Annotated in this window: 202 protein-coding genes and 4 pseudogenes (2 of these 206 only partly in view); 125 read left to right on the top strand and 81 right to left on the bottom strand. The window is 67.3% G+C overall.

Annotation, left to right across the window (positions count from 1 at the left end; genetic code table 11):
- On the bottom strand, positions 1–1,032 hold the 5' portion of the coding sequence (locus R9B84_RS28195) for a mechanosensitive ion channel family protein (RefSeq protein ID WP_423763256.1). 210 nt of this gene lie to the left of the window's left edge; the window shows 1,032 of its 1,242 coding nt (coding positions 1–1,032); its start codon is at positions 1,030–1,032; its stop codon lies beyond the left edge, outside the window.
- Positions 1,033–1,525: 493 nt separating this feature from the next.
- Here R9B84_RS28195 and R9B84_RS28190 point away from each other — a divergent pair, with 493 nt between their 5' ends.
- The gene (locus tag R9B84_RS28190) at positions 1,526–3,244 is read left to right on the top strand and encodes a SulP family inorganic anion transporter (RefSeq protein ID WP_423763255.1); all 1,719 of its coding nucleotides are present in this window, start codon (positions 1,526–1,528) and stop codon (positions 3,242–3,244) included.
- Positions 3,245–3,256: 12 nt separating this feature from the next.
- Here the strand turns inward: R9B84_RS28190 and R9B84_RS28185 are convergent, their stop codons facing one another.
- Entirely contained in the window at positions 3,257–4,132 is an 876-nt protein-coding gene (locus R9B84_RS28185) for a LysR substrate-binding domain-containing protein (protein ID WP_423763254.1), read from the bottom strand.
- A 95-nt stretch (positions 4,133–4,227) separates the two neighbouring features.
- On the opposite strand from R9B84_RS28185, the gene R9B84_RS28180 reads away from it, so the two are divergent.
- The gene (locus tag R9B84_RS28180) at positions 4,228–4,827 is read left to right on the top strand and encodes a LysE family translocator (RefSeq protein ID WP_423763253.1); all 600 of its coding nucleotides are present in this window, start codon (positions 4,228–4,230) and stop codon (positions 4,825–4,827) included.
- Between the two features lie 40 nt (positions 4,828–4,867).
- On the opposite strand, the gene R9B84_RS28175 is transcribed toward R9B84_RS28180, so the two are convergent.
- From R9B84_RS28175 to R9B84_RS28155, 5 genes are all read right to left on the bottom strand, one after another.
- On the bottom strand, positions 4,868–6,319 hold the full coding sequence (locus R9B84_RS28175; RefSeq protein ID WP_423763252.1) for a DHA2 family efflux MFS transporter permease subunit: 1,452 nt from the start codon (positions 6,317–6,319) through the stop codon (positions 4,868–4,870).
- The gene (locus R9B84_RS28170; RefSeq protein WP_338640072.1) at positions 6,316–6,879 is read right to left on the bottom strand and encodes an isochorismatase family protein; all 564 of its coding nucleotides are present in this window, start codon (positions 6,877–6,879) and stop codon (positions 6,316–6,318) included. The genes R9B84_RS28175 and R9B84_RS28170 overlap by 4 nt, the downstream gene beginning before the upstream one ends.
- A gap of 74 nt (positions 6,880–6,953) precedes the next feature.
- Positions 6,954–7,397: a MarR family winged helix-turn-helix transcriptional regulator gene (locus R9B84_RS28165; protein ID WP_423763251.1), complete on the bottom strand. Its 444-nt coding sequence runs from the start codon at positions 7,395–7,397 to the stop codon at positions 6,954–6,956.
- Positions 7,398–7,594: 197 nt separating this feature from the next.
- A complete protein-coding gene (locus tag R9B84_RS28160; RefSeq protein WP_423763250.1) occupies positions 7,595–7,831 on the bottom strand; it encodes a DUF7661 family protein in 237 nt (78 codons plus the stop codon).
- Between the two features lie 44 nt (positions 7,832–7,875).
- Entirely contained in the window at positions 7,876–8,958 is a 1,083-nt protein-coding gene (locus tag R9B84_RS28155) for a serine hydrolase (protein ID WP_423763249.1), read from the bottom strand.
- 230 nt (positions 8,959–9,188) lie between these two features.
- Here R9B84_RS28155 and R9B84_RS28150 point away from each other — a divergent pair, with 230 nt between their 5' ends.
- Entirely contained in the window at positions 9,189–10,178 is a 990-nt protein-coding gene (locus R9B84_RS28150; RefSeq protein WP_423763248.1) for a hypothetical protein, read from the top strand.
- On the opposite strand, the gene R9B84_RS28145 is transcribed toward R9B84_RS28150, so the two are convergent.
- Entirely contained in the window at positions 10,175–10,453 is a 279-nt protein-coding gene (locus R9B84_RS28145; RefSeq protein ID WP_423763247.1) for a hypothetical protein, read from the bottom strand. The two genes, R9B84_RS28150 and R9B84_RS28145, sit on opposite strands and share 4 nt — an antisense overlap.
- Before the next feature lie 51 nt (positions 10,454–10,504).
- Between R9B84_RS28145 and R9B84_RS28140 the strand changes: the two genes are divergently transcribed.
- A complete protein-coding gene (locus R9B84_RS28140) occupies positions 10,505–11,380 on the top strand; it encodes a LysR family transcriptional regulator (RefSeq protein ID WP_423763246.1) in 876 nt (291 codons plus the stop codon).
- A gap of 75 nt (positions 11,381–11,455) precedes the next feature.
- Positions 11,456–11,740, top strand: coding sequence for a transcriptional regulator (locus tag R9B84_RS28135; RefSeq protein ID WP_423763245.1), 285 nt, complete (start codon positions 11,456–11,458; stop codon positions 11,738–11,740).
- 69 nt (positions 11,741–11,809) lie between these two features.
- On the opposite strand, the gene R9B84_RS28130 is transcribed toward R9B84_RS28135, so the two are convergent.
- From R9B84_RS28130 to R9B84_RS28115, 4 genes are all read right to left on the bottom strand, one after another.
- Complete coding sequence (locus tag R9B84_RS28130) at positions 11,810–12,553, bottom strand: transporter (RefSeq protein WP_423763244.1); 744 nt, start codon at positions 12,551–12,553, stop codon at positions 11,810–11,812.
- Between the two features lie 76 nt (positions 12,554–12,629).
- A complete protein-coding gene (gene mgtA / locus R9B84_RS28125) occupies positions 12,630–15,392 on the bottom strand; it encodes a magnesium-translocating P-type ATPase (RefSeq protein ID WP_423763243.1) in 2,763 nt (920 codons plus the stop codon).
- A gap of 47 nt (positions 15,393–15,439) precedes the next feature.
- A complete protein-coding gene (locus R9B84_RS28120; RefSeq protein ID WP_172902973.1) occupies positions 15,440–15,598 on the bottom strand; it encodes a hypothetical protein in 159 nt (52 codons plus the stop codon).
- A 530-nt stretch (positions 15,599–16,128) separates the two neighbouring features.
- Positions 16,129–17,784, bottom strand: coding sequence for a S8 family peptidase (locus R9B84_RS28115; RefSeq protein WP_423763242.1), 1,656 nt, complete (start codon positions 17,782–17,784; stop codon positions 16,129–16,131).
- Between the two features lie 410 nt (positions 17,785–18,194).
- Between R9B84_RS28115 and R9B84_RS28110 the strand changes: the two genes are divergently transcribed.
- The 3 genes from R9B84_RS28110 (at position 18,195) to R9B84_RS28100 (ending at position 21,304) form a co-directional block, all read left to right on the top strand.
- Positions 18,195–19,091, top strand: coding sequence for a glutamate/aspartate ABC transporter substrate-binding protein (locus R9B84_RS28110; RefSeq protein ID WP_047903062.1), 897 nt, complete (start codon positions 18,195–18,197; stop codon positions 19,089–19,091).
- A gap of 351 nt (positions 19,092–19,442) precedes the next feature.
- Positions 19,443–20,690, top strand: coding sequence for a multidrug effflux MFS transporter (locus R9B84_RS28105; RefSeq protein ID WP_423763241.1), 1,248 nt, complete (start codon positions 19,443–19,445; stop codon positions 20,688–20,690).
- 92 nt (positions 20,691–20,782) lie between these two features.
- Complete coding sequence (locus R9B84_RS28100) at positions 20,783–21,304, top strand: GNAT family N-acetyltransferase (RefSeq protein WP_423763505.1); 522 nt, start codon at positions 20,783–20,785, stop codon at positions 21,302–21,304.
- A gap of 29 nt (positions 21,305–21,333) precedes the next feature.
- Here R9B84_RS28100 and R9B84_RS28095 read toward each other — a convergent pair whose 3' ends face one another.
- From R9B84_RS28095 to R9B84_RS28085, 3 genes are all read right to left on the bottom strand, one after another.
- Positions 21,334–22,023 (bottom strand): hypothetical protein, encoded by a 690-nt coding sequence (locus tag R9B84_RS28095; RefSeq protein WP_423763240.1) that lies wholly within the window; start codon positions 22,021–22,023, stop codon positions 21,334–21,336.
- A gap of 270 nt (positions 22,024–22,293) precedes the next feature.
- On the bottom strand, positions 22,294–24,531 hold the full coding sequence (gene pbpC / locus R9B84_RS28090; RefSeq protein WP_423763239.1) for a penicillin-binding protein 1C: 2,238 nt from the start codon (positions 24,529–24,531) through the stop codon (positions 22,294–22,296).
- A gap of 7 nt (positions 24,532–24,538) precedes the next feature.
- Positions 24,539–30,574 carry an alpha-2-macroglobulin family protein gene (locus R9B84_RS28085; RefSeq protein ID WP_423763238.1) on the bottom strand — a complete coding sequence of 2,012 codons (6,036 nt, stop codon included), beginning with the start codon at positions 30,572–30,574 and terminating at the stop codon, positions 24,539–24,541.
- Positions 30,575–30,635: 61 nt separating this feature from the next.
- On the opposite strand from R9B84_RS28085, the pseudogene R9B84_RS28080 reads away from it, so the two are divergent.
- The 8 genes and pseudogenes from R9B84_RS28080 to R9B84_RS28045 all read left to right on the top strand — a co-directional run.
- A pseudogene (locus R9B84_RS28080) lies at positions 30,636–31,106 on the top strand (RNA-guided endonuclease InsQ/TnpB family protein); the annotation flags it as partial.
- 97 nt (positions 31,107–31,203) lie between these two features.
- Entirely contained in the window at positions 31,204–32,298 is a 1,095-nt protein-coding gene (locus R9B84_RS28075; RefSeq protein WP_423759388.1) for an IS5-like element ISButh5 family transposase, read from the top strand.
- A 162-nt stretch (positions 32,299–32,460) separates the two neighbouring features.
- Positions 32,461–33,207: pseudogene (locus R9B84_RS28070) on the top strand (RNA-guided endonuclease InsQ/TnpB family protein); the annotation flags it as partial.
- A gap of 334 nt (positions 33,208–33,541) precedes the next feature.
- Entirely contained in the window at positions 33,542–34,048 is a 507-nt protein-coding gene (locus R9B84_RS28065) for a sugar dehydrogenase complex small subunit (protein WP_423763237.1), read from the top strand.
- Positions 34,048–35,667 carry a GMC family oxidoreductase gene (locus R9B84_RS28060; RefSeq protein WP_423763236.1) on the top strand — a complete coding sequence of 540 codons (1,620 nt, stop codon included), beginning with the start codon at positions 34,048–34,050 and terminating at the stop codon, positions 35,665–35,667. The genes R9B84_RS28065 and R9B84_RS28060 overlap by 1 nt, the downstream gene beginning before the upstream one ends.
- 2 nt (positions 35,668–35,669) lie before the next feature.
- The gene (locus tag R9B84_RS28055) at positions 35,670–36,947 is read left to right on the top strand and encodes a c-type cytochrome (RefSeq protein WP_423763235.1); all 1,278 of its coding nucleotides are present in this window, start codon (positions 35,670–35,672) and stop codon (positions 36,945–36,947) included.
- Positions 36,948–37,137: 190 nt separating this feature from the next.
- On the top strand, positions 37,138–37,557 hold the full coding sequence (locus R9B84_RS28050) for a DoxX family protein (RefSeq protein WP_423763234.1): 420 nt from the start codon (positions 37,138–37,140) through the stop codon (positions 37,555–37,557).
- A gap of 63 nt (positions 37,558–37,620) precedes the next feature.
- Positions 37,621–38,724, top strand: coding sequence for a porin (locus R9B84_RS28045; protein ID WP_423763233.1), 1,104 nt, complete (start codon positions 37,621–37,623; stop codon positions 38,722–38,724).
- Positions 38,725–38,939: 215 nt separating this feature from the next.
- Here R9B84_RS28045 and R9B84_RS28040 read toward each other — a convergent pair whose 3' ends face one another.
- A complete protein-coding gene (locus tag R9B84_RS28040; protein WP_423763232.1) occupies positions 38,940–39,134 on the bottom strand; it encodes a hypothetical protein in 195 nt (64 codons plus the stop codon).
- 86 nt (positions 39,135–39,220) lie between these two features.
- Between R9B84_RS28040 and R9B84_RS28035 the strand changes: the two genes are divergently transcribed.
- Both R9B84_RS28035 and R9B84_RS28030 read left to right on the top strand, forming a co-directional pair.
- Positions 39,221–40,150 carry an aminoglycoside phosphotransferase family protein gene (locus tag R9B84_RS28035; RefSeq protein ID WP_423763231.1) on the top strand — a complete coding sequence of 310 codons (930 nt, stop codon included), beginning with the start codon at positions 39,221–39,223 and terminating at the stop codon, positions 40,148–40,150.
- An 89-nt stretch (positions 40,151–40,239) separates the two neighbouring features.
- A complete protein-coding gene (locus tag R9B84_RS28030; protein ID WP_423763230.1) occupies positions 40,240–40,641 on the top strand; it encodes an NUDIX domain-containing protein in 402 nt (133 codons plus the stop codon).
- Positions 40,642–40,790: 149 nt separating this feature from the next.
- Here the strand turns inward: R9B84_RS28030 and R9B84_RS28025 are convergent.
- From R9B84_RS28025 to R9B84_RS28015, 3 genes and pseudogenes are all read right to left on the bottom strand, one after another.
- A pseudogene (locus R9B84_RS28025) lies at positions 40,791–41,332 on the bottom strand (cysteine hydrolase family protein).
- 232 nt (positions 41,333–41,564) lie between these two features.
- Positions 41,565–42,884: an MFS transporter gene (locus R9B84_RS28020; protein ID WP_423763229.1), complete on the bottom strand. Its 1,320-nt coding sequence runs from the start codon at positions 42,882–42,884 to the stop codon at positions 41,565–41,567.
- Between the two features lie 42 nt (positions 42,885–42,926).
- On the bottom strand, positions 42,927–44,111 hold the full coding sequence (locus R9B84_RS28015; protein WP_047903075.1) for a M20 aminoacylase family protein: 1,185 nt from the start codon (positions 44,109–44,111) through the stop codon (positions 42,927–42,929).
- Positions 44,112–44,293: 182 nt separating this feature from the next.
- Here R9B84_RS28015 and R9B84_RS28010 point away from each other — a divergent pair, with 182 nt between their 5' ends.
- A complete protein-coding gene (locus R9B84_RS28010) occupies positions 44,294–45,196 on the top strand; it encodes a LysR substrate-binding domain-containing protein (protein ID WP_423763228.1) in 903 nt (300 codons plus the stop codon).
- Positions 45,197–45,406: 210 nt separating this feature from the next.
- Entirely contained in the window at positions 45,407–45,727 is a 321-nt protein-coding gene (locus tag R9B84_RS28005) for a pyrimidine/purine nucleoside phosphorylase (RefSeq protein ID WP_047903077.1), read from the top strand.
- 87 nt (positions 45,728–45,814) lie between these two features.
- Here R9B84_RS28005 and R9B84_RS28000 read toward each other — a convergent pair whose 3' ends face one another.
- The 4 genes from R9B84_RS28000 to R9B84_RS27985 all read right to left on the bottom strand — a co-directional run bounded on the left by R9B84_RS28000 (position 45,815) and on the right by R9B84_RS27985 (position 50,182).
- The gene (locus R9B84_RS28000; RefSeq protein WP_423763227.1) at positions 45,815–46,150 is read right to left on the bottom strand and encodes a hypothetical protein; all 336 of its coding nucleotides are present in this window, start codon (positions 46,148–46,150) and stop codon (positions 45,815–45,817) included.
- 518 nt (positions 46,151–46,668) lie between these two features.
- Positions 46,669–48,456, bottom strand: coding sequence for a chloride channel protein (locus R9B84_RS27995; protein WP_423763226.1), 1,788 nt, complete (start codon positions 48,454–48,456; stop codon positions 46,669–46,671).
- Positions 48,457–48,476: 20 nt separating this feature from the next.
- Entirely contained in the window at positions 48,477–48,890 is a 414-nt protein-coding gene (locus R9B84_RS27990; protein ID WP_423763225.1) for a MarR family winged helix-turn-helix transcriptional regulator, read from the bottom strand.
- Between the two features lie 116 nt (positions 48,891–49,006).
- Positions 49,007–50,182: an HPP family protein gene (locus tag R9B84_RS27985; protein ID WP_423763224.1), complete on the bottom strand. Its 1,176-nt coding sequence runs from the start codon at positions 50,180–50,182 to the stop codon at positions 49,007–49,009.
- Between the two features lie 362 nt (positions 50,183–50,544).
- Between R9B84_RS27985 and R9B84_RS27980 the strand changes: the two genes are divergently transcribed.
- From R9B84_RS27980 to R9B84_RS27960, 5 genes are all read left to right on the top strand, one after another.
- Entirely contained in the window at positions 50,545–51,513 is a 969-nt protein-coding gene (locus R9B84_RS27980; RefSeq protein ID WP_423763223.1) for a LysR family transcriptional regulator, read from the top strand.
- 180 nt (positions 51,514–51,693) lie between these two features.
- Positions 51,694–52,602: a LysR substrate-binding domain-containing protein gene (locus tag R9B84_RS27975; protein ID WP_423763222.1), complete on the top strand. Its 909-nt coding sequence runs from the start codon at positions 51,694–51,696 to the stop codon at positions 52,600–52,602.
- A 276-nt stretch (positions 52,603–52,878) separates the two neighbouring features.
- Positions 52,879–53,124 carry a hypothetical protein gene (locus R9B84_RS27970; protein ID WP_423763221.1) on the top strand — a complete coding sequence of 82 codons (246 nt, stop codon included), beginning with the start codon at positions 52,879–52,881 and terminating at the stop codon, positions 53,122–53,124.
- A 136-nt stretch (positions 53,125–53,260) separates the two neighbouring features.
- Entirely contained in the window at positions 53,261–54,037 is a 777-nt protein-coding gene (locus tag R9B84_RS27965; protein ID WP_423763220.1) for a hypothetical protein, read from the top strand.
- Between the two features lie 20 nt (positions 54,038–54,057).
- Entirely contained in the window at positions 54,058–55,191 is a 1,134-nt protein-coding gene (locus R9B84_RS27960) for a transporter substrate-binding and LysM peptidoglycan-binding domain-containing protein (protein WP_423763219.1), read from the top strand.
- A gap of 90 nt (positions 55,192–55,281) precedes the next feature.
- Here the strand turns inward: R9B84_RS27960 and R9B84_RS27955 are convergent, their stop codons facing one another.
- On the bottom strand, positions 55,282–56,370 hold the full coding sequence (locus tag R9B84_RS27955; RefSeq protein WP_423763218.1) for a calcium:proton antiporter: 1,089 nt from the start codon (positions 56,368–56,370) through the stop codon (positions 55,282–55,284).
- A 549-nt stretch (positions 56,371–56,919) separates the two neighbouring features.
- On the opposite strand from R9B84_RS27955, the gene R9B84_RS27950 reads away from it, so the two are divergent.
- From R9B84_RS27950 to R9B84_RS27930, 5 genes are all read left to right on the top strand, one after another.
- The gene (locus tag R9B84_RS27950; protein WP_423763217.1) at positions 56,920–58,476 is read left to right on the top strand and encodes a 3-hydroxyacyl-CoA dehydrogenase; all 1,557 of its coding nucleotides are present in this window, start codon (positions 56,920–56,922) and stop codon (positions 58,474–58,476) included.
- A 59-nt stretch (positions 58,477–58,535) separates the two neighbouring features.
- On the top strand, positions 58,536–59,858 hold the full coding sequence (paaK, locus tag R9B84_RS27945; RefSeq protein ID WP_423763216.1) for a phenylacetate--CoA ligase PaaK: 1,323 nt from the start codon (positions 58,536–58,538) through the stop codon (positions 59,856–59,858).
- Between the two features lie 38 nt (positions 59,859–59,896).
- Positions 59,897–60,697: an enoyl-CoA hydratase-related protein gene (locus R9B84_RS27940; protein WP_423763215.1), complete on the top strand. Its 801-nt coding sequence runs from the start codon at positions 59,897–59,899 to the stop codon at positions 60,695–60,697.
- A gap of 127 nt (positions 60,698–60,824) precedes the next feature.
- Positions 60,825–61,496, top strand: coding sequence for a MarC family protein (locus tag R9B84_RS27935; RefSeq protein WP_034180232.1), 672 nt, complete (start codon positions 60,825–60,827; stop codon positions 61,494–61,496).
- 208 nt (positions 61,497–61,704) lie between these two features.
- Positions 61,705–62,685 carry an aldo/keto reductase gene (locus R9B84_RS27930; protein WP_423763214.1) on the top strand — a complete coding sequence of 327 codons (981 nt, stop codon included), beginning with the start codon at positions 61,705–61,707 and terminating at the stop codon, positions 62,683–62,685.
- 42 nt (positions 62,686–62,727) lie between these two features.
- Here the strand turns inward: R9B84_RS27930 and R9B84_RS27925 are convergent, their stop codons facing one another.
- The 3 genes from R9B84_RS27925 to R9B84_RS27915 all read right to left on the bottom strand — a co-directional run bounded on the left by R9B84_RS27925 (position 62,728) and on the right by R9B84_RS27915 (position 65,255).
- Positions 62,728–63,594 (bottom strand): lysostaphin resistance A-like protein, encoded by an 867-nt coding sequence (locus R9B84_RS27925; RefSeq protein ID WP_423763213.1) that lies wholly within the window; start codon positions 63,592–63,594, stop codon positions 62,728–62,730.
- An 89-nt stretch (positions 63,595–63,683) separates the two neighbouring features.
- Positions 63,684–64,340: a VC0807 family protein gene (locus R9B84_RS27920; RefSeq protein ID WP_423763212.1), complete on the bottom strand. Its 657-nt coding sequence runs from the start codon at positions 64,338–64,340 to the stop codon at positions 63,684–63,686.
- Positions 64,341–64,514: 174 nt separating this feature from the next.
- Complete coding sequence (locus R9B84_RS27915) at positions 64,515–65,255, bottom strand: GNAT family N-acetyltransferase (RefSeq protein ID WP_423763211.1); 741 nt, start codon at positions 65,253–65,255, stop codon at positions 64,515–64,517.
- A gap of 211 nt (positions 65,256–65,466) precedes the next feature.
- On the opposite strand from R9B84_RS27915, the pseudogene R9B84_RS27910 reads away from it, so the two are divergent.
- Positions 65,467–65,692 (top strand): annotated as a pseudogene (locus R9B84_RS27910) (MFS transporter); the annotation flags it as partial.
- Positions 65,693–65,837: 145 nt separating this feature from the next.
- On the top strand, positions 65,838–66,323 hold the full coding sequence (locus R9B84_RS27905; RefSeq protein ID WP_423763210.1) for a DUF3331 domain-containing protein: 486 nt from the start codon (positions 65,838–65,840) through the stop codon (positions 66,321–66,323).
- A gap of 24 nt (positions 66,324–66,347) precedes the next feature.
- On the opposite strand, the gene R9B84_RS27900 is transcribed toward R9B84_RS27905, so the two are convergent.
- Positions 66,348–67,550, bottom strand: coding sequence for a GNAT family N-acetyltransferase (locus tag R9B84_RS27900; protein WP_423763209.1), 1,203 nt, complete (start codon positions 67,548–67,550; stop codon positions 66,348–66,350).
- Between the two features lie 167 nt (positions 67,551–67,717).
- Here R9B84_RS27900 and R9B84_RS27895 point away from each other — a divergent pair, with 167 nt between their 5' ends.
- The 4 genes from R9B84_RS27895 to R9B84_RS27880 all read left to right on the top strand — a co-directional run bounded on the left by R9B84_RS27895 (position 67,718) and on the right by R9B84_RS27880 (position 73,087).
- On the top strand, positions 67,718–69,190 hold the full coding sequence (locus R9B84_RS27895; protein ID WP_423763208.1) for a PLP-dependent aminotransferase family protein: 1,473 nt from the start codon (positions 67,718–67,720) through the stop codon (positions 69,188–69,190).
- Between the two features lie 215 nt (positions 69,191–69,405).
- Positions 69,406–70,980 (top strand): trypsin-like peptidase domain-containing protein, encoded by a 1,575-nt coding sequence (locus R9B84_RS27890; RefSeq protein WP_423763207.1) that lies wholly within the window; start codon positions 69,406–69,408, stop codon positions 70,978–70,980.
- Positions 70,981–71,207: 227 nt separating this feature from the next.
- A complete protein-coding gene (locus R9B84_RS27885; RefSeq protein ID WP_423763206.1) occupies positions 71,208–72,419 on the top strand; it encodes an MFS transporter in 1,212 nt (403 codons plus the stop codon).
- Positions 72,420–72,547: 128 nt separating this feature from the next.
- Entirely contained in the window at positions 72,548–73,087 is a 540-nt protein-coding gene (locus R9B84_RS27880) for a DUF4303 domain-containing protein (RefSeq protein ID WP_423763205.1), read from the top strand.
- Positions 73,088–73,185: 98 nt separating this feature from the next.
- Here R9B84_RS27880 and R9B84_RS27875 read toward each other — a convergent pair whose 3' ends face one another.
- The 7 genes from R9B84_RS27875 to cobA all read right to left on the bottom strand — a co-directional run bounded on the left by R9B84_RS27875 (position 73,186) and on the right by cobA (position 79,182).
- Positions 73,186–73,884, bottom strand: a complete 699-nt coding sequence (locus R9B84_RS27875) for a fumarylacetoacetate hydrolase family protein (protein ID WP_423763204.1) — start codon at positions 73,882–73,884, stop codon at positions 73,186–73,188.
- 126 nt (positions 73,885–74,010) lie between these two features.
- Positions 74,011–74,952, bottom strand: a complete 942-nt coding sequence (locus tag R9B84_RS27870; RefSeq protein WP_423763203.1) for an AraC family transcriptional regulator — start codon at positions 74,950–74,952, stop codon at positions 74,011–74,013.
- Between the two features lie 90 nt (positions 74,953–75,042).
- Complete coding sequence (locus R9B84_RS27865; protein WP_423763202.1) at positions 75,043–75,831, bottom strand: YkgJ family cysteine cluster protein; 789 nt, start codon at positions 75,829–75,831, stop codon at positions 75,043–75,045.
- A gap of 61 nt (positions 75,832–75,892) precedes the next feature.
- Positions 75,893–76,492, bottom strand: coding sequence for a uracil-DNA glycosylase family protein (locus R9B84_RS27860; RefSeq protein ID WP_423763201.1), 600 nt, complete (start codon positions 76,490–76,492; stop codon positions 75,893–75,895).
- Positions 76,493–76,603: 111 nt separating this feature from the next.
- Entirely contained in the window at positions 76,604–77,656 is a 1,053-nt protein-coding gene (locus R9B84_RS27855; protein ID WP_423763200.1) for a CmpA/NrtA family ABC transporter substrate-binding protein, read from the bottom strand.
- Between the two features lie 5 nt (positions 77,657–77,661).
- Positions 77,662–78,255: an ANTAR domain-containing response regulator gene (locus tag R9B84_RS27850; protein WP_047903103.1), complete on the bottom strand. Its 594-nt coding sequence runs from the start codon at positions 78,253–78,255 to the stop codon at positions 77,662–77,664.
- Between the two features lie 165 nt (positions 78,256–78,420).
- Complete coding sequence (gene cobA / locus R9B84_RS27845; protein ID WP_423763199.1) at positions 78,421–79,182, bottom strand: uroporphyrinogen-III C-methyltransferase; 762 nt, start codon at positions 79,180–79,182, stop codon at positions 78,421–78,423.
- Between the two features lie 641 nt (positions 79,183–79,823).
- Here cobA and R9B84_RS27840 point away from each other — a divergent pair.
- The 4 genes from R9B84_RS27840 to R9B84_RS27825 are packed head-to-tail and all read left to right on the top strand — an operon-like array spanning position 79,824 to position 88,358.
- A complete protein-coding gene (locus R9B84_RS27840) occupies positions 79,824–81,152 on the top strand; it encodes an MFS transporter (protein ID WP_423763198.1) in 1,329 nt (442 codons plus the stop codon).
- Between the two features lie 21 nt (positions 81,153–81,173).
- Positions 81,174–83,771 (top strand): nitrite reductase large subunit NirB, encoded by a 2,598-nt coding sequence (nirB, locus tag R9B84_RS27835; RefSeq protein ID WP_423763197.1) that lies wholly within the window; start codon positions 81,174–81,176, stop codon positions 83,769–83,771.
- A 38-nt stretch (positions 83,772–83,809) separates the two neighbouring features.
- Positions 83,810–84,154: a nitrite reductase small subunit NirD gene (nirD, locus tag R9B84_RS27830; protein WP_047903106.1), complete on the top strand. Its 345-nt coding sequence runs from the start codon at positions 83,810–83,812 to the stop codon at positions 84,152–84,154.
- Between the two features lie 16 nt (positions 84,155–84,170).
- The gene (locus R9B84_RS27825; RefSeq protein ID WP_423763196.1) at positions 84,171–88,358 is read left to right on the top strand and encodes a molybdopterin-dependent oxidoreductase; all 4,188 of its coding nucleotides are present in this window, start codon (positions 84,171–84,173) and stop codon (positions 88,356–88,358) included.
- Positions 88,359–88,530: 172 nt separating this feature from the next.
- Here R9B84_RS27825 and R9B84_RS27820 read toward each other — a convergent pair whose 3' ends face one another.
- Entirely contained in the window at positions 88,531–89,307 is a 777-nt protein-coding gene (locus R9B84_RS27820; RefSeq protein ID WP_423763195.1) for an SDR family oxidoreductase, read from the bottom strand.
- Between the two features lie 4 nt (positions 89,308–89,311).
- Positions 89,312–89,749: a GlcG/HbpS family heme-binding protein gene (locus tag R9B84_RS27815; protein WP_423763194.1), complete on the bottom strand. Its 438-nt coding sequence runs from the start codon at positions 89,747–89,749 to the stop codon at positions 89,312–89,314.
- Positions 89,750–89,844: 95 nt separating this feature from the next.
- Between R9B84_RS27815 and R9B84_RS27810 the strand changes: the two genes are divergently transcribed.
- The 9 genes from R9B84_RS27810 to R9B84_RS27770 all read left to right on the top strand — a co-directional run bounded on the left by R9B84_RS27810 (position 89,845) and on the right by R9B84_RS27770 (position 108,865).
- The gene (locus R9B84_RS27810) at positions 89,845–90,759 is read left to right on the top strand and encodes a LysR family transcriptional regulator (RefSeq protein ID WP_423763504.1); all 915 of its coding nucleotides are present in this window, start codon (positions 89,845–89,847) and stop codon (positions 90,757–90,759) included.
- A gap of 80 nt (positions 90,760–90,839) precedes the next feature.
- Positions 90,840–91,274 carry a hypothetical protein gene (locus R9B84_RS27805; RefSeq protein WP_423763193.1) on the top strand — a complete coding sequence of 145 codons (435 nt, stop codon included), beginning with the start codon at positions 90,840–90,842 and terminating at the stop codon, positions 91,272–91,274.
- A 459-nt stretch (positions 91,275–91,733) separates the two neighbouring features.
- Positions 91,734–101,006, top strand: a complete 9,273-nt coding sequence (locus tag R9B84_RS27800) for a hemagglutinin repeat-containing protein (protein ID WP_423763192.1) — start codon at positions 91,734–91,736, stop codon at positions 101,004–101,006.
- Positions 101,007–101,010: 4 nt separating this feature from the next.
- Complete coding sequence (locus R9B84_RS27795; RefSeq protein WP_423763191.1) at positions 101,011–101,346, top strand: DUF596 domain-containing protein; 336 nt, start codon at positions 101,011–101,013, stop codon at positions 101,344–101,346.
- A 111-nt stretch (positions 101,347–101,457) separates the two neighbouring features.
- Entirely contained in the window at positions 101,458–102,897 is a 1,440-nt protein-coding gene (locus R9B84_RS27790; protein ID WP_423763190.1) for a UbiA family prenyltransferase, read from the top strand.
- Positions 102,898–102,911: 14 nt separating this feature from the next.
- Positions 102,912–104,102 carry a hypothetical protein gene (locus R9B84_RS27785; protein ID WP_423763189.1) on the top strand — a complete coding sequence of 397 codons (1,191 nt, stop codon included), beginning with the start codon at positions 102,912–102,914 and terminating at the stop codon, positions 104,100–104,102.
- Positions 104,099–104,437: a small multidrug resistance protein gene (locus tag R9B84_RS27780; RefSeq protein ID WP_338640038.1), complete on the top strand. Its 339-nt coding sequence runs from the start codon at positions 104,099–104,101 to the stop codon at positions 104,435–104,437. Before R9B84_RS27785 ends, R9B84_RS27780 begins: the two co-directional genes overlap by 4 nt.
- A 553-nt stretch (positions 104,438–104,990) precedes the next feature.
- The gene (gene mprF / locus R9B84_RS27775) at positions 104,991–107,585 is read left to right on the top strand and encodes a bifunctional lysylphosphatidylglycerol flippase/synthetase MprF (RefSeq protein ID WP_423763188.1); all 2,595 of its coding nucleotides are present in this window, start codon (positions 104,991–104,993) and stop codon (positions 107,583–107,585) included.
- Positions 107,582–108,865, top strand: a complete 1,284-nt coding sequence (locus tag R9B84_RS27770) for a virulence factor family protein (protein ID WP_423763187.1) — start codon at positions 107,582–107,584, stop codon at positions 108,863–108,865. Before mprF ends, R9B84_RS27770 begins: the two co-directional genes overlap by 4 nt.
- A gap of 50 nt (positions 108,866–108,915) precedes the next feature.
- Here the strand turns inward: R9B84_RS27770 and R9B84_RS27765 are convergent, their stop codons facing one another.
- The 8 genes from R9B84_RS27765 to uxuA form a co-directional block, all read right to left on the bottom strand.
- Positions 108,916–109,074: a hypothetical protein gene (locus R9B84_RS27765; RefSeq protein ID WP_423763186.1), complete on the bottom strand. Its 159-nt coding sequence runs from the start codon at positions 109,072–109,074 to the stop codon at positions 108,916–108,918.
- Positions 109,075–109,301: 227 nt separating this feature from the next.
- A complete protein-coding gene (locus R9B84_RS27760; protein ID WP_423763185.1) occupies positions 109,302–110,654 on the bottom strand; it encodes a hypothetical protein in 1,353 nt (450 codons plus the stop codon).
- A gap of 614 nt (positions 110,655–111,268) precedes the next feature.
- Complete coding sequence (locus tag R9B84_RS27755; protein WP_423763184.1) at positions 111,269–111,712, bottom strand: DUF934 domain-containing protein; 444 nt, start codon at positions 111,710–111,712, stop codon at positions 111,269–111,271.
- Positions 111,709–113,493, bottom strand: coding sequence for a nitrite/sulfite reductase (locus R9B84_RS27750; RefSeq protein WP_423763183.1), 1,785 nt, complete (start codon positions 113,491–113,493; stop codon positions 111,709–111,711). The genes R9B84_RS27755 and R9B84_RS27750 overlap by 4 nt, the downstream gene beginning before the upstream one ends.
- A 204-nt stretch (positions 113,494–113,697) precedes the next feature.
- Entirely contained in the window at positions 113,698–114,093 is a 396-nt protein-coding gene (locus tag R9B84_RS27745) for a hypothetical protein (protein ID WP_423763182.1), read from the bottom strand.
- A gap of 108 nt (positions 114,094–114,201) precedes the next feature.
- Positions 114,202–115,635: a PLP-dependent aminotransferase family protein gene (locus R9B84_RS27740; RefSeq protein ID WP_423763181.1), complete on the bottom strand. Its 1,434-nt coding sequence runs from the start codon at positions 115,633–115,635 to the stop codon at positions 114,202–114,204.
- A gap of 137 nt (positions 115,636–115,772) precedes the next feature.
- Entirely contained in the window at positions 115,773–117,083 is a 1,311-nt protein-coding gene (locus tag R9B84_RS27735) for an MFS transporter (protein WP_423763180.1), read from the bottom strand.
- A 70-nt stretch (positions 117,084–117,153) separates the two neighbouring features.
- Positions 117,154–118,215: a mannonate dehydratase gene (gene uxuA / locus R9B84_RS27730; RefSeq protein ID WP_423763179.1), complete on the bottom strand. Its 1,062-nt coding sequence runs from the start codon at positions 118,213–118,215 to the stop codon at positions 117,154–117,156.
- Between the two features lie 267 nt (positions 118,216–118,482).
- Between uxuA and R9B84_RS27725 the strand changes: the two genes are divergently transcribed.
- The 3 genes from R9B84_RS27725 (at position 118,483) to R9B84_RS27715 (ending at position 122,436) form a co-directional block, all read left to right on the top strand.
- The gene (locus R9B84_RS27725) at positions 118,483–119,205 is read left to right on the top strand and encodes a FadR/GntR family transcriptional regulator (protein WP_423763178.1); all 723 of its coding nucleotides are present in this window, start codon (positions 118,483–118,485) and stop codon (positions 119,203–119,205) included.
- 322 nt (positions 119,206–119,527) lie between these two features.
- Positions 119,528–120,658, top strand: coding sequence for an extracellular solute-binding protein (locus tag R9B84_RS27720; RefSeq protein ID WP_423763177.1), 1,131 nt, complete (start codon positions 119,528–119,530; stop codon positions 120,656–120,658).
- Positions 120,655–122,436 (top strand): diguanylate cyclase domain-containing protein, encoded by a 1,782-nt coding sequence (locus tag R9B84_RS27715; RefSeq protein ID WP_423763176.1) that lies wholly within the window; start codon positions 120,655–120,657, stop codon positions 122,434–122,436. Before R9B84_RS27720 ends, R9B84_RS27715 begins: the two co-directional genes overlap by 4 nt.
- Before the next feature lie 97 nt (positions 122,437–122,533).
- Here the strand turns inward: R9B84_RS27715 and R9B84_RS27710 are convergent, their stop codons facing one another.
- The 3 genes from R9B84_RS27710 to R9B84_RS27700 all read right to left on the bottom strand — a co-directional run bounded on the left by R9B84_RS27710 (position 122,534) and on the right by R9B84_RS27700 (position 124,715).
- Positions 122,534–122,833, bottom strand: coding sequence for a DUF4148 domain-containing protein (locus R9B84_RS27710; protein WP_423763175.1), 300 nt, complete (start codon positions 122,831–122,833; stop codon positions 122,534–122,536).
- A 285-nt stretch (positions 122,834–123,118) separates the two neighbouring features.
- Entirely contained in the window at positions 123,119–123,376 is a 258-nt protein-coding gene (locus R9B84_RS27705; protein ID WP_006478949.1) for a hypothetical protein, read from the bottom strand.
- A gap of 52 nt (positions 123,377–123,428) precedes the next feature.
- Positions 123,429–124,715 (bottom strand): D-serine ammonia-lyase, encoded by a 1,287-nt coding sequence (locus R9B84_RS27700; RefSeq protein WP_423763503.1) that lies wholly within the window; start codon positions 124,713–124,715, stop codon positions 123,429–123,431.
- A gap of 142 nt (positions 124,716–124,857) precedes the next feature.
- Here R9B84_RS27700 and R9B84_RS27695 point away from each other — a divergent pair, with 142 nt between their 5' ends.
- Positions 124,858–125,814 carry a LysR substrate-binding domain-containing protein gene (locus R9B84_RS27695; RefSeq protein WP_423763502.1) on the top strand — a complete coding sequence of 319 codons (957 nt, stop codon included), beginning with the start codon at positions 124,858–124,860 and terminating at the stop codon, positions 125,812–125,814.
- A gap of 408 nt (positions 125,815–126,222) precedes the next feature.
- Here R9B84_RS27695 and R9B84_RS27690 read toward each other — a convergent pair whose 3' ends face one another.
- Positions 126,223–127,071 carry a sulfite exporter TauE/SafE family protein gene (locus tag R9B84_RS27690; protein WP_423763174.1) on the bottom strand — a complete coding sequence of 283 codons (849 nt, stop codon included), beginning with the start codon at positions 127,069–127,071 and terminating at the stop codon, positions 126,223–126,225.
- Positions 127,072–127,995: 924 nt separating this feature from the next.
- Here R9B84_RS27690 and R9B84_RS27685 point away from each other — a divergent pair.
- From R9B84_RS27685 to R9B84_RS27675, 3 genes are all read left to right on the top strand, one after another.
- Positions 127,996–130,245: a protease pro-enzyme activation domain-containing protein gene (locus tag R9B84_RS27685; RefSeq protein WP_423763173.1), complete on the top strand. Its 2,250-nt coding sequence runs from the start codon at positions 127,996–127,998 to the stop codon at positions 130,243–130,245.
- A 162-nt stretch (positions 130,246–130,407) separates the two neighbouring features.
- Positions 130,408–131,304 carry a LysR family transcriptional regulator gene (locus tag R9B84_RS27680; RefSeq protein WP_423763172.1) on the top strand — a complete coding sequence of 299 codons (897 nt, stop codon included), beginning with the start codon at positions 130,408–130,410 and terminating at the stop codon, positions 131,302–131,304.
- Positions 131,305–131,430: 126 nt separating this feature from the next.
- The gene (locus tag R9B84_RS27675) at positions 131,431–132,063 is read left to right on the top strand and encodes a LysE family translocator (protein WP_423763171.1); all 633 of its coding nucleotides are present in this window, start codon (positions 131,431–131,433) and stop codon (positions 132,061–132,063) included.
- 100 nt (positions 132,064–132,163) lie between these two features.
- Here R9B84_RS27675 and R9B84_RS27670 read toward each other — a convergent pair whose 3' ends face one another.
- The 4 genes from R9B84_RS27670 to R9B84_RS27655 all read right to left on the bottom strand — a co-directional run bounded on the left by R9B84_RS27670 (position 132,164) and on the right by R9B84_RS27655 (position 136,041).
- The gene (locus R9B84_RS27670) at positions 132,164–132,592 is read right to left on the bottom strand and encodes a VOC family protein (protein WP_423763170.1); all 429 of its coding nucleotides are present in this window, start codon (positions 132,590–132,592) and stop codon (positions 132,164–132,166) included.
- Between the two features lie 186 nt (positions 132,593–132,778).
- Positions 132,779–133,729 (bottom strand): aromatic amino acid DMT transporter YddG, encoded by a 951-nt coding sequence (gene yddG, locus R9B84_RS27665; RefSeq protein ID WP_423763169.1) that lies wholly within the window; start codon positions 133,727–133,729, stop codon positions 132,779–132,781.
- A gap of 240 nt (positions 133,730–133,969) precedes the next feature.
- A complete protein-coding gene (locus R9B84_RS27660) occupies positions 133,970–134,359 on the bottom strand; it encodes a hypothetical protein (protein ID WP_423763168.1) in 390 nt (129 codons plus the stop codon).
- Complete coding sequence (locus R9B84_RS27655; protein ID WP_423763167.1) at positions 134,356–136,041, bottom strand: purple acid phosphatase family protein; 1,686 nt, start codon at positions 136,039–136,041, stop codon at positions 134,356–134,358. Before R9B84_RS27655 ends, R9B84_RS27660 begins: the two co-directional genes overlap by 4 nt.
- 325 nt (positions 136,042–136,366) lie before the next feature.
- Here R9B84_RS27655 and R9B84_RS27650 point away from each other — a divergent pair, with 325 nt between their 5' ends.
- From R9B84_RS27650 to R9B84_RS27620, 7 genes are all read left to right on the top strand, one after another.
- Positions 136,367–136,666 (top strand): YXWGXW repeat-containing protein, encoded by a 300-nt coding sequence (locus tag R9B84_RS27650; protein ID WP_423763166.1) that lies wholly within the window; start codon positions 136,367–136,369, stop codon positions 136,664–136,666.
- A gap of 249 nt (positions 136,667–136,915) precedes the next feature.
- Positions 136,916–137,701 (top strand): RNA polymerase sigma factor, encoded by a 786-nt coding sequence (locus tag R9B84_RS27645; RefSeq protein WP_423763165.1) that lies wholly within the window; start codon positions 136,916–136,918, stop codon positions 137,699–137,701.
- Positions 137,698–138,117 (top strand): hypothetical protein, encoded by a 420-nt coding sequence (locus R9B84_RS27640; RefSeq protein WP_065501837.1) that lies wholly within the window; start codon positions 137,698–137,700, stop codon positions 138,115–138,117. Before R9B84_RS27645 ends, R9B84_RS27640 begins: the two co-directional genes overlap by 4 nt.
- On the top strand, positions 138,114–138,617 hold the full coding sequence (locus R9B84_RS27635; protein ID WP_423763164.1) for a periplasmic heavy metal sensor: 504 nt from the start codon (positions 138,114–138,116) through the stop codon (positions 138,615–138,617). Before R9B84_RS27640 ends, R9B84_RS27635 begins: the two co-directional genes overlap by 4 nt.
- 246 nt (positions 138,618–138,863) lie before the next feature.
- Complete coding sequence (locus tag R9B84_RS27630; protein ID WP_423763163.1) at positions 138,864–140,267, top strand: DUF1800 domain-containing protein; 1,404 nt, start codon at positions 138,864–138,866, stop codon at positions 140,265–140,267.
- Between the two features lie 2 nt (positions 140,268–140,269).
- Complete coding sequence (locus R9B84_RS27625; RefSeq protein WP_423763162.1) at positions 140,270–141,427, top strand: DUF1501 domain-containing protein; 1,158 nt, start codon at positions 140,270–140,272, stop codon at positions 141,425–141,427.
- A 59-nt stretch (positions 141,428–141,486) separates the two neighbouring features.
- Positions 141,487–141,705: a YXWGXW repeat-containing protein gene (locus R9B84_RS27620; protein ID WP_423763161.1), complete on the top strand. Its 219-nt coding sequence runs from the start codon at positions 141,487–141,489 to the stop codon at positions 141,703–141,705.
- Positions 141,706–141,898: 193 nt separating this feature from the next.
- Here R9B84_RS27620 and R9B84_RS27615 read toward each other — a convergent pair whose 3' ends face one another.
- Both R9B84_RS27615 and R9B84_RS27610 read right to left on the bottom strand, forming a co-directional pair.
- Positions 141,899–143,092 (bottom strand): tyrosine-type recombinase/integrase, encoded by a 1,194-nt coding sequence (locus R9B84_RS27615; protein WP_423763160.1) that lies wholly within the window; start codon positions 143,090–143,092, stop codon positions 141,899–141,901.
- A 187-nt stretch (positions 143,093–143,279) separates the two neighbouring features.
- Positions 143,280–144,455, bottom strand: a complete 1,176-nt coding sequence (locus R9B84_RS27610) for a helix-turn-helix transcriptional regulator (RefSeq protein ID WP_423763159.1) — start codon at positions 144,453–144,455, stop codon at positions 143,280–143,282.
- A gap of 224 nt (positions 144,456–144,679) precedes the next feature.
- Here R9B84_RS27610 and R9B84_RS27605 point away from each other — a divergent pair, with 224 nt between their 5' ends.
- Positions 144,680–145,060 carry a DUF4377 domain-containing protein gene (locus R9B84_RS27605; RefSeq protein ID WP_423763158.1) on the top strand — a complete coding sequence of 127 codons (381 nt, stop codon included), beginning with the start codon at positions 144,680–144,682 and terminating at the stop codon, positions 145,058–145,060.
- Positions 145,061–145,069: 9 nt separating this feature from the next.
- Here R9B84_RS27605 and R9B84_RS27600 read toward each other — a convergent pair whose 3' ends face one another.
- Together R9B84_RS27600 and R9B84_RS27595 are read right to left on the bottom strand one after the other, a co-directional pair.
- Positions 145,070–146,458, bottom strand: a complete 1,389-nt coding sequence (locus R9B84_RS27600) for a DHA2 family efflux MFS transporter permease subunit (protein WP_423763157.1) — start codon at positions 146,456–146,458, stop codon at positions 145,070–145,072.
- Between the two features lie 318 nt (positions 146,459–146,776).
- Entirely contained in the window at positions 146,777–147,127 is a 351-nt protein-coding gene (locus R9B84_RS27595; RefSeq protein ID WP_423763156.1) for a VOC family protein, read from the bottom strand.
- Positions 147,128–147,387: 260 nt separating this feature from the next.
- Between R9B84_RS27595 and R9B84_RS27590 the strand changes: the two genes are divergently transcribed.
- From R9B84_RS27590 to infA, 31 genes are all read left to right on the top strand, one after another.
- Positions 147,388–148,527, top strand: a complete 1,140-nt coding sequence (locus R9B84_RS27590; protein WP_011355016.1) for an LLM class flavin-dependent oxidoreductase — start codon at positions 147,388–147,390, stop codon at positions 148,525–148,527.
- 165 nt (positions 148,528–148,692) lie between these two features.
- On the top strand, positions 148,693–149,886 hold the full coding sequence (locus R9B84_RS27585) for an acyl-CoA dehydrogenase family protein (RefSeq protein ID WP_423763155.1): 1,194 nt from the start codon (positions 148,693–148,695) through the stop codon (positions 149,884–149,886).
- A gap of 10 nt (positions 149,887–149,896) precedes the next feature.
- Positions 149,897–151,654 carry an FAD-dependent oxidoreductase gene (locus R9B84_RS27580; protein ID WP_423763154.1) on the top strand — a complete coding sequence of 586 codons (1,758 nt, stop codon included), beginning with the start codon at positions 149,897–149,899 and terminating at the stop codon, positions 151,652–151,654.
- A complete protein-coding gene (locus R9B84_RS27575; protein ID WP_262544922.1) occupies positions 151,654–152,172 on the top strand; it encodes a flavin reductase family protein in 519 nt (172 codons plus the stop codon). The genes R9B84_RS27580 and R9B84_RS27575 overlap by 1 nt, the downstream gene beginning before the upstream one ends.
- 39 nt (positions 152,173–152,211) lie before the next feature.
- Positions 152,212–152,439: a hypothetical protein gene (locus R9B84_RS27570; RefSeq protein WP_423763153.1), complete on the top strand. Its 228-nt coding sequence runs from the start codon at positions 152,212–152,214 to the stop codon at positions 152,437–152,439.
- Between the two features lie 10 nt (positions 152,440–152,449).
- A complete protein-coding gene (locus R9B84_RS27565; RefSeq protein WP_423763152.1) occupies positions 152,450–153,493 on the top strand; it encodes a 2Fe-2S iron-sulfur cluster-binding protein in 1,044 nt (347 codons plus the stop codon).
- Between the two features lie 41 nt (positions 153,494–153,534).
- Entirely contained in the window at positions 153,535–155,121 is a 1,587-nt protein-coding gene (locus R9B84_RS27560) for a FadD3 family acyl-CoA ligase (RefSeq protein WP_423763501.1), read from the top strand.
- A gap of 32 nt (positions 155,122–155,153) precedes the next feature.
- Entirely contained in the window at positions 155,154–155,927 is a 774-nt protein-coding gene (locus R9B84_RS27555; RefSeq protein WP_423763151.1) for an SDR family NAD(P)-dependent oxidoreductase, read from the top strand.
- Between the two features lie 797 nt (positions 155,928–156,724).
- A complete protein-coding gene (locus R9B84_RS27550; protein WP_423763150.1) occupies positions 156,725–157,384 on the top strand; it encodes a hypothetical protein in 660 nt (219 codons plus the stop codon).
- Positions 157,385–157,798: 414 nt separating this feature from the next.
- Positions 157,799–158,035, top strand: coding sequence for a FitA-like ribbon-helix-helix domain-containing protein (locus tag R9B84_RS27545; protein WP_014899176.1), 237 nt, complete (start codon positions 157,799–157,801; stop codon positions 158,033–158,035).
- Positions 158,022–158,438 (top strand): type II toxin-antitoxin system VapC family toxin, encoded by a 417-nt coding sequence (locus R9B84_RS27540; RefSeq protein WP_423763149.1) that lies wholly within the window; start codon positions 158,022–158,024, stop codon positions 158,436–158,438. Before R9B84_RS27545 ends, R9B84_RS27540 begins: the two co-directional genes overlap by 14 nt.
- A gap of 268 nt (positions 158,439–158,706) precedes the next feature.
- Complete coding sequence (locus R9B84_RS27535; RefSeq protein ID WP_423763148.1) at positions 158,707–159,603, top strand: VOC family protein; 897 nt, start codon at positions 158,707–158,709, stop codon at positions 159,601–159,603.
- Positions 159,604–159,612: 9 nt separating this feature from the next.
- A complete protein-coding gene (locus tag R9B84_RS27530) occupies positions 159,613–160,506 on the top strand; it encodes a CoA transferase subunit A (RefSeq protein WP_423763147.1) in 894 nt (297 codons plus the stop codon).
- Between the two features lie 10 nt (positions 160,507–160,516).
- Positions 160,517–161,314 carry a CoA-transferase subunit beta gene (locus tag R9B84_RS27525; protein WP_423763146.1) on the top strand — a complete coding sequence of 266 codons (798 nt, stop codon included), beginning with the start codon at positions 160,517–160,519 and terminating at the stop codon, positions 161,312–161,314.
- Between the two features lie 8 nt (positions 161,315–161,322).
- Positions 161,323–162,312, top strand: a complete 990-nt coding sequence (locus R9B84_RS27520) for an enoyl-CoA hydratase (protein WP_423763145.1) — start codon at positions 161,323–161,325, stop codon at positions 162,310–162,312.
- Positions 162,309–163,409, top strand: a complete 1,101-nt coding sequence (locus R9B84_RS27515) for an NAD(P)H-dependent flavin oxidoreductase (protein ID WP_423763144.1) — start codon at positions 162,309–162,311, stop codon at positions 163,407–163,409. Before R9B84_RS27520 ends, R9B84_RS27515 begins: the two co-directional genes overlap by 4 nt.
- 19 nt (positions 163,410–163,428) lie before the next feature.
- Positions 163,429–164,244 (top strand): enoyl-CoA hydratase family protein, encoded by an 816-nt coding sequence (locus R9B84_RS27510; RefSeq protein ID WP_423763143.1) that lies wholly within the window; start codon positions 163,429–163,431, stop codon positions 164,242–164,244.
- Positions 164,241–165,410: an acyl-CoA dehydrogenase family protein gene (locus R9B84_RS27505; RefSeq protein WP_423763142.1), complete on the top strand. Its 1,170-nt coding sequence runs from the start codon at positions 164,241–164,243 to the stop codon at positions 165,408–165,410. The genes R9B84_RS27510 and R9B84_RS27505 overlap by 4 nt, the downstream gene beginning before the upstream one ends.
- A gap of 35 nt (positions 165,411–165,445) precedes the next feature.
- Entirely contained in the window at positions 165,446–166,513 is a 1,068-nt protein-coding gene (locus tag R9B84_RS27500; protein ID WP_423763141.1) for an acyl-CoA dehydrogenase family protein, read from the top strand.
- Positions 166,513–167,664: an acetyl-CoA C-acetyltransferase gene (locus R9B84_RS27495; protein ID WP_423763140.1), complete on the top strand. Its 1,152-nt coding sequence runs from the start codon at positions 166,513–166,515 to the stop codon at positions 167,662–167,664. The genes R9B84_RS27500 and R9B84_RS27495 overlap by 1 nt, the downstream gene beginning before the upstream one ends.
- A gap of 33 nt (positions 167,665–167,697) precedes the next feature.
- Positions 167,698–168,576: an SDR family oxidoreductase gene (locus tag R9B84_RS27490; RefSeq protein ID WP_423763139.1), complete on the top strand. Its 879-nt coding sequence runs from the start codon at positions 167,698–167,700 to the stop codon at positions 168,574–168,576.
- A gap of 2 nt (positions 168,577–168,578) precedes the next feature.
- Positions 168,579–169,913 (top strand): acyl-CoA dehydrogenase family protein, encoded by a 1,335-nt coding sequence (locus tag R9B84_RS27485; RefSeq protein ID WP_423763138.1) that lies wholly within the window; start codon positions 168,579–168,581, stop codon positions 169,911–169,913.
- Complete coding sequence (locus R9B84_RS27480) at positions 169,910–171,112, top strand: acyl-CoA dehydrogenase family protein (protein WP_423763137.1); 1,203 nt, start codon at positions 169,910–169,912, stop codon at positions 171,110–171,112. The genes R9B84_RS27485 and R9B84_RS27480 overlap by 4 nt, the downstream gene beginning before the upstream one ends.
- Positions 171,109–171,909, top strand: coding sequence for an SDR family oxidoreductase (locus R9B84_RS27475; RefSeq protein ID WP_048025095.1), 801 nt, complete (start codon positions 171,109–171,111; stop codon positions 171,907–171,909). Before R9B84_RS27480 ends, R9B84_RS27475 begins: the two co-directional genes overlap by 4 nt.
- Complete coding sequence (locus R9B84_RS27470) at positions 171,909–172,394, top strand: MaoC family dehydratase (RefSeq protein ID WP_423763500.1); 486 nt, start codon at positions 171,909–171,911, stop codon at positions 172,392–172,394. Before R9B84_RS27475 ends, R9B84_RS27470 begins: the two co-directional genes overlap by 1 nt.
- Positions 172,395–172,411: 17 nt before the next feature.
- Complete coding sequence (locus R9B84_RS27465) at positions 172,412–173,617, top strand: acetyl-CoA C-acyltransferase (protein ID WP_423763136.1); 1,206 nt, start codon at positions 172,412–172,414, stop codon at positions 173,615–173,617.
- Between the two features lie 149 nt (positions 173,618–173,766).
- On the top strand, positions 173,767–174,726 hold the full coding sequence (locus R9B84_RS27460; RefSeq protein WP_423763135.1) for a WD40/YVTN/BNR-like repeat-containing protein: 960 nt from the start codon (positions 173,767–173,769) through the stop codon (positions 174,724–174,726).
- Between the two features lie 64 nt (positions 174,727–174,790).
- Entirely contained in the window at positions 174,791–177,250 is a 2,460-nt protein-coding gene (locus tag R9B84_RS27455; RefSeq protein WP_423763134.1) for an efflux RND transporter permease subunit, read from the top strand.
- A 70-nt stretch (positions 177,251–177,320) separates the two neighbouring features.
- Positions 177,321–178,400 carry a Rieske 2Fe-2S domain-containing protein gene (locus tag R9B84_RS27450; protein WP_423763133.1) on the top strand — a complete coding sequence of 360 codons (1,080 nt, stop codon included), beginning with the start codon at positions 177,321–177,323 and terminating at the stop codon, positions 178,398–178,400.
- A 282-nt stretch (positions 178,401–178,682) separates the two neighbouring features.
- Positions 178,683–178,886 carry a cold-shock protein gene (locus tag R9B84_RS27445; protein WP_006483056.1) on the top strand — a complete coding sequence of 68 codons (204 nt, stop codon included), beginning with the start codon at positions 178,683–178,685 and terminating at the stop codon, positions 178,884–178,886.
- A gap of 474 nt (positions 178,887–179,360) precedes the next feature.
- Entirely contained in the window at positions 179,361–179,624 is a 264-nt protein-coding gene (gene infA / locus R9B84_RS27440; RefSeq protein ID WP_166952219.1) for a translation initiation factor IF-1, read from the top strand.
- A 277-nt stretch (positions 179,625–179,901) separates the two neighbouring features.
- Here infA and R9B84_RS27435 read toward each other — a convergent pair whose 3' ends face one another.
- A complete protein-coding gene (locus tag R9B84_RS27435; protein ID WP_423763132.1) occupies positions 179,902–180,174 on the bottom strand; it encodes an SDR family oxidoreductase in 273 nt (90 codons plus the stop codon).
- A gap of 143 nt (positions 180,175–180,317) precedes the next feature.
- Here R9B84_RS27435 and R9B84_RS27430 point away from each other — a divergent pair, with 143 nt between their 5' ends.
- Positions 180,318–181,565, top strand: coding sequence for an alkaline phosphatase family protein (locus tag R9B84_RS27430; protein WP_423763131.1), 1,248 nt, complete (start codon positions 180,318–180,320; stop codon positions 181,563–181,565).
- Positions 181,562–181,810, top strand: a complete 249-nt coding sequence (locus R9B84_RS27425; protein ID WP_096474260.1) for a hypothetical protein — start codon at positions 181,562–181,564, stop codon at positions 181,808–181,810. Before R9B84_RS27430 ends, R9B84_RS27425 begins: the two co-directional genes overlap by 4 nt.
- Positions 181,811–181,981: 171 nt before the next feature.
- Here the strand turns inward: R9B84_RS27425 and dmpG are convergent, their stop codons facing one another.
- The 6 genes from dmpG to R9B84_RS27395 form a co-directional block, all read right to left on the bottom strand.
- Positions 181,982–183,013: a 4-hydroxy-2-oxovalerate aldolase gene (gene dmpG / locus R9B84_RS27420; RefSeq protein ID WP_423763130.1), complete on the bottom strand. Its 1,032-nt coding sequence runs from the start codon at positions 183,011–183,013 to the stop codon at positions 181,982–181,984.
- Positions 183,014–183,029: 16 nt separating this feature from the next.
- Entirely contained in the window at positions 183,030–183,929 is a 900-nt protein-coding gene (locus tag R9B84_RS27415; protein ID WP_423763129.1) for an acetaldehyde dehydrogenase (acetylating), read from the bottom strand.
- Between the two features lie 10 nt (positions 183,930–183,939).
- Positions 183,940–184,722: a 2-oxopent-4-enoate hydratase gene (gene dmpE / locus R9B84_RS27410; protein WP_423763128.1), complete on the bottom strand. Its 783-nt coding sequence runs from the start codon at positions 184,720–184,722 to the stop codon at positions 183,940–183,942.
- Positions 184,723–184,816: 94 nt separating this feature from the next.
- Positions 184,817–186,199: a DUF1329 domain-containing protein gene (locus R9B84_RS27405; RefSeq protein WP_423763127.1), complete on the bottom strand. Its 1,383-nt coding sequence runs from the start codon at positions 186,197–186,199 to the stop codon at positions 184,817–184,819.
- Between the two features lie 41 nt (positions 186,200–186,240).
- On the bottom strand, positions 186,241–187,806 hold the full coding sequence (locus R9B84_RS27400) for a DUF1302 domain-containing protein (RefSeq protein WP_423763126.1): 1,566 nt from the start codon (positions 187,804–187,806) through the stop codon (positions 186,241–186,243).
- Between the two features lie 154 nt (positions 187,807–187,960).
- The gene (locus R9B84_RS27395; protein ID WP_423763125.1) at positions 187,961–188,740 is read right to left on the bottom strand and encodes an SDR family oxidoreductase; all 780 of its coding nucleotides are present in this window, start codon (positions 188,738–188,740) and stop codon (positions 187,961–187,963) included.
- 138 nt (positions 188,741–188,878) lie between these two features.
- Here R9B84_RS27395 and R9B84_RS27390 point away from each other — a divergent pair, with 138 nt between their 5' ends.
- The 10 genes from R9B84_RS27390 to R9B84_RS27345 all read left to right on the top strand — a co-directional run bounded on the left by R9B84_RS27390 (position 188,879) and on the right by R9B84_RS27345 (position 197,139).
- Positions 188,879–189,715, top strand: a complete 837-nt coding sequence (locus tag R9B84_RS27390) for an alpha/beta fold hydrolase (RefSeq protein WP_423763124.1) — start codon at positions 188,879–188,881, stop codon at positions 189,713–189,715.
- Positions 189,716–189,792: 77 nt separating this feature from the next.
- Positions 189,793–190,581 carry an SDR family NAD(P)-dependent oxidoreductase gene (locus R9B84_RS27385; RefSeq protein WP_423763123.1) on the top strand — a complete coding sequence of 263 codons (789 nt, stop codon included), beginning with the start codon at positions 189,793–189,795 and terminating at the stop codon, positions 190,579–190,581.
- Positions 190,582–190,619: 38 nt separating this feature from the next.
- Entirely contained in the window at positions 190,620–191,369 is a 750-nt protein-coding gene (locus R9B84_RS27380; protein WP_423763122.1) for an electron transfer flavoprotein subunit beta/FixA family protein, read from the top strand.
- A gap of 16 nt (positions 191,370–191,385) precedes the next feature.
- Positions 191,386–192,330 (top strand): electron transfer flavoprotein subunit alpha/FixB family protein, encoded by a 945-nt coding sequence (locus R9B84_RS27375; protein WP_423763121.1) that lies wholly within the window; start codon positions 191,386–191,388, stop codon positions 192,328–192,330.
- A gap of 2 nt (positions 192,331–192,332) precedes the next feature.
- Positions 192,333–192,860, top strand: a complete 528-nt coding sequence (locus R9B84_RS27370) for a transferase hexapeptide repeat family protein (protein ID WP_065501900.1) — start codon at positions 192,333–192,335, stop codon at positions 192,858–192,860.
- Between the two features lie 82 nt (positions 192,861–192,942).
- Positions 192,943–193,191 (top strand): hypothetical protein, encoded by a 249-nt coding sequence (locus tag R9B84_RS27365; protein WP_423763120.1) that lies wholly within the window; start codon positions 192,943–192,945, stop codon positions 193,189–193,191.
- A 287-nt stretch (positions 193,192–193,478) separates the two neighbouring features.
- On the top strand, positions 193,479–193,778 hold the full coding sequence (locus tag R9B84_RS27360) for a hypothetical protein (RefSeq protein WP_423763119.1): 300 nt from the start codon (positions 193,479–193,481) through the stop codon (positions 193,776–193,778).
- A gap of 177 nt (positions 193,779–193,955) precedes the next feature.
- Complete coding sequence (locus R9B84_RS27355; protein ID WP_423763118.1) at positions 193,956–194,600, top strand: DUF1326 domain-containing protein; 645 nt, start codon at positions 193,956–193,958, stop codon at positions 194,598–194,600.
- Positions 194,597–195,388, top strand: coding sequence for a DUF2182 domain-containing protein (locus tag R9B84_RS27350; protein WP_423763117.1), 792 nt, complete (start codon positions 194,597–194,599; stop codon positions 195,386–195,388). Before R9B84_RS27355 ends, R9B84_RS27350 begins: the two co-directional genes overlap by 4 nt.
- Before the next feature lie 374 nt (positions 195,389–195,762).
- Positions 195,763–197,139, top strand: a complete 1,377-nt coding sequence (locus R9B84_RS27345; RefSeq protein WP_423763116.1) for a collagen-like triple helix repeat-containing protein — start codon at positions 195,763–195,765, stop codon at positions 197,137–197,139.
- Between the two features lie 117 nt (positions 197,140–197,256).
- Here the strand turns inward: R9B84_RS27345 and R9B84_RS27340 are convergent, their stop codons facing one another.
- Positions 197,257–197,718, bottom strand: coding sequence for an Lrp/AsnC family transcriptional regulator (locus R9B84_RS27340; RefSeq protein WP_423763499.1), 462 nt, complete (start codon positions 197,716–197,718; stop codon positions 197,257–197,259).
- 116 nt (positions 197,719–197,834) lie between these two features.
- Here R9B84_RS27340 and R9B84_RS27335 point away from each other — a divergent pair, with 116 nt between their 5' ends.
- Positions 197,835–198,467 carry a LysE family translocator gene (locus tag R9B84_RS27335; RefSeq protein WP_423763115.1) on the top strand — a complete coding sequence of 211 codons (633 nt, stop codon included), beginning with the start codon at positions 197,835–197,837 and terminating at the stop codon, positions 198,465–198,467.
- Between the two features lie 264 nt (positions 198,468–198,731).
- Here R9B84_RS27335 and R9B84_RS27330 read toward each other — a convergent pair whose 3' ends face one another.
- The gene (locus tag R9B84_RS27330; protein ID WP_423763114.1) at positions 198,732–199,751 is read right to left on the bottom strand and encodes a helix-turn-helix domain-containing protein; all 1,020 of its coding nucleotides are present in this window, start codon (positions 199,749–199,751) and stop codon (positions 198,732–198,734) included.
- Between the two features lie 168 nt (positions 199,752–199,919).
- Between R9B84_RS27330 and R9B84_RS27325 the strand changes: the two genes are divergently transcribed.
- From R9B84_RS27325 to R9B84_RS27305, 5 genes are read left to right on the top strand one after another with little or no spacing between them, the layout of a single operon-like run.
- Positions 199,920–200,264 carry a hypothetical protein gene (locus R9B84_RS27325; RefSeq protein ID WP_423763113.1) on the top strand — a complete coding sequence of 115 codons (345 nt, stop codon included), beginning with the start codon at positions 199,920–199,922 and terminating at the stop codon, positions 200,262–200,264.
- Positions 200,254–200,886, top strand: a complete 633-nt coding sequence (locus R9B84_RS27320; RefSeq protein ID WP_423763112.1) for a Dabb family protein — start codon at positions 200,254–200,256, stop codon at positions 200,884–200,886. Before R9B84_RS27325 ends, R9B84_RS27320 begins: the two co-directional genes overlap by 11 nt.
- A gap of 49 nt (positions 200,887–200,935) precedes the next feature.
- Positions 200,936–201,928: an NADP-dependent oxidoreductase gene (locus R9B84_RS27315; RefSeq protein WP_423763111.1), complete on the top strand. Its 993-nt coding sequence runs from the start codon at positions 200,936–200,938 to the stop codon at positions 201,926–201,928.
- A gap of 30 nt (positions 201,929–201,958) precedes the next feature.
- A complete protein-coding gene (locus tag R9B84_RS27310; RefSeq protein WP_423763110.1) occupies positions 201,959–202,834 on the top strand; it encodes an SDR family NAD(P)-dependent oxidoreductase in 876 nt (291 codons plus the stop codon).
- A gap of 1 nt (position 202,835) precedes the next feature.
- Positions 202,836–203,660: an SDR family NAD(P)-dependent oxidoreductase gene (locus R9B84_RS27305; protein WP_423763109.1), complete on the top strand. Its 825-nt coding sequence runs from the start codon at positions 202,836–202,838 to the stop codon at positions 203,658–203,660.
- Positions 203,661–203,699: 39 nt separating this feature from the next.
- Here the strand turns inward: R9B84_RS27305 and R9B84_RS27300 are convergent, their stop codons facing one another.
- The 4 genes from R9B84_RS27300 to R9B84_RS27285 all read right to left on the bottom strand — a co-directional run bounded on the left by R9B84_RS27300 (position 203,700) and on the right by R9B84_RS27285 (position 206,296).
- Positions 203,700–203,948 carry a hypothetical protein gene (locus tag R9B84_RS27300; RefSeq protein ID WP_423763108.1) on the bottom strand — a complete coding sequence of 83 codons (249 nt, stop codon included), beginning with the start codon at positions 203,946–203,948 and terminating at the stop codon, positions 203,700–203,702.
- 117 nt (positions 203,949–204,065) lie between these two features.
- Complete coding sequence (locus R9B84_RS27295) at positions 204,066–205,040, bottom strand: threo-3-hydroxy-L-aspartate ammonia-lyase (protein ID WP_423763107.1); 975 nt, start codon at positions 205,038–205,040, stop codon at positions 204,066–204,068.
- Between the two features lie 51 nt (positions 205,041–205,091).
- Positions 205,092–205,730, bottom strand: coding sequence for a helix-turn-helix transcriptional regulator (locus tag R9B84_RS27290; RefSeq protein WP_423763106.1), 639 nt, complete (start codon positions 205,728–205,730; stop codon positions 205,092–205,094).
- A gap of 50 nt (positions 205,731–205,780) precedes the next feature.
- Complete coding sequence (locus R9B84_RS27285; protein ID WP_423763105.1) at positions 205,781–206,296, bottom strand: YbaK/prolyl-tRNA synthetase associated domain-containing protein; 516 nt, start codon at positions 206,294–206,296, stop codon at positions 205,781–205,783.
- Positions 206,297–206,823: 527 nt separating this feature from the next.
- Here R9B84_RS27285 and R9B84_RS27280 point away from each other — a divergent pair.
- Genes R9B84_RS27280 through R9B84_RS27270 form a run of 3 tightly spaced genes read left to right on the top strand, consistent with a single transcriptional unit; the run spans position 206,824 to position 207,970 of the window.
- The gene (locus R9B84_RS27280; RefSeq protein ID WP_423763104.1) at positions 206,824–207,150 is read left to right on the top strand and encodes a DsrE family protein; all 327 of its coding nucleotides are present in this window, start codon (positions 206,824–206,826) and stop codon (positions 207,148–207,150) included.
- Positions 207,151–207,177: 27 nt separating this feature from the next.
- A complete protein-coding gene (locus R9B84_RS27275) occupies positions 207,178–207,579 on the top strand; it encodes a DsrE/DsrF/TusD sulfur relay family protein (protein ID WP_423763103.1) in 402 nt (133 codons plus the stop codon).
- Between the two features lie 10 nt (positions 207,580–207,589).
- Positions 207,590–207,970: a DsrE family protein gene (locus tag R9B84_RS27270; protein ID WP_423763102.1), complete on the top strand. Its 381-nt coding sequence runs from the start codon at positions 207,590–207,592 to the stop codon at positions 207,968–207,970.
- A 191-nt stretch (positions 207,971–208,161) separates the two neighbouring features.
- Here R9B84_RS27270 and R9B84_RS27265 read toward each other — a convergent pair whose 3' ends face one another.
- Positions 208,162–208,878, bottom strand: coding sequence for an EthD domain-containing protein (locus tag R9B84_RS27265; RefSeq protein WP_423763101.1), 717 nt, complete (start codon positions 208,876–208,878; stop codon positions 208,162–208,164).
- A gap of 51 nt (positions 208,879–208,929) precedes the next feature.
- Complete coding sequence (locus R9B84_RS27260; protein WP_423763100.1) at positions 208,930–209,442, bottom strand: nuclear transport factor 2 family protein; 513 nt, start codon at positions 209,440–209,442, stop codon at positions 208,930–208,932.
- A gap of 212 nt (positions 209,443–209,654) precedes the next feature.
- On the opposite strand from R9B84_RS27260, the gene R9B84_RS27255 reads away from it, so the two are divergent.
- From R9B84_RS27255 to R9B84_RS27235, 5 genes are all read left to right on the top strand, one after another.
- Complete coding sequence (locus R9B84_RS27255; protein ID WP_423763099.1) at positions 209,655–210,155, top strand: nuclear transport factor 2 family protein; 501 nt, start codon at positions 209,655–209,657, stop codon at positions 210,153–210,155.
- Positions 210,156–210,205: 50 nt separating this feature from the next.
- Positions 210,206–211,072, top strand: coding sequence for an SDR family NAD(P)-dependent oxidoreductase (locus R9B84_RS27250; RefSeq protein ID WP_423763098.1), 867 nt, complete (start codon positions 210,206–210,208; stop codon positions 211,070–211,072).
- Between the two features lie 9 nt (positions 211,073–211,081).
- Positions 211,082–211,837: an SDR family NAD(P)-dependent oxidoreductase gene (locus R9B84_RS27245; protein ID WP_423763097.1), complete on the top strand. Its 756-nt coding sequence runs from the start codon at positions 211,082–211,084 to the stop codon at positions 211,835–211,837.
- 97 nt (positions 211,838–211,934) lie between these two features.
- Positions 211,935–212,711 carry a glucose 1-dehydrogenase gene (locus R9B84_RS27240; RefSeq protein WP_047903203.1) on the top strand — a complete coding sequence of 259 codons (777 nt, stop codon included), beginning with the start codon at positions 211,935–211,937 and terminating at the stop codon, positions 212,709–212,711.
- Positions 212,712–213,238: 527 nt separating this feature from the next.
- Entirely contained in the window at positions 213,239–215,104 is a 1,866-nt protein-coding gene (locus R9B84_RS27235) for a phosphoenolpyruvate carboxykinase (GTP) (protein ID WP_423763096.1), read from the top strand.
- A gap of 98 nt (positions 215,105–215,202) precedes the next feature.
- Here the strand turns inward: R9B84_RS27235 and R9B84_RS27230 are convergent, their stop codons facing one another.
- The 5 genes from R9B84_RS27230 to R9B84_RS27210 form a co-directional block, all read right to left on the bottom strand.
- Positions 215,203–216,111, bottom strand: coding sequence for an NAD-dependent epimerase/dehydratase family protein (locus R9B84_RS27230; protein ID WP_423763095.1), 909 nt, complete (start codon positions 216,109–216,111; stop codon positions 215,203–215,205).
- A gap of 73 nt (positions 216,112–216,184) precedes the next feature.
- Positions 216,185–217,021 carry an SDR family NAD(P)-dependent oxidoreductase gene (locus R9B84_RS27225; RefSeq protein ID WP_423763094.1) on the bottom strand — a complete coding sequence of 279 codons (837 nt, stop codon included), beginning with the start codon at positions 217,019–217,021 and terminating at the stop codon, positions 216,185–216,187.
- Between the two features lie 37 nt (positions 217,022–217,058).
- Positions 217,059–217,817 carry an SDR family oxidoreductase gene (locus R9B84_RS27220; RefSeq protein ID WP_423763093.1) on the bottom strand — a complete coding sequence of 253 codons (759 nt, stop codon included), beginning with the start codon at positions 217,815–217,817 and terminating at the stop codon, positions 217,059–217,061.
- A gap of 40 nt (positions 217,818–217,857) precedes the next feature.
- The gene (locus R9B84_RS27215) at positions 217,858–218,715 is read right to left on the bottom strand and encodes an SDR family NAD(P)-dependent oxidoreductase (protein ID WP_423763092.1); all 858 of its coding nucleotides are present in this window, start codon (positions 218,713–218,715) and stop codon (positions 217,858–217,860) included.
- Between the two features lie 3 nt (positions 218,716–218,718).
- Positions 218,719–219,135, bottom strand: a complete 417-nt coding sequence (locus R9B84_RS27210) for a nuclear transport factor 2 family protein (protein ID WP_423763091.1) — start codon at positions 219,133–219,135, stop codon at positions 218,719–218,721.
- 460 nt (positions 219,136–219,595) lie between these two features.
- On the opposite strand from R9B84_RS27210, the gene R9B84_RS27205 reads away from it, so the two are divergent.
- Together R9B84_RS27205 and R9B84_RS27200 are read left to right on the top strand one after the other, a co-directional pair.
- A complete protein-coding gene (locus R9B84_RS27205) occupies positions 219,596–219,805 on the top strand; it encodes a hypothetical protein (RefSeq protein ID WP_047903855.1) in 210 nt (69 codons plus the stop codon).
- Positions 219,806–220,186: 381 nt separating this feature from the next.
- On the top strand, positions 220,187–221,683 hold the full coding sequence (locus R9B84_RS27200; protein WP_423763090.1) for an FAD-dependent oxidoreductase: 1,497 nt from the start codon (positions 220,187–220,189) through the stop codon (positions 221,681–221,683).
- Between the two features lie 111 nt (positions 221,684–221,794).
- Here R9B84_RS27200 and R9B84_RS27195 read toward each other — a convergent pair whose 3' ends face one another.
- Positions 221,795–223,459 carry an acid phosphatase gene (locus R9B84_RS27195; RefSeq protein ID WP_423763089.1) on the bottom strand — a complete coding sequence of 555 codons (1,665 nt, stop codon included), beginning with the start codon at positions 223,457–223,459 and terminating at the stop codon, positions 221,795–221,797.
- A gap of 473 nt (positions 223,460–223,932) precedes the next feature.
- Here R9B84_RS27195 and ftsH point away from each other — a divergent pair, with 473 nt between their 5' ends.
- Both ftsH and R9B84_RS27185 read left to right on the top strand, forming a co-directional pair.
- Positions 223,933–225,906: an ATP-dependent zinc metalloprotease FtsH gene (gene ftsH, locus R9B84_RS27190; RefSeq protein WP_423763088.1), complete on the top strand. Its 1,974-nt coding sequence runs from the start codon at positions 223,933–223,935 to the stop codon at positions 225,904–225,906.
- An 83-nt stretch (positions 225,907–225,989) separates the two neighbouring features.
- Positions 225,990–226,457 carry an OsmC family protein gene (locus R9B84_RS27185; protein ID WP_423763087.1) on the top strand — a complete coding sequence of 156 codons (468 nt, stop codon included), beginning with the start codon at positions 225,990–225,992 and terminating at the stop codon, positions 226,455–226,457.
- Positions 226,458–226,463: 6 nt separating this feature from the next.
- On the opposite strand, the gene otsA is transcribed toward R9B84_RS27185, so the two are convergent.
- From otsA to R9B84_RS27170, 3 genes are all read right to left on the bottom strand, one after another.
- On the bottom strand, positions 226,464–227,870 hold the full coding sequence (gene otsA / locus R9B84_RS27180; protein ID WP_423763086.1) for an alpha,alpha-trehalose-phosphate synthase (UDP-forming): 1,407 nt from the start codon (positions 227,868–227,870) through the stop codon (positions 226,464–226,466).
- A gap of 657 nt (positions 227,871–228,527) precedes the next feature.
- Positions 228,528–230,147: a methyl-accepting chemotaxis protein gene (locus R9B84_RS27175; protein WP_423763085.1), complete on the bottom strand. Its 1,620-nt coding sequence runs from the start codon at positions 230,145–230,147 to the stop codon at positions 228,528–228,530.
- Positions 230,148–230,613: 466 nt separating this feature from the next.
- On the bottom strand, positions 230,614–230,686 hold the 3' portion of the coding sequence (locus R9B84_RS27170; RefSeq protein ID WP_423763084.1) for a TonB-dependent receptor. It continues 2,006 nt past the right edge of the window; the window shows 73 of its 2,079 coding nt (coding positions 2,007–2,079); the start codon falls outside the window, past its right edge — the gene reads right to left on this strand; its stop codon occupies positions 230,614–230,616.

The following is a 230,686-nucleotide window of genomic DNA, read 5'->3' as shown; positions in this document are numbered from 1 at the left end:
GAGCGGCAACTGCCGCGCCATGCACGTCACGTCGCGGCGGATGCGCGGATGGCCCTTCAGGTAGTTCGCGACATACGCGCGGAACGTGCCGAGATTCGTCAACTGGCGGCGGTTTGCCGGGCAGTCGCCGGCCGCGCCGAGCGTGCCGTTCCATTGCTCGATCGCGTCGACCTTGTCCTCGAGATAATCCTTCAGCAGCGTCAGGCGCTCGAGTCGTTCGATCTCGTCATTGGAGAGAAAGCGCACGCTCGTCGCGTCGACGAACAGCGCGCGCTTGATGCGGCGTCCGCCGGCTTCGGTCATCCCGCGCCAGTTCTGGTAGCTCTCGGTGATCAGTTTCCAGGTCGGCACCGTGATGATCGTGTGATCGAAGTTCGCGACCTTCACGGTGTTCAGCGTGATGTCGATGACCGTGCCGTCCGCGCCGGCCGACGGCATCGTGATCCAGTCGCCGATCCGCAGCATGTCGTTCGACGACAGTTGCACGCCCGCGACGAGGCCCAGCAGCGTGTCCTTGAAGATCAGCATCAGCACCGCGGACATTGCGCCGATGCCGGACAGCAGCAGGCCGATCTGCTTGCCGGTTGCATCGCCGATCACGACGAGCGCGGCCGTGATGAACATCACGAGCTTGACGAGCTGCATCGCGCCTTTCAGCGACAGGCGCGGCTGGTCGCGATGATGCGTGCGATGCGTGTGTTCGAGCGCGGACAGCGTCGCGCCGATCGTCATCGTCACGAGGAACACGATCAGTGCGAACAGCACTTTGTCGGCGACTTGCACGGCCGTGTCGGGAATGCCGGACACCGCACCGAGGCCGAGCTTGATCACGACGAACGGGACGATGCGGCTCAGCCACTTGAATGCGCCGAACTCGAACAGCGCGTCGTCGACGCGCGTGGCCGACAGCCGCGCGAGCCGCGCGACCACGCGAAACAGCAGGAAATGGACGGCCGCGGTGATCGCACCGGCGGCAGCGAGCAGGACGAGGATGCCGACGAGCGGCGCAAACCAGGATTCGTTCAGTGTCATGACGGCAGACAGGGGCGTTCTTGTGCGTTGAATCGGCACCGCGGTGCGGCGCGCGCCCGGTGAAGGGCGCATGAAAGGGACCGTGATTGTGCCATCGGGTTCCGGGTGCATGTGTCGAACGCGTGTCGAGTGGCTCCCGAACATCCTCACCATTGCGCAGGTATCCTCTGCAATCGGGTGACGGCGAATGGCGAGGCCGCATCACCGCAAGCCCGTGTGCGCACCTGTCACCGGATGCGTCGCACGCATGCCCGCGTTCGGCTCGAAGCCTTTGCCGCGGGCCTTCGCGGGCGAAAGCGCTGAGCCGGCGATCCATGCAATCATGCGGGCGTCGCATGCGTTGCCGATGCGTCGCGCGCCGTCGCGTGCGGCCAATCCGCCGACGGTGAGCGACACGCGACAGCGTCGCGCACTTGCCATGCGATGCCTGCCCGGGGCACGATGCACGAACGACTTCGCGAACCCCGTCACTTCGACCTCACGCATTTCACGCATGCAAGATTCCAACGAAAGCCGTCCGTCACGCGTGCGGCTGCTGAAAGGCATTCTCCCGGTCCGCCGCGCGGCGGCGATCCGCGACATCTTCGCGGGCATTTCGCTTGCGTCGATGGACATCCCGCAGGTGCTCGGTTACGCGCGCATCGCCGGCATGCCGGCCGTCACGGGCCTCTACACGGTGTTCCTGCCGCTCGTGGCGTTCGCGTGCTTCGGCGCGTCGCGCCATCTGGTGGTCGCCGCCGATTCCGCGACCGCGACGATCTTCGCGAGCCGGCTCTCGTCGATGGCGCCGGCCGGCAGCGCCGACTATGCGGCGCTGGCCGGCATGGTCGCGCTGCTGACCGCCGCGATGCTGCTGCTCGCGCGCCTCTTCAAGCTCGGTTTTCTCGCCGATTTCCTGTCGCGCACGGTGCTGGTCGGCTTTCTTGCCGGCGTCGGCGTGCAGGTGTCGATCGCGATGCTCGGCGACCTGCTCGGCCTCGCCGTACCGTACCCGGCATCGCGCAGCCTCGCGCAACTCGACTATGTCGTCACGCATCTCGTCCACGCGAACCGGCCGACATTCGCGCTCGCGGCACTCGTCGTCGTCGCGATTCTTGCGTGCAAGCGGTTCCTGCCGCGCGTGCCGATGCCGATGATCGCGGTCGCGGGCAGCATCGCTGCAAGCCATGCGTTCGGCTTTGCCGCGCACGGCATCGCGGTGCTCGGGCCCGTCGCGGGCGGGTTGCCGCCGCTACGCTGGCCGTCCGTCACATGGCAGCAGTTCCTCGATCTCGTGCCGGTCGCCGCGTCGTGCGTCGTGATGATCATCGCGCAGAGCGCGGCCGCCGCACGCGTGTTCGCGCAGCAGTACGGCGAGGATGTCGACACCAACGCCGACATCCTCGGCCTCGCGGCCGCGAATGCGGCTGCGGCGCTCGGCGGCGCGTTCGTCGTCAACGGCAGCCCGACGCAAACGGCGATGGCCGACGGCGCGGGCGTGCGCAGCCAGATCGGGCATCTCGCGTTCGCCGCCGTCGTGGCCGTCGTGCTGCTGTTCCTCAGTTCCTACCTGCAGTATCTGCCGCATGCGGTGCTGGCCGGTATCGTGTTCACGATCGCGCTCGGGCTGATCAACGTGCGCAGCCTCGCGGCGATCCGAAAGGAAAGCCCCGGCGAATTCACGCTCGCGCTCGTGACGGCCGCGGCCGTCGTGACGGTCGGCGTCGAGCACGGCATCCTGCTGGCCATCGCGTTGTCGCTGATGCGGCACGTGCGCCACAGCTACCAGCCGCACACGATGGTGCTCGAACCGGTCGAAGGCAACGGGCGGTGGCAGCCGGTGCCCACGCGGCCCGGCGCGATGACGGCCCCGGGGCTGATCGTCTACCGGTTCGGTTCCGACCTGTTCTTCGCGAACGACCATCTGTTCGCCGGCGAAGTGACCGAGCTCGTCGATGCGGCGCCGGTGCCGCCGCGCTGGTTCATCGTCGACGCGGGTGCGATCACCGATCTCGACTATTCGGCCGCGCGGACCGTGACCGATCTCGTCAAGACGCTGCACGCGCGCGGGATCGGCGTGCTGTTCGGGCGCGTCAACCGCTACCTGCGCGCGGACATGGATCGTCACCGGATCACCGGGATCGTCGGTGCATCGTGCATCTTCGCGACGCTGCATCAGGCGCTGGAGGCGGCGGGCACGACGCCGGCGCCGCAGGAGCCGGGCACCGTGTAGCGTGAACCGGCGCTAGGCGGCGGCGCGCAAGCGCGCGAAGCCGTTGCGCAGGTGGCGGGCCAGTTCCGTTGCGGCCGGCGTGCGCTGGCCGCGCGGCAGATGAAGGTTGATCGCGAAATTCGGCAGCGCGGGCAGGCCGCTGCCGGCCGGCAGGATGTCGAGGTCGGCCGGCACGGTGGACGCGAGCCACACGGTCACGGCGAGATCGGAGCGCACGGTCGCGGCCGTCGCGTCGAAGCTGCCGTTCTCGAACACGGTGCGCCATGCGCGATCGCAGCCGCGCAGCGCGTCGAGCACGGTCGGGCGGAACGCGCAGGTCTGCGCGACCATCGATACCGGCAGCGGCGTGTTCCGGTGCGCGGTGCCGCCTTTCGCGCCGACCCAGACCAGCCGGTCGACCGCGATGCATTCGCCGCGCGACGCCCCGACCGGCGCCTCGATCAGCGCGACGTCGAGATCGCCTTGCGTGAGCCCCCGGCGCAGTTCCGGCGACGCCGCGCACACGAGCGAGAGCGCGACCTGCGGATGCGCCTGTGCATAGCCTTTCAGGATCGGCGCGAGACAGGTGCCGACGAGATCCTGCGGCGCACCGACGCGAACGGCGCCTTCGACCGCGCCGGCCGTCAGGTCGGTCAGCAGCGCATCGTGCGCGGCGAGCAGCCGGCGCGCCTGTTCGAGCAGCCGTTCGCCGGCCGCCGTGAGCAGCAGGTTGCGATGCTCGCGGACGAACAGCGGGCCGGACAGCGTTTCGAGCCGCGCGACCTGCTGGCTGATCGCGCCTTGCGTCAGGTGCAGCGCGCGGCTGGCCGCCGTCATGCTGCGATGATCGGCGACCGTGACGAAGGCGCGCAGCAGCGCGATGTCGAGATTGCGTGTCATGCGTCGCATTATGAACGCTAATGGCAGGCATAAAAAGCTTTCGCTGTCGTAATGGGAGGATCGCGCGTAAAACGGGGTTTCGACCACGACAACCGGGAGCCTCCGTGCTGCTTCGCGACTACCTGCCGCTGATGCTGTTCGTGATCGTGTCCACGGTGACGCCGGGCGGCGCGACGACGCTTGCAACCGCATCGGGCGCCCATTTCGGCTATCGGCGGTCGCTGCCGCTGATGGCCGGCATCGCGGTCGGCCTGGCGTCGATGGCGGCGGCCGCCGCGGCCGGGCTCGGCAGCGTGTTGCTTGCGCTGCCCGCATTGCAGCTCGCGATGAAGGCGGCCGGCTCGTTGTATCTCGTGTGGCTGGCGGTGCGCATCGGGCGCGGCGGCAAGCCGCGGCTCGATGCCCCCGTGCACCGGCCGCAAGGGTTCGTCAGCGGCGTCTGGATGCTCTGGCACAACCCGAAGGGCTGGGCGATGACGCTCGGCGCGGCCGCGTCGTTCGCCGCGCTCGCGTCCGGGCCGGCACGGCTCGGCGTATTGCTCGGGCTGGCGTTCGGCATGGCTGCGATGGCGTCGCTGTCGCTGTGGTGTTTCGCGGGGCTGCTGTTCGCACGCGTGTTGCGCACGGAGCGGCAGTGGCGCTGCCTGAATGCGGGGCTGGGCGTGCTGCTCGTGATCTCGATCGTGCCGATGTGGCTGCCGTAGCGGGGAGGCCGCGTGCGTCGAGCGGCGCTCCCCCCGACGTTCAGCGCGAACCGGCGCGCGCGGTGCCGGCAATTCGCCCGCCCGCACCGGCCGACCACAACGGCAGCCGCAGCGTCGTGACGAAGCCCGCCGCATGCAGCACGCAAAGCAGGCCGAACGCCCACGCGTACGCGACGGCTTGCGTGCCGCCGACCGATATCGATTCGGCTTGCAGCCGCCACGCGAGGAACAGCGTGCACAGCGTCGTGAACGTCGGGCCGCCGAGGCGCTGCACGATATTGAGCGACGTCGTCGCCATCGGCAGGTCGCGGCGCTCGACCGACGCATACGCGGCGGAGATCGACGGGGCGCCGATCGCGCTCTGGCCCATGCCGCGCAGAAACAGCGCCGGCACGAGCACGGTCGGATCGTAGCCGGTCAGCGCGAGGAACACGAACGGCAGCGTCGCGACGAGGGCGAGCAACGCACCGGCGGCGGCCAGCCGGCGTACGCCGAACCGGCTCGTCAACGCGCCCATCGACGGATAGGTGACGAGCATGCCGAGCCCGAGCGGTGCAAGCAGCCAGCCCATCTCGCCCGGCGAGCGCCCGCACGCCTGGATCAGGAACACGGGGATCAGCATCTGGCCCGCGTACATCGCGCCGTTCGACAGGAACTGCGTGCCGGCCGCCGCGCCGAACACGCGGGAGCGGAACAGCGCGAGATCGATCAGCGCATGCTCGCCCTTGCGTCGCTCGAAGCGCAGGAATGCGGCGAGCAGCAGCGCCGAGCATGCGATCGCGGCGATGCCGAGCGCCGAGCCGATCCGCTCGGCGCCGTACAGGAACAGCACGAGGCCTGGCGACAGCAATGCGAGGCCGACCCAGTCGAGTTCGCGCCGTTGCGCGTCGTCGCGGTCGCCGGGCAGGAAGCGCACGGCCAGCGCGAGCGCCAGCACGCCGACGGGCAGGTTCACGAGAAACAGCCAGCGCCACGACGCGTGCTGCAGGATCGCGCCGGCGACCACGGGGCCGAGGATCGGCGCGAGCAGCACGGGCACCGCCGCGTAGCCGATCACGCGTGCCATCTGCTGGCCGGCGACGCGCGCGATCATCATCTGCGCCATCGGCGCGAGCAGCCCGCCGCTGACACCTTGCAGCACGCGGAACGCGATCAGCGACGGCGCGGACCACGCGAGCCCGCACAGTGCCGACGAGAGCGTGAACGCCGAGAAGCACCACAGGTACAGCGCCTTTGCGCCGATGCGGTCGACGAGCCAGCCGTTCAGCGGCAGCACCAGCGTCAGCGCGAGCAGGTAGCCACTCGTCACCCACTGGATCGTCGACAGGCTCGCGTGCAGGTCGGTCGCGAGGCTCGACAGCGACACGTTGACGATCGTCGCATCGAGCTGCGACAGCAGCGAGCCGAGCGTCGCGACCGCGCTGACCTTCCAGATCGACGGATCGAGCCGGCCGGCCGCATGGCCCGCCGGCTGCGCGCGTCGGTCGCTCACGCGCCGCGCCGGTCGAGCAGTGCGACGATGTCCTGCGTCGAGCCCGTTTCGCCGAGGCGCGGGAACACGCGCTCGATGCTGTTCACGTGCGCGTCCGCGTTGAGGTCGGTCATCGCGTCGACGGCGAGCGTCACGTTGTAGCCGAGCTCGTGAGCCTGCCGCGCGGTCGATTCGACGCCGATGCTCGTCGCGACGCCGGTCAGCACGATCTGTGTGACGCCGGCCGCCTTCAAGTGCGCGTCGAGATCCGTCGCGGTAAACGCGCCCCAGGTCTTTTTCGTCACGACGTGGTCGCCCGGCTGGCGGTTCAGTTCGGGCACGAGTTCGGTCCAGTCCGCGGGCAGGGCGTCCAGGCGCACCTGCTGCTGCGTGCGGCCCGGCGCGCCGCCGGCGACGTTGACGAGCACGACCGGCAGGCCGCGGCTGCGGAATGCGTCGAGCAGTTCGCGGGCGTGCGCGACCACCGGCGCGACCGGATGTGCGGTGGGGAGGGCGACGATGCCTTTCTGCAGGTCGATGACGACGAGTGCCGTGTTCGTGTCGAGACGGGTTGCGCTCATGATGGGGCTCCGTGGAATGGACGAAGGGAGGCGGGCGCGAATGCCGCGCATCGCGGCATTCGCGCCCGCCGGATTCACTGGTCGCCGATCCGCCTGATCAGCGGGATCGCGGCGGCGAGCGTGCGGATTTCTTCGGGATCGAGCTTCTCGATCGCGGCACCGAGCCACTGGTGCTTCGCGACGTTGCGCTTGCGCCGCGCGTCGAGGCCGATCGCGGTCAGCTGGAAAAGGATCTGGCGGCCGTCGGTCGGGTGCGGCTCGCGCTCGACGAGGCCTTCCTCTTCGAGGCCCGCGAGGATCGTCTTCATCGATTGCGGCTTCATTGCCTCGGCGCGGGCGAGATCGGCGGTCGTCATCGGCCCGTTCTGTTCGAGCCGCGCGAGCGCGCTCGTCTGCGACATCCCGAGGCCGTCGGCCGGAACTTCGGAACGGAGCCGACGAATCAACTGGCCGACCGCCAGGGTCAGGTTGGCGGCGACGGTGTCGGCGGAAAGGCCGGATGGACGCGATTCGGTCATGGGCGGGATCATAGGTTAAGACAGTTTAACTTGCAAGTTAAACTGTCTAATTTAAAGAGGGATGTGAACACGACCGGTTCGTTCGACGATCGGCGTGTTGCGCGCGTCGTGGCGTGACGATACCGGCTGACACGGGGGAAATGCGAGACGCGGGCGGCGTGACGCTTGCCCGCGCGCCCGGGTGAGGGCGTGTTCCGCTAGACGCGACCGGTCGGGGGAACCGGCACGACTTCGCTGTATTTCGGCGTGGCGTCCTCGTGCAGCAGGTCGCCGAGGTATTGCCCGAGTTCGTCCGCGGCGAGCGTGGACGGAATGTGCAGGTCGGCCGGGCGCCGCTTGCCTTCGGCGCCCAGATCGAACACGGCCCAGCGGCCGTTCTTGCGTACGACGGCGAGCAGCCGTCCGAATGCGTTGAAGCGGTATTCGTCCTGCACGGCATCGCTCCCGTAGGGTGAACGCGCCGGCCGCCTGCGCGCGCTTACTGGATCGAGCAGGTCAGCCAGCGATGGATCTTGAGTGCGTCGCTCGATACGCCGGCGCGCGTCGGCGCGCCGAGCAGCACGACCGTTTCGCGACGGCCCTTCACGCGCATGCGCATCACGACGCCGTGCCCCGATTCGTTGATGAAGCCCGTCTTCTGCAGCCGGATCGGCAGACGGCGGTAGCGGACCAGCGGGTCGGAATTCACGTACAGCAGCTCGCCGTCGCCGGGGCGCACGGTGGTCGACGTATCCGTCGAGAAATAGCGGATCAGCGGATCCTGCGCCGCCGCGCCGACGAGCTTCGCGAGATCCTCGGCCGTCGATACGTTGTGCGGCGACAGGCCGGTCGGCTCCCTGAAGTGCGTGTGGCGCATGCCGAGCCGGCGCGCTTCGCGGTTCATCGCCTTGACGAACGCAGCGCGCCCGCCCGGATAGTCGCGGCTCAGCGCGGCGGCCGCGCGGTTTTCCGACGACATCAGCGCGATATGGAACATGTCGCGGCGCGACAGCGCCGAGCCGACCTGCAAGCGCGAACCGGTGAACTTGATCGTGTCGCGGTCGTGCGTGGTGACGCGCAGCATGCCGTTCAGCGGACGGTCGGCGTCGCGTGCGACGACGGCCGTCATCAGCTTCGAGATCGACGCGATCGGCCGCACCGTGCGCGCGTTGCGGGCCAGCAGCGGTGTACCGGAGTCGACGTCGAGCACGTAGGCCGCGCGTGAATGCAGCGACCCGACCGCGCGTGGGGTATAGCCGCAGCTTGCCATCAGGCGCGGTTTGGCGGCGGCCGGGCGCGGGCGTACGGCGGTCGTGCGCTTCGCGCGGCGATGCTGCGGGGCCGGCGCTGCATGACGCTTGACTGCCTGATGCTTCACGCGCGGGCGGCGATGCTTGACGGCCTTGCTCTTGCGGTGGGCTGGCTTCTTCTTGACGGCTTTCGCATGCGCGTGGGCATGCGTGGTGCGATGCGGCTGCGCGCGCTGCGCGGACGCGTTCGCGGCGAACGCGAGCAGCAGGAACGAGAGGGCGAGGATCAGGGTGGTCCGGGCGCGAGGCAGGCGCGCGATGAGGCCGGTCAAGCGAAAGTCTCCTTTTCACGCGCGATGCGGCTGCGCGGAATGCATGGGCGGTCAGCGGGTGCGGGAAATTATAAGGTCGATCGCGTGGCGATGACGCCGGCGTTCCGTTTCCGCAGCGCGGTTTTGGAGGCTATCGTCTCGTCGCATTGCGATTCGCGTCGATATGTCGCGCCTGCGTGACAAACAATGGCACGGCCGGCAAGATGTCGAGGCCACTTTCAGGAGAGCCCATGTCCCGCCGCCCGCACGCCTTGCCCGTGCAACCGCTCGTATCGCTCGACAGCCTGTTCGCGACGGGTGAACTCGTCGCCTTCAACGTGGGGGCAGACGATGCGTTATACATGGTGTTTGCACTGGAGCCGCTCGATTACCGGACTCGATCCGAGGGTGCGTCGTTTGCGAAAACGACACCGTCTGCTTCGCAGCGGTACCGCATGATTGCGTGGAAGGATGGGGAAACGCTGCTTGATTTCGTCGTCGACAACGAGCCGTTCAACATTCACGAGATCCAGCCGGTGGGAGGCGATCTCTTGCTCGTCTGCGTTCGATCCTGTTATCGCGGGCCGGACGATTTCGATCTGAACGGTCGACTCTATCGCCGTGACGGTACGCCATGCGGCGAAATACTGCTTGGCGACGGTATCGCGTCGGTGCAGGTCACGGGCACCGGAGAGATCTGGACATCCTATTTCGACGAAGGTGTCTTCGGCAACTACGGCTGGGAGTTCCCGGTCGGAGCATCGGGATTGGTCGCGTGGAACAGGCAAGGCGAACAGCTCCATGCGTTTTCGCCGCCCGCGGGACTGGGGCCGATCGACGACTGTTATGCGCTCAACGTTCCAGGCGACCACGACGTCTGGTTGTATTACTACAGCGAATTTGCGCTCGTCCACCTGCGCGACCGGCGGACGGTTGCGTCATGGCGCATTCCGGTGAAGGGCAGCCACGCGTTCGCCGTGACGGAAGACCCGGCGCGGCAGGGCGCGTACGCGGCGCTGTTCTGCGGGTCCTACGACGATCGCGACGCGTTGCAGCTTGTGCATCTTGGACCCGATGGCGAGGTCCGGCTGGTGCGCGCGTATCGTTTGCAGCGTGTCGGCTCGGAGCCTGTTGGCGTTATACGGATGGTCGGCCGCGGCCGTGTGCTGTTCATCATGGGTACGGACGGCAACGTGTACCGGATCGATATGGCGGAGATCCTCGCGGCCAGCGACACCTAACGCGGCCAGTTCCGCCGAGACACGACCGCGAAACTGATCGCGATCGACCCCGTCACGGCACGTGGCGGCGTGTCTTCGAATGCATCGCCGAAGCGAAAACGGCGGCCGCGTCCGTCGCTGCGTTCGGCACGACGTTTCGGTGCGCGAGCATCAACCGCGGCGGCGTGTTCGTTCGTGACGACAGCGTCGCACGAGGCGTTGGCGACGCAGTCGGCCGCATGAGCAAGAGACATGACAGTGAATTCCGGGAAGGGCATGCCCGTATTGAACGTCATCGCGTTCGATCGGTAAAATGAATATTTCGATCGTTACGATTCCTTTAAAGAATGGAACTGAAACTGCTGCGAACGTTCCTGACGGTCACCGAGCTGTGCCATTTCAGCCGTGCGGCCGATGCGCTTCACATGAGCCAGCCGGCACTGAGCAAGCAGATCGGCGCGCTCGAGGCGAGCCTCGGCGGCAAGCTGTTCGAGCGCGGGCGGCATGGCGCGGAACTGACGCCGTTCGGTGAACGCTTCCTGCCCGACGCGCAGGCGCTCGTGCGCGATGCCGACGAGATCCTCGCGCGTGCGCGGGAGGCGACCAGCGGGCAGCGCGGGCATCTGCGGCTCGGCATCTGCCTGTCGGTGCTGACGCTCGTGCCGAAGCTGGTCGCGGAATTTCGTCGTCGCAATCCGGGCATCGCCGTCACGCTGAGCGACCTGTCGTCGTCCGAGCAGACGCGCCGGCTGCGCGCCGGCAAGCTCGACGCCGGGTTCCTGCGCCTGCCGTCCGACGACGGGCTGTCGTCGTTCAAGGTGATCGACGAAGGGCTCGCGCTCGCGGTGCCGCCGCACCTCGGCTTCAAGCGCGTGCCGGCCGACCTCGACGTGCTCAACGAGATCGGCTTCATCGCGCTGCAGCGTGCGCGCGGCCCGGGGCTCGCCGCGCAGATCGACCGATGGTGCGTCGAGCGTCGTTTCGTGCCGCACGTGACGCAGCAGGCGGAAGATGTGCAGTCGGTGCTGACGTCGGTCGCGGCCGGCGTCGGCGTCGCGTTCATCCCGTCGCGTGCGCAGTACCTGCTGCGCGATGCGACGGTGCTGCCGCTCGACGGCCGCGACGCGAAGTGGCGCGTGGGGCTCGCATGGCTGTCGGACCGCGACGATCCCGTGACCACGCGCTTTGTGTCGTTCATGCGTGCCGCGATCAAGGAAGCGTGACGGGCGAAGCGATATAGTGTCCGCGATCGGCGCTGAATGCCCGAATGAATATCCTGTCCGCTACAGACCGAACCGATGACCTCAGAATCCGACGAATCCCCGCTCGATCCCGCACTCGTTGCAACGCTCGCGACGCTGAACGAGGCCGCGAACGATCCGGCCGGCAAGACGTGGTCGCTGCCGAAGATCGCGAAGCGCACGCAACTGCCGATGAGCACGCTGCGCCGCGTGCTGACGCAGCTCGACGGCGCGGGCCTCACCGCGACGACGCTGAACGAGGACGGCACCGGCAGCGCCGCGCTGACCGACGAAGGACGCGCGGTGTGCGCGCAACTGTTCGGTGCGAACGACGCCGGATGAATGAAAAACGGGCCGCTGATGCGACCCGTCGTGTTGCAGCTCGACGCATGCGTCGCGCCAGCCTGTGCATCACCAGCGTGCCGTCACGCCGCCCATCACCGAATGACGATAGGTCTGGTCGTTCAGCCCGCGCCGGTAGCCGACATCGAGATCGAGCCAGCGCGTCGGCGAATAGATTGCACCCGCGAGCACGAACGCCGGATTCGCGCCGGCGGTGCTTTCGGGGTTGCGCGACGTGCCGACGTCGACCACGAGTTGCAGCCGGTCGGTCGCCTTGTAGATCGCCGCGCCCGACACGGCCCAGACCGACGTCAGGTCGCCCTGGCGATTCGGCTGGTACGTGAGGCCCGCATTCGCGAGCAGCGAGAAGCGCGCGACGTCGGCCTGCGCGATCAGCGTCGCGCCGGTGCCGACGCGGCCCGTGCCGAGCCCTCGGCCGTCGTTGCCGGTCGGCATCGTCACCTTCGGTTTCAGCGCGAGCGACAGCGGCCCGCGTTCGACGAAGCGCCATTTCATGCCGATCTCGACATCGCCGATTCCCGCGCCGTTCTCGTCGGTGCGCGTTTGCAGATGCGTGTAAGGCGCGTTGACGTAGAGGTCGACGTGTTCGCCGAACCCGCGCGTGAGCGTCGCGTTCCATAGCTGGTGGCGGCCGCTGTCTTCCTGTTTCGAGGTTTCCTCGGCGTTGAACTCGAACTGCCAGTTCGCATTGCCCTGCGTACCCGTATCGTCGCTGACGAGCGGGTGGGCCGGATACGCATCGAGCGGCGCGAGGAGTGCGCTCGCGGCTGCGAGCGGAAAGATTCTTTTCATCACATTACCCGTAGAGCGTCGTGAAAAGCCGGCCCGCGCGCGTTTCGCGGGCCGGTACATCGTCATCCGAACGGAATCAGAACCACTGCTTGTAGCGGCGCACGTAGATCGTCTTGACGATCTGCGCGAGCAGGATGTAGCCGACCATCGTTGCGGCGAGCCACAGCCAGAAGGTGCCCGGCAGGTGCATGAAGCCGAGCGCGTCCGCGAACGGCGAGAACGGCAGCCAGCACCCGATCGCGATCGCGGTGAACGTCGACAGCAGCACCGGCAGCGCGGCCGTGCTTTGCAGGAACGGAATCTTCTGCGTGCGCAGCAGGTGGACGACGAGCGTCTGCGACACGAGGCTCTCGATGAACCAGCCGGAGTTCATCACGATCTGGCCGCCCGTGCCGCCGTTCAGGTGATACATCGCACCCGCGCCGAACACGGTCCACATCAGCACGTACGTCGTGATGTCGAACACCGACGACGTGGGCCCGACCCACAGCATGAAGCGGCTGATGTTGCCGGCTTCCCACTTGCGCGGCTTCTTCAGGAACTCGGGATCCATCTTGTCCCACGGCAGCAGCATCTGCGACGTGTCGTAGATCAGGTTCAACACGAGCAGCTGCGTCGCGAGCATCGGCTCCCACGGCAGGAACGCGCTGGCGACGAGCACCGAGAACACGTTGCCGAAGTTCGAGCTCGCGGTCATGTTCAGGTACTTCAGGATGTTGCCGAACGTCTCGCGGCCCTTGATCACGCCTTCCTCGAGCACCATCAGGCTCTTTTCGAGCAGGATGATGTCGGCGGTTTCCTTCGCGATGTCGGCGCCGCTGTCGACCGAGATGCCGACATCGGCGTCGCGCAGTGCGGGCGCATCGTTGATGCCGTCGCCGAGGAAGCCGACCGTGTGGCCGTTCGCCTGCAGCGCCTTGACGATGCGCGCCTTCTGCAGCGGCGTGAGCTTCGCGAATACGGTCGTGCGTTCGACCACCTGTGCAAGCGTTGCATCGTCGAGCGCTTCGATTTCCGCGCCGAGGATCGGCTTGCCGGGTTCGAGGCCGACCTGGCGGCACACCTTCATCGTGACGGTCGGGTTGTCGCCCGTCAGCACCTTCACCGCGACACCGTTCTCGCGCAGCGCGGCGAGTGCCGGCGCGGCCGACTCCTTCGGCGGATCGAGGAAGGTGAGGAAGCCACGCACGACGAGGTCGCGTTCGTCCGCGGTGCGGTACTGCTCGCGTTCGTCGCCGCGCGGGATCGTGCGCGTCGCGAGCACGAGCACGCGGAAGCCGTCCTCGTTGTATGCGTTGGCCTGTTCGAGCAGCCGCTTGCGCGCGACGAAGTCGAGCGGGCGCACGCCGTCCTCATCTTGCACATGCGTGGAGACGGCCAGCATTTCCTCGACCGCGCCCTTGCAGACCAGCAGGTGCGTGCCGCGCGTATCCTCGACGACGACCGACAGGCGGCGCCGCACGAAGTCGAACGGCAACTCGTCGATCTTCTTGTAGCCCTGCGGTTTCACGCGCTCGCCGATCTCGTCGGCGCGCGCGACGACCGCGATGTCGATCAGGTTTTTCTGGCCGCTCTGGTGGAAGCTGTTCAGCCAGCCGAGCCGCAGGATTTCCTCGTTTTTATGACCGGACAGGTCGAGGTGGTGTTCGAGGATGATCTTGTCCTGCGTGAGTGTGCCGGTCTTGTCGGTGCACAGCACGTCCATCGCGCCGAAGTTCTGTACCGAGTTCAACCGCTTGACGACGACCTTGCGGCGCGCCATCGCGATCGCACCGCGCGCGAGGTTCGCGCTGACGATCATCGGCAGCATTTCGGGCGTCAGGCCGACGGCCACCGCGAGTGCGAACGTGAGTGCGCTCAGCCAGTCGCCCTTGGTCAGGCCGTTGATCATGAAAACGATCGGCACCATCACGAACATGAACTTGATCAGCAGCCAGCTCACGCTCGAGACGCCGCGGTCGAAGCTCGTTTCGATGCGCTTGTGGCTCACGACGTTGCGGGCGAGCGAACCGAAGTACGTGTCTTCGCCGGTCGCGACGACGACGGCCGTCGCCGTGCCGCTGACGACGTTGGTGCCCATGAAGCAGACGTTCTCGAGATCGAGCAGCGACGTCGATGCATCGTTCGCCGCGCCGGCCGCGCGCGTGCTCGCGGATTTGCCGGCCACCGCACCGAGCGTGTCGTACTTCTCGACGGGCAGCGCCTCGCCGGTCAGCACGGCCTGGCTGATGAACAGGTCGCGCGACGCGAGCAGGCGCACGTCCGCCGGGATCATGTCGCCGGCCGACAGGTGCACGATGTCGCCGGCCACGACTTCGCGCATGGGCACCTCGCGGCGTGAGGGCTCGGCCGTGTCGGTCACCGCGCGCTGCACGGTGGCCGTCGTGCGGACCATCGCCTTGAGCTTCTCGGCCGCGCGCAGCGAACGGAACTCCTGCACGAAGCGCAGCAGCGCGCTGATCGTGACCATCGTCAGCAGGATCGTCATGCCGACATAGTCGCGATCGTCGGGCGCCGCGAACCAGACGTCGGTGCAGAAGCTGATGGCGGCCAGCACCAGCAGCACGTAGACGAACGGGTTGTGGAACGAGTGCAGCAACTGGCGGGTCCAGTGCGGCGGCTTGTCGTGCGCGATTTCGTTCGGGCCGTAGTGTTGCAGGCGGTCGGCGGCCTGGTCGTAGGTGAGGCCGCGCGTGCTGGTGTGCAGCGACTTCAGCGTGTCCTCGAGCGGGCGGGCCGCTTCCTGCGCGGCGCGCATGATGCGCGGTTCGTTCTGCTGGCTGGCGCCGGCCTTGATGAAGCCGCGCTGCTTCTGTTGCGATGTGTTGTGTCGTGTCATGAGTCGCTCCTAGCGCACGAGGCGGCGGGCGGGGAGCGGCCGTGACGTTATCGACGCACGAGCGCTCCCCGCCGCGTCGCGTCAGGCGCGATCGGCTGTGGATCGGTAAAGGCGGGAACGCTCGCCGGCGCGTGGAGTGCGATCGGCGTGTCGATGCGCAGCGTCGCACCGGCGAGCGGTAATCGACTACTGTCGTCTGAGTTCATCTGCACTCCTGTCGGTTGCGGGTAATCGGCGCGGGCGATCGGCAGCCGCGCACGCACGAAGGCGCGCGGCCGGACGGCACGCGAACGGAAAACGCACGCGGCTGGCGCCGCGCGCAACACGAACGCACACGCGCGACAGCGCGTCGCGTGCATTCGACAACATCGAAAAATTCGGCGGGGAATCTGGCCAGTCAGGCCGGAAGGACGCCGCATCCTGCTTCCCGGGATGCGGCAGAAGACGAGGCTCTGCGCGTTTTCCTCAGGCAGCAGTCAAGTTGGTCGAGCACCAACTACAACTCGCATCGGTGTTCACAGAACACTCCATGTAATTAGACGGGGGCGATGGTAAAGGCTCGTCGTGCGAAGCGTCAACCCTTTTGTCAGGTGTTATTTCGAGAAACGGAAGCGAAGCGATCGGCGAGCGCCGGATCGCCGGATCGCCGGATCGCCGGATCGCCGGCCGCCGAAAGAAACAAGCCGCGCGCACGCCATGTCGGCATGCGCGCGGCTGCGGCGAGGCAGGGCGCCGGTTACGGGGTGGTTGCCGCGACCGCGGCCCCTGCGTCGAGAATGCCCGAGCCCGCCGGCATCGCGGTGCACGACGTGCCGGCCGCCAGCTTCGCCGCGCGCGTGCCGCCTTGCAGCTTCTGCTGGATCTGCGTGGGCGTGAGGTTGCCGTTCACCGCGAGCATCAGTGCGGCGACACCCGTCACTTGCGGCGTCGCGAGGCTCGTGCCGCTCGCCGGGCCGTAGGTGTCGCCGCCCGGCGTCGTCGTGCCGCCGTTGGCCGTCGACAGGATGTTGACGCCCGGCGCGCTCAGCGCGATGTTGGCGCCGAAGTTGCTGAACGATGCGCGTCGGCCGGTCGCGTCGGTCGCGCCGACGCTGATCACGCCGCGGCAGTTCGCGGGCTGGTCGAGCCCGGTCGACAGGCCGTCGTTGCCGGCAGCGACGACGACGGTCACGCCCTTTGCGTTCACGTCGTCGATGGCCTGCTGGAACGTCGCGCTGCACGCGCCGACGCCGCCGAGGCTCAGGTTGATGATTTTCGCGGGCGTCGGGTTCGTCGGTACGCCCGTGACGGGAATGCCGGCCGCCCAGCGCATCGCGTCGGCGATGTCGCTCGTTACGCCGCCGCACTTGCCGAGCACGCGCACCGGCAAGATCCGGCCGAGCCACGACACGCCGGCGATGCCGATGCCGTTGTTGGCGGTCGCGCCGATCACGCCCATCACGCGCGTGCCGTGCCAGCTACTGGCGCTCGGTTCGCTCTCGCAGTGATAGTACGGGCCGCTCGCGTTGTCGAGTTCCTGTTGCGTGACCCAGTCGCCCGGGTCGGTCGCGTCGGGGCCGCGCGACAGGCCGTTGTTGCTGGTGTTGACGTTGGTGATGAAGCTGTAGCCGGGCAGCAGGTTGCCGACGAGGTCGGGGTGCGGCCGGTAGCCGGTGTCGAGCACGGCCGTGATGACGGTCGGCGAACCCTTGGTCGTGTTCCATGCGGGCGGTACGTCGATGCCGGCGTTCGGGTCGGACAGATACCATTGCTGGCTGTAGCTCGGGTCGCTCGGCGTGTCGCGGATCTTCATCGGGTGATCCGGTTCCGCGTAGTCGACGTCGGCGTCGGCGGCGAATGTCTGCGCGAGCGCCGTTGCGTCGGCGGCCGCGACACGCTGGCCGAGCGACAGTACGGCCGCGCCGTTCGAGATCGTCCGCTCGACCTGCACGTTCAGCGGCGTTTGCGCGACCGTGCTCGCATAGGCGTGTGCGCTGCCGGTCACCGGTGCCGTCCAGCGCGTCATCGAGCGCTGGATCACCGCGTCGAGCCGCGTGCCGTCGTCGATGGCGGCCATCGCACGCGCGGCCGTCAGTGGCTTCAGCCTGACGATCAGGTGATCGACCGGCGGTTCGTCGGGCGTGGACTGGGCAGCCATCTGCACGGCGGCCTGCTGGGTCGTGCAGGCGTTGCTGCCGGACGTGTTGGGCGGGGTCGTCGGGGCGGGCGCGGGGGCAGGCGTCGGGGCGGGGGTGGGGGCTGGTGCTGCGTTGGTCGGCGACGGGTTGCTGCCGTCGCCGCCTCCGCCGCCGCAGCCGGCGAGGGGCAGGAGGGCGGCGGCAGACAGCATGCCGGCGAGCATGCGCGCATGAGCGGAGCGCGCCAGCGCGATATTGAGACGTTTGGCTCTCATGTTGAAACTCGATCCTCGTAGATAACCGTCGTGCCGGCGGTGGCGCTGGTCCGGCTGACCCGGACCTTGTCGTTTTTGTCTGGTGGTCGCGGCTGGGTTGCTGCGACGCGCCATGCACTGGGTAACGGCCGCTGTAGCGGCTTCTTGAATATGTTTTGTGTGAAAAATGAGCGGGACGCAAACGATTACGTTGCGGCATAGCAGCATGAACACGCGTTTGGAACGGGCGACTGAGCACGCGGAGCGAGACCGCAGGCGGAAAGGCGCGGCGCGGGCGCTTTTGCGCGCCACGGCAACGGCCGCACGCGGCGTAGCCGCCGCCGAGCGCGCCGGACGCTTTCCCTGATACGGTGCGAATTTTGTTAGGCGTACGATCGCGATTCGATCAACGTTTCGTCAGGAGAAAAAGAATGGATCGCCGTTTCCGTTTGCTGGCTGTCGCGTTGTCCTGTGCGCTGGCGGGCGCAGCGCATGCGCAGGCCCTCACCGGCACGCTGAAGAAGATCAAGGACACGGGCATCGTGTCGCTGGGCATCCGCGAATCGTCGGTGCCGTTCTCGTATTCGGACAACCAGCAGAAGAACATCGGCTATTCGCGGGACATCGCGTCGCGCATCATCGACCAGTTGAAGACGGAGCTGAATGCGCCGAACCTCACGGTGAAGGAGATTCCGATCACGTCGCAGAACCGGATTCCGCTGCTGCAGAACGGGACGATCGATTTCGAATGCGGATCGACGACGAATACGCTCGAACGGCAGAAGCAGGCCGCGTTCTCGAACAGCATTTTTCTCTATGGCATCCGCTTCAGCACGCGCAAGGATTCGGGCGTAAAGGACTTTTCGGACCTGGCCGGCAAGACGGTCGCGACGACGGCCGGCACGTCGGACGAGCGCCTGCTGCGCAAGCTCAACGAAGAGAAGGCGATGAACATGACGATCATCAGCGCGAAGGATCACGCCGAAGCGTTCATGAACGTCACGACCGGGCGCGCGGTGGCGTTCGTGATGGACGAGCCGCTGCTGTACGGCGAGATCGCGAAGGACCGCAATCCGGGCGCGTACACGGTGACGGGCACGCCGCTCGTCCACGAAAACTACGCGTGCATGATGCGCAGGGACGATCCGCCATTCAAGCACGTCGTCGACGGCGTGATCGCGAAGATGCAGACGTCGGGCGCGGCCGAGAAGCTCTACAACCAGTGGTTCATGCAGCCGATTCCGCCGAAGGGCGTGAGCCTCGGCTATCCGTTGTCGGCGGAGATGAAGCAGTTGTTCAGGAATCCGACGGACCAGGCACAGTATTGATCCGAACGCGGTGCCGTCATGAAAGACCGCCGGCGCTGCCGGCGGAGTCGACGGCAGGGGCGAGCGGGGCGCGACATGCGTGCGGCGTCGATTGACGCCCCGCGTGCGGCGGGTGCGTCGCCGCGGTAGCGGAACATGCCCTGTGACCGGGCCGCCCCAATGACGGGAGCCGGCCCGGCCAGCGTATTGCCGCGCGTGCCGCAATCGGCTTTCAACCTCGCCCGCGCCAGGGGAATCCGGTCGCCCGACGCAACAACGGGCACAATACGCCATTCGCCACGATCGCACGCATGTTCGCAATTCGAACATGTGCGGCCGCGTCACCGCTGCCCGACATCCTTCCCAGTCGTCATGAACGCCACGCCCACTCCCGCGCGCGAGTCGAATTCGCCGCGTTTCCTGCTGTTCCTGATCTGCCTGTTCGCGTCCGCGGGCCAGCTCGCGATCGACATCTACGTGCCCGCGCTGCCCGACATGGCGCGGTCGTTCGCGACGACGCCGCAGGCGATCCAGTCGAGCGTGTCCGGCTACATGGCGGCCTACGCGCTCGGCCAGCTCATCTTCGGCCCGATCGCCGACGCATACGGGCGCAAGCGCGTGCTTGCGTTCGGGCTCGTGATCTACACGATCGGCTGCCTGCTGTCGCTCGGCGCGCAGAACCTGGAGACGTTCGTGCTGGCGCGCTGCCTGCAGGGTTTCGGGATCGCGACCACCAACCTGCTCGCGAAGGCGATCATCACCGATTCGTTCTCCGGCCAGGCGCTGATGCATGCGTTCACGTACATGTCGATCGCGTGGGGGCTCGCGCCGATCGTCGCGCCGGTGATCGGTGCGCACCTGCAGACGTGGTTCGGCTGGCGCGCCTGCCTCGTGTTCCTGCTCGTCTACTCGCTGGTGATGTGGGCGTTGCTGTGGCGCTATCGGGAAACCTTGCCGAAACCGGTGCATCTCGAGCCGCGCACGCTGATGGCGAACGCGGGCAAGGTGCTGGCGAGCCCGGTGTTCCAGAGCTGCTTCCTCGCGCAGGGGCTGTGCTACAGCATCCTGCTCGTGTTCAACATCGTCGGGCCGTTCATGGTGCAGACCACGCTGCACAAGCCGCCGACGTTCTTCGGCTATCTCGCCCTCGGCATCGGACTGATGTATTTCCTCGGCGGCCTGTCGAACCGGATTCACGGGCGCGGGCTGCCGAGCGCCGAGCAACGGCTGCGCATCGGCGCGCGCGTGATGGCGGGTGCGTCGGTCGCGATGCTGGTGCTGGCGCTGACGGTCGGCCTGCGCGTGTGGACGCTCGCGACGCCGGTGCTCGTGATGGGCTTCTGCGCGGGCGCGATGTATCCGACGCTGATGGCCAAGGGCAATTCGCTGTTTCCGCATATCGCGGGCCTGACGAGCGCGATCCTCGGGTGCGCGCTGCTGCTCGTGTCGTCCGCGATGATGGGGCTGGCCGGCTTCGTGTCGATCCACGTACTGACGCCGCTCGCGGTGTTTTTCGTCGCGCTGTCGTTCATCGTCGTATGGATGGTGACGAAGCTGCTGCGGTACCTGACGCAGCAGCAGGCCGCGACCGTCGTGTGCGGGAGCGGGGAAGCCGCTTAAGCGTTTCGTTGATCGATCGCGAGCGACGGCGACGCGGGCGAATGGCCTCGCTCGCCGGACCGCTGGCGCAACACACCGCATCCGACCGAACCATGAGCCCGATCCTGCTGAACCGCGTCGCCCGATCCGACGCCGCCGACCTGATCGCCGCCAACCGCGCGAGCCGGAGCCACCATCTGCCGTGGGTCGACTCGTTCACCGACCAGGCGGGATTCGACCAATGGTTCGCCCGCTGCCTGACGGGGCCGAATGTCGGCCTCGTCGCGCGGGAACGGGCGTCCGGGGCGGTGGTCGGCGTGGTGAACGTCAACGAGATCGTCGGCGGCGTGTTTCAGAGCGCGTATCTCGGGTACTGCGGGATGGCGGATTTCAGCCGCAAGGGGCTGATGACGGACGCGTTGCGCGCGGCGATCGGCGTTGCGTTCGGCGAGCTCGGGCTGCATCGGCTCGAAGCGAACATCCAGCCCGGCAACCACGCGTCGATCGCGCTGGTTCGGCGGCTCGGCTTCCGGAAAGAGGGGTTTTCGCCGCGCTATCTGCGCATCGGCGGCGAATGGCGAGACCACGAACGGTGGGCGCTGCTGGCCGACGACGAGAACGTAGCGGGCGCCTGACGTTCGATTCCTTTCGCGCCGCAGGCCGCCTACAGCGGATGCGCGGCGCCGGCCTGCGCCAATAGCGAAACGGCAACCGGATCCGGCAATCCGTTCGAATCGATCGCGCCAGCCTTGGCCAGCGCACCGAGATCGCTGTCGACGCCCGGTTGCCCGACCACGAACGACGTGGTCAGGAACGCCGGCGTCGTCAGCGTGACCGCATAGCGCTGCTGCAGGTTGGTCACGACGGCCGATTGCGCGGCCTGCACGGCGTTCGGGCTGTTCATCACCTGCTGGAAGTGCAGATTGCCCTGGAAATTGCCGATCAGCCCGGCCGTATTCGTGCCGAGCTGTGCCGCGAGATAGACCAGCATCAGCTCGGTCTCGGGCGTCGTGTTGAAGGTGCCGCCCGCAAAGGCGAGCGAATGCAGGCTCGTGCCGCCCGACGTCACGGTGATGACGCACGGCAGCGCGGCGTTGACCGTCACCTGGTAGTTGCCGCCGCCGTCCGTCAGCGTCGTCGCCGAGCCTGTCGCGCAACTGACCGCCACCGACGCGCTCGCGAGCGCGTTGCCCGTGGCGGCCGTGCCCGACAGGGAGACGGTTTGCGTGTTGTTGTTGACGCAGGCATCGACGCCGAAGCAGGCGTCGCCGTTGCAGGCCTGGAGCATCGCGAGCGTTGCGACGCAGAGCGCGCCCAGCGCGGGGCGGGTGAAGCGCGTATGGCGAATGTTCATGGTCGCGGGTGTCCGGGGGAAGGGAGCAACCGGTGCGCGCCCGGGGAAGCGGCGCTGCTTACATTCTAGATTCCCGAATCGCGGGCTGCTTGCCCGTTTTCCCGTTTGCCCGTCGGGCTGGAATCCTTTCAGTTTCCTTCGTAACGGGTGATGTCGGGCGACGACTGAACACGACGAGAGTACGCGTCGTTCCCGAGGGGGCGGGCGTGCCGTTCAGCGGCGCGAGCCTTGCGGCAACGCGGCCGGGCTGCAAGCGGCCGGCTCACGCGCTCAGGGCTTGCGCGCGGCCGGCTTCGCGAACGCGCCGCGCACCTCGAAGCTGATCGCATCCGCGACGTTGCCGCGCGCGTCGACGAGTTCGAGCCGGTGCCGGCCCGGCCACGGCATCCACGCGACGCGGTCGGCATGGCCGATCACCTTGTCGTCGAGCCGCCACGCGAACCGCGCGGCGCGCCCGGCCGAACGTTCGAACCAGATCCGCTGGTTCTTCGGCGGAATGTCCGGGTCGATCGCGAAAATCGTGCCGTCGGTCGGCGCGCCGATCGTCAACGGTGCGCGCGCACCGTCCTTGCCCGGCGTGACGGGCGCGGCGAGCCGGATCGTGTCGACCGCCGTTCCCGCGATGAACCACTCGTTGCGTGCCGGCTCGACGTCGCGTTCGAACGTGATGCGGCGCGTCTCGACGCCGGCCGGCGCGCGCGGCGCACGGCTCGGCAGGTCGCGGTGCAGGTAGCCGACGACGGCCGACCACACGGGCGACGCGCCCGTGACACCCGACACATCCCACATCGGCGAGCCATCCGCGTTGCCGACCCACACGCCGACCGTATGGCGCGACGTGAAGCCGACGGTCCAGTTGTCGCGCATGTCCTTGCTCGTGCCGGTCTTGACCGCCGAGAAGAAGCGCGTCGCGAGCGGGTTGTCGAAGCCGAACGTGCGGACGCGCGCATTGTTGTCGGAGAGGATATCGGTAACGACGAAGCTGGCCGCTTCGCTGAACACGCGCGTGCCGCCGTCCGTACGCGCGGGTGCCGGTGCGCCGGGCGCCGGTGCCGGCGCGGGCAGGTCGACGACCTTGCGTGCGACGCCGCCGTTCGCGAGTGCGCGATACGCGTTGGTCAGCGACAGCAGCGTGACGTCGGCACTCCCGAGCGCGAGGCTGAAGCCGTAGTAGTCGCCTTCCTGCGCGAGCGGCAGGCCGAGCGCGGTCAGCGTGCGTGCGAAGCGGTGCGGCGTGACGAGCACGAGCGTGCGCACGGCAGGCACGTTCAGCGAGCCGCCGAGCGCGCTGCGCACGCTCACCCAGCCCTTGAAATCCTTGTCGTAGTTCTGCGGAATGTACAGGCCGCCGCCGGCGGCGAGGTTGATCGGCGCGTCGTCGAGCAGCGACGCGGCGGTCAGCCGCTTCTCGTCGATTGCCTGCGCATAGAGGAACGGCTTGAGCGTCGAGCCGGCCTGGCGCGGCGCGAGCACGGCGTCGACATCGCGCGCACTCGACAACGCGCCCGACGATCCGACCCACGCGCGAATCTCGCCGGTCGCGTTGTCGATCACGACGACCGCGCCGTCCTGCACGTTGCGCCGGTGCGCGGGCGCGTTGAGTTCGGTTAGCGCGCGCATCAGCGTGTCGCGCGCGAAGCGCTGCAGCGGCGCATCGAGCGTCGTGCGGACCTGCGCGCCGGCCGCCGGCCTGACCTCGGCCGCGATGCGCCGCGCGAAGTGCGGGGCGAGGGCGGCGCCGTCGTCGCGTATGGCGTTGGCCGGACGCGCGGTGACGAGCTGCACGTAGCCGTCGAGCGACGCGCACGCCTGTTCGGCATGCATGTCGCGCAGGATCCGGCATGCGCGCTCGGCGACCTTCGCGGGCGTCGCGTTGGGCGCACGGACGAGTGCGGCCGCGATCGCGGCTTCGCGCGCGTCGAGGCCCGACGGCGCCTTGCCGAACAGTACCTGCGACAGCGCGCCGAGCCCGACCGTCTCGCCGCGGAACGGCACGAGATTCAGGTACGCCTCGAGGATCTGGTCCTTGCGCCAGCCGCGTTCGAGCAGCAGCGCGTTCATCGCCTGCGTGGCCTTCTGCGGCAGCGAGCGCTGGCCCGAGCGGCGCGGCGAATCGCTGAGCAGCCCGGCGAGCTGCATCGTCACGGTCGACGCGCCGCGCGTGCGCTCGTTCCACAGGTTGCCCCACGCGGCGCCGGCGATCCCGCGCCAGTCGACGCCGCTGTGTTCGTAGAAGCGCTTGTCCTCGGAAACGACGATCGCCTCGCGGAACGCGGGCGATACGTCCGCGAGCGACACCCAGTCGCCGCGCCGTTCGGCGAGGTCGACGCGCGTGCGCTGCAGCGGCGTGCCGTCGCGCGCGAGCAGCACCCAGTCGGAACTGCGCCAGTTGCGGCGCACGTCGTCGTAGCCGGGCAGCGCATGCGCGACGAGCGGCGCGGCCAGCACGACGGCGACGAAGATGCGGCCGGCGAAACGCGCCGGCCGCGGCAAAACCCGATCGATCATCGCGTGCTCACTGCTTGCCCGCGTCGGCCGGCTTGACGGTCATCGGCGGGTTCGGCCACAGGCCGTACACGGAGGGTGCGTACAGCGCCTCGACGCGCGTCGGCGGCAATCCGAACGTGCCGACGTTGTTCAGCCGCACCGTGTACTCGACCGAGAATTTGCCCTTCGGCAAATAGTCGTAGTACGCGCGATAGCCGTCGAAATCGCGCTCGATGAACGCCGGCCACGCGCCGTCGGGCGTCTTCTCGCCCTGCGTCGCGGCTTCGGAGTCGCGGCCGAGGCCCGACCCGAGGATCGTCGCGCCGGACGGGATCGGATCGTTGACGACGACCCACGTCATGTCGCTCTGCGCATCGATGTCGAGATGCACGCGCACGACGTCGCCGCGCGTCAGCACGCCCTTGGCGGCGGGCGACACCGGCGTGACGGTCTTCGTGATCCGGTAGCCGGCCGCGAACGGCGCGCGCAGCGGCACGGCCGCGAGGCTCTCGACCGTCGCCCACGGGCGGCCCGTGCCTTCCTGCGTGACGGACAGCGTGGCCGGTGCCTGCGACGCGCGCGGCCACGGCATCAGTACGCTGCGCGCGACGGCGGCGCGGGTCGCGGCGGTGGCCGACGCCGGCGTGTCGGCGGGGGCCGGCGCCTGCGACCACGAGATCGCGCGCTCGTTGCCGCCGAGCGTGACCTTCGTCGTGCCGGAGACGGGCGTGCTCTCGTAGGTGCGCGAGAAGCGCTCGACCGCGAGCAGCCCGAGCGCGTTCGACGTCGTCGTCTGCCATGCGCCCTGGCGCTGCAGCGCGAGCAGGCCGGCCGTGACACGCGGCATCTCGTCCTTCCACGCCGGGTCGCCCGCGAATTCCATCGCGAGACGCGCGGCGTTGGTCTCGTTGCTGGTCATCAGCCACCACAGGTCGTCGTCGCGCGCGGTCGAGAACACGAGTTGCGTGCCCTGGTACGTGAGGCGTGCCCGCAGGATCTGTTCGACCTGCGCGCGCTTCTCGTCGCGTTGCGGGATGTCCTTCACGCGCGTCAGGATCGCGTGATAGTCGATCACCGCCGACGTCGGCCACTGGTTCGGCGCAATCTCGATCGAACCGAGCATGCGGCCTTGTGCAGCACCGTAGCGCGACAGCGCCTCGATCGCGGCGAGCTTGCGCAGGTCGCGATCCTGGCGCGGCGCCCACGCATTGCGCTCGATGCGGCCGTCGACGAAGCGCGCGAGCCCGGCTTCGAGCTGCGTGCGCAGGTCTTCCGGCAGCGCGAAGCGCGGGTCGGCACGGCTCGCCTCGTCGGACAGCACGAGCAGGTACGACGACAGCGTCGGGCTGCCGTAGTGCGAATTGTCGGAGGGCGGCGGGAAGTAGCTAGCGAGCCCGTCGCTGTCGAGATAGACGGGCATGCGCGCGACCAGCGCCTGCCATTGCGCGGGGTCGCGCAGGCCGATCGCGCGCGACGCCTGCTGTTCGAGGCAGCGGTACGGATAGCGCTCGAACCAGCGGCGCACGCCGGGCAGGCCGTCGGCCAGCTTCGACTGCAGCGACACCGCGATGCCGCCGCGCGGCAAGCCTTGCGCGTTGTTCGCGGCGCCGGCCGGGGAGGCCACCGGTACCGTCAGCGTGCCGTCCACCTGCGCGAGCGTCGCCTGCTGCACGGTCACCGGCAGCGCGGGCACCACCTTCTGCGCGACCGCCAGCGCGTCGGACGCGCGCTTGCCGCCTTGCTCGGCCGCTTCGATGCGCCAGTTCAGCGCACCGGCCGCGTCGAGCGCCTGCTCGGGCACGGTGATCGTCCACGCGACCTCGGTCGCCGTATTGGCCGCGAGCGACACGGTTTGCGGCGCGACGTCCAGGCCCGTCACGCGCGGCGTCACGACGACCTGCATCGCGCGGTCGGTCGTGTTGCGCAGCGTGACCTGCGCGCGGAACGCGTCGCCTTCGCGCACGAGCGGCGGCAGGCCGGAGATCAGTTGCAGATCCTGCGTGCTGCGGATCGACGTGCTGCCGGTGCCGAAACGGTCGGGGCCGACCGCCGCGATCGCGACGATCCGGAAGCGCGTGAGCGCGTCGTTCAGCGGCACCTCGACGGTCGCGCTGCCGTTCGCGTCGAGCGCCACGCGCGGATTCCACAGCAGCAGCGTGTCGAACAGCTCGCGCGTCGGCGCGCTGCCGCCGCCGCCGCCGGCCGGCACGGCCTTGCGGCCGAAGTGGCGGCGGCCGACGATTTCCATCTGCGCGGTGGCCGTCTCGACGCCGTATGCGCGCCGTCGCAGCATCGCGTCGAGCAGGTCCCAGCTGTTGTTCGGCATCAGTTCGAGCAGCGCCTCGTCGACGGCCGCGACCGCGATCTGCGTGCCGGCCGGCGCGGGCTGGCCGTTCGGCAGCGTGACCTTCACGTGCGCCTGCGCCTTGCTGCGCACCGTGTAGCGCGTCGCGTCGGTCGTCACGGTCACGCCGAGACGGTGGACGCCCGTGCCGACCTTGATCTCGCCGAGGCCGTAGCGGAACGCGGGCTTCGACAGGTCGACGAACGCGGTCGGCGCTTCATAGTGGCGACCTTCGCGCCAGAACGCGCGCGCCCATTCGACCGGTGCTTTCCAGCCCCAGGTGAAGAACGAGTACCACGGCACTTCGCGAATCCGGCCGCGCAGCGCGAGCACCGACACGTAGACGTTCGGCCCCCACGATTCGCCGACCTTCAGGTCGACGGTCGGGTTCTTGCCGTTCAGCTCGACGATGTGCGTTTCCATCACGCCGCCGCGTTCGACCGCGACGAGCGCGGTCGCGTAGCGGAATGGCATCCGCACCTGGAAGCGGGCCGTTTCGCCCGGTTCGTACGAAGTCTTCTCCGGAATCACGTCGATCCGGTCGGTGTTGTCGCCGCCGAACCAGAGTTCGTCCTCGCGCGTGACCCAGACCGACGTCGATGCGTTCGACGTGCGGCCGTCGCCGTCCTTCGCGACCGCGATCAGCTGCACGTTGCCGGCCTGTTCGAGCGTCGCGTCGCAGGCCATGCGGCCCTTGTCGTCGGTCTTGCCCGAGCACAGCACGCCGAGGTCGCGCGTGTCGCTCTTGTTGTCGTACGCATAGAAGCCGCCGACCATCCGCTTGCGCGACGACGTCGTGATGCGCGCGACGCCCTTGATCTCGATCGGCACCGATGCGCGCGGCTTGCCCTGCAGGTCGACCGCGAGCGCCTGCACGGGCACGCGCTGGCCGACCGACACCCAGCGGCCGGCCTTGATGCCGGCCACCACCGCGGCCGGCCACAGGATCGTGTCGCCGCGAATCGTCTGCACTTCGCCGTTCGGGTCCGCGAACGTCGCTTCGAGTGCGATGCGCTTCGGCGCGTCGACGTCGGGCAGGCCCTTGAGCGTGACCGAGCCCGCGCCGTTGCGGTCGAGCGTCAGCGGCAGCTTGTCGGCTATCAGCTTCGTCGCGTCGGGATCGTTGTTCGACGACGATGCGTTGTCGCCGTCCTGCGAATCGTCGTCGGCGTTGCCGTCGCTCTTGTCGGGGCGATACGGCGTGAAGCTGAAGTCCTCGAAGCGATCCGCGAACGGCGGCGACGCCCACTTCATCAGCGCCGACACCTGCACCGGCAGGTTCGATGCGCCGCCGCCCGACACGTAGTCGATCTGCACCGCGAGCGGCGCTTCCTTCACGGCGACGAGCGGGCTCTTCTGCGCGTCGCGCGCGCCGATCGATCCCTTCAGCACCGGCAGGCGGAACGCCTCGACACGGAAGCTGCCGCTGTAATAGGTGGCGGTCGGTGCGTCTTCCGGGCCGCCTTCGAGTTCGACGCTGTATTCGCCGAGCTTCGCGGCGGGCGGCAGCGTGAACTGCGAGTCCGCGCTGTGGTCGGCGGCCCACGTGAGCGGCAGCTTGTAAGTCTGGCCCGTACCGAGATGGCGGATTGTCACGCGCGTCGGGTATTGCGACGGGAACGCGAGGCTCTGCAGCGTCTCGGACCGGATGAAATGCTTCATCGACACGGTTTCGCCGGCGCGCAGCAGCGTGCGGTCGAACACCGTGTGTGCGCGCACGGTCGGCGCGCTGTCGGTATCGGTCGGCACGTTGAAGCGCCACGATTCGATCCCGCGGTTCCAGCCCGAGCTGACGAACGCCATGTCGGGGCCCGTCTTCGGATCGTCGACGCGCGCCGACACGAAGTAGTCGTCGAAACGCTCGGACGCGCGGCATTCGTGCTTCGGTTCGAACTGCCCGTCGATCTTCAGCAGGCCCTGCGCATCGGTCTTGCCGGCCGCAATTTCATCGCCGTTGCAGTCCGACACGCGGATCTGCGCGTTCGGCACGGGCTTGCCCTTGTCGAGCGTCGTGACCCACACGAGGTTGTTCTCGCGGCCCTGTTTCAGGTGCACGCCGAGGTTCGTGACGAGCACGGTAGTGCGCACGTACATGCTCGACGGCTTCGCGAGCAGCGAGCGGCCGAGCGCGGGCGACGCGAGTTCGAGCACGTAGAAGCCGGGCTTGTCGATCGGCACGCCGACGATCTCGAACGGGCGCAGCGTCTTCGGGTCGGCTTGCGGCAACGTTAGCGCCTGCGCGCCGGGCTCGCCCTTGAGCAGCGACAGCGAGCGTACGTCGATGCGGCGGTTCTGCGGCGCGGGCTGCTTTTCGCCGGCTTCGAGCGGCACGTAGACGGGGTGCTGGCCCTTGCGTGCCAGCAGGCCGGGAATCTGGCTGTCGATCGAGCCGGCCGTCATCGACCAGTTGTCGAAGCGGTCGACGGTGCGCATCCACTGGCGGATCGCGGTGTCGTTCTCGACCTTCAGGTTCGCGAATTGCGCGCCGCCCGCGTTGAGGCCGGCGATATGCAGGTCGGCCTCGACGTTGCGCAGCGTGACGGGCACGAGCGCGGGCGTATCGGGTTCGGCGAAGCGCTCGACGATCCCGAAGGTGCCCGACGAGAATTTCGCGAGCGGTGGCATCGGCGCGGTGCGCGTCGCCAGCGGGAACAGGTCGGCGTTGGACAGCGAACGGTCGGTCACGTCGCGCAGGCCCGACGGCAGCTCGATCGTCAGGCCGGCCTGCGCGGGCAGCGGCGGGTTGAACGTGACGGTCGTCACTTCCTCGCTGTGGTCGTCGGCCGCGAAGGTCGGCGACAGCGAACCGTCGGGGGCGCGCAGCTTGATCGCCTCGGCGTTCTTGCGCGAGATCGGCGCATTGAACGACAGCGTGAGCGGGCGCAGCGGCGTGCAGGGCGCCTTCGCGTTCTCGCGTTCGCACGAGAAGCTCGCGGCGAACGGCGCGCGCACGGTGAAATCGAAGCGCCTTTCGGTTTCGTTCGCGATGTCGCTCGGGCTCGCGACCCCCTTGCCGTACACGAGCTGCATCTTCGCGCTCGCCGGCAGCGCCTGCGAGCACGACAGCGTCAGTACGCGCGCGGCTTCCTTCTTCAGCCCGAAATGGTCGAGCAGTGCGTTGCGCGTATCGTCGTCGGCGGCCGTGACGGGAATGCGGTTGCCGATGCCGGCCGCTTCGCACCAGATGTTCGCGAGCGCCGAGCGCGGTTCGGCCGGGCCGTTCAGCTTCAGCACGAAGACCTGCCGTTCCTCGATCTCGCGCGAGCCGGGGCGCACGTTCACCGGGAACGGGCCGCCCGTCTGGAACGTGAAGCGTCGCGGGCCGCTGGCCGCATTGCCGGCGACCGAGCGCAGCGTGTCGTTGAGCGCGACCGAGCAGCGCACGCCGGGCGGCAGGTCGTTTTCGAAGTCGTAGACCCAGGTCTTGTCGTCGAGCCAGTGACCCTGGCCGCGTGCGGCAGTCGAATCGTTGCAGGTCACGCGCGCGGGATTCGGCGCGGAGGCCGAGCCGAACGCGACCATCGGTTCGTCGAACTTGACGACGGTCTGCCGGACTTCGGTGACGGTACCTTGCGGCGACACGCTCACGGTGCGCGCTGCGAGCGCATGCAGCGACAGGGCCGCGGCACCGCCGAGCGCCGCGACGGCGCCGATGCGCCAGAGCAGTCGAGTCGTGTGGTTGGTTCGTTTCGCTTTGTTGTGCTTGTCGTGCTGCTTCATCGCTCGATGCCCTCGGAGGGAAGCTTTCTGTTTGATTGCGGCGTAAGGATACAATGGCCGGATGCAACGATTCCAGGCTTTCATGTTCGAACTGATGCCGGCTGACGAGCAGCGGCGCGACATGTGCTGCTACGCCGGTTCATGTCGGTTCGTCTACAACAAGGCTCTAGCGCTGCAAAAAGAGAACTATGAAGCAGGAGGCAAGTTTATCGGCTATGTGGCGATGGCCAAACGTCTCACTGAATGGCGCAATGACCAGGAAACAGGCTGGCTGAAGGATGCTCCAGTTCATGCTTTGCAACATTCACTTAGAAACTTAGAGCAAGCTTACAAAAATTTTTTCGCCAAACGATCGGCGTTCCCGTGCTTCAAGAAAAAGGGGAGTCGGGATAGCTTCCGCTACCCTGATCGCAAACAGATCAAGCTGGATCAGGTCAACAGTCGTATCTTTTTGCCGAAGCTGGGCTGGATTCGATATCGCAACAGTCGAGATGTACTGGGCGAGGTGCGAAACGTCACGGTATCCCTTAGCAGGCTGTTGAAATTGAATACGGTGTAAACGGGCCCTGAGGGCGGTGCGTTAGAGATATCGTGTTCATGAACTTGGGCAGACGAGAGCGATGCGCGGAATGGACGAGATGCAAGAACCGCTGTTCACGACGGTGAAGCTGGAAGACTTCGTGCCGGCCGATCACCCGTTGCGGCCGCTTCGGCTGCTGGTCAATCAAGCGCTGAAGCGACTCAATGGGCTGTTCAGCACGATCTACGCGGACAGCGGCCGAGCATCGATTGCGCCCGAGAAACTGCTGCGTGCGCTGCTGTTGCAAGTGTTTTACTCGGTGCGCAGCGAGCGCATGCTGATGGAACAGATGCGCTACAACCTGCTGTTCCGCTGGTTCGTCGGCCTCGCGATCGAAGATGCCGTCTGGGATCACTCGGTGTTCTCGAAGAACCGCGATCGTCTGCTCGAGCATGAAGTGGTCGAAGCGTTCTTTACCGAAGTCATGAGCCTGGCCGACAAGCAAGGGCTGCTGTCCAGAGAACACTTTTCGGTCGATGGCACGCTGATTCAGGCGTGGGCCAGCCACAAGAGCTTCCGGCCCAAGGATGGCTCGGACGATCCGCCGGCCGGCGGTGGCCGCAATGTCGACACCGACTGGAAGGGCAAGCGGCGCAGCAACGACACGCATGAATCGAGTACCGATTCGGACGCGCGGCTGTTTAGGAAGAGCAAAGGCACGCCGTCCATCCTGTGTTACCAGGGGCACATCCTGATGGAGAACCGATCGGGCTTGGTGGTCGGCGCAGTGGTCAGCCACGCTGACGGTTTCGGCGAACGAGCGAGTGCGTTGCGCCTGCTCGATTGCGTACCGGGTCGTCACGCCAAGACGCTCGGGGCCGATAAGGGTTACGACATGCGTGACTTTGTCCGGGATTGCCGAGCGCGCAAAGTGACGCCACACGTTGCGCGCAACGACGCGCATCAAGGTGGCAGCGCGATTGACGGCCGCACCTCGCGGCACGTCGGTTATGGCATCAGCCAAGTGATTCGCAAACGCATCGAGGAGCACTTCGGTTGGGGCAAGACCGTCGGCAGGATTCGACAGACCGCGTATCGCGGCATCAAACGAGTCGACCAGCACTTCAAGCTGACGATGCTGGCGAGTAACCTGACTCGAATGGCCCGAATACTGGCAGCGGTGCCGCAGGGAGCGATGCGATGAGCCGCCCGAGCGCGGCCATTGCGTGGCAACGCACCAGCTGGCCCGCTCGCCAGCGGGGCATCCGGCACGATACGTCTGCAACTCAGCGGCCAATCGCATACGAAACCTTTCTAAATAGCACCCCGGTCGTCAAAACGAGGCGCTTTTCAACAGCCTGTTAGGGCGGGAAGATGGTTTGTTTCGGTTCAAACCGAGCGTCGAGTTGAGAACCCGGTGCCACAGGCCACCAGTGCCATTGGGGTCGACGTTGGCGTTACTCGTTTCGCCACATTCAGTGACGGCACGTTTGTTTCCCCGGTCAATAGCTTTCGACGCCATGAGGCTCAATTGCGACGTGCTCAACAGTCTTTGAGCCGCAAAACGAAGTACAGCAACAACTGGAAGAAGGCGAAAGCCAAAATTCAGCGCCTCTATTTCCGCATCGGCAATGTTCGCCGCGACTTTCTGCACAAGGTTACGACCACAATCAGCCAGAACCACGCGATGGTGTGTGTCGAGGACCTGCGAGTGCAGAACATGTCGGGATCCGCGGCAGGCAGTATCACAAGACCAGGCAGGAATGTCAGGGGCAAGGCTGGTCTAAACAAATCCATTCTTGATCAAGGATGGTTCGAGTTCCGGCGTCAATTGGAGTACAAGCTGACGTGGAGCGGCGGTTGGCTTGTCGCCGTACAACCACAGAACACGAGCCGGACATGTCCGCGTTGTGGTTACATTTCGCGGGACAGCCGAGTGACGCAAGCGCGGTTTGTTTGTGTTGATTGTCGTTTCGAGGAGCACGCCGACGTGGTCGGCGCACTCAATGTGCTGGCGCGGGGGCACCGCGTTGCAGCCTGTGGAGAGAGGGTGCGGTTGGGCCGCTCTGTGAAGCAGGAACCCACTGAAGTGACTGTACGGCTCATCGTATAGCACCGTAGGAATCTCATGCCCGGCTACGTAGCAGGCTGGCCGAGGGAAGGGAGGATGCCAATGCACGCGATTCTAACCGACGGTCATGCGCACGCATCGTCGCGCGCAGTCGCAGTGTGTCGCCGTCATGCGACACCGGTGCGACCGCCGCAGATTTGTCGCGTCGACGACACAAAAATGCAGCGAAATGTCGATTGTCTCGGATTGCGGAACATTTAATGGACTATAAAAAGATTGTTCGATCCGATTTGTGCGCGTACATTTCAGGTCCGCGCCGAAGTTTGAGAAATATCAAGCGTGGTTTTCCCGAATCCGGCGTTCGAGAGAAGGAAACATGCACAACGACAACACCCCCCATTCGCGTCGCGATGGCGACGCAGCCGCAACCGGCATCACGCGGCGTCAATGGCTGCAGGGCGCACTGGCGCTGACCGCGGCGGGCCTCACGGGCTCGCTGGCGTTGCGGGCCCTGGCCGACGATCCCGGCACCGCGCCGCTCGATACGTTCATGACGCTCTCCGAAGCATTGACCGGCAAGAAAGGGCTGAGCCGCGTGCTCGGCCAGCGCTTCCTGCAGGCATTGCAGAAGGGCTCGTTCAAGACGGCCGACAGCCTGCCGCAACTCGCCGGCGCACTCGCGTCCGGCTCGCTGAATCCCGATCAGGAAGCGCTCGCGCTGAAGATTCTTGAAGCGTGGTATCTCGGCATCGTCGACAACGTCGTGATTACCTACGAAGAAGCATTAATGTTCGGCGTCGTATCCGATACGCTCGTGATCCCTTCGTATTGCCCCAACAAACCCGGCTTCTGGGCCGACAAACCGATCGAGAGGCAAGCCTGATGGCCGATACCGATACGCAAAAGGCCGACGTCGTCGTCGTCGGTTCAGGTGTCGCAGGCGCGATCGTTGCACACCAGCTCGCGATGGCGGGCAAGTCGGTGATCCTGCTGGAAGCCGGCCCGCGCATGCCGCGTTGGGAAATCGTCGAGCGCTTTCGCAACCAGTCCGACAAGACCGATTTCATGGCCCCGTACCCGTCGAGCCCGTGGGCGCCGCATCCGGAATACGGCCCGCCGAACGACTACCTGGTCCTGAAGGGCGAGCACAAGTTCAACTCGCAGTACATCCGCGCGGTGGGCGGCACGACGTGGCACTGGGCCGCGTCGGCGTGGCGCTTCATCCCGAACGACTTCAAGATGAAGACCGTGTACGGTGTCGGCCGCGACTGGCCGATCCAGTACGACGACCTCGAGCATTACTACCAGCGCGCCGAGGAAGAGCTCGGCGTGTGGGGCCCGGGCCCCGAGGAAGACCTGTACTCGCCGCGCAAGGAGCCGTACCCGATGCCGCCGCTGCCGTTGTCGTTCAACGAGCAGACGATCAAGAGCGCGCTCAACGGCCATGACCCGAAGTTCCACGTGGTGACCGAGCCGGTCGCGCGCAACAGCCGCCCGTACGACGGCCGGCCAACCTGTTGCGGGAACAACAATTGCATGCCGATCTGCCCGATCGGCGCAATGTACAACGGGATCGTGCACGTCGAGAAGGCCGAGCAGGCCGGCGCGAAGCTGATCGAGAACGCGGTCGTCTACAAGCTCGAGACCGGTCCGGACAAGCGCATTACCGCAGCGGTCTACAAGGACAAGTCGGGCGCCGACCATCGCGTCGAAGGCAAGTACTTCGTGGTCGCCGCGAACGGCATCGAGACGCCGAAGATCCTGCTGATGTCCGCGAACCGCGATTTCCCGAACGGCGTCGCGAACAGCTCCGACATGGTCGGCCGCAACCTGATGGACCACCCGGGCACCGGCGTGTCGTTCTACGCGAACGAGAAGCTGTGGCCGGGCCGCGGCCCGCAGGAAATGACGTCGCTGATCGGTTTCCGCGACGGCCCGTTCCGCGCGACCGAAGCCGCGAAGAAGATCCACCTGTCGAACATGTCGCGCATCAACCAGGAGACGCAGAAGATCTTCAAGGGCGGCAAGCTGATGAAGCCCGAGGAGCTCGACGCGCAGATCCGCGACCGTTCAGCGCGCTACGTGCAGTTCGACTGCTTCCACGAAATCCTGCCGCAACCCGAGAACCGCATCGTGCCGAGCAAGACGGCCACCGACGCGATCGGCATCCCGCGCCCCGAGATCACGTACGCGATCGACGACTACGTGAAGCGCGGCGCCGTGCACACGCGCGAGGTCTATGCGACGGCCGCGAAGGTGCTGGGCGGCACCGAAGTCGTCTTCAACGACGAGTTCGCGCCGAACAACCACATCACGGGTGCGACGATCATGGGTGCGGATGCACGCGACTCGGTCGTCGACAAGGACTGCCGCACGTTCGACCATCCGAACCTGTTCATCTCGAGCAGCTCGACGATGCCGACCGTCGGTACGGTGAACGTGACGCTGACGATCGCGGCGCTCGCGCTGCGGATGTCGGACACGCTGAAGAAGGAAGTCTGACCGTGCGGAAATCTACTCTCACCTTCCTCGTCGCCGGCTGCCTCGCGCTGCCGGGTCTCGCGCGCGCGGCCGACGCAGCCGATCCGGCGCAGGTCAAGCGCGGCGAATACCTCGCGATCGCGGGCGACTGCATGGCGTGCCATACCGCGAAGGGCGGCAAGCCGTTCGCGGGCGGCCTCGGGATGCCCGTGCCGCTGCTCGGCAAGATCTACACGAGCAACATCACGCCCGATCCCGATACGGGCATCGGCAACTGGACGTTCGACGACTTCGAGCGCGCGGTGCGCCACGGCGTCTCGAAGAACGGCGACAACCTGTACCCGGCGATGCCGTACGTGTCGTACGCGAAGATCAACGACGACGACGTGCAGGCGCTGTATGCGTACTTCATGCACGGCGTCGAACCGGTCAAGCAGGCGCCGCCGAAGAACGAGATCCCCGCGCTGCTGAGCATGCGCTGGCCGCTGAAGATCTGGAACTGGCTGTTCCTGAAGGATGGCGTGTACCAGCCGAAGCCGGCGCAGAGCGCCGAGTGGAACCGCGGCGCGTACCTCGTGCAGGGCCTCGCGCACTGCAGCACGTGCCACACGCCGCGCGGCATCGCGATGCAGGAGAAATCGCTCGACGAGACGGGCGGCAGCTTCCTGTCGGGCTCGGTGCTCGCGGGCTGGGACGGCTACAACATCACGTCCGACCCGAATGCGGGGATCGGCGGCTGGACGCAGCAGCAGCTCGTCCAGTACCTGCGCACCGGCAGTGTGCCGGGCGTCGCGCAGGCGGCCGGCCCGATGGCCGAGGCGATCGAGCACAGCTTCTCGAAGATGACGGAAGCCGACATCGGCGCGATCTCGACGTATATCCGCACGGTGCCGGCCGTCGCCAGCGGCGACGCGAAGCAGTCGCGCTCGTCGTGGGGCAAGCCGGCCGAGGACGGCCTGAAGCTGCGCGGCGTCGCGCTCGCATCGTCGGGCATCGATCCGGCGCGGCTCTATCTCGGCAACTGCGCGACCTGCCACCAGATGCAGGGCAAGGGCACGCCGGACGGCTATTACCCGCCGCTGTTCCACAACTCGACGGTCGGCGCACCGAATCCGACCAACCTCGTGCAGGTGATCCTGAACGGCGTGCAGCGCAAGGCCGGCAGCGAGGACGTCGGGATGCCGGCGTTCCGCCACGAGCTGTCGGATGCGCAGATCGCCGCGCTGACGAACTACCTGACCGGGCAGTTCGGCAATCCGGCCGCGAAGGTGACCGAGCAGGACGTCGCGAAGCTGCGTTGACGCGGCGCGCGACGGCGCAGCAGGGCAACGTCGAAGCAGCGCGGCATCGAACAAGAGGAGGAGCACAGCACATCGGGCGGACCCCGATGCCGGTTGTTGCAGAGCGGGGCGGGCGGCGCAGGCGGCTGTCCGTCCCGGTTCATTGGCAATCCGGTGCGCGTGCCGCGCATCGTTTTCGTTGATCGACACCATGACACCGAATCAACCGTTTCTCGCGTCCCAGCGCGATGTGCTGCTGCTGCTTTCCCGGATCCTGCTCGTGATCCTGTTCGTGATGTTCGGCTGGAAGAAGATCGTCGACTTCCCCGGTACCATCGCGTTCATGGGTTCGGAAGGCGCACCCGCGCCGATCATGTCCGCCGCGATCTCCGTCGCGATGGAGCTGTTCGGCGGGATCGCGATCCTCGTCGGCTTCCAGACGCGCCCGCTCGCGCTGCTGCTCGCGCTGTATACGATCGGCACCGGCATCATCGGCCACCACTACTGGACGATGACGGGCGGCGAGCAGATCAACAACATGATTCATTTCTACAAGAACATCGCGATCACGGGCGGCCTGCTCGCGCTCTGCGCAGCGGGCCCCGGACGTTTTTCGATCGATCGCGGATAAGCAGACCCGGGGCGCGTGCATGGGGCGCGCGCTGGAAGGTCGAGATTCCGAGGGGGCATCATTTTGCGACTCAAACATTTCGCATGGCTGATCGCGGCCGCCACGCCGGCGGCCGCTTTCGCACAGACGAGCGTGACGCTGTACGGCCGGGTCGACGGCGGCATCGAATACCTGAACCACATCGCCACGGCGAACGGCAGCAAGTCGCGCTGGAGCGCGGAAAGCGGCGATTGGGGCACCAGCATGTTCGGGCTGAAGGGCATCGAGGATCTGGGCGGCGGGTTGTCGACGGTCTTCAACCTCGAAACCGCGTTCCAGGTGATGAACGGCCAGACCGGTGGCGGCCGCATGTGGTCGCGGCGCGCATATGTCGGGCTGAAGAGCGATACGTGGGGCCAGCTGCAGGCCGGCCGCAACCTGTTCATCGACAGCGACGGCGTGTGGGAATTCGATCCGTTCGTGCAGCAGGCGTTTTCGTCGGCGTCGCTCGTGCGCGGCCGCAACTGGCAGCAAAGCAGCAACAACATCGAATATCACAGCCCGGTGATCGGCGGCTTCGACGTGCAGGCGCAATACGCGTTCGGCAACCAGTCGCGCGGCTTCAACTACGGCGCGGCCGACGATTTCGGCCGCTCGGACGGGATCATGATCTCGTACCACTCGCCGGTACTCGACGTGCGCGGCATCTACGACGAACTGCGCGACAACAACGGCAAGTTCAGCAACATCTTCACTGCGTCGCGCGAGTATTTCGTCGGCGCGAACGTGAAGGTGTCGAAGTTCAAGATCCAGGGCGCGTATACGCACTACCAGGCACCGGACAGTCCGGCCGGCGTCGCCGATCGCGCGGATCACTACTGGCTCGGCGCGACCTACACCGCGACGCCGCAGTGGGCGGTGACGGGCGGCGGATATTACGTGAAGGTCGGCAGCGGCGGCGGCGATGCGTCGCACGATCCGTCGGGCCACGCGATCATGTACGTGCTCGGCACTACGTACAACCTGTCGAAACGCACATTCCTGTACGGCACGGCCGCGTATGCGCGCAACGGCGGCAACTCGAACTTCTCGCTGCTCGCGACGCCGCGCGACGCGACGTCGGGCACGAGCCCGCTGACGGGCGAGTCGCAGACGGGTGCGTATGTGGGGATGATGCATACGTTCTGAGTGGGAAGGGTTGCATAGGCGAAGGGCACGGACGGTGAAGGTCCGTGCCTTTTTGCGTTGATGGGGTTTGTCTGATCGTTGCGGTACACGAACACGTGGTCACGTGACGCTATATGGGCCGCAACGAGTCTTCGTCCACGGCTTTGGGGCCAATCATCCATTCAACAGTTGGCGTTGCGCTACCCATAAAGTACGTTCGGTAAATTTACATTCGCTCAAGTTTTTGCCGGGCCGCAAACGCTGGAGCGAGTCACCTCGACCACCCAATTCGGCGAAGCGGCGGCGGTGACGTCCTTCAGCCGACATGAGTCGAGAATCGCGACGACGGCGCCGCAAGCGTTGCGCCGGGCAATCAGTCCTACGGCCAACGCCAATTGTCGAGACCAGATCGCAGCATTTTTGAGTTCCATGAAACCGACACGTAGTCTTCTCCCGACTAATGGATCGTTGTGTAACCTTGATGCCCTTGGCAACGCTTACACGGAATCTTTTTCACATGAAGGATCTGGCCGCATTGGAAAAACTCGTCCGAGTTGACGACCTTGGGATGGTTGTCGAGCGGGATGGCACGTTCGTCGCCGAAGGTCGTACCTCGCATGGACGGGTGTTCGTCAAGGCGACGATGGATAAAGCGGCGTTCGACCGGCACTGCGAAATCCTGGGGGCGCTCGAAGCGAGTTCTTTCGCACCGAAAATACTGGGGAAAGCCGCTTGGGGGGAGTATGCGGTAGTCGTCCTGAGCGCCATTCCAGGCAATCGCCTTGATCATGTTCTGAACAATGCGGAGCAGGTAACGAAGCTGCGGCTCGCCGAGGCTGCAGGCTCGGCTTTAGCGCAGCTTCATCGCGCGATCACGCCATCCCGCTTGTTGGGGATGAAGTTCTGGCAGCAGCGTGACGGGACGCTGGAACGCCTCGTCGCGTGGCGCGTTCATCTTGAGGGGATGGTTTCGAAGTGGATGTCACGCCTAAACCAGACTGCCCCGGGTTACCCTGAATACCGTGTCCAGTTGGATAGGCTTCTACATTTCGGCACTGATCTGCGTGAGCCGTCCGATATCCGGTTGCTGCATTGCGACTACATCGGAAGAAATATCCTGGTCGACTCGGGCGATCGCGTTTCCGGAATTCTGGATTTCGAAGCCGCGCGCATTGGAGACTCAGCCTATGATCTGGCGAAGATCGTCTGGGTAGATATGGATTTTTCCGACGAAGCGCTGCGTAGTGCCTTTCTCACGGGCTGGGAGAGTACGTACGGTGAGCAGGTTCCTCGAAGCGCGTTTCTCTATTATGTTGGGGTGCAATGCTTGGCGGCCATCGCGTGGACGGACAAGAACGCACCACTCGACAACTCGAATGTATTTCGATCAACGGCGATCCGGACGTTGCGCGAAGTGGTTCAGGAGTTACAGTCGACTGTCGGTTGAAATGTTGTCGGGTTGGGGCCGTTCCGGTCAGAAAAATCATCGTGCAAATCAGGCGCAAGGTACTGGTCTATCTTACGTGGCGAGATAGATTGCTCACTTTTACGCAACCCAGGTTCCCGGAAGCCGGGAGGCAGGTGGTTGCCGGCACGATGAACCAGGGAGAAATGCCGGTAGCCGCCGCGCTACGCGAGCTTCGCGAAGAAAGTGGCATCGACGATGCCCGAGTCGTGCGTGTTCTCGGCGACTACTTCTATTCGATGAGGGCATTCGGCAGAAGCGAGATTCAACACCGGCATGTCGCGGTGAGTGACGCTATTGCTATGAGGACGCACTGGACGCATTTCGAGGTCGATCCAAGTTCTGGTGGCGAGTCCATTGAATTCAGCTTCCAGTGGCTTCCCCTTTTTGGAACGGAATTCGCGCTGATCGGTGGACACGATTTCTTCTTACCCATGCTGAAACACTTCATGCGCGAGCATTCGGACGCGTGATTGAACAGAGACTGAAACATGAAGGTTTGCATTGTAGGCCCGTCGGTCGCGACACATCATCGTGCATCGAAGCAATGCGTGCGGCCGGTCTTTGCTGAGGCCGTTGCAAGGTCTGCCCCTTTGCATTGCGGTCTCACCAGCGTCGTCCATCAGAATCCGCACGCCTCAGTCGTCGTCAGCGTTGCGAACGGGCCATCGAGCGTCGCATTGTGATGCGCAACGATCCGCTCGGCCGGCAGTGCCGGCGTGTCCATGCAGGTGTGCGCGTCGATCACGAGCACGGCGCGAAAGCCGAGATCGGCGGCCGCGCGGCAGGTCGTATCAACGCAGTACTGCGTCTTCATGCCGGTGACGACGAGTTCGCCGATGTTGGCCGCACGCAGCCATTCGGCGAGGCGCGTACCCGCGAAGCAGCTCGGCCGGGTCTTGTCGAACACGGTGTCGCGCGCGGGATCAATCGCGAGTTCCGGCAGCGCGCCGTGAGCGGCGAGCCGGGCGCAATCGGCGAGCCGGCGGGACCGGTATGGCGCACCGCGAACACGGGCGCGCCGGCGTCGTGCGCGCGGCCGATCAACCGGTTGACATTAGCGAGCACACGTTCGCCGTCGTGCGGACGATCGGAACCATGAAACAGCCCGACCTGCATGTCGACGACGAGCAGCGCGCGTTTGGGGGAAGGGGCTTCGGGCATCGCATTCTCCTGAGTGACCGGCACGGACGGAGAAGCGGCAAGACCCCGTCCGGAACCGGCGGGGCCTGTGAGGAATCGGTGGCGCTACGACCTTGCGCGCACTCGCCGCACGAGCCCGCCAAAGGCGGTCGTGCGCGTCGTGGTCAAAGACGTGGTCGTGGTGTGGCGCATGGAGCGATCATGCATGATGTGCGCGCACCGCGTCAATCGCGTGCCGCGCATCGGCTGCCGCTCAGTCGAGCGCCTTCCCGGCCTTTTCGTCCATGCAGCGTATCGCGAGCAGCGTGAACGCGCCGCAGCCGATCGCATACCACGCAGGCGCGTTCGGGTTGCCGGTTGCCGCGATCAGCCACGTGACGAAGAACTGCGCGAAGCCGCCGAAGATCGCGACGCCGACGCTGTACACGAGCGCGCCTCCGGTCGCGCGCACCGCACGCGGGAACAGTTCGCCGAGCACCGCGCCGGTCGCACCGACGTTGATCGCATGCACGATCGACAGCGCGGCGATGATCGACAGCAGCGACGCGGCGCCCGGCCAGCGGTTCAGCGCGATGAACGCCGGGTAGACCGCGGCCATCAGCACGATGCGTGTCCACCAGATGATCCGGTTGCGCCCGTACACGTCGGACAGATGGCCGCCGATCGGCGTCACGAGCATCAGGATCGCACCGGCGACGCAGCCGGCCGTCATCGACAGCCAGGTCGGCAGGTGCAGCACCTGCACGCCGTAGATCGCCATGTAGAACACGATGATGTAGTGGATCGACGTGCCGCCGATCGTCACGCCGAGGCCCGCGAACACGGCCTTGCCGTGATGGCGCAGCACGTCGGCGAGCGGCAGCGACGCGACCGGTTCGTCATGCGCGACGGCGGGTGCGGCAGCCGGCACTTCCTCGACGGTGCGGCGCAGCCAGTAGCCGAGCGGCACGAACAGCGTGCCGATGATGAACGGCACGCGCCAGCCCCAGCTTTCGAGCTGCGCGGCGCTCAGTGTCGACGTCAGCGCGACGCCGGTCAGTGCGCCCGCGAGCGCGGCGAGCCCCTGGCTCGAGAACTGGAACGACGCGTAGAAGCCGCGCCGATGCTGCGGCGCCTGTTCGAGCAGCAGCGTCGTCGATGCGCCGACTTCGCCGCCCGACGCGAACCCCTGCAGCAGGCGCGCGAGCACCAGCAGCAGCGGCGCGGCGAGGCCGATCTGCGCGAAGGTCGGCGCGACCGCGATCGTCGCGGTGCCGAGCGCCATCAGCAGCAGCGTCAGGATCATCGCTTTCTTGCGGCCGACGCGGTCTGCATACATGCCGATCACGAGCCCACCGAGCGGACGCGTGACGAAGCCGACGCCGAAGCTCGCGACCGCGAGCATCAACTGCCCGAACGACGAGTGCACCGGAAAGAACAGCTTGCCGATCAGGATGGCGAAGAAGCTGTAGACCGTGAAGTCGTAGAACTCGAGCGCGTTGCCGACGGCGGCGGCCGCGATCAGCCGGCGTTTCTTCGCGGCGGCGCGTGCATCGGCCGGCGTGCCGGCGAACGGAAGGGCAGACGTTTCCATGGGATTCCCCCGGTAAGCGCGAAACTGCGTGATGAAGGGCCGTCAGGCCGCGAGCCAGGCTTCGGCGACGCGAACCCAGTAGCTCGCGCCGATCGCGAGAATGTCGTCGTTGAAGTCGTAGCCGGGGTTGTGCACCATGCAGCCGCCCTTGCTGCCGATCCCGTTGCCGATGAACGCATAGCAGCCGGGGCGCGCCTCGAGCATGAATGCGAAATCCTCGCTGCCCATCAGCGGCGCGGCTTCGGTTTCGACCCGCTCGGCGCCGAGCATCCGGCGCGCGATGTCGGCCGCGAACGCGGTCGGTTCCGCGTGATTGACGAGCACCGGGTAGCCGTAGTCGTAGTCGACTTCCGCCGTGACGCCGAAGCTTTCCGCCTGGCCTTTCACGAGCGCTTCGATGCGGCGCGCGAGCAGCGCGCGCACGTCGGCGTTCAGCGCACGCACCGACAGCTTCATCACGACGGTTTCGGGAATGATGTTGAACGTCTCGCCGGCCTGCACGCTGCCGACCGTGATCACGGCAGCGTGCTGCGCATCGACTTCGCGCGCGACGATCGTCTGCAGCGCGACCATGATGCTGCCCGCGGCCGACATCGGATCGCGCGCGAAGTGCGGCATCGCGCCGTGGCCGCCGACGCCGCGCAGCGTGATCGTCACGCGGTCGGCCGACGCCATCGCGGCGCCGGTGCGGAAGGCCATGTCGCCGGCCGCGCGGCCCGGCATGTTGTGGATCGCGAAGATCGCGTCGCACGGGAAGCGGTCGAACAGGCCGTCGTCCATCATCGCCTTCGCGCCGCCGAAGTTTTCCTCCGCCGGCTGGAAGATCAGGTTCAGCGTGCCGGAGAACTGGCGCGTCGCCGCGAGGTGGCGCGCCGCGCACAGCAGCATTGCGGTGTGGCCGTCGTGGCCGCACGCATGCATCTTGTTCGCGTGGCGGCTCGCGTACGGCAGGCCCGTGGCTTCCGCGAGCGGCAGCGCGTCCATGTCGGCGCGCAGCCCGACCGTGCGCGTGCCTTGTCCTTCGCGCAGCACGCCGACGACGCCCGTCTTGCCAATGCCGCGATGCACTTCGTAACCCCAGCCGGCGAGCAGCTCGGCGACGAGATCGCTCGTGAGCGTCTCTTCGAACGCGAGTTCGGGATGCGCATGGATGCGGCGGCGCACCTCGACGAGCTCGGGGGCGATCGCGGCGATGCCGGGGATGACGGGGTTCACGGCTTGCAGCATGGTCTCTCCTGTGGGGCAGGCGGGGCGTTTGACGTGCATATGACGAGACAGCATATAAATTTCTTTTGCGTACCAGAAGCTGATAAATTGCTTTGGTGCACACCACCGGTTGCCGCTCGGGAATACCCTGAACCGGCGCGCACGGCCGGGCACAGGGTTTCCACGGATCACGCATCGCCGCCATGAAATACCATCAGCTGAAAGCGTTCGTCACCGTCGCGGAGGAGGGCAGCATCCGCGCGGCCGCGCGCCGCCTGAACGTGTCGCCGGCGGCGCTGACGAAGGCGGTCAAGGAGTTGGAGATCGCGCTCGGTGTATCGCTCGTCGTGCGCACCGCGCGCGGCGTGCAACTCACCGCATTCGGCCAGCAACTGCAAGTGCGTGCGCGGCTGATCGTCGCCGAAATGCAGCGCGCCCGCGACGATATCGAGCAGGCGCAGGGGGCGCTGACGGGCTCCGTCTCGGCGGCGATCACGCCGGCTGCTGCGGTGACGATCCTGCCCGATGCATTTCGCGCGTTCCGGCGCCGCTTTCCGGTGGCGCGTGTCAACCTGATCGAAGGGTTTCCGGGTGTCGCGCTGCCGCGCCTGCACGACGGCTCGCTCGATTTCGCGGTGATCGTCGTCGTGCCCGAACTGCTGGCGGCCGAGTTCGATCATGCGGAGCTCTATGCGAGCCGTTCGCTGATCGTCGCGCGCAACGGGCATCCGCTCGCGTCGGCCACGTCGCTTGCCGATCTCGTCGACGCCGACTGGCTGATGAATCCGTCGCCGGAAAGCTCGACGCAGGCACTGTTCAATTCGTTCGTCGCGTACGGGCTGCCGGTGCCGGCGCGCGTCGTCGAATGCCCGAGCTTCGGGCTTGCGCACAGCCTGATGACGGGGTGCGACCTGATCGCATCGATGCCCGAGCAACTGCTTCAGGGCGAGTGGGCACGCGATCAGTTGACGGTGCTGCCGATTCGCGAGCGTTTGCCGGCTGTGTCGGTGCAGGTCGTGACGCGTCGCGACAGCCCGCTGACGCCGGCCGCGGCGATGCTGCTCGATTGCCTGCGCGATTCCGCGCGACGCAAGGGGCTGCGGTGAGCAGGTATCTGCGGGAAGCGACCGTCATCGCATAGTCATCCTGACGATCTGGCGCACGGCGCTGCCATCGTTTGACGGGCACGATGCCTTGCCCGGCGGACGCACAGTTCCGGCGCACGCCGCGCGAGCCGGTATCATAGCGGCCGGCCCGCCGCTCCGGCCGGCCTCCAACAACATCGCCATCCGACATCCAGCAATCAGAGGCATCACATGACCACTGCAACCCAATTCGACAACGTATCGGTCGTCAAGCGCGCGAACGTCTATTTCGACGGCAAGTGCGTGTCGCATACCGTGCTCTTCCCGGACGGCACGCGCAAGACGCTCGGCGTGATCCTGCCATGCGCGCTCAACTTCGGCACGGACGCGCCCGAATTGATGGAAGTGCAGGCCGGCAAGTGCCGCGTGAAGCTCGACGGCAGCAGCGAATGGCAGACCTACGGCGCCGGCGAATCGTTCTCGGTGCCGGGCAAGAGCCGCTTCGACATCGAAGTGCTCGAGACGCTCGACTACGTCTGCAGCTACCTGTAAGCGCAGGCGGCAGCAAAAGAAAAGCCCCGCCGAAGCGGGGCTTGTCGCAAGCGGATGGCGCAAGGCCATCCGGAGCGCCTGTTCTCGTTACAGGCAGGCGTTGATGTCGCCGGCCGACGACGCATCGCCGCCGCGGAAACCGACCCAGGTCTTCGCGTTTGCGGCGTTGCCCGGGCGCACCACGGCGGCGGCGCCGTTCGGCGGCTGCTGACCCGGTGCATAAACGGCCATCGCGAGGCCATTCGCGAGTTCATACTGCGACGTCACTTGTTGCTGCGACTTGTCGGCCCAGGTCTTGGCGATGCACTGCGCCACCTGGTCGGCGGGTTTCTGGCTTTGCCCCACGTTCTGCAGGGCAGAACCGGCTGCATGAGCAGAAAATGCCACGGTCAATGCGATGAGCGGTAAGTATTTCGCGTTCACGTTATCTCCCTCGAGTCGTGATTGATTGAGTGGGATGCGCAGCAGTACTGCGTGCTAATGAGATCGCGTCGGACAAGCACGGTTCCGGCTATTCCGAAACAAGTTGTTAACGCGCTTGCCAAGCGGTGGCTGCGGTGCTGTGCGCTTTGCTGCGGCACGGCATGCATCGTGAGCGGCCCGTCGATGGACGGGTGACGCGGCAACGACGTCATGCGTTGCCCGGTCGGCGCGCTGCCCGATGATGTGGTGAGGTGACGGTCGCGGCGTGCGGCATGTGTCTGCATGCTGCGCCGCGACTCTTTATCTGATTCTGATCGCGAATTGGAATGGCTGAATGTGTTGGCCCCGTCGCATGGGTACCATCATGACAAACTTTCGTCGGTTGGATTGTTAACCAACTTTAAACGCGGGAAGCAGCGGAAAGCGATGCGGTGCGCGAGACGCGCGCCGCATCGTGCAGCGAGGTGAGGCGCGATGATGAAGCGGTGCGCGGCGCGATACCGCGCACGCCGGCTGCGTCAGCCGGCCTTGCGCGTGCCGATGTCGCGCAGGTTGACCGGGACGATCGGGCGAAAGCGCTCGCGCTTGTGTTCGTCGTCGAAATGCTGGAGCGCGGGCTTGATCAGGTCGCTGCGCGACACGATGCCCGTGATGCGCAGCGATTGCGCGTCGTCGACGACGGGCAGGCGTTCGAGGCCGAGCATCGCGAGTCGCGATGCGACGACGCGGCACGTTTCGTGCGCAAGCGCGACGGCGGGCGCGCGGTTGGCGAACGCGCCCGAGATCGGCGTGTCGGCCGCGGCATGTGCGCGCTGCGCGTCGAGCGTCGCGCGATCGACGAGACCGAGCAGGCGGCCGTTCTGCACGACCGGATACGCGCGGTGCGTCTGCTTCGCGCCGAAGTACTGCGACTCGACGGCATCGAGCGTCGACGTGCCGTCGATCGCGACGAGCCGGTCGGCGGACGTCATCACTTCGCCGATGTCATGCCGCTCGAGCGGATCGACACCGTATTCGCGGTAGATGTGATAGCCGCGGCGCGCGATCTTTTCCGTCATGATCGAGCGCTTCATCACGATGGTCGCGAAGCCGTGCGCGACGAGCGTCGCCGCAAGCAACGGCAGTAGCGCGTTGGCGTCGTGCGTGAGGCCGAACGCGAACACGATCGCGGTCAGCGGGGCGCCGAGCGTCGCGCCGAGCGTCGCGGCCATGCACACGAGCGGCCACAGCGCCGGATCGCCGCCCGGCAGCACCGGCGACAGCACGGTGCCGAGACCGGCGCCGAGCATCAGCAGCGGGGCGAGCACACCGCCCGACGTACCCGAGCCGAGCGCGATCACCCACATCACGGCCTTCACGATCAGCAGCGCGAGCGCGATCTTCAGCGCGATGTGCTGGTGAAGGAGGTCGCCGATCACGTCGTAGCCGACGCCGAGCGCGCGCGGTTCGAGCCAGCCGCCGATGCCGATCACGATCGCGCCGAGCGCGGGCCACCACATCCAGTGCACGGGCAGCTTCGCGAAGGTGTCCTCGACGCGGTACAGCGCAGCCGACAGGCCGCAGGCGAGCATGCCCGACAGCAGGCCCGCGACGATGCACGACAGCAGCGCGACGGGTGTCGGCGCGGCCGTGGCGAGCGGAAACAGCGGATCGATGCCGAAGAACAGCGCGCGTGCGAAACCGGCAACTGCGCACGCGAGTGCGACGGGCAGGAAACTGCGCGGACGCCATTCGAACAGCAGCAGTTCGACCGCGAGCAGCACCGCGGCGACCGGCGTGCCGAACACGGCCGTCATGCCGGCGGCCGCCCCGGAGACGAGCAGCGTCTTGCGCTCGGCGGCGGTCACGTGCACGCACTGCGCGATCAGCGAGCCGAGCGCGCCGCCCGTCATGATGATCGGGCCTTCGGCGCCGAACGGGCCGCCGCTGCCGATCACGACGCCGGACGACAGCGGCTTGAGGATCGCGACCTTCGGCGACATGCGGCTCTTGCCGAACAGGATCGCCTCGATCGCCTCGGGAATGCCGTGGCCGCGGATTTTTTCCGAACCGAAGCGCGCCATCATCCCGACGATCAGCCCGCCGATCACCGGTACGACGATCGCCCATGCGCCGAGCGTGTGGTTCGCCGGAGAGCGGTCGGCGAACGAGAACTGCTGGAAGAAGAACAGGTTCGTGAACAGGTGGATCAGGCTCAACAGCACGAACGCGGCAAGCGTGCTGAGCAGGCCGATCCCGGCGGCGAGCAACGCGATCCTGGGCAGGCGTTCGTTGGTCGAGAAATCGCGTTTGTGCGGTGCGTTCATTGAAGTGGCGAAAGCAAGGGTCAGTAATCGATCTGGGGAACCTGGAACGTGCCCTTGAGCGACTTCAGCTCGGCGCGATGCATCGCCGCGAGGCGTGCGAGCAGCGTCTCGCCGGCTTGCTCGAGGTGGACCTCGACCTGCCGGCGGTCCGCTTCGCTCGTCTTGCGCTTCACGAGCCCGAGCGCTTCGCAGCGCGTCACCAGCGCGACGACGCCGTGATGCTGCGCCTGCAGGCGTTCCGCGAGCTCGCCGATGGTTGCCCATTCGCGATGCGGATAACCCTTGATGTGGAGCAGCAGCAGGTATTGCAGCGGCGTCACGCCTTCGCTTTGCGCGGCGCGTTCGGAGAAGCGCTCGAAGCAGCGCATCTGGTAGCGGAACTCGGACAGTTGCTGGAAATCGCTTTTGTTCAGCGCGCGTCGGGTATCGTTCATCGAGGTCGGTCGGACAGGCGGTTTCGGAAACGGCTAATATATCACAACATGATGTAAATGGACGAATTGAGGCGGAATGAATGCATTCCGCGTGGCGTCGACGCGTCGCGCTTGCGTTAAGCGGCCTCGAGCATCTGCGTCTGCTGGTAGAGGCCCGTGACGAGATCCGTCTGCGTAATGATTCCCACGAGCCGCCGCGACGCATCGACAACCGGAATGTGGTGGTGGCCCGAATGCGTGAACAGCGGCACGAGCGCCGTGATCGGCATCGTTTCAGGTACGAACGCGACGTCGCGCGTCATCACCGAGGCGACGCTCGCGGGCTGGCCGCCGAACGATTGCGGCAGCCGTGCCGACAGGCGCTGCCAAAGCGGAGTCGGGCGGCGAAGCTGGCGTGTGAGGTCGGCGCGCGTGACGATGCCGGCCAGGCGGCCTTCGCCGTCGACGACGGGCAGCGCCTTCACGCGGTGGCGGTCGAGCAGCGTGAGCGCGGCCGTCACCGACGTCGACGGCGCGACCTCGATCGCATTCTTCGTCATCAGGTCGGCGCACTTGAGCTGGCCGAACGTGCGCGTATAGGCCTGCATCTCGGTTTCGCGCAACAGCGTTTCAAGATCGTCCGGGTCGACGTCGAGCCATTCGCTGCGACGCTTCAGCACCGCGTCGAGGTCGCCGCGCGTGAAGCCGCCGCGCGCCGGTGCGGCGCCGCCTGCCTGCGGTTTCGCTTCGGGGCGCACGCCGCCATGCGGGTAGCGGTGCCCGGTCAATGCGTGATACGCGAGCGCGGCCGACAGCAGGATCGCCGATTGCAGCGCGATCGGCTCCAGCACGAAACTGAATCCGAGCGAATGGATTGCCGGGCCGCCGACCACGGCCGTGAGCGCGACGGCGCCCGACGGCGGGTGCACGCAGCGCAGCGCGAACATGCCGCCGATCGCACATGCGATCGCGACGGCGGCGGCGGTAATCGGATCGGCGATCCATAACGCGCACGCGACACCGACCGTCGCCGCGACGAGATTGCCGCCGATGATCGACCACGGCTGCGCGAGCGGACTCGCCGGCACCGCGAACAGCAGCACGGCCGACGCCCCCATCGGCGCGACGAGCAGCGGTACGAGGCCCGGCACGCCGGGCAGCCACCGCATCGTGACGCCGACCGTCGCGATGCCGACGAGCGCGCCCGTGCACGAACGCAGGCGCTCGCGCCAGCCGAGCGACATCGGATGGGGAAGGAAGCTGTGCAGCCATTGGCGCAACGTGCGGCGCGACGAGGGGGAGCCTGACGACATGGATGGTAAGCAGTAGAAATGACGGCGCGGATGCGCGCGGCGACAAGGGCGGAATTATATCGTGTTGTGATACAAATTGTCGCGCTGCATCAAGTCGTTGCACGCGCACGACGCACGCGCCTTGCAGAAGCCTTTCATCCGATGAAAGCCTGGGCGCCGGGCGATAGCGCAAATTCGTCTGCGGCGGCGTACAATTCCGGCGACTGAATCCCCGATATGCCAGAACCACGTACGCGATGCCCGCTCTCCCGCCTTTCCCCCGGCACGGTGATCGATTCGACGTGGTTCGCGGCTGCGTTCCGTTCCCCACCTGACGCGAGCGCAGCCGAAGCCTCCCCACTGACTCTCCCCAAGCCAATTCAATGGACATGCTCGAAAACATGCGCCTGTTCGTGCGCGTTGTCGAAGCCGGCAGTTTTACTGCGGTCGCGAAGGAAATCGACGCGACCACCGCGCAGGTATCGCGCGCGGTATCGAACCTCGAAGCGCACGTACAGACGCGCCTGCTGCATCGCACGACGCGCCATCTCGGCCTCACCGAAAGCGGCGAACGCTATTTCGAGCGCGCGAAATCGATCCTCGCGGAAATCGACTACGCGAACGCGGAGGCGCGCAACGCGCTGTTGCGGCCGAGCGGCAAGATGCGCATCCATGCGATGACGGGGCTCGGGCAGAGTCATGTCGTGTCGTCGATCGTCCGTTACCAGGAGGACAACCCCGACGTGTCGGTCGAGCTGACGCTCGCGCAGCGGATGCCGAATCTCGTCGAGGAAGGCTACGACGTGTCGATCGTGACGGCGTCGCAGCTGCCCGATTCGGGCTATGTCGCGCAGACCTGCGGTACGAGCTGCAGCGTGCTCGTCGCGTCGCGCGAATACCTGGCGCGGCACGGCACGCCGCAGACGCCCGACGATTTGCCGAACCACGTGTGCCTGCGCCTCGATACGCCCGCATCGCCGGCCGGCGAATGGCGGCTCGAGCGCAACGACGGCGAGGAGGCCGTCTACGCGCTGCAGCCGGCGCCGTTCCAGGTCAACGTGCCGGACGCGCTGTGCGTCGCGGTGCGCGCCGGGCGCGGGATCGCGTGCGTCGCGTTGTATACGGTGCTCGACGACATCCGCGAAGGGCGGCTGATCCGCGTGCTGCCCGAGTACCGGTTGCAGACGGTGAGCGTGTATGCCGTCTACGCGACGCGTCGTTATCTCGACGCGAAGATCCGCACGTTCCTCGACCACCTGCGCACGACGCTCACGCCCGCGCTGGAGAACGACCTGCGTGAACTCGACCGGTTGACGGGCGAGCAGATGCCGGGCGGCCGCAAGCGCGCGTGACGGCACGGGCGGACGTGTGCCGCCCGAACCATGTGCGCCATCACGATGCTCATGCGCCCGGCGGCGTGATGCGAATCCGCTCGAAGCGGCCCGCGCGCTACAGATCAGGTGTAACCGAGCATGGAAATCGTATCGATATCGGCCTAACCTCGAAAGACCCTCGATCGATACAAAATCTGGATGATTGAACTGCACCAGCTTCGCTGCTTCGTCGCGGTGGCCGAGGAACTGCATTTCGGCCACGCGGCCAAACGGCTCTTCATGACGCAACCGCCGCTCAGCCGGCAGATCCAGTTGCTCGAGCACGCGCTCGGCATCGCACTGCTCGAACGCAGCAGCCGGCAGGTGAGCCTGACCGCGGCCGGCGAGCGCTTCCTGCGCGACGCGCGGCACATCCTCGAATTCTCCGCACGGGCCGAGCAGGCCGCCCAGCGCGTCGCGCACGGCGGGGCCGGCCGCATCACGCTCGGCTTCACGGCCGTCAGCGCGTACCGGATGATCCCGATGCTGCTGGCGCATGCCGCGCACGCGCTGCCGGACGTCGACGTCGAGTTGCGCGAGATGGTGTCGACCGTGCAGATCGATGCGCTCGCGTCGCGGATGCTCGACGCGGGCTTCGTGCGACAGCGCGCTTCGCGCCAGCCGCTCGAATACCGGCTCGTGCAGCGCGAGCCGATGCTGGTCGCGGTCGCGGAAGGCGTGCCGCTTGCCGCGTGCGAGCGCATCGGCCCGGACGATCTCGACCGGCAGCCGTTCATCGCGTATTCACCGAACGAAGGGAAATACTTCCACGACCTGATCTCCGGCCTGTTCGCGAACGCAGGGCGGCTGCCGAACTACCTGCACTACGTCGGGCAGACGCATACGATCCTCGGCCTCGTGCGGGCGGGGCTCGGCGCGGCGCTCGTGCCGGCGTCGGCGCGCGAGCTGCATGTGGACGGCGTGGTGTTCCGGCCGCTCGCCGGCGTCGACGCCGCAGCGGAGCTGTATCTCGCGTGGCGCGCGGACAACGACAACCCGGCGCTGCCGGTGTTCAACGCGATGGTCGAGCGGTTTCTCGCGCAGGAGCAGGGCGGCGCGGCGGCGTAGCACGTTCGCGCCGTGTCACAAGCTTTCAATCCGGAAGCTTGCCGCGTGCGATGGCAAGCAATCCTGATCGAGCGCGGCAGGTTGGCGTCGTGCGAATCCTTACCGTCATGAAAGCTGTCTCGATACTTGTGTTTCAACGGCGGAACGCGGCGGTTCGCTGCACTGCGACAACCGCTTGACGCTGCATGCCGGTCGGCGCACGATACCGGCAGTGAATTTGGAGCGGGACGCGCCGGCCGCGCGGTTCCTGCACCCGCGATACGCAAAAGAACAACGATGAGCCTTTACGCACTCGTACCGGAATCCCGGCGCCGCATCTGTCGGCCCGCCCGAACAACGATTCTCCCGACGCCCGTCGCGTCACGTATCCGTCATCCCGTTTCGTACCGTGCCTCGGTACACTTTCCCGTCTGCGCGCTGGCCGCGACGATGAGCGGCGCCGGTCCGGCCCGCCGCATCGGGCCGCAGCCTGCTGCCCCCGATCACCGCATCCTGAACGGCACCTACACCGGCGTCTCGTGACGCCCGCCGGCGCTCGTCCCTGTATTGCGCCGCCGGCTTTCCTGATTGCCCGGCGGCACCGGAGTCCGAAGCATTTCGATTGAGCTTGAAGAAGCAAACGCACGCAGTTCGGTTCGAGGTTCAAGGAGAAAAACTCATGTCGCAGCTTTCGAATGAAGAAGCAAACGGCAGTTCGGGGAGTGGCAAGGTAAAGCTGATCAAATGGGCGATCATCGTCGCCGGCGTCGCGATCGCGGCACCGGCTGCGCTGTTCATCCTGAAGGGGATGATCGCGCTGATCACAGCGGGCGTCATCGGCCTCGGCGCGATCTATTTCGCGCCGGTCGTCGCGATGAAGTTCGCGAACCAGAAGGTGAAGATGATCGTCGAGGAGGCGCAGGCGAATCCGATCGAGACGCTCATCAACCAGCTCGCGGAAAAGCGCCAGGCGGCGCAGAAATTCGCGGACAGCATCACCGCGTTCCGCACCGAGGTGAAGAACTTCGAGAGCAAGACGGAGCTGTTCGAGAAGCAGTATCCGGACGACGCGCCGCGCTTCCGGTCGCAGCTCGACACGATGAAGCAGCTCCTCTCGTTTCGCGAAGGCCGCTACAAGCAGGTGCAGGCCGAACTGAAGAATTTCGCGTCGGCGATCGACCGCGCGAAGGCGATGTGGGACATGTCGCAGGCGGCGCAGCAGATGAACAAGCTTGCGGGCCGGCAGGCGGCCGACACGTTCGAGCAGATCAAGACCGACGTGGCCGTCGATTCGGTGATGCGCTCGGTCAACAAGGCGTTCTCCGAGATGGAGACGTCGCTGATGGATAACCCCGAGGTCAAGCAGGCGCAGCAGCAGGCGATAAACGGCGGTCACGTGCCCGTTCCCGGACCCGATGCGGCGAATCCCGCCCAGTTGCCGTCGAAACAACAATAACTTCCTGCAGGCACGCAACCATGAAAAAACTTCTCGGCGCAATCGCGTTTCTGGTGGTGCTCGTCGGCGTATGGATCGTGCATCAGGGCGGCCTGTCGACGCTGATTCCCGCGCATGACGCGGCCCCGGGCTCGACGTCCGCGCAAAATGGCGACACCGGCCAGCCCGCGCAGCCGTCGCCGTCGGCCAGCGTGTTGCCGGCCGGCTTCACGCCGCAGGCCAGCACGCTGAAATCGATAGCCGAAAACGGCATCGCGCGGATCTCGGTGCAGAACCCGAGCGAACCGTTCTTCGGCGAGGACAAGGGCGCGCCGCACGGCTTCAACGTCGAATTCGCGCGGCTGCTGTTCGCCGATCCGTCGTTCTCGCACGGCGGCAAGCCGGTCGTCGTCGATACGCGTCACGAGGTCGACACGTACCCGGGCGTGCCGAAGCAACTGCTCGACACCGACGCGAAGGGGAACCACGTCGTCGACGTGGCGATGGACGGGCTGACGTTCCCGGACAACACGCCGGCCGGTGTCGTCTACTCGGTGCCGTACGTCGACGATTTCGGCTATTCGCTGATCGTGCGGCAAGGGTCCGCGATCCGCTCGACCGACGATCTCGCGGGCAAGACGGTCGGCATCCTGAAGGGCGACCCCGACGTGCGCGCGTTCGTCACGCGCCAGTATCCGAACGTCCGGTTCGTCGAGGTCGACGATTCCGATCCGGCATTCATCGCGAAGAGCATCGACGGCCATACGGTCGACGCGTTCATCTACGACTACCCGTTCGCGGTCAGCTCGATCAAGGGCACCGACCTGAAGTTCGCGGTGACCAAGCTCGACGGTTCGAACATCGCGTACAAGATCGGCGTGCGCGCCGACGACCAGGATCTGCTGATCTACCTGAACGCCGCGATCGCGAAGCTCAAGCAGTCGCCGCAGTATCTCGACCTGCTGCGCAAGTACTTCGTCAGCGACCAGGCGGTGACGACCGCGGCCGCGTCGGGCGAACACACGTACGTGGTGAAGGCGGGCGACACGTTGAACCTGATCGCGGCGAGCAAGCTCGGCAGCGGCCAGCGTTATCGCGAGATCCAGCGCCGCAACAACCTCGCCAATCCGAACCTGATCCTGGCGGGCCAGCATCTCGTGATTCCGGTTCGGTAACGATGGCGTGACGTGAACGAGCGCGGGTGAAGGGACGTAAAAAAACGCGGCCCGGCGGAGGCGATCCGCCGGGCCGCGCGCATGTTGGCGTCAGTGAGTGATCGACAGGAACAGGTACGCGGCGAACAGCGACAGGTGCACGACGCCGTGCAGCACCGTCGTGCGCCCCTGGCTGAGCGTCAGCGTGCTGACCAGCAAGGTGAGCGCCAGCAGCACGGTTTCCATCGCGCCGATGCCGAGCGTGAGCGGCTGGCCGACCCAGATGAACACGGCCGCGACGGTCGGGATCGTGAGCCCGATGCTCGCGAGCGCCGACCCGAGCGCGAGGTTCATGCTGGTCTGCAGGCGGTTCGCGCGTGCGGCGGTGACGGCCGCGAGCCCTTCCGGCAGCAGCACGAGCGCGGCGATCACGATGCCGACCGCGGCTTCGGGCGCGCCGAGCTTCAGCACTGCGTGCTCGACGGCCGGCGACAGCAGCTTCGCGAGCAGCACGACCGCGACGAGGCTCACGAACAGCAGGATCATGCTGATGATGGCGGTACGCGTGCTCGGCGCCGCAGCGTGCACCGACTCGTTTGCGCTGTCGTGCGCGGCGAGGAAGTAGTCGCGGTGGCGCACGGTCTGTACGAACACGAATGCGCCGTACAGCACGAGCGACGATACGCCGGCAAACGCGAGCTGCGATTTCGAAAAGAACGGGCCCGGCGCGGCGCTCAGGTAGTTCGGCATCACGAGCGACAGCACCGACAGCGACGCCAGCACCGCGAGCGCCTTGCTCGCGCCGCGCCCCTGGAAGTCCTGCTCGCCGTGCTTCCACGCGCCGACCAGCAGGCAGATGCCGACGATGCCGTTGCAGATGATCATCACGGCCGCGAACACGGTATCGCGCGCAAGGCCCGATTTCTCGGGGCCCGCGCCGAGCATCACCGACACGATCAGCGCAACTTCGATGACGGTCACGGCGACCGCGAGCACGAGCGTGCCGAACGGTTCGCCGACGCGGTGCGCGACGACTTCCGCATGGTGGACGGCGGCGAACACGGCGCCGGCCAGTGCGGCGGCGAACAGCGCGATGACGAGGCCTTCGGCCGGTACGGCGCGCGACAGCGCGAGTACCAGCCATGCGGCAAGCGGGGCCCAGAGGGTCCAGCGCGGGAGCTGGTTGGACGAGAGCGGCATGGAGGGTTTCCTTATGCGAGTGGCGGCGCGCGACGCGCCGTCACGGGGTGACGAAGCCCGGCCGTACTATCCGCCGAACGAGGACGATGAAACCGAAAGGTGGCCGCGCGCAATGGCGCTGCCTCGAGTTCGCCGCCATGAGGCGGCGAGGGGCGCGGGCGGGCCGGAGCCCGTCGCCGGGTGAAACGGTTCGATGCGGCTGGCCGCCGATGGCGGGGCGCGCAATCGTGACGACGCGCCGGCCGGAGGCTCGGTTCCGACCCCGGAAAGGGGCGGGCAATGGACATCGGTGGCGGCGTGACACGCGGTTTCCCCCTGAAATCCGGCGAGTTGTCGAATTTTATCAGGCGTTTGGGGGCCACTACCTCATATTCGAACGCTTTCATTGACCTTTCGGTTTACAAAAAGTGCCCCAATCCTTCATTTTTTTGTCTTTGCAGTTTCCGTAACGGTCTCTTGCACGACAAATTCGGGCTCGCCCTGACATAAATCTACCGACCGGTCGGTTTATAATCGCTCGCACTTCCACTTCATGACGGATCGCAAGCGATGGCTGTTTCCTCTGCACATTCGGTGAACTCGGGCGCGCTGGCGCAGTCGGCCGTCGTCGGCGTGATCGGCGCCGGCGCGATGGGCGCGGGCATTGCGCAGGTCGCGGCGGCGGCCGGCCATACGGTGCTGCTGTACGACCTGAACGAAGCGGCCTGCGACAAGGCGCTGGCCGGCGTCCGCGCGCAGTTCGCACGGCTCGCGGAGAAAGGCCGGCTCGAACCGGCACAGGCCGACGCGGCCGGCAACCGGATCCGCGCGGTGCGCGCGCTGGCCGACTTCGCGGGCGCGGCGCTGGTCGTCGAGGCGGCGGCCGAGCGGCTCGACGTGAAGCGCGAGATTTTCGCGACGCTCGAACGCCATGTCGACGACACGTGCCTGCTGGCGACCAACACGTCGTCGATCTCGATCACGTCGATTGCGGCCGGGCTGCGCGTGCCGCAGCGTGTCGCCGGCCTGCATTTCTTCAACCCGGCGCCGCTGATGGCGCTCGTCGAGGTGGTCAGCGGGCTCGCGACCGCGCCCGACGTTGCGCAGGTTCTTTATGCGACCGCGGCCGCGTGGGGCAAAAAGCCCGTGATGGCGAAATCGACGCCGGGCTTCATCGTGAACCGCGTCGCGCGGCCGTATTACGCGGAGGCGCTGCGCGTGCTGAACGAGCAGGGCGGCGCGCCGGCATCCATCGACGCGGTGATGCGCGAAGCAGGCGGCTTCCGGATGGGGCCGTTCGAGCTGATGGACCTGATCGGCCACGATGTGAACTTCGCGGTGACCGAGTCGGTGTTCCGCGCGTACTTCAACGATCCGCGCTACACGCCGTCGCTGATTCAGCAGGAACTCGTGAACGCCGGCTTCCTCGGGCGCAAGTCGGGGCGCGGCTTCTATTCGTATGCGGACGGCGCGACGCCGCCCGCGCCCGATCTCGAACCGCCGCGCGATGCGCCGGCGGATGTCACGCTGTACGCGCAGGACGGCCCGGCCGCCGCGCTGCATGCGCGCTTCGCCGAACGTGTCGCGCTCGCCCGGCAGGCCGGCGCGCACCCGGACGACCTGCTCGCGATGGCCGGCCGCGCATCGATCGCGCTGACCGACGGCCGCACGGCGACCGCGCGCGCCGCGCAAACGGGCGTGGCCGATCTCGTGCTCGTCGACCTCGCGCGCGATTACGCGCAGGCCGGGCTCGTCGCGCTGACGCGCGCGCTCCAGTGCAGCGACGCCGCCTATGCGGACGCGGTCGGGCTGTTCCAGCAGGCGGGCTTGCGCGTCGTCGGCGTCGCCGATGTGCCGGGGATGGTCGCGATGCGCACCGTCGTGATGCTCGCGAACGAGGCAGCCGACACGGTGAACCAGGGCGTGTGCTCGCCCGCCGATCTCGACCTCGCGATGGAGAAGGGCGTGAACTACCCGTGCGGCCCGCTCGCGTGGGCCGACGCGATCGGCATCGGCCGCGTGTTTCGCGTGCTGTCGAACCTCGCGGCGAGCTACGGCGAGGACCGCTATCGCGTGTCGCCGCGCATCGCCGCGCTGCATGCGGCCGGCCGCACGTTCCGGTCGTAGCCGCCGGCCCCGTTACCCCGAACACGATAACGACATCACTCCATTGGAGGAGCACCCCGATGACTCACCCGACGCACCCTGCCGCCGCCCTCGAGCCGATCGAGACCGCCAGCCGCGACGAACTGCAGGCGCTGCAGCTCGAGCGCATGAAGTGGTCGCTGCGCCACGCGTACGACAACGTCCCGCACTATCGGCGCACGTTCGATGCGGCCGGCGTGCATCCGGACGACCTGAAGACGCTGGCCGATCTCGCGAAATTCCCGTTCTCGACGAAGAACGACCTGCGCGACAACTATCCGTTCGGGCTCTTTGCGGTGCCGCGCGAGCAGGTCGTGCGCGTGCACGCGTCGAGCGGCACGACGGGCAAGCCGACCGTGGTCGGCTACACGGCGCGCGACATCGACACGTGGGCGAACGTGACCGCGCGCTCGATCCGCGCCGCCGGCGGCCGCCCGGGCGACACGCTGCACAACGCATTCGGTTATGGCCTCTTCACGGGCGGGCTCGGGATTCACTACGGTGCGGAGCGGCTCGGCTGCATGGTCGTGCCGATGTCGGGCGGGCAGACCGAGAAGCAGGTGCAACTGATCCGCGATTTCGAGCCGAAGATCATCCTCGTCACGCCGTCGTACATGCTGAACCTGATCGACGAGATGGTGCGGCAGGGGATGGACCCGGCCGAGTCGTCGCTGAAGATCGGCATCTTCGGCGCCGAGCCGTGGACGCAGGCGTTGCGCGAGGAAGTGGAGACGCGCGTGGGCATCGACGCGCTCGACATCTACGGGCTGTCGGAAGTGATGGGCCCGGGCGTCGCGTGCGAATGCGTCGAGACGAAGGACGGCCCGGTGATCTGGGAAGACCATTTCTATCCGGAGATCATCGATCCCGTCACGGGCGACGTGCTGCCCGACGGCAGCCAGGGCGAGCTCGTATTCACGTCGCTGACGAAGGAAGCGATGCCGGTGATCCGCTACCGCACGCGCGATCTCACCGCGCTGCTGCCGCCGACCGCGCGCGCGATGCGCCGCCTCGCGAAAATCACGGGCCGTTCCGACGACATGCTGATCGTGCGTGGTGTGAACGTGTTTCCGAGCCAGATCGAGGAGATCGTCGTCGCGCTGCCGGCGCTGTCGGGTCAGTTCCAGATCACGCTGTCGCGCGACGGTCACATGGACCGGCTCGACCTCGCGGTCGAGTTGCGCTCCGAGGCGGAGGCGTCCGTCACCGAAAGCGATCGCGCGGCGCTCGCGCGTGAGCTGCAGCACCGGATCAAGACGATGGTCGGCGTGTCGTCCGGCGTGACGGTGCTCGCGGCGGGCGGCATTCCCGCGACCGCGACCGGCAAGGCCCGGCGCGTGATCGACCGCCGCCAGGCTGCCTGATTCCGATGTTTGTCGTTCTACCCGAGGAAACCTGTTCGATGGATGGATTGAAGACCCTGGCCGTCGCGGTCGATGCGCGCGGCATCGCGACCGTTGCGCTGCAGCGCGGCGACGTGCTCAACGCGTTCGACGAGACCATGATCGCCGAGCTGACCGACGCGTTCACGGCGCTCGGCCAACGCGACGACGTGCGCGCGATCGTGCTGCGCTCGGATGGTCGCGCATTCTGCGCGGGCGCCGACCTGCAGTGGATGCAGCGCGCAAGCGCGAACGATGCGGCCGCGAACCTGCGCGACGCGGAGCGGTTCGCCGCGATGATGCGCGCGATCCGGCAGTGCCCGAAGCCGACGGTGGCGCGCGTGCAGGGCCACGCGTTCGGCGGCGGCGTGGGCCTGTGCGCGGCCTGCGACATCGTGATCGCGAGCGACCACGCGCGCTTTTCGGTCAGCGAGGCGCGTTTCGGGATCCTGCCGGCCGTGATCGGCCCGTATCTGGTCGAGGCGGTCGGCCAGCGCCAGGCGCGCCGGCTCGCGCTGACCGCGACGCAGCTCGCCGCCGGCGAAGCCGTCGCGATCGGCCTGATCCACCAGGCCGTGCCGCTCGACGCGCTCGACGAAACGCTCGACCGGACGCTCGCGGAACTGGGCCGCAACGGCCCGAACGCGCTGATGGAGATCAAGCGCTTCTTCGACGCGATCGGCGAGTATCCGCCGTCGGACGAGCGCGCGGCGTTCACCGCGCAGACGATCTCCCGCGTGCGGGCGACGCCGGAAGCGAAGGAGGGCTTTTCCGCATTCTTCGCGAAGCGGCCGCCGGCATGGGAAGCGGGCGCCGAGTAGGGGCCAGCCGCGACGATCGGCGGCGAAGCGCGCCCGGCCGCACTTTGCGGCTCGGGCGCGGGCGCTTGCTCTACAATGCGTGACCCCCGGCACGCTGCCGGCCCAGCCCCGACCGATTCTTCGCCCGATGATCGTCAACCGCCTTATCTCCGAGATCCTGTTCGGCTTCACCGGCCTGATCGGCATCATCAATCCGATCGGCATCGCATTCCTGTTTCTCGAGCGGACCGAGGCACTCACCGAGCACGAGCGCGACCTGCTCGCGCGGAAGGTGGCGTTCAACGCGTTCATCGTGCTGATGGTTGCGTTCTTCGCGGGCACGCCGGTACTGCATTTCTTCGGGATCTCGATGGAGGCGCTGCGGATCGGCGGCGGCCTGGCGGTCGCGGTGGCGGGCTGGCAGATGCTGAACGAGCCCGACGTGCCGGGCGGCGGCGACACGCCGGTCAAGCCGATCGACGCGAACGCGATCATGACGCGCGCGTTCTTCCCGCTGACCGTGCCGCTGACGGTCGGCCCCGGCTCGATCTCGACCGCGATCGCGCTGAATGCGAATCGCACGCACAAGCTGTCGGAGTTCATGCTGTCGAGCATCGTATCGATTGCCGTCTCCGTGCTGGTCGCAGTCGTGATCTGGCAAACCTACAGCCGCGCCGCGCTGCTGTCCCGCTACCTCGGCACCGAAGGCACCAAGGTCGCGATGCGCGTGTCGGCGTTCCTGCTGCTGTGCATCGGCGTGCAGATCATGCTGACCGGCTTCTCCGCGTTCCTGCAGCCGATCGCCGACCAGGTCAAGTAACCCGCCCGTCCTTTCCCGCGTTGCGACCGGGCGCTCGTGCGCTCGTGCGCCCGATGCGCGCGGCGTGCCCGCGTGCACGTCATACGCGTTTGCGCGGCGCGGGATAACATGCGACGTCTGGCGGATGCGCGGCGCACCGTTCGCGCCCTGCGCGCCGAATGGCGGCGCGCATCCAGCCGCAAGCTCAACTTCAATGGCGAGGCGTGCGATGGAATACGTGAAATTCGGGTCGACGGGGCTGGAGGTATCGAAACTGGTGCTGGGCTGCATGACGTTCGGCGAGCCGTCGCGCGGCACGCACCCGTGGACGCTGCCGGAAGCGGAAAGCCGCCCGATCATCCAGCGGGCGGTCGAAGCCGGCATCAACTTCTTCGATACCGCGAACATGTATTCGGACGGCACGTCGGAGGAGATCGTCGGCCGCGCGCTGCGCGATTTCACGAAGCGCGACGACGTCGTGATCGCGACCAAGGTGTTCTACCGGATGCGGCCGGGGCCGAACGGCGCGGGCCTGTCGCGCAAGGCGATCATGACCGACATCGACCAGAGCCTGAAGCGGCTCGGCACCGATTACGTCGACCTGTACCAGATTCATCGCTGGGACTACGGCACGCCGATCGAGGAGACGCTCGAGGCGCTGCACGACGTCGTGAAGGCCGGCAAGGCGCGCTATATCGGCGCATCGTCGATGTTCGCGTGGCAGTTCGCGAAGGCGCTGTACACGTCGAAGCAGAACGGCTGGACCCGCTTCGTCAGCATGCAGAACCACCTGAACCTGCTGTATCGCGAGGAAGAGCGGGAAATGCTGCCGCTGTGCGAAGCCGAGGGCATCGCGGTGATTCCGTGGAGCCCGCTCGCGCGCGGCCGCCTGACGCGCAACTGGGACGAATCGTCGGAGCGTCAGCAGAAGGACGACGTCGGCCAGCGGCTGTACGACGCGACGGCCGATGCGGACAAGGCGGTCGTCGACGCCGTCGCGGCGATCGCCGCCGCGCGCAACGTGCCGCGCGCGCAGGTCGCGCTCGCGTGGGTCGCGCAAAAGCGCGGTGTCACCGCGCCGATCGTCGGCATCTCGAAGCCGCAGCAACTGGACGATGCGCTCGGCGCGCTCGGGTTGAAACTGACCGACGACGAAATCGCCACGCTCGAAGGCCCGTACGTGCCGCACGCGGTCGCCGGGTTCAACTGAAACCGGGCGCGGTACCTCGCCGCGTCGTGCCGCGCGCCGTGTTCAGCGCGCGGCGTCGAGCATCGGGTAGGTGAACAGCCCGAAGTGGACGACGTTCAGCCCCGCATGCGCGAGCGCGGAGGCGAGCAGTCCGCCGCGCCGCCACGCGAGGCCGTAGCCGACGCCGGCCACCGTGCCGAGCACGATCCATTGCCAGCCGCCGGCCGTGTGCGCGGCGCCGAACAGCACCGCGCCGATTGCCAGCGCGACCCACGGGCCCCATGCGAATGCGCGGAGCGCGCGCGTCAGCCCGCCTTGCACGTAGCCGCGGAACAGCGCTTCCTCGGCGAGCGTCACCAGTAGCAGGTTGTTGACGAGCCACAGCCAGCCCGACGCGGGCCATTTGGGTGCCCAGCCGACCATCCCGAACACGAGCGCGCCGGCCAGGCATGCAGCGGCCGTCGCGACGGCCGCTACCGCGCCCGTGCGCAGCGCGCGCGACAGCGCGACGTCGGGGGCGACCCACGGCAGCACCCACAGCAGCCACAGGCCGACCAGCGGCTTGTCGAGATTCAGGTACATCGTGAACGGTACGGCGTCCGGCGTGAAGCGCGTCGGGGCGATCACGAGCGGATTGTGGAAACCGGGGATCAGGTGCAGGCTCAGCGCGATCGCGAGCGCGGCAAACACCGCATGTGCGGCGATCCGCACCGCGAGCGGGCGCGCGGGCGACACGCCCCACGCGGCCGCAGCCAGCAGCGCGAGCGGCGCCAGCGCAACCGGCTCGAGCTTGCCGAATGCCAGCGCGCCGGCATAGCCGAGCGCGGCCAGGATAAGGCTCAGGCCGTGCTGCGGGCGATGCCACGCGAGTGCGGCGGCCGCGAACAGGGCGAGCCAGATCGTGGCGCACGGAAGGAGCGAAAGGGACATGACAGGAAAGGCATTGGTCGGACAAGACGCCGCGCATCATACAGCAGGCGCGGGGACAGGCCGCCGGGCCGGCGCCGGCCGGTCGGCCGTCAGCGGCCGGCGACCTCGGTGACGCCGTCGCGGGACGGGATGTCGACGCTGTTGCGCACGCGCATCCGCCGCCGGTACCAGAACGTCCACGTCAGCAGACAGCCGAACACCGTGTAGCCGATGATCGGCGACACGACCAGCACGCGCTCGACGGGCCAGGTCATGACCATCCAGCAGCGCAGCAGCATCTCCAGCGTCATGAAGGCGCCCCACACGAAGGTCATCAGCCGCAGCATCTGCCGCAGCCCCGGCTGGGCGGCCCAGACCGATTCGAAGTGTGCGGCGCCGCCGTCCATCTCGCGGGCCACGGTGGCGCGAGCGAGATAGAAGATCAGCGGGCGTTCGCGGAACAGCGACAGCAGGAACACGACGCCGATCGTGCCCGACGCGAGCGATTCGCGCATCAGCAGCGTGCGCGGGCTGCCGCCGAGCGCCATTCCGATGATCGACAGTGCGATGCCGAGCAGCACGATGGCCGCCACCGCGTCGACGCGGCGCGAGCGGACGAATTCGACGATCGACCAGACGATGGGGGGAACCGCTGACGCGTACAGCGCGCCGGTTTCGCCCCAATACGGTTGCGCGACCCGGTACGCAACCCAGGGCAGCAGCAGGTTGACGAAGAGTTCGAGAATCAGGCCGGCTCGCGGTTTCACGGTAGGCAATTCCACGCAGGTTGGGGCGAGCGCGCGACGGGCGTGGTTGCCCGCGGTTGCCCCGAAAAGGGTTCGGTCCAGTATATCGAAGAATCGAGCGGGGACGTTCGTCTCAGCGCAATGAGACGAATCGCGAGACGAACGGCGATGGTCGGCATCGATTCGATGCGCGCTTCAGGCGACGACTTCGTCCACCGCGACCGGCGCGAGCGGCGTGAATCCGGCGGCGCGGTACAGCGGCTGACCGGCCTCGGTCGACACGAGCCACACGCGCTGCGCACCACGCTGCCGCGCGTGCGCGACGATCGCGGCGAGCAGTTGCATGGCGAGGCCACGGCGCCGGTAGGCGTCCGCCGTCGCGACCCGGTCGACGACGATGTCGCGCGCCGACGCGAAGCCGTAGCGCGCGGTGGCCGCGATCTGCCCGTCCAGCCGGTGCGCGAACAGGAATGCGGCCGGATTCGGCTGGAACGGCGGGAACGAGGCGCTCGCATTGAACGCGTCGATGTCGCCCGGCGTGTGGCAGGCGAGTGCTTCAGCGAGTGCATCGTCGCCGGACAGCACACCGATATCGGCGGCCATGAAATGCTCGTCCGACAGCCGGCGCGTCCTGCCTTGCAGCGCAGGCGGCAGCGGTGCGGCGCCATAGCGCGTGATCCATGCGCCGACGGCGAACGGGCCGTCGCTGCACGCAGGCGCGCCCTCGATCATGAAATGCTCGAAAGGCCGGCCCATGCCGCCATCGAACCGCACGACCTGGCCGTCCGGGCTGTCGTGCAGCGGCGCGTCGCGCCGGTCGCGCGCGGCGCAGTACCCGGCGATGAAGGTGCGCACGGCGGCCCTGCGGTGGGGGAAGGTCGACCAGACCGAGTCGAGCGGAAGCGTGGCGTCGGGAGCGGGCGAGGCAGTCGGCATGCGTATGTACGCAACGTTGTCGGGGCGAAGCCGACAGCTTAGATCAGGATGCCGTCGCTGTCGCGCCGGCCCATTGCAGCGATCGACGAAACGCATCGTTGCGCAACTTTCCCTTTACTTGAAGTGAACTTCAATTTGTATCATGTGCGCCAGTCCGATCTCGGCCGCGTGGGACATCCCGTTGCACGCGGCGGCCCCAACGGAGGTGGAGATGACCGAATCGCCTGTCGCGGCCAATGCCGCCACGCTGCCGGCGCGCAGTTACCGGGCCGCCGTCGCGAACGTCGTGCTGGCGAGCATCGTGTCGGCGTTGCACGTCGGCAAGGCGACGATCGGATTGCCGTCGCTCCAGCACGAGTTCGGCGGTTCGCTCGCGTCGCTGAGCGGGATCATGTCGGTGTTTCCGTTCGTCGGCGTGTTCGGCGGGATCGTCGGCGCGTTCGGCTGGTCGGGCGGCATCGGGCTGATGCTTGCGGCCGCCGTCGCCGGTGCGGCGATCGGCCTGTCGCTGCTGCGCGAACCGGTCGGCCGGCGCTGAGCGTGACGCCGGTGCCGTTCAACCTGCATGTCAATCCATCAAGCATGCCGAACATCATGGAAAGCCTGATCTGCGAAGAAGACCTGTCGTGCGATGTGCCGTCATTCGGCGAACACGATGCGATGCCTCTGCACGGCGGCGGCGTCGCGCATCCGCTCGAGACGATTGGCCGCGCGCCGGGTCCGGAGCACGCGTCGGCCGCGATGTCGCCGTTGCGTCCGCAACTGTTCGTCACCGTGCTGGAGGCCGGTGATGACGGGTTGCTGATTCGCTGGGTCGAGAGCGGCCGTTGCCATTACGGCGAGCAGCGCTGGCGCCTGCGCGTCGCGTTGCAGCCGGGCCGCTGCGCGATCTCGGGACGGCCGATCGAGCCCGGCGAGCCGGTGTTCCGGCCGGTGCGGCGGCCCGTGCCCGCGAATGGCGACGAAATGATCTGCCCGGCATCGGTGCCGGGTGCGGCCGACGCGGTGCCGACGGACGTTGCGTCCGAGCACGACAGTGCGCGGGATCCGGCCGACGTTTTCGACTGAACGCCGGCCGGCCGCGAATCCGCGTTACTTCTTCAGATCCTTCCGGTACTGGATGAACCCCGCATTGTTCGCGAGCCTGTCGTACAGCGCGCGCGCGGTCGTGTTGGTTTCGTGCGTGAGCCAGTACACGCGGCTCGCGCCGGCTTCGCGGGCATGTTCGTACACGGCTTCGATCAGCGCGCCGCCCGCGCCTTGCCCGCGTGCGTCCGGTGCCGTGTACAGGTCCTGCAGGTAGCAGTACGGCCCTTCGGTCCAGCACGAGCGGTGGTAGATCGAGTGCACGATCCCGACCAGCGTGCCCGATGCGTCGAATGCGCCGAGCACGAACATCGGCTCGGCGGGATCCATCAGGCGCGCCCACGTCGTCGCGAACACGGCATCGCTCAGCGCGGTGTCGTAGAACTTCTGATAACCCTGCCACAGCGGGCGCCACGCCGCTTCGTCGGCGGCGACGAGCGGGCGCACCGTGACGTGCGTCGCGTCGTTCGCGCGGGCGGCTGCGTCGCGCGCGTTCGCCTGCGCGTGGCGGATCGCGGTGAGCGACTGGCGCTGCTCGCCCTGCGCGTCGAAGTTCTCCGGCGCGAGCCACGCGTCGAACGCGGCGCGCACGGCCGGCCATTCGCCGTCGACGATCGAATACCACGCGGTGTCGCGGCTGCGGCCCTTGTAGACGATCGCCTGCCGGAACGTACCGTCGTAGCGGAAGCCGAGCCGCGCGGCCGCCTTACGCGACGGCAGGTTCAGGTCGTCGCACTTCCATTCGTAGCGCCGGTAGCCGAGCGTGTCGAACGCGTACTTCATTAGCAGGTACTGCGCTTCGGTCGATATGGGCGTGCGCTTGAGCAGCGGCGAGAACGTGACGGAGCCGACCTCGATCACGCCGTTGGCCGGATCGATGCGCATCAGCGCGAGCGTGCCGACCGCGCGGCCGGTGGCAACGTCGATCACCGTGTAGTGCAGCGGGTCGCCGCTCGCCTGTGCGCCGCGCGCGTAGTCGCGGTAGCCCGATTCGTCGGTGTACGGGCCGTGCGCGAGATAGGTCCAGTCGCTGCCGTCGGGCGCCTGCGCGTAGGCGGCGTACAGGTCGGCCGCGTGGCGCTCGGCGTCGAGCGGCTCGAGCCGGCAGTAGCGGCCTTCGAGCACGATGCGCTCGGGGCGCGGGCGCGCGGACCAGTCGGGAACGGGGTGGCCGATGGGTTGCTGGAAGACGTTGGTGAGCGTGGACAAGGTCGATCTCGCTTCGGTTGGCGGCCGGCGACATGCCGGCATGCAGACGATCGTAGTCGCGGCGAGGTACCATGAGAAGCGCCAGAGATCGGCAAATTTATGGTGCCACGAGCCGGGTGCCACTGGCCGTGCGCCATGTTCCGACACTTTCACGCTGCGATGTTCCGATGACGACTGCCTTGCCTTCCGGCGACTCTCCTTTGTTACCGCTCGACGCGCCGCTGGCGCGTACGCCGGGCGCGCCTTCGCTGCAGCGCCAGTTGTTGCGCCGCGTGCGCGACGCGATTCTCGGCGGCGCGATGCCGGCCGGCACGCGGTTGCCCGGCACGCGCGCGCTGGCCGAGACGCTCGGCGTGTCGCGCAACACGACGGCCGCGGTCTACGAGCAGCTCGTCGCCGAAGGCTTCCTGCAGTCCGACCGCCGCGGCACGCGCGTCGTCGGGCTGTCGCGTCCGGCGCCGCCGCGCCGGCGTGCCGCGCCGCCGGCGGTCGCGCAGCGGCTCGGCCGGATTCGCCCGAGCCTCGTCGGCAGCGGCGAATCGGAGGGCTTTCGGCCGGGCGTGCCCGCGCTGTCGCATTTCCCGGTGGATGCGTGGCGGCACGCGATCGACCGCGCGCTGCGCCGTGCCGCCCGCGACTTGCTCGCCTATGGCGATCCGCTCGGCGAACGCGCGCTGCGCGAATCGATCGCGCGGCACCTGGCCGTGACGCGCGGCGTGCGTTGCGATCCCGAGCAGATCGTGATTACGGAAGGCGCACAGGGCGCGATTGCGCTGTGTGCGCAGTTGCTGACGAACCCGGGCGAGACGGTATGGGTCGAGGAGCCCGGCTATCGCGGCGCGCGCACCGCGATGCAGGCGGCCGACCTCGATGTCGTGCCGATGCCGGTCGACGCGGAAGGGCTGCGTGCGGAAGAGAACGACTGGCGCGAGCGGACGCCGCGCCTCGTCTATACGACGCCGTCGAACCAGTTCCCGACCGGCGCCGTGCTGTCGATCTCGCGGCGGCTCGCACTGATCGATGCTGCGCGCCGGCATCGCGCATGGATCATCGAGGACGACTACGACAGCGAATTCCGTCACACCGGCGAGCCGATCGGTGCGATGCACGGGCTCGCGCCCGATTCGCCCGTGGTCTACCTCGGCTCGTTCAGCAAGACGATGTTTCCGGCGCTGCGGATCGGCTTCCTGGTGCTGCCCGAGGCGCTGCTGGCCGCCGTGCGGACGGTGTTGCCGGAGATGCTGCGCGGCGGGACGCGCCACGTGCAGCTCGCGCTGGCCGATTTCATCGAGACGGGCGAATACGGTCGGCATCTGGGGCGGATGCGCCGGCTGTATCGCGACCGGCGGCGGTTGCTGCTCGCCGCGCTCGACAGCAGCCTGAGCGTGCCGCACCAGGTCGAGGGCGGGCCGTGCGGATTGCATCTTGCGTTGCGGCTGCCCGCGCGTTACCGCGACCGCGCGATCGTCGACGCGGCGCGCGCGCACGGCATCGGCCCGTTTCCGCTGTCGGGTTTTTCGATTCATGCGGAGTCGGCGGCCAACGGGCTCGTGCTCGGCTTCGGCAATACGTCGGCCGATGCATTCGAGCCGATGTTACGGACGTTGTCGGCGATCGCGGAGCGGGTCGACGGGGAGTGAACGGTCGCCGGACTTGTGCGGATTGACGAATCGCGCACTTTGTCCGGAACGAGCGCCGTCGTGGCTCCGCGGCCGCCGCACCGCACGGCATGCGGGTTTCGATTCATCTGTTCGAACAGGCCGCGTGGACTATAAATGGATGGGTGTACCGGTGCTTGTCGGGTGCCTGCGCGTCTCGCGCAAGTCGATGCCGCGACTGCCGGGGGAGGTGCACCGTGGTTCGCCAGACGCTTGCTCGCGCCGTGCTTCGCACCGCGTTGATCGGGGGCGTGTTCGCCGGTTTTTTGCAACCGCCGCCGGCCGCCATTGCGGCGACCCTCGCGCCGCCTGTCAAACCGGCAGCCATGAAGGAAAGGCCAGCCGCCGCGCCTTACGCGATGCCGGTCGACTTTCCGGCCATCGTCGATCGTTACGGGCCCGCAGTCGTGACGATCATGACCGCGCTCGATCAGCAAACCGGCGGGCCGTCCTTCGCGATCCTCGATACCGACGATCCGCTCGCCGCGTTCTTCCGGCGCGGCGCGCCGCCGCCCGCGCTGGGCTCGCAGCCGCCGATGCCCGACCCGGTGCTGCGTGCGGTGTCGGGCAGCGGCTCGGGCTTCATCGTCAGCGCCGACGGCCTGATCCTGACGTCCGCGCACGTGGTCGACGATGCGGCCGACGTGACGGTGCGGCTCACCGACCGCCGCGAATTCAAGGCGACGGTGCTGGCCGTCGATTCGCAAAGCGACGTCGCCGTGTTGCGTGTCAACGCAACGAAGCTCCCGTTCGTGCGCCTTGGCGATTCGGCGAAGGTGCGTGCGGGCGAACCGGTGATGACGATCGGTGCGCCGGACGGATCGGGCAACACGGTCACGGCCGGCATCGTCAGCGCGACGTCGCACCGGCTGCCGGACGGCAGCGCGTTTCCGTTCTTCGAAACCGATATCGCGCCGAATCCCGACAACTCGGGCGGCCCCGTATTCAATCGCGCGGGCGACGTGATCGGCATCGCGGTGCAGGTCTATACGGGCGCCGACCGCTACGCGAGCATGACGTTCGCGATCCCGATCGCGTTCGCGGCAAAGGTGCGCGCACAGCTACAGACGCAGATGCAGGCGCAACAGGCACAGCAGGCGCAGCAAGCGTCCGCGCAGGGCGCGCCGTCGGTCAACGCGTTCGGCATCGACGCGCAGGATGTCGGCATCGGGCTGGCCGCGGCGTTCGGACTGCCGCGTCCGGCGGGCGCGCTCGTCAACGGCGTCGCGCCCGGCTCGCCGGCCGCCGCGGCCGGCGTGAAGCCCGGCGACGTGATCGTGAAGCTGGGCGACAAGGCGATCGGCCGCTCGGCCGAACTGAACGACCTGGCTGCCGCGCTGTCGCCCGGCGAGAAGGCGTCGCTGCGATTGATCCGCAAGCGCGCGCCGGTGACGCTGACGATCACGGGCGCCGACGACGCGGCAGGCAATGCGGGCACGACAGTCGGCATGGCTGCACCGAAGGCCGCTGCACGGCCGGGGCCGGGGGCTGCGCCGGCTGACGGCGGCGACCGTCTCGGGCTGACGATGCATGCGCTGAGCGACGAAGAGCGCCGCTCGACGGGGCTCGCGGTCGGGATGATGGTGGACGCGGTACACGGCCCGGCCGAGCGCGCAGGCATCCAGCCGGGCGACGTCGTGCTGGAACTCAACGACACGCTGCTCGAGACGCCGGACGACGTGCAGTCGCTCGAAGCGAACGGCGGCAGCGTGATCGCGGTGCTGATCCAGCGCAACAATGCGCGGAAGTTCGTGTCGGTGCGTGTGCGTTAGGGCGTTGACGCGGCCGGCGTGGTCCGCCTAACATCGTCCGATCTCGCTGGCAGTCAGTCAGGCATTCAGGAGCCATCCGGCATGAACGCGGCATTCATCATCGTAGTAGTACGCAGGCGCAGGGTCCGGTAGCGGCACCGCGCCGGCACCCATGCGCCCCCGACTCGTTCGGGGGCTTTTTTTTGCATTGCGCACGGCCGTGCGGCGCGTGCGCGGAGGGCATCCGCTTGCAACCGAACCTGCCGATCGAATCCGCTGCGGCATCGCCGCGACACGCGACGCTGATCCTGCTGTGCGCGTGCTCGGTGCTGCCGCTGAGCCTGTTCCTGCCTTCGTTGCCGGCAATCGCGCGCGACCTGCGCGCCGACTATGCGCTCGTCGCATTGTCGCTCGGCGGGTACGCGGCGGTGGCCGCGTCGCTCGAGTTCGTGATGGGGCCGCTGTCGGACCGGTTCGGGCGAAGGCCGATCGTGCTGACGAGCGTCGGCGTGTTCGCGCTCGGCTCGCTCGGTTGCGCGATGGCGACCGATATCCGCGTGTTTCTCGCATGCCGGCTGATGCAGGCGGCGATCACGTCGGTCTACCCGGTGTCGATGGCGACGATCCGCGACACCGGCGGCGGCAGCCGCGCGGCGAGCCGGATCGGCTATGCGGCGATGGCGGCCGCGTTCGCACCGATGCTCGGCCCGACGCTCGGCGGCGTGCTCGACCAGACGGTGGGCTGGCGCGCGAGCTTCTGGTTGCTCGGCGCGGCCGGCATCGCGCTGTTCGGCTGGTGCGCGTTCGATCTCGTCGAAACGCACGCGAACCGGTCCTCGAGTCTCGGCCGGCAGCTTCGCGCGTATCCGGCGCTGCTCCGCGCACGCCGCTTCTGGGCCTATGCGCTTTGCATGGCGTTTTCGACGGGTTCGTTCTACGCGTTCCTGGCCGGTGCGCCGGTCGCCGCGAAAACGCTGTTCGGGATTGCGCCGGCGGAGATCGGTTTCTACATGGGGACGATCACGGCCGGTTTCGTGTGCGGCAGTTTTCTGGCCGCGCGGGTCGCACGCCGCTACGCGCTGGCGACGACGATCCTGTGCGGGCGCGTGGTCGCGTGTACAGGGCCGCTGATCGGTCTCACGCTGGTGTTCGGCGGCGCGACGCATGCGATCGCGTGGTTCGGGCCGTGCGTGCTGGTCGGCATCGGCAACGGGCTGACCAATCCCGGCGCGCATGCCGGTGCCGTGTCGGTGCGCCCGGACCTGGCGGGCAGCGCGTCGGGGCTGGCCGGTGCGATGACGATCGCCGGCGGCGCCGCGCTGTCGTCGCTGACGGGCGCGGTGCTGACCGCCGGCAACGCGGGCTACGCGCCGCTCGCGATGATGTTGCTGTCGGCGGCGATCGCGCTGGTGGCGGCCGTCTGCGTGCGCGTGTTCGACGAACGTGATGCAGCGCAGTGAACGCGGGTGCGGCCCGCTACCGTGCCGCGCGCGATTGGCGGACAATCCTTCGAATACCGGGAGACGACGAACCATCCGCGACGCGCATTTCGCGACGCGCGCGCGAGGGGCGACAGGATGAGGATGCGATGACCGACTTTTCCGATTTCCAGCGGGAACTTGCCGACGCCGCACGGGCGACGTTCAACGCGCTGCGGGCGTTGCACCCGGACGAGCATTTCTACGCGTTCGCGCTTTATACGGACAGCGGCGCGATGACGGTGGTGCCGGCGGCCAATTCGGTCGAAGGGCTGAGCCGGGTCCGCGCGCGACAGGCGGTCGCGGACGATGATCCCTGGTACGCGTGGGGCTTTTCCGAATGGGCGTACGCGGCGGCGGAAGCGTCGCCGTTCAACGCGATCTGCGGCAAGCTGGCCGACGAAGTGCTGAGCCCGCAGTTCGTCCGGTCGAGGTTCGCGGAATTTTCGCGCCAGCTCCACACCGACATGATCGAGGCGTTGCGGCTGCTCGATCGCGACGGCCTGTTCGGCTCGGGCGACGCAAGGGAGTCCATCACGCTGTTCGTGTCGATCAGCGACGACGACGCGGGCAAGGCACTGGAAAACGAATCGGCGAAGGTGCTGAATCCGCCGGCCGTGGTCGACACGTTCCTGCGTCGGTACGACTGAGCACCCGGAATGCCGTCGCGGCCGACCAGAGCCGCCACGCGCCACGTGCCACGCACAGCAGGCGAGGTACCCGCCCGCCTGCGTGCCCCTTCGATCCGTTACGGCTTTGCACCCACGACGAACTCGAACGTCGCGACGCCGTCGACGCCGCCCGTCACGCGGTCGCCCGGCTGCAGCGCGCCGACGCCGGCCGGCGTGCCGGTGAAGATCAGGTCGCCGGCCTTCAGCTCGACCGCGCGCGACACGTATGCGATGACGTCGGGCACGGCCCAGATCATGTCGGCCAGATCGCCTTGCTGGCGCGTTTCGCCGTTGACCGCGAGCCAGATGCGGCCGGCTGCCGGGTGGCCGGTGGCCGTCGCCGCGCGCAGCGCGGTCACGGGGCCCGACGCGTCGAAACCCTTCGCCCAGTCCCACGGACGGCTCAGCTTCTTCGCTTCGGCCTGCAGGTCGCGGCGCGTAAGGTCGACGCCGACGCCGTAGCCCCACACGTGCGACAGCGCGTCGGCCGGGTCGATCGACTGGCCGTCCTTGCCGATCGCGACCACCAGCTCGATTTCGTGATGGAGATCGCTCGTCAGCGGCGGATACGGGACGGTGCCGCTTGCGGGGACGATCGCGTCGGCCGGCTTCGTGAAGAAGAACGGCGGCTCGCGGTCGGGATCGGCGCCCATTTCGCGGGCGTGGTCGGCGTAGTTGCGACCGACGCAGAATACGCGGCGCACCGGAAAGCGCGCGGACGACTGTTCGACTTCGACGGAAGGACGCTCGGCAGCGTCGATGACATAAGCGGACATCGGATGGCCTCGTTCGGTAGGTAGACGGATGCCGGCGCCCGTGCGGCGCACGGGCCAGCATGCGTGCAACGATACCGGACGCGCGTGCGGCCGGATGCGACGCAGATGCGTTTTACCGGGACAAAACTACGCGTCGGTGGTTGCGGGTGCGTCGTCGCCGTCCGGCAATGCGGCATTCGCGTCGCGGTACGCCTTCGGCGACACGCCGACCCGCGCGCGGAAGCGCCGCGCGAAATACCCTTCGTCGCGGAAGCCGACCGAACGCGCGATGTCCGCGATGCGCCGGCTCGTGTGGGCCAGCAGCGATTGCGCGAGCGCGATGCGGCGCTCGGTCACGAGGTCGGTGAACGTGCTGCCGGTTTCCTTGCGGACCAGATGCGCAAGGTAGTTCGGCGACAGGAACGCGGCCTCGGCGGTCGCGGCGAGCGTCAGGTCCTCGCGGGTCAGGTTCGCCCGCACGTGCCGCAGCACGCGCGCAAGCGCGTCGCGCCGGCCCGCACGCTGGGCGCCGCGCTGCGCGAGCTTGTCGAGCGCGCCCGCGTACTGCGTGCAGACGAGCCCGATCAGTTGCAGCAGGTAGCCGCGCAGCAGCGTGGTCGAGCCGAAGGTGCGCACGCGATCGGTGTCGAGCATGCACAGCGCGAGGCGGCGCGCTTCGTCGTACGAGTCGCCGGTCAGGATGAAGTCGAGATGCTCCTGGAAACGGAACGGCGTCAGCTCGGGAAAGCGGTGCGCGGGCACGTCCTCGAGGTCGAGCGGATCGACGTCGAGATCGGCGCGCAGGAACGCCTGGCTGAAGTTGATCACGACGAAGTGCGCGCCTTCCGGATGCGGGATCAGGTGCTCGCGGTGCGGCAGCACGAACGCGAGCGCGCCGCGCGGAAACGGCCGCGTGACGCCGCCGATCCGCTGCTCGGTGTCGCCGCCGAGGTTGAACTGGATCTGGAAATACGCGTGCCGGTGCGGCTCGGTGATCGCCTGGCGCGACGCCTGGTCGCGGATGTAGAAATCGAGCCGGTCGCTGCGTTCGGGCATCCCGTACAGGCGCGGCGGGGCGGTGGAGGGCATGAAGGATTCTGCGGTTCGTGACGCGGTTGAGCCGCGATGGTACAGCGAACCGGGCGCGGCCGGGATGGGCGGGGCCGCGCCCGGTGGCGATCAGGCGTCCGGATGGAAGCCGAGATAGCGGGCGTGCGGGCCCGCCATGCTACCGGCAAGCCGGCTCGACGCGTCGACCGACGCGAGCGCATCCGTCGTCGCCGTGCGGTTCGACACCAGCGTCCATGCGATGGCGTCGTCGGCGGCCACCATCGGCGTCGCGAGCAGATCCGTCAGCGCGGCGAGCAGCGCGGGCGCGGGCGGCGCATGAATCACGAACCCTTCATTGGCCACGGCCGCCGTGTCGATCCCCAGCACCGCGCACAGCCGTGCGCGCAGCGGCGTCTCGGCTTCGCTCGCCGTTCGCGAGCGCGCGATGTTCTCGCGCGTGTCCGCGTCGACGATCGTGCCGCCGCGGATGAGCGGCGTCTGCTGCCACGCATCGGACGGGCATTCCTTGCCGCCGGGCGTCAGCGGCACGAACGGATTGATCTCGGCCGGGTAGATCCGGCACACGAGCGGGCGTTCGTCGTAGATCCCGCAGCGCAGGTCGTCGCCCAGGTTCGGGCAGGGCCCTGCATGGGCGGCGGTGAGCACCACCGTGATGCGCACGGGCAGCGAGCCGCTGAGCGCGGGTGTCGAACGGGCGCGCTTGTAGGCGGCGAACGCGTTGTCGGGCTCGGGTTCGACGAGCCATGGCATCGCGTCGCACAGCAGCTCCACGTGACCGCCGCGCCGCAGCCACGCGATCGCCTCGCCGATCGTCAGTGGAATGCGCAGGTCGCGGCAGCATCCGCCGCAGCCGGTGCAGGCGAAGTCGATGTCGGGGGCGGTGGCGGTATCGTTCATTGGGTGTGTATCGGGGTATCGGGCGCGCCGCGCAGCATCGCGACGCCGCTGGCGGTTTCATTCATCGGTCGAGCAGCGGTGCCACCCGGCGGCGCAGCTCGGGCACCACGTCGGCGTCGAACCACGGATGGTGCTTGAACCACGCCTGATTGCGCGGCGACGGATGCGGCAGCGGCAGCACGCCGGGGCCGTAGTCGCGCCATGCGTGCACGGTGTCGGTCAGCGTCGCCTTGCGCGTGTCGCGCAGGAAATGCCGCTGCGCATACTGGCCGATCAGCAGCGTCAGCCGGATCGACGGCAACTCGGCGACCAGCCGGTCGATCCACAGTTGCGCGCATTCGGGGCGCGGCGGGTTGTCGCCGCTCGCGCCGCGGCCCGGGTAGCAGAAGCCCATCGGCACGATCGCGAAGCGCGTCTCGTCGTAGAAGGATTCGGCATCGACATCGAGCCACGCGCGCAGCCGCTTGCCGCTCGCGTCGTCCCACGGGATGCCGCTTGCATGGACGCGCGCGCCCGGCGCCTGCCCGACGATCAGGATCCGTGCGTCGCGATGCGCGCGCACGACCGGTCGCGGGCCGAGCGGCAGCTCGGCTTCGCATGCACGGCACGCGCGGATTTCGGTGAGCAGCACGTCGAGCGGCGTGCGCGTTCGTTTCGGCATCGATTCGGATCGGGGACGGAGTGGCAAGGCGGTGTCGTCCGGGCGGCGCATGCCGGAAACCGCCGGGGGCCGGATCGGCGTGGCGCGGCCCTGGAGCGCGCGCCAACTGCATCACGCCTGCGACGGGCCCGCCGCGCCGCCTTCGGCGACCGCAGCATCATACAACGCGGTCTGCGCGATCGCCGCGGCGATTCCCGCGTCGTCGAGCGGGCCGTCGAGCATGCCCCAGCGCCGGTATTGGGCCAGGAACCACCGCCCGTCGAGCGGATCGGGCCGATTCACGGCGCCGGCGTCGTGGAAGCGGATCGGCAGCGGCGGTTCGGCGAACGGCCCCGCGCCGTAGTCGCCGAGCAGGCGCGGCGCGATCAGCCGGGCCGGCACGCCGAGCGCGTCGGGCGACGCGAGCCAGTCGGCCGCCTCGCGGCGGTGCGCGGCGCTGTCGAGCCACGCGCATGCATCGACGAGCGTGCGGATCAGCGCGCGTGCGGTGGCTGGATACAACGAGACGAAATCGCGCCGGGTCGCAAGCACCTTCTCCGGATGATCGGGCCAGATCTCGCTCGTGACCGCGACGGTCCGGCCCGCGCCGCAGGCCTCGGCCACCGCATGCCACGGTTCGCCCGCGCAGAAGCCATCGAGCTCGCCACCCGCAAGCGCGGCAACCATCTCGGGCGGCGGGATCACGACGCTGCGCACGTCGCGCAGCGGATCGACGCCGTGCGACGCGAGCCAGTGGTTCAGCCACATCGCATGCGTGCCGGTCGGGAACGTCTGTGCGAGCAGCGGCTTGCGGCCGAGCGTCGCGAGTGCCGCGCGCACGTCGCCGCTTTCACGATAGGCGTCGGCGAGGCCGCGCGAAAACGTGATCGCCTGGCCGTTGCGGTTCAGCACCATCAACGCGGCCATGTCGGCCTGCGGGCCGCCGATGCCGAGCTGCAGCCCGCAGACGAGCCCGTACAGCGCGTGCGCGGCGTCGAGCTCGCCGCTCAGCAGCTTGTCGCGCACGGCGGCCCACGACGGCTGGCGGTTCAGTTCGAGCGTCAGGCCGTGCGGCGCGCCGAGGTTCAGGCGCTGCGCGACGATCAGCGGAGCCGCGTCGCTCAGCGCGACGAACCCGAGGCGGAGATGCGCGCGTTCCGGCGCGGCGGGAGGGGAAGTGTTCATGGCAGTCATTGAGGTGACGCGTCGAGCAGTTGCCGCGCGACGTCGACGATGCGCAGGCCCTGATCCATCGCGCGCTTGCGCAGCGCTGCATACGCATCGTGCTCGGACAGCCTGCGTTGGTCCATCAGCACGCGTTTCGCGCGATCGATCAGCTTGCGTTCCGCGAGTTCGCGCTCGACGTCGGCGAGCCGGCGGCGCAGCGCATCGTCGTGCGAGAAGCGCGCGAGCGCGACTTCGAGAATCGGCGCGAGGCGCTCGGCCGACAATCCTTCGACGAGATAGGCGCTGACGCCCGCGCCGACGGCTGCGCGGATCAGCGCCTGGTCGCCGTCGTGGCTGAACATCAGCACGGGGCGCGGCGCGGTCGCGTTCATGACCGCGAGCTGTTCGAGCGTGTCGCGCGACGGCGAATCGGTATCGATGATCACGACGTCGGGGCGTTGCTCCTCGACGGCCGCCGGCAGGCGCGCGGGCGTCGCGACGTCGTTCAGCATTTCGTAGCCGAGGCGCGCGAGCGCGTCGCCGAGTTCGCCGATCGGTTTGTCGGTGTCGGTGACGAGCAGCACGCGCAGGCGGGCGGACAGGGCGGACGAACTCATGAGGCAAGCGGGAGCGGCAGAAGGCCGGCGCGACGCGCGAACGGCGTGTGACGGCCGAGTCGGGACGCGGTCACGATACCGCGCGTGCGCGACCGGCGACCGGCGCGAACGCGGCCAATGGATTCGGAAGAGGCAGGCGGCCGGCGCCGCGTGATGCAGCGCATGTTATGCGGCCCGGACCAGCGCCGCGTCGCGCGCGGCATCGTCATGCTGCACGGCCGCTTCGCCGATCGCGCCGCCGACGAGGATCACGGCCGGGCTGCCGAGCCGCGCTTCGTCGATGCCGCGCGCGAGCGTGCCGAGCGTGCCGGTCCAGCGGCGCTCGTCGGGCGTGCCGGCCCATTGCACGGCCGCTGCCGGCGTCGACGCCGGCAGCGCGGCGAGCAGGCCCGCCGCAATGCTGTCGACGCGGCTCATCCCCATGTAGATCGCGAGCGTGGTGCCGGTCGCCGCGAGTCGCGACCAGTCGGGTTCGCCGTGGTCCTGCCGGTGCGCGGTGACGAACATGACGCCCTGGCAGTGCTCGCGGTGCGTGAGCGAGATGCCGAGGCTCGCGGCGGCCGCGAATCCCGACGAGATGCCGTTGACGATCTCCACGGGAATCTCGGCGGCCCGCAGCGTCGCGAGTTCTTCGCCGGCGCGCCCGAACAGCAGCGCGTCGCCGCCCTTCACGCGCACCACGTGCGCGCCGCGCTGCGCGTAGCGGCGCATCAGCCGCTCGATGAACGCCTGCGGCGTGGAGCGGCAGCCGCCGCGCTTGCCGACGCGGATCACGCGTGCCTGCGGGGCGAGTTCGACGATGCCGGGCGCGACGAGGTCGTCGAGCAGCAGCACGTCGGCGGCGGCCAGCGCCTTCACGGCCTTCAGCGTAAGGAGATCGGGATCGCCGGGGCCGGCGCCCAGCAGCGTGACTTTGCCAGTCGTCATGTCGTGTTCCAGTGCCGCGTGCGTGCGGCCGTCGATAGCGCGTTTCTGCGCGGCGGCGGCGGGCGGTCGAAACAGTCCGGCATCCGGCCGTGCCGCGCACGGGAGGGACGCCGTTGTCCTGAGGGGCCCGTCGCGATCGACGGGCATGGTTTGCGGGGACTGCCCACCGGCGCCGTTGCCGGTGTGATGCACGAGGTTCAGCAATATCCGCGCCAACCGGTGCAAGGCGCGGCGGGAGCGGGGCCCGATGGCCGCGTGCACGAATGCAGACGCAGCGCGCGCAGAGACGCAATGCCGCATCGGCGTGCATCGTGCCCCGTCAATACGCACCGCGATGTCGCACGGCGATAGTGCTGCAGCGCACCACAACTGTGCCTCGCTGCATCGCGGCGCATCGCGCGCCGTATGCCGGATCGCGGCGCACGCTGGCCGCTGAGCCTTGCGCGGCGGGGTTGCCGGCACGACTCGGGACGACATGGCACGGCGTTTGCGTAAGCTGGTTCGGACGCGTCAATGGCGATTCGTCCGCAGTACCGATTACAGACGCGCCCGGCAACGGGCTTCATGGGCAACGGCGTCCTACGCATCGGGTCTCGACGAGACCGGGTGCGCAGGACGCCGTTTTTCGTTTGGCGGATGACATGACCGACAAAGCTACCCGTATCGATCTCTTCAGCCTCCGCACCGCGCCGATGCGCGCGTTCCACCTGACGTGGATGGCGTTTTTCGTGTGCTTCTTCGCGTGGTTCGCATGCGCGCCGCTGATGCCGCTCATCGCACGCGAATTTCATCTGACGGCGGCACAGGTCGCCAACATCAACATCGCCGCAGTGGCCGCGACGATCGCCGTGCGGCTGCTCGTCGGCCCCTTGTGCGACCGCTTCGGCCCGCGCCGCGTCTATGTCGGCCTGTTGGTGCTCGGCGCGATCCCCGTGTTCGCCGTGTCGTTCACGCATGACTACCTGTCGTTCCTGATCTGCCGGCTCGGCATCGGCGCGATCGGCGCGGGCTTCGTGATCACGCAGTACCACACGTCGGTGATGTTCGCGCCGAACGTGGTCGGCACCGCGAATGCGACGACGGCCGGCTGGGGCAATGCGGGCGCGGGCGCGACGCAGGCGCTGATGCCGCTGCTCGTCGCGGCCGGCCTGATGCTCGGCTTCGGCGAAGACTCGTCGTGGCGCGTCGCGCTGGTCGTGCCGGGCGTCGCGATGCTCGTGATGGCGTGGGCGTACTGGCGCTTCACGCAGGATTGCCCGCAAGGCGACTTCGTCGCGCTGCGCAAGGAAGGCGTGACGGTCGACAGCGGCAAGAAGGGCGGCTGGGCGAGCTTCGTCGCCGCGTGCGGCAACTATCGCGTGTGGATGCTGTTCGTCACGTACGGCGCGTGCTTCGGCGTCGAGGTGTTCATCCACAACATCGCCGCGCTGTACTACGTCGATCACTTCAGCCTGTCGCTGAAGGATGCGGGCCTCGCCGCCGGCATGTTCGGGCTGCTCGCGCTGTTCGCCCGCGCGCTCGGCGGCTGGCTGTCCGACAAGATCGCCGCGCGCCGCAGCCTCGACGTGCGCGCGGCGCTGCTGTGCGCGCTGATCGTCGGCGAAGGGCTCGGGCTGATCTGGTTCTCGCATGCGCAAAGCGTCGGCCTCGCCCTCGTCGCGATGCTGACCTTCGGCCTGTTCACGCACATGGCCTGCGGCGCGACCTACGCGCTGGTGCCGTTCATCGACCGCAAGGCGCTCGGCGGCGTCGCGGGGATCGTCGGCGCGGGCGGCAACGTCGGCGCGGTCGCCGCGGCCTTCCTGCTGAAGGGTGTCGGCGACGTGCAGCACACGCTGAGCCTGCTCGGCCTCGCCGTCACGGCGACCGCGCTGTGCGCGATGGCCGTGCGCTTCAGCGACGAACACAAGGCTCGCGAGGCCGAGCTGCGCGACCGCGCGCTGGCCGCCGCCGCGAACGCCGCCAACTGATCGAGCGAAGGAAACGTCATCATGAAACTCATCGTCATCGGTCACGGGATGGTCGGTCACAAGCTGCTCGAATGCGTCGCGGCGGAAGCGGGCGCATCGGCAGCGCTGCAGGTCACCGTGCTCGGCGAGGAACCGCGTCCGGCCTACGATCGCGTGCACCTGTCCGAATTCTTCGCGGGCAAGTCGGCGGACGACCTGTCGCTCGTCGAACCCGGCTTCTTCGAGCGTCATCCGCAAATCGACCTGCGCCTGAACGCGTGCGTCGCATCGATCGACCGCGCCGCGCATACGGTCACGCTCGCGTCGGGCGAAACGCTCGCGTACGACAAGCTGGTGCTCGCGACGGGCTCGCGCCCGTTCGTGCCGCCGATGCCGGGGCACGATCGCGCCGGCTGCTTCGTGTACCGGACGATCGAGGATCTCGAAGCGATGCAGGCGTGCGGCACGCACGCGAAGCGCGGCGTCGTGGTCGGCGGCGGGCTGCTCGGCCTCGAATGCGCGAAGGCGCTGCGCGACATGGGGCTCGACACGCACGTCGTCGAATTCGCGCCGCGCCTGATGGCCGTGCAGGTCGACGACGGCGGCGGCCGGATGCTGCGCGCGAAGATCGAGGCGCTCGGCGTGACCGTGCATACGGGCAAGAACACGCTCGAGATCGTCGACGGCGAGGAAGGCACGCACCGGATGGCGTTCGCCGACGGCACGCATCTCGATGCCGACATGATCGTGTTCTCGGCCGGCATCCGCGCACGCGACGAACTGGCGCGTGCATGCGGGCTCGACATCGGCCCGCGCGGCGGCGTCGCGATCGACGACGCATGCCGCACGAGCGATGCCGACATCTACGCGATCGGCGAATGCGCGGCATGGAACGGCATGGTGTACGGCCTCGTCGCACCCGGCTACGACATGGCGCGCGTGGTCGCGAAGCAGGTCTCAGGCAGTGCTGACGGCACGGGCGCGGCTGCGTTCGCCGGCGCCGACATGAGCACGAAGCTGAAGCTGATGGGCGTCGACGTTGCGAGCATCGGCGACGCGCACGGTACGACGGCCGGCAGCCGCACGTACCAGTACGCGGACGAACGCCGCCAGGTCTACAAGAAGCTCGTGGTGTCCGACTGCGGCAAGTTCCTGCACGGCGCGGTGATGGTCGGCGACGCAGCCGAATACGGCACGCTGCTGCAGATGATGCTGAACCGCATCGAGTTGCCCGAGTCGCCCGAATTCCTGATCCTGCCGTCGTCGGACGGTGTCGCGAAGCCGGCGATCGGCGTCGACGAGCTGCCGGACGGCGCACAGATCTGCTCGTGCAACAACGTGTCGAAGTCGCAGATCTGCACGGCGGTCGCCGACGGCGCGACCAGCCTCGGCGCGCTGAAGTCGTGCACGGGCGCGGGCACGTCGTGCGGCGGCTGCGTGCCGCTCGTCACGCAGATCATGAAGGCCGAGATGAAGAAGCAGGGCCTCGCGGTCAACAACCATATCTGCGAGCACTTCCCGCATTCGCGCCAGGAGCTGTTCCACCTGATCCGCGTCGAGCGCATCACGACGTTCGACGAACTGCTCGCGAAGCACGGCCACGGTCTCGGCTGCGACGTGTGCAAGCCGGCCGTCGCGGGCATCCTCGCATCGTGCTTCAACGAGTTCGTGCTGAAGAAGGAACATGCGGGGCTGCAGGATTCGAACGACTACTACCTCGCGAACATCCAGCGCGACGGCACGTACTCGGTCGTGCCGCGCATGCCGGGCGGCGAGGTCACGCCGGAAGGGCTGATCGCGGTCGGCCAGGTCGCGCAGAAGTACGGGCTCTATACGAAGATCACCGGTGGCCAGCGTGTCGATCTGTTCGGCGCACGCGTCGAGCAGCTGCCGTCGATCTGGGAAGAGCTGATCGCGGCCGGCTTCGAATCGGGGCATGCATACGGCAAGGCGCTGCGCACCGTGAAGTCGTGCGTCGGCTCGACGTGGTGCCGCTACGGCGTCGACGATTCGGTCGGCCTCGCGATCGACCTCGAGAACCGCTACAAGGGGCTGCGCGCGCCGCACAAGATCAAGTTCGGCGTATCGGGCTGCACGCGCGAATGTGCGGAAGCGCAGGGCAAGGACGTCGGGATCATCGCGACCGAGAAGGGCTGGAACCTGTACGTGTGCGGCAACGGCGGGATGAAGCCGCGCCACGCGGAGCTGCTCGCGTCCGACCTCGATCGTGCCACGCTGGGCCGCTACATCGACCGCTTCCTGATGTTCTACGTGCGCACCGCCGACCGCCTGCAACGCACGAGCGTGTGGCGCGACAACCTCGAAGGCGGCCTCGACTACCTGATCGACGTCGTCGTGCACGACAAGCTCGGGATCGCGGCCGAACTCGAAGCCGACATGCAGCACGTGGTCGACACCTACGAGTGCGAATGGAAGAAGGCCGTCACCGATCCCGAGACGCGCAAGCGCTTCCGCCACTTCGTGAACAGCGACGCGCCGGACGCGAACATCGAATTCGTCGAGACGCGCGGCCAGATTCGCCCCGCGACGCCCGACGAGCGCGTGCGCGGCAAGCCCGTGACGATTCCCGTCGTTGTCGAAGGCGCGACGCAGGCCGTGACCGAATCCGCAACCGTTTGACCCTGACCGACACCAGCGTCTTTTCCAAGGAGCCCATCATGAACGATCGCCTTCCGCTGTCCTGGACCCGTGTGTGCCCGCTCGACGACATCGTGCCGAACACCGGCGTGTGTGCGCTCGTCAACGGCGAGCAGGTCGCGGTATTTCACGTCGCGCATGCCGACGGCGGCGTGTTCGCGATCGACAACGTCGATCCCGTGTCGCAGGCGGCCGTGATGTCGCGCGGGCTGATCGGCAGCCTCGGCGAGCGCGTCGTCGTCGCGTCGCCGCTGTACAAGCAGCATTTCGACCTGCGCACCGGCGAATGCCTCGAAGCGCCCGAGCAGTCGGTGAGCGCGTATCCGTCGCGGGTCGAGGACGGCTTCGTGTGGATCGCGGCCTGACCGCCCCGGAGCGCGCATGACCGCCACCCCCGTCAAGAGCGTGTGCCCGTACTGCGGCGTCGGCTGCGGGATGGTGCTGCACGTCGAGGATGGCGAAGTCGTCAAGGTGTCCGGCGACTCCGACCATCCGACGAACTTCGGGCGGCTGTGCACGAAGGGTTCGTCGGCGCACGTCGCGCTGCGCCGTTCCGGACGGCTCGACCGCGCGTTCGTGCGCCGCGCGCGCGAGGACGACCTCGTGCCGCTGCCGGCGCGCGACGCGATCGCCGAGACCGCGCGCCGCCTGCGCGCGGTGCTCGATGCGCACGGGCCCGACGCGCTGTCGTTCTACGTGTCGGGGCAGATGTCGATCGAGGCGCAATACCTCGTCAACAAGCTCGCGAAGGGCTTCGTCGGCACCAACAACATCGAGTCGAACTCGCGCCTCTGCATGGCGAGCGCGAGCACCGGCTACAAGCAGTCGCTCGGCGCGGACGGCCCGCCCGGGTCGTACCAGGACTTCGATCGCGCGAACCTGTTCTTCGTGATCGGCGCGAACATGGCCGACTGCCATCCGATCCTGTTCCTGCGGATGATGGATCGCGTGAAGGCCGGCGCGAAGCTGATCGTCGTCGATCCGCGCCGCACCGGCACGGCCGACAAGGCCGACCTGTTCCTGCAGATCCGGCCCGGCACCGATCTCGCACTGACGAACGGGCTGCTGCACCTGTTGCACGCGAACAGCCGCACCGATGCCGCGTTCATCGACGCGTACACCGAAGGCTGGGACGCGATGCCCGCGTTCCTCGCCGACTACACGCCCGAGCGCGTTGCGGAAATCACCGGGCTCGCGGAAGCCGACCTGCGCACGGCCGCGCAATGGATCGGCGACGCGCAGGAATGGATGAGCTGCTGGACGATGGGGCTCAACCAGAGCACGCACGGCGTGTGGAACACCAACGCGATCTGCAACCTGCATCTCGCGACGGGCCGCATCTGCCGCCCCGGCAGCGGGCCGTTCTCGCTGACCGGCCAGCCGAACGCGATGGGCGGGCGCGAGATGGGCTACATGGGCCCCGGGCTGCCGGGCCAGCGCTCGGTGCTGTCCGACGACGACCGGCGCTTCGTCGAGAACCTGTGGCGCGTGCCGGCCGGCACGCTGCGCAAGGAAACCGGCCAGGGCACCGTCGATTTGTTCTCGCGGATGGCGGCCGGCGACATCAAGGCGTGCTGGATCGTCTGCACGAACCCGGTCGCGACCGTGCCGAACCGGCAGAACGTGATCGCCGGGTTGCAGGCCGCGGAGCTCGTGATCGCGCAGGACGCGTTCCTCGATACCGAGACCAACCGCTACGCGGACATTCTGCTGCCGGGCGCGCTGTGGGCCGAGGGCGACGGCGTGATGGTCAACTCCGAGCGCAACATGACGCTGATGCACGCGGCGGTCGCACCGCCCGGCGACGCGCTGCCCGACTGGCGCATCGTCGCGGAAGTCGCGCGCGCGATGGGCTTCGGCGATGCGTTCGACTATGCGTCGGCGGCCGACGTGTTCGACGAGATCGTCCGTTTCTCGAATCCGGCGACGGGCTACGACCTGCGCGGCGCGAGCCATGCGGCGCTGCGCGACGGCCCGGTGCAGTGGCCGGTCGCACCGGGCACCGCGCGCGAGCGGCACCCGATCCGCTACCTGAACGACGGCGTGAGCCAGACGCTGCGCACGGCGGCCGACGGCAGCGATGCGCCGCGCATTGCGTTCCCGACGCCGTCGGGCAAGGCGCGCTTCTTCGCGCGGCCGCACGTCGATCCGGCCGAGCTGCCCGACGATACGTTCCCGATCGTGCTGAACACCGGGCGGCTGCAGCATCAATGGCACACGATGACGAAGACGGGCAAGGTCGCGATGCTGAACAAGCTCAACCCGCGCCCGTTCGTCGAGCTGCACCCGGACGATGCGAGCGCGCTCGGCATCGCCGCGAAGGACAGCGTCGAGATCCGCTCGGCGCGCGGCCGCGCGGTGCTGCCGGCCGTCGTGACCGAGCGCGTGCAGCGCGGCAACTGCTTCGCGCCGATGCACTGGAACGACGTGTACGGCGACGACCTGTGCATCAACGCGGTGACGAACGACGCGATCGATGCCGAATCTCAGCAGCCCGAACTGAAATATTGCGCGGTCGCGCTGCGGCGCGTCGACACGGATGCGTTTGCGTCCGCCGACGACGAGACGGCGCAACCCGATGCATGCGCCGACGACGCGCGGCCCGCGCCGGCGACGGCGCAGGCCACTGCTTCACAGGAATCCGACATGGCAGACATCGACACTTTCGCGGCCGCGCTCGGCTTGACCGACCTCGCGCCGCCGCCGTTGACCGACACCGAACGGCTGTATGTAGCCGGCCTCGTCGGTGGGCTGAAGGCGAGCGCCGGCCGGCGCGAGGGCAGCGTGCCGGTGCTGCCGGCCGCTGCGCCGCTCACGCCGCCGGTGCGGTTCTGGCTCGACGGGATGCTCGCGGGCCTGTTCAGCCGTTCGCTGCCTGCGAGTTCGCAGGTTGCCTTTGCATCGGCATTGCCGGCCGATGCCGCTGCGCCCGGCGGCGTGCGGATCGTTCGCACGCGCCCGAAGGTCGTGCTGTTGTGGGCGTCGCAGACCGGCAACATTGAATCGCTGACCGAGGATTACGCAACGAAGCTGATGAACGCGGGCTTCGAGATCCGCACTGCGTGCATGTCCGACTATCCGGTCGCGTCGCTCGCGGGCGCGCAATACGTGCTGCTGATGACGAGCACGTTCGGCGACGGCGATGCGCCCGACAACGGCAGCGAGTTCTGGGACGCGCTGCAGGCAGGCAGCGCCGCGCGCCTCGACGGCGTGCATTTCGCGGTGCTCGCGTTCGGCGATCGCAACTACGACCAGTTCTGCGGCCACGGCCGCCGGCTCGATGCGCGGCTCGCGGAACTCGGTGCGGCACGCCTGTGCGCGCGCGTCGATTGCGACGTCGAATTCCAGAACGATGCCGACCAGTGGCTCGAACGTGTCGTCGCGCGGATCAAGGAGGCCGATGCAGCGCTGCACGCGGTGCCGTCCGGCGGGATGAGCCCGTCGGGGCTGCTGCCGTCGAAGGCGCATCCGGCACCGTCGAAGCTCGTTGCGAACCTGCGGCTCAATCGCCCGGGCGCCGCGAAGGACACGCGTTATGTGTCGTTGTCGACCGAAGGCGCGAACCTCGAATACGAAACCGGCGATGCGCTCGGCGTATGGCCGACCAACTGCCCGGAGCTGGTCGACGAGTTGCTGTCCGTCACCGCGCTGAAGGCCGACGCGCCGGTGTCGATCGCAGGCGTCGGCGACGTGCGCCTCGGCGATGCGCTCGCGCGCCACTTCGACATCACGCGCCCGCATCCGGACACGCTCGCATTCATCGCGTCGCGCAGCGCGAACGGCGCGCTGAAGTCGCTGCTCGGCGACGACCGCAAGGGCGACCTGAAGCAATGGTTGTGGGGGCAACAGCTTGCGGACGTACTGCACGAGTTCCCGGTCGACATGTCGGGCACGGAGCTGGTCGGGATGCTGAAGCGGTTGCAGCCGCGTCTCTATTCGATCGCGTCGAGCCCGAGCGCGCACCAGGGCGAGATCCACCTGACCGTGTCGGCCGTGCGCTATCACAACGGCCGGCGCGCGCGCAAAGGTGTCGCGTCGACGTTCCTCGCCGATCGTGCGGACGACGGCCGCGTGCCCGTGTTCGTGCAGAAGTCCGCGCATTTCCGGCCACCGGTGAACGGCGACGTGCCGATCGTGATGGTTGGCCCCGGCACTGGCGTCGCACCGTTCCGCGGTTTCCTGCACGAGCGGCAGGCACGCGGCGCGCGCGGACGCAACTGGCTGTTCTTCGGCGAGCAGCACGCGCAGACCGACTTCTACTACGGCGACGAACTGGGCGCGATGCACGACAGCGGCTTCCTGACGCGGCTCGACCTCGCGTTCTCGCGCGACCAGGCCGACAAGATCTATGTGCAGGACCGGATGCGCGAGCAGGGCGCCGAGCTGTTTGCGTGGCTGGAGGAAGGCGCGCACTTCTACGTGTGCGGTGATGCGTCGCGGATGGCGAAGGACGTCGATACGGCGCTGAAGGCGGTCGTCGCCGAGCATGGCGGAATGTCGGACGACGATGCCAACGACTATGTCGCGCGGCTCGCGAAGGCGCGGCGCTATATGCGCGACGTGTATTAATCGCAGGCGGAGCGGCTTGAAGCAGCTCCGCCGGATTGGTGGCTGGTACCGTGGCCGGCAAGCCGGCAAGCCAGCAAGCCAGCAAGCCAGCAAGCCGGCGGTCCAGGCTGCCGTGCCGGTATGGCTGTCGACGGCGGAAGCGGTGTGACCCGCCTGCCGCCGCCGGCTTGCGTTACTGCTGCCGATCCCACGCGCGTGCCTGTTCGGCACGCACGAACGCTTCCGACGACTGCGGCAGCAGGTTGCGGAACGCGCCGCCGTCGCTTTCGATCACGTCGACCATCTTTGCGATCATTTCTTCCGGATCGTGCTGCTCGAGCGGGAACGTCAGCCGCTCGGGCGTCACGGTGTGGACGGCCGGATCGTGCCAACGCCGCGTCGTCTCCATCATCCGGTCGTTGAAGCCGGTGCTGTACGGGCCGGGGTTCACGACCGCGACGCGAATGCCGTGCGGCGCCAGTTCCGCATGCATCGCCTCGGCCACCGATTCCACCGCGTGCTTCGACGCGCAATAGGCGCCCGTGAACGGCCCCGTGATCAGGCCCGCGATCGACGACACGAACACGATCTTGCCGTGCCGGCGCGCGAGCATGCCGCGCGCGATTTGCTGCGTGAATTCGAGCGGCCCGAACACGTTGACGTCGAACAGCTCGCGGACGATCTCGACCGGCAGGTCGACGAGCGCGCCGGCTTCGCCGACGCCCGCGTTGTTCACGAGCACGTCGAAATCGAGATCGGCCGCGCGGGCGCGATCGTGGGCGGACGTGACATCGAGCTTGATCGCGCGCAGCGCGGTGCCGCGTTGCGCGGCAGCGGCCGTCAGGTCGTCGATCTCGGCGGTGACGCGCACGCCGGCCGTCACGTCGTGACCGCGTTCGGCGAGCCGCAGCGCAACTTCGCGGCCGAAGCCGGTGCCTGCGCCGGTAATGAGGATGCGTTTCTGAGCCATGTGCCTACCTTGTGGAGTGGAGGGTTGCCTGAAAGCGGTCGCGGCAGTACCGGGCGATCGCGGTGTCTTCGTCGACGCTGCCGCCCGAGACGCCGATCGCGCCGACACAGCGGCCGCTGCCGTCGGCGAGCGGTTCGCCGCCGCCGAACGTGACCAGCCCGCCGTGACTGTGTTCGATCCCGCGCAGCGGGCCGTCGCCCGACATCGCGCCGAGCGCGTCGGTCGATATGCGGAAGCGGACGGCCGTCAGCGCCTTGCGCTGCGCGAGATCGATCGCGCCGAGAAAACAGTCGTCGGTGCGCACGAACGCGAGCAGGTTCGCGCCGGCATCGACGATGGCGATGGCGACGCCGGTGACCTGCAGCGACACGGCATGCGCGAGTGCTGCTTCGATCGCGCGGCGGGCGGCTGCGAGCGGCAGCGCGGTGGTGAGCGGGTCCATTCGAGGCTCCGGTGGGACGACAAGGCCAGTGTAGGCAGTAGCGGTATATGGGAGAATCCGCATTCCGCTCGAAAGAGTTTCAAGTTTTTCTAATGATGGGCAGACGTGATCCGATGGCCGGGCTGCACGTGTTCATGACCGTCGCGACGGCCGGCAACTTCACGCGGGCGGCCGCCGCGCTCGGCCTGACGCCGGCGGCTGTCAGCCTCGCGATCGGGCAGCTCGAGGGCGAGCTGACCGTGAAGCTGTTCAATCGCAGCACGCGCGGCGTGAGCCTGACGGAAGCCGGGCAGCGCTACTGGCAGCAAACGGAGCCCGCATACCGGCAGGTCATGCAGGCGCGCGGCGAGCTGAAGGATGCACGCAGCGAGCCGAACGGGCTGTTGCGCGTCACTGCGTTGCCGCTGGCACGCACGCTCGTGATCGCGCCGGTTCTTGCCGTGTTCCGCGAGCGCTATCCGAAAGTCCGGCTCGAGATCCGCTACGAGAACGAGCTGGTCGACATCGCGAAGGACGGTTTCGATGCGGGGATCCGGCTCGCCGACCGGCTGCAGCCGGGCATGATCGGCGTACGGATCGCGCCGGCGTTGTCGTGTGCGCTCGTTGCGTCGCCCGGTTATCTGGCACGGTACGGCGCGCCTGCGTCGATTGCGGCGCTTGAGCGACATGCGTGCGTCCGCTTCCGGTTCTCGGAGAGCGGGCGGCTGCATAAATGGCTGCTGAATGACGGGCGCCGAGACGTCGATCTCGATCCGGACGGCGTGTTCGTGACGAACGATGCCGACGCGGTGATCGATGCGGCGCGCGCGGGTGTCGGGATCGCGTTTGCGTTCATGCGCGAGCGGATCGAGCAGGACTTGCGCGACGGCACGCTCGTCGAGGTGCTGCCGGGCGCGTGCCGGACGTTGCCGCCGATGTGGCTGTATTACGTGAATCGCAAGCACGTGCCGGCGAAGCTGCGCGCGTTCATTGACGTGCTGCGCGAGCGGGCCGGCGCAGACATGGCGTAATCCTGTCGTCCGGTTGCCGGCACTGTTTTGCGGGTCGGCGCATGATGGCGGCTCCATCCACGAAGCTACGGAGTCGCGTCATGCCGGCATTCCCGCATTTCCCGATTCGAACCCTTGCGATCGCTGCAGCGCTGGCGGCCGCTGCGACCTGTAGTGCACCTGCCGTCGGCCAGACGTCGACTGTGCCCGCAAGCTCGGCTGCCGTGACACCGGACAACGCGGTGCTGCTGACCGTCTTCCTGAAACACGACCAGTCGCGCCCGCTCGCCGAATTGAATGCGCAACTCGCGAAGCAGGGGTTCTACAAGGCGTTCCCGCCGCCGGGCGTCGAGGTGGTGAGCTGGACCGTGACGATGGGGATCGGGCAAATCGTCGTGCTGAGGTTGCCCGCGTCGCGGCTGCGTGAAGTCAATCGGGTGCTGGAGGATACGGCGTGGGGCGCTTATCGGACGGAGTTCTATCCGACTTACGACTACAAGGCGATCGGGTTGGGGGAGCATGAGCGAGGGAAGTGAGGCGGAATATTCAAAGCAGTCGCCTCAATGGAGATGCGCGGTTCTCGAGCACTGGAATGAGTCGTTATTTTTAAGATAATGCCGGGCTGGAGTTTGCTTGCGGTGACGAAGGGAGTTATTTCTTCCTCGCAAAAAAATACGAGGACACACTCGGTATCCTGATAAGAACCGCTGAACGAAACATATTCTGACTATTTCCTGTTTGGCAGATCAGGGCCTGACGTCGGTGCGATTCGTCCTTGGTGAGAAAATATTCGGGAAGCAATGTCAGGGAGTTTTCGTCGATTCCGTTCTAGAAGTTGAGAATTAACTGCAAATAATAAATTTCAATCAGACAGGTCTTAAATTTATGTATTTCACATATTTATGAAGCTTGGCAGTTGTTGACAGTTGCCCTATGGTTTCCTGACGATTGCTTTGCTACCGTTCATCGGCCTAAAAAGACACCAATAAAGGACGATGAACAAGAAGACCTACCGCCTGGTGTATTCCAGGCTCCGGGGAATGGTGGTGGCTGTCGAAGAGACGGCTACTGCCGCGGGGAAAACCGAATCCGGTGAGAGCCGGGCCGGCCGGCGTTCGCTCGGCAGCTCGGGCTTGCTGATCGCGGTCGCGTCGCTGGCGGCCGTGCCTTCGTTTGCATCGGCGCGGATCGCACCAACGCCCGGCACCAGCACCCATGTGATCCAGACGCAGAACGGGCTGCCGCAGGTGAACATCGCGAAGCCGTCGGGTGCGGGCGTGTCGGTCAATACCTACAACCAGTTCGACGTTCAGAAAAACGGCGCGATCCTCAACAACTCGCCTACGCTCGTCAACACGCAGCAGGCCGGTTATATCAACGGGAACCCGAACTTCGGGCCGGGCCAGTCCGCGCGCATCATCGTCAATCAGGTCAACAGTGCGAATCCGTCGCAACTGCGTGGCTATGTCGAAGTTGCCGGGAGCCGCGCGGAAGTGGTGCTGGCAAACCCGGCCGGCATCGTCGTAGATGGCGGCGGCTTCATCAATACGTCTCGCGCGACGCTGACCACTGGACAGCCGTATTACGGCGCGGACGGCTCGCTCGCGGGCTACAACGTCAACCGCGGCCTCATCACGGTTCAAGGTGCCGGACTCAATGCGGCGAACGTCGATCAGGTCGACCTGATTTCCCGGGCGGTACAGGCCAATGCGTCGATCTATGCGAAGCGCCTGAACGTTGTCGCAGGCGCGAACCAGGTCAATCACGACACGCTTGCCGCGACGCAGATCCACGGCGATGGCGCTGCACCGGCTGTTTCGATCGACGTCGGCCAGTTGGGTGGGATGTATAGCGACCGGATCTATCTGATCGGTACGGAGGGCGGCGTCGGCGTGCGCAACGCCGGCGCGATCGTCGCACAGGCCGGCGACATGACGTTGCAATCGAACGGCCGCCTCGTGCTGACCGGCAAGACTACAGCGAGCGGTAGTCTCACGATGTCGGCGGCGGGCGGAATCGAGAACAGCGGCACCGTCTATGCGCAGCAGTCGGTGTCGGCGAGCACCGCGGCGGATCTGACGAACAGCGGCACGCTCGCCGCACAGCAGAGCGCGACGGTGAATGCCGGCAGCGTCAATTCAATCGGCACGCTTGGTGCCGGTGTCGCTAACGACGGAGCCGTCGGGCGCAGCGGCGACCTGAACATCACGACATCAGGTCAACTGACGGCGACAGGACAAAATCTGGCCGGCGGCAATGCTTCACTGACGGGCGGCAGCGTGAACCTTGCCGGCAGCCGAACCACAGCGAACAGCAGCCTGTCGCTGGCTGCAACGGCCGGCGACCTGAATCTCTCCGATGCGACGACGAGCGCCCAAGGCGCGGTCACGGCGAGTGCGACGGGCACGCTGATCAACGATCGCGGCAGTCTGTCGAGCGACGCTGGCGTCACGCTCACCGCCGGCGGTGTATCGAACCAGGGCGGCAAGGTGTCGGCGCAGGGCGCGCTGTCGGTGCAGTCGTCCGGGCAGGTCGCCAATCAGTCCGGGACGCTGGTGTCCCAAGGCACGATGCAGGTTCGCGGTGGCGCGATCGCCAACAACCAGGGCACGATTCAGAGTGCAGCCGGCATGACGGTTGTGGCTGCGTCGCTGGACAACTCGGCCGGTAGAATCGTTTCGCTCAACGGTGACGGGTTGTCGGTGACGACAGCGGATCAACTGACGAATGCGGCCGGCACGACGGCGGCTGGCGCGCAAGGTGGCGTGATCGGCGGCAATGGCGATGTCGAGCTTGAGGCCAGCCGACTCGTCAACCGTGGCACGGTGACCGCGCAGCAGAATCTCCGGACGACGAGTCAATCGCTCGACAACGGCAGCGGCACGCTGTCGGCCGGGTGGAATGCCGACATCGATGGCGGCGCGATACTGACGAACGCTTCGGGCAGCATCGCAGCCGGTCAGACGGCAACAGTCGCGGCTACGTCGCTGGACAACAGCAGCGGTTCCATTAACGCTGCGCAACTGGCGCTGACTGCCGGCGATCTCGCAAACCGGGGCGGGTCAATCACACAAACGGGTACGGGTGCGATGCGGGCGGCGGTGTCTGGCACGCTCGACAACACGGGCGGCACGCTGCAGACGAACAGCGTCGACTTGACTCTTTCGCCGGCGACGTTGATCAACGGCCAGGGCAAGATCGCGCACGCCGGAAGCGGCACGCTGTCGATCGCCACGGGCACGTTGTTCAACAACGCCGGACAGATCGCGACCAACGGCGCGCTCGAGGTGCAGGCGGCAGCGTTGTCGAATCAGTCCGGAACGCTGAGTGCGCAGCGCCACGCCTCCCTGGCGGTCCAGTCGCTGGACAATCGTTTCGGCGGTTACGTGGGGGCCGAAAGTGTCGCGTTGAACGTGCACGGCAGGATCGACAACGGCGGTGGCGCGCTCGAAGCAAACAACGGCCTGACGATTGAGGCTGACAGCATCGCGAACGATTCGGGTTCCATCAAGGACATCGGCACGAGCGGCCTGAGCGTGACATCGACGAACGCGCTGTCGAATACCGCCGGCGGCACGATCGGTGGCAACGGCAACGTTTCGGTCGCTGCGGGAAGCATCGACAACTCGAGCGGGTCGCTGCTGTCGGCCCAGGCGCTGACGCTTCAGTCGAATGGCGCGTTGACGAACGCCGCAGGCTTGATTCAGGCCAATGGAGACCTGGGCATTCACGCGCAGGGTGCCGTTGGCAACACAGGCGGGCAGATCGAGGCAAACGGCGCGACGTCGGCACTGTCGCTTTCGGGCAGCAGCATCGACAACAGCAACGGCCGGATCGTCAACGTCGGCACGGGCGCGACGACGATCGATGGCGGGGCGTCGATCACGAATGGCAATGCGGCTGGCAAGGTTGGCGCGGGTGTGATCGGCGGCAATGGCAACGTGACGCTTTCCGCGCAATCGTTGACGAATACCCGCGACGGCCAGGTGCTGGCCGGCCGCGATCTGATGCTCGATGTCACGAACCGGCTCGACAACTCGAACGGCGTGCTGTCGGCCGCAAACAACGCGAAACTGAACAGTTCCACCACGGCTCTCGTCAATCAGGCCGGCTCCATTCGCGCGAATGGCGCGCTTGCGCTGACTGCCGCATCGATCGACAACACCAGTGGCAAGATCGGCAACGATGTGGGGAGCGGCGGCAGCGTGCTGCTGAAAACCGGTGCCCTGGTTAACCAGGGCGGTGCGATCGGCAGCGATCAGGATCTGTCGCTGACGGCCGGTTCGCTGAGCGGCGACGGTTCGATCGTTGCCGGCCGTAACGGTACCGTTGCGCTTGCAAGCGACTACACGCACGCTGCCGCGAACAGGTTGCACGCGAATGGCGATTTGACGTTCACGACGTCGGGCAAGCTGACGAACCAGGGGAGGCTCGACGCCAACGGCGCACTGACCGTCAACGCCGCCAATGTCGACAACCAGGCCGGCGCAGATATCAACTCGACGAACACGACCGTCAACGCAGGCGGTGGAACGATCGACAACGCGGGTCGGATCGAAGGCGAAACGATCACGACGAACAGCGCCGAGCTGAACAACACCACGACGATCATCGGCCGTGACGTGACGCTGAACGCCGGCATCATCTCGAACGCCGGGACAGCCGCGGTGATTGCTGCCGCAAACCGTGCGAATCTGTACGCGTCGAACCGGTTGTCGAATACCGGAGGCGCCAGCATCTTCAGCGTGGGCGACATCAACATCGCCGCGAACGGCCAGCGTGACGCCAGCGGGTTTCTCGCGAATCGTACGCAGACGGTGTTGAACGATCAGTCGTCGGTCGAAGCGCTGGGCAGCATCGAACTGGCGGCCCAGACGTTCACGAATACGCGCCCGGCTCCTGTCGTCGACACGGAGACGACCAGCGTCGACAGCAAGCACGAGACGAAGCGGAGCAAGTACATCGGTTGCCCGACCGGCAACGCGGCGCCGAATCACGGCGTCTGCTCCTATAGCACCTGGGAAGGTCCGTACAAGAGGCCGCAGACGACGACGTATTCGAGCAGTCAGATCGTATCCAGTGCGAGCGGCGACAAGGCGATCGATCGCGTGCTGGTCGTCAACGTCAATGGTCAGCCCCAAACGGTCTACTACAACTCGCTGACCGATAACGGCAACGGCACGTTCACGGCCGCCTACTGGGATGGCTACGACCCGCACGTCAACTACGATCCTGCCAGCGAATACGCGACCCGTAGCGACGGACACAACGGCTACCAGCGTGTCGAGATCGCGCGCGACACCACGACGACGATTCAGCAGGACAAGGTCACGAGCCAGGCGCAGCAGGCGCAACTCGTCGCTGGCGGCAATATCGTCATGAAGAACGTCGGTACGATCAACAACGAATACAGCGCGATTTCGGCTGGCGGTTCGATCAAGATCGGCGATACGGATGTATCGGGCAGCGCCGGATCGAGCGGCTACGGCGGTACGACGGTCAACAACGTCGGCCGGACGCTGTATCAGTACCAGCGGGACGACATTGTGTCCACCTACGCGTGGAACGAGAACACCCATTCGGATGTCGGCAAGATCGTTCAACCGTCGCGGGTCTACACACCGGTTGCCATCGGCAATACCGGCGGCACGATCGTCGCGAACCAGTCGATCGACATCGATGCGAAAGACGTGAACAACCGGAACGTCGCCGCTGAAAACTCGGCGACGGGCGCGACGGGCGGCACGCTGGGCACCAATCAGGCCAACGGTGGCGTGACCGGAAGGGATCCGTCGAAAGTTGGCGCCGCGACCGGTCGGAAGCCGACGGATGCGTTGCAATCGGTGGTGAATCCGACCGGCGCGCTTCCGGACCTGAAGCTGCCGACGAGCGGCCTGTACACAATCAATCCGGCGCCGGGGCAGCCGTATCTGATCGTCACCGATCCGCGTTTGACGAGTTATACGAACTTCATCTCGAGCGATTACATGCTCGGCCAGCTCAATCTGAATCCGGCGAGCATCGAGAAGCGGCTCGGTGACGGAATGGTTGAGCAGCAGATGGTGCGCAACCAGATCACGCAGTTGACCGGGCGTACTTTCCTGCCGGGATATGCGAGTGCCGAGGATGAGTATCGTGCGCTGATGACGAGCGGCGTGAACTACGCGAAGCAGTTCGGCATGATGCCGGGGATGGCATTGTCCGCCGCTCAGATGGATGCGCTGACGAGCGACATCGTGTGGCTCGTGAACCAGACCGTGACGCTGCCCGACGGCAGTGCGACGCAGGTGCTGGCTCCGGTTGTGTATCTGGCGAAGACGCATGCGAACGACCTGCAGCCGACCGGAGCGCTGATCGCGGCCGACGACGTCGAGATCCGTGCGGCGGGCAGCGCGACGAACAGCGGCGTGATCAAGGGCGGCTCGAAGACAGTCGTGACCGCGACCGACATTTTGAATCGCAGCGGCACGATCGCAAGCAGCGGGACGAACGGCACCACGGTGGTGTCGGCGAGCAACGACGTCGTGAACGCATCGGGGCAGATTACCGGTCACCGGGTTGCGGTGCTTGCCGGACGCGATGTAGTCAACACGACGCTGGTCGATACGGTCGGCGTGAGCGGGGCTGCGGGTGCGAGCAAGGTGAGCCAGAGCCTGATCGGCCAGCAAGGGACGATCGCGTCGACGGGCGATCTGGCCGTGCAGGCCGGGCGCGATCTGTCGGTTCATGGCGCGAACCTGTCGGCAGGCGGTGATGCGCTCGTGACCGCAGGGCGCGATATCAGTGTCGACGCCGTTCAGTCGAAGACAGATCAATCGCTGTATCTGAACGATCAGCATCATTGGGAAGAATCGTCTACGACGCATGTGACGATCAACGAAGCCCGCGAAGAACACGACAGCTACCAGAACGTGCAGGCCAAGCGCGGTAGTTTCGTGTCCGGCACGGCGACGAAGGAATCGCACGATACGCGCGCAAGTATCGGCGTGGCGAGCACGGTGTCCGGCGATACGGTGCAGATCCAGGCTGGCAAGGATCTCACGGTTCAGGGCAGCAATATCGTCGGCACGAACGATGTGAAGCTCGGGGCGGCCAACAACGTCACGATCAGGACTTCGCAGGATACCGTCCAGTCGGCGAACAGCTACGAGAAGAAAGAATCCGGGCTCATGTCGAACGGCGGCCTCTCCGTGTCGATCGGCACGCGTTCGATGTCGGATCAGCAGCACTCGACCGACGTCACGAACACGGGCAGCATGATCGGTTCGTTGAACGGGAACCTGACTGTCGCGGCGGGCAACGATCTGCATGTGACTGGCAGCGCGCTGCATGCAGGTAACGATGTCAATCTCGCCGGCAAGACCGTCAAGATCGACGCTGCGACGGATACCGCGAATTTCGCGGAACAGCAGCAGTTCCGCCAGTCCGGGGTGACGGTGGGTGTGACGAATCCGGTGGTGGCGGCCGTCCAGACCGGCAGGCAAATGGCAAATGCCGCGCAAAGCGTGGGCGGCGATCCGCGTCTGCTCGCGCTTGCTGCTGCCACGACGGCGCTGGCTGCCAAGAACACCTACGACGCGATCAAGTCGGTTGGCGGTGATCCGGTGACGGCCGTAGCGAGCGTCGGGATCAACGTATCGGTCGGCGCGAGCAAGAGCGACAGCCAGACACAGGCTCAGTCGAATACGGCGGTGGGGAGTACGGTGTCGGCGGGTCGAAATGTGACGATTGCGGCGGCTGGTGCGGGGAAGGACAGCAATATCGACGTGATCGGCAGCACGATCTCGGCAGGCAACAACGCGATGCTGGCCGCCGAAGGCAACGTGAATCTTCAGGCTGCGCAGAACACGAGCAGTCAGCACAGTACGAACAGCGGGTCGAGTGCGTCACTGGGTGTGACATTGACCGTGGGCGCGAAAACCGGCGTAGCCGTCAACGCGGGCATTAACGGAAATCGCGGCAACGCGGACGGAGATTCGTCGACGTGGACCAATACGCATGTGACAGCCGGCAACCAACTGGCCATTCAGTCGGGCGGCGATACGAATCTGAAGGGTGCGGTTGCGTCGGGCAAACAGGTCATCGCGAACGTCGGCGGTAACCTGAATATCGAAAGTCTGCAGGATAAGGATCACTACGATTCGAAGCAGCAGAACGCGGGCGTATCGGTGAGCGTTTGTCCGCCGCCGTGCGTGTCGAGTGTGGCCGGTAATGTCGGCCAGACGAAGATGAACAGCGATTATGCGAGCGTGGTCGAACAGTCGGGCATCAAGGCTGGTGATGGTGGCTTCCAGGTCGATGTGAAGGGCAACACGGACCTCAAGGGCGGGGTGATTGCCAGCAGCGACAAGGCTGTTAGCGACGGGGCGAACAGTCTGACGACAGCGACGCTGACGCATAGCGATATCGAAAACCATGCGTCGTACGATGCTTCGCAGGTGGCCTTGAGCGGAGGCTTTGGTTTCGGCGGCGATGGCAGAAAGAGCGGTATCGGCAAGGATCAGAAGGGCAAGGCCGACAACGTGAATCCCGTTGCAGGGACGGAGTTGCCGAAGGGAGAGGGCCGGCTCACGGTTGCGCCGCCGGTTGCATTGAGCGCCTCGGGCGACGCGAGTTCTACAACGCGAAGCGGAATCAGTGGCGGCGCGCTGACAATTCGTGACGAATCCCGGCAACAACAACTCACCGGTCAGTCGGCCGCTGAGACTGTCGCGAGCATCAATCGGGATACATCGGATACCGGCGGAGCACTTGCGCCAATCTTCGACAAGGAGAAAATTCAGGCCGGGTTCGACATCACGAGCCAGTTCATCAATCAGGTCGGAACTTTCGTTACGAATCGTGCGGCGGAAGTCAATGCAGCGAAGAAGGCTGCGGGCGACGCGAGCCTGACGCCGGAACAGCGCGCGGCGGCGCAGCAACGAGCAGATCAACTGTCGGCGGATTGGGGCCCGAGCGGGACTTATCGTCAGGTGTTGACGGCGCTTGCGGTGGCGGCTGGCGGTAACGTGACCGGAGGCGCGGGTCAGTTCGCGCAGAACGCGACAGTGGCGTATCTGCAGGAACTGGGGGCGAATGGAGTCAAGCAGATTGCGGACTCGCTTGGAAGTGAGTCGGCGCGTGCGGCACTGCATGCAATCGTTGGATGTGCGGGAGCGGCTGCCGGAAGTCAGAGTTGTGGTGCTGGCGCGATGGGGGCGGCGGCAAGTTCGGTGCTTGGGAGCCTGCTGAAACCATCCGATGGGATGTCTGCAACCGAGCGTGAAGCTCGCGATAACCTTGTGACGAGTCTCGTCGCCGGTGTAGCTGCGGTATCCGGGCAAAACGTCGGGACGGCGACTGATGCAGCGAAGATCGAAGTTGAGAACAATCAGATTTCCTTACTGAAGCGCGATGCTAGAAACCCGTTGAATGTTGATTTGCTGAAGACGTTCTGTGCTCAACGAAAATGCACGGAGGAACAAGTCAGGCAGCTGCTTCAGGCACAGAATCAACTGATGGAAAGCAACGCACTGGTTGGGACGGTTGCGGGTACGGCTGCGATCGTGGCGGCAGTGCCTGCGTTGGCTTTGCTAGGGCCGCAAGCGTTGATATTTGCGTTGACGAACCCCACGGCTGCGGTCAATGCAGGCATCATTACGGTGGAGACCGCCGCTGCAATTGCAACGAATTCGGTTACTCCAGGTTTGGCGGTGGAGATTGCCGGTGCAAAGATCGGGCGGACGGCAATCAAAAATCTCAGTGGCGATGTCGAAGATGCCGCGAATGCTGCACGCACTCAACCATATGGAAATGGGAGCAGTAGTTCGGCGTCCCCGGGGACATACAGCTGGGGGAGCAGTGGATCCAATGTCAGTTATCCGTTAGATTCACCGACTGCGGTGGTACGTGGCCAGGTGCTCAATATTTTCGACAAGGCAAACGGTTCCAATTCACTCGTTGTAGACGGAAGAACGATTGTTGCCACTGCGCCTGGCTCGCCGGGTGGAAGTAACTTGTCAGGCTCGACTAAAGTTTTTGATTCTCAAAATTTAACCGATTCTCAGATTTTCAGTTACGCACAGCAGTTATCCGGCGGTGCACCGCTTGAAAAGAAGGCGATGGGTGTTTATGTTGCGACCTTAGAGGATGGTCAAACTGTCACTTTGCGTTCTGTATCGAGCTCGCAAGGAGTTACGCAGGCGAGATGGACGATCGACATAAGAGGAAATTCGGATTTAAGTAGATTGGTTCCGGGCGCAAAGCAGGTTGAACTCAAATTTAGGTGAATTTATGCTGTCTGATGATCGATACAAATTCATAGTATCTTATGTCGATGGTATGGCCTTGGATGCTGTGTGGTTATACATTCAGGATGATGCAGATGATTATTCTGAAAGAAAATCGTTGTTCATGTGGGTTTTGAGGAGATTGCTTGATGAGAAGATTGTTGTTGCAGGGAAGCGCGGAAATCAACTCACCGAAACAACAGATGAAATTGTGAAGATGTTCGAGAATGCATTCCCGGAGAGTGAGGCAGGGCTCGATGATGGGATATGGTTCTTTTCTGAGGCGTGCCCTGCTGGAATTGGTTGGATTGGTCAGGATGGAAATGTCTATTGGACATAACTCCTTGGCACGGATGCTGTGTGTGAGTGTTGCTTCTCGGGCGCTAGATAAAGAAGCTGTGGCCGACGGTGAATTGAGAAATCGGCGTCGACACTGAGTGAAGCAAAAGAAATGCGAGAGACCCAAAAACTTCCGCTTGTCGTCGACCTCGACGGCACGCTGACGACATCGGACACCCTGATGGAATCCGTGATCCGCGTCGTCAGACGTAAACCTGCCTACCTGCTGCGCTTGCCTTTCTGGCTCGCCGGCGGGCGCGCTGCATTCAAGACCAAAGTGGCCGAACACGCCGATTTTCGAGCGGAGACACTCCCGTATCGCGAACCGCTTGTCGACTACCTCGCGCGCGAACGCGAAAGCGGCCGCAAGATCGTGCTCGCAACTGCCGCGCATCGCTCGATCGCCGAACGCGTGAACACGCATCTCGGCTTGTTCGACCTCGTCATCGCAACCCGCGGCGAAACGAACCTCAAGGGCGAGGCCAAGCTTGCCGGCATTCGCGAACAGGTGGGCGACGATTTCGTCTATGCGGGCGACAGCAAGGCCGATCTGCCGGTATGGGCCGGCGCGAAGGGCGCCATTCTGGCCGGCGTTGCGCCCGGCGTTGCCGCCGATGTTCGGAGCCGCATTCCGGTCGAACGCGAATTTTCAAACCCGCGCGCGAACTTCTCCATGTGGTGCAAAGCCCTGCGCGTTCACCAGTGGCTGAAAAACCTGTTGCTGTTCGTCCCGTTGCTGACGGCATTCGCCTTCCTCGACACCGACAAGATCGTCACGCTCGCGCTCGCGTTTCTGTCGATGTCGTTGGGCGCGTCTGCGACCTACATCGCCAACGATCTGTGGGATCTGGACAACGATCGCCGGCATCCTCGCAAATGCAACCGTGCATTCGCGAGCGGTACGTTGTCGATCGGCAAGGGCCTCGGCTGCGCAGCGCTGCTGCTGGTATTGGCGACTGCATTGGCATTCGTGGTGTCCCCCGCATTTGCCGGGATGTTCGCACTCTATCTGGTGCTCACGACCGCGTATAGCTGGCGCCTCAAATCGATCGTATTGCTGGACGTCCTCGTACTGTCGCTGCTGTACACCTACCGGATCGTCGCCGGAGCCGTCGCGGCGGAGATCACGGTCAGCCGCTGGCTTCTCGCGTTCTCCGTGTTCGCGTTTCTGAGTCTTGCGCTCGTGAAGCGCTGCTCCGAACTGGTACTCCTGCGTCAGAGCGACAAACGCGCATCGGTGGGCCGTGACTACCGTGTGGGCGATCTCGAAGTGCTATGGCCGTTTGGTATCGGTGCGTCATTGGCCGCGGTAGTTGTATTCGGCCTCTTCATCAACGCCCCGGAAACCGCAGCACGCTACGCGATTCCGCACTTGCTCTGGTTCGTGCAGATCGGCCTGATCTACCTGTTCGGGCGACTCTGGATCACAACGGTGCGCGGCGCGATGCACGACGATCCGATCGTTCACATTCTCGAAAACCGCGGTAGTTTCAGCATGCTTTGCGTCATGGTGGCGATCGTGCTGGCCGCTCACTTCCTGCCGGCTCCGTAAGCGGCGAAAACCCTATGACGGAAAAGAACCAAAACCGGGTGCGGGCATTCTGCCGTTTCGCCATCGTCTACGTGCTGCTGTTCGTCTGCGCGGGAAACATCACGAACAGCATGCTGTTGAAATGGGGGTTCCGCGACGACCAGAAGGGCGACTTTGCAACGAGCTACAGCCTCGTCGGCATGATGAACGGCGATGCTCCGAAGCCGTATGTCTACCGCTCGTCGTTTCCGCGCGCTGCGAAGTGGCTCACAGAGCAACTTGGCCAGGAGAAACAGGACAAGTTGTTCAAATCGATCAAACGGCATGATTCGCTGCGCAACGCCTATTTCACGAGCGTGCCGGAAGAATACTGGACACCCGTCACGGCGCTCGTCTACCACCTGACGTACATCGCGATCGTGTTGTCGACCCTGTTTGCGCTGTTGCTGATCTATCAGCTGGCCAGGCTGCACGGATTGAGCTTCGGGCATTCCGTCGGATTTCTGGCCGCGTTCAGTTTCGTCTATCCGTTGACGTTTCAGCAGGGCGGCTACTACTACGATTTCTTCGAACTGCTCGGCGTACTGGGCGCATGCTATTTCCTGCTGAAGAAGCGAATGCCGGCATGCACGCTGATGATTGCCGTCTTCTCCCTGAACAAGGAAACGTTCTTTCTCGTTCCGCTCGCGTTGTTCCTGTTGCACGAGCGGGACGCATCGATGTCGAAGCGCGTTGTGTGGCTGGTATTGCAGCTTGGGATCTGCGTCGCGACCCGGCAGTTCATCATGAGCGGATACGGCGAAAACGCTGGCGGATTTGTCGAGTATCACGTGTGGGACAACCTGAAGTTCTGGATGAACCCGAAGTCCTATCTGTCCTTCTACAACCTCATCGGCAAAGGCATCTTCACCCCGAGCCTGGAAAATCCACTGATGCTCGTGCCGCTTGCAGTGTTCTTCAGGGCAGCCTGGCGCGCGACGCCGACGCGCTACCGAAACTACTTCTACGCGGCATTCCTGCCCGTGCTGGTGCTGTTCATCTTCTTCGGCTATCGGGACGAGGCACGAAATTTCTCGGTCGTATTTCCCGCGATCGTGTTGATTGCGCTGCACGGCGCGAACCGGTTCAACGCGATTTTCGGCGCCGGTGCAGATGCATCGGGTGACAGTCGTGTTTCGTCCAATCGTCGGCCGGATATCGCAATGACGACGGAGGCCGCGCGATGAACTGGCTGATCGTTGTCGCAAGTGGCGTATTCGGCGGGCTTGCGAGCGTATTGCTCAGAGTCGCCGCGCTCAAGGGAATCGCACTCGGCGAGTCGAGCGTGCTGCCATGGATTGCGCGTGGCGCCGCCGTTGCAGCTTACGGCGTCGGGTTCGTGCTTTACGCGGCCGCATTGCGCAAGACAACCCTCGGCATTGCGTATCCCACCATGGTGGCGATCTCCATGCTCGTCGTGCTGTCGTTCACGGCGCTGCACGAACATCTGTTGCGGCCGATGCAGGCGGCCGGCGCATTCGTCATCCTGATCGGCGTGTGGATGATCACGCGGTACGCGTAATCCAGAGAACAAACCGTCGGGTTTCCCGACCGTGCGCGTGACGTTCGGCTTTCAGGCACCGGCGCAGTGTTGACGGCGAAACCCGGATAGACGTCGAGGAAGGCGATTGTCCGGTGCCAGGGGGCGCTGGCCCAACCGAATCATGGCCCTCCCGACAGGAACTGGCGACACATCACTCCATTTGACCCCATTCCCCAAATCCCGTGCCACCCACGAATTCGTGCTCGCCCGCGCAGCCCGGCCGGAAGAATTTCCCCTAAATCGGCCACCGGCCATTCATCCGATGAAAAAACCGCCCCGGATCCCGGTATGATGCGCACCTTGCGTTTATCGGCCGCACGATTTTGATGCGATGTTTACGCGCCCCGCACGCCACAAAACCGCACAATGCGGCCCTGAAAGATTCTGTAATATAAATTCCGTATACTCGTAAGTTCTGATCCAGGCGCCACCTGCCTCCGTCTTCGGCCGACCGCCCACGCAGAACAACCAGATATGTCGCCGCCGGGCCAACCCGCGCCGCGACTCGCTATGCACCACCACTGAACAACCTATGTCTTCCCGCCACCCTGGGTCGCCGGGCCATGCCGCGGCGGCGATCGCCCGTGTCTCGGCGCTGGTTCGCAACGAGCGCGTGCTGTCGCCGCTGCTCGCGTTCGGCATCGGCCTGCTGCTGATCGTGGTCTTCCAGCATCTGTCGGAATCCGTCGACTACCGGTCGGTGATCCGCCAGTTGCGCCACATGTCCGCCGGCGAATGGGGCGCGTCGCTGGCCGCGACGGCCCTCAGCTATCTCGCGCTCGTCGCCCGCGACGCGGTCGGCCTGCGCTATGTCGCCGCGAAGGTGCCGCGCGCCGCGCTGTGGATCGGCGCGATTGCCGGATCCGCGCTCGGCAACGCAACCGGCTTCGGCGCGCTGACGGGCGGCGCGGTGCGCGCGCGCGTGTACGGCGTGTCGGGCGTCACGCCCGCGCAGATCGGCCGGATGACGGTGTTCACGAGCGGCACGCTGGCGCTCGCGATGGTGCTGATGACGGCGGTTGGCATGGTCTGCGTGCCGGAGGCGCTCGCCGCGATGCTGCATGTCGCGCCCGGCGTGCTCACGTGGAGCGGCGCGGCGCTGCTCGTGGTGCTGGCCGCAATGGTCGCGATGTGCGGCAACACCGCGCGCCCGGTCGTCACGCGCTTCAAGTGGCTGTCGTTCGACGTGCCGGCGCGGCGCGATCTCGTCATGCAGGTCGTCTACGCGGTGCTCGACGTCGTCGCGGCGGGCCTGACGCTGTGGGTATTGCTGCCGGCCGCGCCGGTCGGCTTCCCGACCTTCATCACCGTGTACGCGGCCGCGTTGCTGCTCGGGATGATCGGCCACACGCCGGGCGGGATCGGCGTGTTCGAAGCCGCGATGGTCTTCACGCTCGGCCGCGAAGTGCCCGCGCACGCGATGGTCGCCGCGCTGATCGCGTATCGCGCGATCTACTTCGGCGTGCCGCTGGTGCTGTCGGCCGGCCTGCTGGCCGGTTTCGAGGGCCGCGCGCTGCGGCGCCGGCTCGTGACGCGACAGGCCGTGCGCGTGTCGCAACTCGCGCCGCTGTTCCTGAGCCTCGTGACGTTCGCGGTCGGCAGCATGCTGGTGATCTCGAGCGCGACACCCGCGTTCTGGCACCGGATCGCGATCCTGCGCCACCTCGTGCCGCTGTGGGTGCTCGAAGGCTCGCAGGTGATCTGCAGCGTGCTCGGCGTCGCGCTGCTGTTCGTCGCGCGCGGGCTGCTGCGCCGCCTCGACGGCGCATGGTGGATGACCTTCGCATTGACGCTCGCGAGCCTCGCCTTGTCGCTGGCGAAGGGCCTCGCGTTCGTCGAGGCCGGCGTGCTCGGCACGCTGCTGGTGCTGCTGCTCGTCAGCCGCCGCCGCTTCAACCGCCATTCGTCGCTGCTCGCCGAGCGCTTCACGGTGAGCTGGTTCGTGTCGGTGACGATGGTGCTGATGCTGGCCGTGTGGGTGCTGTTCTTCGCGTTCCGCGACGTGCCGTACACGCGCGAGCTGTGGTCGCATTTCTCGTTCGACGAGCGCGCGCCGCGTGCGCTGCGCGCGACGCTCGCGGCCGGCGTGTTCGTCGCGATGTTCGCGCTGTGGCAACTGCTGCGCCCGGCGCCCGGCCGTTTCGTGAAGCCCGTGCCGCAGGACCTGTTCGACGCCGAACGGATCATCCGTGCGCAGGAGTGCAGCGATGCGGGCCTCGCGCTGATGGGCGACAAGTCGTTCCTGTTCTCTGAATCGCGCCAGGCGTTCCTGATGTACGCGAAGTACGGCCGCACGTGGGCCGCGCTGCACGACCCGGTCGGGCCGCGCGAAGAATGGCCGGCGCTGATCGGCAAGTTCATTGCGCTCGCGCACGCGCACAGCGGCCGCGCGGCGTTCTACCAGGTGCGCGCGAACGCGCTGCCGCTGTATCTCGATGCAGGGCTCACGCTGATGAAGCTCGGCGAGGAAGCGCATATCGCGCTCGACCAGTTCGACCTGAAGGGCTCGAACCGCTCGCACCTGCGCTACGCGCTGCGCCGCGGCGACAAGGATGCGCTGACGGTCGAGGTGATCGCGCCGGGCGACGTGCCGGTCGCGCTGCCGGCACTGCGCGACATCTCCGACGGCTGGCTCGACAGCCGCGACGCACGCGAGAAAAGCTTCTCGGTTGCCGCGTTCCACGACGGCTATCTCGCGACGCAGTCGGTGATGCTCGTGCGGCAGGCCGACAAGCCGATCGCGTTCGTCACGTTCATGACGACCGACCTCAACACCGAGGCGACGGTCGGCGTGATGCGCCATCTGCCGGACGCGTCGCCGTACGCGATGGAGTATCTGTTTACGCAGCTCGCGCTGCATCTGAAGGAAGCGGGTTTCCGCAAGCTGAGCCTGGGCATCGCGCCGTTCTCGGGGATGGGGGCGGCGAAGATGCCGTCGCCGTGGCACCGGTTCGGGCTGATGGTCTGGCGCTTCGGCGGCCGCTTCTACAACTTCCGCGGCTTGCGTGCATTCAAGAGCAAGTTCGAACCGCACTGGGAGCCGCGTTATCTCGCGGCTTCGGGCTCGGTCGGCGTGTTCGTCACGCTTGCGGATCTGTCATTGCTGGCTGGAGGTCGGCGTTCATGATGTTGAAGAACGGAATCGCGCGGGCGGCAGCTGCCTGCGCGGGAATGATGCTGGCCGGCGCCGCGTGCGCCACGCAGCCGGCCGCGGTGAAGGCCGAAACCGTGTCGGGCGGCCGCTACGGGCCCGTTACCGTGACCAAGCCGAGCGGGCCGCTGCGCGGCTTCGTCGTGCTGTTCTCGCGTGAGGCCGGCTGGAATGCCGCCGATCAGCAGGCCGCCGACGCGCTCGCGAAGGTCGGTGCGATGACGGTCGGCGTCGATTCCGAACGCTATGCGATGAACCTCGTCGCGAAGCAGGAGACCTGCCACCACCTCGACGGCGACGCCGAGGCGGTCAGCCACCAGCTCGAACGCCTCGCGCAGTCGTCGCGGTATTTCACGCCGATCGTCGCGGGTGTGGGCCAGGGCGGCGCGATCGCGAAGCAGATCCTGTCGATGGCGCCGGAGAACACGATCGCCGGCGTCGTATCGGTCGGCCCGGCACCGAAGCTCGATCCGCGCTTCAAGCCGTGCCCGCCCGATCCGACGATCGTGCGACGCGCGATGCCGGGCTTCGTCGAAACGGCTGCCGCGGGCGACACCACGAAGCTCGTGTCGCTCGTCACGTCGCACCTGCGGGACAGCAGCAGCAGCGGCGACGAACTCGACGTGTCGGACCTGCCGCTCGTCGAGCTGCCGGCCAAGGGCGGCAGCGACCGGCTCGCGATCGTGATCTCGGGCGACGGCGGCTGGCGCGATCTCGACAAGACGATCGCCGAGGCGCTGCAGCGCGATGGCGTGTCGGTGGTCGGTATCGACAGCCTGCGCTATTTCTGGAGCGAGAAGCCGCCCGCGCAGGTGAGCCGCGATCTCGCGCGCGTGATGCGCACGTACATGGCGCGCTGGCATGCGAACCGCGTCGCGCTGGTCGGCTACTCGTTCGGCGCCGACGTGATGCCGTTCGCGTACAACCGGCTGCCGGCCGACCTGCGCGACAAGGTCGCGGTGATATCGCTGCTCGGCTTCGCGCCGTCCGCCGATTTCCAGATCCGCGTGACGGGCTGGCTCGGCATGCCCGCGAGCGACAAGGCGCTGAAGGTTGCGCCGGAAATCGCGAAGGTGCCGCCGCAGCTCGTGCAGTGCTTCTATGGCGCGGAAGAGAAGGACACGATGTGCCCGGCACTCGCGAACACCGGCGCCGATGTGATCAAGACGCAGGGCGATCACCACTTCGGCCGCGACTACATCGCGCTCGAGAAGAAGATCCTCGGCGGGTTCGGCAAGCCGGTGGCGGGCAACTAGCCGCGTCTGGCGTGCCGGCGGAACGCACGCGCGTTCCGCCGGCGACACGTTCACGTGAGCGTGACTTGGTATTCGAACGCGATACCGAGCTTCGCGTAGCGCTGCGGCGAAGAATGGATCCCGTTTTCCCAGTCGCCTGATGGTCCGGTCGAGCCGGTCGGGTCGGGATTGAGCATGCCGATCACGGCGACGAAACAGCCTTCGATCATCGCAAGGAACGCTTGCCGACGCTCGGGGCGAAGAGAGCGATTGATCGCTCCGCTTGATGGAACGCGCTCGGAATCCGGTAGCAGCCGGCGCGTCGCCTTGCGCGAGAACCCGCCCCGTGGACGTCGTCAGGACACTACTGCGATCGCGGGTCAGATCCCCCGGGTTGCAGGACCGCCAGTGGAAACTCGACGGACATGGAACTTATCCGCAGGGTGTTGGCGCTCCATCATAGCGCCGGGTCGAGTGGCGTGATCCGAGCCAGCATCAACGTGTACTCTTCCGCCGCAATCTGGCCGAATTTCATTTTCACGACTGCTTGTGCCTGGGTCGTCGCGGGTTCGGCCTGCGCATTGGGAAACAGGCACGTGGCAGCGGCTGCGATGATGGCGTCGGGGTCTTCGAGCGGCGGTGCACTGGTTGGTATGGGTGGCGATACCGCGCCCGGCGCCCGGCTTTTAAGCGCCTGCACCAGCAGGAAGATCGGCACGACGTCCGCCAGGCCGATCGGCAGCAATTTCGACGCATCCGGGCCGAAATGCCGGCGTACGATCGCTTGCGAACCGAGTCGCAGCGTGAAGCGAAACGGAAAGCCCGTGCGGATCGACAGCGTGACGGGGTCGGCCGCCGCCATTTGCTCGATCGACGTGATGCCCTCCGCTTGCAGCAACGCCGCCACGAACTTCGTGACGCCGCTCAGGTTGAGCAGTTCGTCCGGAACGTCCTCGTCCTGTTCGAGCTTGCTCATGTTCAGCGCGGCGAGGCGACGCATCGTCTTCATGATCTGATCGACCGGGAGGATCGTCAGCGTGAACGCGATCACGACATGCGGCGGGCTGCCGGCCGACGGCGCATATTCGGCGACAAGTGCAAGCGGGATCGAGAGGAACAGCCGCAGCGAATACCAGTACACGTCGGATGCGTTGAGTGCGCGACGCCGGATGCCCAGCACGGCATCGCTGACGACGAACATCAGCGCGCCGGCGATCGACGACACGATCAGCGGGGCACTGAGTCCGAAAATGCAGGTCGCTTGGTTCGACGACGAGCAAGCCCCCTGCGTACACAGCCACGTCGCGATGGCCGTGATCGCATACGTCACCACGAGCAGGATCAGAAACGGCGGCACGAACGCCCACAGGCCGTACTGCTCGTGGTAGATGTTCGCGAACAGGCGGTCGCCCAGTGTCGGCCAGCGTTCCGAGAAGTCTTTCATGGGGTCCGTGTTGCTGCCAGCGCTCAGCGCCGTGCGTTCCTGATGTTCCGCGAACTGGATCGTCTGCAGCAGCCACTTCGACCAGAAACGCTTGAGGTAGGCATCGAGCGCGTTGTTCTTCAGGCTGTTCTGGAATTCGTCATAACGCGCGTACCAGCCCAGGCACAGGAACGCGATCAGCGGCACGCCTACCAGCACGGTTGCGATCGCGCTGACCATGATGATCGTTCCCCAGTGATCCCAGACAATCTCCGCGCGAACCGATTGTTTGATCGCATAAGCGGCGACCGCAGCACCCGCCGCGTTGACGAGAAGCAGATAGAGACCTAATGAAATGGCCCTGCCACGTGCCGTCCAGTGATTCATTCTCACGGGATTGTCAGTTGGCGGCCGGGCTTCAAACGGATTGGAGGTAGCCATGTGCATGCTCGAGAGTGATCGCACCCGCTTCCACGCACGACCATGCGTGCGGAAGACAGGCTAATGTCGCGTCCCGCCGCCGAACGGCGAAACGATTCTCTTTGCTTCGATGAGGTGAATCAGGGAAGAGGCAGCGGGGTCAGCGCGGAGGGGCAAGGAGATGCTTCGACGCGCGCACGGGGGGAATGGCGGCTTCGCATGCCGACGCGCGCGATGCGTCCACGAACGGAGCGATTGCGGTGGTGTTTGTTACGCCGCAAGACGATGACTTGTCCATGGCGAGTCCCCAGGTTGAAATTTATTTGTATAACTTAATTATTGTGTGGAATCTTCACGCGATTCATGTGTCCCGATATGAATCGAACAGAATGTGCCGCGCATTTGATCTGTAGAGTCAAGCTAGGTTATACGTTGAAAATGTCAAGCAATGACCGAATCAAATGCGCGGTTTCGCTGATGTTGCCAGATAGTGCGAGGGTTGGCATGAGGAATGCAGATTGAATGATCCTATGAATGACTTCCCCATCGTGGCGAATGTGGCCGTGCGCTTGCGAATCAAGTCAATCGTCTGACGTTATCTCGCGCGGCGATGCCGGCGCTTCCGTTCTCGCATCGCGCTGATAGAAGCCCGGAAACCGGTCGAGCTGCCGCCGCGCGGCCGCGATATCCGTGTCGTCGCCGAGCACCGCGCTCGAAAACCCCGTGCGCTCCATCAGCAGCAACTGGTCGATCAGCACGTCGCCGGTCGCGCGCAAGTCACCGGCGAAGCCGAAACGCTTGCGCAGCAGGTACGCCTGGCTGTACGCGCGTCCGTCGGTGAACGACGGGAACTGCAGGTCGATGCGTGCGGCCTGTGCGATCCGCGCGGCAAGCGGGGGCAGTTCCTCGTCGTTGCCGATCGTCAGCGTCGAATCGTCGTGCTGCTGCGCGTCACTCGCGTGTTCGGCCGGTGTCAGCAGCCGGATGCGTGCGTTCATGCTTGCGTTGTCGCTGGCTGGCTTCATGCGTGCTCCGCCTGATGGCGCGCGTCGTTCGCGGCGGCCTTGAAGGGGGCCGCGCCGATGCGGCGCACCGTGTCGATGAATCGTTCGCTGCGGCCGTTCGCATCGATCCGCGCGTCGAGATACGCGTTGACGATCGCGTCGACGACATCGACGATCTCGTCCGCCGAGAACGACGGGCCGATCACCTTGCCCGGCCGCGCGGGGCCGCTCGCGGTCGAGCCGTCCGACCCGCCGAGCGTCACCTGGTACCACTCCGCGCCGTCCTTGTCGACGCCGAGGATGCCGAGGTGGCCGCTGTGATGGTGGCCGCACGAGTTGATGCAGCCGCTGATGTGCAGGTCGATGTCGCCGACGTCGTGCAGCAGGTCGAGATCCTGGAAGCGCTCGGCGATCGCGTCGGCGATCGGGATCGAGCGCGCGTTCGCGAGCGCGCAGAAGTCGCCGCCCGGGCACGCGATCATGTCCGTCAGCAGCCCGACGTTCGCGCTGGCGAGACCGATTGCGCGTGCGTTTTCCCACAGCACGAACAGGTCGTCGACGTGTACCCACGGCAGCACGACGTTCTGCGTATGCGTGACGCGCGCCTCGCCGGCCGAGAAGCGGTCGGCGAGATCGGCGAGCGCGTCGAGCTGGTCCGGCGACGCGTCGCCGGGTGCCTGCAGGCGGCGCTTGAACGACAGCGTGACGATGCGCAGCGCCGGGTTGCGATGATCGGCGACATTGCGTGCGAGCCAGCGCGCGAATGCCGGATGACGGGCCGCCTGCGCGGATACGCGCGCATTCGCATCGTGCAGGTCGAGCGTGCGCGGCTCGAGCCGCGGCGGGACGAACGATGCGGCGACGCGATCGAATTCGGCCTGCGGAATCGTGTGCGGGCCGCCGTCATGGTCGACGATCTGGCGGAACTCCTCCTCGACGTCGTCGATATAGCGTTGCCCCTCGGTCTTGACGAGGATCTTGATCCGCGCCTTGTACTTGTTGTCGCGCCGCCCGTAGCGGTTGTACACGCGGACGATCGCCTCGATGTAGTTCATCACATGCCGCCACGGCAGGAACGCGCGCAGCAGCGTCGCGATCATCGGCGTGCGGCCCATTCCGCCGCCGACGCTCACGCGAAAGCCGAGCTCGCCCGCGTCGTCGCGCACGAGCTTCAGCCCGACGTCGTGCCAGTCGGTCGCCGCGCGGTCTTCGACCGCGCCGGTGATCGCGATCTTGAACTTGCGCGGCAGGAACGCGAATTCGGGGTGCAGCGTCGTCCACTGGCGCATCACTTCGGCGAACGGGCGCGGATCGGCGATCTCGTCCGGCGCGACGCCCGCGCGCTCGTCGCACGAGATATTGCGGATGCAGTTGCCGCTCGTCTGGATGCCGTGCATGTCGACGGTCGCGAGCAGGTCCATCACGTCGGCCGCCTTCGCGAGCGGAATCCAGTTGAACTGCACGTTGGTGCGCGTCGTGAAGTGCGCGCTGCGGGTCGGCAGGCGCAACGTGCCGAGCAGCGCCTGCGCGTCGCTCGCGGCGCGGTACGTGGCGTCGTCGGGCACGTCGTAGTCGCGCGCGATCCGCGCAAGCACGCGAAGCTGCGCGCTCGACAGCTCGCCGTACGGCACGGCGACGCGCAGCATCGGCGCGTGGCGTTGCACATACCAGCCGTTCTGCAGGCGCAGCGGCCGGAACGCGTCTTCGCTCAGCGTGCCGTGCTGCCAGCGTTCGAGCTGGTCGCGAAACTGGGCGGCGCGGCTGTGCACGAGCGCCCGGTCGAAATCGGTATATCGATACATGACGTGATACGCGAGAGGAGCCGCGGCGCGGCATGCGCACGGCTCGGAGGGGCGTTGCGACGGATGTCGGGCAACGGAAGACAGCGTAGGGAACGCGGTGCGGCGGGACAAGCAGCAGATCGGGACGAAAAGGGCGCAGCAGATGGCGGACGCGGCGCCGCGCGGGCCGGGCATGCGTGGATGCCCGTGGCCGGTTGAGGTGTCTTATGCGTCGGCGTCGACGACGAGCGCCGGATCGAGCGCGCGGATGCGCTGGTCGATGAAGTAGCCGCCGCCTTCCTGATAGCGCAGGAACAGGCGGCCGCACGAGCGGCAGCGGCTCACGTTGCAGCGGTTGTACGGGAAATGACGCAGCGCGATCGGCGCGTCGTCCGACGCGTAGCGCGTCCCCGCCGGATGATATTCCGCATAGGTCGGCTCCGCATCGCCGGGCGGCGCGAGCGTGGCCACTTCAGTCAGTTGCGTGTCCTGCAGCGACAGCGGCAGGCTCGTCCATCCGGCGAGCGAGGTCTTCGTGCACGTGCACGGCTGCGTGACGTGTGCTGCTTCGGCCGTCAGTTTCAACAGCGCGTCGCGATCGAGGTAGGGCAGTTGGCTCATGGGAAATCTTGAAAAAGCGGCGAGACCGGCAATGTAACCCGCGCGCGGATTGGCTGCATGGTGGTGGCCCGTGCGCTGGCGGCGCGCATCGCATGCATTGCGCGCGCTTCAACCGCCCTTGCGAACCGACGGCTGCGCGACCAGTTCGCCGAGCACACGGATCGCGCGCTCGATGTCGCGGCTCCACGGATGGCCGAAGTTCACGCGCACGCAGCGCTCGAAGCCGTGCGCGGCCGAAAACAGCGGCCCCGGCGCGAAGCTGATCCCGCGCGCGATCGCCTGGCGATGCAGTTCCATCGCGTCGATCGCGTCGGGGAACGCGAGCCACAGGAAATACCCGCCTTCGGGCCGCACCCACTCGACGCCGGCCGGCAGCCAGCGCCGCAGCGCGTCGTCCATCCGGTCGAGCTGCGTGTGCAGCGCGCCGCGCAGCTTGCGCAGATGGCGATCGTAACCGCCGTGCTCGAGATAGTTCGCGATGCCGACCTGCGCGGGAATGCTCGCCGACAGCGTCGTCATCAGCTTGAGCCGCTGCACCTTCTCCGCGAACCGGCCGGCGGCGGCCCAGCCGATCCGGTAGCCGGGGGCGAGCGTCTTTGAGAACGAGCTGCAGTGCATCACGAGGCCATGCCGGTCGAACGCGCGCGCGGGCAGCGGATAGTCGGGGCCGAAATGCAGCTCGCCGTAGACGTCGTCCTCGATCAGCGGCACTTCGCGCGCCGCGAGCATGTCGACGAGCGCGCGCTTTTTTTCGGCGGACAGCGTGACGCCGGTCGGATTCTGGAAATTGGTCATGAACCAGCACGCGCGGATGTCGTGCCGGTCGAGCGCGTTCGCGAGCGCATCGAGATCGAGGCCCGTGCGCGGATCGACGGGAATCTCGACCGCGCGCAGGTCGAGCCGCTCGATCGCCTGCAGCGCCGCATAGAAGCCGGGCGCCTCGACGGCGACGACGTCGCCGGGCCGCGTGACGGCCATCAGGCACAGGTTCAGCGCTTCGAGCGCGCCGTTCGTGACGACGATCTCGTCGATCGGCTGCGACACGCCCGTCGCGAGATAGCGCCGCGCGATCTGCTGGCGCAGCGCCTCGTTGCCGGGCGGCAGGTCGACGACCGTGCTCCACGGGCTGACGAGCCGCGTGGCCTGCGCGAGCGACTTCGCGAGGCGCGGCAGCGGAAACAGTTGCGGCGCCGGGAACGCGGAACCGAGCGGCACGATGCCGGGCTGCGTGGCGGCGTCGAGGACGGAGAACACGAGGCTGCTGATGTCCACCTTGCGCGATGCGCCGGCACGACTCGCGCGGCGCTTCGCGGCCGGGCCGGCTTCCGGTGTCGCGCCCGGCGCGACGTAATAGCCCGAGCGTTCGCGCGCGCGGATCAGCCCCCACTGTTCGAGCAGGTAGTACGCGCGAAACACCGTCGACTGGCTCACGCCATGCTGCGCGATGATCTGTCGCAGCGACGGCAGGCGCGTGCCGACCGCGAGGTTGCCGTTGCGGATGTCGTCGGCGATCGTGTGGGCGAGGGTTTCGTAGCGTTTCATCGGCGTGGGCGGGGCGCGTCGCCACCGCGCGTGGGCCGGACTGGCGCCGCGCCGGCGGGCGCGGGTCATTGTCCGATGCGCGGCCCGAAAAGGAAAGCGCGGGCGGTGCGGCGAAAGTGCCGCGCCGTCCCGATGCGTCAGGCCGCGGTCGGTTCCGCGTTTCGCCCGTTCGCGCCGCTGCGCAGCGGCGGCAACGGCTCGACCTTGCCGACGATGAACAGGTACGACAGCGCACCGACGACGCACAGCGCGCCGGCCACCGCGAGCGGCACGACGAACGAACCCTTCGTGATCGACAGCATCACGCCCGTGAACGTCGTGATGAAGATCCCCGCGAGATTGCCCGCGAAGTTCTGGATGCCGCCGATCGATGCGACGTGTGCGGGCGTCGGCGCGATTTCGCCGACGAGCGTCCACACGTTGGCGCCGGCGAACGACAGGCTCGCGTACGCGAGGGCGAACAGCCCGAGGCACGCCCACGTGTTCTCGACGAACGCGGACAGCGCGATCGACGACGACAGCAGCATCCCGAGCACGAGGCAGGTCTTGCGTGCGGCGGTCGCGCTCCAGCCGCGCCGGAACAGGCTGTCCGACACGTAGCCGCCGAGCCAGCCGCCGGGAATCGCGAGCAGGGCGGGCAACATGCCCCACGTGCCGAGCGACGCGAGCGAGAAGCCGCGCGACTGCAGCAGGTAGCTCGGGAACCACGTGATGAAGAAGTAGATCGCGAAGTTCAGGCAGAACAGGCCGATCATCATGCCCCACACGGTGCGGTAGCGGAACAGGTCGAGCCACGACACCTTCGAGCCATCGGTTGCGGCCGCAACGACCGGTGCGGCACGCTGCGCGAGCAGCGCGTCGACGGCATCCGGCGCGATTGCGCGATAGCGTTCCGGGTCGCGATAGACGAACCACCACGCCAACGCCCATACGATGCCGATGCCGCCCGTGATCACGAACGACCCGCGCCAACCGACGATCGAGATCAGCCACGCGACCAGCGGCAGCGACAGCGCGGAGCCGACGCGCGAGCCGCTGTCGAAGATGCTGCTCGCGAGCCCGCGTTCGCTGCGCGGGAACCAGTTGAACGCGACCTTCGCGAACGACGGGATCGCGGCCGCTTCGCCGACGCCGAGCATCAGCCGCACGCCGACCAGTTGCGCGAGGCCGCGCGCGGCGCCCGTCGCGACGGTGAACACCGACCACCAGCCGACGGCCAGCGCGAGGCTCACGCGCACGCCGACCTTGTCGATGAACCAGCCGGCCGGCAGCTGCAGGAACGCGTAGGTCCAGAAGAACGCGCTCAGCACGAGCCCCATGCCGACCGCGTCGAGGCCGAGCTCGGCGCGGATGCTGGGGGCGGCGATCGCGAGGTTCGCGCGGTCGATGAAGTTGATGACGTTGGCCAGGAAGCACATCAGGATCATGGCCCATCGGATGCGTGGCATGCGTAGTCTCCGCGCGGAATGTCGTGACGGGCGGCCGGCGATCCGCTGCGCCGGCCGCCTCGATGGGCGTTTATTGCGACGCTTGCGGCGCGCGGTCGAACTTCGCCAGCGCTTCCCACAGGCCGTTCAGGTAGACCGCGCCGAGCGCGCGGTCGTAGAGGCCATAGCCGGGCTTGCCTGTCTCGCCCCAGATCATCCGGCCGTGGTCGGGGCGCACGTAGCCAGTGAAGCCGGTGTCGTGGTACGCCTTCACGATCGCGGCGATGTCGAGCGAACCGCAGCTCGACAGGTGCGCGGTTTCCTCGAAATCGCCGTTCGCATCGACCTTCACGTTGCGGATGTGCGCGAAATGGATGCGGCCCATCGCGCCGAACTCGCGCACGAGCGCTTCGACATCGTTCTGCGGGCCCGCGCCGAGCGAGCCCGAGCACAGCGTCAGCCCGTTCGCGGGCGTGTCGACGATACGCACGATCCGTGCGAGATCGTCGCGGTCCTTCACGATGCGCGGCAGCCCGAAGATCGGGCGCGGCGGATCGTCGGGGTGGATCGCCATCTTCACGCCGGCGTCCTCGGCCGCGGGGATGATCGCCTTCAGGAAGTATTCGAGGTTCGTCCACAGCGCGTTTTCGTCGACGTCGCGATAGTCGGCGAGCAGCGCCTGCAGTTGTTCGGGCCGGTAGCTCGAATCCCAGCCGGGCAGCGCGATGCCGTCGTTCGGATCAATCCGGTCGACCGATTCGGTACTGAACGCGAGGCAGGTCGAACCGTCGTCGAGCGTCTTCGACAATTCGGTGCGCGTCCAGTCGAACACGGGCATGAAGTTGTAGCAGATGACGCGGATGCCGGCCGCGCCGAGATGGCGGATCGTCTGCCGATAGTTGTCGATCAGGCGGTCGCGGCCCGGCTTGCCGAGCTTGATGTCCTCGTGGACGGGCACCGACTCGACGACTTCGAACTGCAGGCCGGCGCGTTCGATCGTTGCCTTCAGCGCGTCGATCTTGTGCGCGGGCCAGACGTCGCCCACTGGTTCGTCGTAGATCGCGGACACGATATGCGTGACGCCCGGGATCTGGCGAATGTATTGCAGCGAGACCGGATCGGACTCGCCGTACCAACGGAAAGACATCTTCACTGGAGCGGCTCCTGGCTGGCGGTTCATGCATCGGGCGACCGGGCGGCGCGTGCCGGCCCGTCGTCGGTGTGCGGATTATGATTGGTATGCCAGTTGTGCGGGATAGTGGTTTACCAGTTATCCGGATAAGGATCAGCGGGAATGACGCTTCCGAGAGCGTTCGGCTAGATTGGCTGACAGGCCGAACCGGATGCTGGCCAGAATTGGTGTACCATTTTGGCGATCCGGCGCCGCGACGGTGCCGGCCAGCTTGTTGCGAGCCTTTCGATGACCGATCTTTCCAGCCTGCCCGCCAGCCGCGACACCGATGCCGCGGACCGCTCCTATATCGGCCTTGCGCGGCAGATTCACGCGATGGTGGCCGCCGGCGCGTTCGAAGCCGGCGGGCGGCTGCCGTCGGAGCGCAGCCTGGCCGACCAGTTCGGCGTAAGCCGCACGCAGGTGCGCGAGGCGATCATCGCGCTTGAAGTGCAGGGGATCGTCGAGGTGCGGATCGGTTCGGGCATCTACGTGTCGGCGGCCGATGCCGCGCGGCCGGTGACGTTCGAGGTGCCGCGCGGCCCGGGGCCGATCGAGACGCTGCGCGCGCGCGGGCTGATCGAGGCGGAAGTCGCGGCGCTCGCGGCGACCGAGCGCAAGGATGCCGATCTAGATCGCCTGTTTTTCTCGTTGACGACGATGCGCGAGCAGATGGACGACAAGGCCGCGTACGACGCGGCCGATCGCCAGTTCCACCTGCGGATCGCGGAGTCGGCCGGCAACACGGTGCTGCTGCACATGGTCACCGCGATGTGGGACTGCGCGCGCAGCGATCCGCTGTGGGACAAGATCGAGGAGCACTTTCACTCGACCGCGCTGCGCGAGGCATCGCAGGAGGATCACCAGCGGATCTTCGCGGCGATCATGGCGCGCGATGCGGGAGGCGCGCGCGACGCGATGCGCTCGCACCTGTCGCGCGTGATCGCGGAGTTCACGCAGGCATGGCGCTGATGGTTGTTCCAGAGGACAGGGGCGGACCGGCGTAATCGGTGTCGACGTCAGAAGGCACGCGTGCGACGCATGCGGTGCGTCGTCATCGCAATCGTCATTGGAATGCGAACCGGCCAACGTCCGGCAATTCACTTTCTCCTGATCATTCTTCGCGCGGCTTGCCGCGTTCCTGCACTCGCATCGTATTCGGATCGATGCTGTGCCGGACACGTGGCCGTCTGCATGCGCGACGCCTGCCGCGTGCGGCTATTTCCAATTGCGCGTCAATCTTTTTTATGGTTTCGTTACGCGATATCGCATCGACTCGAAAAAGGATAGTCGAATGCAGCCGGGCGATTCATACGGGGTCCGATTGATCAGGGGAATCGGTGTGCGTGCGCGCGCACGCGGCGCCGTTCGCAAGCTGTTCGTCATATTGATACTGGGCTTGCTTGCGCCCGACCTGTTGGCGTTCGCCGACTCTCCCGAAACCGTCAACGACAACGTGCTGCGCGTGCTGGCTTGGCCCGGTTATGCGGACCGCGACGTCGTCAGCGCATTCGAGGCGCAGTTTCATGTGCGTGTCGAAGTGACGTTCGTCGATTCCGACGAAGCGCTGTGGGCGCGGATGCACAGCGCGGCGCCGCCGCCGTACGACTTGCTGGCCGCGAACACGGCCGAGATCCAGCGCTACGCGCACGAACGTCTGCTCGCGCCGATCGACCTGGCGCGCATCCCGAACCGGCGGCGGCAGTTGCCGAACTTCCAGCAGCTCGCGACGATCGGCGGGCTCGTGCAGGACGGCGCGACCTATGCGATCCCGTTCACATATTCGTCGATGGGGCTGATCTACGACCGCAAGCAGGTTCCGTCCGCGCCGCGCTCGATGCGCGAGCTGTGGAATCCGCGCTATCGCGGCAAGGTGCTCGACTTCAACAGCGCGCAGCACAATTTCTCGTTCACCGCGCTGGCGCTCGGTTATCCCGATCCGTTTCGCCTGTCGCCCGCGCAGACGCTCGACGTCGCGCACAAGCTGATCGACCTGCGCCGCAACCTGCTGACGTACTACACGCTGCCTGAAGAGGCGACCGCGCTGTTCGTCCAGCATCGCGCGGCGCTGATGTTCGGCAACTACGGCACGCAGCAGGTCGAGCTGCTGCGTCGCGCCGGCGCGGACGTCGGCTACGTGATCCCGGACGAAGGCGCGCTTGCATGGCTCGATTGCTGGGCCGTCACGCGCGGCGCGCAACATCCCGAACTTGCATTCGCGTGGATCAACTACATGCTCGAACCGGCGATCGGCGCGTTGCTGACCGAGCGCCAGGGGCTCGCGAACACGCTCGAGCCGCCGCCCGGGCTCGATACCGGGCACCAGCATCTCGTTTGGCTGCAGCCCGTCGAGGACATCGCGCGGCGCGAATCGCTGTGGGGCCGCATCGTGTCGGGCGACCGGCCGGAGCAATTCGAAAAATGATCCGGCTCGGACTCACGTCGAAGCTGTCGGTGCTGTTCGCATGCATCGGCGTGATCGCGTCCGGCACGACCGGCTATTACACGTATCGCGCGAACCGCACGATGCTGGTGCAGGAAGCGCAGCACAGCCTGCTGATGTCGACTCAACTGCTCGGGCAGCGCTTCACGACCGCGCTGTCCGACGTCGCCGACGATGCGCTCGTGCTCGCGCAGTTGCCGTCGTCCCCGCTCGTCGCGGGCAGCGACAATCCGGACAGCGCGCGACGCAAGCGGCTCGAGCAGGTGTATTACAGCTTCATGAGAAATCATCCGGAATACCTGCAGATTCGCCTGATCGCGAGCGGGCAATTCGGGCTCGAACGCATTCGCGTCGATCGCGACGCGCGCGGCATCGTCGTGATGCCGGAAAGCGTGTTCCAGGAAAAAGGACAGTTTTCCTACGTATTCGATACGCTCGCGACGGCGCCCGGCCATATCTACCTGTCGCCGATCGCGATCAACCACGAGACGGGTTCGCACGCGGCCGAAGGGCTGCCGATCCTGCGCGTGGGCACGCCGGTCATCGACGCGTCGGCCCGGACGGTCGGCGCGCTCGTTGTCGACGTCGAGCTGTCGCGCGTGTTCGACCGGCTCGAACGCGATCTGCCGGAAGACTATGCGGTGTATCTCGCGAACGAGTGGGGCGATTTCCTCGTGCATCCCGATCCAACGCAGGCGTTCGGGTTCGATCGCGGCCGGCGCGTGCTGATGCAGGACCGCTTTGCCGTCACGCGCGAGCTGTTCGACAGTGCGCGCACGAACGTGATGCTCAATGGCCTTGAGCATCCCGACGAGGCACCGGGGCAGATGTTCGCGTTCGCGCGCACGCCGTTCGGGCACGACGAGGGCAACCGTTTCGTCGTGCTCGGGATGGCGCGTCCGCTTGCGGACGTGCTGGCGCCGGCCAGCATGCTCGGCGAACGGATCGTCCGGATGGTGCTCGTGTCGAGCCTGCTGGCGGTGATTCTCGCGATCCTGTTCGCGCGTGCGATCACGCGGCCGCTGCAGACGCTCGCGCGCGCCGCGACGCACGTGTTCGACGATCCGGCCGCCGAACGGCTGCCGGTCGGACGCGCCGACGAGATCGGCGTGCTCGCGCGCTGTTTCGACAGCATGCGTGTCGAGATCCGCACGCAGGTCGCGATGCTGCGCGCGAAGCAGCTCGAACTCACGCACCTCGCCGGCCACGATCCGTTGACCGCGCTGCCGAACCGCCTGCTGTTCATGGAGCATCTCGATGCCGCGATCCGGCATGCGGCGGCGGTGCGCGAAGGGCTGGCCGTGATGTTCGTCGATCTCGACCGCTTCAAGCAGATCAACGACCAGCACGGGCATTCGGCCGGCGACCGCACGCTCGTCGCGGTCGCGAAGCGGTTGAGCCTCGTGCTGCGCAACGGCGACATGGTCGCGCGGCTCGGCGGCGACGAATTCATCGTGCTGATTTCGGACGTGCGGTCACCGGAGGTGATCGACGATGTCGCGTCGCGCATCCAGATCGTGATGGCCGAGGAACTGGAGTTCGGCGACCGGCGTGTGGCCGTCGGGGCGAGCATCGGCGTCAGCGAGTTTCCGGCCGACGGCGCATCGGCCGAGGAACTGCTCGTCAAGTCCGACGCGGCGATGTACGCGGCGAAGGCGTCCGCGCAGTGTCCGTGCGTGCGCTATCAGGACCTGGTCGGCGGCGCCGCCGCGCCGGACGAGGCGGGCGCTGGCCGCGTCGCATCGGGCGGCAGCCGGTGACGGCCGGCCGGTAGAACACGCGATGCAAACGCAACGAGCCCGTCGCGGACGGGCTCGTTGCAGGTGCGGACTGCGCGCGGGGCGCGCGGCGGCAGGCTTAGTGACCGAAGTAGACCGAGTCGCGCGGGCTTTGCACCTTGGCGGCCGGTGCGCCACCCTGGACGGTCGCGGCCGGTTGCGCACCGTAGCCGGAATTGTCGGCGGCGTGCACGCGGGCTTGCGCGGCCTGGATGCCGGCCGGGTAGTACGGGCTCGACTGGCTCGGCTTGTAGCCGGCGTTTTCGAGCTGGACCAGTTCGTTGCGTACCTGGGCGCGGGTCACGGTGCTTTGGGCGAATGCGCCGAACGAGGCGGACAGGGCAACAGCGGCAACGACTGCGGAAACGAGCGATTTCATGATGACCTCCGATGTTTGTGTTGGCTTTCCGCGTTCGACACCATGTCGTAAGCGGTTGATTACATCGTAGGCGTCGGTCGATTTAGGGTAAACGTGGATTTCGATGAAAGATCGTTGTCGCTGGGGTAATAATCCCGGGACACATGCCTTCTGTCCCCATTCGGTATTGCCGGATTTGCAAGAGCGCGGTGGTGCGGGCGGGTGTCGCGCACGGGCGGATGCCCGGTGGCGACGGGGGAGACGGCGGGTGTGGAGATGGCGCGGGCGGGCCGCGGTGCGGCCGGATCAGACGCCGTCGTCGTCGATTTCCTTGCGTTCGCGGCGTTCCTCGTTGCCGCGGCGCGCGCGCAGGCGCTGGCGCGACAGGACGGCGATCACCTGCTGGGTCGGCGCGCCGGACGGCAGTTCGTTGCGGATGCGATCGGGCACCATCGGCAGGCCCGCACGCTGCCGGCGCAGCGCCTTTGCGATTGCCCGGCGGCATTCGTCCCCGTGGCAATCCCATTCATCGCGGATTCTCTGGCAATAACGGCATTGTTCCATCGGGACAGTCTAACGCGTCTTCGGGAACCGGGCAGGGCGCGGGGCGAACGCGTCACGCGCCGGGCGCGGCACCGGCGAGCGCTTGCGCATGCGACTGGAAGCGGCGGTGCTCTTCCGGCGGAACGAGCGAGCCGCCCGTCGCCCAGATGACGTGCGTCGACCGGCGCAGGTCGATCGCGTGGCGACGCACGTAATCGCGGCCGGCGGACGACCGCGTCAACCAGCCGGGCCCGCCGACGGCAGCGGCGGCCGACGGCTCCAGTTCGACGCCGGTAGCGCGCCGGACAGCCAGCAGTTGCGCGTAGAGTTGCTCGTCGCTGACGGTGAAGACGCCCGACAACTGCGATGCCATCAGCGGACTGACGAGATGCGATGCCTGCGCGACCGCCAGGCCGTCGGCCTCGGTCCGGTTGTCGAGCCCCACGTCGTAGACGGACACCGGCGTGTCGACCCCGGCGGCAAGTTGGACCAGCAGGCATGGCGAAGCAACGGGCTCGGCGAAAAAGCAATGCGCGTGCTGGCCGAACAGCGCGGCGAGGCCATAGGCGATGCCGCCCGGCGCACCGCCGACCCCGCACGGGATATGGACGAAGAGCGGATGCGCCGCGTCCACGATGCGGCCCGACGCGGCGAGTTGCGCGGCGAGATGGCGGGCGCTCGCGGCATAGCCCAGGAACAGCATCAGCGAGCCTTCGTCGTCGACGAAATGGCAACGCGGGTGATTACGCGCCTGCGATCGTCCGGCCGCGACGGCTTGCGCATAGTCGCCGTCGTGCTCGACGACGCGAACGCCGCGTTTTCTCAGGCGCTCCTTCTTCCATAATTTCGCGTCGGTCGACATGTGAACGACCGACTCGAACCCCAGCGCGGCGGCCATCACCCCGATGCTCAAGCCGAGATTGCCGGTGCTGCCGACGATGACGGTGTGCGTGGCAAACAGCGCGCGTGCGGCGGCCGACGCGAGGATCCGCCGGTCGCCCGCGGGTTCGAGCAACCCGTGTTCGATCGCGATCGACTCCGCGAGCGCCAGCACTTCATGAAAGCCGCCGCGCGCCTTGATCGAACCGGCGATCGGCAGTGCGTCATCGCGTTTGATGAACCAGGCGCCGTGCTCGTCGGCCGGGTGCGACAACGCGCGCTGCAAGTCGTCCGCCGGCATCAACGGCGACTCGATTTTCCCCGCGGTTGCCGCGAGCTCGGGAAACAGTTCGGCCATCAACGGCTCGCATCGCGCCAGCCTCGTTTCTGCCATTGCAATGGCGTCGAACGATGGTGCGTCCTGCGGCAACGGGCTGCCGGCATGAGGATTCAGCCACAGCAATGGGCGACGGGATTGCAGTTCGGCTAATAGGTCGGCGGGTAGGAGCGTGGTGGTCACGGATCGGCCTCGGCATCGTTCAAAAGAATAGTGACGGGCAATGCTACGATTCCGGCGGACGGCGCGAAAGCGCCGATTTCTAATGGAAGCATTAGCTTGGCTTATATCGATGCGACTGGACGGTTCGATTCTCGGTGCGTTGCTCTGCTTTGAAACAGCAGGCCGACTGCTGAGCTTCACGAAGACGGCACAGGCGTTCAACCTGACGCAAAGCGCCGTGAGCCAGCAGATCCGGCACCTGGAGGACCGGCTCGGCTATCCGCTGTTCGTGCGTCAGGCACGCGGGCTGAAGTTGACGGAGAAAGGCGCGATCCTGCTCGGGACGATGTCGGGCGCGTTCGGCGACATCAATCGCACGCTTCAGGCGCTCGAGATGCCGAACGCGCCGCTGCAGGTGAGTTGTCTGCCGTCGCTTGCACTGCAATGGCTGATGCCGCGCCTGTCCGAGTTTCACCGGCAACAGCCGAACGTGTCGGTTCGCGTGAAAGCCGAGTTCCAGTTGCTGGACCGGCAGGCGATGGAGACGGACGACATCGATGTGGCGGTGCGCTATGACCCGGTGCAATACAGCCGGCTGCATGCCGACGCGATCCTCGACGAAACCCTGTTTCCGGTCGCGACGCCTGCGTATCTGGCGCAGCATCCATCGTTCGCCAGCGGGGAGTCGCTCGACGGCGTCGTGTTGCTGCACGACGCCGCGCCGTGGGTCGGCGCGCCCGAGTTCGTGGAGTGGCGCACGTGGCTGGAGGCGGTCCGTCCGGCGTGGATCGCGCATCTGGACGGTCCGCAGTTCAATTTCTCCAGCCTTGCGATCACGGCCGCGTTGAACCACCAGGGCGTGGCGATGGGCCGCGCAGCGCTGGTGCATGACGAAATCGTGAGCGGACGGCTGGTCGACGTGTTCGGCAGGCACGTGCGCGCGCCGGCGCGCTACGTGCTGCTGTCGCGCAATCCCGACGATCCGCGGACCGCGGCCTTTTCCGAATGGCTCAAGGCCGAGTGTGCGCGCTTCGACGAAGCGCGGTCGCAATGGCGTTCGAGCGGGACTGGATGCCGGTGACCGATGTTGCCGCGATTGCGCGGCGCTTTCGTCGCGGAAGATTCGATGACGGCCGGTTGAATGGGACTGCGAAGCAATCGGGTGACAAGTGTGGCCTGAAACTACAATTTCCCATCGTTCTCCATACGAATTCCTTGCGGATGAACGGAGCGGGAGCGGCTTACCTGAGCGACCAGATTCCCCAGATGGCGATCAACAGACCAAGGCCGAATCCGCAGCCAAGCAACACATAGGTTTCCATTTCGTGCCTTTGAAAACGGGGCAGCGCCGACGTCGGCATCAGCGTGCGAGCAGCAAAGTCGGTAACGTGTCGTCCGCGCTGTCGGGCGGAGCGATACGCCGGGTCCGCGAATACTACGCTTTGCAGCTTTCAGAACGCATGCGCGATCGACGGCGGCGAGCCGAACGTCATGGCTTGCCCGCGTGCGCGTTGTCGACGTGCGTGACCGGCGATCCGCCATGCCTGAACACGCCCGATTTCCAGATCATCTGCGATGCCGCGGCGAGCACGAACAGCAGGACGACCATCCGGAAGATTCTCGGCGACATCTTGTCCCGCAGCGGGCGGACCAGCCACATGCCGGCAATGGCCGGCAGGCTGGCCGCGGCCGAGATGGCCAGGTCGGCGCCGCTGGCATGCGCGGCGCCGCTGAACGTCGTGATCAGCGTGACGATCGACACCACGAGGATGATCGCGATCTGCTTCGTGAATACGCGTCCGGTCGCGCCGGACGAAATAAGGTAGGTGGCGAGCAGCGGGCCCGGAACCGATGCGATGCTCTCCATCAGCGCCGCGCCGAACCCGAGCGCGAACCCGACGGGCTTCTGCCACGCGTCCGGCAGGTTGAGCTTCGGCGCGGCGAGCATCAGCGTCGCGGCAACGATCAGCAGTGCGCCCGATGTCGCCTGCGCGTGCGCCGGATTGAGGGAGAGCAGGATCGCCACGCCGACGATATTGCCGATGACGGTGCCCGCGATCGGCGCGGCGATCTTACGGGCCGTTGCCAGCACCTGGCCGCCTTCCAGCGCCTGCGGAATGTTGCCGAGGATGATCGGCATCGACAGCAAGAGCACCGCATGCCGGATCGGCAGGAACTGGCTGAGTATCGGCATCGCGATCAGCGGTACGCCGATGCCCGTGATCCCCTTGGCCATGCCGCCCAGCAGCAGCGCGACGGCGATGCCGGCCAGATCGAACGCGGTCAGCCCCTGCAGGCTGGAAACCAGCACACCTTCAGTCAGATTGAAATGAATCATTGGGCGCAGGTCGAGACATAAGAGGTGGCGGACGCGGGCACCGGCTGCCGGCGCGTGTGGCTCTGCACGCTTTTGTTTGGTTTTGGGTTACGCCGGTCACACGTTGGCATCGCAGGTTTGTCGACGGCCGCCGGATCATTCGCCCCTGGGGCGGATCGAAAAGCACGAGCTGCGCGTTGACGCAGTTGAACAGGGGATACTCGGCCGTTGGCCGGAAGCACGCTCACTCGACGTCGAAGTTCGAGGCTGCATCTTACCTGAGCGATGCGCAAAGCCGGCCTCGCGACTTCATGGCGGGCCCCTTTTGTAGATCGAGACTTGATTTTGCCGCGGCGAGGGGGCGTCACCGAACCGCGAACATGTCGTGATACGTTGAAGACGGAGCGACCACGCAAACGAATAACGACATGTTCATTCTCGCCGTTTGCAACGGCGACGACGGAATCGCATGGTGTTTTTCCAGGTAAAGTAAATGAGTTAAATATGCATGCCGCCAGCCAGCCTTCAATCTCCCGAGATTGAAACGTCAAAGATTGCCAGACATCTTCCGGATCGACTCGTGGGATGCAACTATGGCGTCGTCATCCCGCTCCGCGCACTTCAGCGAGCTGACTGATTTTCGACTTGTCGCACACGAACATGATCGCTTTATCCGTAACAGGCCATTGTTGCGGTGGTTTTTCATGAGTCGATTCCGCAGTCCCTACGACTGAAGAAATCCCGTCGTCAGTGCCATGAGCACCCCGAAACTCTGAAACAGAGAATAAGGGCGTGAAAATTCAGATAATTAAACGAAAAATGAGACCTAATCCGATAAAGACCAAGTATTCAGTCCGTTCCGTGCTTGCTTCATGTGTCGCGCTGGCACTTGCGGGTTGCGGCGGTAGCAGCAGTCCATCGGCGTCCACTGCCCAGGCATACAAGGTGTCCGCGCTGCGTGCCGCGGGCAACACGGTCAGCGCGGTACCGTTGACTGCGACGGCACCCATTCACGTTGCGCTGATGCTCAAGCTCAACAACGAGGCCACCCTGGACGATTTTCTGCGGCAGACGAAGACGCGCGGCAGCGCGAACTTCGGCGCCGTGCTCACGTCGGCACAAGTCGCCGCACAATACGCGCCTACTGCCCAGCAGGTGACGACCGTGAAGGCCTATCTGCGAAGCAATGGCTTCACCAACGTCACGGTCGCCGGCAACAACATGATGATCGAAGCCGATGCGCCGGCCAACGTGGTGTCCAGCGTGTTCCAGACCACGCTGGTATCGGTCGCGATGGCGGACGGTACTCGGACGCACATCAATACCGCGATGGAAACCGTACCCGATGCGATCAGCGGGGTGGTTCGGTCGGTTCTGGGGCTGGATACGGCGACCCGCCTGCATACGCATAGCATCCCGGCGTCCGTAACAACCGGAGCACCCAGTGCCAGCGCGCCGACACCAGCGGCCGTCACCGGCGGCCATAACCCGACGGCTTTTCCTGCAATCTATTCCGTCGGTAGTGCGTCGACGGCCGGCAATATCACGGTCGGCATCATCGCCGAAGGCAACCTGACTCAGCCCCTGGCCGACCTGACGACCTTCACGAACAACAACCAGTTGCCCACCGTTCCCGTTTCGGTGATCAATGCCGGTACACCCAGCGGCGATACGAGCGGGAATTCGGAATGGTCGCTCGATAGCCAGAGCATCGTCGGCATGTCCGGCGGCGTCAGGCAGCTCAATTTCTACGTTGCTTCGTCGTTCGCGTGGAGCGATATGGCCGCCGCCATCAACCGGGCCGTATCCGACAATTCCGCGCGGGTCATCAACATGTCCATTGGAGGATGCGAGAGCTTTGCGCCCACGGCATCGATCGATCAAGTGCTCAAGCTTGCCGTCGCACAGGGGCAGACTTTCTCGGTCAGCACCGGCGATTCGGGCAGCGTTGCCTACGGCTGTTCCGGCACATCGGTGGAATATCCGGCAAGCTCGCCCTATGTCGTGGCCGTGGGCGGCACCACGCTGTACACGAACGGGGACGGCAGCTATGCCGGTGAAACCGCGTGGGGCTCCGGCGGCGGCGGCATCAGTGTGGTCGAACCCATTCCGTCCTGGCAGTCGAACGTATCTCAGCTCAACGGGCGAACCTACCGGGGCTTGCCTGACCTTGCGTTCGATGCAGACCCCAACAGCGGGGCAATGATCATCGTTGGCGGACAACTGCAGCCATGGGGTGGCACGAGTCTGGCCGCACCGTTGTTTGCCGCGACGTGGGCGCGCATGCTCTCCGGCAGTTGCGCGACCAACCTCGGATTCGCCGCGCCGACCTTGTACGGCTTCGAAGCAACTACGCCGTCGATCTTTCGCGACATTACCAACGGCTCGAACGGCGCATACAGCGCGGGTTCCGGGTGGGACTTCGTCACGGGCTGGGGCTCGCCCAGCGTGAGCGTATTGCATTCCGCGGTATGCGTTCCGACGTCGCCGATCTATGGGGGGAGCATCAGCGAAGGCACAACGCTGAATCCGGGGCAGATACTGTACTCGCCGTCAAGGAATCACGAGCTCGTCATGCAGTATGACGGCAATCTCGTGCTCTACAACGTGACCAATGGCGCGGCACTGTGGAATTCCGGCACTTCCGGAAATGCTGGCGCCTACGCCGCGTTCCAGACCGATGGCAACTTCGTGATCTACGGTGCGAACGGCAAGGCGCTTTGGTCGTCGTCGACCAATGGCACGTCTTATGGTCAATATCTTGCTGTACAGGACGACGGCAACATGGTGATCTACGAGTCGCAGGTGCCGGTCTTCGTCACGGCGACCACCACGACCGGTTATGTGAACTCGTCAAGCGGTCCTGCCGTCTGGAGCGGGGGTGTCACCATCAGCAGCGGCCAGAACTTTACGTCAGGCAACGGCGCGAACACCCTGGTCATGCAGGCCGACGGCAATCTGGTGCTGCTCCGTCAGGGCGTTCCGCAATGGAATGCCGGTACGTTCGGTCATACGGGCGCCTATGCGACGATGCAGGCGGACGGCAATCTCGTGGTTTACAGTTCGGACCACACGCCTCTCTGGAGTTCAAATACCTCCGGGAATCCGGGTGCCGCCACCTACGTGCAGGATGACGGTAACGTCGTGATCTACACGCAAGTGCCGCACTGGAAGACCGGCACGACGGGAACCTAGTTCCGTTGCGCCGATTCCTGGCGCATGCAGACGTGAGTCGCGTGGCCCGCCGCAGGTTGTCGCTGCGGCGGTTTTTTTTTAATCGTTCCGTGTACTTCAATGCAATTCACGACATCTCTCCATATCATGTGAAAAACACATGCACCGAAACAAGGAGACCCGATGACGCTTGCCCAGTTGCAGGCACTGGCCGCCGTAGTCGAACTCGGCTCGCTCACGGCCGCGGCCGACCGGCTCAGTCGCAGCCAATCCGCGATCAGTCACGCATTGACCGAACTGGAAGACATCACGCAGGTCAAGCTGCTCTGGCGTGACCGGCAGCCGGTCGTCCTGACGGCGGCGGGCGAACGCCTGTGGCCGTACGTCCAGAACGTGGTGCGTGAAGCGCAGATGCTGCGCCAGCAGTTCAGCCTGTCGCGCGGCAAGCTCGAAGGAAAGCTGGTGGTCGCGTCGCTGCCGAGCGTCTCGCTGGCATTCGTCGTTCCCGCGCTCGAGGCGTTGAAGGAGATGCACCAGGGCGTGTCGGCGGTGCTGCTCGAAGGCACGGACAGCGAAGTCGAAGGGTGGATCGACGACGGTACCGCGGACGTCGGCGTGGTGGCCGGCGCCAAGACATTCGCACACAATCTGCCGCTGCTCGACGAGGATTTTGTCGCGGTGGCGGCGGACGGCATGTTCGATGGCCGCAAGAGCGTGTCGGCAAAGCAATTGTCCGCGGCGCCATTCATTTTCTCGAAGGCAGGGTGCGGGCCGCTGATCGCGGATTACTTCGCGCGTGGCGGTGCACCGCTTCGGGCCGCGTTCAACGTGGTCGAGATGCGCACCATTCTTTCGATGGCGGAGGCCGGCATGGGTGTATCGATCGTTCCGCGCATCACGCTCACGTATACGCCGTTCGGCGGCCGCGTGCTGGAACTGTCGCCGAGGCTGCATCGTTCCGTGCGGTTGTCGTGGAACGTGGCCGGCAACGCGGTCACCGACGAATTCGTGAGGCTCGTCGACGCACAACGCGTCAAGGCCGGGAAAACGATCCAGACGCGCGCGAAAAAGGGCAGGTAACGCGCAGCCGGCACGATGAAAAGCGCTCATGGGCGGCTTGCAGTTTATTCATGTTGAAGATGGTCGAGATGCAATACATTGTTCGAACCTCGTCAACTTGACTGCTCTGCCGCGAAGGAGACTGCCGTGCCGGCCTTGCCCACCCTGTTTGCGTTCGGACTCGTGTCGCTCGGCATGGTGCTGACGCCCGGACCGAACATGATCTACCTGGTGTCGCGCTCGATCTGCCAGGGCCGCCGCGCAGGGCTCATATCGCTCGGCGGCGTCGCGCTGGGGTTCGTTTTCTACATGTTTTGCGCGGCGCTGGGCATCACCGCGCTGGTGCTGACCGTGCCGTATGCGTACGACGCATTGCGCTTTTCCGGCGCGCTCTATCTGGCGTACCTGGCGTGGCAGGCGCTCAAGCCGGGCGGCCGCTCCGCGTTCCAGGTCAGGCAGTTGCCGCACGACAGCCGCGTCAGGCTCTTCACGATGGGTTTCGTCACGAACCTCGCGAATCCGAAGATCGCGGTGATGTATCTGTCGCTGCTGCCGCAGTTCATTTCACCGGGGCACGGCAGCGTGCTCGCGCAATCGCTGGCGCTCGGCTGCGTGCAGATCGCGGTGAGTGTCAGCATTAATGCGTTGATCGCCTGCATGGCCGGTTCCATCGCGGGTTTTCTTGCCGGCCGGCCGGTCTGGGCGTCGGTCCAGCGCTGGTTGATGGGTACCGTGCTGGCCGGATTGGCGGTGCGTATCGCGCTGGAATCGCAACGCTAGCGATGACGGGTTGAATGGCGCAAGCATCGCGTCGATGCCTGCCGACGCGCAACAGGCTTCGGCGAACGCGTGCCAGGCAGCGGAACAGACGTTCCGCTCGCTATGCGTGTCGCTTGGGATTCCATGCCTTATGGACGAACTCGAGACGGTTGCCGTCGAAGTCCGCCACGTTGGCGGCGTAGTAGCCGGGGGCGAAGTAGGTGCGATCGGCCGGTTTTCCCTCGTCGGTGCCGCCGGCCTTGATTGCAGCCGCGTAGGCGGCGTCGACCAGTTCGTTGCTGTCGCAGACGATTCCGAGGTACAGGCCGGTCTCGCCGGGCTTGCGTTGACGCAGCCAGATGCTTGACCCGACCGCCGTTCCGTTGCCGTACATGTCGTCGCCGATGCCGTAAAGATCGGGGACGCCCGCGGGGCCCGATGCGGAGTCGTAGTTGCCGAATATGCGCCAGCCGAGCGGCTTCAACGCTTCAACGTAGAAGGCCAGCGACTTGTCGATGTCGGTGACGGAGAGGTAGACGTGGTCGATCATTGGGTGGCCTTCGACGTGGGGGATGAGTATCGTTTGTTCATACCGATACCTGACGCAGCAAACCGGCGGATGCGCTGCATGAACCCGAATCCACCGCGTTTGCTCGTCTGACCGGAAGCTGAATGCGTCGCGACGCCAATCTAGCAGCCCGACGCGAATCTGGCGAGCGCGCAACGAGCGGCATCGTCACCCGCGGCAATTGCCCTCGGCATCCTTCGCGAGTCGAACGGGCGCTGGCTTTTCACTGCGTCGGCTGCGCGTCGCGAGCCAGCACAGGATCGATCCGCCGCACACCATCAATGCGCCTTGCCAGAATTCGACCGACAGCGGCGCGTGCAGCAGCGTCGCGGCGAGCGCGGCGGCGAGCACCGGCGTCAGGTACGACGCGCCGACGATGATCGTCACGTTGCCGTGCATGATGCCGGTGTTCCATGCCGCATAACCGAACCCCAGCGCCGATGCAGCCAGCACGATATAGAGGACCGCGTGAAGGCTGAACGTCATGGCGCCGCCACCTTCGATCGCGAATTTGATCCAGAGCGCCGCGGCGACCAGCATGAAGAACGGCGTGACGCCGTTCTTGCCGTCGGCCATGCGCGCCGTCACCGTGCAATAGCCGGCCCAGATCAGCGCGCCGACGAAGGCGAGGCCATAGCTCAGCGGATTGTCCGCGACGTTGCGCAGCATGCCGGCCGGATCGAGGCCCTGGTCGCCGCCGAGCACCCAGCAGATGCCGAGCATCGACAACAGAACGCCCGGCACGACCAGCAGGTTGGCGCGCTGCTTGTTGAACACGATGGCCGCGACCAGCGTCAGGCTCGGCCACAGGTAGTTGACCATCGCGACTTCGATCGCCTGCCGGCCGTTGCTCGCATACCCGATCGACAGCGCCAGGCACAGCTCGTACGAGGCGAACAGCAGCCCGCCCCAGAGCAGGTAGTTTTTCGGGAACTTGCTCAGGTCGGGGAAGCCGATCGTAAACAGCAGAAGCACGGACGCCACCGTATAGATCATCGCGGCGCCACCGGTCGCACCGAGACTTTCGCTGACCCCGCGAACGAGGGCAACCACCGAGGCCCACAACAGCACCGCGCCGAGCCCGACGAGCGTTGCCTTGTTCCTGTTCTTGCGCTTCATGCTTCCTGCCTGTTTCAACATTCAAATTCGATTTCGGATGATTCGGTTCCGCTCGCGTGTGCCGTCGTCGCGAACGGAAAAATCCGGTTGCGGCCGCAACCGGCAATGCAATGCGGCAATTACGCCGGACACGCGTAGTTTAAAGGTGGCGAGCCGGGGCGACCGAGCGGCGGACGTTGGCGGGGGAACAGCCGGGTGCGCGCGGCCGACTCAGGTGCGTGTGCGGAACGCGATAGCCGGTCAAGCATCGTCGATGCGCCACGCCGTACCGATTGCCGACAATGCGCGTCCGATCGAGTCGAGCATGGCGTCCCGCGTCGGCCCGAGTGTCGTGACCAGGAAGAACCCGTCTTCGTCGGTCGACAGGCCGATCAGCGGCCAGCCGCCGGTGTCATCGCGAATTTCAAGCTGTCGTTTGTCGGGATCGACGTCGATGTCGCCATGCGTTTGCCGTAGTGCATCCGCGATTGCATCGAATGCGTCGGCCGACGGAGGCGTGTGGATGCGGTATTCGAAACTCATCTTCATGGGCCGGGGTGCGACGCACGCAGTGTAACCCGCTTCATCGCACGCCCATTCCTCGATGGCAATGCAACCGGCGCCCGCCGCAGCGGGCGCCAGCCCGATCACCGCTCGTGCCGCTTCTTGCTCAGCTCGATGGTCTCGAACAGTTCGTACTGCGCGGTCGGGTGCTGGTCGGCGCCCGGCGCATGGTAGTAGCGCATCGTGATCGTCGTGTGCCCGCCCGGCTTGCCCGGGTCGTGGTCGAACACCGCGATCCCGTAACCGGTGCCCGTATCGCGGCGCGCGGACCAGATCGCATCCTCGAGCGCATCGGCCGGGTGCCGCACGAACGTGTTCGGCGCGGTGCCAGGCACCGGCCGGTTCGGCTTCGTGAACACCTTCGCCCGCGCAAAGCCGGTCGACGGGTTTTCGCCGTACACGTCGAGCGGCGCGCTGGTGCCGCCGCCGCCGAGGATCAGGTGGATCGTGCCGTGGCTCGTGTCGAACTTCGTGCGGTCCGGGTCGTTCGAGCCGACCGGACGCGGCTGCAGCGTCTCGACCACTTCGCCGGTCGTCGCGTCGACGCCCGCGCGGTGATTGCAACCGCGCACCGGGTAGCTGCGCTCGTAGTCGTGATCGTGGCCGCACAGCACGAGGTCGACGCCGTAACGGTCGAACAGCGGCAGCCATGCCTCGCGAATGCCTTTGTCGGAACCGTTGCCCGTCTTCGACGAACTGAGCGCGTCCTGGTGCATCTGCACGACGATCCAGTCGATGTCGTCGTCATGCGCCGCATGACGCAGCGTGTGTTCGAGCCAGCGCGTCTGCTCGCCGTTGCTGTAGCCGCGCACGTAGAACGACGTGCCGGGCTCGATCGGCGGGCGGCCCGTGCTCGCGGCCGGCACGAGCGGAGCGGGGCCGCCGACGAACGCGGCGGCGTCCTGGTACACGACGTCATCGGCGTCGAGCGACACGAACAGCACCGAGCTCACGCGGAAGCTATACCAGCGGCCCGGGAAGTGCGTGCCGTTCTCCGGCAGCGTATAGCGCGCGAGATACGAGTCGAGCCCTTGCGGACCGTTGTTGAACTCGATCTCGTGATTGCCGGGGCACGGCATCCACGGGCGATTCGCGGCCGACGTCTGGTTGTTGTTGCCGAAGTCGCGCCACACCTCGGGCTGGTGCGCGGGGTTCAGGTTCGCGTAGCAGAGGTCGCCGTTCAGCAGGTGGAACAGCGGCTGGAACTGCTCGACGGCCTGCACCGCGAAGCGGCTCTGCGGCGACGACAGCACCCATGCACCGTTCGGCGTCGCGAGATCGCCGTAGCTCGTGAAGCGGAACGGCGCGCGGCCGCGCGGCGCGGTCGAAAAATTCGCGGCGAACGGCTGCGCGGCGTTGCTGTCGTTGTCGGCCGTGATCTCGTAGCGGTAGCGCGTATCCGGCTTCAGCCCGTGCACGCGCGCGTGGTACGCGAACACGGTTTCGCCGTTCAGGCCGTCGGTGTACAGGCGCTGGACGCCGTGCACCGTGCGCGGCGGCTCGCCGTCGGCGACGATGCGCGCGCGCGGATTGACGGCCGGTGCGAGCGACGCCCACGAGATCACGACTTCGGACGTCGGGTCGTTGCCCCACGTCAGGTGGACCTGTTCGGGCGTGCCGTCCGGATTCGACGCAGCGGCCCGGGCGGCCGCGAGCCCGCCGGCAGCGGTGGCAAGGCCGGATACGCCGGCCAGTTTCAGGAAGCCGCGACGAGACACCGAGGCGGCCGGCTCGTTCGGCTGATCAGGGAGAGTGTCCTGGTTCGACATGGTCGTAGTTTTCGTTGATGGGGGCGCGAGAGATGGAACCGCGCGGCCATGCGCGAGCGCGGCCGGGGCGTGGGCCGGAAACGAGCGGGATCCCGGTGACACGCATTGTCGAAGGGCAGTTTTGCCGGGTTGTGACAGCACGGCATTCCTGCATGCGCGGCGGCCGATGCGCAGGCGCGTGCATTGCGCGGCATCCGGCCCGCGCCAACGCGCGTTCGGTCCGGCCGAAATTTATTCGCCAACACCGCGACGGATTTCTCTCGCCCGCTCCGTTTAACGCATGAACGACTGCTTCCGGTCGATGCCCGTTACTTCGGAGTCTTTCATGAATCTTTCTGTTCCATTGCGGTTTGCCGCCGGATGCGTGGCCGCGCTGGCGGCGTCCGCCGCATTCGCGCAGGCCGTCATCGTCGCGCCTTACGCACCGCCGGCGCCGCGCGTCGAAGTGATGCCGGCGCCGCGCGCGGGCTACGTGTGGGACCAGGGCCACTGGCACTGGCGGCAGGGCCGCTACGTATGGATTCCGGGCCACTGGCAAGTGGTGCGAGTCGGTTACCACTGGGTGCCCGGACACTGGGCCGCGCGCGGCCCGGCCTGGCGCTGGGTGCCGGGCCACTGGGCCTGATGCGCACGCCGCCGTGCGGCACATCGTGCCGGCGCGGAGGATCCTTCACGCAACGTCATGAGTCGAAGCCATGCCTTTTCGAACCATCGTGATACTGGCGGCCGCGGTCATCGTGCTGGCCGGCTGCGTCGTGGTGCCGGCGCGTCCGGTGTATTACCGGCCCGCGCCGGTCGTCGTATATTGAGTGCGCCGGCCGACGGTCGCGCGACCGGGCGACCGGGCGACTTGTGACCGGCCGACAGGATCGATATGCCGCGCGACACGGATGTCGATGAAACGGGCATGGCCGACGCCGTGTGCGACGCCGCGCGCGAAATGCACGGCGCCGCCGAACCGTCGGCGTGGCGCCGCGCGGCGATGGCCCGACGCATGCAAGGAGAGCACGACGATGAGCTTCAGCCGGGCGGCGGGCAGACCTGCCGGCACAGGGCGGCGCAATCGCGCTGCGCGACGGAGCAGGCGGCGTTGAGCGATCGCGGCGACCGCGATCCGGACGCGGAACTCGTCGCGCGCGTCGGCGCGCGCGATTCATCGGCGGTGCGCGTGCTCGTCGCGCGCAAGCTGCCGCGGCTGCTCGCATTGGCGACGCGTATGCTCGGCGACCGGAACGAAGCCGAGGACGTCGCGCAGGAGACGTTCTTGCGAATCTGGAACCAGGCGCCGCGCTGGCGCGAAGGCGAAGCGCGCTTCGATACGTGGCTGCATCGCGTCGTGCTGAACCTGTGCTACGACCGGTTGCGCGGCCGGCGCGAGGAGCCCGTCGATACGTTGCCCGACGTGCCGGACCCGCAGCCGGAGCCGGCCGCGCATGCGGAGCTGCGCTCGCGCGATGCGCGCGTGCGGCAGGCGCTCGCTGCGTTGCCGCCGCGGCAACGGGAAGCGCTCGTGCTCCAGTACTATCAGGAACTGTCGAATGTGGAAGCGGCCAACCTGATGGGCATCACCGTCGATGCGCTGGAAAGCCTGCTCGCCCGCGCGAGGCGCAACCTGCGCGCGCAACTGGCCGGCGACCCACCTAGCGAGGACAAGCGATGACACCCGAACGATTTCGTACCATCGTCGCCGCATACGGCTCGGACGCGCGGCGCTGGCCGGACGGCGAGCGCGCGGACGCCGAGGCGTGGGCGCGCGCGAACCCGCGCGACGCGCTGCTGGCACTGGACGATGCGGCCGACCTGGATGCATGGCTCGCGTACGACACGGTCATGCCGCCCGCGCCGGCGCTCGTCGAGCGCATCGTCGCCACGGCGCCCGCGCCGCAACGCGCGCGGCGGCGCGGCACCGTGTGGTGGTCGGGCGCGGCGTTCGCGGGCGTTGGCCTGGCTGGCGCGCTGGCGGGCGCGGTGGCCGTGTCGATGCTGATGCTTGGCAGCGTGCCGACGTCACTGCACGAACCGGGCTATCTGACGACGACCTTCGGCGGACCGAGCGTCGACGGGAGCGACGAATGAGCGAACGCGGCTGGAAATTCATCCTCGTCGGCTCGGTCGTGCTGAACGTGTTCATGCTCGGCGCGATCGGCGGCGGCGCGTATCAGTGGTTCTCGACGCATCGCGACCTGCACGCGGAGGGCGCGCCCGCGCAGCGCACCGCGTTGCGTTTCGCGGCGGACGAATTGTCCGATACGCGGCAGCACGAGTTTGCCGCCGCGCTGAAGGCCGCGCGCAAGAACGGCCGCGATTTCGCGCGGGAAGGGCGCGATGGCCGGATCACCGTGCTGGACCTGCTCGCCGCGCCGCAACTCGATCGGGCGGCGATCGACGCCGCACTCGACCGCACGCGTGCGGCCGACACTGCAATGCGTGCGCAGGTCGAGCGCAGCGTCGTCGATTTCGCGGCGACGCTGACGCCCGAAGAGCGCGTGAAATTCGTCGACGGGTTGCAGCACAGCGGCAACTGGCGTTTGCCGCCGAGACTGCAGAAGAAGCCGGACCCGCCGGCGAGCGAGTAAGTAAGCATCAGGCAGGGCGATACGCGATACGCGTGTCGCCTGCTCTCGCGTTCGGTCACGCGCAATGCGTGCACGGGATGAATCGTTTCGCTGTTGCGTGTCGATGACTTGCGCCGTTGCCGCGCATCACCGCCACCGACTTTCCCGTTCCTCGCTTCCCCGATCCAAAAAATATTTGCCATCCCCGCGACGGATTTCCCGGCGTGCCCGCGTTAAACGTGGGTACGCACCGCAAGAGAGCCCGTCATGGACCACCCGAACGACACTACGCCGGCCGCGATCGCGCTGAACCGCTTCGGTCTCGGCGCGCGGGCCGACGAAGCGCCGCCTGCCGACCCGAAGGCGGCGCTCGTCGCGCAATTCGACCGTTACGACGCGCGGCCCGCCGCGTGGGCCGGCGAACCGGACGCGGTCGCGCTCGCAACGCGCTTCGCGAACGCGCGCAACGCGATGACGGGCGACGACGCGACCGCAAAGCGCGCGACCGCGCAATCGATCCGGCGCGACGGCTACGACGCGTATCGCAGCGCCGTCGCTGCACGGTTGAACAGCGCGCTGAACACGCCTGCGCCGTTCGTCGAGCGTCTCGTGCATTTCTGGGCGAACCATTTCGCGGTGTCGGTCGACAAGGGGCAGGTGGCTGCGTACGCGGGCGCGTTCGAACGCGACGCGATTCGTCCGCACGTGCTCGGCCGCTTCGAGGACATGCTCGTCGCCGTCGAACAACATCCTGCGATGCAGATCTTTCTCGACCAGGCACGCTCGGTCGGCCCGGACAGCCCGGCCGCATTGCGCGCGCAAGCACGCAATCCATCCGCGAAGCGCGGGCTCAACGAGAACCTCGCGCGAGAAATCATGGAACTGCACACGCTCGGCGTGCGCACGGGCTACACGCAAGCCGACGTGACGGAATTCGCGCGTGCGCTGACCGGCTGGAGCCTCGCCGGCGGGAACGGGCCGCAGCCGGGCGATGCCGCGCCCGGCGCGTTCGTGTTCCGTCCGAAGCTGCATGAACCGGGCACGCGGACGGTGATGGGGCGCACCTACGACCAGCCGGGCGAAGCGCAGGCGCGCGCGGTCCTGCACGACCTTGCGCGGTCGGACGCGACGAGCCGGCATATCGCGTTCCAGCTTGCCCGTCATTTCGTCGCCGACAATCCGCCGCCCGCGCTGACCGACCGGCTGGCCCGCGCGTTCGACGCGAGCGGCGGCGATTTGCCGACCGTCTATCGCGCGCTCGTCGATGCGCCCGATGCATGGTCGCCGGTCAACCGCAAGTTCAAGACGCCGTGGGAGTGGGCCGTATCGTCGCTGCGCGGGCTCGGCTGGCGCGAGATGGACGATCGGGGCGACCTGAAGGCCGCTCCGCTGCTCGCGCAGCTCGGCCAGCCGGTGTGGCGGCCGGGCTCGCCGGCAGGCTATGACGACGTGGCCGCGAGCTGGGCCGCGCCCGATGCGCTCGTGCGCCGCGTCGAGATCGCGCAGCGCCTGGCCGCGCGCACCGGCGACCGGCTCGACCCGCGCACGCTCGGCAACACGCTGCTCGCCGGTTCGATGAGCGCGCCGACGGCGACCGCGCTGTCGCGCGCGGAAAGCGCGACCACGTCGCTCGCGCTGCTGCTCGTATCGCCCGATTTCCAACGGAGGTGAACATGGCACTGTCCCGCCGACAATTCCTGAGCGTTGCCGCCGCCGGCGCAGGCGCGATCCTCGTCGCGCCGCGGATCGTGTTCGCGAACGTCGAGACCGACCGGCGCTTCGTGTTCGTGATCCAGCGCGGTGCGGCCGACGGCCTGAACATCGTCGTCCCGTATGCCGAACCCGCGTATGCGTCGCTGCGCGGTGCGCTCGCGATCGACCCCGCGGCCGCCACGCGGCTCGACGGCACGTTCGCGCTGCATCCGTCGCTCGCGCAGACCGCGCAGCTGTACCGCGACGGACAGGCGCTGTTCGTCCATGCGATTGCGTCCCCGTATCGCGACCGCTCGCATTTCGACGGGCAGAACGTGCTCGAAACAGGCGGCCGCGCGCCCTATCAGGTGAAGGACGGCTGGCTGAACCGGCTCGCCGCGCTACTGCCGGCGACGCGCGAAAGCGCGATCGCGTTCGCGCCGACCGTGCCGCTCGCGTTGCGTGGCACCGTACAGGCCGCTTCGTATGCGCCGTCCGGTTTGCCGGCCGCGCCGGACGACCTGCTCGCGCGCGTGTCGGCGCTTTACGAGGCCGACGCGCAGCTCGGCCCGCTGTGGCAGTCGGCGATGGAGGCGCGCGGCCTCGCCGGCGACGCGCATGCGCGGCAGGATCCTGCGGGTGTCGGCAAGCTTGCCGCGACGTTTCTCGCGCGCGACGACGGCCCGCGGATCGCGATGATCGAAACGGGCGGCTGGGACACGCACAGCGCGCAGAACGCGCGACTCGCGAATCAACTGAAAGCGCTCGACACGATGCTCGCCGCGCTGCGCGACGGCCTCGGGTCCGCATGGCAGCAGACCACGGTGCTGGTCGCGACCGAGTTCGGCCGCACGGCCGCGGCGAACGGCACGGGCGGCACCGATCACGGGCAGGCGTCGGTCGCGATGCTCGCCGGCGGCGCGGTCGCGGGCGGCCGCGTGATCGCCGACTGGCCGGGGCTGCGGCCGGGCGACCTGTACGAAGGCCGCGACCTGAAGCCGACCGCGTCGCTCGACGCGCTGATCTCGGGCGCGACCGCCGAAAGCCTGCGGCTCGATCCCCGCCGCACCGCGTCCGCGCTGTTCGCGGAAAGCGGCGCGACGCGGCCGATGACCGGGCTGATTCGCGGGGCTGCGTGACGCGGGGCGTTGTTGCGTTCGTCCCCGCCGATCGATGACACAACAAGGGAGAATCGAAGATGAAGATCCGAACCGTTTCGCTTGCCGTGCTGGTGTGTGCGAGTGCCGTGCTGATGTCCGCCTGCGTGGTGGAACCCGTGCGCCCGCCGCAGCCGGCACCGCTCGTCGAAGTGGCGCCGCCGCCACCGGCACCTGGCTATCGCTGGGCGAAGGGGCATTACCGATGGGCCGGCAATCACTGGGCATGGGTGCCCGGGCATTGGGCGGCCGTGTACTGATCGACAGTGGCCGCAAGCGCATCGACGCGCTGTGCGGCCAAATCGACGTGCCGGCGGAAAGCGATCGCGCGAAGTGCCGCAGCAACGGTGGCCTGGGCGGGCTCGAACTCGATCACCGTGCGTCGATGCGAAACGCAAGCCGACGTCGATATCGACATCGGCGGCACGCCATCGCGAGCAGTGCGCGGAGCGCCTACCACCCGATCCGGTGCTTCTCCTCCGTTTCGCGATGGCGCCAGTCGTCGTCCGCGTGCAGGTACTGGCTCGTCGTCGTGAGCGACACGTGGCCGAGGTTGTCGCGCACGAGCCGCAGGTCGACGCGGCCGTCGGCCATATGCGAGCCCGCGCTGTGGCGCAGCCAGTGCGCGGACGCCTGTTCGAGCACGCGCGCCTGTTCGTCGCCGGCTGCGCCGTTCGCGCGCAGCCGGTCGGCCGCGTGCCGGAACACCTGCTTCACGATCCGGTGCAGCGCCGCGCGCGTGAGCGGCTTGCGCGCCTGGCCGAGCGGCAGCACGAGCGGCGTGGGCTCGCCGTCGGACGGCAGCGCGGGCAAGCCGTGCGCGCGCCGGTAGCGCGACAGCTCGGCCATCATTTCGTCGGTGGCCGGCACGAGCCGCTGCCGGCCGCCTTTGCCCGTCACGTCGAGCCACCAGCGGTCGTGCCCGTTCGCGTCGCGCCGGCAGAAGAACTGGCCCATCGTCGTGTCGGCCGCTTCGGTGATGCGCAGCCCGCCGAGATACAGCAGCGTGAACAGCCAGCGCGCGCGATCGGCATGGAAGCATGCACGCGCGTCGTCGCGTGGCATCGCGGCGATCGCGTCCTTCACCGACTGCCACAGCGGTTGCCCGAGATGGCGCGTGACGCGCGGCGCGGGCCGGCGCTGCCGCTGCCGCGACAACGCGAGCGGATTGCCGGCGAGGTAGCCGGCCTGCACGAGCCACGAGAACATCACGTTCAGGATCACCAGCGCCTGCCGCTGGCTGGCCGCCGACAGCGGCCCGTAGAACGGCCGCCAGCGCGGGTCGTCGCGCGGATGCTTGCGGCCGCCGTTCGCGCGCCAGACGTCGGCCGGCGCGGGCGCGAGCAGGAACTGCCGGTAGACGACGAGATCCTCGTGCGTGAGCGACGACAGCGGCTTGCCGCACGCGATCACGGCCCACAGCAACAGGCGCTCGGCTTCCTTGCGGTAGTTCTGGAATGTGGTCGGCGTATCGACGAAGCGCGCGAGCCATGCGCGCACGGCGTCGAGATCGTTGGTCGCGGCGATCTGCGGGTGCGCGCTGCTCGAGCGGTTGGTGCCCGCGCGTCCGTCGAGTGCGGCCGGCACGGTCAGCGTATCGATCGGCAGCGGGCGCAACGCGGCGTCGGACGGAACGGGTGAGGTCATGCGGAGGGGAGCGCAGTGCGTGCCGCGCGGGCGTGGTCAGGCGGACGAACGCAGCGCGACAAAGCGTATCGGGAAGCGCCGATGGTACACGATCGTCATGCGGTGAATCGGCCGTCGACGGCGATTGACGGACCGGCGACATGAGCGACGCGACCGCACGACGAACGTATCGCACGGCGCGAACGCATCACCCCAGCGACAGCACGCTGTTCAGCAACGTCCGCACCAGCGTCGCCTGTCGCGTGACGCCGGTCTTCGAAAAGATCGCACGCAAATGCGAGCGCGCGGTGTTCTTGCTGATCGCGAGCGCGTCGGCCGCTTCCTCGAGCGTCTGCCCGTTGACGAGCGCGAGCGCCAGCGCGGTTTCGGCCGGCGTGAGGTCGAACAGCTTGCGCACGATGTCGTGCGACGCCTGCGACTTGCGCTCGGCATCGCGGATGAACACCGCGCATGCGGGCCGGCGCGGATTGTCCTCCGACCATTCGCTCAACGGGACTGCGCGGATCAGCACGCCGAGCCGCGCCTTGCCGGACGGGCGCGGCACCGCGATCGCCTGCACGACCGACGGCACGCCGCCCGCGCGTTCCGCGAGCACCTGGCGGATCAGCTTCTGCAGCTTGCGGTCCTCCAGCGGATACGACGCCTCGAGCGCGCCGCCGCGCACGCGCAGGCCGTCGCATTCGGCGAAGATCTCGTCCGCGACGGAATTGGTTTTCATGATCGCGCCGCGCTCGTCGAGAATCGCGGTGCCGACGAGCATGCGGTCGATCGTGCTCGCATACAGCGTGCGCTCGGATTCGACCATCCCGAACTTCGCGTGCAGCCGCACCGCGCGCTTCAGGTGCGGCAGCAGCGCGTTGCAGGCGGCCTTGTCGGTCACCGAGAACGCGTCGCCGCGATGCGGACGGCACACGCGGAAACGGCACTCGATGCCGTCATGCGTGCGCAGGTCGGCGCCCATCAGGTAACCAACGTCGTGCGGTTTCATGAACTCGCGATACATGGTGCTGCTGCGCCAGACACCCAGGCCGAGCAGCTCGTCGACGGTGACGACGTGGTCGGTCGGCAGGTTCACGAACGGATCGAGCGCGTAGTAATAATTGTTGTACGACGCGACGCCCGTCAGCGGCGCACTGTGCTCGGACGCATTGATCATCAGCCCCGCGTGGCCGCTGGCCGGCCAGCGCAGGATCATCGTCACGTAGTTCGCGTGCAGGTGCGCGCGGATCTGTTCCAGCGCGCCGCCCCACGGCACGTTTTCCAGCGGGCCTTCGTAGATTGTCGTGAGCAGCGCGTCGAACTGCTCGAGCGTCAGTTTCGATCGGGCGAGGTGCGGCGGAAGGGCCGGGGGCGCCGTGGTCATTCGGGTTGTCTCCTGTTGCGGCCGCCGGGTCGCGAGGCGCCCGGCGTGCATGTGCGGACCGCCGGCGGCGAGGTGCGCGGCTGAACCGGAACACGGTAACGTGTCGGCGCACGCGCGACATCGCACGAATGAGGGTGGCGGATCGCCTCCTGTAAGCTGTTTGTGAACTTTCCCGCCGCGCTGTTCGTCTAAACGCCCCTCCAACGCTTCCAGAGGAACATCAGATGATTCGCCAATCCAGAGCGCTGCTCGGCGCCGCCGTCATTGCCGGCACCACGCTCCTCGCCGGATGCCAGACCGACGCGGTCGCCACGGCGCCGAACGCGACTCGTCCGGCCGACGGCCGGCCCGTGATGAAGACCGTCTATGTCGCGCCGCAATCCGCGCGATGCACGGGCGTCGCGCCGATGGAATGCCTGCAGGTGCGCAGCAGCCCAGGCGAGCCGTGGAGCCTGTGGTACGCGGGCATCGAGGGCTTCGCGTACCAGCCCGGTTACCTGTACACGCTCGAAATCGACGAATACCGCGTCGCGCAGCCGCCGGCCGACGGTTCGTCGATCCGCTGGGTGCTCAAGCGCGTCGTCGAGCGCCGCCAGGCGAACTGACGGCCGCGTTCACGCGGACGATCGCGCCGCCGCACCGGCCGGCGGCGCGGCCGTATCGATCCGCCGGAACACGACGGACGACAGCAGCGTGACGGCGCCCATGCACGCGAACGACAGCATGAACCCGTGCCCCATCGAGCCCCACCACGCGGCGAACAGGTTGACGAGCCCGCCGCCGATCGACACACCGAGCCCCATCGCCAGCATCTGCATCATCGTGAACAGGCTGTTGCCGCTGCCGGCGTCGGCATGCGACAGCCCCTTCAGCGTCACGCCGTTCATCGCCGCGAACTGCATCGAGTTCGCGGCGCCGAACACGATCAGCAGCACGATCTCCAGCACCGGCGCGGGCCGCACCGACACCAGCGCGAACCCCGCGATCGCACCGCCGACGATCCCCGTATTCACGACCAGGAACGTCGCGTAGCCGAAGCGCTTCACGAGCGGCGCAATCCAGCGTTTCGCGATGACGCCCGCGATCGCGGCCGGCAGCATCATCAGCCCCGACTGCAGCGGCGTATAGCCGAGTTGCACCTGCATCAGCAGCGGCAGCATGAACGGCACCGCGCTCGTGCCGATCCGGCACAGCAGGTTGCCGAGCAGCCCCGAACCGAAGTTCGGCTCGCGGAACAGCCCGAGCCGGAACAGCGGCTGCGCGCGCCGCCGCGCATGCGGCAGGTACGCGAGCGCGCTTGCCAGGCCCACCACGGCGAGCCCGGCCGCCCAGGCCGCGCGATGCGCGGGCATCGGCGGGTCGATCGCGAGCGACAGCGCGATCATCGCGACCGACAGCAGCGCACAGCCGACGAAGTCGAACGGTGGCGGCTGTTTCGCGTGGTCGTGCGGCAGGTAGCGCTGCACGGCGACGTAGCCGACCACGCCGACCGGCACGTTGACGATGAACACCCAGTGCCATGAAATCGCCTGCGTGAGCCAGCCGCCGAGCGTCGGCCCGACGATCGGGCCGAGCTGGCCGGCGATCGACACGAACGCGATCGCCGCGACGTACTGTTCGCCCGGCACGCGGCGCAGCACGGCGAGCCGCCCGATCGGCAGCAGCATCGAACCGCCGATGCCCTGCACGGCGCGCGCGACGACGAGCTGGCCGAGCGTATGCGATGCCGCGCAGCCGATCGACGCGAGCACGAACACGAGAATGGCGACCGAGAACACGCGGCGCGTGCCGAACCGGTCGGCGAGCGAGCCGGACGCCGGTGTGAGCATCGCCATCATCAGCGTGTAGGCGACCACGACGGGCTGCATCGCGAGCGGCGACGCATGCAGGCTTTGCGCGATCGAAGGCAGGGCGGTGTTGACGATCGTCGTGTCGAGCGACTGCATGAAGAATGCAGCGGCGACGATCCAGAGCAGCGCGGAGTGTGTGGGTTCCCGGGACATGGCGAAATGGTGGTGCGAAGGCCCGGCGCGGGCGGCGCCGTTGCGCGGTCGCGCGGCGCCTGCCGGTCTTCGAACGCTCGATGGTACCGATTCCGGTGGTCATCGGGAAGCCGCCTGAAGACATTGGCTGTCATCGACCATGCCGATGGCGATGCGCGATGCTCGATTCCGCCTGTCTCAGGACGTCCGCAACCGTCACGACCTGCCGCAGCTTCACCGACTCGGGGCGGCAGCTCGGGCTCAACCGTTCGAGCGTCGGCGAACACATACACGTCAGGCATGCGATGCGCCCGCATCCCGCACGCGCACCGCGCTTCGTCATACCGACCGTTTCTGCGAAATCACGAGCAGCGCGCCGTTCTTGTCCTCCAGCACCGCGCGGTATTCGTGCGGCCCGGCCTGCACGGGCACGCGCACCGACGCGCCGGCCTTCACGACCCGCGCCATCGCCGCGTACAGGTCGTCGTCCTCGTCGACGCGCAGCGTCAGCGCCGCGCGCTCGACGATCTGCTCGTCGCCGGCGACCAGCGCGATCGTCAGCGGGCCGCCGTCGAGCGCGCAATAGCGGTCGCCGTCGCGGAATTTCACGTTCAGGCCGAGTCCGTCGACGAACAGCGGCAACGCCGTGTCGATGTCGTCGACCGGATACAGCAGCATCGATACCTTCATCCCGGTTCTCCCTTGTTGTGATGTGGGCGGCGTGCAACGTGCCGTCGTTCGATGCTAGCGCGCCGTTCGCGCGCTCACGCAGTCCGATCGGATGACCGTGAAACCCCTCTGTCCCCGCAGGCGTGCCGTTACTCCAAACAGACGATGCCCGCGCCCGCCCGCGCGCCGACACTCCCATTCGTGGACCGTCGCTATTCGTCCGTATCGTGCGGGCGGGCCGCACGACCCCGACTCGTCCAACACACATGGAGACGCACGCAATGAAGTTTTCCCTTATCTACGAAGCCCAGACCACCGACGCGTCGCGCGAGGGCGACCACCGGGTGTTCAAGGAGACGGTCGAACAGGCGTTGCTCGCCGAGCAGGTCGGCTTCGACACGATCTGGTGCGTGGAGCACACGTCGCTGACCAACTATGCGCACATGAGCGCGCCGGAAACCTTCCTTGCGTACCTGGCCGGCCGTACGACGCGCATCGGCCTCGGCCACGGCGTCGTGTGCCTGCCGCCGGCGATGAATCACCCGATCAAGGTTGCCGAGCGCGTCGCGCTGCTCGACATCCTGTCGGGCGGCCGCGTGCATTTCGGCGTCGGCAAGGGCGGCAGCCAGCAGGAAGCCGGCGCGTTCGGCTACGACCTCAACGAACTGCAGCCGATGATCGACGAATCGATGTACCTCGTGCCGAAGATGTTCGTGCAGGACGAGATCGAGCACGACGGCAAGTACATCAAGATCCCGAAGCGCCCGATCCACCCGAAGCCGTTCCAGGATCCGCATCCGCCGATGTACCTCGCGTGCACGAACACCGACGCGCTGCTGCGCGCCGGCCAGCGCGGGATGGGCGCGCTGGTGCTCGGTTTCGGCGGCCCGGACGAAGTCGCGAAGAAGAACGCGGTGTACCGCGAAGCGTGGGCGAACCGCAAGCCGGAAGACCAGGTCGGCTTCCGCCCGACCCAGCACCTCGCGGCGCTGTGCCCGACGGTCGTGATGGCCGACGGACAGGCCGCCCGCAAGATCGGCATCCGCGGCCAGCGTTACTTCATGGAATCGCTCGCGTACTGGTACACGGGCGGCGAGCGTCCGGACCCGGCGAAGTGGGGCGACGACCTCGTGCAGGCCGACACCGGCGAGATGGTGATCCGCTCGCGCTTCGCGTCGGAGGAAGTCGTCGTGAACTTCGCCGACCCGGCGCTCGCGATGATGAACCCGAACCACGCGTACGGCACGGTGGACGACTGCATCGGTTATGTCGGCCGCCTGCAGGAAGCCGGCGTCGACGAAGTGCTGTTCCTGTGCCAGATGGGCACGGTGCCGCACGAAGCGCAGATGGAGACGATTCGCAACATCGGCGAGCACGTGATCCCGTTCTTCAACAAGGAGAAGGAACGGGCCTGCGCGTAACGCGGGCCGGGCCGTGCCCGTCGTCCCTTCGGACGATGCGGCGCGGCCGCGCGACGCCGACCATCGACGGTGGCGAGCATCGCCCGCGGCCAGGCCGCGCAGAACAACCATGAACGAGAGCGGGGCAGGCGCCGCGGCGCACGCCCCGTTTCACAGGAGACATTCGTGCATCGCGACAACGATTCGAACGCACTGGCCGCCTCGCTGATCGACCGGGCCGAGGCACTGGCGCCGACGCTGGCCGGCCGCGCCGCGCAGGCGGAAGCGCAGGGCCGCATCCCGGCCGAGACGATCGCCGACATGCAGGCCGCCGGCTTCTTCAAGGTGCTGCAGCCGAAGCGCTACGGCGGTTACGAGCTCGATCCGCAGGCCTTCTTCGACATCCAGATGGCGCTTGCGCGCGGCTGCATGTCGACCGCATGGGTGTACGGCGTCGTCGGCGTGCACAACTGGCAGCTCGCGCTGTTCGACGAGCGCGCGCAGCAGGACGTGTGGGGCAACGACCCGGCGACGCTGATCGCGTCGACCTACATGCCGGTCGGCCGCGTGACGCCGGTCGACGGCGGTTTCCGCCTGTCGGGCCACTGGAAGTTCTCGAGCGGCAGCGAACTGTGCGAATGGGTGTTCCTCGGCGCGCTGGTGCCGGCAGCCGTTGCCGGCCAGCCGCCCGAATACCGGACCTTCCTGCTGCCGAAATCCGACTACCGGATCCAGCAGGACTGGGACGTGCTCGGCCTGCGCGCGACGGGCAGCCACGACATCGTCGTCGACGACGTGTTCGTGCCCGCGTACCGCACGCACAAGGCGATCGACGGGATGATGGGCACGAGCCCCGGCCTGGCAGTCAACGACGCGCCGCTGTTCAAGCTGCCGTTCGCGCAGATCTTCGTGCGCGCGGTGTGCACGTCGTGCATCGGCGCGCTGCAGGGCGCGCTCGACGATTTCACCGGCTATGCGGCGACGCGGGTGTCCGCGAACAGCGGCGCGAAGACGACCGACGATCCGGGCGCGCAGAACGCGTGCGCGAATGCGGCCGTCGCGATCGACGAGATGAAGGTGCTGCTCAAGCGCAATTTCGCCGAGCTGATGGCGTCGGTGACCGGCGGCCCGGCCGTGTCGATCGAGCGCCGCGTGCATTTCCGTTACCAGTCGGCGCAGGTCGCCGAGCGCTGCGCGCAGGCCGCGAACGCGCTGCTGCGCTACGCGGGCGGCAACGGCATCTATCACCGCAATCCGCTGGTGCGCCGCTTCCTCGACCTGCATGCGGCCCGCGCGCACTACGCGAACAACGTGGACCGCTTCGGCCAGAACCTCGGCGCCGTGATGCTCGGCCGCGAGAACACGGACTTCTTCATCTGACGAGGCCGCGATGAACGACACGCAAGCACAGCAATACGCGTTCGACGTGGTGGTCGTCGGTTCGGGCGCGGGCGCGCTGCTCGCCGCGTGCCGCGCGGCCGACCGTGGCCTGTCCGTCGTCGTGATCGAGAAGACGGCACTGTACGGCGGCACGTCGGCCGTGTCGGGCGGCGGCATCTGGGTGCCGTGCAACCACCATATCGCCGAGCTCGGCGCGACCGACACGCGCGAGGCCGCACGCCGCTACATCGATGCGTGCGTGGCCGGCGCGTCGACGCCCGACAAGCTCGACGCGTATCTCGACCAGGCGCCGGAGATGCTGCGCTACCTGGAATCGAAGACGCCCGTGAGATACCAGTCGCTGCCGAAGTACGCGGACTATTACCAGAAGGTGCCGGGCGCGATGCCGGGTTATCGCGCGCTCGATCCGCTGCCGTTCGACGGCGGGCTGCTCGGCGACGAGTTCGACCGGCTGCGGCCGCCGTCGCCCGGCACGCTGATCGGCGGGCGCGTGGCGGTGACGTCGAAGGAGGCGCACACGCTGTTCTCGCGCGGGCCCGGCTTCATGAGACTCGCGATTGCGCAGTTCGGCCGCTACTGGCTCGATCTCGGCATGCGCCGCCGCACGCGGCGCGACCGGCGCCTGACGCTCGGCAACGCGCTGATCGGCGGGCTGCGCCGCGCGCTGCTCGAGCGCAACGTGCCCGTGTGGCTCGACACGCCGATGCGCGACCTGCTCGATGTGGACGGCCGCGTGACGGGCGTGCGCGCGCAGCGTTTCGGGCAGCCCGTGACGATCGCCGCGCGGCGCGGCGTGATCCTCGGCGCGGGCGGCTTCGAGCGCAACCAGCCGATGCGCGAACGCTACCTGCCGCAGCCGACGCAGGCGCAGTGGAGCGCGACGCCGCCGTCCAACACCGGCGACGCGATCGCCGAAGGCCACCGGCTCGGCGGCGCGCTGGCGCTGATGGAGCACGTATGGGGCGCACCGACGGTCGGCGTCGCGGGCGAGGAGAAGCAGCGCGCGCTGTTCGTCGAACGCAACCTGCCGGGCTGCGTGATCGTCAACCGCCTCGGCAAGCGCTTCGTCAACGAGGCCGCGCCGTATTCCGAATTCGTGCCGGCGATGTATCGCGATCATGCGCGCACCGGCGCGAGCGTGCCGGCGTGGATGGTGTTCGACGCGCGCTTTCGCCGCAAGTATCCGTGCGGGCCGATCATGCCGGCGTCGATGATGCCCGATGCGCGGATTCCCGAAGCGTTCCGCGACGTGCTCGTGAAGGCCGACACGATCGACGCGCTGGCCGCGCGGATCGGCGTCGATGCGGCCGGGCTGCGCGACACGCTGCGCGACATGGCGCGTTACGCGGTCACCGGCGTCGACGAAGCGTTCGGCAAGGGCGACAACGCGTTCGACACGTACTACGGCGATCCGCGGAACCGGCCGAATCCGTGCCTCGGGCCGGTCGACCTGGCGCCGTTCTATGCGGTGCGGATCGACGCGGGCGACATCGGCACGAAGGGCGGGCTCGTCACCGACGCGCTGGCCCGCGTGTTGCGCGCCGACGGCGAGCCGATCGACGGCCTCTATGCGATCGGCAACACCAGCGCATCGATGATGGGCGCGAGCTACCCCGGCGCGGGCTCGACGCTCGGTCCGGCGATGACCTTCGGTTTCATCGCCGCCGACCACCTGGCCGCACAGGCGGCCGACGCCGGCGGCCGGCCAGCCCGGCCCTCCACGACTGAACTTGACGGAGTCCAATGATGAGCGATCTCACCACCCATCCGCTGCGCACCGACATGCTGCTCGCGATGCGCCGTCTCGCGCGCTCCGTCACGGTCATCAGCAGCGCGCACGACGGCCGGCGCTACTCGATGTCCGCGACGGCGGTCGATTCGCTGTCGACCGATCCGCCTTCGCTGCTGATCTGCATCAACCGCACCGCGTCGCTGTATCCGCCGCTCGATGCGGGCGCGCCGTTCTGCGTGAACGTGCTGTCGGCGCGCCACGAAGGCATCGCGATCGACTGCAGCGGCCGCCTGAAGGGCGAAGCGCGCTTCACGACCGGCGACTGGCACACGTCGCCGCACGGCGTGCCGTATCTGCGCGACTCGCAGGCGAGCCTCGTGTGCGAGCAGGACGGCCGCTTCGAATACGGCACGCATACGGTGTTCATCGGGCGCATCCGCGAGGTGCTGATGAGCGGCGACGTCGATCCGCTCGTCTATCTCGACGGCGCCTATACGACGCCCGGCGCGCCCGCGAACCGCGTGGCCGCGTGACGGCCGCACGGGTTTTCCAGCATCCGCAAGAGACGATCCATGACACGCAGACTGAACGGCAACACCGCGAACGTTGACGAGGCCCGGCGCGATGCCGGCGTGTCGGCCGCGCGCGAGATCGTGCGTACGCTCGGCAGTGCGGCATCGCATGTGCTGAACGCGTTCGCGTGCGTCGCGCCGGCACTGGCGTCGAACGAAGCGCAGGTCGTCGCCGGGCGTGAAGCAGGCCACGGCGTGAGCGCGTGGCACATCGCCGGCGCAGCATGAGGAGCCGGCCATGAGCGATTCGCGCTTCCACCGGCTGACCGTTGCCGAAGTGATTTCCGAAAGCGACGACGCGTGCTCGTTCGTATTCGACGTACCGGCCCCGTTGCGCGACGCATTCGCGTACCGGCCCGGGCAGTTCCTAACGCTGAACGTGCCGTGCGCGGACGCGACCGTCGCGCGCTGCTATTCGCTGTCGAGCGCGCCGGGCATCGACGCCGCGCCGAAGATCACCGTCAAGCGCGTGCGCGACGGCCGCGCGTCGAACTGGCTGTGCGACCGCGTGCATGCGGGCGACGCGCTCGACGTGCTGCCGCCGGCCGGCGTGTTCACGCCGCGCACGCTCGACGGCGACCTGCTGCTGTTCGCGGGCGGCAGCGGCATCACGCCCGTGCTGTCGATCCTGAAATCGGCGCTCGTGCACGGGCGGGGAATGCTGACGCTGATCTACGCGAACCGCGACGAACGCTCGGTGATTTTCCGCGACGAACTGCAGCAGCTCGCGCAGCGGCATCCGGGCCGCGTGCGCGTGATCCACTGGCTCGACAGCGTGCAGGGCATCCCGCAGCAGCGCCATCTCGAGGAGCTCGCGCGGCCGTTCAGCCAGCAGGAGACGTTCATCTGCGGGCCCGCGATGTTCATGGAGAACGCGCTGGCCGCGATGCTCGGCCTCGGGCTGCCGCGTGCGCGCGTGCATGTCGAGCGGTTCGCGTCGCTGCCCGATGCGCCGGCGCAGGCCGATACCGCGGCGTCGGTCGCGGCAACGGCGGCGTCCGGCGAAGGCGCGGCGATCGAGACGGTGCTCGACGGCGATGCGTTCGCATTCGACAGCGCGCCCGGCGAAACGCTGCTCGACGCGATGCTGCGCGCGGGCGTGCCGGCACCGAACTCCTGCCGGATGGGGCAATGCGGCGCGTGCATGTGCCGGATCGAGCGCGGCGAGGTCGCGCTCGACAGCAACCACGTGCTCGATGAAGACGAGATTGCAGCCGGCTGGACGCTCGCCTGTTGCGCGCGGCCCGCGAGCGACGCGCTGCGCGTGGTGTTTCCCGACTGAGCCGCGTCGCGCCGGCGGCGCGCACGGCAACCCTGATGCCTATGACGATGGACAATGAAATCCTGACCACGCCCGCGCTGATCGCGCGGGCTGCCGCGCGCCACGGCGCGCATCCGGCGATCGAGTCGGAGCATGGCCGGCTGACCTACGCGGAACTCGACGCGGCGCGCGTCGACGCGGCCCGCGCGCTGCTGGCGAGCGGCATCGATGCCGGCGACCGCATCGCGGTCTGGGCGCCGAACCTGCCGCAATGGATCGTCGCGGCGCTCGCGATCCACACCGTCGGCGCGATCCTCGTGCCGGTCAATACGCGGATGAAGGGGATGGAGGTCGGCGGCATCCTGCACGACGGCGGCGCGCGGCTGCTGTTCTGCTGCGGCACCTTCCTCGGCGAATCCTATCCGGAGATGCTCGCGCCGCACCGGGCCGCGACGCTCGAGCGCGTCGTCGTGTTCGACGGCGATGCGCCACCCGGCGCGCGCGACGAGACCTGGAACGCGTTCCTCGCGCGCGGCGCGGCGGTGCCGCTGGCCGCGGTGCGCGAGCGCGAGGCGCAGGTCACGCCCGACACCGTGATGGACCTGATGTTCACGTCCGGCACGACGGGCCGCCCGAAGGGCGTGATGACCGCGCACGGCCAGAACCTGCGCGCCGCGCAGGCGTGGGCGGCGATCGCGGGCGTGCGCCACGACGACCGCTACCTGATCGTCAATCCGTTCTTCCACACGTTCGGCTACAAGGCCGGCTGGCTCGCCGCGTTGTCGAGCGGCGCGACCGTGCTGCCGCATCTGGTGTTCCAGCCGGCCGACGTGCTGCGGCGTATCGCCGACGATCGCGTGTCGGTGCTGCCCGGCCCGCCGACGCTGTACTACGCGCTGCTCGACGCGCCCGATCGCGCGACGCGCGACCTGTCGTCGCTGCGGATCGCGGTGACGGGCGCGGCGGCGATCGCGCCGAGCCTGATCGAGCGGATGCGCGCCGAGCTCGGCTTCGAGACGGTGCTGACCGGCTACGGGCTGACCGAATCGTGCGGCTTCGCGACGCTGTGCCGGCACGGCGACGATGCGGAGACCGTCGCCTGTACGTCGGGCCGGCCGATGCCGGATGTCGAGCTGCGTATTGCGGGGCCGGGCGGCGCGCCGCTCGGGCCGGACGAGACCGGCGAGATCTGGGTGCGCGGCTACAACGTGATGCGCGGCTATTTCAACCAGCCGGACGCGACGCGCGAAACCGTCGATGCGGAAGGCTGGCTGCATACGGGCGATCTCGGCTGCGTCGATGCGAACGGCAACCTGAAGATCACCGATCGCATCAAGGACATGTTCATCGTCGGCGGCTTCAACTGCTATCCGGCGGAGATCGAGCGGCTGCTCGCCGCGCACCCGGCGATCGCGCAGGTCGCGCTGGTCGGCGTGCCCGATACGCGGCTCGGCGAGGTCGGGCACGCGTATGTCGTGCTGCGGCCGGGCGCGCACGCCGACGCCGACGAGCTGAACGACTGGGCGCGTCGCAACATGGCGAACTACAAGGTGCCGCGGCATTTCACGTTCGTCGAGCAACTGCCGACGAGCGCGGCGGGGAAGGTGCTGAAGTACCGGCTGCGCGCGGGGACCGAAACGGCGGCCTGAGCGCCGCCGCGATAAACGAACGGGAACAACACATGAACGACAACGGATTTCCGCAGGGCGCGGTGCTGGTGTTCGGCGGCAGCGGCGGGATCGGGCAGGGCGTTGCGCTCGAGTTTGCGCGCGCCGGCGTGCCGGTCGCGGTGGGCTACCGCAGCAAGGCCGACGTGGCCGAACGCGTCGCGCGCGACATTCGCGGCGAAGGTGTGGCGGCCACCACGCACTGCGTGGACGTGACCGATCCCGCGCAGGTCGACGCCGCGCTTGCGGCCGCGATCGCTGCGCATGGCCGCGTGCATACGGTTGTCTGGGCGGCCGGGCCGTTCGTGAACCAGCGCCATATCGGCGACATGACGCACGACGACTGGCGCCGCGCGATCGAGGTCGAGACGATCGGTTTCTTCGTCGCGGCGAAAGCCGCGCTGCCGCATTTCCGTGCGTCGGGCGGCGGGTCGTTCGTGACGCTCGGTTCGGCCGGGCATCTGCGCTGGCCCGATCGCGACGGGCTGTCGGTCGCGCCGAAGGCGGCGAACGAGGCACTGGTCAAGGGGCTTGCGCGCGAGGAGGGGCGTTACAACATTCGCGCGAATTCGATCCTGGTCGGCGTGATCGAGGCCGGGATGTTTCCGGTGCTGCTCGAACAGGGGCAGTTCGACCAGGCGTGGATCGACGAGACGCGGAAGATGCTTGCGCTCAAGCGTTGGGGGAAGGCGCACGACGTCGGGCGGGCGGCGGTGTTTCTGGCGTCGGACCGGGCGGATTACGTGACGGGGCAGCAGTTGAATGTGTCGGGCGGCTACGGGTTGTAGCGGAGTGCTAAAGCACGTTCGGGCGGCCGCGCTTGCGTGTCGGTTGTCCCGGGCGCTGACATTGCCCACCTTTCTCCCCTCTTCAGAGCATCGACGACGCTGGCCGATATGCCGATCGGCTCGCGTATCGCTTCCTTGCGTGACACGGACAAGATGCGTGCGCACGCATCGGTATTCACCCTGCCTCGTCGCGCACGATTGCGTATCGGCATCGCGTGCGCCAGGCGCGAGGTCACACTTCTGCAACGTTTCTTCAGTGTATTTCGCCTTGCTCGATTGACCGCAACGACGACTCGCATGCGCTGACGGCTGCCCAGCCTCGTTCGGCATGCATTCCGATCTCGATGCGCGATAGATCGAATCGCGTGTTCCGGCGTGTTCCGGCGTGTTCCGACGAATACGGATACGTTCCTGAAACATTTCCTCCCGATTGCGCCCCGCGTGACCGCCCGTGCGTGGCGGTCACGCTTTTCCCGCTTCGGTTTGCGCCGCATGGCACGCGCTTTGCGGTTGACCCGGTGCCGCTGGCGCAAACGAATTTCGCCAGAACGATGAGCGCATCGGCGGCATGCAACGACATCGATAGAAACGGGGAATCGGATCGGGTCGCGGGCGCCGCGTGTTGCGGCGCATGCGCCGCGCGTGTCGTATCGGTCATGCGCACGGGGCAACGCGCTCCCGGTCCGTCGAACAACAAGCTTGCTTGCAAGGTGTCGTGCCGGGGTTCGCACTGCGCATCGCGACGGAAGCCGCGTGCGTCGGGGCGGCGCGCCCGGCACATGTCGGGGGAGGCGCCCGTGAGAACGACAGCGAACCAATGGGCAGCGGTCGCGGTGATGTTCGTCGCGAGTGCGCACGCGCAGGAGATCTACCTGCAGGGCGGCACGCAGGGCGTCGGCATCGGTGCGGCCGTGAGCTTCAATTCGATGCTGGGTGCCCATGCGGATTTCAATGCGATCGATCTTTCGCATGACTTCACGGTGGCCGGCAATCGCTATCAGGACGACCTGAAGCTGCGCCAGGGAGGCTTGTACGGGGATATCTTCCCGTGGCGGGGCAGCGGCTTCCGCGCGACGATCGGGCTGCGTTTCAACGACGATGAACTCCGCGGCGTATCGGTGCCGACCAACGGTACTTACGTGTTCGGCGGCAAGCGCTATCCGGCGTTGCCGGGGATGTATGCGGTCGCGGACGCGCGCTATCCGACCGTAATGCCGTATGTCGGGATCGGCTACGGGCATCGGCCGGCGTCGAAAGGGCTGGGATTCGTCGCCGATATCGGCGTCGCGTACGGGATTCCGAGATGTTCGTACACGCTGTCGCCGGAGCTGGCGGCCGCGGCCGGGCCGGTGAAGAGCCAGATCCTCGTCGCGAGCGGGCTCGACGAACTGCGGCGGGTGATGTCGCGCTATCGGTGGTACCCGGTCTTGCAGATCGGGATTTCGTATCGGTTCTGATCGGCCGGGTTGCCGTTGTGCGTGCGGACCGGGGCATTGCCGATATTTGCCGATAAGGGCGTGGCGACGACTGCCTGCGATCCGGAACGCCTGGCCGGATGGGTGGGGGCTGCGTTGCGTGATCGACCCGGCGGCGGTGAATGAAGCCGCTCCGGGCGGGACTGCGCGTGGAGGCGCAGCCCGTCCATCAACGCATAGCCATTCAGCCGTCTTTTCCGTCGTTCCGATCCGCCGTACCTTGGGGGCAGTAGTTCGACGTGTCGGGCGAGCGGCGGAAGCTGGAGAGATTCATGCCGGCTGCCGCCGTTCGCCGACGCCAACCACCGTCTTCCGTTCATGCATGACGATGATAGCAATGCTTGCAATTCACCGTCATGGCGCTATCATTGATAGCAAACCTGGATGGAGGGATCTATGGCAAATCTTCTGGTGCGTAACGTGGATGACAGTATCGTTCAGAGCCTGCGCGAGCAGGCTGCGGCAAATGGCAGGAGTGCCGAGGCCGAACATCGGGCCATTCTGGCCGATGCGCTCGGCCGGCCGAAGCGAAGGACATTTGCGCAAGTGCTGATGAGCATGCCCGATGTTGGCGAAGACGCGGATTTCCAACGTGTTCAGGATTCCGGCGAGGTCAGGCGTGTTTTTGATTGATACGAACGTCATCAGCGAAATCAGGAAGGGCAAGCGAACCAACCGCGGCGTGCGGGCGTTCTTCAGGCAGGCCGAGGCCGATGCGAGCCCGCTTTACCTGTCCGTGGTGACGGTGGCCGAGCTTCGGCGCGGCGTCGACCTGATCCGTCATCGCGGCGATTACCCTCAGGCGTCGGCGCTCGAAGCATGGATGGCGACGATCCTGTCGGGCTATGCGCCGAACATCCTGCCGGTCGATATCGAGATCAGCCAGATGTGGGGGCATTTGCGCGTGCCCGATCCGGCGCACGAACTCGACAAACTGATTGCGGCCACCGCGCTGATCAACGATCTCACGGTCGTCACGCGCAATGTCGACGATTTCGCTCGCACCGGCGTCCGGCTGCTGAACCCGTTCGACTAGCGTGGCCGCGGCGGTCAGCCGTCGCGCGAAGACGATTCGGGCGGCGGCTGGCGAACCGGCTCAGGCGCCACACCGGCTCCCGTGAGCGTGCGCGACACGACCGGCGTATTACACCCGCTGCCGACGAATCCCCCTCCGGCACACACCCCGCACCGCAACCCCCGCCTTTTCCTGTCCGTCCTCTCGTCCCAACAGACGATGTAACACCACCCCCGACCGGCCAGAATCCTTTCACGAACAACGGATTCTGAACCAGGAGGAGGCCGACATGATCGATGTCCGTGCGCTTGGCTATGTCGTCGTCGAGGCGACGCGCGTCGATGCGTGGCGCCGCTACGCGGAAGACGTGCTGGGCATGCAAGCGCTCGATGCGCCCGACGGCGCGCTGTACCTGAAGATGGACGAGCGCGATTTCCGCTACGTGATCGTTCCCGGCTCGACCGACCGCTATTTCGCGTCTGGCTGGGAATTGCCCGACGGCGCCGCGTTCGACGCTGCGTTTGCGGCGCTGCAGCGCGCGGGCGTCGAGCCGATCCGCGCGACGCCCGCCGAAGCCGCGCTGCGCCGTGTGCAGGCGATGGCGTGGTGCACCGACCCGTCCGGTAACCGCCACGAACTGTACTGGGGCGCGCGCTGCGACTTCCGTCGCTTCGTGTCGCCGCTGGGCGTCGCGCATTTCGTCACCGGCGACATGGGGCTCGGCCACGCGGTGTTGCCTGCGCCGCAGTTCGATGCGACCGACGCGTTCGTACGTGGCGTGCTCGGCTTCGAACTGTCCGACATCTATCGCGTGAAGTTCACGCCCGATCCGGCCGAACCCGAAAAACGCATCCACTTCATGCATTGCCGCAACGCACGCCATCACAGCCTCGCGCTGTTCGAGCTGGCCGTGCCGTCGGGCTGCGTGCACGTGATGGCCGAAGTCGACTCGATGGACGAAGTCGGCCGCGCGCTGGATCGCGTCGCCGCGCACGACGTGAAGATGTCGGCGACGCTCGGCCGGCACTGCAACGACCAGATGATCTCTTTCTACATGAAGACCCCCGGCGGCTTCGATCTCGAATACGGCTTCGGCGGCCTCACGGTCGACTGGTCGAAGCACGCGGTATTCGAGGCCACCAAGGTGAGCCAGTGGGGCCACGACTTCAGCATCGGATACCGGTAAGCCAGCACGATGACGATGAAACCTCTCGACAAGACGATGTCCGCGCGCGACGTGATCGCGCAACTCGCCGACGGCATGACGATCGGCATCGGCGGATGGGGGCCGCGGCGCAAGCCGATGGCGCTGGTGCGCGAAATCGCGCGCTCGAACCTGAAGGACCTGACGATCGTCGCGTACGGCGGCGCCGATGTCGGCTTGCTTTGCGCGGCGGGCAAGGTCCGCAAGGTGGTGTTCGGCTTCGTGTCGCTCGACGTGATTCCGCTCGAACCGCATTTCCGTCGGGCGCGCGAGCAGGGTCGCATCGACGTGCTCGAACTCGACGAAGGGATGCTGCAGCTCGGCCTGCGCGCGGCCGCCGCGCGCCTGCCGTTCCTGCCGACGCGCGCCGGCCTCGGCACCGCGCTGCTCGATCACGCGCCGCAACTGCGCACGGTGAGCTCGCCGTACGACGACGGCGAGACGCTGCTGGCGATGCCGGCGATCGAACTCGACGCCGCGCTACTGCACGTGAACGCGGCCGACCGGATGGGCAACACGCGCATCGATGGCCCCGATCCGTTCTTCGATGCATGGATGGCGCGTGCCGCGCAGCGCTGCTACGTGTCGGCGGAACAGGTCGACGCATCGATCGCGACAGAAGACCTCGACGCCGCGAAACGCAACCCGTTCGAGCGTTCGCTCGTCACGGGCGTCGTGCACGCGCCGGGCGGCGCGCACCCGACGTCGTGCGGGCCGGCCTACGGCTGGGACCTGCCGCACCTGCGCGCGTACTGCGCCAGCGCGGAAGACGACGTGAAAACGGAGGCGTACCTGCGCGACGTGGTCGGCCAGGACGAACGCCAGTACCTCGAAGGCGTCGGCGGCCTGTCGCATGTGACGACGCTGCCGTTGCCGATTCTGTAAAGGAGCGCCTGTGAGCGAATCTCTCGACCATTCCCTCGCGGAACTGATGATCGTCGCGTCCGCGCGACTCTGGCGCGACGACGGCGAAGTGCTGGCGACCGGCATCGGCACGGGCCCGCGGCTCGCGGCCGGCCTCGCGCGGCTCGCGTACAACAACGGGCTGATGCTGACCGACGGCGAGGCGTATCTCGTCGAGGAGCCGGTGCCGCTCGGGCCGCGCCCCGACGGCTATCGCGTGAAGGCGAGCGGCTGGATGACCTACGAACGCGTGTTCGACTGCCTGTGGCACGGCCGCCGCCATGCGCTCGTGATGCCGACGCAGATCGACCGCTTCGGCCAGGCCAACATCTCGTGGCTCGGCGACGACTACGCGCATCCGAAGACCCAACTGCTCGGCGCACGCGGCTTCCCCGGCAATTCGACGAACCACGCGAACTCGTTCTTCGTCAGCGGCCACGGCAAGCGCACGTTCGTCGCGGGCGAAGTCGACATGGTGTGCACAGTCGGCTACAACCCGGCGCGCCGGCTGCCCGGGATGAAGACCTTCGTCGACCTGCGCAGCATCGTCACCGACTTGTGCGTGATGGATTTCGGCGGGCCCGACCACGCGATCCGCGTGCGCTCGCTGCATCCGGGCGTGAGCTTCGACGAGGTGCAGGACGCGACGGGCTTCCCGCTGATCGCGCATCCGGAACTCGGCACGACGGCCGCACCGAACGCGGAAGACCTGCGCATCGTCCGCGCGCTCGATCCGCACAACCTGCGCGCGACGATCGTGCGTAACAATCCGGCGCCGCGCCGGGGATGAGGCCCGACATGGAAGCGACCCAGGTGACGTTCGGCGACGGTGTCGTCGACTACGCGGTCGAGGACGGCATCGCGACGATCACGATGAACCGCCCCGAGTATCACAACGCGCAGAACTCGAAGATGACGTATGCGCTCGACGCGGCGTTCCGGCGCGCGGCGCACGACGACGCGGTGAAGGCGATCGTGCTCGCGGGCGCCGGCAAGCATTTCTCGGCGGGGCACGACATCGGCACGCCGGGTCGCGACATCCACGAGTCGTTCGAGCGCGCGTCGCTGTGGTACGACCACGTCGACAAGGAAGGCGGCGAATTCCTCTATGCGCGCGAGCAGGAGGTGTACCTCGGGATGTGCCGGCGCTGGCGCGACCTGCCGAAGCCGACGATCGCGATGGTGCAGGGCGCATGCATCGCAGGCGGGCTGATGCTCGCGTGGGTGTGCGACCTGATCGTCGCGTCGGAGGATGCGTTCTTCGCGGATCCGGTCGTACGGATGGGGATCCCGGGCGTCGAGTATTTCGCGCATGCGTACGAGCTGAACCCGCGCATCGCGAAGGAATTCCTGTTCCTCGGCGAACGGATGCCGGCCGAGCGCGCGTACCAGATGGGGATGGTCAACCGCGTGGTGCCGCGCGAGCGGCTGCGCGACGCGACCTACGCGATCGCCGCGAAGATCGCGACGATGCCGCGCCTCGGGCTCACGCTGACCAAGCAGGCGCTGAACCACGTCGAGGAGCTGCAGGGCAAGCGCGCGGCGATGGACGCGGCGTTCGCATGGCATCACTTTGCGCATGCGCACAACGAGCTCGTCAGCGGCGACCGCCTCGGCGGCTACGACGCGCGCAGCATGGCCAGTTCGCAGCGCGCGCCGTCGCCTGCCTCGGCGGCGGGCGCGGTCAATCGCGCCGCGGATTCTGCGGGCGTCGACGGCGCTGGCACGACGAGCGAGCCGATGCCCGAGGCGCCCAAGCAAGCCGCCGTCAATGGAGCCGCAGCATGAGCACGACCCTTCCTGGCCCGCTCCATACGCCGCTCTGCGACCTGCTCGGCTGCCGCTACCCGATCGTGCAGACCGCGATGGGCTGGGTCGCCGACGCGCGGCTCGTCGCGGCCACCTCCAATGCGGGCGGTTTCGGCTTCCTGGCCGGCGCGACGCTCGAACCGGATCAGGTCGAGGCCGAGATCCTGAAGGTGAAGTCGCTGACGGACCAGCCGTTCGGCATCAACTTCCACATGTTCCAGAAGAACGCGGCGCAGGTGGTCGATCTCGCGATCGAGCACCGGCTGCGCGCAGTGAGCTACGGCCGCGGGCCCGATGCGAAGACGATCCGCCGCTTCAAGGATGCCGGCATCGTCTGCATGCCGACCGTCGGTGCGCCGAAGCATGCGGCGAAGGCGGTCGAACTCGGTGCGGACATCGTGACGGTGCAGGGCGCGGAAGGCGGCGGCCACACGGGCTCGGTGCCGACCACGCTGCTGCTGCCGAAGGTGCTCGACGCGGTGCGGGTGCCGGTCGTCGCGGCCGGCGGGTTCTTCGACGGGCGCGGCCTGGCCGCCGCGCTCGCGTACGGTGCGGCCGGCATCGCGATGGGCACGCGCTTCCTGATGAGCGCCGAATCGCCGGTGCCGCGCGAGACGCTCGACCGCTACGTCGCGGTCGGCGACCCGGCGCGCATCCGCGTGTCGGACGCGCTCGACGGACTGCCGCAACGCATGATCGACAACCCGTATCTGCTGAAGCTCGAACGCTTCGGCCCGCTGCGCCGCACGCTGTTCGCGCTGAAGACGGCCGAAGCGTGGCGGCGCCAGAACGGGCTGCGCACGAGCGACATGCTCGGCCTCGCGATCAAGGCGCTGCGTTCGCACGACTACACGGCAAGCCAGACGCTGATGGCCGCGAACGCGCCGTTCCTGATCCAGCGCGCGATCGTCGAGGGCCGCCCCGACGAGGGCGTGCTGCCGAGCGGCCAGGCGGCGGCGATGATCGGCGCGATCGAATCGTGCGACGTGCTGATCGCGCGAATCGTCGCGGAAGCCGGCGAGCGGCTCGACGCACTGGCCGCGCTGCGCGGCGCGGCAGCGGCGCAGGCCGCGTGAAAAACATCACAGGGAGGCAATGGAGATGACAGCATCCAATCACCCGGCCGGCGCGATGCCGTTCCGGATCGACCGCGCAGACGGCATCGCCGAACTGGTGATCGCCCATCCGCCCGTGAACGCGCTCGACGCGCAGGGCTGGCATGCGCTCTCCCGCGCGCTCGACGCGCTCGGCGAGGACGACGACGTGCGCGTGATCGTCGTGCGCGGCGAAGGCCGCGGCTTCTGCGCGGGCGTCGACATCAAGGAACTGGCCGCGCATCCGGAGCGGATCGTGGCGGTCAACGCGGGCAACTACGAGACGTTCCGCGCGGTGCACCGCAATCCGAAGCCGGTGATCGCGGCCGTGCACGGGTTCGTGCTCGGCGGCGGGATCGGCATCTGCGGCGCGGCGGACATCGTCGTCGCGGCGGATTGCGCGCGCTTCGGCGTGCCCGAGATCGACCGCGGCGCGATGGGCGGCGGGGCGCACCTGCAGCGACTGTTCGGCGTGCAGAAGGTGCGCACGATGTATTTCACCGGCGAGATGATCGACGCGGCCGAAGCGTACCGGCTCGGCGCGGTCGAGCAGGTCGTTGCACGCGACGCGCTGCGCGACGCCGCGCTCGCAATCGCCCGCAAGATCGCGGACAAGAGCCCGGCGATGGTGCGGCTCGCGAAGGAGGCGCTGAACGGCGTCGAGGACGGCGATCTCGAGGACAAATACCGCTGGGAGCAAGGCTTCACGCTGCAGGCGTACATGACGAACGATTCGACCGAAGCGCGCGCCGCGTTCGTCGAGAAGCGCGACGCGCGTTTCGACGCGCAGGCAACCGCCGAGGAGGCACGCGCATGAACCTGACCTACACGCCGCAACAGCAGGCGTTCCGCGCGGAAATCCGCGCATGGCTCGCCGCGCACGTGCCGCGCGAGCGTCTGCCGAGCTTCGATACCGAGGCAGGCTTCGCCGCGCACCGCGAATGGGAGCGCACGCTGCACTCGGGCCGCTGGAGCATGGTCACGTGGCCGCGCGAGCTGGGCGGGCGCGGCTGCGACCTGATCGAGTGGCTGATCTTCGAGGAAGAGTACTGGCGCGCCGATGCACCGATGCGCGTGAACCAGAACGGCATCTTCCTGCTCGGCCCGACGCTGATGGATTTCGGCACCGCGGAGCAGAAGGCGCGCTTCCTGCCCGCGATGGCGGCCGGCGAGCACGTGTGGGCGCAGGGCTGGTCGGAGCCGAACGCGGGCTCGGACATGGCCGCGATCCGCACGACGGCGACCCGCATCGGCGACGAGTACGTGCTGAACGGCCAGAAGATCTGGTCGACCCGCGCGGTGTGGGCCGACTGGCTGTTCGGGCTGTTCCGCAGCGATCCCGAATCGTCGCGCCACCACGGGCTCACGTTCCTGATGGTGCCGCTGTCCGCGCCGGGCATCACGGTGCGGCCGATCCGGCAGCTCAACGGGCAGACGGGCTTCGCGGAAATCTTCTTCGACGACGTGCGCGTGCCGGTCGAGAACCGGCTCGCGGCCGAAGGCGCGGGCTGGCAGGTCGCGATGGCGACGGCCGGTTTCGAGCGCGGGCTGATGTTGCGTTCGCCCGCGCGGTTCCAGCGCACCGCGCAGGCGTTGCGCGACCTGTATCTCGCGCATCGCGACAGCGCGGACCGCGATCCGACGCTGCGCGAGCGCGTGGTGTCGGCGTGGATGGATGCGCAGGCGTATGCGCTGTCGACCTACGCGACCGCGAGCCGGCTGCTGAAGGGCGGCCACATCGGCGCGGAGTCGAGCACCAACAAGGTGTTCTGGTCGGAGCTCGACCTGCGCATGCACCAGACCGCGCTCGACATCCTCGGCGCGCACGGCGAGGTCGTCCCGCAGACTCCCGCGCAGCACGCGACGCTCGGCCACTGGCTCGACGGCTTCCTGTTCGCGCAGGCCGGCACGATCTACGCGGGCACCAACGAGATCCAGCGCAACATCGTCGCCGAACGGATGCTCGGCATGCCGCGCGCGTAACGGCGCCGGCGACCTCCTCACTGAACGGACATCGTATGGATTTCGTATTCGATGAAGACCAGGAAGCGCTCGCGGACAGCGTGAAGCGCCTGCTGATGACCGAGATGACGCCCGAGCTGATCCGCGAGCTCTGGGCGACGCCGACCGGGCGCTCGGACGCACTCTGGGCGCTGTTCGCGTCGCAGGGGCTGACCGCCGTGTCGGTGCCCGACGCGCACGGCGGGCTCGGGCTGACCGAAGCGGAATGGGCGCTGCTCGCGCAGACCTACGGCTATTTCGGCAGCCCCGAGCCGCTGCTCGACACGGCGCTCGTGTCGGCCGGCGTGCTCGCGCGGCTGCCGGCGAGCGACTGGCGCGACGCGCTGCTGCGCGACATCGCCGAAGGGCGCGCGCGCGTCGCGCTCGTGCATCCGGTGAACCCGTATGCGGCCGACGTGCACGTCGCGCAAACGCTGCTGTGCGAACACCGCGGCGAGCTGCATCGCGTCGATCCCGCGCAGTGCGCGTGGCGCGCGGTGGACAGCGTCGATCCGTCGCGGCGCCTGTTCACGCTCGACTGGGAGCCGTCGCCGGCCACGCGCATCGCGGGCGCCGCCGAGGCCGCGCCGCTGCTGGATCGTGCGCTCGACCACGGCGCGTTCGCGGTCGCCGCGCAATTGCTCGGCCTCACGCAGCGCGTGCTCGACGTCGCGATCGACTACAGCGCGCAGCGCAAGCAGTTCGGCAAGGCGATCGGCTCGTACCAGGCGCTCAAGCATCTGCTCGCCGATGTGGCGATCCGCTACGAGTTCGCGCGGCCGGTGGTCGCGCGTGCTGCGCAGGCGATCGCCGACGATCACCCGCAGCGCGCCGTGTTCGTGTCGCACGCGAAGCTCGCGGCGACGTCGGCCGCGCAACTGGCCGCGCGCCACTCGATGCAGGTACACGGCGCGATCGGCTACACGTGGGAGCTCGACCTGCAGATCTTCATGAAGCGCATCTGGGCGCTCGCCGGCAGCTGGGGCGACAGCGCGTTCCACAAGGCCCGCGTGGCCGACGCGATCCTCGGCGACGCGTTGCCGATCGGCCCCGCGCAGACCTTCGACCTCGAGGAACTGAACTGATGAAACAAGCCTATATCGTCGACGCGCTGCGCACGCCGACCGGCCGCCGCAAGGGCGGGCTCGCGCACGTGCATGCGGCGGACCTCGGCGGCTTCGTGCTGAAGACGCTCGTCGAACGCAACGCGATTCCGGCCGACGAATACGACGACGTGGTGTTCGGCTGCGTCGACACGATCGGCCCGCTCGCGGGCAATATCGCGCGCACCTGCTGGCTCGCGGCCGGGCTGCCGCTGCAGGTGCCGGGCGTGACGGTCGACCGCCAGTGCGGCTCGTCGCAGCAGGCCGTGCACTTCGCTGCGCAGGCCGTGATGAGCGGCGTGCAGGACGTCGTCGTCGCCGGTGGCGTGCAGACGATGACGCAGATCCCGATCTCGTCCGCGATGACCTGCGCGGCGCCGCTCGGCTTCACGGATCCGTTCTCGGGCAGCGCCGGCTGGCGCGCGCGCTTCGGCGATGCGCCGGTGTCGCAGTTCGTCGCCGCGCAGCGGATCGCCGATCACTGGAACCTGTCGCGCGACGCGATGGAGCGTTATGCGCTCGAAAGCCACCGCCGCGCGGTCGCGGCGATCGAGGCCGGCCATTTCAAGCGGGAAATCGTGCCGTTCGAAGGCGTGATGCACGACGAGACGCCGCGCCCCGACACGTCGCTGGAAAAGATGGCGACGCTCGAACCGCTGACGCCGGGCGGCTCGCTGACGGCCGCCGTCGCGAGCCAGACCTGCGATGCGGCCGCCGCGCTGCTGATCGTGTCGGAGGATGCGCTGAAGCGCTACGGCCTCACGCCGCGCGCGCGGATTCACCACCTGAGCGTGCTCGGCGACGATCCGCTGTGGATGCTGACCGCGCCGATTCCGGCGACGAAGGCCGCGCTCGCGAAGAGCGGGCTCGACTGGTCGCAGATCGACGTCGTCGAGATGAACGAGGCGTTCGCGTCGGTCGCGCAGGCCTGGCTGGCCGACACGCGCTTTCCGCACGAAAAGACCAACCCGAACGGCGGCGGCATCGCGCTCGGCCATCCGCTCGGCGCGACCGGCGCACGGCTGATGACGACGCTGCTGCACGAGCTGGAGCGCACCGGCGGCCGCTACGGGCTGCAGACGATGTGCGAAGGCGGCGGTCTCGCGAACGTCACGATCATCGAGCGCCTGTGAGCGCGTCACTTTCACGATCCAAGAGGCACCAGCATGGGAATCTGTAACGGACGCACCGTCATCATCACCGGCGCGGGCGGCGGGCTCGGGCGCGAATACGCGCTCGCGTTCGCGGCCGAAGGCGCGGCGGTCGTCGTCAACGACATCCGGTACGACGCCGCGCAGGCCGTGTGCGACGAGATCGCACAGCGTGGAGGGCGGGCGCTCGCGAATTCGGACGACATCACGCAGGTCGACACCGCGCAGCGGATCGTCGATGCGGCACGCGAAGCGTTCGGCGACGTACACGTGCTCGTCAACAACGCGGGCATCTGCCGCGACAAGATGTTCACGAGCATGACCGAGCAGGACTGGGACGACGTGATGCGCGTGCACTTGCGCGGCCACTTCTGCCTGTCGAGCGTGCTGGCGCGCGTGTGGCGCGATGCCGCGAAGGCCGGCCACGCGGTCGACGCGCGGATCGTCAACACGAGTTCGGGCGCCGGGCTGCAAGGCTCGATCGGCCAGTCGAACTACGGCGCGGCGAAGGCCGGGATCGCCGCGCTCACGCTGATGCAGGCGGCCGAGCTGCAGCGCTACGGCGTGCGCGTGAACGCGCTCGCGCCGGCCGCGCGCACGTCGATGACCGAAGGCGTGTTCGCCGACATGATGAAGAAGCCCGAGGACGGCGGTTTCGACTATTTCGATCCGGCCAACGTCGCGCCGCTGGTCGTGTGGCTCGGCAGCGCACTGTCGGCCGACGTGACGGGCCAGGTGTTCGAGGTCGCGGGCGGGATGATCGCGGTCGCCGAAGGCTGGCGCACAGGCCCGAGCGTCGATCGCGGTGCGCGCTGGGCGGCGGCCGAGGTCGGCCCGGCGGTCGCGCAACTGCTCGCCGGTGCGCGACCGGCGCAGCGCGTGTACGGGAGCTGACGATGGATCTGGCGCTCACCGACGAACAGGTGATGATCCGTGACGCGGCGGCCGACGTGCTTGCCGAGCGCAGCGCGTCCGCCGACGTGCGCCGCGCGTTCGAGCTGATGGCCGGCCGCGACGATGCGCTGTGGGCCGCGCTCGCGGGCGAGCTCGGCTGGAACGCGCTCGCGCTGCCGGAGGCGGCGGGCGGGCTCGGGCTCGGCGCGGTCGAACAGACGGTGCTGATGGAACAGCTCGGCCGGCGTGTCGCGTGCGTGCCGTATTTTTCGACCGCGTGCCTCGCGGCGACCGCGCTGGCCGGCTGCGACACGCCGCTGGCGACCGGCTGGCTCGCGAAGCTCGCCGAAGGCGCGTGCAGCGCGACGCTCGCGCTGCCGTTCGACTGGCCGTTCGGCGAGCCAAGTGGCGCGCGGGTCGGTTGGCCATATGGCGGGCCAGGCGCCAATGCGTTCGGCGCATCTTTCGGCGACGCGTTCGACGCACCGGCCAGTACGCGACCGCTTCCGTTCATCGCGGAAGAAACCGCGGCTGGTTTCGCGTTGTCCGGCGTCGCAGCACAAGTGCTCGACGGTGCGCGCGCCGACCTGCTGTTGGTTCCGGCGCGGATCGCGAACGAAGGGCAGTCGGTCGGCCTGTTCGCGATCGACATGACCGTCGGCGCAGCCGGCGTTGCGGTGACGTCGCTCGACACGCTCGACGCGACGCGGCCGCTCGCACGGATTGCGCTCGACGACGTGCGCGTGAGCCGCGACGCGCTGATCGCGGGCCGCGACGCGGCGCAGGTGCTCGAACGCACCGCATGGTTTGCGGCGCTCGCGCTGGCGGCCGAACAGCTTGGCGGCGCGCAACAGTGCCTCGACCTGACGCTCGATTACACGAGCCAGCGCGTGCAGTTTGGCCGCGCGATCGCGTCGTTCCAGGCCGTCAAGCATCGCTGCGCGCAGATGATGGTGCTGATCGAAGCGGCGCGCTCGGCCGTGCTCGGCGCCGCGCATGCATGGGACGCGGAAGCCGGCGCAACGCCGGGCGGCGCGCTGCGCGCCGACATCGCGGCCGCGAAGGTGGCCGCGAACGACGCGTATGCGTTCTGCGCACAGGAAGCGATCCAGTTGCACGGCGGCGTCGGCTTCACGTGGGAATACGACCCGCATCTCTACTTCAAACGTGCGCAGGCGTCGGGCGCGCAGTTCGGCAGCACGCCGCAACTGCTCGAATGGATCGCATGCCATGCGATCGACGGCGGCGCGGCGAACCGCGACGACACGCCCGCAGCTGCGGTTGCGCCGGTTGCGGCAGCCCGCCCATCCGCCGCGCGCGCAGGAGCCCTTCAATGAACAGCGAAACGCGTGAACAGCAATTGCGGCACGAAGTGGCCGACTGGGTGCAGTCGCACCTGACCGGCGAATTCGCGTGCCTGAAGTATCGCGGCGGCCCCGGCGACGAGGAAGCGTGGCCCGAACTGCGCAAGGCGTGGGAACGGGAACTGGCGCAGGGCGGCTGGACCGGGCTCGGCTGGCCGATCAACGCCGGCGGACGCGGCTTCTCGGTCGCCGAGCAGGTGATCTTTCACGAGGAATACGCGCGTGCCGGCGGCCCCGGGCGGATGGGCCATATCGGCGAAGGGCTGCTCGGGCCGACGCTCGTTGCCTGCGGCACCGACGACCAGCGCGCGCGCTTCCTGCCGGGCATCCTGGCCGGCACGCAGTTCTGGTGCCAGGGGTATTCGGAGCCGGGCGCGGGTTCCGATCTGGCCAACGTGCGCACGCGTGCGGAACAGGATGCGGACGGCACGTGGCGCGTGCATGGCCAGAAGGTATGGACGTCGCTCGCGCACGATTCCGACTGGATCTTCGTGCTGGCGCGCACCGATCCGGCGTCGAAGGGCAACAAGGGGCTGTCGTTCCTGCTGATGCCGCTCGACCAGCCGGGCATCGAGATTCGGCCGATCAAACAGCTCAACGGCGGCGCGGAATTCAACGAAGTGTTCTTCGACGGCGCGCGAGCGGCAGCACGCGACCTCGTCGGCGCGCCGGGCGACGGCTGGCGGATCGCGATGACGCTGCTCGGCTTCGAGCGCGGGATGTCGACGCTCGGCCAGCAGATGCAGTTCGTCCGCGAGCTCGAATGGGTGATCGACGCCGCACGCGAATCGGGCGCGGACCGCGACCCCGTGCTGCGCCAGCGGATCGGCCGCGCGTGGGCCGGGCTGCGCGTGATGCGCTACAACGCGCTGCGGATGCTGTCCGGCGCGGACGACGCAGACGGCGGTGCCGGCGCGCCGCTGCGCCGCGAGGCGCTGATCTACAAGTACTACTGGTCGAACTGGCACCGCGACCTCGGCCAGCTCGCGATGGACGCGCTTGGGCCGCGCGCGAACGTGATCGATCCGGCCGACGAAAAGCTCACCCATCTGCAGCGCGTATTCCTGTTCTCCCGTGCGGACACGATCTACGCCGGCACCAACGAAATCCAGCTCAACATCATGGCCGAGCGCGGGCTCGGCATGCCCAGGGAACCCCGAGGTAACGCATGACCGAACCCCAGATCCAGAAGGCCCCGGCGTATGTACCGGGCCATCAACTGCTCGCCGGCAAATCGGTGCTGATCACGGCCGCCGCCGGCGCCGGCATCGGCTTCGCGGCTGCGCGCCGCTGCGCGGAGGAGGGCTGCCGCGCGCTGTTCATCTCCGACATCCACGAAAAGCGCCTCGAACAGGCGGTTCAGACGCTGCGCGCCGAAACGGGGCTGCAACAGGTCTACGGCCGCCTGTGCAACGTCGCGGTCGAGGCCGACGTGCAGGCGCTCGTCGCCGATGCGCAGGACAAGCTCGACGGCGTCGACGTGCTGATCAACAACGCCGGGCTCGGCGGGTCGACCCGCATCGTCGATATGGACGATGCCGAATGGTCGCGCGTGATCGACATTAGCCTGACCGGGACGTTCCGGATGACGCGCGCGATGCTGCCGCACATGCAGGCCCGAGGCCGCGGCGCGATCGTCAACAACGCATCGGTGCTCGGCTGGCGCGCGCAGGCGGAACAGGCGCACTACGCGGCGGCGAAAGCGGGCGTGATGGCGCTCACGCGCTGCGCGGCGCTCGAAGCGTCGCCGTACGGCGTGCGCATCAACGCGGTCGCGCCGAGCATCGCGATGCACGATTTTCTGAAGAAGTCGGCGCCGGCCGACTTGCTGAATCAACTGGCGTCGCGCGAAGCCTTCGGGCGCGCCGCCGAAGTCTGGGAGGTCGCGAACGTGATGGTGTTTCTTGCAAGCGATTACGCGTCGTACATGACGGGCGAAGTGCTGTCGGTCAGCAGCCAGCACGCATGATGGACACGACCCTCGAACCCGTGCAGGCGACGCCCCGCGTGTTCGCGCATCCCGGCGAACTCGCGGCGGCCGTCGGCGAGATGCTCGGCGCGAGCGCGTGGCTCGCGATCGACCAGCTCCGCATCGACGGCTTTGCCGATGCGACCGGCGATCACCAGTGGGTGCACGTCGACCCGGTGCGCGCGAAGGACGGCCCGTTCGGCGCGTGCATCGCGCACGGCTACCTGACGCTGTCGCTCGTCAACCATTTCCTGCCGCAGATCGTGCGCATCGACGGCGCGCGGCTCGGCGTCAACTACGGCTGCGACAGGATCCGTTTCCCCGCGCCGGTGAAGGTCGGCGCGCGCGTGCGTGGCGTCGGCGAGCTGCTGCGCGTCGAGCCGCTCGACGGCGGCGTGCAGGCGTGGATTCGCGTGACCGTCGAGATCGAAGGCGAAGGCAAGCCCGGCTGCGTTGCCGACACCATCAGCCGCTATTACTTCTAGAGTCAGAGAGCCAGTCCATGGAAGACGCAGTCATCGTTTCCGTCGCACGCACGCCGATCGGCAAGGCGTTTCGCGGCATGTTCAACGACACCGAGGCGCCCGCGCTGGGCGGCCACGTCGTGCGCGCGGCGCTCGAACGCGCGGGCGTCGCGCCGGCCGACGTCGACGATGTGCTGATCGGCTGTGCCGCGCAGCAGGGCACGCAGGGCTACAACATCGGCCGCCTGTCGGCCGCGGCGGCCGGGCTGCCGGCGTCGGTACCCGGCATGGCGATCGACCGCATGTGCTCGTCGGGCCTGATGTCGATCGCGAGCGCCGCGCGCAGCATCGGCGCGGGCGACGCGCGGATCGTCGTCGCGGGCGGCGTCGAGTCGATCTCGCTCACGCAGAACAAGCACAAGAACGCGTATCGCGCGCGTTCGCAGGCCGTGCTCGACCACCAGCCGGCCGCGTACATCGCGATGATGGAAACGGCCGAGATCGTGTCGCGCCGCTACGGCATCTCGCGCGCCGCACAGGATGAATTCGCGCTGCAGAGCCACCAGCGCACCGCGCAAGCGCAGGCGGCCGGCCGCTTCGACGCGGAAATCGCGCCGCTCGACGTGCGGCGCGCGCTGTTCGACAAGGAAGGCAACCCGGCCGGCCACGAAGACCTGCGCGCAGCGCGCGACGAAGGCGTGCGCGCCGACACGACGGCCGAGCGGCTCGCGGGGCTGAAGCCGTCGTGGAGCGGCGGCAAGATCGTCGAGCAGGGCGAGTTCGTGACGGCCGGCAACGCGTCGCAGTTGTCGGATGGCGCGGCAGCCGTGGTCGTGATGTCGCGCAGCGAGGCGACGCGTCGCGGGCTGACGCCGCTCGGTGCGTTCCGCGGCCTCGCGGTGGCCGGCTGCGAGCCGGACGAAATGGGCATCGGCCCGGTGTTCGCAATCCCGAAGCTGCTGGAGCGCTTCGGGATGACCGTCGGCGACATCGGGCTGTGGGAGTTGAACGAGGCGTTCGCGTGCCAGGCGCTGTATTGCCGCGACACGCTCGGCATTCCCGACGACCGGCTGAACGTGGACGGCGGCGCGATCGCGCTCGGCCATCCGTTCGGGATGTCGGGCACGCGGATGACGATGCACGCGTTGCTCGAAGGTGCGCGGCGCGGCGTGCGGCACGCGGTCGTGACGATGTGCATCGGCGGCGGGATGGGTGCCGCCGCGCTGTTCGAAGTCGGCGCATAGCGGCACGCGGTTTGGCGGCCGGAGACGGCCGCACACCCATCAGGACGATTCGAGGCCGCGGCAACGACCGACGGCCCGGAGACTTGCAGGCGACGGATGTTGGCGCTTCGGCGCGAACATCCGTCGAACGCAGACACAGGAGACAAGCGATGAAACGAACTTTGCCCGGACTCGCGATGTCGGCGCTGGTGCTCGGCGCCGCGCTGTTCGCGTTTTCGCCGCGCCCGCTGCCGGCGTTCCCGGTCACCGCGATCCATGCGGACCGGCTGCAGATCAACGGCCTCGCGAGGGCCGGCACGCGCATCGTCGCGGTCGGCGAACGCGGCGTGATCCTGCTGAGCGACGACACGGGCGGCCACTGGCGGCCGGCGTCGGTCACGCCCGACCAGGCGTCGACGCTCACGCAGGTGCGCTTCATCACGCCGACGCTCGGGATCGCGGTCGGCCACGACGGCCGGATCCTTCGCAGCGACGACGCGGGCGTGCGCTGGCGCGAGGTGCACATGGACCACGAACATTCCGATCCGCTGCTGTCCGTGTGGGGTACCGCGGACGGCCCGCTGTTCGCGGCCGGCAGTTTCGGCCAGCTGCTGCGCTCGGACGACGCCGGCGTCAACTGGCAGGCGGTCAAGACGCCCGCAGGCGACCGTCACCTGAACGCGATCGTCGGCGACGGCCACGGCAACCTGCTGATCGCGGGCGAGAGCGGCACGCTGCTGCGCTCGACCGACAACGGCGCCACGTGGGACAAGCTGCCGTCGCCGTATGCAGGTTCGCTGTTCGGCGCGCTGATGCTCGCGAACGGCGACTGGGTCGCGTACGGGATGCGCGGCAACGTGGTGCGCAGCAGCGATCGCGGCACGACCTGGACGCATGTCGACAGCCACGTGCCGGTGTCGTACTTCGGCGCGACCCAGCTTACCGACGGCGAACTCGTGCTGGTCGGGCAGGGCGGCGCGATCGTCGCGTCGCGCGACGGCGGGCTGACGTTCGACGTGCGCAAGCTCGGCGGCGTGCAGAGCCTCGCGGCCGTGCTCGACATGGGCCACGGCGCGCTGCTGCTCGGCGGCGAGGCCGGCGTCGCGCCGCTCGCCGCGTCGCCGTCCTGATGCGCGGCGGCCTGGCCGCCTGCTTCCGTTCGTTTCGCATCGTCCGCACCGACAAGAGAATCCCATGAACGACCTGTCACGCCCCCCTGAAGCCGTTCCCGCGTCGCGCCTCGCCACCTTCGTCGAGCGCTGCGCCAACACGATCATTTGCCGGCGCCGGCTGCTGATGCTGCTCTGCGTCGCGGTGACGCTCGCGCTCGGGCTTTCCGCGACGCGCCTGAAGCTCGATCCGGGCTTCAACAAGATGATCCCGATGCAGCACCCGTACATGCAGGTGTTCGAGCGCTATGCGGGCGCGTTCCCCGGCGCGAACACGATCCTCGTGAGCCTGCGCTGGAAGGGCGACGGCGACATCTACAACCAGACGTTCATGGACGCGCTGCGCCACGCGACCGACGACGTGTTCTTCATCCCCGGCGTGAACCGTTCGCGCGTGTTCTCGCTGTTCACGCCGAACGTCCACTACACCGAGGTGACCGAGGCCGGCTTTCGCGGCGACGTGGTCGTGCCCGGCCAGTTCTCGAGCGCGAACCCCGACGATCTCGCGAAGGTGCGCCGCAACGTCGCGCGTTCCGGGCAGATCGGCCGCCTCGTCGGCAACGACCTGAAGTCGGCGCTGATCCGCGCCGAGCTGCGCGAGACCGATCCCGCGACCGGCAAGCGGCTCGACTACAGCGCGGTCGCGCGCCAGCTCGAGGAGATCCGTGCGCGGTACGCGAAGCAGGGCATCGACGTGAACGTCATCGGCTTCGCGAAGCTGGTCGGCGACGTCGAGAGCGGCATCGCGGGCGTGATGGCGTTCTTCGCGCTCGCGTTCCTCGTCACGGCCGCGCTGCTGTTCGCCTACACGCGCTCGCTGAAGACCACCGTGCTGGCGCTCGTCGTCGCGCTGCTGCCGGTCGTGTGGCTGCTCGGCGCGTTGCCGCTGCTCGGGCTCGGCATCGACCCGATGTCGATCCTCGTGCCGTTCCTGATCTTCTCGATCGGCGTGTCGCACGCAGTGCAGATGACCAACGCATGGAAGCAGGCGCTGGTGCGCGGCGCGTCGTCGGTCGACGCCGCGCGCGACGCATTCCGCAAGCTGTTCGTGCCGGGCACCGTCGCGCTGCTGACCAACGCGCTCGGCTTCATGGTGATCATGCGGATCAAAATTGACATCGTGCGCGAGCTCGGCATCACCGCATGCCTCGGCGTGCTGCTGATGATCGTGACGAACAAGGTGTTCCTGCCGATCCTGCTGTCGTACACGCGCCTCGAACGCGGCACGCTGGCGCGTGCGCAACGCACGGCGGCGGCCGGCGGCAGCGGGAGGTGGTCGCGCTTCGCGGTGTTCGCGCGGCCGGCGCCCGCGCTCGGCGTGTTCGCGGTGGCGCTCGCGCTGCTCGCGTACGGCACGCTCGAATCGCGCAAGCTGGAGATCGGCGACATCGGCACCGGCGCGCCGGAGCTGCGCACGAACTCGCGCTACAACATCGACAACGCGGCGATCACGCACCAGTACAACATCGGCGTGGACGTGCTGTCGGTGATCGTCGAGACGACCGGATTCGACGACGCGTGCCTGCATTACCCGGTGATGAGCGCGATCGAGAAGTTCGAGATGAACATGCGCGGCGTGGCCGGCGTGCAGTCGGTGACGAGCGTGTCGTCGCAGGGCAAGGTGTTCATCGCCGCGTTCAACGAAGGCAATCCGCGCTGGGCCGCGCTGCCGCGCTCCAGCGACGGGCTCACGCAGGGCTCCAACGCGTTCGACCCCGACAACGGGATGAACACCGCGAACTGCAAGGCGATCCAGGTGCTGATCTACACGAAGAACCACGAGGGCACGACCATCGCGCACATCGTCGACGAGATCAAGCGCTTCGCGGCCGAGAACCCGACGCCGAACGTCGCGTTCCGGCTCGCGGGCGGCAACGTCGGCGTGATGGCCGCGACCAACGAGGCCGTCGGCGACGCGGAGATCGCGATGCTGCTGTCGATCTTCGGTGCGATCGCGCTGCTGTGCGCGGTCACGTTCCGCTCGTGGCGCGCGGTGCTGTGCATCGTCGTGCCGCTCACGCTCGTGTCGATCCTGTGCAATGCGGTGATGGCGCGGCTCGGCATCGGGCTGAAGGTCGCGACGCTGCCGGTGATCACGCTCGGCGTAGGCGTCGGCGTCGACTACGGGATCTACCTGTACGAGCGCCTGCAACACGACCTCCGCCACGGCGCGACGCTGCCGGACGCGTTTGTCGACGCGATGCGCCAGCGCGGCACCGCGGCGCTGTTCACGGCCGTCACGATGTTCATCGGCGTCGGCACGTGGGCGTTCTCCGCGCTGAAGTTCCAGGTCGACATGGGCGTGCTGCTCGCGTTCATGTTCCTCGTGAACCTGTTCGGCGCGGTGTTCCTGCTGCCCGCGCTCGCCGCGTGGCTCGGCGTCGAGCGTGCCGAGCGCCGCATGCAGCAGGCGCAGCCGTCGCCGGCGGCCGCGCCGCAACTGCAGCCGGCGCGCGCGCTCGAACACGGCAATCCGATGCGCTGAACGGCGCACCCCCCATTTCCCCCGCGCGCGGCCGGCCGCCGCGCGCTCGCCAAAAGAGGAGTCAACCCACATGTCCGCACGCCCTTACAAGATCGAAGCCCAGCCGCTCGCGCAGCGCTATGCGCGCGGCTGGCACTGCCTCGGGCTCGCCCGCGACTACAAGGACGGCAAGCCGCATACGCTGAACGTGTTCGGCCGCAAGCTGGCCGCGTTCGCCGATTCGACCGGCAAGGTCAACGTCGTCGACGCGTATTGCCCGCACATGGGCGCCGACCTGAGCCTCGGCACGGTCCAGGGCGACAACCTCGTGTGCCCGTTCCACGGCTGGGCGTGGAGCGGCGAAGGGCAGTGCGCATCGATCCCGTACTGCAAGCGGATTCCGCCGAAGGCGCGCATCGGCGCGTGGCCGACCTGCGAGGAAAACAACCTGCTGTTCGTGTGGAACGACCCCGAAGGCAATGCACCGCCGGCCGACGTCGCGATTCCGCGCCTCGACGTGTGTTTCTCCGACGAGTGGTCGGACTGGGTCGTCGACAAGATGGTGATCCAGGCCAACTGCCGCGAACTGGTCGACAACATCTCCGACGTCGCGCACTTCGCGACCGTGCACCGTGCGCCGATCGACTATTTCGCGAACCTGTTCGAGGATCACAAGGCGACGCAGCTGATGGTCGGCCGCAGCGAGAAGCTCGGCGGCGACAGCCTGACCGCGCTGTCGACGTATTTCGGGCCGGCCGTGCACATCACGCAGATGACGGGGCAGAGCAACGGGCAGCCGATCCATTCGGTGCTGCTGAACTGCCACGTGCCGATCGACATGAACAGCTTCGAGCTGCGTTACGGCGTGATCGTGAAGAAGGTAGCCGGGCTCACCGACGAGCAGAACCTGGAGATCGCGAACGCTTACGTGAAGGAAGCGCAGCGCGCGTTCTACGAGGACGTCGACATCTGGCACAGCAAGACGCGGATCGACAACCCGCTGCTGTGCGAAGGCGACGGCCCGCTGTACCAGATGCGCGACTGGTATTCGCAGTTCTATCTGGACGTGGCCGACGTGCGGCCGACGAGCGTCTTGCGTAAGGCATTTGAAATGCGGATTCGCGACGGCGCCGAGCCGCCGGTGCTGCATCACGTGTTCGAGCCGCAGTAAAAACCGGCGGGCCGGCCTAAAATCGGGGGCGTATCGAAAACTGTTCCGTCGGCCGGCAACCCCCGCCACATAAGGCGCGCGCGTCGCCCGTGCGTGCGCGTCGCACCGAAAGGGCTTGACGGAACGGCCGCTACCGCGTAGTGTCCGTGACCGAAGTCTTCAAGAAGTTCGATTGCTCATCATTGGCCGCACTCCGTGCGGCAGTCGTTGGTCTCTCCCTCTTTGATTCTTTCTGTGCCCGTCACGGGCGCATGTTCAATTATTCGTATTAAGGAAGTATTTGTGGATACCGGTACCGTCAAGTGGTTCAACGAAACCAAGGGCTTTGGTTTCATTTCCCCGGACAACGGCGGCGACGATCTGTTCGCCCATTTCTCCGAAATTCGCGGCACGGGTTTCAAGACCCTGGCCGAAGGCCAGAAGGTCAGCTTCGAAGTGAAGCGCGGCCCGAAGGGTCTGCAAGCGTCGAACATCACGCCGCAGTAAGCCGCATCGGCACCGGCCGCCGATCGGCGGCCGGTGCCGGATGGAGTTTCGCGCGGGGCGCCGCTGTTCCGGCGGCCTGCGCGTTCCGATGCGCACGACCGATGCATCGCGACATTCTCGATGCATCGGTCGTGACGCCTCCCTCATCGCATGCGTGACCCGCGTGCGACACAGCGCCCTCGCGAAGCGCCCGCCGCTTCGCCAGCGCATCACCGCTTTAACGCATCAACCCGAGCAGACCGACGCCATGCCGTAGCAACCGGCGCGGTCCCGACTACTTGCGCGGCGCTCATCGCGCCGCCGCCACCGACCGCCCGAACGCCGCAACGCGCCGGGCTCCGATCGCAAGACAGGCCTGTGGCCCGTCTGAACGAACCGATACCCGGCAGCCTGCCAGCCGTCGCCCCGTTGCGGGAAACGGCGCCTGGCAGATCGCCGCGGCCGCGGTCAATCACCTTGTCTGGAGGAATTGGTTTGGCAAAAGAAGAACTGCTGGAACTCGACGGGATCGTCGACGAAGTGCTGCCGGACAGCAAATACCGTGTCACGCTGGAAAACGGCGTGGTGGTGGGCGCATACGCGTCGGGCCGCATGCGCAAGAACCACATCCGCATTCTCGCGGGTGACCGCGTGACGCTGGAACTGTCGATGTACGACCTGACCAAGGGCCGCATCAACTTCCGTCACAAGGACGCGAATTCGCCGCGTCCGCAGCGCACCGGCGGGCCGCGCCGTTAAGCGGCCAGGATCGCGCGCGCAGCACCGCGCCGATCGACTCCCGTCCGGCCATACGGCCGGACCAACCGGATGGACGGGACATGCCGTACCGTTCGTCGGTCGCCGGCGGCGTCGTCACGCCGCGGCGGCCAATACCGCCTTCTCCGGTCGCCGCGCGTGCGTAACGCTCGGGCGGCCGCGTCTCGCAGGAAAGCCTCGACGATCATCGCGATATACGGCGGACATTCCTGCATCGGGTCATGCGCGCCAGTCGGCATCGTCACGAGCCGGCGAAACTCTACGCTCGGAGCGCCATCCCTCCCGACACCTCGATGCGCTGCGCATTGACCCGGCGATTGTCGTCCGACAGCAGCGACGCGATCATCGGCCCGATGTCGTCGGGCTCGCCCACGCGGCCGAGCGCCGTCCGTTTCGCGGCGCGCCGGTTGACCTCCGGATTCTCGCGCATCATTCCGCCTCTGAAGCCGATCGCCAGTGCCCCCCGCGCGACGTCGTCACGCTGAAAACCGCGGCCGGCGGCTGAACGCACGCGCGGCGACGCGGTTCGCATGCGGCTTTACGCGAGGGCCGGGGCGGTCGTACACTCGTCGGCAATTCGCGGCCCGCGCGTGCAGCTTTCAATTCCTTCAATTGCTTTCAGCGGGCCAACGACCGTGCCAGCCGGACATTCGTCGCGCGACGCCAGGAGGCGCCATGAGTGCAGACGTAGCCCCCGCATCCCCGCCGGTTCAGAGCCGCATCCAGCACGTGTTCGTGCTGATGCTCGAGAACCGTTCGTTCGATCACCTGTTCGCGCTGTCGGGCGTCGCCGACATCGTTGCCGCGTCGCCGGGCGACAGCAATGCATACGGCGGCGCGGTCTATCCGTTCGGCGGCGGCGCACCCGACCGGATGCCGACCGACCCGTGCCACGAATTCACCGACGTGCTTGAACAGCTTTGCGGCGCAGGCGTGCCGTTCGTGAAAGGGCAGGCATATCCACCCGTCGTCAATTCGGGGTTCGTGTCGAACTACGCGACGTCGCATTCCGAAGGCACGCCGCCGCAGCCAGCCGACGCGGGCAAGATCATGCAGGGCGCGAACGTGCAGACGCACGCACCATCGCTGTACGCGCTCGCGAATGCGTTCGTGCTGTGCGACGCGTGGCATGCGTCGATGCCGGGGCCGACCTGGCCGAACCGCTTCTTCCTGCACGGCGCGTCGTCGGCCGGGCTCGACCATTCGCCGACCAAGGCGGAAATGGGCGGGTGGGATGCATTCGACGGCTTCCCTTATCCGAAGGGTTCGATCTTCGGCGCGCTCGGCGACGGCAACTGGCGCATCTACCAGGACCAGTCGGGCGATCCGCTCGGCCACGTGCCGCAGGTCGCGTCGCTGAAGGGCATCAGCTTCTTCGACATCGACGATCTCGCGCACTTCGAAGCCGATCTCGCGGCCGGCTACACGGCACGCTACACGTTCATCGAGCCCGGCTACGGCGACATCGTGCACGGCACCTACCAGAACGGCAGCTCGCAACACCCGATGGACGGGCTGGCCGGCGGCGACCAGCTCGCCGCGCGCGTGTACAACGCGATCCGCAATTCGCCGGTATGGAACAGCAGCCTGTTCGTGATCGTCTACGACGAGCACGGCGGCTTCTACGATTCGGTCAGGCCGGGCGCCGCACCGCCGCCGAACGACGGCGCGGCCGCGACGCTGAACGCGAGCGGCTTCGGGTTCGACGTGTACGGCGTGCGTGTACCGGCGATCGTGATTTCACCGTGGGTCGCGGCCGGGCAGGTCGACCACACGCCGTACGATCATGCGTCGGTCGCCGCGACGCTCGAGCGGCTGTTCGGCCTCGCGCCGCTGACCGACCGCGACCGCCTCGCCAACGACCTGCTGGCGCTCGTGACGGCTACCTGCCGCACCGACTGCCCGCAAAGGATTGGATCATGAGCACGACCCCGGCCCCGGACCCGCGCGATGCGCTGCCCGTGCGCGACGGCACGAGCCTGATCGCGTATCTGCACATCCTGAAGAAAGCGCATGCGGCGCTGGTCGGTCACGACAACGCCCATCTGCGCTTCAGCGAGATCGTCACGCGCGGGCAGGCGCGGCAATACATCGAGGAACTGATGCCGGCGTTGCTGCAGGCGCGTGCGGAGCATCGGCGGCGCCGGCACGGCGGGAAGCATCGTTGACGGGTATGGCGGCGCGCGGTTGGGGCGGTGTGTAGCCGGTGCCTGCGTGAGAGAGGCCGCGACGCGTCACGCGGCCTGCCGCGCGCGCCGCACGCCTCTTCCCGTCGAAAGAAAGCGGGGCTTGCACCCCGCGTTGCACCCCGCATCCGGATGGATGCCGGCCGCGTTTGCTCAGGCCGCAATCTCCCGCGCCCGCACCATCGTCAGCGCCGCGTCCTCGATCATGTCCTCCTGGCCGCCGACGAGCCGCTGCCGGCCCAGTTCGACGAGGATGTCGCGCGCCGGAATCCCGTACTTCGCTTCCGCGCGCTTCGCGAACAGCAGGAACGACGAGTAGACGCCCGCATAACCGAGCGTCAGCGCATCGCGGTCGAGGCGGATCGGCGCGTCCATGATCGGCACGACGAGATCCTCGGCGACATCCGAGATCGCGAACACGTCGACACCCGTCTCGATCCCCATCCGGTCGCACACCGCGACGAACACTTCCATCGGCGTGTTGCCCGCGCCGGCGCCGAGGCCGGCCGCGGCCGCGTCGATCCGGTTCGCACCGGCGGCGACCGCCGCGACCGAGTTCGCGACGCCCATCGCGAGATTGTGGTGGCCGTGGAAGCCGAGTTCCGTCTCCGGCTTCAGCGCGTCGCGCACCTGGGCGATCCGCGCGGTCACGTCGTCGGGCAGCATGTGGCCGGCCGAATCGGTGATGTAGATGCAGTTCGCGCCGTACGACTCCATCAGCTTCGCCTGCACGACGAGCTGCTCCGGCGACGACATGTGCGCCATCATCAGGAAGCCGACCGTGTCGAGCCCGAGCGTGCGCGCGAGGCCGATGTGCTGTTCCGACACGTCGGCCTCGGTGCAGTGCGTTGCGACGCGGATCGTGCCGACGCCGAGTTCGTGCGCCATGCGCAGGTGCTCGACGGTGCCGATGCCGGGCAGCAGCAGCGCCGACACCTTCGCCTGTTTCAGCTCCGGAATCACGGCGCTCAGGTACGCCTCGTCGGTATGCGCGGGGAAACCGTAGTTGACCGACGCGCCGCCGAGCCCGTCGCCGTGCGTGACCTCGATCAGCGGCACGCCGGCCGCATCGAGCCCGCGCGCGATGTTGCGCATCTGGTCGAGCGTGATCTGGTGGCGCTTCGGGTGCATCCCGTCGCGCAGCGACATGTCGTGGACGGTGATCTTCTTGCCTGCAAGTGACATCGCGTGGCTCCTCAACTCAAGCGGTGGCGGCCGTCGCGGCCAGCATCTGTTCGGCGAAACGCTCGGCCGTGGCGGCCGCGGCGGCGGTCATGATGTCGAGGTTGCCCGCGTACTTCGGCAGGTAGTCGCCGAGCCCTTCGACATCCATGAACACCGACACGCGATTGCCGTCGAACACGGGGCCGTTCTTCAGCGTGTAACCGGGCACGTAGCGCTGCACTTCCTTGACCATCGCATGCACGGACGCGGTGATCGCGTCGACGTCGGGCGGCCCGTCGGTCAGGCAGTGGATCGTGTCGCGCATGATCAGCGGCGGCTCGGCCGGGTTGATCACGATGATCGCCTTGCCCTTGCGCGCACCGCCGACCTGTTCGATCGCACCGGACGTCGTGCGCGTGAATTCGTCGATGTTCTTGCGCGTGCCGGGGCCGACCGAACGCGACGACACCGTCGCGACGATCTCGCCGTACGCGACCGGCTGCACGCGCGACACCGCGTACACCATCGGGATCGTCGCCTGGCCGCCACAGGTCACCATGTTCACGTTCATCTGCGCGCTGTCGAGATGCGCGTTAAGGTTCACCGGCGGCACGCAGTACGGCCCGATCGCGGCGGGCGTCAGGTCGATCATCTTCACGCCGAGCGCGGTGAGCTTGTCGGAGTTGTCGCGGTGCACGTAGGCCGACGTCGCGTCGAACGCGATGCGGATGTCGTCGGCGGCCACGTGCGGCAGCAGCCCGTCGACACCCTTGTCGGTGGTCTTCAGGCCGAATTCGCGGGCGCGCGCGAGACCGTCGGAGGCCGGATCGACGCCGACCATCCACACGGGTTCGAGCACCGCCGAGCGGCGCAGCTTGTACAACAGGTCGGTGCCGATGTTGCCGGGACCGATCAGTGCGCATTTGATTTTCTTCATCAGGGTTCCTTTAGATAAAGCGGACGTCGCAACTGCCGATGCCGGAGATATGCATCGACAGCGCGTCGCCGGCCGTGACCGGAATCAGTTTCGCGAGCGAGCCGGACAGCACGATCTCGCCGGCAAGCAGCGGCACGTCGTACGCGGCGAGCGTGTTCGCGAGCCACGCGACCGCGTCGGCGGGATGGCCGAGCGCCGCGTCGCCGCGCCCTTGCGCGACGGGTTCGCCGTTCTTCTCGATCGTCATCTCGCATGCGGCGAGATCGAGCGTGCGCGGGTCGACGCGCGCGTCGCCGAGCACGTACACGCCGCACGACGCGTTGTCGGCGACGGTGTCCTCGATACGGATCGCCCAGTCGCGGATGCGCGAATCGACGATTTCGAAGCAGGGCGCGACGGCGGCCGTCGCGGCGATCACGTCGGTGCGGTCGATGCCGGGGCCGCGCAGGTCGTGCGACAGGATGAACGCGATCTCGCCCTCGGCGCGCGGCGCGATCAGCGAGTCGGCGGCAATCGCCTCGCCGGCCGCGTAGTGCATGCCGGACAGCAGGATGCCGAAATCGGGCTGACGCACGTTCAGCATGTCCTGCACGGCCTGGCTCGTCACGCCGATCTTTTTGCCGACGACCGCTTCGCCCTGTTCGATGCGGCGTTCGATGAAGCGCTGCTGGATGCGGTACGCGTCATGGAGCGACAGCCGGCGTGGGCGGCTCGACAGCGGCGCGACCGGCGCGCGCGCGTGCCACGCGGCGTACAGCTCGTCGCCGAGCGTCGTATGCAGGCGGGAAGACATGAAAGGGCCCTCGAATGGAAAAGGCCGCCGTCGCGGGCGGCGTCGTGCGCCGGAGCGGGGCTCCGGCGCGTGGGGGGCGGGCGTGCCGCGTCGCTTAGTTCCCCGAACTGCGGATCGCGTCCGGCGAGAAGTACGCCTCGTTGAACTGCGGGCTGTTGTCGAGCTTCGGCATCGGGCCTTCGTTCGTCAGGCGGTCGGCCATGTACGCACCCGAGATCAGGTCGTGGAAGAACACCGCGCTCGGGTAGAACACCTTCGCGTCATACGCGTACAGCGACGTCGCGACGTTGGTGCGCCAGAGCTGGCCGCGCGCGTCGTAGTTGTCCGCGAGCAGCGATTGCCACGAATCCTCGTCGATGTACAGCACGCGCTTCGCATACTGGTGGCGATAACCGCTCTTCAGCGTCGCTTGCAGCACCCACACGCGATGCAGTTCGTAGCGGATGTACGCCGGATTCTCGTGGCCCTTGGTCAGCAGGTCGCCGTACTTCAGCGAGCTGTCCATCACCTTGTAGTTGTCGTAGGGCACGTAGATCTCGCGCTTGCCGACGATCTTCCAGTCGTAGCGGTCGCCGGGGCCGTTGTACAGGCGGTCGTCGTCGACCGTGCGGAAGCCGCCCGGGCCCTGCGGCTGGTCGTAGCCGTATTCGGGCGCCTGGCGCACGCGCCGCGTGCCGGGGTTGTACATCCACGTGCGCGACGAGTTGTCCGCGCCGGCCTTGTCCCAGTTCGTGAAGCCGACGATCAGCGAGCCGCGGTCGGACAGCGGCAGCTCCGTCGCGTTGCGGTAGTACGTGCGGTTGTTCAGGTCGCTCTTCACGTCGTACTTGCCGACGTTGCGCGGCGAGTAGATGTCGTAGCGCACCTTGCCCCACGCGATGTTGCCGTCGGAGTACACGACCGCCTGGTCGTAGGTGGCCTGCTCGGTGCCGATCGACGACGAGAAGCGCTGGTTCCACAGCAGTTCCGCGGCGGTCTTCGGGATCGGGTAGGGCACCGTCGGCGGCGCATTCGTCAGGCCGTTCGCGTCGGACGTCATCGTCGAATCGGGCGCGTACGCGCGGATGTCCTTGTAGACGGCATCCGGATAGCGGAAATCGCGGTGGCTCGGGTAGACGATGATCTTGAAAGTGGCCGGATAGCGCTTGAACATCGCCTTCTGGCCGTCGGTCAGGTGCTCCGCATACTGCGCCATGTTCTCCGCGGTGATCGTCGCGACCGGCTTCTCGTTCGCGAACGGATCGGGGTAGCGGCTGCCGCGCTTGTACTGCACGTCCGCGGGCGTGCCGAGCCACTTGCCCGACCACTCGGGCACGGTGCTGTCCTTGCTCGCGGCGCGGACCGCGCCCATCGGGGTCAACTGGCCGTCGAGCGCCTTCAGGTCGTCCGGCGTGACCTTCGGGAACGACGCCGTCGCAACGAGCGCGCACGCGGCCATCACCGACGCGCGCAGGAGGGGGAGACGAATTCGCTTCATGACTAATCCTCTTCTTGCTGAGTGACGAGCGGCCGGGCCGCTCAGAAGTGGTAGGTCGCCGTGGCCAGCACGTAGTCGCGATCGGCGAGCGGCCGCGTGGCAGGGTTCGGCGAACCGAGGAACTTCGCGTAGACGAGCGACAACTGCAGGTTGCTCAGGCGCGTGAAGGTCACGCCGGCGGTCACGCGATGGTCGCCCTGGCCCGTCAGCGAGCCGAGCGCGCCGGCGAGCGGCGACGTGCCCGTCAGGTCGTGCGTGTAGGTCAGCGGCACGTCGAGATCCCAGCCGTTGAACACGTTCTTGTAGCTGAGCGTCCACGCGATCTCCATCGCGAGCGCGTTGCGCGAATTCGCGAGCGTGGTCGACCCGTCGAGTGCCGAGATGCTGCCCGCGTGCACGTACGTGAGTTCGCCGACCAGCGACTGCGAGTTCGCGAGGAAGCTCGGCCCGATCGAGTAGATGCCGGACAGGTTGGTCTGCAGCACGTTCGCGCGCGTCGACTGCGGGCCCGTCGCGGTGTTGACGAGCACGGCCGCGCCCTGGCGGTACGACACTTCGCCCGCGACGTTCACGGGGCCGACCTGCGTCGAGAAGCTCGCACCGGTCAGCTTGATGTTGCTGAAATACTTCTGCTGGTACTGGAGCGTCGGGAAGAACGTCGTGACGACGCTCGGGTTCATGTCGTTGTAGTGCAGGTGGTACAGGCCGAGCTCGGTGTCGCCGAGCACGCGGAAGCGCGCGCCGATCCCCCACTGGTTGCGTGCGCTCGGCTTGTCGTCGGGGCCGCGCGGAATCAGCATCCCGCCCGGGCCGATGATGTACTGCGCGCCGGGGCCCACCACGTCCGAATAGCTCCAGTAGGTGCCCGGCGCGGTGAGGCGGTTCTCCTTGAACGCGAACTGGTAATACGCGAGCAGGCTGAAGTTCGGCGTGATCTGCCACTGCGTCGAGATCTGCGGCACGGGCAGCAGGATGTCCTTCACCTCGGCGCCGGCCATATACGACTTGGTCGCGTCGGCGGGGCCCTGCGCACCCGCGATGTTCGGGAAGAACAGGCTTTCGCCCCACGCGACGACCTGGTCGCCGACCTTCACGTTCAGGCTCGTCGATCCGAGGTGGAACGTGTTGTACGCATACGCGGCGAGCAGCGTCGTGTGGCCGCCCGACCAGTAGCGCGCATCGCTCGTGAAGTTGTTGAACTGGCCCGAGTGGTTCACGGTGCCCGGCGCATCGTTGTAGTTCGGGCGGTGATACGCCTGGTCGTAGAACGTGTTCGCGCGGACGAACACCCCCCAGTCGTCGTGCTTCAGGTTCACTTCGCCGAGCAGGCTGACCTGGTTCTCGATCAGCTTGTTCTTCGCGAAGTTGCGGTCGCCGTCGTCGCCGTTGATGTTCGCCGGCGTCAGCAGATTGCCGCTCGGTGCACGCGTGCGCATGCCGAGGCCGTAACTGAGCGTGAACGTGTAGTCCAGCGTCGTGTCGGCGCCAAGCTCGATCGTGCTGCCGGCGTGCGCGTTGGGAACGGCGCACGTCAGCAGCGCGGCGGCCAGCGTCGACAGCGTGGCGGTTGCCCGCTTGTCGGTACGGCGCGAAATCCGTTGATGCATGGTGTCTCCTCTTGGGGGTATCGACGACGGTCGACTATGTGTTGTCGTGAGAGGCAGAGTAGGGAGATCGCGGTAGCAGGGAATCGTCAAAATGAACTAGATGACTTCCCTAGGACTGGAAACGATTAGCCCCGCACCGCTTGCATGGCAGGCATCAACGCGCGGCCGCCTGCGCGGCGGTCAGGAACGCGGGCCGCTCGCCGCCGCCGTCGAGCCGCAGGTTCGCGCCCGACGTGTACGACGCGTCGCGCGACGCGAGGAACAGGCATGCGGATGCGACGTCATCGGGCATCGCGAGCCGGCCGGCGGGAATCGTCGCGCGAATCGCGTCGAGCGCTGTGTCGTCGCCGTAGTGGCCTTCGGTGGCCGATTCCGTCTGCACGAGGCTCGGGCTGATCGCGCACACGCGCACGCGCGGCGCCCACTCGACCGCGAGCGACGTGACCGCGTTGACAAGGCCCGCTTTCGCGGCGCCGTAGGCGGCCGTGCCGGGCGACGGCCGCGACGCGCTGACGCTCGCGATGAACAGCATCACGCCGCCTTCGGGCTGCGGCTGCATGATCGCGTTCACGCGCTGCGCGAGCTGCAGCGGCGCGATCAGGTTCAGTCGTACGATCGATTCGGTGAAGCGCGGCGACGCGTCGGCCGCGAGCGCGAACGGCGAGCCGCCCGCGTTGTTGACGAGCACGTCGAGGCCGCCGGCTGCATCGCGGATCGTCGCGAGCATCGCGTCGACCTGCTCGATGTCGCGCAGGTCGGCCGCGACGAACGCCGCCGTGCGGCCGCCGGCCGAAGGCGGCGTGTCGGGCGCGCTGCGTCCGCAGACGAATACGCGCGCCCCCGCCGCGAGAAACCGTTCGGCGATGCGCCGCCCGATGCCCTTGGTGCCGCCCGTCACGAGCACCGTCTTGCCGCTGTAGTCGAATCCGTTCATCGTCTGCCTCCGTTTCGGTGGGCCGATGATAGGAAGAAGCGCGCGCGGCTTCGTAGTCTGAAAGGATGATGCCGGCCGGCGCCGGCGGCGCAATCATCGTGGCAGACATCCATCGAACGACGAAGGAGACAACCCGCGATGACGATCCCCACGACGCCGCCGGCCGGCATCTTCACCGACGTACCGGGCGGTTTGCGCCTGCACCATTACGAGGCGGGCGAGGGCCGGCCGGTGGTGTTCATCCACGGCAGCGGCCCGGGCGCCAGCGGTTTCAGCAACTTCAAGCACAACGTCCCGGCGTTCGCGGCGGCCGGTTTCCGCGCGATCGTCGTCGACCTGCCCGGCTACGGGCAGTCGTCGAAGCCGTCCGACGTCGCCTATACGCTCGATTTCTTCGTCGGCGCGCTGCATGCGCAGCTGGCCGCGCTCGGGATCGGGCCGGCCGTGCTGCTCGGCAACTCGCTCGGCGGCGCGATCGCACTGAAATACGCGCTCGACTATCCGGACGAAGTCGACGGGCTGATCATGATGGCGCCGGGCGGCGTCGAGGATCGCGACACCTATTTCCGGATGGAAGGGATCCAGCGGATGGTGAAGCTGTTCACCAATCGCCAGATGAATGACGACACGATGCGCGAACTGCTGACGCTGCTCGTGCACGACCCGGCGATCGTCACCGACGCGCTCGTGGCCGAGCGGATGAAGGTGTGCGTCGAACAGCCGACCGAAGTGCTGTCGACGATGAGCGTGCCGAACCTGACCGACGCGCTCGGCGACCTGCGTTGCCCGGTGCTCGGTTTCTGGGGCACGGACGACCGCTTCAATCCGGTCGGCGGTGCGCTGAAGTTTCTCGAACGCTGCCGCGACGCGCGCTTCGTGCTGATGAATCGGTGCGGCCACTGGGTGATGGTGGAACACGCCGATTACTTCAATCGGGAATGCCTCGATTTTCTTGCGACGCGGATTGCGCGATAACGCCGGATGCCCTTGAAGGCCGCCCTGCACGCGGGCGGCCCCGGCATGGGCCGCCCAACTGAATACACGGAGACACCATGAAACTCATCGAAGAACTGTTCGACCTGCGCGGCAAGGTGGCCGCGATCACCGGCGGCGCGCGCGGCATCGGCGCGGAGACGGCGCGCACGCTGGCCGCGGCCGGCGCGAGCGTCGCGATCCTCGACGTGCTGTCGCAGCCGGCGGAGGCGCTGGTCGAGGAAATCCGCGCGCAGGGCGGTGAGGCCGCGTTCTGGTCGCTCGACGTGACGCACGAGGCCGACGTGTCGCGCGTGTTCGGCGAGATCGTCGCGCGCTTCGGGCGCCTCGACGTGCTCGTGAACAACGCGGGCATCGAAGGGCACAACGTGCCGACCCACGAGCTCACGCTCGCACAATGGCAGCGCGTGCAGGACGTGAACGTCAACGGCGTGTTCCTGTGCACGCGTGCGGCGATTCCGCATATCGACGCGGCCGGCGGCGGGTCGATCGTGAACCTGTCGTCGATGTACGGGATCGTCGGCGGCCCCGACGTGCCCGCATATCACGCGTCGAAGGCCGCGGTGCGGATGATGGCGAAGGTCGACGCGATGCTGTATGCGGCGAAGAACATCCGCGCGAACTCGGTCCACCCCGGCTATATCCGCACGCCGATGCTCGAGGATGCGTTCCGACAGATGGGGCAGGACCCCGACAACGTATTCGGTTATCTGCAGACGCACGTGCCGATGGCGAAGATCGGCACCCCGCGCGACATCGCGGCCGGCATCCTGTATCTCGTGTCGCCGGCCGGCCGTTACGTGACCGGCGCGGAACTCGTGATCGACGGCGGGTACACCGCGCGCTGACGCAACACGGTACGCGCAACGGAACAGGAGGCAGGCAATTGAAAGTGCTCGTGGCAGTGAAACGCGTGGTCGACGCGAACGTGAAGGTCGGCGTGAAATCCGACCGGACGGGCGTCGATATCGCGAACGTGAAGATGTCGATGAACCCGTTCGACGAGATCGCGGTGGAAGAGGCCGTGCGGTTGAAGGAAGCGGGCGTCGTGACCGAGGTGGTCGCCGTGTCGGTCGGCGTCGCGCAGGCGCAGGAAACGCTGCGCACGGCGCTCGCGATCGGCGCGGATCGCGCGATCCTCGTCGAATCGAATGAAGGCGTCGAGCCGCTCGGTGTCGCGAAGGTGCTGAAGGTGCTGGTCGATCGGGAGCAGCCTTCGCTCGTGATCCTCGGCAAACAGGCGATCGACGACGATTCGAACCAGACGGGCCAGATGCTGGCCGCGCTCGCGGGCCTGCCGCAGGCGACGTTCGCGTCGAAGGTGGTGATTGCCGAGGGTCGCGCGACGGTTGCGCGCGAAATCGACGGCGGCGCGGAAACGCTGTCGCTTCAACTGCCGGCCGTGGTGACCACGGACCTGCGTTTGAACGAACCGCGCTACGTGACGCTGCCGAACATCATGAAGGCGAAGAAGAAACCGCTGGAAGTCGTGAAGCCGGAAGACCTTGGCGTGGATGTGACGCCGCGCGTGAAGGTGCTCAAGGTGAACGAGCCGCCGAAGCGCGCGGCCGGCGTGAAGGTGCCGGACGTGCAGACGCTGGTCGGGAAGCTGAAGACCGAAGCCAAGGTGCTGTAACAGGGAACGCAACGAAATGACGATTCTGGTAATTGCGGAACACGACAATGCTTCGATCAAGGCCGCGACGTTGAATGCGGTGGCGGCGGCCCAGGCGCTTGGTGCTGCGGGCGGCGGCGATATTCACGTGTTGGTTGCGGGACACAACGCACAGGCAGCGGCAGACGCAGCAGCGAAGATCGCAGGTGTTTCGAAGGTGCTGCTGGCCGACGCGCCGCAACTCGAAGCGGGCCTCGCGGAAAACGTCGAAGCGACCGCGCTGAACATCGCGAAGGACTACTCGCACATCCTCGCGCCGGCCACCGCCTACGGCAAGAACATCGCGCCGCGCATCGCGGCGAAGCTGGACGTCGCGCAGATCTCCGAGATCACGGCCGTTGTTTCGGCCGACACGTTCGAACGCCCGATCTACGCGGGCAACGCGATCGCGACAGTGCAGTCGACCGATCCGATCAAGGTCATTACGGTGCGTGCGACGGGTTTCGATCCGGTTGCAGCAGAAAGCGGCAGCGCAGCGGTCGAGAAGATCGAAGCGGCGGCCGACGCAGGCGTGTCGCGGTTCGTGAGCCGTGAAGTGACGAAGCTGGAGCGTCCGGAGCTCACCGGCGCGAACATCGTCGTGTCGGGCGGCCGCGGCCTCGGCAGCGGCGAGAACTACACGAAGGTGCTGGAGCCGCTGGCCGACAAGCTGTCGGCTGCACTCGGCGCCTCGCGCGCGGCAGTCGACGCCGGCTACGTGCCGAACGACTACCAGGTCGGCCAGACCGGCAAGATCGTTGCACCGCAGCTGTACATTGCCGTGGGCATCTCGGGTGCGATCCAGCACCTGGCCGGCATGAAGGATTCGAAGGTGATCGTCGCGATCAACAAGGATCCGGAAGCGCCGATCTTCAGCGTGGCCGACTACGGTGTCGTCGGCGACCTGTTCACGCTCGTGCCGGAAGCGGTCGCGGCGCTCTGACGATGCCGCTGTTCGAATTCAACGGGATGCGGCCGCGCGTCGATCCGTCCGCGTATGTCGATCCGAGCGCGGTCGTGATCGGCGACGTGACGATCGGCGCGCGCTGCTACATCGGCCCGCATGCGAGCGTGCGCGGCGACTTCGGCGCGATCGTCGTCGCCGACGGCAGCAACGTGCAGGACGGTTGCGTGCTGCATGTCGGGATCGGCGAGACCTGCCGGCTCGGTGTCAACAGCCACGTCGGCCATGGCGCGATCGTGCATGGCGCGACACTCGAACCGGACACGATGATCGGGATGAATGCGGTCGTGATGGACGGCGCGACGATCGGCGCGACGACGATCGTCGCCGCGTGCGCGTTCGTGAAGGCCGGGTACGACGTGCCGCGCGGCGTGCTGCTCGCGGGCGTGCCGGGGCGCGTCGTGCGTCGGCTGAGCGACGCGGAGATCGACGCGAAGGCGAACGGCACGCGGATCTATCAGCAGTTGGCGGCGGATTGTTTGAGGACGATCAGGCGGATTGACGGGTGAGCGGGGCGATATCGGAACGATTGCGTCACACATCGCCGTTGGCTTAAGATCGGCAGCAGTTCATCCCACGCCTTCAGCGCCAATGAAAACGAGCATAAGCCTGCGGGTCGCCGTCATTACCACCGCCTTTGCGGTGTTCAACGCTTACATGCACATCCAGCAGTTCATCAGTGGCTGCATGTGGGTCAGGGGCCATTACCGCTGCAGTTTCGAAAACAGCGCGAATTTCGAAGGCTGGATGGATCTCGACCTGCTGATCACGTGTTGCTGGGTTGCCGCCGCCGTAGTGAGCTGGGTGACCGTCGCACAGGCGGGGAGGAAGCCGGGTTAACTGCGCGACGCGCGCAGCCGACGAAACAGCTTGCGATCGAATCGGCTCTGTCAATCCGTGACAACGCGTATCTGCCGATCAGTGGCGAAGCCATTCCCGATCCATTCGAACCGGAAACGAACTCGCGAGTTGCTGTCGGCGGGCGAGATCATGGCGATCCTTGGCGACAGAAGCCGGTGGGCACGACCCGTGCGACGCGTTCGGGCCGGTCGTCAATCGTTGTGCTTTTTTCCTTCCTTGCCCGGATAATTGTCCGGCGTCGCGCGCGATGCGCGAGGGAGGCTCCCATGCAATTTCCGACGGGATCGGTGGTCGCGCTCAGTTCGGCAGCCGCGACGATGTTTTCGATGGGCATGCTGTTTCTCGGCTACTGGGGATTGCACGAGGCATTGCCCTGGCGGTTCGGCGACTACGTCGTCATCGTGCCCGCGCTGTCGGGCTTCGCGTGCCTCGCCAGCGTGCCGTTTCTCGCGACATCGCCGATGAAAGCACCCGATGACGAGTCGCGGATGTTCGTCGCACGGCGCGTGTTTCTGTGCGGCGCGAGTGCGGCGTGGTGTGCGATCGTCGCGTCGCTGTTCGCGTGAGATCGGGATGTGATGACGGTTGCCGGAACCGCCTGCAGCGAGCAGTTCGAAACGTCATGCGTGGGGCCGGAACGCATGGGCTTTACGCGTCGAACCGGGCCGCCGTTCCGGCTTTGATTTCCCCGATGCCGTGCACTAGATTCGAAAGATTCATGTGTCACAGCGCGAGGTGGAGCCATGACTCCGTGGGAAATTCAGGGTACCGAAATGATCAGTTGCAATTGCTCATACGGTTGTCCTTGCCAGTTCAATGCGTTGCCAACCAACGGCAATTGCGAAGCGATGGGCGCGATTTCGATCGACGCAGGCCACTACGGCGACGTGGTGCTCGACGGTGTCAGGATCGCGGTCGTGTTTCAGTGGCCGGGGCCGGTCCACGAAGGCAAGGGCAAGTGCCAGCCGATCGTCGACGAGCGCGCCGGTCCGGCACAGCGCGAAGCGGTGCTGAAGATCATGACCGGTCAGGATACCGATCCGTTTGCGACGATGTTCTCGGTATATGCGTCGACGCTCGAGCACGCGTTCGAGCCGATCTTCACGAGGATCGACTTCGACGTCGATGTCGATGCGCGGCGCGGCCGGATTCATGTCGAAGGCGTGTTCGACGTCGCGGGCGAACCGATCCTCAACCCGGTGACGGGCGCCGAGCATCGCGTGCGGATCGACCTGCCGCAGGGTTTCGAATACGAGCTGGCCGAGATCGGTTCGGGTTCGGGGCGCTCGCAAGGCAACATCGCATTGAATCTCGACGGAACCTATGCGCAGTTCGCGCGGCTGCACCTGAACAACCACGGGCTGATCCGGCATCGCGCCGCCGCATGACTCCTTTCGACACCTGGCTCGGACGCGAGCGCGTCGTTACGCTGCTCGGCATGGCCGCGCTCGTCGGCGTGTGCTGGTTCTACCTGTGGACGGGCGCGGGAACCGGCATGTCGGCGCTGGAGATGACGACGGTCGCGCTCTTCCCGCATCGACTGGCGGACGACATGGGCGGCATGGATCCGTCGCTGCCGACCGTGATCGCGATGTGGTGGGTAATGATGATCGCGATGATGACGCCCGGCGCGGCGCCGCTCGTGATGCTGTACCGGCGCGTGCAGCAGCATCACGGCGCGGACGATTCGGCGGCCGCACTCTCTTCGATGTCGCTGCTGGCCGGTTATCTGACCGCATGGCTCGCGTTCTCGATCGGCGCTGCGTTGCTTCAGGTGCTGCTGCAGCCGGCCGGGTTGATCTCCGCGATGATGCTGTGGTCGAAGAGCGCCGTTCTTTCCGCGGTCGTTCTCGCGCTGGCCGGGCTCTATCAATTCTCGCCGCTGAAACGCGCGTGCCTTCGGCAATGCCGCGCGCCGGCCGGCTTTCTTGTCGCGCACTGGCGTCCGGGCGTCGTCGGCAGTTTCCTGCTTGGCGCACGCCACGGCATGCATTGCGTGGGCTGCTGCTGGTTGCTGATGGCGCTGCTGTTCGTCGGCGGCGTGATGAATGTCGTCTGGATTGCCGCACTGTCGCTGTTCGTGTTCGCGGAAAAAATCCTGCCCGGCGGCGAACTTGTCGGGCGCGTGCTGGGCGTCGTGCTGATCGCCTGGGCCGGTGTGACGTTGTTCGTTTGAACGGCGCATCCGGGTTCGCCAGTCATCCGCGATGCGCGACTTTCACACGCAACGGAAACGTCTTCTGGGCAACGGAAGACTTTCGATGAAGCGGCGGCGTGCGCGAGGTGCCGGGGCCGGAGCAGGCGAGGTGCGGTCGCGGCCGGCTTTTCACCATTCATGCTACGTAACACGGGGCCGGTGTTACGTCAGCGTCGCGGGGCCGCAAGGGCGGATCGCACGGCAGGGCTGGGCCTATATGCGATGCGTCGTGCCGGAAAGTGCCGTCGGCAAAGCCGCTGCGGCCCGGTTGCTGAATTGTTAACGAAGCCGATGAAGGTGGCACGGTAGATGCTTGCTGGAATGTTCGCGCTGAATAGCTGACGGGGACTTCCATGCAAAATCATTTCATCAAGGCGAACGTTGCGCTCGCCGCCATTGCTGCGGCGTGTGCGCTGGCAGCGTGCGGCGGCAGCGACGTTACGGCGCCGAAGGTGGCCGGTACCAACATCGGGACGAGTACGAGTGGCACGAGCGGGAGCAGTGGCACGAGCGGGACCAGCGGCACGAGTGGGACCAGCGGCACGAGTGGGACCAGTGGCACGAGCGGGAGCAGTGGCACAAGCGGGACCAGCGGTACGAGCGGGACCAGCGGTACGAGTGGGACCAGTGGCACGAGCGGAACCAGCGGCACGAGCGGAACCAGTGGCACAAGCGGAACCAGCGGCACGAGCGGAACCAGTGGCACCAGCGGCACCAGCGGGACCAGCGGGACCAGCGGGACCAGCGGGACCAGCGGGACCAGCGGCACCAGCGGCACAAGTGGGACCAGTGGCACCAGTGGCACCAGCAGCGGAACCAGCAGCGGCACCAGCGGAATCGGCGGCACAAGCGGAACCAGCGGCACCCCTGGCACGAACGGCATCATCAGTTCCGTCGGCGGGGTCGTCACGGATGTGGGCGTCACGATAGGCGGCGCGAGCCTGCCAGGCGGCGTCAGCAAGGGCGTGACCGCCGGGCCGGCCGACACGGTCACCGGCGTCGGCACGATCGTCCGCGATACGTCGAACGCGCTGAGCAACGGCATCGGTCAGATCGGTTTCACGCCGAACCCGGTCGGCACGACGGTCGCCGGCCTCGGCACCATCGTCGGCTCGATCAGCAACCCGGTCAGCGGTCTCGGCGAAACGGTGAAGGCGCTCGGCTCCGGCCCGCTGTCGCCGCTGGCGCCGATCACGACGCCGGTCGGCGGCCTGCTCGACACGGTGGCCGGCGGCCTGAAGTCGGGCGGCACCATGCTCGGCTCGGCCCTGTCGTCGGGCCCGGTCCAGCAGGCGACCCAGGCGCTCAGCACGGCGATCACGCCGCTCGTGACGACGGCCGGCCAGCTCACGCAACAGGTCGGCACGGCAACCGGCCTCGGCCAGCCGGTCGCCGGTCTGCTCGGGCAAATCGGCGGGGCAATCACGTCGGCCGGATGGAAGGTGACATCTGCGTCGCCGCAGCCGGTCGTTGGCGGTGTCGGTGATCTCGTCCGTGCCGTCGGCAATACGGTGACCAACGTAGGCGGTCTCGTGAACCCGAGCGGCGCGAACGGCGCGGTGCCGATCGCCGGCCTGGTGACGAGCGTGGTCGGCGGCATGCCGGCGGCCGTGCACAACGGCTCCGCGACCGGCACGGGCAGCGGCACGCCGTTGGGCAACCTCGCCAATCCACTCGCGCCGGTGACGTCGCTGGTGGGCGGCCTGCTCGGCGGCGCGGTCGGCAAATAACCGAGCGGCGCCGAACGTCACAGAGGCAACCGGCCGAATGGCCTTGGTCGGCCGGCCGGCATCGGCCGTCCAAGGTTCAGGACGGGATCTGTCGGACGGTCATGAAAACCCGGCCAGCTATTTGCGGCCGTCATCGAACTTCGACGGCGGCCGCGCCAACCCGCGCGCCGGCAGCGGCGTCGACATCACGATCGACGTGCGCGTTTCGCCGTACAGGTTGATGCGTTCGATCAGGTGTTCGAGGTGGGTCATGCTGATGGCGACGAACCGCATGACATACGAATCGGCGCCCGTCACGTGATGGCATTCGACGACTTCGGGAATCGTCTCCAGCAGCTTGAGGAATTTCGCTTTCGCCGGTTGCGGCACCGTGATGCCGATCAGCGCGCTCACCGGATAGCCGGCCGCGGCCGGATTGATCCGGGCCGTGTAGCCTTCGACGACGCCGGCCGTTTCAAGACGCTTCACGCGCTCCGTCACGGCCGGCACCGACAGATGAACCTGGCGGGCCAGCTCCGTATAGCTGATGCGACCGTTGGCCTGCAACAGCGCCAGTACCTTCCAGTCCAGATCGTCCATCGCGGCGGGATTTTTTAAGGTGGAATGGCCATTTTTCCTTAAAAACCGCATTCAGCGGTGACCGGACTTTCCCTACGATGCCTGTTCAACCCGTTGCATGTCGCAAGGAGCAGGCGATGCTGTTCATCAAGTCCGTCGTGATGGGGCTGTCGATCGCGGTGCCGGTCGGCCCGATCGGCATGCTGTGCATTCAGCGCAGCCTGAGCCGCGGCTTTCAGGCCGGGTTCGCAACGGGTGTCGGCGCCGCGTGCGCCGATGCGATCTACGGCCTGCTCGGCGCGCTGGGCATCGCGGGCATCGTCACCGCATTCCCGATGCTGACCGTCGGCCTGAAGATCGGCGGCGGCGCGTTCCTCGTGTGGCTTGCGTGGACCATTGCGCGCCAGGCGCCGGCCGCGTCGGCGCTGCAACGCGACCTGCCGCGCACGACCGTCCTGCGCGATTTCCTGACGACGTTCGGCCTCACGCTGTCGAACCCGATGACGATCCTGTCGTTCGTCGGGATTTTCGCGGCGCTCGGCCCGCTGTCGGGCACGCGGGAAGGCGCGATGTGGCCGGCCGTGGCGCTGATGGTCGCCGGCGTGTTCATCGGCTCCGCGATCTGGTGGTTGTGCCTGAGCAGCGCGACCGCCGCGCTGCGCACGAAGATGTCGTTCGCATTCATGCACGGGCTGTCGCGCGTGTCGGCCGTCGTCATCGCGGCATTCGGTGCGATCCAGTTGGTCGCGGGCGTGCGCGGCGTCATTTAGGCGAGCGGGGCATCGTCGTTCGACCGGATGTCGTCGACGGCCGTCCGCAGATGCGCCAGCAGTTCGAGCATCACGGCTGCCCGAAAGACAATCAAAATAAACTGAACTCGATGTCGTAAGGGCGAGGAGGACCTGATGGCTTTCCTTGCACCGGGTGCTGCTTGGCCCACGTCTGGTTTATGTTTCGAAAAAGAAGATCACTTTGAGTGATCTTTTTTCTTTCCGATCAAACCATTGCAACTTGGCGAAAGTTTGCAAGTTGCGTCACGCGTCGACGCCAACCATTCGCCTGAACCGGCTCGGCGCCACACCGGTCCAGCGCACGAACGCACGCCGGAATGCTTCCTCGCCGCCGAACCCGAGATGCGCGGCTACCCGCGCGACCGGCCAGTCCGTCTCGTGCAGGCATCGTCGCGCAGCGTCCGCCAGGCATTGCTCGCGCAGCGCGTGATATCCGCTGCCTTCGGTTGCGAGCCGCCGCCGCAATGTCGCTTCGCTGACGCCAAGCCACGCGGCCAGTTCCGCAAGCGTCGGCAGCGCCTGTTCGTGCGCGAGCGCCGCATCGAGAAATCCGCGCACCTGCTGCGCCCACGACACGACGGCCGGCGCCGCATCGATCAGACGAAACGGGAAATCGACGAGGAATGCATCGACTTCGCCCGGCTGCCGGATCACGCGGCAATCGAGCAGCGTCGCGTCGAACGCAAAGCCGTAGGTTTTCCGGCCGACGTGGACCGGTGCATTGAACAGCCCGAGCAGCGGCACCGCGTCGTCGCGGCGCGGATGGCCGAGCCACACTTCGGCCGGCCGCAGCGGCTGCCCGATCAGCCAGCCGAACAGTTGCAGATAGCAGAACAGCCCGGTTAGGTCGACGAGGCACGCGGCCGGGCTGCGCATGCGGCGCAGCGAGTCCATCCGGAACGTCGCACGTCCGTCGCGTACCGCAAGCGACAGCACGCCGGCGCGCGGCGTCAGCATCTCGCAGAATTCGCGCGCGCAGCGGATCGCGTCGGCGAGTGTCGCGCAGCTCAGCAGGCAGCGGCACATCAGGTCGACTTCCTGCTTGCGCATCGGCGGATGGCCGTCGCCGCGCGCGACCTGGGCCTCGAGCCGCTCGATCGCGTCGCGGTACAGCGCGACGAAATCGCTCGCCGTCGTCGCGTCTTGCGGTGGCGGTGCGTCGCGGTCGGCCGGCGGCGCGCCGCTGCGCTTGAGTTCGCTCAGCAGGCGCGCGCCGAAGCCCGGCAGGACGCGGCCGCTGGCCGGCATGGCGCGCTGTTTCATATGTCTCCCGTTCTGATCGTTACGACAGGGGCGAGTGAGCGGGCCGGTAGGGGTCTGCGAACCGTCGCCACGCAAGAATGCTATCCACGCCGGCCGCGTTCGGCCTCGCCGGAACGGCGTAGGCCGGCACGACGCATCCCGCCACGAACGACCACGGACGACACGCGAATGATCCAGATCGTAGACGAAATCACGCTCGCGCCCGAGCGCATTCCCGACGTGCTGGCGCTGCTGCGCGAGCGTTACCTGCCGGCCCACACGGCGCGCGGGCTGACGGCGGCCGGCTGCTGGGTGTCGCCGCCCGTCGCGGTGCCGGGGCAGCCGAGCACGCTGTGGCTGACGTGGCACGTCGCCGATGCGCCGGCCTACTACCGGATGCGCGCGCTGACCGATGGCGACGTGGTCGCGTTCTGGATGGCCGTCGACGGATTGTGCGACGCGCGCCGCCGCCATGTCATGACGGACGCCGACGCGCCGCTGCCCGCGCTGACGGAGGTCCACCATGCGGCATGACACGGCGCAGGTATTCGTGTCGGCGGATCACGACGCCGACGCAATCGAACGTGCGGTGCGCGAAGCCGCGCGCGCGCTGCCCGGCGTAACCCGTGTCGCGCTCGCACGCAATCGGGAAGGCTGCTGGGGCGCGGGCGACTACACGCTCGACGTGCTGCGCGACGAACGGGCGGCTGATCGTGCAACCGATTTCGAGATGCTGGTGCAACTGCCGGGCGTCGCTCGCATCGACGGCGCCGCGTGCCGCGCGATCGGAGGCGGCCTGCGCGAGCCGACGTTGCGCGATGGCATCTGGCGCACGTTGATGCTGCGTGTACGGCCGCAGGCAAGCGAAGCACAGGTCGTCGCGCTGGAGCACGAGTTGCTGCACATGCCCGCGTTCATGCCCGGCATCCGCAACTGGCGGCTGAGCCGGATCGAGACGCCGGGCGCCTGGACGCACGTGTGGCAACAGGAATTCGCGCACGTCGGCGATCTGCTCGGCGAATACCTGATGCATCCGTATCACTGGGGCTGGGTCGACCGCCGGTTCGACGCCGAAAGCCCCGACTGGACGGTCGATGCGATTTCGCATGCGTTCTGTCCGCTCGCGTCGAGCCTGCTGGCCGACACGGCGACGTGACACGCAGCGCACCACACACCAAGCCAACAAAAAACCTGGAGACACGAAGATGCGAGCCCTTCTGATCGACCGCGTCGGGCATGCCGACGCGTTACGGCTGGCCGACGTTCCCGTACCGAAGCCGGGCCCCGGCGACGTGCTGATCCGCGTCGCATACGCGGGCGTCAATCCCGCCGACTGGAAATGCCGCGAAGGCTATCTCGGCGCGTTCATGCAGTACACGTTTCCGTTCGTGATCGGTTTCGATGCGGCGGGCGTCGTTGAAGCGGTCGGCGAAGGTGTCGACGGTATCGCGCCCGGCATGCGCGTGTTCGCGCAGACCGACGTCGGCGCGGGGCGCTGGGGCGCGTATGCGGAATACGTCGCGGTGCGCCACGACTCGGTCGTGCGCCTGCCCGACGCGGTGAGCTTCGCGGAAGCGGCCGCCACACCGACGCCTGCGCTGGCCGCATGGGCCGGCCTGTTCGACGACGGCGGGCTGCGCGCGGGGCAGACCGTGCTGGTGCACGGCGGCGCGGGCGCGGTCGGCACGTTCGCGATCCAGCTCGCCGCACAGGCCGGCGCGCGCATCGCGGCGACGTGTTCGGCGCGCAACCGCGACACGGTCGAATCGCTGGGTGCGGAGGTCGCCATCGACTATCGCGCGCAGGACATCGCCGCAGCGGTGCGCGCATGGGCGCCGGGCGGCGTCGACCTCGTGCTCGATGCGGTCGGCGGCGACACGCTGCACGACGCGCTCGACCTGCTCGCGCCGGGTGGCACGCTCGTGAACATCATGACGCTCGCGGCCGGCGACGCCGAGCGGCTGGCCGCGACAGGCGCCGAAGCCGCGCGGCGCGGGCTGCGCACCGCGATGACCTACAGCCGGATGCCGAGCGGCAACACGCTCGCATCGATCGCCGAACGGCTCGGCCGGCGCGCATTGCGCGTGCCTCGCTTCGACAGTTTCCCGCTCGAACAGGCCGCGCGGGCGCTCGATCTCGTTCAAACGGGCGACGCGAAAACCAAGCTCGTGCTGCACGTTGCGGATATCGCGGGCTGAACGGCCCGCACTCAAATCACTGGAGACATGATGACCGACACCCGAACCGCGATCCTCGCGGGCAAATGCGCACTCGTGACCGGCGCGAGCCGCGGCATCGGCCGCGCGATCGCGCAGCGCCTCGCATCCGAAGGCGCGACCGTCGTCGTGACGGCGCGCAGCCTCACGCAATCGGCCACGACCGCCGGCACGCTCGCCGAAACGGTTGCGCTGATCGAACAGGCCGGCGGCCGCGCGATCGCGCTCGCGGCCGACCTGTCGAACGCGGCCGAGCGCGACGCGCTCGTCGCGCGTGCGGCCGACGCGGCCGGCGGCCTCGACATTCTCGTGAACAACGCGGGCGTGGCCGACTACGCGTGCGTCGACGCGATGCCGATGACGATGTTCGACACGACGATCGAACACTATTTGCGGATTCCGTTCGCGCTCGCGCAGGCCGCGATCCCGCTGATGCGGGCACGTGGCGCCGGCTGGATCGTGAACGTCGGCTCGGTGACGGCGCTGCCGCCGCTGCGGCCGTTCGACGATTTCTCGCGTGCGGGCGGCGCGACCGTCTACGCGGCGGCGAAGGCCGCGCTGTCGCGCTTCACGCAGGGGCTCGCGGCCGAACTGGAAGCCGACGGCATCGCGGTGAATCTCGTCGCGCCGAGCACGGCGATCCGTACGCCGGGCGCGGCGCGCTATATCCCCGAGGGTTATCCGACCGAGGACGTCGCGTATCTCGCCGAAACCGCGCTCGCGCTGTGCAGCCTGCCGGCGCGCGAACGCACCGGCCTCGTCACGCACAGCCTGCATTTCCCGCTCGCGCAGCGCCTTTCCGTGCGTTCGCTCGATGGCCGCACGTCGCTGCCGCCGCCGGTGATTCCCGCGTACGCGCATCCCCACATCGACCCGACAGGACTCTGACATGACGAATTCGATTCGCTTTCACGGCGGCACCGCCGTGATCACCGGTGCGGCCAGCGGCATCGGCAGCGGGCTCGCGCGCCACGCGGCCGCGCTCGGCATGCGCGTCGTGCTGGCCGATCTCGATCCGGCGAAGCTCGACGCGTTCGCCGCGACGCTCGACACCGACGTGCTGTGCGTGCCGACCGACGTCAGCCGCCCCGAAGCTGTCGACGCACTCGCGGAAGCCGCATGGCGGCGTTTCGGCGGCGTCGACCTGCTGTTCAACAACGCGGGCGTGATGGCGACCGGCTTCAGCTGGGAAATCACGCCGGAACGCTTCGAGCGCAGCTTCGCGATCAACGTGCACGGCGTGCTGAACGGGATCCGCAGCTTCGTGCCGCGGATGCTCGAACGCAACGTGCCGGCGCGGGTCGTGAATACCGCGTCGGTCGGCGGCTTCCTGCCGAGCCCGTTGATGTCGCCGTATTCGGCGACGAAATTCGCGGTGGTCGCGCTGACCGAATCGCTGTACGGAGAACTGAAGATGCTCGGTGCGCCGGTCGGCGTGTCGCTGCTCGCGCCGGGCCCCGTGCAGTCCGGCATCTTCAACGATCCGTTCGGCGCCGCGCACGACCGGCCCGAGGTACGCGGCTTCGTCGATACGATGCGCTCGATGCTGAACGCGCACGGGCTCACGCCCGACGCATTCGCCGGGCGGGTGTTCGACGGCATCCGCGCAGGGCGCTACTGGCTGATTCCGCAGCCGGAGACGATCGACGGCGCGCTGCAGCGGCGCACCGACGACATCCTCGCCGCGCGCGATCCGTCACTGCCGTCGTTCTGACAACGACGACCGGGCGCGGCAGCACCGACCGGCGCGCCGTTACATGCGGGTACCGGTGTGCGTGCGGCCGCTCGGGTCGCCGCCGCGGTCGGGCGGCGTATTGTTCTGATCGATCTTCGCGAGCACGAAGCCGGCGGACGGCAATGCGCCGGGCGAACAGTGGGTCGCCTGCGCGACGGCGTCGCGCGGCGATGCGGCGGGAAAACCGGATGACGTAACGCCCGGTTGAGCGAACGCCGAAAGGGAAGCGGCCGCCAGGGCGGCGGCGACGATCGCGTGCGTGTTCATGGTGGCTCCTTCACGACTGACTGCGGGACAACGTAATCAGTCTAGGGCGCGAAACTTAACGCGGCGTGAAGGAGCGGTGGCGTGCGCATGACAGGATGTTCATGCGCGCGATGACGTTCATGCCGATGCCGACACCAGCGCGCAGAAGTTCTCCAGATCGACGTTGCCGCCGCTGATCACCACGCCGACGCGCTTGCCTTGCAGTTGGTCCTTCATCCGCCGCACGGCGGCGAACGACAGGCAGCCGGTCGGCTCGACGACAATCTTCATACGCGTCGCGAAGAAGCGCATGCAGTCGACGAGTTCGGCGTCCGTCGCGGTCAGGATGTCGTCGACGTCGCGGCGGATGATCGGGAACGTCAGGTTGCCGAGGTGCTGCGTCTGCGCGCCGTCGGCGATCGTGCGCGGCGTGTCGATATGCACGATCGCGCCGGACCGGAACGATTGCTGGCCGTCGTTGCCGGCTTCCGGCTCGACGCCGTACAACTTCGCGTGCGGCGACAGCGCGCGCGTGGCAAGCGCAGTGCCAGACAGCAGCCCGCCGCCGCCGAGCGGCGTGAAGACCGCGTCGAGCGGGCCGACTTCGTCGAACAGTTCCTTCGCCGCCGTGCCCTGGCCGGCGATCACGTCCGGATGGTCGTAGGGCGGGATCAGCGTGAGCCCGTGCTGCTCCGCGAGATCGCGCCCGATCTGCTCGCGATCCTCGGTGTAGCGGTCGTAGGTCACCACGTTGCCGCCGTAGCCGCGCGTCGCGGCCATCTTCGCGGCCGGCGCATCCTGCGGCATCACGATCGTCGCCGGGATGCCGAGGACGCGCGCCGACAGCGCGATCGCCTGCGCATGGTTGCCGGACGAGAACGTGACGACGCCGTTGCGCCGCTGCTCGGCATCGAAGCGCGACAGCGCGTTGAACGCGCCGCGGAACTTGAATGCGCCCATGCGCTGCAGGTTCTCGCACTTGAAGAACACCTGCGCGCCGAGCGCTTCGTCGATCGTCCGCGACGTCATCACCGGCGTGCGGTGCGCATGGCCTTCGAGCCGGGCCGCGGCGGCGGCGACGTCGTCGTACGTGGGGAGAGTCGGAGAGTTCATGGTCGATCGAGGGTCGGAAAGTTTAGTCAACATGAAAGCAGCGCGCTTGTTTCATTTCGCATCGTTGTACACCGTCGCGCGCGATACGCCGAGATGCTGCGACACGATCTCCATCGCGCGGCGTACCTCGAGGAAGCCGTCGGCCTTCAGCGTCTGCATCAGCTCGCGGCGCTGGTCGGTCTTCAGTTCGCGCGGCGTCGTCGCGAGGCGCGTCGCGAACGCGTCGATGCGTTGCCGGATCGCGTCCGCGCCGGCCGGGTCGAGCGTTTCGGCGATGGTTTCGCCGTCCGTGCGGCAGAACTGGTTCAGCATGCCCTGGAAGCCGCGGAACAGCGTGACGTCGGCATTCAGGCACAACGCGGCCACATAGTGGCCGCTCGAATCCTTGATGCCGATCGACGTGCTTTTCGCGGTGCGGCCGTCGGCGAAGCGGTTCGGGTAATTCGCGAGCACTTGCGGGAAATCGTCGTCCTCGATGCGGGCGAGGCCGAGCTCGGTCGCGGGGTCGCCGACCGCGCGTCCGGACAGGTTGTTGTGGATCGCGAGGATTGCGTGCTTCGGCGTGCGCAGGTCGTGCACCACGACCTCGGTGAACGGCGCGAACATCTCGCCGAGCCCTTCGGCGATGCGCTGCACCTGTTCGATCAGCGATGCCTGCTCCGACAGCGCTTTGTTCCGGGTGGTGGTCATGGTGGGCTCGCGTTCAGGTTTCGGATCGATGCGATGGCTTCGGGAAACGATCAACCGGCGTGTGCCTGGCCGTCTGTCGTTTCCGGTCGCGTGATGTCGGCCAATAACGGGCGCGCGATTCGTACGTAGTCGGCCGCATCGAGCACGACCGAGCGGTCGAGGCGGCCCGCGTTGAATGCGATCTCGTCGTTGCGTTCGACCAGCGCGGGATCGACGACGAGCGTCACGTTGCCGTCGAACACGAACGGCGGCACGGCGCCCATCACGCAGCGCGTGACGGCGGCCGCGAGATCGGGCGGCGCGAGCGTCGCCTTGCGGCGGCCGACGGCGTCGGCGACCTTGCGGAAATCGATCTTCAGGTGGCCGGGGATGACGGCGAGGGCGGTTGTGTCGCCACCGTCCTTGAAGGTGCACAGCATCGCCTTCGCGCCCTGTTCGGGGCGTGTGCCGCGGATCGCGGCGATGACGTCGGATTTACCTTCCGCCGGGTGCTCCAGCACGCGGAAACGGGCGCCGGATGTTGTCAGCAGGTCGCAAAGCGTGTCGAAAACGGGGTAGGCGTTCATGTCGCTCCGGGGAGGTTGGGCCGGGGAATCGCGGTGTGCATGCGATCAGGCGTGGCGGTGGGCCGGTCGATGGATTGTCCAATTATAGACGTTTTGTCATGGGGTGGATAAAAGCGTGTGTTGTCGCGGAGCAGCGACCGTTGTCATAGGAAACGGGAAGGCGAAAGAATGACTCTTCGCGCAATGGTGCGGAACACGGAGCGAACTGCCTGCGTTCGGCCAGGAAGAGACGTTTGCGCCTGCCGGGGAATGTCCGCTGCTCGGCCCGTACCGGCCGCAACTTTCCGGCGAAGCTGGCCGCTTGTGCCGTGCTTCAACAACGGCGTGACCACACGCATAAGCCATCCCGTGCAGTGACACGTAGAGTTACTTGGACTATCCGTCCGTTCTGCTATACCCAATTCATGAGCTGTGCGCGGCCCACGCGCCGCACGGCGAGTCGAGCGCCCGTTGCGACTGGCGCGACACAGGGGGCAACACGTCGGTGGGAACTGCTTTTTCGGGCTGGAAGCTGGCAGGAGGCTGACATGGCAAATTACCTGTTCGTAGAATCGCGCGGTCCACATGGTGCCGGGGATCCCGAGCACGTCGAGGAACTGGTCAGGGGCATACGCCAGAGGGGCAACACGGTCACCCTGTTCCTGGTTCAGAACGGCGTGCTTTCCACTCGCCCGGGCGCAAAATTCAGCGAGCGATATGCGGATCTGACGCGCAGCGGCGTCACCGTCCTTGCCGATGAATTCTCCTTGCGCGAACGGGCGATCGAACGGCTGGCTGAAGGTGTCCAGAAGGCGGACATCGGACACCTCGTGGATCTTCTCCTGGTGGCTGGGACCAAGGCCATTTGGCACTGAATCAAGGAGAGCGTGATGGCTACTGGTATGAAATTGACCCTGGCACTGATGGACCCCCCGTATGAGAAGGCTGCCAGCACGACGGCGCTGCGCATCGTGGATGCCGCGCTGCGACGGGGGCACGACGTCACCGTGTTCGCCTACGAAGGTGCAGTCAATCTGACCATGAAAGCGCAAGCCCCGCATGCCAATCCGGTCAAGGGCACGTCGGTGGAGGAGGAGGATCACCCGACGACCAGGGACTGGGTGGCAGCCTTGTTTCAACTTGCCGCCCAGCAGGGTGTCAAGCTCGATTGGATCAACTGCGGACTATGTGTGGACGAACGCGGTGCAGGTGACTGGATTGAGGGTCCCCGCCGCGGCAGCCCGAAGGATTTTCTCGAATCCGCGACCCAGAGCAACGCTGTGCTGGTAATTCCGACGAAATAGGAGCTGCGCGATGAAAATCCTGAGCATTGTTGAGACAGCCTACCGGGCTACCCTGGAAGAACAGGATGACACCATCCTGTGGCTGAACCATGTGCTGAAAAACGCCGGCGCCGACATCAGCCTGCTGCTGTACGGAAGCGCCGTGAACTATGCAGCGCGCGGGCAGGATGCCACCGGCCTCGCCTTCGGCGAGCGCCGGCAGGTTCATCCGCCGGCGCTCGATAAGGATCTGGGCAATATGATTGGGGCCGGCGTTGCCGTGTATGCGGTCAACGAGGACATGCGCGACTGTGGACTGGCACAGGACGATGTCATCGGCGGCCTGACGCTGCTCGCGCGTGCCGAGATCCCCGCCCTGTTCGATCGCTTCGATCAGGTCTGGCACTGGTAACGGCTCGAGGCTGCACCGCATTTTGCTGATCGGAAGGACCGCTTGCGTTTGGCTCGCAACCGTTGCGGCATGCCGTCAATGGGACGCCCCGGCCATGCGCAACGGTCACCGAGCGGAGCGTTGCAGTGATTCCCGGATTGACGACAATCGAACCGCGCGGCCACACCCGCGCGGCCCGCGATCGCCTCAACCTACCCCCGCACCGCCTTCACCACATACTGACTGGTCGGCACCACATCGATCTTGTCGAAGTCAATAAACCGGCCACAGCTATCCATCATCTCGGCCACGTTGCGCTGAAACTTCTCGTCATCGCCGACCGCATCGAAGAACGCATGCGGATCGGTCATCGCCGCAGCCGGGAAGCATTCCTCGACGATCGCGTCATACCCGGGCGCAGCATGCGTAAGCGCACGCACGACAACGTTCTGCACATACAGAAAATTGTCCTGCGTATCGATCGCGACGCGCGTGTGATGACCGTGCCATACATCGAGCCAAGCTTCGTGCGTGAGGCGCGGCGGCCGCTTCAGGAACGCGAGCTGCGAGAAGCCGATCGTGCGCTCGCCCGGCCGCGCCGGAAAGCGCGTGTTCGGAATCGGTTGCGATTCGGTGACGAGATACGCGGCCATGTGCGGCACGACCGCGCGCACCGCATCGTCGAACGGCTGGCGGAACATCGCGTTCGCGCTGTCGATCCACACCGCGACGATCCCGTCGATGCCCGGGTGCGTGTTGGTCTGCTTCAGGCCGGCGGCCGGCGCGACATCGGCGTCTGCGATGTTCACCTGCACGCCGTGCGCGCCGAGCGACAGCAGCTTGTCGGCGAGTTGCGCGCGCACCGAGCGGCTCCACTGATCGGGCGCGGCCTGCGCGTCGTGCCACAACACGTAAATGACTTTCTCCATTGTTACGGCTCCAGAGGGGAATGACGGGATCGGCGGCGTTGCCGCCGGGGTTCAGGAAGCGGTGACGGCCATGCCATGCACACCATGCGCACCCGGCGCGAACCGGTTCGCGGTCAGCGTGAACGACGGCGGGATCGGCGACGTGACGGTTTCGAACAGCCGCTCGTGGCGCGTCGCGTGAATGCGCCACACGCCGTCGCGTTTCACGTACTGGTCGTCGTAGAACGCGGTGCCGTGCAACAGGTAGTTGTCCTCGAGATTGATCGCGTGATCCTCGAGAAACCACACGCCGCACGCATGATCGGCGGACACCAGCGTGAGTTCGGGGTGATGGCCGTGATGCATCGTCAGGAAGGTCGGCTTGCCGATCAGCGCGCGCAGGCTCGACACGAACGCGTCGCGACCGTCGTATGCATAACGGCCGCCATACAGCCGCGCCTCGCAATCCACGGTCAGGCAATCGCCGAGCAACGACCAGTCGTGCGTATCGACCGCACGGAAATACCGGTACTTCAACTGTCGGATCTGCTCGTATTCATGGAGCGTGCGGGTCGTGTCGTCCATCGCCGTATCTCGTGGTGGTGTCGTTCGATGGTAGGAACGAAGCCGCCCGCATCACATCGTCTGTTCGGACGAAAGGCGAGCACGCATGCGGCCGGTGCTGTCGCGATGAACCGCCGGATTAATCCGAACGGGTGATGGCCGGCGCGTCGCGCGGCGGTAACGTGGCATCGACGCGGCATCCGATCCGCGCCGGCACCGAACAAGGAGACGGGATGACCCTCATCGAATCGCTGGAAACGCGCGTGCGCAGGCTGGAGGATGCCGATGCGATCCGCCGGCTGAAAGCGCGCTATTTCACGTGCTGCGACCGCAAGGATCCGCAAGGGATGCGCGACTGCTTCGTGCCCGGCCGCGTGCACATCGACTATGGCCGGATCGGCACGTTCGATACGCGCGACGCGCTCGTCGACGTGTTCGAACGGCTCGGCTGCCATCCCGACATCGTCGAGATGCACCACGGCGTGAATCCCGATATCACCGTACTCGACGACACGCATGCGCGCGGCACGTGGGGCCTGCACTACCAGATGATCGACACGAACGCGCGCACGCTCACGCAGCTCGGCGCGCATTACGACGACGAATACCGCAAGGTCGACGGCGAATGGAAGATCGCGGGCACGCGCTGCGTCGTCACGTCGACGCTGTCGGCCCGCTACGAGGGCGACGCGCCGGGCGTGCTGTTCGCCGGCGCGCAGCCGCCGGCTGCCTGACGCACGCCATCGCCACGCACGTGGCGGACATTCCACAGGAGACATCGAACATGACACAGAACCACGATGCGCCGGTCGCCGTCGTGACGGGCGCATCGCGCGGCGCGGGCAAGGGCATCGCGCGCGCGCTCGGCGCGGCCGGCATGACCGTCTACGTGACGGGCCGTTCGCAGAACGAAGGCGATGCGCCGCTGCCCGGCACGATCCACGAGACCGCGCGCGAGATCGACGCGCTCGGCGGCCGCGGGATCGCGGTGGCCTGCGACCACGCGGACGACGCGCAGGTGAAGGCGCTGTTCGAGCGCATCGAACGCGACAGCGGGCGGCTCGACATCCTCGTCAACAACGCGACGTATCTGCACGACCAGTTGATCCTGCCGGGCCCGTTCTGGGAAAAGTCGCTCGACCTCGTGAACATCCTCGACGTCGGGCTGCGCTCGGCCTACGTCGCGAGCTGGCATGCGGCGCCGCTGATGGCGAAGCGCCGCAGCGGGCTGATCGCATTCACGTCGTCGTTCGGCGCGAGCTGCTACATGCACGGCGCGGCGTACGGCGCGCAGAAATCGGGCGTCGACAAGTTCGCGAAGGACATGGCCGTCGACCTGAAGCCGTTCGACGTCGCGGCCGTGTCGATCTGGATGGGCCCGCTGCGCACCGAGCGCACGACGCGCGTGTGGGACGAGCATCCGGATCTCTACAAGGATTTCTCGCTCGTCGCCGAAAGCCCGGAATTCACGGGCCGCGTGATTCACGCGATCCACGGCGATCCGCAGCGCATGGCGCTGTCGGGGCAGGTGCTCGTCGGCGCGGAAGCCGCGCTGCAATACGGCATCGCCGATCTCGACGGCAAGCAGCCGCCGTCGTACCGCGAGCTGCTCGGCGGGCCCGTGCAGGCCCATCCGGCGATCGTCGCTTAAGGAGTGCGCATGGGCATCCTGAAGGGCAAGGTCGCGCTCGTGACGGGCGCGGGGCAGGGCGTTGGCCAGGGCGTCGCGCATGCGCTCGCATCGGAAGGCGCGCACGTCGCGGTGGTCGGTCGCACGCGCGACAAGCTGCTTGCCACCTGTGACGCGATCCGCGCACGCGGCGGTATCGCCGAGCCGTTCGTGTGCGACGTGATGAACGCCGCGCAGATCGCGGATTGCGTCGATGCGGTCGTCGAACGGTTCGGCGGCGTGCAGATCCTGATCAACAACGCGCAGGTCGTGCCGCTTGGCCGCCTGCTCGACGTGACCGATGCGGATTTTCTGGCGGGGCTCGAATCGGGGCCGATCGCGACGCTGCGGATGATGCGCGCGTGTCATCCGCATCTGAAGGGCGACGGCGTGATCGTCAATTTCGCGTCGTCGGCCGCCGTGCGCTGGGATGCGTCGGGTTACGGCGCGTACGCGGCGACCAAGGAAGCGATTCGTGCGCTGACGCGCGCGGCGGCGTGCGAATGGGGGGCGGACGGCATTCGCGTGAACGCGGTCGCGCCGCATGCGTTGTCGCCGGGCCTGAAAGGCTGGGTCGATGCGAATCCGCAGGAAGCGGCGGCGTTCTTCCGCACGATCCCGCTCGGCCGAGTGGGCGACTGCGAGCACGACATCGGGCGCGCGATCGTGTTTCTCGCGAGCCGCGATGGCGCGTACCTGACGGGCGCGACGCTGCCGCTCGACGGCGGGCAGGCTTATTGGGGCTGACGGCGGGGGCTGACGGCGCGAGCCGCGCACCAATCATGGGTCCGGCACGCATGCTCGCGCGTGAATGCCGGCAAACCGGAATCGAAGAGAGGACGACATGGGTCGACTGGAAGGAAAAGTAGCGATCGTCACGGGCGGCGCGCGCGGGATGGGCGCGGCAACGTGCAGGCTGTTCGTCGAAGAGGGCGCGCGCGTCGTGATCGGCGACGTGCTCGACGCGGAAGGCGAAGCGCTCGCGCGCGAGCTCGGCAGCGCGGCGCGCTTCATGCGGCTCGATGTCGCCGACGAAGCGAACTGGGCGCGCGTCGCCGACGCGACGGTCGAGCAGTTTGGCCGCATCGACGTGCTCGTCAACAATGCGGCCGTGCTGACGTTCGGCGGCATCACCGAGCTGTCGAAACGCGATTTCGAACGAGCGGTATCGATCAACCTCGTCGGTACGTTCGTCGGCATCCGCACGGTTGCGACGCGCATGATCGCGCAGAAGAGCGGGTCGATCGTCAACATCTCGTCGGTGGACGGCCTGCGCGGCGTGAATGCACTCGCCGCGTACGTGTCGAGCAAGTGGGGCGTGCGCGGGCTGACGAAGGTCGCGGCGCTCGAACTCGGCCACCAGGGCGTGCGCGTGAATTCGATTCATCCGGGCGGCGTGAACACGGTGATGTCGAACCCGACCGGCGCGCCGCTCGAGGAAATCAACAAGCACTATGCGAACGTGCCGCTGCAGCGCGTCGGCCTGCCCGACGAAATCGCGCGCGCGACGCTATTCCTCGCGAGCGACGACGCGTCGTACTGCAACGGCGCCGAACTGGCCGTCGACGGCGGGATGGCGGCGGGCGCGTATTACCCCGGATTGCCGGGCGCGCCGTTTTGAGCAGTGGCGTACATCACGCGTTCTTGCCAGATGTTTGTGTACGCAACCTAATTCAGGGTTTGCCTGAGTAGCGAAAACGAGAATCCGCCGGGCGCGCATTCGCAATTTTCATGCGCGCGGCCGGCGGGCCGAACTTGGCGGTTTCGCCAAACCCTTGTGCGACGGACCTTCCGCGGGTTTCGTCCCCGACAGCGATCGCATCGACGCAGTCAAAATGGCTTGCCGGCAACGCATGTGCCTGCACGTCGTCACACTTGTTTCTTGTTGCAACGCAACGCCCGCTCAATAACGGCGATGGTATGCTGGCCGGCATGGAAGTTGTAAGGCAGGTTGCATGCATGGCGAAACTCGCGTTCGCATCTTCTAACGAGACATCACATCCTCTCGCCCGCATCGCGGCATCGACACGCGCACAGCTCGCGTGCCCCGCGTTGCGCGTTGCTGCGCCCTGCATTCCGATCGCATTCCCCATCTGGCGGGTTCACCCCGCATCCCCCATCCCCGCCCAATAATCTGGAGACGTTCCCATGTCGCAAAACAATCTGGCCGAAGCGACACACGGCCCGCTGATCGCTCCCCCGGCTTTCGTCAAACATCGCAAGCTGATCGACTGGGTGTCGCGCATCGCGGCACTCACGGAGCCCGAGCATATCGTTTGGTGTGACGGTTCGCAGGAAGAAAACGACGCGCTGTGCCAGGCGATGGTCGACCAGGGCACGCTCAAGCGCCTGAACCCGGCGAAGCGCCCGAACTCGTATCTCGCGCAATCCGATCCGTCCGACGTTGCACGTGTCGAAGATCGCACGTTCATCTGCGCGGCATCGCGCGACGACGTCGGCCCGACCAACAACTGGATCGAGCCCGCCGAAATGCGCGAGAAGCTCGATGGCCTGTTCCACGGCTCGATGCGCGGCCGCACGCTGTACGTGGTGCCGTTTTCGATGGGCCCGCTCGGCTCGCCGATCGCGCACGTCGGCGTCGAACTGTCCGACAGCCCGTACGTTGCCGTGAACATGCGGATCATGACGCGCATGGGCCGCGACGTGTACGACGTGCTCGGCGAAGACGGCGAATTCGTGCCGTGCGTGCACAGCGTCGGCCATCCGCTCGAAGCGGGTCAGCAAGACGTGCCGTGGCCGTGCAACCCGGTGAAGTACATCGTGCACTTTCCTGAAACGCGCGAGATCTGGAGCTTCGGTTCGGGCTACGGCGGCAATGCGCTGCTCGGCAAGAAGTGCTTCGCGCTGCGCATCGCGTCGACGATGGGCCGCGACCAGGGCTGGCTCGCCGAGCACATGCTGATCCTCGGCGTGACGTCGCCGGCCGGCAAGAAGTATCACGTCGCGGCCGCGTTCCCGTCCGCGTGCGGCAAGACCAACTTCGCGATGCTGATTCCGCCGCAGGGCTTCAACGGCTGGAACGTCACGACGATCGGCGACGACATCGCGTGGCTGAAACCGGGCCGCGACGGCCGCCTGTATGCGATCAACCCGGAAGCCGGCTTCTTCGGCGTCGCGCCGGGCACCGGCGTGAAGACCAACCCGAACGCGATTTCGACGCTGACGGAAAACGTGATCTTCACGAACGTCGCGCTGACGGAAGACGGCGACGTGTGGTGGGAAGGGCTGACCGACACGCCGCCCGCGAAGCTGACCGACTGGCAGGGCAACCCGTGGACGCCGGAGATCGGCAAGGAAACCGGCCGCAAGGCCGCGCACCCGAATTCGCGCTTCACGGCACCGGCCGCGCAGTGTCCGTCGATCGACGCAGACTGGGAGAACCCGGCCGGCGTGCCGATCGATGCGTTCATCTTCGGCGGCCGCCGCTCGACGACGGTACCGCTCGTGACCGAGGCGCGCGACTGGGTCGAAGGCGTATACATGGCCGCGACGATGGGCTCGGAGACGACCGCCGCGGCAGTCGGCCAGCAGGGCATCGTGCGCCGCGACCCGTTCGCGATGCTGCCGTTCTGCGGCTATAACGTCAGCGATTATTTCGCGCACTGGCTGAAGCTCGGCAAGCAGCTCGAAGGCGCGGGCGCGACGTTGCCGAAGATCTACTGCGTGAACTGGTTCCGCAAGGACGCGAACGGCAAGTTCGTATGGCCGGGCTTCGGCGAGAACATGCGCGTGCTGAAGTGGATGCTCGACCGTCTCGAAGGCACCGGTGGTGGCGGCGAACATGCGTTCGGCGTGTCGCCCGCTTATGAAGACCTGCACTGGGACGGGCTCGATTTCACGCGCGAGCAGTTCGACGCGGTGACGTCGATGAACGCCGACGAATGGCGCGACGAGCTGAAGCTGCACGCGGCGCTGTTCGACATGCTGAAGCTGCGTTTGCCGGCTGAAATGACCGACACGATGAAGAAGATCGAACAGCGCCTCGGCGCCTGACGATCTGTATTGACGCATCGGCGCATTGACGCATCGACCCTGACGTCCCGCCGCCGGCATCCATCGCCGGCGGCGGGACGTTTTCGCATCGATGCCGCTTACTGCACGCTGCAATGCGCGACGACTTCGTCGACCGCGCGCTGCACGTCGCCGCGCCGGTAGCGCAGCAGCGCGATATCGGCCGGATCGGGTTCGTACGACACGACGTTGCCGCGCCCCGTGTAGATCGCGATGTCGGGCAGCAGCGGATGCTCCTGGTCGAGCGACGGCACATCCTGTGCGTTGCCGGCCGCGCGGAAGAACGCCGCGAAGTAATCCGCGAAGCTGAGGTTCTCGTCGCCGACGAGGTACGCCTTGCCCGCTGCGCCGCGCTGCAGTGCGCCCCAGATCGCTTCCGACAGCGATTGCGTCGAGATGAAGTTGCTGCCGCCGGCCGGCCCGTACACGGGCAGCCCCGCGAGCCGGCCCTGCGCATAACCCGTGTACGCGGCGAACATCTCGTTGCGCAGCCCCGGCACCGATCCGACCACGAACGGCGCATTGACGCTGCACACCGCGAACGACGGCGTCGCGAGCGCGCGTACGCGTTCGTCGGCGAGATGGCGCGAGCGCACGTACGGCACGGTATCGACGAGCGCGGGCGCGACTTGCGGATAGAAACTGCCGACCAGCACCGCGCGCTTCACGCCCGCGTCGCGCGCAAGCGAGAAGAAGCGCGGCACCGCGTCGACGTTCGCGCGTTCCCAGTGCGCGGCTTCGTCGGTGCCGGGCGGCAGGTGGCGGATGTCGTTGCCGGCCGCGAACACGACCGCGTCGAACGGCACGAGATCGTCGCGCGTGAAGTTGCCTGCCACGTAGTCGCGCAGCAGCACGTCGAACTGCGCGAGCGCGCTGCCGGCCGCGGGCGGCTTGCGCGCGGCGAGCGTGACGTGGTTGCCCTGCGCATGCAGATGCAGCGCGGCGTGGCCGCCGATAAGGCCGGTACCGCCGACGATCAGGATTTTCATGGTGTCTCCGTGGCGGTGCAGGCGCACCGCGTGAAATGAACGGGGGAAGCTGCGAGCGCGTGCGCAGCGCCGCTCAGAAATTGAAGCCGTTGCCCGTGACGACGGGCATGTTGGTCCAGAAGCCGTTCGGGTCGCGATACCAGCCGGCCGCCGCGAGCGCGCCGCCGTCGACGTGCAGCGTCGTACCGGTGACCCACGCGGCGAGCGGACTCGCGAGGAACAGCGCGGCGCCCGCGATGTCGCCGGCCACACCGAAGCGTCCGAGCGGAATCCAGCGCGGGATGTGGTCATGGTGTTCGGCCGCGACCATCGCGCTGATGGGCACCTGCGGCGTCTCGGTGGTTTCGGGCGCGATCTGGTTTACGCGAATGCCGACCGGCCCGAGTTCGAGCGCGAGGCTTTTCGTGAAGCCGGTCAGCGCGGCCTTGAACGACGCGTACACGGTGCAGTTCGGAATCGCGCGGAAGCCCTCGATCGACGACACGCCGACGATGCTGCCGCCCGCGCCGCGCTTGCGCAGCAACGGCAGCATCACGCGCGTGACGGTGAACACCTGGCGCAGGTTCACGTCGAACAGCCGCGCGATATCGTCGTCGGTGCAGTCGTCGAACGGCTTCGCGATCTGCAGGAAATCGCCGACGTTGTTGACGAGCACGTCGAGGCCGCCGAAGTGCGCGTCGACCGTCCGCGCGAACGCATCGACCTCGTCGCGGCGGGTGACGTCCACGGTGCCGACGAGCGCGTCGACGCCCGCGGCTTCGAGCGCGTGCCGCACGTCCTGCGCGCGCGCCGCGTCGATCTCGGCCACGGCGACGCGTGCGCCGGCCGCGCCGAACGCTTCCGCACAGGCGCGGCCGATGCCCGCGCCGCCGCCGGTGACCAGCACGGTCTTGCCGGTGAATGAAATCATCGAAGGACTCCTTTGAACAGGAAAGCGTCGAGCCGCGTCACAGCGACGACACCAGTTGTGCGTTGTCGATCCGCAGTTCCGCGCCGTTCACGAAACGCGATTCGTCGGACGCAAGGAACAGCACGAGATTCGCGACGTCCTGCGGGTCGCACATGCGCGCCATCGGATCGCTGCCGATGCCGAGGGCGGCCGGATCGAGATCGGGCATCAGCGCCTGCGTCATCGGCGTCCAGATCCCGTCCGGATGGATCGAGTTGCAGCGGATCCGGTAGCCGCTGCGCTTGCAGTGCACGGCGACGCTGCGCGCGAGCGCGGTCACCGCGCCTTTCGATCCGGTGTACGCGCACATCATCGGCAGCCCGCCGAGCGCGGCGACCGACGACATCATCACGATCGAGCCCGGCGTGTCGTTGCCTTTCATCGCGCCGATCGCGTACTTGCAGCCGAGGAAATAACCGTCCGCGTTGGTGCGCATCACGCGCCGCCACGTGTCGAGGCTCGTGTCCTCGATCGAGCCGACCGGGCAGATCGCCGCGTTGTTGACGAGCACGTCGAGACGGCCGAAGCGGTCGAGCGTCGACGCGATCGCGTGCCGCCAGCCTTCTTCGTCGGCGATGTCGTGGCGCACGAACAGCGCCGCGTCGCCGATCTCGCGGGCGAGCGCACGGCCCGCGTCGTCGTCGATGTCGGTCAGCACGACGCGCGCGCCTTCGGCGGCGAGCAGCAGCGCATCCGCGCGGCCGACGCCGCTTGCCGCGCCGGTGACCAGCGCGACCTTGTTTGCGACTCGATTCATGTGTCGGTCGATTCCTGTGAGGTTGAAAGAAGGTGGGGGCTCACGCGGCGCCCGGCGCGCGTCCGGCCTTGACCGCATCGAGCGCGGCCGTGCCGTAGATCTGCGCGATCGTGTCGTCGACGCGCGGGTTCGTGCGCAATTCGTGGCCGCCGTCGACCGCGAAGCTCTGGCCGGTGACCCAGCCCGACTCGGGGCCTGCGAGATAGCGCACCGCATGCGCGATCGCTTCCGGTTCGCCGAGCGTGCCGAGCGGAATCTGTTCGAGAAAGCTGTCGACGAGCGCGCGGTTGTCGAACATCGGCGCGGTCGCTTCGGAGCGCGTGAGGCCCGGGCGCACCGCGTTCACGCGGATCTTCGCGCCGGCCAGTTCCTCGGCCGCGCCGCGCACGAGCGCTTCGAGCGCGGCCTTCGCGGCGCAGTACGCGGACAGCCAGCGGAAATTGATCCGCGCGGCGGTCGACGAAATGCAGACGATCGCGCCGCCGCCGCTGTCGGCCAGCCGCGGCGCCGCATGACGGATCGCAGCGAACGCGCTGTGCAGGTTCAGGTCGATTTCCGCGCGGAAGCTGTCGGCGTCGTGGAGCAGCAGCGGCCGGAACCCGGCGCCGCCGACCGTCGGCACGACGATGTCGAGGCGGTTGTCGAGCGCCCACGCGCAGTCGAGGGCCGCTTGCAGGTCGGCTTCGTCGCATGCGTCGCCCGCGTGGATCGCGACGCGGCTGCCAGGCGCCGCGTCGGTCAGTTGCCGCTGCGTGCGTTCGAGCGCGTCGCGGCGGCGGCCCATCAACACGACGGCTGCGCCGTCGGCGACGAGCGCGTGCGCGCAGGCCGCGCCGATGCCGCCGGCACCGCCCGTCACGAGTGCGGTGCGGCCTTCGAGGGGAAGGGGGGTGCGCATCGCTCAGCCCTCCAGCGGCAGGTCTTGCGACCAGTCGACGTGCAGCGTGCGCGCGGCGAAGCGCCACGTGCCGCCGTCGAACACGCAGCGGTCGCGATAACGGAGCCCCCAGTCGAGCTTGCGCTTCACGCCGTCGCGCACGTAGACGTGGCATGCGACGCCGTAGGTCTCGACGTCGGCCTCGCCGCCGTCGAGCGTGACGAGCTGGTTGTGGACGTGATGCTGGGTCGTCTCGTAGCGCTCGATCACGCGCATGCCCGCGACGATCGCGTCGCGGTCGTCGAAGCGGAAGCCGGGGCCGGCGAGCTGCGCATCGGCGGTGAAGAGGGAAGTGAGCTGCGGCCAGTCGCGCCGGTCGACGGCTTGCGCGTAGCGGCACGCGAGTTCGTACAGCGCGTGGCGGGGATTCGAATCGGTCATGCAGTACTCCCGTGGAAGAACGGAAAGAGTCGGCCGCGTCGCGAGTGCGGACGCGGCGGCATTGCGACGTCGATGCGCAGGTTCGCATCGGACCGATCGGGACTCATCATCCATACGGAGCAGGGCGAGGGTCGGGGAAAACACCGGGGCGGGCCGCCGCGCGCCGTTCGATCGCGCATCGATGGCGCGGCGCAACAACCGATGCGCGGCATGCGTCCGACGATTGGGGCGGCCTGTTGCGAAAGGCGCGCGACGTGCCGCGTTTGCGCCATGCGTGTGAATCGGCGGCTCGCGATGTTGCGATGCCGCACGCCACCTGCGCGCCGCTCAGCGTTTGCCCCTAGTCGGAATGGACGATGGCCGGCGGCCGGGCGCTGGCTACCGTGCAGTCATCCGGTGCGGCATGCGATGCGCGCCGGACACGAACCGCACAAGCGGCCAACCGGAGGGGACGACGATCATGAGACTGACGACTCGCAAACTGTGCGTATTGGCGATGGGTACGTTCGCTGCCATGGCAATGGCGCGATACGGAGCCGACCAGGTCCCGTCGCCGCCGTATGCGGCCGGCATCCTGCAATGCCGCTCGGTCGACCCGAACGGCCTGCCGACCGGTTGCGTGCCGATCGACCCGTCGCACTTCGGTTTCGCCGCGTTGCGCGGCATGTGACGCCGGCGCGACGGTGCACGGGCAGCTTGCGCCGGGGGGCGCCAAGTAATCGTTGCATATCGGCCAGGCTGCGCGGCCGGTCCCGCTTCACGCCGTTCGACTTTCGCCGCGCCCGACACGGCGCACGGCTTGCATCAACACCGCCGCGTGCTCGTCACGGCAACGCGACACCGTGCACGGTGACACGGTGACACCGCGACACCGCGACACCGCGACACCGCGACACCGCGACACCGCGACACCGCGGCACCGTGACGACGCGAGAACGCGAAAACTCGGCGCAGTGACACCGCATCGCCCCCCCGCGTCAGGCGACCAACCCGGCAGGCCAGCGCCACGCCCCTCGCTTCCCGCAGATTTCCTTCACGCTGACCCATCCCCATGTCATCAGACTATTCCCTGACCCGCCCCCTGAACGTCCGCGACGTGCATCGCTGGGACGCCGAACACGATGTCGTGATCGTCGGCTTCGGCGCGGCCGGCGCGTGCGCGGCGATCGAAGCCGCGAGCATCGGCGCCGATACGCTGATCGTCGAGCGCGCATCGAGCTACGGCGGCACGAGCGCACTGTCGGGCGGCGAGATCTACCTCGGCGGCAGCGGCGGCACGCCTGCCCAGCGGCAGGCCGGCTTTACCGACGACACCGAGGACCTGTACCGCTACCTGATGCTCGCGGGCGGCCGCGACGCCGACGAGGCAAAGGTGCGCGTCTACGCGAACGAGAGCCTTGCACACCACGACTGGCTCGTCGCGCAGGGGCTCACGTACAAGAACACGTTCATCGCCGAGCGGATCGTCGAACCGGAAACCGACGACTGTCTGATCTGGTCGGGCAGCGAGGAAGCCTGGCCGTTCAGCGAGGCCGCGAAGCCATGCCCGCGCGGCCACACGCCGCAATGGCCGGGCTGGGGCGGCGGGCAGATGCTGATGCGCGTGCTGGCCGAACGTGTGGCGGCGCTCGGCGTCGCGACGCGCTACGACACGCGCGCGCTCGCGCTGATCGTCGACGATGGCGGCACGGTGCGCGGCGTCGTGCTGCGTGCGTATGGCGAGACGGTGTGCGTGCGTGCGCGTGGCGCGGTGATCCTGTGTGCGGGCGGCTTCGCGATGAACCGCGACATGGTGCGCCGGCATGCGCCGCAGTTCCTGCGCTCGGACGAACCGATCGGCAGCCCCGGCGACGACGGCTCGGGCATCCTGCTCGGCCAGAGCGCGGGCGGCGCGGCGATCCACATGGACCAGGGCTTCGTCAGCCTGCCGTTCTACGCACCCGAATCGCTGATCAGGGGCATTTTCGTGAACGCGCGCGGGCAGCGCTTCATCAACGAGGACGGTTATCACGGCCGCACGGGCCATCATGCGTTCCACCAGGCCGACGACCGGATCTACCTGCTCGTCGACCATGCGACGTACCAGGAGCCGCCCGCGATCGCGCGGATCGGCATCGCGGCGGCCGGCGAAACGTGGGAGGAAGTCGAGCGCGACCTGCAGATGCCGGCCGGCACGCTGACGGCGACCGTCGACGTGTACAACCGCCATGCGGCCGAAGGCGCCGATCCGCTGTTCCACAAGGCGAAGAAGTGGCTGCAGCCGCTGATCGAGCCGCCGTTCGTCGCGCTCGATTGCCGGATCGACTACGCGTTTTATCCGCATTTCACGCTCGGCGGACTCGACACGCTGCCGACCGGCCAGGTGCTCGATGCGGCGCGCGCGCCGGTGCCGGGCCTCTATGCGGCCGGCCGTACGACGTGCGGGCTGCCGCGCTGGGGCGCCGGCTACAGTTCGGGGCTGTCGCTGGCCGACGCGACGTTCTTCGGCCGGCAGGCCGGCCGTCACGCGGCGCACGCGGTACGCGACGCATTGCGCAGCGCCGCGTAGCGTAGCCGCAAATGAACGACGCCCCGGGCAATCGATCGTTTTGCCCGGGGCGTCGTCGTTTCAAGCGGTGAAGCGGTGAAACGGTGAAACATCTAAGCGACCAACCGTCCGTCAGCCGAGATCGAGCGCGTTCGTGAGATCGCCCGGCGGCGTCTCGCCGCGCGCCGTGAACGCGTTGTTGCGCGCGGCCACGCCGTCGAGCGGCGCGAGCCCGTGCACGCGGCTGATGAAGCGCAGGATCGAGTTCGTGTCGTACAGCGTGTGATCGACGAAACCCTTCTTCGCGAACGGCGAGATCACGAGCGCCGGAATCCGCGAGCCCGGCCCCCAGCGGTCGCCGACCGGCGGCGCGACGTGATCCCACCAGCCGCCGTTCTCGTCGTGCGTCATCACGATCACGGTGTTGTCCCATTGCGGCCCGCGCCGGATATGGTCGATCACGGTCGCGATGTGGCGGTCGCCCGATTCGATGTCCGCGTAGCCCGCGTGCATGTTCAGGTTGCCCTGCGGCTTGTAGAACGTGACGGCCGGCAGGCGGCCCGCGTCGATGTCGGCGATGAAGCGGTTCGTCGACGGCTCGTCGCCGAGCCCCGCGTCGCGCAGGTGCCGCTGGCGCGCCTCGGTGCCCGGCGCGTAGTTGCGGAAGTAGTTGAACGGCTGGTGGTGGTACTGGAAATCGGGCACGGTGCCCGTGTCGCGATGCGCGAGCGCGTACTGCCACGCGCCGCTGTACCACGCCCAGTCGATGTTCTTCTCCGACAGGCGATCGCCGATCGTCGCGTAGCCCTGCGGCGGCAGCACGCGATGGTCGTCCGGATCCGCATACGCGGCATTGCCCGGATCGGGCGGCGGCACGTAGCTCGGCTGGTACGGCGGCGCCATCGTGTTCACGCCGTAGCCGTCGGGCGTCAGCGGGCCGTCGCCCGCGAATTTCGGCGGGCCGTCGAGCGCGGATGCCGGCGAATCGGCGGCGAGCGCGAGGCGCGTGCCGGCCGGATCGTCGCCTTCGACCTTCGACAGCAGCTTCGCCGCGTGCGGATGCTTGTGCGCGTCCGGATACCGCGGCGCCTGCGCGGAAATCAGGAACATGTGGTTCAGCCACGAACCGCCGAAAGCCGCCATGAAGAAGTTGTCGCACAGCGTGTATTGCCGCGCGACATTCCACAGCCGCAGCGTGTCGGCCGAATTGCGGTAGTGGCCCATCACGAGGCCGCCCGAATCGGCCCACGCGGCGAACTGGTCGTTGCGGCCGGCCGCGATCTGCATCTGGTTCTGGTAGAAGCGGTGCCACAGGTCGCGCGTGATCACGCCGTTCGGCAGCGGCTTGCCCTGTGCGTCGGCGATCCGGAACGGCGCGTTCGGCAGCTTGTCGATGTCGCGCTCGGCGATCGCGTAGCGCTTGCCGTCCACTTCCTGCGCCTGCGGCACAAGCCCGCCCCAGATCTTCGGCAGCACGGGCAGCGGCGTCTTGCCGTCGCGGTCGAGCTGCTGCGCGTGTTCGGGCCGCACCTCGCTCAGCGGATGGCGCACGCCCGGGAAATCGCCGTACAGGTTCGCGAAGCTGCGGTTTTCCGCATAGATCACGACGATGTGGCGCACGCGCTGGCGCAATGCTTCGTCGATGCGCAGGTCGGCGGCGGAGCGCGGCGCGCTGCCCGCCGTGGTTTCACAGCCGCTGAGCGCGACACCGGCACCGAGTGCGGCGAGGCCGCCGAGTACACGGCGGCGGTCGGGATCGGCAGGAAGGTCGTCGGGGCGATCGGGGGTGTCGGTCACGTCGTGGGCTCCTCGAATGAGCGGGTTGGCGATGTCGTTCGATGCGCGGCGGCGTCGCTCAGGCTGCCGCGATGCGGGACGGAAAGCAACGGCCTGCGGTGCGCAACAAGCGCGTGCGGTTCATTTGTCATAAAAATGTCACGAACGCGACTATAACGCGGCGGGGGCCGCCGACGAAAGGTGTTTGTCGGACGATTCGACTCGCGTGGCAGGCGATGCGCGACGCCCGCGCGGGGACTAGACTGAATTCAGGGGCGGCACGTCGCGGCGTGCCGCCCGGGCGAGGATCGCCCGACGACGCCGGCCGACGGCGCCGCCGCGGCGTCATCGATGCGACGAAACGAGGCGACACAGCGAGGCGACGATGACGCGGATGCATGCCGTTTCCGCATGGCCGCCGATGCCGCGCGCCGGTCGCGCGCGGTTGCCCGCGTGAGCGCGCGCCGCACCGCGCGTGCGGCCGGGCCGATGCCATGGACAAGAAATTCGACTACCCGGGATTGCTGATCGCGGCGGGCTTCTTCGTGCTGTTCGCCGCGCAGTTGCTGATGCTGCACCCGGCGTCGGCGTCGATCGCCTACAGCGATTTCCACCGGCTCGTCGACGCACGGCTCGTCGACGATCTCGAGATCGGCCCCACGTCGATCTCGGGCACGCTGAAGATGCCGCAGGCCGGCACGATGCTGCCGGCATCCGAAGCCGCGGCCGCGCAGCAGGCCGGTGCGCCGTGGCGTTTCACGACCAACCGCGTGACCGACGATCACCTGACCGACACGCTGACCGCCGCCGGCATTCGTTATCACGGCACGCCCGACACGAGCTGGATCGCATCGCTCGCGTCGTGGCTGCTGCCGCTCGTGCTGTTCGTGTTCGTGTGGAACATGATGGTGCGAAAGCGCGGCGGGCTGCAGGACTTCACCGGGATGGGCAAGAGTCGCGCGCGCGTGTACGTGCAGCAGGAAACCGGCATCACGTTCGACGACATCGCCGGCATCGACGAGGCGAAGGCCGAGTTGCAGCAGCTCGTCGCGTTCCTGCGCAACCCCGACCGCTACCAGCGGCTCGGCGGCAAGATCCCGAAGGGCGTGCTCGTCGTCGGCGCGCCGGGCACGGGCAAGACGCTGCTCGCGCGCGCGGTGGCCGGCGAGGCGGCCGTGCCGTTCTTCTCGATCAGCGGCTCGGCATTCGTCGAGATGTTCGTCGGCGTGGGCGCCGCGCGCGTGCGCGACCTGTTCGAGCAGGCGCAGCAGAAGGCGCCGTGCATCGTGTTCGTCGACGAGCTCGATGCGCTCGGCAAGGTGCGCGGTGTCGGCCCGATGTCGGGCAACGACGAGCGCGAGCAGACGCTCAACCAGTTGCTCGTCGAGATGGACGGCTTCCAGGCCGGCTCCGGCGTGATCATCATGGCCGCGACGAACCGGCCGGAGATCCTCGATCCCGCGCTGCTGCGGCCGGGCCGCTTCGATCGCCACATCGCGATCGACCGGCCCGACGTGAACGGCCGCCGGCAGATCCTCGGCGTACACGTGAAGCGCGTGAAGCTCGCGGCGGAGGTCGACCTCGGCGAACTCGCGTCGCGCACGCCGGGCTTCGTCGGCGCCGATCTCGCGAACGTCGTCAACGAGGCCGCGCTGCATGCAGCCGAACTCGGCAAGCCGGCGATCGGCATGGCCGACTTCGACGAGGCGATCGACCGCGCGTTGACGGGCCTCGAGCGCAAGAGCCGCGTGATGAACGCACAGGAGAAGCTGACCATCGCATATCACGAGGCCGGCCACGCGCTCGTCGCGGAAAGCCGCGTGCATTGCGATCCGGTGAAGAAGGTGTCGATCATCCCGCGCGGCGTGGCCGCGCTCGGCTATACGCAGCAAGTGCCGACCGAGGATCGCTACGTGCTGCGCAGGAGCGAGCTGCTCGACCGGATCGACGCGCTGCTCGGCGGGCGAGGCGCCGAAGAGCTTGTGTTCGGCGACGTGTCGACGGGCGCGCAGAACGATCTCGAACGTGCGACCGCGATGGCGCGCCACATGGTCATGCAGTACGGGATGAGCGAGAAGATCGGCCTCGTGACCTTCGACGACGGCGATGCGCGCCAGGGCATGCCCGGCGCATGGCATACGGGCGCCGGACGCTGCAGCGAGCACACGGCGCGGATGATCGACGACGAAGTGCACACGTTGTTGGCCGACGCGCATGCGCGGGTCGCGGCGACGCTCGGCGAACGCCGCGATGCGCTCGAACGCATCGCGCGACGGCTGCTGCAATGCGAAGTGCTCGAACGCGGCGCGCTGCAGGCGCTGATCGAAGGGCGTATCGAACCGTCGTCCGAGGCAGCGGCACCCGATGGCGATGCCGGTCCGCGCGGCGACGCGCTCGCGCCGGAGCAGGCGTCGGCGGTCGAGCGCGATTTCATCGCGTACGGGTCGCGTCGCGAGCCCGAACGCTGAATGTGCCGCAAGCCTGCGAACGGCGCGTGCCGATACGGCGATGCGCCGGCATTCCTTTCCCCCTTTCCAGACACGGAGTCGCCATGAGCGAGCCGCACGTATCGGTCAAGGTCGCGCAGCAGGCGCGTTTTTGCTTCGAAGTCTCGTTTGCCGGTACGACGTTGTCGCCGGTGCTCATCGACGAGCCGCCGCCGCTCGGCGACGGGCGCGGGCCGAATCCGGTCCGGCTGCTTGCCGCGGCGGTCGCCAGTTGTCTTGCGGCGAGCCTGCTGTTCGCGCTGAAAAAGCAGCACGTCGATCCGCAGCCGATTGCCGCGCATATTGATGTCGACATGGTGCAGAACGAATCGGGCAGGGTGCGCGTGGGCGCGATGGCGGTGCGGCTGTCGATCGGAAAAGCGTGGGCCGATCTCGCGTCGGCGACGCGCGTGCTCGACCGGTTCGATGCGTATTGCGTGGTGACCGAGAGCATGCGCGCGGGCATCCCGATCTCGGTCGACCTGTGCGATGCGAACGGCGCGGCGCTCGAATACGCGGCGACGGGTGGGTGAGTGCGGTCAGTGCTCGGTGGCCGCGGCGACTTCGGCCGCTTCCGCGAGCGCTTCGAGAAAACGCGTGCGCCACCAGTGCACGTCGGTCTTGCGCACGATCGCCATCAGCGCGGAGTGACGTTGGCGGCGTTCGTCGAGCGGCATCGCGAGCGCGCGCTGGATGGCCTGCGCGGTGCCTTGCGTGTCGTACGGATTGACGAGCAACGCCGATTTCAATTGCTCGGCCGCGCCCGCGAAACGCGACAGCACGAGCACGCCCGGGTCGGCCGCGTCCTGCGCGGCGAGGAATTCCTTCGCGACGAGGTTCATCCCGTCGCGCAGCGGCGTGACGAGCGCGACGCGGCTCGCGCGATAGAGGCCCGGCAAGCGCTTGCGCGCGACAGTGCGGTGAATGTAGCGCATCGGCATCCATTCGAGTTCGCCGTAGTCGCCGTTGATCGCACCGCACAGGCTGTCCATCTCGCGCCGCAGGTCGTCGTACGCGCCGAGATCCTCGCGGCTCGGCGCGGCGATCTGGATCAGCGTCGCGCGGTTGCGGTTCTCCGGATACTGTTCGAGCAACTGACGGAACGCATGCACGCGCTGCGGCAGCCCTTTCGTGTAGTCGAGCCGGTCGACGCCGACGAGCAACTGGCGGCGCGAATATTCGTCGCGCATCCGGTCGAACATGGCGATGCCGTCGCGATCGCGGGCGAGCGACTCGAATTCGTCGACGTTGATGCCGATCGGAAACGCACCGGCCGACAGCGTGCGGCCGAACGCGCGCAGGCGGCCGTCCGGCAGCCGCGCGGCGCCGGCTTCCGCTTCGACGTAATGCTCGAAGTGGAGCAGATCCGATTCGGTCTGGAAGCCGACGAGGTCGTACGCGAACAGCGAGCGCATCAACCATTCGTGTTCCGGGATCGCGGCCATGATCGGCGGCGGCGGCATCGGGATGTGCAGGAAGAAGCCGATCGGATTCGTGCAGCCCATCGCGCGCAGCTCGGCGGCGAGCGGAATCAGCTGGTAGTCGTGTACCCAGATGATGTCGTCGGGCCGCAGCAGCGTGCGCAGCTTGCGCGCGAACAACTGGTTCACGCGCCGGTAGCCGTCGGCGAAGCGCCGGTCGAACTGCGCGAGATCGAGCCGGTAGTGAAATACCGGCCACAGCACGTTGTTCGAATAGCCGAGGTAGTACGCGTCGTAATCCTGCGGATCGAGATCGATCGTCGCGAGCTGGATGCCGCCGACGTTCTGGATCTGCACCTCGTCGCCATGCGAGGGCTGATCGTCGCCGCCGCGTAGCCTGCCGCTCCAGCCAAACCATACGCCGCCGGTTTCCTGCAGGCTGTCCTTCACGGCGACGGCGAGGCCGCCGGCCGCGGCTTTACGGGGGTCTGCGATGCGATTGGATACGACGACGAGTCGGCTCACCAGCTCTCCTGACGATTGTTGGGGGAAAGGTTCGTGCGGCCGGCGGCGCGAAGCGGACGCCGCCATCGACGTGCTGCGATGGGGCCGCAATGCGATCGGACGAGAGTCAGGGCACGCGATTCGCCGTCCGAACGGGGAGTGCTTTTTTAAGCATACTCGTCATTCGTTCGTTTTAAAAGTCTGCATCGGCGAGCGGTGCGAGCGCGAATGCAGCGCGATATCCATGACATCGGTGTGGCAACGCGCGATGCAAAGGCGGGATCGAAGCTTGCGCGGGGCTGCAAACGCAGCGTGTGCACTGCACGGCAGCGGATGGGGATAATCCGGCGCGATCGTTCGTGCCGGTGCGCGTGCATGAGTGCCGCATGCGCACTTCCGCACGCGCACACGCGCAAGAGATGCCGCGTCGATCGACGGCGAAGGCTTTCGATGCGTCTACGCCGATGCGCGGCCTACATGCATGCGTGCCGCGAATGAGCGACACGGATCGGCGTCGCACGATGTCGTGCGCACGCACCAGGCTCGCAGGATGACGACGATGCGCAGCCACACCGCATGCCGCGCGCGGCCGCGCATCGCGCGGTACGCGCAAGCGCAAACGCGATGCAGGCGGACAACCGGAACAGCGTGCGCATCGTCGTCTCCTTGCCGCATCCGTTACGCGGCGGCCGGCTGCCAGTCACGCGTGTCGGCCTCGTGCGCGTGCGCGCCCGGCGACGTCGCGTGCGTGCCGGACGGCATCCGGAACACGGCGACCGTTTCGGACAGCTCGCGGCCCTGCGCTTCGAGCGACTTCGATGCGGCGGCGGCCTGCTCGACGAGCGCCGCGTTCTGCTGGGTCGTCTCGTCCATCTGCGTGATCGTCAGGTTCACCTGGTCGATACCGCGGCTCTGCTCGGCCGACGCGGCCGCGATCTCGCCCATGATGTCCGTCACGCGCGCCACGGCCTGCGTGACGTCGGACATCGTCTTGCCGGCTTCGCCCGCGAGGGCCGAGCCGTCCTGGATCGTCTGCACCGACGCGGAGATCAGCTCCTTGATTTCCTTCGCCGCCGTCGACGAACGCTGCGCGAGACTGCGCACCTCGCTCGCGACGACCGCGAAGCCGCGGCCCTGTTCGCCCGCGCGTGCGGCTTCGACGGCCGCGTTCAGCGCGAGGATGTTGGTCTGGAACGCGATGCCTTCGATGATGCCCGTGATGTCGGCGATCTTCGATGAGCTTTGGCCGATCTCCGTCATCGTGTCGACCACGCGGCCGACCACCGAGCTGCCGCGCTGCGCGACATCCGACGCATTCGCGGCGAGCGTGCTGGCCTGTTGCGCGTTTTCCGCGTTCAGCCGCACCGTCGACGTGAATTCCTCCATCGTCGCGGCGGTTTCCTGCAGCGACGCGGCCTGTTCCTCGGTGCGCTGGCTCAGGTCGAGGTTGCCCGACGCGATCTCGCCCACCGCGTGCGCGATGCTGTTCGACGAATCGCGCACGCGGCCGACGATGCCGATCAGCCGCTCGTTCATCGTCCGCAGCGCGTCGAGCAGGTCGCGCGTTTCGTCGTTGCCGGTCACCTGGATGCGGCTGCCGAGATCGCCGTTCGCCACCGTGCGCGCGACGTCCACGGCCGAGCCGATCGGCGCCGTGATCTTGCGCGTGAGCCACAGGCCGCCGCAGGCCGCGATCGCGACGGCGATCAGGCTGATGCCGGCCAGCACGTTGCGCTCCATCGCGTAGCGGTCCGCGAATTGCTGCGCGATCGCGACTCCGCGTTCATGCGTATCGCTCGCGTACGCGTCGGTCGCGCGCACCAGCTGCGCGAGCAGCGGGCGGCAATTTTCGTCGATGTCGGCGGTCGCCTCGTCTTTCTTGCCGGCTTGCGCGAGCCCGACGATGCGCAGCGCGACCGGCCCGTAGCGGGTTTCGATGCGCACAATGTCGGCCACCAGTTCGCGTGCGCGATCGGATGTGTCGGTCGCGTTCGCCATCATCTCCTTGAGCTTCGCGAGATGTTCCTGCACGTCCTTGTGCGCCTGGTTCACTTCGGCCAGTTCGAGCTCGATGTCGGAGGGTTTGGTCACGAGCACGAGATTGCGCGCGGCGATCGCGCGCCGGTCGACCGCGGTGCGGATTTGCGCGGACAGGTTCGCCCGCGCGTTGATGCCGTTCATGTAGCGGGAAAACTCGGCGTTCGTATCGGACAGCGCCTTGAGGGCCACGCCCGACACGATCACGACGACTGCGGCGAGCAGGCCGAAGCCGCCAAGGAGTTTTGTTTTGATGCTCATTCTGGCGATTTTCACGTTGTGCCCCTGTGCGTGTGGTTGGCAAATGGAATTTATTGTTCGACCAGATACGGGCTCGTGCCGACATTAACGGGTATGCGGAATGATTCTTTACCCTTCGAAAACCCTGATATTGGTTTTTTTTAGTGATGAAAGCCTTGTTGGGCGGGCTTCCTTGATCCTGATCAAAAACCCGCGTATCGCCCGTGATTCAAGTGTTTATACGCGGAATTTGAAACTGTTTTTATTGGTGAAACATAAATCGTCTTTTTGCTAATAATTGTCTGATGAATGTGTTTCGATTTATGGATGAATAACGGAATTTTCTTTCGAGCGAATTCCGGGAGGGGCCGATATACGTTGTCGGCGTGCGCCGCGCGGTTGGCGGCAATGGGGGATAAAGAGGAATCGGCGCCGGATGTCGTCGCGCCGGACAGGCCCGCGGCGGGCGCCGCGAGCCGTGTGAGGGTCAGAACGTGGTGCGCAACCCGGCCATCACGCTGCGGCCGCCTTCGGGCGCGAAACCGCGCACGACGGAAGTC

This window comes from Burkholderia sp. NLJ2 (genome assembly GCF_049487195.1).
GTDB lineage: Bacteria > Pseudomonadota > Gammaproteobacteria > Burkholderiales > Burkholderiaceae > Burkholderia > Burkholderia pyrrocinia.
This window is presented reverse-complemented; position numbering and strand designations above follow the sequence as displayed.

Coding starts and splice junctions, on each gene's coding strand:
- R9B84_RS28190 (WP_423763255.1), top strand. CDS start 1,526: ATGCAAGATTCCAACGAAAGCCGTCCGTCACGCGTGCGGCTGCTGAAA.
- R9B84_RS28185 (WP_423763254.1), bottom strand. CDS start 4,132: ATGCGACGCATGACACGCAATCTCGACATCGCGCTGCTGCGCGCCTTC.
- R9B84_RS28170 (WP_338640072.1), bottom strand. CDS start 6,879: ATGAGCGCAACCCGTCTCGACACGAACACGGCACTCGTCGTCATCGAC.
- R9B84_RS28165 (WP_423763251.1), bottom strand. CDS start 7,397: ATGACCGAATCGCGTCCATCCGGCCTTTCCGCCGACACCGTCGCCGCC.
- R9B84_RS28150 (WP_423763248.1), top strand. CDS start 9,189: ATGTCCCGCCGCCCGCACGCCTTGCCCGTGCAACCGCTCGTATCGCTC.
- R9B84_RS28145 (WP_423763247.1), bottom strand. CDS start 10,453: ATGACGTTCAATACGGGCATGCCCTTCCCGGAATTCACTGTCATGTCT.
- R9B84_RS28140 (WP_423763246.1), top strand. CDS start 10,505: ATGGAACTGAAACTGCTGCGAACGTTCCTGACGGTCACCGAGCTGTGC.
- R9B84_RS28135 (WP_423763245.1), top strand. CDS start 11,456: ATGACCTCAGAATCCGACGAATCCCCGCTCGATCCCGCACTCGTTGCA.
- R9B84_RS28130 (WP_423763244.1), bottom strand. CDS start 12,553: ATGAAAAGAATCTTTCCGCTCGCAGCCGCGAGCGCACTCCTCGCGCCG.
- mgtA (WP_423763243.1), bottom strand. CDS start 15,392: ATGACACGACACAACACATCGCAACAGAAGCAGCGCGGCTTCATCAAG.
- R9B84_RS28120 (WP_172902973.1), bottom strand. CDS start 15,598: ATGAACTCAGACGACAGTAGTCGATTACCGCTCGCCGGTGCGACGCTG.
- R9B84_RS28115 (WP_423763242.1), bottom strand. CDS start 17,784: ATGAGAGCCAAACGTCTCAATATCGCGCTGGCGCGCTCCGCTCATGCG.
- R9B84_RS28110 (WP_047903062.1), top strand. CDS start 18,195: ATGGATCGCCGTTTCCGTTTGCTGGCTGTCGCGTTGTCCTGTGCGCTG.
- R9B84_RS28105 (WP_423763241.1), top strand. CDS start 19,443: ATGAACGCCACGCCCACTCCCGCGCGCGAGTCGAATTCGCCGCGTTTC.
- R9B84_RS28100 (WP_423763505.1), top strand. CDS start 20,783: ATGAGCCCGATCCTGCTGAACCGCGTCGCCCGATCCGACGCCGCCGAC.
- R9B84_RS28095 (WP_423763240.1), bottom strand. CDS start 22,023: ATGAACATTCGCCATACGCGCTTCACCCGCCCCGCGCTGGGCGCGCTC.
- pbpC (WP_423763239.1), bottom strand. CDS start 24,531: ATGATCGATCGGGTTTTGCCGCGGCCGGCGCGTTTCGCCGGCCGCATC.
- R9B84_RS28085 (WP_423763238.1), bottom strand. CDS start 30,574: ATGAAGCAGCACGACAAGCACAACAAAGCGAAACGAACCAACCACACG.
- R9B84_RS28075 (WP_423759388.1), top strand. CDS start 31,204: ATGGACGAGATGCAAGAACCGCTGTTCACGACGGTGAAGCTGGAAGAC.
- R9B84_RS28065 (WP_423763237.1), top strand. CDS start 33,542: ATGCACAACGACAACACCCCCCATTCGCGTCGCGATGGCGACGCAGCC.
- R9B84_RS28060 (WP_423763236.1), top strand. CDS start 34,048: ATGGCCGATACCGATACGCAAAAGGCCGACGTCGTCGTCGTCGGTTCA.
- R9B84_RS28050 (WP_423763234.1), top strand. CDS start 37,138: ATGACACCGAATCAACCGTTTCTCGCGTCCCAGCGCGATGTGCTGCTG.
- R9B84_RS28040 (WP_423763232.1), bottom strand. CDS start 39,134: ATGGAACTCAAAAATGCTGCGATCTGGTCTCGACAATTGGCGTTGGCC.
- R9B84_RS28035 (WP_423763231.1), top strand. CDS start 39,221: ATGAAGGATCTGGCCGCATTGGAAAAACTCGTCCGAGTTGACGACCTT.
- R9B84_RS28020 (WP_423763229.1), bottom strand. CDS start 42,884: ATGGAAACGTCTGCCCTTCCGTTCGCCGGCACGCCGGCCGATGCACGC.
- R9B84_RS28015 (WP_047903075.1), bottom strand. CDS start 44,111: ATGCTGCAAGCCGTGAACCCCGTCATCCCCGGCATCGCCGCGATCGCC.
- R9B84_RS28010 (WP_423763228.1), top strand. CDS start 44,294: ATGAAATACCATCAGCTGAAAGCGTTCGTCACCGTCGCGGAGGAGGGC.
- R9B84_RS28005 (WP_047903077.1), top strand. CDS start 45,407: ATGACCACTGCAACCCAATTCGACAACGTATCGGTCGTCAAGCGCGCG.
- R9B84_RS27995 (WP_423763226.1), bottom strand. CDS start 48,456: ATGAACGCACCGCACAAACGCGATTTCTCGACCAACGAACGCCTGCCC.
- R9B84_RS27990 (WP_423763225.1), bottom strand. CDS start 48,890: ATGAACGATACCCGACGCGCGCTGAACAAAAGCGATTTCCAGCAACTG.
- R9B84_RS27985 (WP_423763224.1), bottom strand. CDS start 50,182: ATGTCGTCAGGCTCCCCCTCGTCGCGCCGCACGTTGCGCCAATGGCTG.
- R9B84_RS27980 (WP_423763223.1), top strand. CDS start 50,545: ATGGACATGCTCGAAAACATGCGCCTGTTCGTGCGCGTTGTCGAAGCC.
- R9B84_RS27975 (WP_423763222.1), top strand. CDS start 51,694: ATGATTGAACTGCACCAGCTTCGCTGCTTCGTCGCGGTGGCCGAGGAA.
- R9B84_RS27970 (WP_423763221.1), top strand. CDS start 52,879: ATGAGCCTTTACGCACTCGTACCGGAATCCCGGCGCCGCATCTGTCGG.
- R9B84_RS27965 (WP_423763220.1), top strand. CDS start 53,261: ATGTCGCAGCTTTCGAATGAAGAAGCAAACGGCAGTTCGGGGAGTGGC.
- R9B84_RS27960 (WP_423763219.1), top strand. CDS start 54,058: ATGAAAAAACTTCTCGGCGCAATCGCGTTTCTGGTGGTGCTCGTCGGC.
- R9B84_RS27955 (WP_423763218.1), bottom strand. CDS start 56,370: ATGCCGCTCTCGTCCAACCAGCTCCCGCGCTGGACCCTCTGGGCCCCG.
- R9B84_RS27950 (WP_423763217.1), top strand. CDS start 56,920: ATGGCTGTTTCCTCTGCACATTCGGTGAACTCGGGCGCGCTGGCGCAG.
- paaK (WP_423763216.1), top strand. CDS start 58,536: ATGACTCACCCGACGCACCCTGCCGCCGCCCTCGAGCCGATCGAGACC.
- R9B84_RS27940 (WP_423763215.1), top strand. CDS start 59,897: ATGGATGGATTGAAGACCCTGGCCGTCGCGGTCGATGCGCGCGGCATC.
- R9B84_RS27935 (WP_034180232.1), top strand. CDS start 60,825: ATGATCGTCAACCGCCTTATCTCCGAGATCCTGTTCGGCTTCACCGGC.
- R9B84_RS27930 (WP_423763214.1), top strand. CDS start 61,705: ATGGAATACGTGAAATTCGGGTCGACGGGGCTGGAGGTATCGAAACTG.
- R9B84_RS27925 (WP_423763213.1), bottom strand. CDS start 63,594: ATGTCCCTTTCGCTCCTTCCGTGCGCCACGATCTGGCTCGCCCTGTTC.
- R9B84_RS27915 (WP_423763211.1), bottom strand. CDS start 65,255: ATGCCGACTGCCTCGCCCGCTCCCGACGCCACGCTTCCGCTCGACTCG.
- R9B84_RS27905 (WP_423763210.1), top strand. CDS start 65,838: ATGCCGAACATCATGGAAAGCCTGATCTGCGAAGAAGACCTGTCGTGC.
- R9B84_RS27895 (WP_423763208.1), top strand. CDS start 67,718: ATGACGACTGCCTTGCCTTCCGGCGACTCTCCTTTGTTACCGCTCGAC.
- R9B84_RS27880 (WP_423763205.1), top strand. CDS start 72,548: ATGACCGACTTTTCCGATTTCCAGCGGGAACTTGCCGACGCCGCACGG.
- R9B84_RS27875 (WP_423763204.1), bottom strand. CDS start 73,884: ATGTCCGCTTATGTCATCGACGCTGCCGAGCGTCCTTCCGTCGAAGTC.
- R9B84_RS27870 (WP_423763203.1), bottom strand. CDS start 74,952: ATGCCCTCCACCGCCCCGCCGCGCCTGTACGGGATGCCCGAACGCAGC.
- R9B84_RS27865 (WP_423763202.1), bottom strand. CDS start 75,831: ATGAACGATACCGCCACCGCCCCCGACATCGACTTCGCCTGCACCGGC.
- R9B84_RS27860 (WP_423763201.1), bottom strand. CDS start 76,492: ATGCCGAAACGAACGCGCACGCCGCTCGACGTGCTGCTCACCGAAATC.
- R9B84_RS27855 (WP_423763200.1), bottom strand. CDS start 77,656: ATGAACACTTCCCCTCCCGCCGCGCCGGAACGCGCGCATCTCCGCCTC.
- R9B84_RS27850 (WP_047903103.1), bottom strand. CDS start 78,255: ATGAGTTCGTCCGCCCTGTCCGCCCGCCTGCGCGTGCTGCTCGTCACC.
- cobA (WP_423763199.1), bottom strand. CDS start 79,182: ATGACGACTGGCAAAGTCACGCTGCTGGGCGCCGGCCCCGGCGATCCC.
- R9B84_RS27840 (WP_423763198.1), top strand. CDS start 79,824: ATGACCGACAAAGCTACCCGTATCGATCTCTTCAGCCTCCGCACCGCG.
- nirB (WP_423763197.1), top strand. CDS start 81,174: ATGAAACTCATCGTCATCGGTCACGGGATGGTCGGTCACAAGCTGCTC.
- nirD (WP_047903106.1), top strand. CDS start 83,810: ATGAACGATCGCCTTCCGCTGTCCTGGACCCGTGTGTGCCCGCTCGAC.
- R9B84_RS27825 (WP_423763196.1), top strand. CDS start 84,171: ATGACCGCCACCCCCGTCAAGAGCGTGTGCCCGTACTGCGGCGTCGGC.
- R9B84_RS27820 (WP_423763195.1), bottom strand. CDS start 89,307: ATGGCTCAGAAACGCATCCTCATTACCGGCGCAGGCACCGGCTTCGGC.
- R9B84_RS27815 (WP_423763194.1), bottom strand. CDS start 89,749: ATGGACCCGCTCACCACCGCGCTGCCGCTCGCAGCCGCCCGCCGCGCG.
- R9B84_RS27810 (WP_423763504.1), top strand. CDS start 89,845: ATGGGCAGACGTGATCCGATGGCCGGGCTGCACGTGTTCATGACCGTC.
- R9B84_RS27805 (WP_423763193.1), top strand. CDS start 90,840: ATGCCGGCATTCCCGCATTTCCCGATTCGAACCCTTGCGATCGCTGCA.
- R9B84_RS27800 (WP_423763192.1), top strand. CDS start 91,734: ATGAACAAGAAGACCTACCGCCTGGTGTATTCCAGGCTCCGGGGAATG.
- R9B84_RS27795 (WP_423763191.1), top strand. CDS start 101,011: ATGCTGTCTGATGATCGATACAAATTCATAGTATCTTATGTCGATGGT.
- R9B84_RS27790 (WP_423763190.1), top strand. CDS start 101,458: ATGCGAGAGACCCAAAAACTTCCGCTTGTCGTCGACCTCGACGGCACG.
- R9B84_RS27785 (WP_423763189.1), top strand. CDS start 102,912: ATGACGGAAAAGAACCAAAACCGGGTGCGGGCATTCTGCCGTTTCGCC.
- R9B84_RS27780 (WP_338640038.1), top strand. CDS start 104,099: ATGAACTGGCTGATCGTTGTCGCAAGTGGCGTATTCGGCGGGCTTGCG.
- mprF (WP_423763188.1), top strand. CDS start 104,991: ATGTCTTCCCGCCACCCTGGGTCGCCGGGCCATGCCGCGGCGGCGATC.
- R9B84_RS27770 (WP_423763187.1), top strand. CDS start 107,582: ATGATGTTGAAGAACGGAATCGCGCGGGCGGCAGCTGCCTGCGCGGGA.
- R9B84_RS27765 (WP_423763186.1), bottom strand. CDS start 109,074: ATGATCGAAGGCTGTTTCGTCGCCGTGATCGGCATGCTCAATCCCGAC.
- R9B84_RS27760 (WP_423763185.1), bottom strand. CDS start 110,654: ATGAATCACTGGACGGCACGTGGCAGGGCCATTTCATTAGGTCTCTAT.
- R9B84_RS27755 (WP_423763184.1), bottom strand. CDS start 111,712: ATGAAGCCAGCCAGCGACAACGCAAGCATGAACGCACGCATCCGGCTG.
- R9B84_RS27750 (WP_423763183.1), bottom strand. CDS start 113,493: ATGTATCGATATACCGATTTCGACCGGGCGCTCGTGCACAGCCGCGCC.
- R9B84_RS27745 (WP_423763182.1), bottom strand. CDS start 114,093: ATGAGCCAACTGCCCTACCTCGATCGCGACGCGCTGTTGAAACTGACG.
- R9B84_RS27740 (WP_423763181.1), bottom strand. CDS start 115,635: ATGAAACGCTACGAAACCCTCGCCCACACGATCGCCGACGACATCCGC.
- R9B84_RS27735 (WP_423763180.1), bottom strand. CDS start 117,083: ATGCCACGCATCCGATGGGCCATGATCCTGATGTGCTTCCTGGCCAAC.
- R9B84_RS27725 (WP_423763178.1), top strand. CDS start 118,483: ATGACCGATCTTTCCAGCCTGCCCGCCAGCCGCGACACCGATGCCGCG.
- R9B84_RS27720 (WP_423763177.1), top strand. CDS start 119,528: ATGCAGCCGGGCGATTCATACGGGGTCCGATTGATCAGGGGAATCGGT.
- R9B84_RS27715 (WP_423763176.1), top strand. CDS start 120,655: ATGATCCGGCTCGGACTCACGTCGAAGCTGTCGGTGCTGTTCGCATGC.
- R9B84_RS27710 (WP_423763175.1), bottom strand. CDS start 122,833: ATGAAATCGCTCGTTTCCGCAGTCGTTGCCGCTGTTGCCCTGTCCGCC.
- R9B84_RS27705 (WP_006478949.1), bottom strand. CDS start 123,376: ATGGAACAATGCCGTTATTGCCAGAGAATCCGCGATGAATGGGATTGC.
- R9B84_RS27690 (WP_423763174.1), bottom strand. CDS start 127,071: ATGATTCATTTCAATCTGACTGAAGGTGTGCTGGTTTCCAGCCTGCAG.
- R9B84_RS27680 (WP_423763172.1), top strand. CDS start 130,408: ATGACGCTTGCCCAGTTGCAGGCACTGGCCGCCGTAGTCGAACTCGGC.
- R9B84_RS27670 (WP_423763170.1), bottom strand. CDS start 132,592: ATGATCGACCACGTCTACCTCTCCGTCACCGACATCGACAAGTCGCTG.
- yddG (WP_423763169.1), bottom strand. CDS start 133,729: ATGAAGCGCAAGAACAGGAACAAGGCAACGCTCGTCGGGCTCGGCGCG.
- R9B84_RS27655 (WP_423763167.1), bottom strand. CDS start 136,041: ATGTCGAACCAGGACACTCTCCCTGATCAGCCGAACGAGCCGGCCGCC.
- R9B84_RS27650 (WP_423763166.1), top strand. CDS start 136,367: ATGAATCTTTCTGTTCCATTGCGGTTTGCCGCCGGATGCGTGGCCGCG.
- R9B84_RS27645 (WP_423763165.1), top strand. CDS start 136,916: ATGCCGCGCGACACGGATGTCGATGAAACGGGCATGGCCGACGCCGTG.
- R9B84_RS27640 (WP_065501837.1), top strand. CDS start 137,698: ATGACACCCGAACGATTTCGTACCATCGTCGCCGCATACGGCTCGGAC.
- R9B84_RS27635 (WP_423763164.1), top strand. CDS start 138,114: ATGAGCGAACGCGGCTGGAAATTCATCCTCGTCGGCTCGGTCGTGCTG.
- R9B84_RS27630 (WP_423763163.1), top strand. CDS start 138,864: ATGGACCACCCGAACGACACTACGCCGGCCGCGATCGCGCTGAACCGC.
- R9B84_RS27625 (WP_423763162.1), top strand. CDS start 140,270: ATGGCACTGTCCCGCCGACAATTCCTGAGCGTTGCCGCCGCCGGCGCA.
- R9B84_RS27620 (WP_423763161.1), top strand. CDS start 141,487: ATGAAGATCCGAACCGTTTCGCTTGCCGTGCTGGTGTGTGCGAGTGCC.
- R9B84_RS27615 (WP_423763160.1), bottom strand. CDS start 143,092: ATGACCTCACCCGTTCCGTCCGACGCCGCGTTGCGCCCGCTGCCGATC.
- R9B84_RS27610 (WP_423763159.1), bottom strand. CDS start 144,455: ATGACCACGGCGCCCCCGGCCCTTCCGCCGCACCTCGCCCGATCGAAA.
- R9B84_RS27605 (WP_423763158.1), top strand. CDS start 144,680: ATGATTCGCCAATCCAGAGCGCTGCTCGGCGCCGCCGTCATTGCCGGC.
- R9B84_RS27600 (WP_423763157.1), bottom strand. CDS start 146,458: ATGTCCCGGGAACCCACACACTCCGCGCTGCTCTGGATCGTCGCCGCT.
- R9B84_RS27595 (WP_423763156.1), bottom strand. CDS start 147,127: ATGAAGGTATCGATGCTGCTGTATCCGGTCGACGACATCGACACGGCG.
- R9B84_RS27590 (WP_011355016.1), top strand. CDS start 147,388: ATGAAGTTTTCCCTTATCTACGAAGCCCAGACCACCGACGCGTCGCGC.
- R9B84_RS27580 (WP_423763154.1), top strand. CDS start 149,897: ATGAACGACACGCAAGCACAGCAATACGCGTTCGACGTGGTGGTCGTC.
- R9B84_RS27575 (WP_262544922.1), top strand. CDS start 151,654: ATGAGCGATCTCACCACCCATCCGCTGCGCACCGACATGCTGCTCGCG.
- R9B84_RS27570 (WP_423763153.1), top strand. CDS start 152,212: ATGACACGCAGACTGAACGGCAACACCGCGAACGTTGACGAGGCCCGG.
- R9B84_RS27565 (WP_423763152.1), top strand. CDS start 152,450: ATGAGCGATTCGCGCTTCCACCGGCTGACCGTTGCCGAAGTGATTTCC.
- R9B84_RS27560 (WP_423763501.1), top strand. CDS start 153,535: ATGACGATGGACAATGAAATCCTGACCACGCCCGCGCTGATCGCGCGG.
- R9B84_RS27555 (WP_423763151.1), top strand. CDS start 155,154: ATGAACGACAACGGATTTCCGCAGGGCGCGGTGCTGGTGTTCGGCGGC.
- R9B84_RS27545 (WP_014899176.1), top strand. CDS start 157,799: ATGGCAAATCTTCTGGTGCGTAACGTGGATGACAGTATCGTTCAGAGC.
- R9B84_RS27535 (WP_423763148.1), top strand. CDS start 158,707: ATGATCGATGTCCGTGCGCTTGGCTATGTCGTCGTCGAGGCGACGCGC.
- R9B84_RS27530 (WP_423763147.1), top strand. CDS start 159,613: ATGACGATGAAACCTCTCGACAAGACGATGTCCGCGCGCGACGTGATC.
- R9B84_RS27520 (WP_423763145.1), top strand. CDS start 161,323: ATGGAAGCGACCCAGGTGACGTTCGGCGACGGTGTCGTCGACTACGCG.
- R9B84_RS27515 (WP_423763144.1), top strand. CDS start 162,309: ATGAGCACGACCCTTCCTGGCCCGCTCCATACGCCGCTCTGCGACCTG.
- R9B84_RS27510 (WP_423763143.1), top strand. CDS start 163,429: ATGGAGATGACAGCATCCAATCACCCGGCCGGCGCGATGCCGTTCCGG.
- R9B84_RS27505 (WP_423763142.1), top strand. CDS start 164,241: ATGAACCTGACCTACACGCCGCAACAGCAGGCGTTCCGCGCGGAAATC.
- R9B84_RS27500 (WP_423763141.1), top strand. CDS start 165,446: ATGGATTTCGTATTCGATGAAGACCAGGAAGCGCTCGCGGACAGCGTG.
- R9B84_RS27495 (WP_423763140.1), top strand. CDS start 166,513: ATGAAACAAGCCTATATCGTCGACGCGCTGCGCACGCCGACCGGCCGC.
- R9B84_RS27490 (WP_423763139.1), top strand. CDS start 167,698: ATGGGAATCTGTAACGGACGCACCGTCATCATCACCGGCGCGGGCGGC.
- R9B84_RS27485 (WP_423763138.1), top strand. CDS start 168,579: ATGGATCTGGCGCTCACCGACGAACAGGTGATGATCCGTGACGCGGCG.
- R9B84_RS27480 (WP_423763137.1), top strand. CDS start 169,910: ATGAACAGCGAAACGCGTGAACAGCAATTGCGGCACGAAGTGGCCGAC.
- R9B84_RS27475 (WP_048025095.1), top strand. CDS start 171,109: ATGACCGAACCCCAGATCCAGAAGGCCCCGGCGTATGTACCGGGCCAT.
- R9B84_RS27470 (WP_423763500.1), top strand. CDS start 171,909: ATGGACACGACCCTCGAACCCGTGCAGGCGACGCCCCGCGTGTTCGCG.
- R9B84_RS27465 (WP_423763136.1), top strand. CDS start 172,412: ATGGAAGACGCAGTCATCGTTTCCGTCGCACGCACGCCGATCGGCAAG.
- R9B84_RS27460 (WP_423763135.1), top strand. CDS start 173,767: ATGAAACGAACTTTGCCCGGACTCGCGATGTCGGCGCTGGTGCTCGGC.
- R9B84_RS27455 (WP_423763134.1), top strand. CDS start 174,791: ATGAACGACCTGTCACGCCCCCCTGAAGCCGTTCCCGCGTCGCGCCTC.
- R9B84_RS27450 (WP_423763133.1), top strand. CDS start 177,321: ATGTCCGCACGCCCTTACAAGATCGAAGCCCAGCCGCTCGCGCAGCGC.
- R9B84_RS27435 (WP_423763132.1), bottom strand. CDS start 180,174: ATGCGAACCGCGTCGCCGCGCGTGCGTTCAGCCGCCGGCCGCGGTTTT.
- R9B84_RS27430 (WP_423763131.1), top strand. CDS start 180,318: ATGAGTGCAGACGTAGCCCCCGCATCCCCGCCGGTTCAGAGCCGCATC.
- R9B84_RS27425 (WP_096474260.1), top strand. CDS start 181,562: ATGAGCACGACCCCGGCCCCGGACCCGCGCGATGCGCTGCCCGTGCGC.
- dmpG (WP_423763130.1), bottom strand. CDS start 183,013: ATGTCACTTGCAGGCAAGAAGATCACCGTCCACGACATGTCGCTGCGC.
- R9B84_RS27415 (WP_423763129.1), bottom strand. CDS start 183,929: ATGAAGAAAATCAAATGCGCACTGATCGGTCCCGGCAACATCGGCACC.
- dmpE (WP_423763128.1), bottom strand. CDS start 184,722: ATGTCTTCCCGCCTGCATACGACGCTCGGCGACGAGCTGTACGCCGCG.
- R9B84_RS27405 (WP_423763127.1), bottom strand. CDS start 186,199: ATGAAGCGAATTCGTCTCCCCCTCCTGCGCGCGTCGGTGATGGCCGCG.
- R9B84_RS27400 (WP_423763126.1), bottom strand. CDS start 187,806: ATGCATCAACGGATTTCGCGCCGTACCGACAAGCGGGCAACCGCCACG.
- R9B84_RS27395 (WP_423763125.1), bottom strand. CDS start 188,740: ATGAACGGATTCGACTACAGCGGCAAGACGGTGCTCGTGACGGGCGGC.
- R9B84_RS27390 (WP_423763124.1), top strand. CDS start 188,879: ATGACGATCCCCACGACGCCGCCGGCCGGCATCTTCACCGACGTACCG.
- R9B84_RS27385 (WP_423763123.1), top strand. CDS start 189,793: ATGAAACTCATCGAAGAACTGTTCGACCTGCGCGGCAAGGTGGCCGCG.
- R9B84_RS27375 (WP_423763121.1), top strand. CDS start 191,386: ATGACGATTCTGGTAATTGCGGAACACGACAATGCTTCGATCAAGGCC.
- R9B84_RS27370 (WP_065501900.1), top strand. CDS start 192,333: ATGCCGCTGTTCGAATTCAACGGGATGCGGCCGCGCGTCGATCCGTCC.
- R9B84_RS27365 (WP_423763120.1), top strand. CDS start 192,943: ATGAAAACGAGCATAAGCCTGCGGGTCGCCGTCATTACCACCGCCTTT.
- R9B84_RS27360 (WP_423763119.1), top strand. CDS start 193,479: ATGCAATTTCCGACGGGATCGGTGGTCGCGCTCAGTTCGGCAGCCGCG.
- R9B84_RS27355 (WP_423763118.1), top strand. CDS start 193,956: ATGACTCCGTGGGAAATTCAGGGTACCGAAATGATCAGTTGCAATTGC.
- R9B84_RS27350 (WP_423763117.1), top strand. CDS start 194,597: ATGACTCCTTTCGACACCTGGCTCGGACGCGAGCGCGTCGTTACGCTG.
- R9B84_RS27345 (WP_423763116.1), top strand. CDS start 195,763: ATGCAAAATCATTTCATCAAGGCGAACGTTGCGCTCGCCGCCATTGCT.
- R9B84_RS27340 (WP_423763499.1), bottom strand. CDS start 197,718: ATGGACGATCTGGACTGGAAGGTACTGGCGCTGTTGCAGGCCAACGGT.
- R9B84_RS27335 (WP_423763115.1), top strand. CDS start 197,835: ATGCTGTTCATCAAGTCCGTCGTGATGGGGCTGTCGATCGCGGTGCCG.
- R9B84_RS27330 (WP_423763114.1), bottom strand. CDS start 199,751: ATGAAACAGCGCGCCATGCCGGCCAGCGGCCGCGTCCTGCCGGGCTTC.
- R9B84_RS27325 (WP_423763113.1), top strand. CDS start 199,920: ATGATCCAGATCGTAGACGAAATCACGCTCGCGCCCGAGCGCATTCCC.
- R9B84_RS27320 (WP_423763112.1), top strand. CDS start 200,254: ATGCGGCATGACACGGCGCAGGTATTCGTGTCGGCGGATCACGACGCC.
- R9B84_RS27315 (WP_423763111.1), top strand. CDS start 200,936: ATGCGAGCCCTTCTGATCGACCGCGTCGGGCATGCCGACGCGTTACGG.
- R9B84_RS27310 (WP_423763110.1), top strand. CDS start 201,959: ATGACCGACACCCGAACCGCGATCCTCGCGGGCAAATGCGCACTCGTG.
- R9B84_RS27305 (WP_423763109.1), top strand. CDS start 202,836: ATGACGAATTCGATTCGCTTTCACGGCGGCACCGCCGTGATCACCGGT.
- R9B84_RS27300 (WP_423763108.1), bottom strand. CDS start 203,948: ATGAACACGCACGCGATCGTCGCCGCCGCCCTGGCGGCCGCTTCCCTT.
- R9B84_RS27295 (WP_423763107.1), bottom strand. CDS start 205,040: ATGAACTCTCCGACTCTCCCCACGTACGACGACGTCGCCGCCGCCGCG.
- R9B84_RS27290 (WP_423763106.1), bottom strand. CDS start 205,730: ATGACCACCACCCGGAACAAAGCGCTGTCGGAGCAGGCATCGCTGATC.
- R9B84_RS27285 (WP_423763105.1), bottom strand. CDS start 206,296: ATGAACGCCTACCCCGTTTTCGACACGCTTTGCGACCTGCTGACAACA.
- R9B84_RS27280 (WP_423763104.1), top strand. CDS start 206,824: ATGGCAAATTACCTGTTCGTAGAATCGCGCGGTCCACATGGTGCCGGG.
- R9B84_RS27275 (WP_423763103.1), top strand. CDS start 207,178: ATGAAATTGACCCTGGCACTGATGGACCCCCCGTATGAGAAGGCTGCC.
- R9B84_RS27270 (WP_423763102.1), top strand. CDS start 207,590: ATGAAAATCCTGAGCATTGTTGAGACAGCCTACCGGGCTACCCTGGAA.
- R9B84_RS27265 (WP_423763101.1), bottom strand. CDS start 208,878: ATGGAGAAAGTCATTTACGTGTTGTGGCACGACGCGCAGGCCGCGCCC.
- R9B84_RS27260 (WP_423763100.1), bottom strand. CDS start 209,442: ATGGACGACACGACCCGCACGCTCCATGAATACGAGCAGATCCGACAG.
- R9B84_RS27255 (WP_423763099.1), top strand. CDS start 209,655: ATGACCCTCATCGAATCGCTGGAAACGCGCGTGCGCAGGCTGGAGGAT.
- R9B84_RS27250 (WP_423763098.1), top strand. CDS start 210,206: ATGACACAGAACCACGATGCGCCGGTCGCCGTCGTGACGGGCGCATCG.
- R9B84_RS27245 (WP_423763097.1), top strand. CDS start 211,082: ATGGGCATCCTGAAGGGCAAGGTCGCGCTCGTGACGGGCGCGGGGCAG.
- R9B84_RS27240 (WP_047903203.1), top strand. CDS start 211,935: ATGGGTCGACTGGAAGGAAAAGTAGCGATCGTCACGGGCGGCGCGCGC.
- R9B84_RS27235 (WP_423763096.1), top strand. CDS start 213,239: ATGTCGCAAAACAATCTGGCCGAAGCGACACACGGCCCGCTGATCGCT.
- R9B84_RS27230 (WP_423763095.1), bottom strand. CDS start 216,111: ATGAAAATCCTGATCGTCGGCGGTACCGGCCTTATCGGCGGCCACGCC.
- R9B84_RS27225 (WP_423763094.1), bottom strand. CDS start 217,021: ATGATTTCATTCACCGGCAAGACCGTGCTGGTCACCGGCGGCGGCGCG.
- R9B84_RS27220 (WP_423763093.1), bottom strand. CDS start 217,817: ATGAATCGAGTCGCAAACAAGGTCGCGCTGGTCACCGGCGCGGCAAGC.
- R9B84_RS27215 (WP_423763092.1), bottom strand. CDS start 218,715: ATGCGCACCCCCCTTCCCCTCGAAGGCCGCACCGCACTCGTGACGGGC.
- R9B84_RS27210 (WP_423763091.1), bottom strand. CDS start 219,135: ATGACCGATTCGAATCCCCGCCACGCGCTGTACGAACTCGCGTGCCGC.
- R9B84_RS27205 (WP_047903855.1), top strand. CDS start 219,596: ATGAGACTGACGACTCGCAAACTGTGCGTATTGGCGATGGGTACGTTC.
- R9B84_RS27200 (WP_423763090.1), top strand. CDS start 220,187: ATGTCATCAGACTATTCCCTGACCCGCCCCCTGAACGTCCGCGACGTG.
- ftsH (WP_423763088.1), top strand. CDS start 223,933: ATGGACAAGAAATTCGACTACCCGGGATTGCTGATCGCGGCGGGCTTC.
- R9B84_RS27185 (WP_423763087.1), top strand. CDS start 225,990: ATGAGCGAGCCGCACGTATCGGTCAAGGTCGCGCAGCAGGCGCGTTTT.
- R9B84_RS27175 (WP_423763085.1), bottom strand. CDS start 230,147: ATGAGCATCAAAACAAAACTCCTTGGCGGCTTCGGCCTGCTCGCCGCA.